Annotated in this window: 163 protein-coding genes, 1 tRNA gene and 2 riboswitches; of the genes, 96 read left to right on the plus strand and 68 right to left on the minus strand. The window is 62.2% G+C overall.

The features are described 5' to 3' along the window. From M2368_RS16020 to M2368_RS16030, 3 genes are all read left to right on the plus strand, one after another. Positions 1–277 (plus strand): LAVTG motif-containing sortase-dependent surface protein (locus M2368_RS16020; RefSeq protein WP_402695755.1); only part of this gene is annotated, 277 nt, incomplete at its 5' end. Between the two features lie 273 nt (positions 278–550). Next, complete coding sequence (locus tag M2368_RS16025; RefSeq protein WP_208294297.1) at positions 551–1,294, plus strand: DUF5819 family protein; 744 nt, start codon at positions 551–553, stop codon at positions 1,292–1,294. A 3-nt stretch (positions 1,295–1,297) separates the two neighbouring features. Next, the gene (locus M2368_RS16030) at positions 1,298–2,281 is read left to right on the plus strand and encodes an HTTM domain-containing protein (protein WP_133834863.1); all 984 of its coding nucleotides are present in this window, start codon (positions 1,298–1,300) and stop codon (positions 2,279–2,281) included. A gap of 62 nt (positions 2,282–2,343) precedes the next feature. On the opposite strand, the gene M2368_RS16035 is transcribed toward M2368_RS16030, so the two are convergent. The 3 genes from M2368_RS16035 to M2368_RS16045 all read right to left on the minus strand — a co-directional run bounded on the left by M2368_RS16035 (position 2,344) and on the right by M2368_RS16045 (position 5,518). Further along, a complete protein-coding gene (locus tag M2368_RS16035) occupies positions 2,344–3,726 on the minus strand; it encodes an NAD-dependent succinate-semialdehyde dehydrogenase (protein WP_105659101.1) in 1,383 nt (460 codons plus the stop codon). A gap of 272 nt (positions 3,727–3,998) precedes the next feature. After that, positions 3,999–5,060 (minus strand): L-glyceraldehyde 3-phosphate reductase, encoded by a 1,062-nt coding sequence (gene mgrA / locus M2368_RS16040; protein ID WP_402695756.1) that lies wholly within the window; start codon positions 5,058–5,060, stop codon positions 3,999–4,001. A gap of 296 nt (positions 5,061–5,356) precedes the next feature. Further along, positions 5,357–5,518 (minus strand): hypothetical protein, encoded by a 162-nt coding sequence (locus M2368_RS16045; RefSeq protein WP_166650864.1) that lies wholly within the window; start codon positions 5,516–5,518, stop codon positions 5,357–5,359. A gap of 150 nt (positions 5,519–5,668) precedes the next feature. Between M2368_RS16045 and M2368_RS16050 the strand changes: the two genes are divergently transcribed. After that, positions 5,669–6,454 carry an alpha/beta fold hydrolase gene (locus M2368_RS16050; RefSeq protein ID WP_498724713.1) on the plus strand — a complete coding sequence of 262 codons (786 nt, stop codon included), beginning with the start codon at positions 5,669–5,671 and terminating at the stop codon, positions 6,452–6,454. Further along, a complete protein-coding gene (gene hrpB / locus M2368_RS16055) occupies positions 6,451–9,009 on the plus strand; it encodes an ATP-dependent helicase HrpB (RefSeq protein WP_498724714.1) in 2,559 nt (852 codons plus the stop codon). The genes M2368_RS16050 and hrpB overlap by 4 nt, the downstream gene beginning before the upstream one ends. Before the next feature lie 70 nt (positions 9,010–9,079). Here hrpB and M2368_RS16060 read toward each other — a convergent pair whose 3' ends face one another. Both M2368_RS16060 and M2368_RS16065 read right to left on the minus strand, forming a co-directional pair. Then, on the minus strand, positions 9,080–10,312 hold the full coding sequence (locus M2368_RS16060) for an acyl-CoA dehydrogenase family protein (RefSeq protein WP_498724715.1): 1,233 nt from the start codon (positions 10,310–10,312) through the stop codon (positions 9,080–9,082). A 102-nt stretch (positions 10,313–10,414) separates the two neighbouring features. Then, positions 10,415–11,104 carry a TetR/AcrR family transcriptional regulator gene (locus M2368_RS16065; RefSeq protein ID WP_332489113.1) on the minus strand — a complete coding sequence of 230 codons (690 nt, stop codon included), beginning with the start codon at positions 11,102–11,104 and terminating at the stop codon, positions 10,415–10,417. A gap of 161 nt (positions 11,105–11,265) precedes the next feature. Between M2368_RS16065 and M2368_RS16070 the strand changes: the two genes are divergently transcribed. Together M2368_RS16070 and M2368_RS16075 are read left to right on the plus strand one after the other, a co-directional pair. Then, positions 11,266–11,697 (plus strand): DoxX family membrane protein, encoded by a 432-nt coding sequence (locus M2368_RS16070; RefSeq protein WP_105659096.1) that lies wholly within the window; start codon positions 11,266–11,268, stop codon positions 11,695–11,697. A gap of 104 nt (positions 11,698–11,801) precedes the next feature. Beyond that, complete coding sequence (locus M2368_RS16075) at positions 11,802–11,984, plus strand: hypothetical protein (protein WP_105662724.1); 183 nt, start codon at positions 11,802–11,804, stop codon at positions 11,982–11,984. Between the two features lie 78 nt (positions 11,985–12,062). Here M2368_RS16075 and M2368_RS16080 read toward each other — a convergent pair whose 3' ends face one another. The 3 genes from M2368_RS16080 to M2368_RS16090 all read right to left on the minus strand — a co-directional run bounded on the left by M2368_RS16080 (position 12,063) and on the right by M2368_RS16090 (position 15,218). Then, positions 12,063–13,517 (minus strand): DHA2 family efflux MFS transporter permease subunit, encoded by a 1,455-nt coding sequence (locus M2368_RS16080; RefSeq protein ID WP_498724716.1) that lies wholly within the window; start codon positions 13,515–13,517, stop codon positions 12,063–12,065. 61 nt (positions 13,518–13,578) lie between these two features. Beyond that, positions 13,579–14,577: a PhzF family phenazine biosynthesis protein gene (locus tag M2368_RS16085; protein WP_286134418.1), complete on the minus strand. Its 999-nt coding sequence runs from the start codon at positions 14,575–14,577 to the stop codon at positions 13,579–13,581. Between the two features lie 95 nt (positions 14,578–14,672). Beyond that, the gene (locus tag M2368_RS16090; protein ID WP_286172315.1) at positions 14,673–15,218 is read right to left on the minus strand and encodes an AMIN-like domain-containing (lipo)protein; all 546 of its coding nucleotides are present in this window, start codon (positions 15,216–15,218) and stop codon (positions 14,673–14,675) included. A gap of 211 nt (positions 15,219–15,429) precedes the next feature. On the opposite strand from M2368_RS16090, the gene M2368_RS16095 reads away from it, so the two are divergent. Next, the gene (locus M2368_RS16095) at positions 15,430–16,524 is read left to right on the plus strand and encodes a mechanosensitive ion channel family protein (protein ID WP_133834859.1); all 1,095 of its coding nucleotides are present in this window, start codon (positions 15,430–15,432) and stop codon (positions 16,522–16,524) included. A 69-nt stretch (positions 16,525–16,593) separates the two neighbouring features. Here the strand turns inward: M2368_RS16095 and M2368_RS16100 are convergent, their stop codons facing one another. Together M2368_RS16100 and M2368_RS16105 are read right to left on the minus strand one after the other, a co-directional pair. Then, positions 16,594–17,238 carry a YqaJ viral recombinase family protein gene (locus M2368_RS16100; RefSeq protein WP_286134416.1) on the minus strand — a complete coding sequence of 215 codons (645 nt, stop codon included), beginning with the start codon at positions 17,236–17,238 and terminating at the stop codon, positions 16,594–16,596. A 64-nt stretch (positions 17,239–17,302) separates the two neighbouring features. Continuing rightward, positions 17,303–17,563, minus strand: a complete 261-nt coding sequence (locus M2368_RS16105; protein WP_133834858.1) for a glutaredoxin family protein — start codon at positions 17,561–17,563, stop codon at positions 17,303–17,305. Between the two features lie 132 nt (positions 17,564–17,695). On the opposite strand from M2368_RS16105, the gene M2368_RS16110 reads away from it, so the two are divergent. From M2368_RS16110 to M2368_RS16120, 3 genes are all read left to right on the plus strand, one after another. After that, positions 17,696–18,439 (plus strand): ABC transporter ATP-binding protein, encoded by a 744-nt coding sequence (locus M2368_RS16110; protein ID WP_388025231.1) that lies wholly within the window; start codon positions 17,696–17,698, stop codon positions 18,437–18,439. Next, positions 18,436–19,761: an FtsX-like permease family protein gene (locus M2368_RS16115; protein WP_388025229.1), complete on the plus strand. Its 1,326-nt coding sequence runs from the start codon at positions 18,436–18,438 to the stop codon at positions 19,759–19,761. The genes M2368_RS16110 and M2368_RS16115 overlap by 4 nt, the downstream gene beginning before the upstream one ends. Positions 19,762–19,951: 190 nt before the next feature. After that, positions 19,952–21,010: an ABC transporter substrate-binding protein gene (locus tag M2368_RS16120; RefSeq protein ID WP_498724717.1), complete on the plus strand. Its 1,059-nt coding sequence runs from the start codon at positions 19,952–19,954 to the stop codon at positions 21,008–21,010. 6 nt (positions 21,011–21,016) lie between these two features. Here the strand turns inward: M2368_RS16120 and M2368_RS16125 are convergent, their stop codons facing one another. Then, positions 21,017–21,817 (minus strand): MBL fold metallo-hydrolase, encoded by an 801-nt coding sequence (locus M2368_RS16125; protein ID WP_498724718.1) that lies wholly within the window; start codon positions 21,815–21,817, stop codon positions 21,017–21,019. Between the two features lie 20 nt (positions 21,818–21,837). On the opposite strand from M2368_RS16125, the gene M2368_RS16130 reads away from it, so the two are divergent. The 3 genes from M2368_RS16130 to M2368_RS16140 are packed head-to-tail and all read left to right on the plus strand — an operon-like array spanning position 21,838 to position 25,901. Next, positions 21,838–22,887 carry a FecCD family ABC transporter permease gene (locus M2368_RS16130; protein WP_498724719.1) on the plus strand — a complete coding sequence of 350 codons (1,050 nt, stop codon included), beginning with the start codon at positions 21,838–21,840 and terminating at the stop codon, positions 22,885–22,887. 26 nt (positions 22,888–22,913) lie between these two features. After that, complete coding sequence (locus M2368_RS16135; protein ID WP_332503828.1) at positions 22,914–23,990, plus strand: FecCD family ABC transporter permease; 1,077 nt, start codon at positions 22,914–22,916, stop codon at positions 23,988–23,990. Between the two features lie 3 nt (positions 23,991–23,993). Continuing rightward, complete coding sequence (locus M2368_RS16140; protein ID WP_402734671.1) at positions 23,994–25,901, plus strand: SIP domain-containing protein; 1,908 nt, start codon at positions 23,994–23,996, stop codon at positions 25,899–25,901. Positions 25,902–25,976: 75 nt separating this feature from the next. Here M2368_RS16140 and M2368_RS16145 read toward each other — a convergent pair whose 3' ends face one another. After that, entirely contained in the window at positions 25,977–26,369 is a 393-nt protein-coding gene (locus tag M2368_RS16145) for a MarR family winged helix-turn-helix transcriptional regulator (protein ID WP_332489108.1), read from the minus strand. A gap of 191 nt (positions 26,370–26,560) precedes the next feature. Between M2368_RS16145 and M2368_RS16150 the strand changes: the two genes are divergently transcribed. Next, complete coding sequence (locus M2368_RS16150; protein WP_498724720.1) at positions 26,561–28,405, plus strand: ABC transporter ATP-binding protein; 1,845 nt, start codon at positions 26,561–26,563, stop codon at positions 28,403–28,405. Here M2368_RS16150 and M2368_RS16155 read toward each other — a convergent pair. Further along, positions 28,402–28,887, minus strand: coding sequence for a MarR family winged helix-turn-helix transcriptional regulator (locus M2368_RS16155; protein WP_105659082.1), 486 nt, complete (start codon positions 28,885–28,887; stop codon positions 28,402–28,404). The genes M2368_RS16150 and M2368_RS16155 overlap by 4 nt on opposite strands. Positions 28,888–29,029: 142 nt before the next feature. On the opposite strand from M2368_RS16155, the gene M2368_RS16160 reads away from it, so the two are divergent. Then, positions 29,030–29,605 (plus strand): NADPH-dependent FMN reductase, encoded by a 576-nt coding sequence (locus M2368_RS16160; protein WP_400344180.1) that lies wholly within the window; start codon positions 29,030–29,032, stop codon positions 29,603–29,605. Between the two features lie 123 nt (positions 29,606–29,728). Then, positions 29,729–30,838 (plus strand): glutathione S-transferase family protein, encoded by a 1,110-nt coding sequence (locus M2368_RS16165; protein WP_133834850.1) that lies wholly within the window; start codon positions 29,729–29,731, stop codon positions 30,836–30,838. A 69-nt stretch (positions 30,839–30,907) separates the two neighbouring features. On the opposite strand, the gene M2368_RS16170 is transcribed toward M2368_RS16165, so the two are convergent. Then, positions 30,908–31,216 (minus strand): hypothetical protein, encoded by a 309-nt coding sequence (locus tag M2368_RS16170; RefSeq protein ID WP_400344183.1) that lies wholly within the window; start codon positions 31,214–31,216, stop codon positions 30,908–30,910. 117 nt (positions 31,217–31,333) lie between these two features. On the opposite strand from M2368_RS16170, the gene M2368_RS16175 reads away from it, so the two are divergent. After that, positions 31,334–32,263 carry an RNase H family protein gene (locus tag M2368_RS16175; protein WP_498724721.1) on the plus strand — a complete coding sequence of 310 codons (930 nt, stop codon included), beginning with the start codon at positions 31,334–31,336 and terminating at the stop codon, positions 32,261–32,263. 63 nt (positions 32,264–32,326) lie between these two features. Here the strand turns inward: M2368_RS16175 and M2368_RS16180 are convergent, their stop codons facing one another. Continuing rightward, the gene (locus M2368_RS16180) at positions 32,327–33,775 is read right to left on the minus strand and encodes an APC family permease (RefSeq protein WP_400344189.1); all 1,449 of its coding nucleotides are present in this window, start codon (positions 33,773–33,775) and stop codon (positions 32,327–32,329) included. A 265-nt stretch (positions 33,776–34,040) separates the two neighbouring features. On the opposite strand from M2368_RS16180, the gene M2368_RS16185 reads away from it, so the two are divergent. The 10 genes from M2368_RS16185 to M2368_RS16230 all read left to right on the plus strand — a co-directional run bounded on the left by M2368_RS16185 (position 34,041) and on the right by M2368_RS16230 (position 47,958). After that, entirely contained in the window at positions 34,041–35,213 is a 1,173-nt protein-coding gene (locus M2368_RS16185; protein WP_133834846.1) for a serine hydrolase domain-containing protein, read from the plus strand. Positions 35,214–35,260: 47 nt separating this feature from the next. Further along, positions 35,261–36,037, plus strand: a complete 777-nt coding sequence (locus tag M2368_RS16190; RefSeq protein WP_133834914.1) for an SGNH/GDSL hydrolase family protein — start codon at positions 35,261–35,263, stop codon at positions 36,035–36,037. A 102-nt stretch (positions 36,038–36,139) separates the two neighbouring features. After that, positions 36,140–36,237, plus strand: a riboswitch (glycine riboswitch). Positions 36,238–36,401: 164 nt separating this feature from the next. Further along, entirely contained in the window at positions 36,402–39,248 is a 2,847-nt protein-coding gene (gene gcvP / locus M2368_RS16195) for an aminomethyl-transferring glycine dehydrogenase (protein WP_105659075.1), read from the plus strand. Positions 39,249–39,261: 13 nt separating this feature from the next. Continuing rightward, on the plus strand, positions 39,262–40,389 hold the full coding sequence (gcvT, locus tag M2368_RS16200) for a glycine cleavage system aminomethyltransferase GcvT (RefSeq protein ID WP_332489354.1): 1,128 nt from the start codon (positions 39,262–39,264) through the stop codon (positions 40,387–40,389). Positions 40,390–40,449: 60 nt separating this feature from the next. Then, entirely contained in the window at positions 40,450–40,830 is a 381-nt protein-coding gene (gene gcvH, locus M2368_RS16205; protein ID WP_332489353.1) for a glycine cleavage system protein GcvH, read from the plus strand. Next, a complete protein-coding gene (glyA, locus tag M2368_RS16210; protein ID WP_498724722.1) occupies positions 40,830–42,152 on the plus strand; it encodes a serine hydroxymethyltransferase in 1,323 nt (440 codons plus the stop codon). The genes gcvH and glyA overlap by 1 nt, the downstream gene beginning before the upstream one ends. A gap of 185 nt (positions 42,153–42,337) precedes the next feature. Next, entirely contained in the window at positions 42,338–43,747 is a 1,410-nt protein-coding gene (locus M2368_RS16215; protein ID WP_105657073.1) for an L-serine ammonia-lyase, read from the plus strand. Between the two features lie 416 nt (positions 43,748–44,163). Next, positions 44,164–45,519, plus strand: coding sequence for a magnesium transporter (gene mgtE, locus M2368_RS16220; RefSeq protein WP_498724723.1), 1,356 nt, complete (start codon positions 44,164–44,166; stop codon positions 45,517–45,519). A gap of 58 nt (positions 45,520–45,577) precedes the next feature. Next, the gene (locus M2368_RS16225) at positions 45,578–46,687 is read left to right on the plus strand and encodes an oxidoreductase (protein WP_498724724.1); all 1,110 of its coding nucleotides are present in this window, start codon (positions 45,578–45,580) and stop codon (positions 46,685–46,687) included. A gap of 140 nt (positions 46,688–46,827) precedes the next feature. Continuing rightward, positions 46,828–47,958: a baeRF2 domain-containing protein gene (locus tag M2368_RS16230; protein WP_402695783.1), complete on the plus strand. Its 1,131-nt coding sequence runs from the start codon at positions 46,828–46,830 to the stop codon at positions 47,956–47,958. Between the two features lie 75 nt (positions 47,959–48,033). Here M2368_RS16230 and M2368_RS16235 read toward each other — a convergent pair whose 3' ends face one another. Then, positions 48,034–49,101, minus strand: a complete 1,068-nt coding sequence (locus M2368_RS16235) for a CPBP family intramembrane glutamic endopeptidase (RefSeq protein ID WP_402695785.1) — start codon at positions 49,099–49,101, stop codon at positions 48,034–48,036. Between the two features lie 259 nt (positions 49,102–49,360). On the opposite strand from M2368_RS16235, the gene M2368_RS16240 reads away from it, so the two are divergent. From M2368_RS16240 to M2368_RS16250, 3 genes are all read left to right on the plus strand, one after another. Beyond that, positions 49,361–50,614, plus strand: a complete 1,254-nt coding sequence (locus M2368_RS16240) for a YibE/F family protein (protein WP_332485868.1) — start codon at positions 49,361–49,363, stop codon at positions 50,612–50,614. Between the two features lie 68 nt (positions 50,615–50,682). Next, complete coding sequence (locus M2368_RS16245; RefSeq protein WP_498724725.1) at positions 50,683–51,789, plus strand: metal ABC transporter solute-binding protein, Zn/Mn family; 1,107 nt, start codon at positions 50,683–50,685, stop codon at positions 51,787–51,789. Between the two features lie 19 nt (positions 51,790–51,808). Beyond that, positions 51,809–52,927 carry a CDP-glycerol glycerophosphotransferase family protein gene (locus M2368_RS16250; protein WP_402695788.1) on the plus strand — a complete coding sequence of 373 codons (1,119 nt, stop codon included), beginning with the start codon at positions 51,809–51,811 and terminating at the stop codon, positions 52,925–52,927. 10 nt (positions 52,928–52,937) lie between these two features. Here M2368_RS16250 and M2368_RS16255 read toward each other — a convergent pair whose 3' ends face one another. The 5 genes from M2368_RS16255 to M2368_RS16275 all read right to left on the minus strand — a co-directional run bounded on the left by M2368_RS16255 (position 52,938) and on the right by M2368_RS16275 (position 58,885). Beyond that, positions 52,938–54,428 (minus strand): gamma-aminobutyraldehyde dehydrogenase, encoded by a 1,491-nt coding sequence (locus tag M2368_RS16255; RefSeq protein WP_105657065.1) that lies wholly within the window; start codon positions 54,426–54,428, stop codon positions 52,938–52,940. A 20-nt stretch (positions 54,429–54,448) separates the two neighbouring features. Beyond that, on the minus strand, positions 54,449–54,817 hold the full coding sequence (locus tag M2368_RS16260; RefSeq protein WP_388025201.1) for a cupin domain-containing protein: 369 nt from the start codon (positions 54,815–54,817) through the stop codon (positions 54,449–54,451). Beyond that, on the minus strand, positions 54,817–56,262 hold the full coding sequence (locus M2368_RS16265; protein ID WP_498724726.1) for an NAD(P)/FAD-dependent oxidoreductase: 1,446 nt from the start codon (positions 56,260–56,262) through the stop codon (positions 54,817–54,819). The genes M2368_RS16260 and M2368_RS16265 overlap by 1 nt, the downstream gene beginning before the upstream one ends. A gap of 276 nt (positions 56,263–56,538) precedes the next feature. Further along, complete coding sequence (locus M2368_RS16270; protein ID WP_402695791.1) at positions 56,539–56,979, minus strand: hypothetical protein; 441 nt, start codon at positions 56,977–56,979, stop codon at positions 56,539–56,541. After that, positions 56,963–58,885 carry a primary-amine oxidase gene (locus M2368_RS16275; RefSeq protein ID WP_105657061.1) on the minus strand — a complete coding sequence of 641 codons (1,923 nt, stop codon included), beginning with the start codon at positions 58,883–58,885 and terminating at the stop codon, positions 56,963–56,965. The genes M2368_RS16270 and M2368_RS16275 overlap by 17 nt, the downstream gene beginning before the upstream one ends. 130 nt (positions 58,886–59,015) lie before the next feature. On the opposite strand from M2368_RS16275, the gene M2368_RS16280 reads away from it, so the two are divergent. The 4 genes from M2368_RS16280 to M2368_RS16295 all read left to right on the plus strand — a co-directional run bounded on the left by M2368_RS16280 (position 59,016) and on the right by M2368_RS16295 (position 63,619). Continuing rightward, the gene (locus tag M2368_RS16280) at positions 59,016–59,609 is read left to right on the plus strand and encodes a TetR/AcrR family transcriptional regulator (RefSeq protein WP_498724727.1); all 594 of its coding nucleotides are present in this window, start codon (positions 59,016–59,018) and stop codon (positions 59,607–59,609) included. A gap of 104 nt (positions 59,610–59,713) precedes the next feature. Further along, positions 59,714–60,637 (plus strand): AraC-like ligand-binding domain-containing protein, encoded by a 924-nt coding sequence (locus tag M2368_RS16285; RefSeq protein WP_388025191.1) that lies wholly within the window; start codon positions 59,714–59,716, stop codon positions 60,635–60,637. Positions 60,638–60,750: 113 nt separating this feature from the next. Continuing rightward, positions 60,751–62,181 (plus strand): APC family permease, encoded by a 1,431-nt coding sequence (locus M2368_RS16290; RefSeq protein WP_365943153.1) that lies wholly within the window; start codon positions 60,751–60,753, stop codon positions 62,179–62,181. Between the two features lie 25 nt (positions 62,182–62,206). Beyond that, positions 62,207–63,619: an aldehyde dehydrogenase family protein gene (locus M2368_RS16295; RefSeq protein WP_388025189.1), complete on the plus strand. Its 1,413-nt coding sequence runs from the start codon at positions 62,207–62,209 to the stop codon at positions 63,617–63,619. An 81-nt stretch (positions 63,620–63,700) separates the two neighbouring features. On the opposite strand, the gene arr is transcribed toward M2368_RS16295, so the two are convergent. After that, a complete protein-coding gene (arr, locus tag M2368_RS16300; RefSeq protein ID WP_498724728.1) occupies positions 63,701–64,111 on the minus strand; it encodes an NAD(+)--rifampin ADP-ribosyltransferase in 411 nt (136 codons plus the stop codon). Positions 64,112–64,251: 140 nt separating this feature from the next. Between arr and M2368_RS16305 the strand changes: the two genes are divergently transcribed. Both M2368_RS16305 and M2368_RS16310 read left to right on the plus strand, forming a co-directional pair. After that, positions 64,252–65,064: a shikimate 5-dehydrogenase gene (locus tag M2368_RS16305; RefSeq protein WP_498724729.1), complete on the plus strand. Its 813-nt coding sequence runs from the start codon at positions 64,252–64,254 to the stop codon at positions 65,062–65,064. 159 nt (positions 65,065–65,223) lie between these two features. Beyond that, on the plus strand, positions 65,224–66,099 hold the full coding sequence (locus M2368_RS16310) for a hypothetical protein (RefSeq protein ID WP_498724730.1): 876 nt from the start codon (positions 65,224–65,226) through the stop codon (positions 66,097–66,099). A 60-nt stretch (positions 66,100–66,159) separates the two neighbouring features. On the opposite strand, the gene M2368_RS16315 is transcribed toward M2368_RS16310, so the two are convergent. The 5 genes from M2368_RS16315 to M2368_RS16335 form a co-directional block, all read right to left on the minus strand. Continuing rightward, positions 66,160–66,636, minus strand: coding sequence for an HtaA domain-containing protein (locus M2368_RS16315; protein ID WP_498724731.1), 477 nt, complete (start codon positions 66,634–66,636; stop codon positions 66,160–66,162). 91 nt (positions 66,637–66,727) lie between these two features. Next, positions 66,728–67,165, minus strand: coding sequence for a hypothetical protein (locus tag M2368_RS16320; RefSeq protein WP_431493218.1), 438 nt, complete (start codon positions 67,163–67,165; stop codon positions 66,728–66,730). A 38-nt stretch (positions 67,166–67,203) separates the two neighbouring features. Next, positions 67,204–68,562 carry an FAD-binding oxidoreductase gene (locus tag M2368_RS16325; protein WP_498724732.1) on the minus strand — a complete coding sequence of 453 codons (1,359 nt, stop codon included), beginning with the start codon at positions 68,560–68,562 and terminating at the stop codon, positions 67,204–67,206. A 59-nt stretch (positions 68,563–68,621) separates the two neighbouring features. Continuing rightward, positions 68,622–70,001, minus strand: coding sequence for an aspartate aminotransferase family protein (locus tag M2368_RS16330; protein WP_498724733.1), 1,380 nt, complete (start codon positions 69,999–70,001; stop codon positions 68,622–68,624). Positions 70,002–70,006: 5 nt separating this feature from the next. Beyond that, complete coding sequence (locus tag M2368_RS16335) at positions 70,007–71,509, minus strand: CoA-acylating methylmalonate-semialdehyde dehydrogenase (RefSeq protein WP_332485879.1); 1,503 nt, start codon at positions 71,507–71,509, stop codon at positions 70,007–70,009. A 110-nt stretch (positions 71,510–71,619) separates the two neighbouring features. On the opposite strand from M2368_RS16335, the gene M2368_RS16340 reads away from it, so the two are divergent. Together M2368_RS16340 and M2368_RS16345 are read left to right on the plus strand one after the other, a co-directional pair. Continuing rightward, positions 71,620–73,146, plus strand: a complete 1,527-nt coding sequence (locus M2368_RS16340; RefSeq protein WP_483561876.1) for a PucR family transcriptional regulator — start codon at positions 71,620–71,622, stop codon at positions 73,144–73,146. 61 nt (positions 73,147–73,207) lie between these two features. Continuing rightward, positions 73,208–74,932, plus strand: coding sequence for an HNH endonuclease signature motif containing protein (locus M2368_RS16345; protein WP_498724734.1), 1,725 nt, complete (start codon positions 73,208–73,210; stop codon positions 74,930–74,932). Here M2368_RS16345 and M2368_RS16350 read toward each other — a convergent pair. From M2368_RS16350 to M2368_RS16365, 4 genes are all read right to left on the minus strand, one after another. After that, positions 74,929–76,851 carry an acyl-CoA dehydrogenase family protein gene (locus M2368_RS16350; protein ID WP_498724735.1) on the minus strand — a complete coding sequence of 641 codons (1,923 nt, stop codon included), beginning with the start codon at positions 76,849–76,851 and terminating at the stop codon, positions 74,929–74,931. The two genes, M2368_RS16345 and M2368_RS16350, sit on opposite strands and share 4 nt — an antisense overlap. 79 nt (positions 76,852–76,930) lie before the next feature. After that, positions 76,931–77,989, minus strand: a complete 1,059-nt coding sequence (locus M2368_RS16355; RefSeq protein WP_332485883.1) for an ImmA/IrrE family metallo-endopeptidase — start codon at positions 77,987–77,989, stop codon at positions 76,931–76,933. A 156-nt stretch (positions 77,990–78,145) separates the two neighbouring features. Further along, positions 78,146–79,525, minus strand: a complete 1,380-nt coding sequence (locus tag M2368_RS16360) for an aspartate aminotransferase family protein (protein WP_105657045.1) — start codon at positions 79,523–79,525, stop codon at positions 78,146–78,148. Further along, positions 79,522–79,989: an Lrp/AsnC family transcriptional regulator gene (locus M2368_RS16365; RefSeq protein WP_105657044.1), complete on the minus strand. Its 468-nt coding sequence runs from the start codon at positions 79,987–79,989 to the stop codon at positions 79,522–79,524. The genes M2368_RS16360 and M2368_RS16365 overlap by 4 nt, the downstream gene beginning before the upstream one ends. Positions 79,990–80,200: 211 nt before the next feature. Here M2368_RS16365 and M2368_RS16370 point away from each other — a divergent pair, with 211 nt between their 5' ends. From M2368_RS16370 to rpsN, 9 genes are all read left to right on the plus strand, one after another. After that, positions 80,201–81,424, plus strand: coding sequence for an ABC transporter substrate-binding protein (locus M2368_RS16370; protein ID WP_332485884.1), 1,224 nt, complete (start codon positions 80,201–80,203; stop codon positions 81,422–81,424). A 15-nt stretch (positions 81,425–81,439) separates the two neighbouring features. Further along, positions 81,440–81,601 carry a hypothetical protein gene (locus M2368_RS16375; protein WP_498724736.1) on the plus strand — a complete coding sequence of 54 codons (162 nt, stop codon included), beginning with the start codon at positions 81,440–81,442 and terminating at the stop codon, positions 81,599–81,601. Then, positions 81,598–82,731, plus strand: a complete 1,134-nt coding sequence (locus tag M2368_RS16380; RefSeq protein WP_498724737.1) for an ABC transporter ATP-binding protein — start codon at positions 81,598–81,600, stop codon at positions 82,729–82,731. The genes M2368_RS16375 and M2368_RS16380 overlap by 4 nt, the downstream gene beginning before the upstream one ends. Then, positions 82,728–83,651, plus strand: a complete 924-nt coding sequence (locus tag M2368_RS16385) for an ABC transporter permease (RefSeq protein ID WP_498724738.1) — start codon at positions 82,728–82,730, stop codon at positions 83,649–83,651. The genes M2368_RS16380 and M2368_RS16385 overlap by 4 nt, the downstream gene beginning before the upstream one ends. Position 83,652: 1 nt before the next feature. After that, positions 83,653–84,450, plus strand: a complete 798-nt coding sequence (locus M2368_RS16390) for an ABC transporter permease (RefSeq protein WP_133833539.1) — start codon at positions 83,653–83,655, stop codon at positions 84,448–84,450. Positions 84,451–84,810: 360 nt separating this feature from the next. Further along, positions 84,811–85,311, plus strand: coding sequence for a MarR family winged helix-turn-helix transcriptional regulator (locus tag M2368_RS16395; protein WP_105657039.1), 501 nt, complete (start codon positions 84,811–84,813; stop codon positions 85,309–85,311). Positions 85,312–85,638: 327 nt separating this feature from the next. After that, positions 85,639–85,875, plus strand: a complete 237-nt coding sequence (gene rpmB / locus M2368_RS16400) for a 50S ribosomal protein L28 (RefSeq protein WP_013349911.1) — start codon at positions 85,639–85,641, stop codon at positions 85,873–85,875. Between the two features lie 2 nt (positions 85,876–85,877). Then, the gene (gene rpmG / locus M2368_RS16405; protein ID WP_013349910.1) at positions 85,878–86,048 is read left to right on the plus strand and encodes a 50S ribosomal protein L33; all 171 of its coding nucleotides are present in this window, start codon (positions 85,878–85,880) and stop codon (positions 86,046–86,048) included. 3 nt (positions 86,049–86,051) lie between these two features. After that, positions 86,052–86,357 (plus strand): 30S ribosomal protein S14, encoded by a 306-nt coding sequence (rpsN, locus tag M2368_RS16410; protein WP_013349909.1) that lies wholly within the window; start codon positions 86,052–86,054, stop codon positions 86,355–86,357. A gap of 60 nt (positions 86,358–86,417) precedes the next feature. Here the strand turns inward: rpsN and M2368_RS16415 are convergent, their stop codons facing one another. Further along, positions 86,418–86,999: a DnaJ family domain-containing protein gene (locus M2368_RS16415; protein ID WP_166650710.1), complete on the minus strand. Its 582-nt coding sequence runs from the start codon at positions 86,997–86,999 to the stop codon at positions 86,418–86,420. A gap of 219 nt (positions 87,000–87,218) precedes the next feature. On the opposite strand from M2368_RS16415, the gene M2368_RS16420 reads away from it, so the two are divergent. The 11 genes from M2368_RS16420 to M2368_RS16470 all read left to right on the plus strand — a co-directional run bounded on the left by M2368_RS16420 (position 87,219) and on the right by M2368_RS16470 (position 98,729). Further along, a complete protein-coding gene (locus tag M2368_RS16420; RefSeq protein ID WP_498724740.1) occupies positions 87,219–88,187 on the plus strand; it encodes an SDR family NAD(P)-dependent oxidoreductase in 969 nt (322 codons plus the stop codon). 174 nt (positions 88,188–88,361) lie between these two features. Beyond that, positions 88,362–88,646, plus strand: coding sequence for an HU family DNA-binding protein (locus M2368_RS16425; RefSeq protein ID WP_013349906.1), 285 nt, complete (start codon positions 88,362–88,364; stop codon positions 88,644–88,646). A gap of 275 nt (positions 88,647–88,921) precedes the next feature. Continuing rightward, positions 88,922–89,206, plus strand: a complete 285-nt coding sequence (locus M2368_RS16430; protein WP_013349906.1) for an HU family DNA-binding protein — start codon at positions 88,922–88,924, stop codon at positions 89,204–89,206. A 158-nt stretch (positions 89,207–89,364) separates the two neighbouring features. After that, entirely contained in the window at positions 89,365–89,973 is a 609-nt protein-coding gene (locus M2368_RS16435; RefSeq protein WP_498724742.1) for a hypothetical protein, read from the plus strand. Between the two features lie 43 nt (positions 89,974–90,016). Beyond that, positions 90,017–90,607 carry a copper resistance CopC family protein gene (locus tag M2368_RS16440; protein ID WP_105657035.1) on the plus strand — a complete coding sequence of 197 codons (591 nt, stop codon included), beginning with the start codon at positions 90,017–90,019 and terminating at the stop codon, positions 90,605–90,607. 76 nt (positions 90,608–90,683) lie between these two features. After that, the gene (locus M2368_RS16445; protein WP_133833542.1) at positions 90,684–91,217 is read left to right on the plus strand and encodes a copper chaperone PCu(A)C; all 534 of its coding nucleotides are present in this window, start codon (positions 90,684–90,686) and stop codon (positions 91,215–91,217) included. Continuing rightward, a complete protein-coding gene (locus M2368_RS16450; RefSeq protein WP_448937597.1) occupies positions 91,204–92,352 on the plus strand; it encodes a Dyp-type peroxidase in 1,149 nt (382 codons plus the stop codon). Before M2368_RS16445 ends, M2368_RS16450 begins: the two co-directional genes overlap by 14 nt. Positions 92,353–92,417: 65 nt before the next feature. Further along, complete coding sequence (locus tag M2368_RS16455) at positions 92,418–94,472, plus strand: bifunctional copper resistance protein CopD/cytochrome c oxidase assembly protein (RefSeq protein ID WP_105657032.1); 2,055 nt, start codon at positions 92,418–92,420, stop codon at positions 94,470–94,472. Further along, positions 94,465–95,229: a hypothetical protein gene (locus tag M2368_RS16460; protein WP_402695816.1), complete on the plus strand. Its 765-nt coding sequence runs from the start codon at positions 94,465–94,467 to the stop codon at positions 95,227–95,229. The genes M2368_RS16455 and M2368_RS16460 overlap by 8 nt, the downstream gene beginning before the upstream one ends. A gap of 172 nt (positions 95,230–95,401) precedes the next feature. Next, positions 95,402–97,309 carry an NHL domain-containing thioredoxin family protein gene (locus tag M2368_RS16465; protein ID WP_332727289.1) on the plus strand — a complete coding sequence of 636 codons (1,908 nt, stop codon included), beginning with the start codon at positions 95,402–95,404 and terminating at the stop codon, positions 97,307–97,309. A 181-nt stretch (positions 97,310–97,490) separates the two neighbouring features. Continuing rightward, positions 97,491–98,729, plus strand: coding sequence for an MFS transporter (locus M2368_RS16470; RefSeq protein ID WP_332594843.1), 1,239 nt, complete (start codon positions 97,491–97,493; stop codon positions 98,727–98,729). Here the strand turns inward: M2368_RS16470 and M2368_RS16475 are convergent. From M2368_RS16475 to M2368_RS16510, 8 genes are all read right to left on the minus strand, one after another. Next, positions 98,726–99,748 (minus strand): zinc ribbon domain-containing protein, encoded by a 1,023-nt coding sequence (locus M2368_RS16475; protein WP_133833547.1) that lies wholly within the window; start codon positions 99,746–99,748, stop codon positions 98,726–98,728. The two genes, M2368_RS16470 and M2368_RS16475, sit on opposite strands and share 4 nt — an antisense overlap. Before the next feature lie 66 nt (positions 99,749–99,814). Beyond that, positions 99,815–101,350, minus strand: coding sequence for a helicase HerA-like domain-containing protein (locus M2368_RS16480; RefSeq protein WP_402695821.1), 1,536 nt, complete (start codon positions 101,348–101,350; stop codon positions 99,815–99,817). An 18-nt stretch (positions 101,351–101,368) separates the two neighbouring features. Then, positions 101,369–102,136, minus strand: a complete 768-nt coding sequence (locus tag M2368_RS16485) for an amino acid ABC transporter ATP-binding protein (protein ID WP_332730603.1) — start codon at positions 102,134–102,136, stop codon at positions 101,369–101,371. Next, positions 102,123–102,788 carry an amino acid ABC transporter permease gene (locus M2368_RS16490; protein ID WP_105657025.1) on the minus strand — a complete coding sequence of 222 codons (666 nt, stop codon included), beginning with the start codon at positions 102,786–102,788 and terminating at the stop codon, positions 102,123–102,125. Before M2368_RS16490 ends, M2368_RS16485 begins: the two co-directional genes overlap by 14 nt. 73 nt (positions 102,789–102,861) lie before the next feature. Beyond that, positions 102,862–103,689 carry an amino acid ABC transporter substrate-binding protein gene (locus M2368_RS16495; protein ID WP_332594840.1) on the minus strand — a complete coding sequence of 276 codons (828 nt, stop codon included), beginning with the start codon at positions 103,687–103,689 and terminating at the stop codon, positions 102,862–102,864. Positions 103,690–103,776: 87 nt separating this feature from the next. Continuing rightward, on the minus strand, positions 103,777–104,706 hold the full coding sequence (locus M2368_RS16500; protein WP_133833550.1) for an AEC family transporter: 930 nt from the start codon (positions 104,704–104,706) through the stop codon (positions 103,777–103,779). 69 nt (positions 104,707–104,775) lie between these two features. After that, a tRNA-Gly gene (locus M2368_RS16505) sits at positions 104,776–104,846 on the minus strand. A gap of 105 nt (positions 104,847–104,951) precedes the next feature. Next, a complete protein-coding gene (locus M2368_RS16510; RefSeq protein ID WP_105662527.1) occupies positions 104,952–105,437 on the minus strand; it encodes an SseB family protein in 486 nt (161 codons plus the stop codon). A gap of 111 nt (positions 105,438–105,548) precedes the next feature. On the opposite strand from M2368_RS16510, the gene M2368_RS16515 reads away from it, so the two are divergent. Further along, on the plus strand, positions 105,549–107,255 hold the full coding sequence (locus M2368_RS16515) for a fumarate hydratase (protein ID WP_332485900.1): 1,707 nt from the start codon (positions 105,549–105,551) through the stop codon (positions 107,253–107,255). Between the two features lie 400 nt (positions 107,256–107,655). Here the strand turns inward: M2368_RS16515 and M2368_RS16520 are convergent, their stop codons facing one another. After that, the gene (locus tag M2368_RS16520) at positions 107,656–108,516 is read right to left on the minus strand and encodes a M15 family metallopeptidase (RefSeq protein WP_332503908.1); all 861 of its coding nucleotides are present in this window, start codon (positions 108,514–108,516) and stop codon (positions 107,656–107,658) included. A gap of 189 nt (positions 108,517–108,705) precedes the next feature. On the opposite strand from M2368_RS16520, the gene dcd reads away from it, so the two are divergent. Then, on the plus strand, positions 108,706–109,287 hold the full coding sequence (gene dcd / locus M2368_RS16525) for a dCTP deaminase (RefSeq protein ID WP_013349886.1): 582 nt from the start codon (positions 108,706–108,708) through the stop codon (positions 109,285–109,287). Between the two features lie 80 nt (positions 109,288–109,367). Here dcd and M2368_RS16530 read toward each other — a convergent pair whose 3' ends face one another. After that, the gene (locus M2368_RS16530; RefSeq protein ID WP_402695824.1) at positions 109,368–110,690 is read right to left on the minus strand and encodes an MFS transporter; all 1,323 of its coding nucleotides are present in this window, start codon (positions 110,688–110,690) and stop codon (positions 109,368–109,370) included. A gap of 226 nt (positions 110,691–110,916) precedes the next feature. Between M2368_RS16530 and M2368_RS16535 the strand changes: the two genes are divergently transcribed. Genes M2368_RS16535 through mnhG form a run of 6 tightly spaced genes read left to right on the plus strand, consistent with a single transcriptional unit; the run spans position 110,917 to position 117,240 of the window. Then, complete coding sequence (locus tag M2368_RS16535; RefSeq protein ID WP_498724744.1) at positions 110,917–113,886, plus strand: Na+/H+ antiporter subunit A; 2,970 nt, start codon at positions 110,917–110,919, stop codon at positions 113,884–113,886. Next, a complete protein-coding gene (locus tag M2368_RS16540; protein WP_105657017.1) occupies positions 113,883–114,332 on the plus strand; it encodes a Na(+)/H(+) antiporter subunit C in 450 nt (149 codons plus the stop codon). Before M2368_RS16535 ends, M2368_RS16540 begins: the two co-directional genes overlap by 4 nt. Next, positions 114,329–115,930 carry a Na+/H+ antiporter subunit D gene (locus tag M2368_RS16545; protein WP_133833554.1) on the plus strand — a complete coding sequence of 534 codons (1,602 nt, stop codon included), beginning with the start codon at positions 114,329–114,331 and terminating at the stop codon, positions 115,928–115,930. Before M2368_RS16540 ends, M2368_RS16545 begins: the two co-directional genes overlap by 4 nt. Positions 115,931–115,938: 8 nt before the next feature. Continuing rightward, entirely contained in the window at positions 115,939–116,568 is a 630-nt protein-coding gene (locus M2368_RS16550; RefSeq protein ID WP_105657015.1) for a Na+/H+ antiporter subunit E, read from the plus strand. 1 nt (position 116,569) lies between these two features. Further along, positions 116,570–116,836 (plus strand): MrpF/PhaF family protein, encoded by a 267-nt coding sequence (locus tag M2368_RS16555; protein ID WP_105657014.1) that lies wholly within the window; start codon positions 116,570–116,572, stop codon positions 116,834–116,836. Then, positions 116,836–117,240 (plus strand): monovalent cation/H(+) antiporter subunit G, encoded by a 405-nt coding sequence (gene mnhG / locus M2368_RS16560; protein WP_105657013.1) that lies wholly within the window; start codon positions 116,836–116,838, stop codon positions 117,238–117,240. The genes M2368_RS16555 and mnhG overlap by 1 nt, the downstream gene beginning before the upstream one ends. Before the next feature lie 56 nt (positions 117,241–117,296). Here mnhG and M2368_RS16565 read toward each other — a convergent pair whose 3' ends face one another. Beyond that, positions 117,297–117,539, minus strand: a complete 243-nt coding sequence (locus M2368_RS16565) for a DUF4235 domain-containing protein (protein ID WP_105657090.1) — start codon at positions 117,537–117,539, stop codon at positions 117,297–117,299. Between the two features lie 84 nt (positions 117,540–117,623). Then, positions 117,624–117,744: riboswitch (TPP riboswitch) on the plus strand. Positions 117,745–117,809: 65 nt separating this feature from the next. Here M2368_RS16565 and M2368_RS16570 point away from each other — a divergent pair. Together M2368_RS16570 and M2368_RS16575 are read left to right on the plus strand one after the other, a co-directional pair. Then, positions 117,810–118,418 (plus strand): ECF transporter S component, encoded by a 609-nt coding sequence (locus M2368_RS16570; RefSeq protein ID WP_105657012.1) that lies wholly within the window; start codon positions 117,810–117,812, stop codon positions 118,416–118,418. Continuing rightward, entirely contained in the window at positions 118,415–120,742 is a 2,328-nt protein-coding gene (locus M2368_RS16575) for an ATP-binding cassette domain-containing protein (RefSeq protein ID WP_448939435.1), read from the plus strand. The genes M2368_RS16570 and M2368_RS16575 overlap by 4 nt, the downstream gene beginning before the upstream one ends. On the opposite strand, the gene M2368_RS16580 is transcribed toward M2368_RS16575, so the two are convergent. Continuing rightward, positions 120,739–121,614 carry an aminodeoxychorismate lyase gene (locus M2368_RS16580; RefSeq protein WP_105657010.1) on the minus strand — a complete coding sequence of 292 codons (876 nt, stop codon included), beginning with the start codon at positions 121,612–121,614 and terminating at the stop codon, positions 120,739–120,741. The two genes, M2368_RS16575 and M2368_RS16580, sit on opposite strands and share 4 nt — an antisense overlap. Positions 121,615–121,780: 166 nt before the next feature. On the opposite strand from M2368_RS16580, the gene cls reads away from it, so the two are divergent. Continuing rightward, positions 121,781–123,277, plus strand: coding sequence for a cardiolipin synthase (gene cls / locus M2368_RS16585; protein ID WP_286134130.1), 1,497 nt, complete (start codon positions 121,781–121,783; stop codon positions 123,275–123,277). 10 nt (positions 123,278–123,287) lie between these two features. On the opposite strand, the gene M2368_RS16590 is transcribed toward cls, so the two are convergent. The 4 genes from M2368_RS16590 to M2368_RS16605 all read right to left on the minus strand — a co-directional run bounded on the left by M2368_RS16590 (position 123,288) and on the right by M2368_RS16605 (position 127,065). Then, positions 123,288–125,297, minus strand: a complete 2,010-nt coding sequence (locus tag M2368_RS16590) for a chorismate-binding protein (RefSeq protein WP_498724745.1) — start codon at positions 125,295–125,297, stop codon at positions 123,288–123,290. After that, positions 125,284–125,793: a low molecular weight protein-tyrosine-phosphatase gene (locus tag M2368_RS16595; RefSeq protein ID WP_105657007.1), complete on the minus strand. Its 510-nt coding sequence runs from the start codon at positions 125,791–125,793 to the stop codon at positions 125,284–125,286. The genes M2368_RS16590 and M2368_RS16595 overlap by 14 nt, the downstream gene beginning before the upstream one ends. Positions 125,794–125,932: 139 nt before the next feature. Next, the gene (locus M2368_RS16600) at positions 125,933–126,556 is read right to left on the minus strand and encodes a LysE family transporter (RefSeq protein ID WP_105657006.1); all 624 of its coding nucleotides are present in this window, start codon (positions 126,554–126,556) and stop codon (positions 125,933–125,935) included. After that, complete coding sequence (locus tag M2368_RS16605) at positions 126,553–127,065, minus strand: MarR family winged helix-turn-helix transcriptional regulator (protein ID WP_105657005.1); 513 nt, start codon at positions 127,063–127,065, stop codon at positions 126,553–126,555. Before M2368_RS16605 ends, M2368_RS16600 begins: the two co-directional genes overlap by 4 nt. 129 nt (positions 127,066–127,194) lie before the next feature. Between M2368_RS16605 and M2368_RS16610 the strand changes: the two genes are divergently transcribed. The 3 genes from M2368_RS16610 (at position 127,195) to M2368_RS16620 (ending at position 131,848) form a co-directional block, all read left to right on the plus strand. Continuing rightward, positions 127,195–129,336: an MMPL family transporter gene (locus tag M2368_RS16610; protein ID WP_133833559.1), complete on the plus strand. Its 2,142-nt coding sequence runs from the start codon at positions 127,195–127,197 to the stop codon at positions 129,334–129,336. A 305-nt stretch (positions 129,337–129,641) separates the two neighbouring features. Continuing rightward, the gene (locus M2368_RS16615) at positions 129,642–131,183 is read left to right on the plus strand and encodes a DEAD/DEAH box helicase (protein ID WP_402695834.1); all 1,542 of its coding nucleotides are present in this window, start codon (positions 129,642–129,644) and stop codon (positions 131,181–131,183) included. A 191-nt stretch (positions 131,184–131,374) separates the two neighbouring features. Continuing rightward, on the plus strand, positions 131,375–131,848 hold the full coding sequence (locus M2368_RS16620; protein WP_105657003.1) for a small multi-drug export protein: 474 nt from the start codon (positions 131,375–131,377) through the stop codon (positions 131,846–131,848). Positions 131,849–131,930: 82 nt separating this feature from the next. Here M2368_RS16620 and M2368_RS16625 read toward each other — a convergent pair whose 3' ends face one another. Next, the gene (locus tag M2368_RS16625) at positions 131,931–132,149 is read right to left on the minus strand and encodes a PLD nuclease N-terminal domain-containing protein (protein ID WP_402695836.1); all 219 of its coding nucleotides are present in this window, start codon (positions 132,147–132,149) and stop codon (positions 131,931–131,933) included. Between the two features lie 249 nt (positions 132,150–132,398). Between M2368_RS16625 and dnaK the strand changes: the two genes are divergently transcribed. The 4 genes from dnaK to M2368_RS16645 all read left to right on the plus strand — a co-directional run bounded on the left by dnaK (position 132,399) and on the right by M2368_RS16645 (position 136,449). After that, a complete protein-coding gene (gene dnaK / locus M2368_RS16630) occupies positions 132,399–134,252 on the plus strand; it encodes a molecular chaperone DnaK (RefSeq protein WP_105657001.1) in 1,854 nt (617 codons plus the stop codon). A gap of 13 nt (positions 134,253–134,265) precedes the next feature. Then, positions 134,266–134,847 (plus strand): nucleotide exchange factor GrpE, encoded by a 582-nt coding sequence (locus M2368_RS16635; protein ID WP_105657000.1) that lies wholly within the window; start codon positions 134,266–134,268, stop codon positions 134,845–134,847. An 85-nt stretch (positions 134,848–134,932) separates the two neighbouring features. Continuing rightward, positions 134,933–135,907, plus strand: a complete 975-nt coding sequence (locus M2368_RS16640) for a DnaJ C-terminal domain-containing protein (protein WP_498724747.1) — start codon at positions 134,933–134,935, stop codon at positions 135,905–135,907. Between the two features lie 113 nt (positions 135,908–136,020). Next, the gene (locus tag M2368_RS16645; RefSeq protein WP_105656998.1) at positions 136,021–136,449 is read left to right on the plus strand and encodes a heat shock protein transcriptional repressor HspR; all 429 of its coding nucleotides are present in this window, start codon (positions 136,021–136,023) and stop codon (positions 136,447–136,449) included. Here M2368_RS16645 and M2368_RS16650 read toward each other — a convergent pair. Further along, a complete protein-coding gene (locus M2368_RS16650) occupies positions 136,446–137,072 on the minus strand; it encodes a GNAT family N-acetyltransferase (RefSeq protein ID WP_105657088.1) in 627 nt (208 codons plus the stop codon). The two genes, M2368_RS16645 and M2368_RS16650, sit on opposite strands and share 4 nt — an antisense overlap. 50 nt (positions 137,073–137,122) lie before the next feature. Next, positions 137,123–137,980, minus strand: coding sequence for a tRNA (guanosine(46)-N7)-methyltransferase TrmB (trmB, locus tag M2368_RS16655; RefSeq protein ID WP_133833561.1), 858 nt, complete (start codon positions 137,978–137,980; stop codon positions 137,123–137,125). Between the two features lie 126 nt (positions 137,981–138,106). On the opposite strand from trmB, the gene M2368_RS16660 reads away from it, so the two are divergent. Then, entirely contained in the window at positions 138,107–138,517 is a 411-nt protein-coding gene (locus M2368_RS16660) for a YccF domain-containing protein (RefSeq protein ID WP_105656996.1), read from the plus strand. 73 nt (positions 138,518–138,590) lie between these two features. Here the strand turns inward: M2368_RS16660 and M2368_RS16665 are convergent, their stop codons facing one another. From M2368_RS16665 to M2368_RS16675, 3 genes are all read right to left on the minus strand, one after another. Beyond that, positions 138,591–139,775, minus strand: coding sequence for a TerC family protein (locus M2368_RS16665; RefSeq protein WP_498724748.1), 1,185 nt, complete (start codon positions 139,773–139,775; stop codon positions 138,591–138,593). Between the two features lie 308 nt (positions 139,776–140,083). Beyond that, on the minus strand, positions 140,084–140,551 hold the full coding sequence (locus tag M2368_RS16670; RefSeq protein ID WP_402695841.1) for a GNAT family N-acetyltransferase: 468 nt from the start codon (positions 140,549–140,551) through the stop codon (positions 140,084–140,086). A gap of 30 nt (positions 140,552–140,581) precedes the next feature. After that, positions 140,582–141,076 (minus strand): DinB family protein, encoded by a 495-nt coding sequence (locus M2368_RS16675; protein ID WP_133833563.1) that lies wholly within the window; start codon positions 141,074–141,076, stop codon positions 140,582–140,584. A 170-nt stretch (positions 141,077–141,246) separates the two neighbouring features. Here M2368_RS16675 and clpB point away from each other — a divergent pair, with 170 nt between their 5' ends. Continuing rightward, positions 141,247–143,835, plus strand: coding sequence for an ATP-dependent chaperone ClpB (gene clpB / locus M2368_RS16680; protein ID WP_498724749.1), 2,589 nt, complete (start codon positions 141,247–141,249; stop codon positions 143,833–143,835). A 73-nt stretch (positions 143,836–143,908) separates the two neighbouring features. On the opposite strand, the gene M2368_RS16685 is transcribed toward clpB, so the two are convergent. After that, a complete protein-coding gene (locus M2368_RS16685) occupies positions 143,909–144,550 on the minus strand; it encodes a septum formation family protein (RefSeq protein WP_133833565.1) in 642 nt (213 codons plus the stop codon). Positions 144,551–144,772: 222 nt separating this feature from the next. On the opposite strand from M2368_RS16685, the gene M2368_RS16690 reads away from it, so the two are divergent. Both M2368_RS16690 and M2368_RS16695 read left to right on the plus strand, forming a co-directional pair. Continuing rightward, entirely contained in the window at positions 144,773–144,991 is a 219-nt protein-coding gene (locus tag M2368_RS16690; RefSeq protein WP_105657086.1) for a DUF3073 domain-containing protein, read from the plus strand. 191 nt (positions 144,992–145,182) lie between these two features. Next, positions 145,183–146,073, plus strand: a complete 891-nt coding sequence (locus M2368_RS16695; protein ID WP_133833708.1) for a Sir2 family NAD-dependent protein deacetylase — start codon at positions 145,183–145,185, stop codon at positions 146,071–146,073. A 245-nt stretch (positions 146,074–146,318) separates the two neighbouring features. Here M2368_RS16695 and purM read toward each other — a convergent pair whose 3' ends face one another. From purM to M2368_RS16715, 4 genes are all read right to left on the minus strand, one after another. Next, a complete protein-coding gene (purM, locus tag M2368_RS16700) occupies positions 146,319–147,461 on the minus strand; it encodes a phosphoribosylformylglycinamidine cyclo-ligase (RefSeq protein ID WP_332485915.1) in 1,143 nt (380 codons plus the stop codon). 79 nt (positions 147,462–147,540) lie between these two features. After that, positions 147,541–149,064: an amidophosphoribosyltransferase gene (purF, locus tag M2368_RS16705; protein WP_105656990.1), complete on the minus strand. Its 1,524-nt coding sequence runs from the start codon at positions 149,062–149,064 to the stop codon at positions 147,541–147,543. A 105-nt stretch (positions 149,065–149,169) separates the two neighbouring features. Continuing rightward, on the minus strand, positions 149,170–149,496 hold the full coding sequence (locus M2368_RS16710; RefSeq protein ID WP_105656989.1) for a hypothetical protein: 327 nt from the start codon (positions 149,494–149,496) through the stop codon (positions 149,170–149,172). 4 nt (positions 149,497–149,500) lie between these two features. After that, on the minus strand, positions 149,501–149,881 hold the full coding sequence (locus tag M2368_RS16715; protein ID WP_105656988.1) for a sterol carrier family protein: 381 nt from the start codon (positions 149,879–149,881) through the stop codon (positions 149,501–149,503). Between the two features lie 302 nt (positions 149,882–150,183). On the opposite strand from M2368_RS16715, the gene purD reads away from it, so the two are divergent. Both purD and M2368_RS16725 read left to right on the plus strand, forming a co-directional pair. Further along, the gene (purD, locus tag M2368_RS16720; RefSeq protein ID WP_402695843.1) at positions 150,184–151,470 is read left to right on the plus strand and encodes a phosphoribosylamine--glycine ligase; all 1,287 of its coding nucleotides are present in this window, start codon (positions 150,184–150,186) and stop codon (positions 151,468–151,470) included. A 15-nt stretch (positions 151,471–151,485) separates the two neighbouring features. After that, on the plus strand, positions 151,486–152,391 hold the full coding sequence (locus M2368_RS16725; RefSeq protein ID WP_332498200.1) for a phosphoribosylaminoimidazolesuccinocarboxamide synthase: 906 nt from the start codon (positions 151,486–151,488) through the stop codon (positions 152,389–152,391). 85 nt (positions 152,392–152,476) lie between these two features. Here the strand turns inward: M2368_RS16725 and M2368_RS16730 are convergent, their stop codons facing one another. The 4 genes from M2368_RS16730 to M2368_RS16745 form a co-directional block, all read right to left on the minus strand. Next, a complete protein-coding gene (locus M2368_RS16730) occupies positions 152,477–154,285 on the minus strand; it encodes an ABC transporter ATP-binding protein (RefSeq protein WP_400341982.1) in 1,809 nt (602 codons plus the stop codon). Further along, on the minus strand, positions 154,282–156,105 hold the full coding sequence (locus tag M2368_RS16735; protein WP_133833570.1) for an ABC transporter ATP-binding protein: 1,824 nt from the start codon (positions 156,103–156,105) through the stop codon (positions 154,282–154,284). The genes M2368_RS16730 and M2368_RS16735 overlap by 4 nt, the downstream gene beginning before the upstream one ends. 174 nt (positions 156,106–156,279) lie before the next feature. Next, a complete protein-coding gene (locus M2368_RS16740; protein WP_105656984.1) occupies positions 156,280–157,233 on the minus strand; it encodes a metallophosphoesterase in 954 nt (317 codons plus the stop codon). Positions 157,234–157,352: 119 nt separating this feature from the next. Beyond that, positions 157,353–159,653, minus strand: a complete 2,301-nt coding sequence (locus tag M2368_RS16745; RefSeq protein ID WP_332730733.1) for a transglycosylase domain-containing protein — start codon at positions 159,651–159,653, stop codon at positions 157,353–157,355. A gap of 37 nt (positions 159,654–159,690) precedes the next feature. Here M2368_RS16745 and sp36 point away from each other — a divergent pair, with 37 nt between their 5' ends. The 3 genes from sp36 (at position 159,691) to M2368_RS16760 (ending at position 161,331) form a co-directional block, all read left to right on the plus strand. Then, positions 159,691–159,846, plus strand: a complete 156-nt coding sequence (sp36, locus tag M2368_RS16750) for a Sp36 family protein (RefSeq protein ID WP_013349841.1) — start codon at positions 159,691–159,693, stop codon at positions 159,844–159,846. Between the two features lie 32 nt (positions 159,847–159,878). Next, positions 159,879–160,355, plus strand: coding sequence for a RidA family protein (locus M2368_RS16755; protein ID WP_105656982.1), 477 nt, complete (start codon positions 159,879–159,881; stop codon positions 160,353–160,355). Positions 160,356–160,416: 61 nt separating this feature from the next. Further along, positions 160,417–161,331 (plus strand): NUDIX hydrolase, encoded by a 915-nt coding sequence (locus tag M2368_RS16760; protein ID WP_105656981.1) that lies wholly within the window; start codon positions 160,417–160,419, stop codon positions 161,329–161,331. 68 nt (positions 161,332–161,399) lie between these two features. Here the strand turns inward: M2368_RS16760 and M2368_RS16765 are convergent, their stop codons facing one another. Then, on the minus strand, positions 161,400–162,077 hold the full coding sequence (locus tag M2368_RS16765; protein WP_022874282.1) for a Crp/Fnr family transcriptional regulator: 678 nt from the start codon (positions 162,075–162,077) through the stop codon (positions 161,400–161,402). Positions 162,078–162,281: 204 nt separating this feature from the next. Here M2368_RS16765 and M2368_RS16770 point away from each other — a divergent pair, with 204 nt between their 5' ends. Continuing rightward, on the plus strand, positions 162,282–163,472 hold the full coding sequence (locus tag M2368_RS16770) for a MarP family serine protease (RefSeq protein WP_286134139.1): 1,191 nt from the start codon (positions 162,282–162,284) through the stop codon (positions 163,470–163,472). Between the two features lie 9 nt (positions 163,473–163,481). On the opposite strand, the gene aroQ is transcribed toward M2368_RS16770, so the two are convergent. Next, positions 163,482–163,934 carry a type II 3-dehydroquinate dehydratase gene (gene aroQ / locus M2368_RS16775; protein ID WP_105656979.1) on the minus strand — a complete coding sequence of 151 codons (453 nt, stop codon included), beginning with the start codon at positions 163,932–163,934 and terminating at the stop codon, positions 163,482–163,484. A 130-nt stretch (positions 163,935–164,064) separates the two neighbouring features. Further along, the gene (gene acs, locus M2368_RS16780; protein WP_105656978.1) at positions 164,065–166,041 is read right to left on the minus strand and encodes an acetate--CoA ligase; all 1,977 of its coding nucleotides are present in this window, start codon (positions 166,039–166,041) and stop codon (positions 164,065–164,067) included. Between the two features lie 203 nt (positions 166,042–166,244). On the opposite strand from acs, the gene nth reads away from it, so the two are divergent. Both nth and M2368_RS16790 read left to right on the plus strand, forming a co-directional pair. Then, on the plus strand, positions 166,245–167,039 hold the full coding sequence (gene nth / locus M2368_RS16785; RefSeq protein ID WP_105656977.1) for an endonuclease III: 795 nt from the start codon (positions 166,245–166,247) through the stop codon (positions 167,037–167,039). Further along, positions 167,036–167,713 carry an NUDIX hydrolase gene (locus M2368_RS16790; protein WP_105656976.1) on the plus strand — a complete coding sequence of 226 codons (678 nt, stop codon included), beginning with the start codon at positions 167,036–167,038 and terminating at the stop codon, positions 167,711–167,713. The genes nth and M2368_RS16790 overlap by 4 nt, the downstream gene beginning before the upstream one ends. Positions 167,714–167,719: 6 nt before the next feature. On the opposite strand, the gene M2368_RS16795 is transcribed toward M2368_RS16790, so the two are convergent. Continuing rightward, positions 167,720–169,369 (minus strand): bifunctional 3'-5' exonuclease/DNA polymerase, encoded by a 1,650-nt coding sequence (locus M2368_RS16795; RefSeq protein WP_133833573.1) that lies wholly within the window; start codon positions 169,367–169,369, stop codon positions 167,720–167,722. A gap of 87 nt (positions 169,370–169,456) precedes the next feature. Between M2368_RS16795 and M2368_RS16800 the strand changes: the two genes are divergently transcribed. The 7 genes from M2368_RS16800 to M2368_RS16830 all read left to right on the plus strand — a co-directional run bounded on the left by M2368_RS16800 (position 169,457) and on the right by M2368_RS16830 (position 174,076). Continuing rightward, entirely contained in the window at positions 169,457–170,581 is a 1,125-nt protein-coding gene (locus M2368_RS16800) for a CpaE-like family protein (RefSeq protein ID WP_498724750.1), read from the plus strand. Next, entirely contained in the window at positions 170,578–171,819 is a 1,242-nt protein-coding gene (locus M2368_RS16805; RefSeq protein ID WP_133833575.1) for a TadA family conjugal transfer-associated ATPase, read from the plus strand. The genes M2368_RS16800 and M2368_RS16805 overlap by 4 nt, the downstream gene beginning before the upstream one ends. Positions 171,820–171,822: 3 nt before the next feature. Beyond that, positions 171,823–172,503, plus strand: coding sequence for a type II secretion system F family protein (locus M2368_RS16810; protein ID WP_133833576.1), 681 nt, complete (start codon positions 171,823–171,825; stop codon positions 172,501–172,503). Next, positions 172,500–173,036 carry a type II secretion system F family protein gene (locus tag M2368_RS16815; protein WP_133833577.1) on the plus strand — a complete coding sequence of 179 codons (537 nt, stop codon included), beginning with the start codon at positions 172,500–172,502 and terminating at the stop codon, positions 173,034–173,036. Before M2368_RS16810 ends, M2368_RS16815 begins: the two co-directional genes overlap by 4 nt. Positions 173,037–173,162: 126 nt before the next feature. Next, entirely contained in the window at positions 173,163–173,345 is a 183-nt protein-coding gene (locus tag M2368_RS16820) for a DUF4244 domain-containing protein (RefSeq protein WP_105656970.1), read from the plus strand. Between the two features lie 3 nt (positions 173,346–173,348). Further along, complete coding sequence (locus tag M2368_RS16825) at positions 173,349–173,684, plus strand: TadE family type IV pilus minor pilin (protein WP_105656969.1); 336 nt, start codon at positions 173,349–173,351, stop codon at positions 173,682–173,684. Further along, positions 173,681–174,076 (plus strand): Rv3654c family TadE-like protein, encoded by a 396-nt coding sequence (locus M2368_RS16830; RefSeq protein WP_133833578.1) that lies wholly within the window; start codon positions 173,681–173,683, stop codon positions 174,074–174,076. The genes M2368_RS16825 and M2368_RS16830 overlap by 4 nt, the downstream gene beginning before the upstream one ends. Positions 174,077–174,091: 15 nt before the next feature. Here the strand turns inward: M2368_RS16830 and M2368_RS16835 are convergent, their stop codons facing one another. Continuing rightward, the gene (locus M2368_RS16835; protein ID WP_133833579.1) at positions 174,092–176,422 is read right to left on the minus strand and encodes a DEAD/DEAH box helicase; all 2,331 of its coding nucleotides are present in this window, start codon (positions 176,420–176,422) and stop codon (positions 174,092–174,094) included. Positions 176,423–176,580 lie beyond the last annotated feature (158 nt).

Here is a 176,580-nt window from a genome sequence, read left to right on the forward strand (position 1 = left end):
TGCTGACGCTACCGATGCTGACGCTACCGATGCTGACGCTACCGATGCTGACGCTACCGATGCTGACGCTACCGATGCTGACGCTACCGATGCTGACGCTACCGATGCTGGCGATAACGACAGCAACGATTCGGGCAAGAACGATTCTAAGAACGATTCCAAGAAGGACAAGTTGGCCGACACCGGCGCAAACGCTCCACTGGTAATCGGCGGAATCGCCTTGCTGCTGGTCCTCGCAGGTGGAGCCGTAACCGTGCTCCGTCGTAAGAAGGCCTAAGCTATCGTAAAGTAGCACCATAAATCTTGAGCTGGGCAGCTGATATTAGCTGCCCAGCTCAAGACTTTTTATTTGGCACATGACTTAGATGTGGCTGCGCATCTGAACCTTGTTCTGTTGGAATATAGTTCTCTTAAATAGGCGAGTAATCGATACAGAAGATTTCAGTAGCTGGCTGAATGCCCGGCAAAGTGTTCAGCAGAGACCGATGTCGATAGAAAATTTGGGCAATGACGGCAAGCGGAATGACGCCCTGACATTCGAGAGGTAAGGATGACCAAAAAAGGTCACACGCGAAGGCTGATAGCCGTAATTGTTGCGTTGGTAATGGTCCTTGGTTATAGCGCAGTAGCAGTATCCATGGCAGTGGAAGCATCTAATCCAGTGAAGCGCGAATTATCGCCGTTCTTCAGTCAGAAATGGAATGTTTTTGCTCCCAATATTCAGAAGCGCGACTCCTACTTGGAGGTTCGCTCCCGGGCATATGACGACGACGGGAAAATCACAGAATCGGAATGGATTCCCGTTACCGAAGTAGAGCGACTACTGAATAAAGGCAGCTTGGCCCCCTCCCGGATTCAAAAACTTTCTCAAAACACCACCAGTGTTTACCTCTCACGATTCAACAAGCTGAAGTCCGATCAGCGGGAAACTGCACGGAAGAACTTTGTCTCTGTTGACGGTAAGAAACGCGATGTCATGACCGACAGTGAAGTCGTCAAAGCCATCCAGGGTGAAGAAAAAAACTCATCACGTGTAGTGAGCTTTGTACGTATGGATTACATGCTTGTTCGCTACGCCACGGTTTACTCTGAAGCCTATACCGGGAAGAAAGCACGTGATGTGCAATGGCGCATCGTCGGAGATCGAAATAACGACTTCAACCACCGCTTCATGGACGACGCGCAATTCGAAACGAGCGTGCGAACCTTCGGATGGCGTGCGGCTGATGCCAGCCCGTACGAACATGCCGTGGAGCATTTGGAGAACATGATTGACCGCCAGGAAGGTCGATAGGAAATGACATCTCTTATTGATAAATTCGGTAACTGGCTTCTCGAATCTAAACACTCTCTGATCAGCTTCTCGTTGCTGCGTATTATTTACGGCATCGGTATGCTCACCGTCTTGCTGCCAAGCATGGAAGACCGTTCCATACTTTGGGGGCCAGCCTCCTGGTGGGTTGATCCGGAAGCCAAACGGCGCGGCTACTGGACCTTTGACACGATTCTTACCAAGAGCGACGAATTGCTCTTCAGCCTTGGGTACATGGCTTTCATAGCCATCGTGCTGATCTTCATCGCTGGCTGGAAGACTAAGTACATCACGCCGTTGTTCCTGCTGTTCCTCGTTGCGTTGCAGTCCAACAACCCATATCTCACCAACGGCGGGGATACGCTAACGCGAATTACCTTGCTCTTCCTTGTTTTCGCCAACCTCAACGAGCATTTCTCAGTGGATTCTTGGTTGCGGCGACGTAAGGGAAAGACCGTCAATCGCAAGAACAAGCCAGCATGGAACGCGGTCCACAATATCGTGCTTCTGCTGTGCATGGCGCAGATCGTCATTGTCTACGTTATCTCCAGCTATCTGAAAGTCATCGGGGATAACTGGCTTGATGGAACGGGCTTCTACTATGCCTTGAATTTGGAGTCTTATCAGATCTACCCAGGACTCAACGAGCTGATTTGGCAGTCCAGTTTGTTCATCAAAATATCATCGTGGATGACTCTGATTGCCCAGGGCGGTTTCATCATTTTCATTCTGTGGCGCAAGCTGCGTCCATGGGCTGTGGCGGTCCTATTCACTATGCACATGGGCATCGCGCTTCTACTGGCAGGTCTCTGGCAGTTCTCGTTGGTCATGATCGCTTTGGACTTGCTCTTCATTTCCAATAAGGAATGGGCGGCGATCGCTGGATTCGTGAACAGAAAGATTCTTCGAAGGCGCTCGATCGAAGACGAACTTTTCGAAGAAAAGGAACTGGTTGCAGCTGGACGATAGCTAAACACAAAAATATGGGGTAGCTGAACTTTTGGTTCAGCTACCCCATATCGTTTAAAGAATTATTCGCCTACGTAGAACAGGCGCTTGTTCACGAATTCGTCCATGCCCAGCGGGCCAAGCTCGCGGCCGAAGCCCGAACGCTTCACGCCGCCAAACGGCATTTCTGCACCCTCTGCGCTGGCTGCATTCACGTTGGTCATGCCGGACTGCAGCTTCTGAGCCACCCTGGAGGCACGCTCGACGTCGGTGGAGTGCACCGAACCGCCCAAGCCGTAAATGGTGTCGTTGGCCAGCTCAGTGGCTTCCTCGTCGCTGGATACCTTGTAGACCACTGCTACCGGGCCGAAGAGCTCCTCGTAGTAGGCACGCATCTCCTTGGTGATGCCGGTGAGCACCGCAGGGGAGTAGTAGGCCGAAGGGCCGTCGTGCAGCACGCCGCCGGCGTGCAGGGTAGCGCCCTTGGCCACGGCGTCCTGGACCTGCTCGTGCAGGGACTCTGCCGCCTTGCGGGAGGACAGCGGAGCGAAGGTGCCTTCGGCTTCCGCCATCGGGTCGCCAGGCTGCAGGCCTTCGGCACGCTTGGTCAGTTCGGAAACGAACTCGTCATAGATGTCTTCCATGACGATCATGCGCTTGTTCGAGTTGCAGGCCTGGCCGGTGTTGTCGATGCGGTAGCCCCAAGCGGTATCCACGATGCCCGGTACGTCATCGGAGTCCAGGACAACAAATGGATCCGAGCCGCCCAGCTCCAGTACGGCCTTCTTCAGGTTGCGGCCGGCCTGCTCGCCGATAATGGCGCCAGCGCGCTCCGAGCCGGTCAAGGAAACACCCTGGATCCTGGAATCGGCGATGATGGTGGAGATCTGGTCGTGGGTGGCGAAGAGGTTGTTGTAGACGCCGGCCGGTACTCCAGCCTCATCCATGATTTCCTGGATGGCCAGTGCTGAACGCGGGCAGGACTCGGCATGCTTCAAGATGATGGTGTTGCCCAGCATCAGGTTAGGTGCCGCGAAGCGCGCTACCTGGTACAGCGGGAAGTTCCACGGCATGATGCCCAGCAGCGGGCCAACCGGGCGCTTCTGAACGACGGCCTTGCCGCCGGAGAAGGACTTGATCTCCTGGTCCGCTGCCAAGGCTGGTCCCTCGGTGGCGAAGTACTCGAAGATCTCCTGGCAGAATTCAGCTTCGCCCACGGCCTCGGACAATGGCTTGCCCATTTCGGTGGTCATGATCCTGCCGAGTTCTGCTGCGCGCTCGGCGAAGAGCGTGCCTACCTTGGAAACAATCTTGGCGCGTTCGTTGATGTCAACGTCCTGCCATGATTCGTAGGCGCTCTGCGCGGCAGCCAGCGCCTGTTCGACTTGCTCATCGGTGGCCGCGGCGAATTCCTCGACGACTTCACCGGTTGCCGGGTTCAAGACCTTGTAGGTTGGGGCGCTCATCAATGCTCCTGTCGTATGCACAAAAGTGGTCAGCGTAAGCCGTGTGGATCTAACGCTAGCGGACTCCACGCAATAAATGAATGTAATTCACTTCATATTGCGTCTACTCCGAGCTTATCCGCAGAAACAACATTCAGCCACCAAGGAACAGCAGGTATTTGGCTTGAGTGGAAGTTGCAGACGGAAGCGAATGAAAAAGCCGCGGTTTCCAAGACTTGTCTCGGAAACCGCGGCTCAAGAACACAGGTATTACCTGTGTGATCAGTGGATTACTAGCCGATAGCGGAAGAACGCCACCAGTCGATTCCGGCATCGCCCTGGGCGATCTTGGCAATCTGGGCCAATTCCGCGTCGGAGAACTCAAGGTTGTCCAGCGCGCCCAAGTTCTCGTCGAGCTGCTTGGTGGACGAGGCGCCGATCAATACCGAGGTTGCCGCGCCATCGCGCAGCAACCAGGCCAGGGCCATCTGCGCCAGCGACTGCCCGCGCGTCTGCGCAACCTCGTTCAGGCTGCGGACCTTGGCCAGGTTCTGATCGGTCAGCTGGGCTTCGAGCGAACGGCGTCCGCCTTGGCGGACCACATCAGTGGTTTCCAGGTACTTATCGGTGAGCAGGCCCTGGGCCAGCGGGGTGAAAGCAATGGTGCCCATGCGTTCCTTTTCCAGGGTTTGCAGCAGGCCGTGCTCTACCCACGGGTTCAGGATGTTGTAGGAAGGCTGATGGATTACCAGCGGGGTTCCCAGGTCCTTGGCGATAGCGGCAGCCTCGGCGGTGCGTTCTGCCGAGTACGAGGAGATGCCCACGTAGGTGGCCTTGCCCTGGCGAACCAGGGTATCCAAAGCGCCGATGGTTTCTTCCAGAGGAGTCTTCGGATCGAAACGGTGCGAATAGAAGATGTCCACGTAGTCCAGATTCATCTTCTTCAGCGAGGCTTCGCAGGAGGCCAGCAGGTACTTGCGCGAGCCGAAGGTGCCGTGCGGGCCTGGCCACATGTCGTAGCCGGCCTTGGAGGAGATGACCAGCTCGTTGCGGTAGGGCTTGAAGTCCTTTTCCATCATGCGGCCGAAGTTCTCTTCGGCTGAACCTGCCGGAGGACCATAGTTGTTGGCCAGATCGAAGTGGTTGATGCCGTTATCGAAAGCGTGGCGCAGGATCTCGCGCTGGGAATCGAATGGACGGTTATCGCCGAAATTCCACCACAGTCCCAGGGACAGCGGGGGCAGGCGCAGGCCGGAGTCGCCAACGCGGCGGTAGCCGAAGTGCGCATAGCGGTCTGCGGCAGCAGTGTAGGGACGGTGCAGTTCCGGGATGGACGGGAGGCGTTCGTATTCCACGAGGCACCTTTCTGCCAGGTCAAGCGCTGGCGAGCGGAAATCGATTTGACGTCAGTTTCCACAATAGGCCAGAGCCTGAACTAAATAAATAGCGCAAAGGTGGATCCGCTGTGTGCGTAATGGTTTCGTGGATTGGGATTAAATGAAGAACCGACCCGCCAGGCCAAGGAGGTAACGCCTGTGCGGATCGGTTCATCTAGATCACTCGCACCTTGAGAAGGTAATAACCACACTAGGAGCTGAAACTTGAAAGTAGCTGAATGCGAGGTGTGCGGTCTCTTGGGAAAAGGCTTTTGCTAATAATTCGAAGGCGGATCCGAAGCCGGGAATGACTCGTCTTCCCACTCTTCGACGAGAGCTTCATCGTGCTCGTCATGGCGCTTCTTTTCTTCTGCGGCCAGCCGCAGCTTTTCCTCTTCAGCGCCACCGGGCTGCCCAGCAGCTGATTGTTCAGGCATGATCTTCCTCCCAACTTCCGTGGGCCACCCCCTGCGGATGGCTGGACCCTGTGTCTTCAGTGTTCACCTATTAGCCGCGGATGTCGAGGGCGGCGGCAAACACAGATTTCGCCTTCACCGTCAATACAGGATTTAATCGAAGGCATGCCGATGATCAATAATCCCGCAGATGGTTCCGAAATCTTCTTTGACGATGACGGGGCTGCCGGGGAGCCGATTCTCTTCCTCCATGGCTCCGCCCTGTCCCGGTCCATCTGGAGAGGACTCGGCTACACCAAGGCGTTGGGCCAGGGGCACCGCACCATCCGCATGGACCTGCGCGGGCATGGCAAGTCAGCCAAATCCCATGACGTAGCCGACTACACCATGGACAAGGTGGCCAGCGATATCCGCGCGGTGATGGATCACCTGGGCATCGGACGTATTCACATTGTCGGCTACTCTTTTGGCGCACGCACCGGGCTGCACATGGCCATGCACCACCCAGAGCAGGTGATCTCGCTGATCATGCTCGGCGGCACCTACGAAATTACCCCCGGCGAAATCGGGAAGCTCTTCTTCCCCGGCTACCTCGAGGTCCTGCGCAATGGCGACATCGAAGGATTCGTCACCGGGCAAGAAAAGAATGGACGCCTGGATCCAGCAACCCGCATGGCCTTCAAGTCCAACGACCCGCTGGCCCTGGCTGCCTACTACGAGGCCGCCGAGACCCTGCAGAACATCAACCTGTCCGAGCTGGGCAAGATCAGAATCCCGACCTTGCTGCTGATCGGCACCCGGGACCAGCCGCGCTTCGACCAGAACAAGATCATGGTCCGCACCTTGCCCAATGCGCGCATGGTGGCCTTGCCGGGGCGAACCCACGGCAGCACCCTGTTCCCGATTGAGCCTGTGGTCAAGGCCATCGAGTCCTTCTGGGCTGGACGCCAAGCATGAGTTCGGCCCGCTTCGACCTGAACAGGATTGCTTCAGGGCTGGCTTTCGGTCCCAGCAGGGAGGAACTCCAAGAATCCTTGGCGGCTGATCCTGCCCAGCCGTTGGTGATCCAAGCGCCACCGGGATCCGGCAAGACGACGATAGTTCCACCCACGGTAGCCAACGCCCTGGACCAGGCAGGACTGGCTGGCAAGATCATCGTGACCCAGCCACGCCGTGTCGCTGCCCGGGCTGCTGCCCGTCGCCTCGCCCAGCTTGATGGATCGGTTCTGGGCCAGCGTGTTGGCTTCGCCGTGCGCGGGGAACGGCAAGCTTCGGCGCAGACCCGCGTGGAATTCGTGACCGCAGGCCTGATGCTGCGCAGGTTGCTGGCCGATCCGGATCTTGCCGGTGTGAGCGCGGTGATCATTGATGAGGTCCACGAGCGGTCGATCGATACGGATTTGTTGCTGGCGATGGCCAACCAGGTCAGCGAATTGCGTGATGACCTGTCGCTGATCCTGATGAGTGCCACCTTGCACGCCGGGGAACTCTCGGCGCTGCTGGCCCGTGGCCAGGCCGCTCCAGTGCTCAGCGCCCACACCGCGCAGTTTGCCGTGCAAGAAGCTTTCGACAGCTTCGCCGGAATCCGGAACACCGAACGCGGGCTGAACGATGACTACCTGCGCCACGTTGCCGCCGTCGCGGTACGCCACAGCGCGGCAGCCAACGCAGCAAGCGCAACCCCGGTGGACACCTTGGTGTTCGTCCCCGGGGTACGGGAAGTCGACCGCGTCTGCTCGCAGATTTCTGCCTCCGGAGTGCAAGTCCTGGCCTTGCACTCGCAGATCTCTTCCAAGGAACAAGACCGGATCCTCAGTGAGCCGGAGGCTGGCAGCGCCCCGCGGATCATCGTCTCCACCTCCATTGCCGAATCGTCGGTGACCGTGCCGCGCGTTCATCTGGTGGTGGACGCCGGCTACGCCCGCGAGCCGCGCCGAGACAGCTCGCGTGGTTTCTCGGGGTTGATGACCGTGGTGGCCAGCCGTTCCGCGGCCACCCAGCGGGCGGGCCGGGCAGGACGACTCGGGCCGGGCAAGGTGGTGCGGACCTTGGACCCCAAGTCCTTTGCCGCCGCCCCGGCGCACTCCACACCGGAAATCCGCACCGGCGACCTGGTCGCCGCCGGCTTGTCGCTCGCGGCATGGGGGACCCCGCGTGGCGAGGGGCTGGCCATGTGGGAAGCGCCGCCGGCTAGCGCCATGGCCAGCGATGAGCAGATCCTGCGCAGCCTGGACGCGGTTGACGGCACCGGGCAGATCACCGCCCTGGGCGAGCAGATGATGAAGGTTCCAGCAGACCCGCGTGCCGCCCGCGCGTTGCTCGAAGGCAGCCGGATTTTCGGCACCCGGGCTGCCTCGGATGCTGTCGCATTGCTGGCCAGCTCGGAACGCATTGCCAGCGCGGACCTGAATGAATTGCTTGCCGCGGTGCGCCGGAGTTCGCATCCGGCGCACCGTGCCTGGAAGCATGAAGCGCAGCGCCTGGAAAAGCTCCTGGGCACTGCGGAAAACCGCACCGGGCGGCAGCCTGCACCGGCAGCTGCGGCCCTGGCAGGCGTGTGCGCTTTGGCGTACCCGCAATGGATTGCGCGCAAGGTCGGCCCGGAGGAATACCTGTTGGCTTCGGGGACCCGGGCAACCTTGCCACGCGGCAGCCAGCTGATGCATGAGGAATTTCTTGCGGTCGCCGAAGTTTCCCGTGCCGGATCCAAGGCGGTGATCCGACGGGCCGTTGGCATCGAACTTGGCACTGCCGTCGACCTGTTGCCGCAGATGCACCAGAAGCGCGAAGTGGCGGAGCTGGTTGACGGCAGGATCACCGCTCGCCAGATCGAGAGCTTTGGCGAGATCGAGCTGGCGGCCCATCCGGTCAAGGCCACCGCAGAGCTGGGCATGCAGGCTGTTGCCAGCGCCATAGCTACGCAGGGGATAGCCTTCTTCGGCACCCATGAAAAGTTTGATGCCTTGCGCCGGCGAATGGCCGTGGCCCATCGCCTGCTGGGCGAACCCTTTGCCGCGGTGGATGACCAGGCCCTGATTGCCTCGGCGGGCAACTGGCTGCAGCCGGTCTTGCGGCAGGTAGCCGCCGGCAAGAACGCGGCCAAGGTTGACCTGTATTCGGCATTGCGGACCTTGCTGCCGTGGGAGCATGCCCATGATTTTGATTCGCTGGTGCCCGAACGGCTCCAGGTGCCTTCGGGATCAAGGATTTCCGTGGCCTATCCCGAGGTCGGTGAAACCGGTCCAGCGGTCGTCGCCGTGAAATTGCAAGAATGCTTCGGGCTCGATGAGTCGCCGCGGCTGGTCAAGGGCAAGCTTGCCGTCCAGTTCCACTTGCTTTCACCCGGTGGCAGGCCGCTGGCGGTGACCGATGACCTGGTTAGCTTCTTCAATGGGCCCTACGCCCAGGTGCGTTCTGAAATGCGCGGGCGCTACCCGAAGCATCCTTGGCCGGAGAATCCATGGGACCACGTGGCAACGGCAAAGACCAAGAACCGATTGGGCCGGCAGTAGGCAAAAGCACGCCGGGGCCGAGGCCCGGAAGAACGAGCCAGGTCCCGGCGTGCTTTCCGGCGCCCAGGTTCTAGGCGAACGCTGAGAAGCCGGTGATGTCGCGGCCCATGATCAAGGCCTGCACGGTTTCGGTGCCTTCATAGGTGTGGATTGCTTCCACATCGGCGAAATGGCGGGCCACGCGGTTGCTGGTCAGGATGCCGTTGCCGCCGAGCAGGTCGCGGGCGTTCGCTGCGATGGCGCGTGCGGTGCGGGTAGCGGTGTACTTGGCCAGCGACGCCTGCGGGCCGGTCAGCTCACCGGAAGTTTCGCGCTTGGTCGCCTGCATGACCAGAACCTGGATAGTAGCCAGTTCGGACTGCATGCGGGCCAGGCGCTCCTGGACGATCTGGCTGGCGGCCAGCGGACGCCCGAACTGCACGCGCTGCTTGGCGTAGCTCACGGCCGACTCGTAGCAAGCGGTCGCGTGGCCCACGGCAGACCAGGCGACACCCAGCCGGGTGGCGAACAGGACGCGCGAGGTGTCCTTGAAGCTCTTGGCTTCGGGCATCACATCGTGGTCCGGAACGAAGACGTTCTCCATGCGGATATGCGCCTGCCAGATAGCGCGCAGGGAGAGCTTGTTTTCGATGGTGGTGGCCTTGTAGCCTTCGGCATCCTGGTGCACGATGAATCCGCGGACCTTGCCTTCGTCGTCGCGGGCCCAAACGATGCTCACGCCGCCGACCGAGCCGTTGCCGATCCATTTCTTTTCACCGCTCAGGCGGTATCCGCCCTCGACCTTGGCGGCACGGGTTTCCAGCGAAACCGAGTCGGAACCATGAGTTGGTTCAGTCAGCGCGAAGGCGCCTGGAAGTTCGCCGCGCAGCATGGGGATGGCGTACTTCTTGAGCTGCTGGGCATTGCCGCAGTACAGCACGGAGCGCAGAGCCAGACCGCCCTGGACGCCAACAATGGTGGAGACCGAACCGTCGCCACGGGCCATTTCCATGTTGACCAAGCCTGCAGCCAGCGGGCTCATTTCCTCGTAGCCTTCCAGGTTCAGGCCATCGCGCAGCAGATCCGCATCGCCAAGCTTCTTGAGCAGATGCAGCGGGTAGTCGGCCTTGTCCCAGTACTCGTGGATGTCGTCCTTGACCTCGTCGAGGATGAATGCGCGGGCCTTGGCTCGCCACGCGTTGTCCGCTTCGCCTACTTCGGCGAAGATTCCGGTCGGATCGATATTGACGTCTCCGGACCACAGGTCGTATTCGGGTTCGACAACGCCGGCGGGAAATTCAAAACCGGTCTCCAGCTGGGACATTTCAGATGCTCCTAATAGCTACGGTGAAAAAGCTTCACTCCTAGACTAGTGGAACGCAGTGCCATGTCAAGAAACTTGGTTTCAAGAGTTGGGTGGAATCGATTAGTTTCCGTGCTCTTTGAGCGCGCGGGAGACGGCCTGGAGAATCGCCTGCTCATCGGCGCCGGCATCCAGCACGGAAACCACCACGCTGGGGGCCGCAGGCTTGGGGGCGGCCGCTGCCTGTCCGGGGTCGAGCAGATCTGCGAAGCGGTTCAGGAACTGGCGCACATCGTTCGCCAGCTTGGTGCGGTCCGTGCTATGCGCGTCTTTCAGCCAGCTGCGCAAATGATCGTTGTGGATCGCAACCAGGCCAGCGCTAACGCCCAGGCACAGCGATTTCTCCGTGGCGCTCTTTGCCAAATCGCGACGGTTCAGGAACCCGTAAAACGCCCGTTCATAGCGGTGAGTGGAGACCAGCTCGCGCTCTCGCAGCGACGGCACCGAGGAGAGCAGCTTGTGGCGCAGCTGGGCGCCTTCTGGGTTGACCGTGTACTGGTCGAAAACCACATGCGCGGCATCGATGAGCGTAGTGATTGCATCAACCGACGAGGCGGCCAGCGTGGTCTCGACGTGTGTAATGATCATTTCCTGGTCGGCGAAGACCATATTCTCTTTCGACCCGAAACGGCGGAAGAAAGTGGAACGGGAAATGCCAGCGGCAGCTGCCAGCTCGTCGACGCTGGTGGCATCGAAGCCCTGGGTAATGAGTAGATCAAGGGCTGCTGGGGGTACTGCGGAAGAAGCGATCATGATTCACGAATTTAGCACGATTCAAGCTGGGAAATTCTTGGGTTCAGCTATGCGCGCCGCGCAAATGATTGTGAACTACTGCGCCCATGACTACGCTGAACATCAGGGCGTTCCATGCCGGAACGCCATTCTTGGACGAAATGAAAGAGAAGTGAGGGCCCATGGGAATCTCGATTGCAAACGCCGCGCTACGTTTGGTCAGTGGTGCGTTCATTCTCAACAGCGGCATCAACAAGTTGCGCATCGATGAAGCCAGCGCCGCAGGCCTGCAGCAGATGGCAGCCAACGGCGTGCCTCAGCTGGCCGAGCTGGAACCGGCAGTTTTCGGCAAGGCCGTATCCATCGGCGAGATCTCGCTGGGTAGCGCCTTGCTGCTGCCGCTGATCCCATCGCGGCTGGCCGGCTTGGGCCTGGGCGCATTCTCCGGTGTGCTGCTGGCTTCCTACCTGCGCACTCCGGGCATGACAGAATCCGACGGCATCCGCCCAACCGCGGATGGCACCGCCCTGGCCAAGGACGTATGGCTCGCAGGTATCGCTGTGGCATTGATTCTTGGTCGCAAGGGCGCCAAGAAGATCAAGAAAGCAAAATAAGCGGACGGAATCGCTTGAGCAAAACACTCGGCACGCCGTAAGTTGATCTTGGAGACTGCGGTTTTCAGCGGCCACATTTGAACTACAAGCTAAGAGGAGAACCAATGGGTTTCTTAGATGATGCAAAGAAGAAGCTGGGCGAGGCAGTCGAAAACGCGAAGGACTTCGCAGGCGACGCTACCGAGAACGTGAAGAACTTCGCAGCGGACGCCCAAGAAAAAATCGGCGAGAAGGTCGATGAATTCAAGAACGGCGATAGCAACGAAGAACCTGAAGACAAGGTCTAGCGACCACGAAGCCAGCGCCTGATCCAGCGACTTTCGAGTCCCGGACCAGGCGCTGGCTCCGTTAAGAGCTGCCTCTGGCTAGTGGCGCTGCGCCTTCTTGCCATCGCTGAGGAACGCTACAACGAGCACAGCAGCCACGCCGATGAAGCCCGGCAGCATCAGTGCCTGTCCCAGGCCAACAGACGTGGCTTCCATGATCACCGCAGGATCCTTGGAATCTGCCTGCGCGATCTGTGCCGAAATGCGGGCATCCATCATCACCGCGATCAGCGCAGAACCAAGCACTGAACCGATTTGCCGGGTGGTGTTGTAAATCCCTGAACCGGCACCCGCATCACGCGCGGTCAAGTCCTTGGTGGCTGCCAGCGACAGCGATGGCCAGATCATGGCTGAACCGATGCCTTGAACCGCTGAAGGAATCAGCAGCATCCACAGCGGGATATCGGCGTGCATCATGAAGGCGTAGACCACCGTGGCACCGCCAAACAGGAAGAACCCGGGCACGGCCAAGATCCGCGGGCTGAGCTGATTGACCTTCTTTCCCAGCTGCGGCGCGAGGAAGATCGCCACGAAAGCCATCGGAGAAATCATCAACGCGGATTCGGTGGGAGTCAGGCCTCGGACATTCTGCAAGAAGAACACCATCGGCAAGGCGATGGTCGCGATGGTCAGGCCCATGAAGGTGATCGCGACATTGGCCAAGGAGAAATTGCGGACCTTGAACAATCGCAGCGGAACCAGCGGTTCAGACGTGGTCTTGGACTGCCACCAGATGAAGGCTCCCATCAGCACCGCGCCGATGATAATCAGATGCCACGAATTCAGCGGGCCAATGAATGGTTCCCAATTGGTGGCATCGCCTTCCTGGATGCCGAAGACCAAGCAGAACATGGCCAACGCCGAAAGGATGACGCCGAACCAGTCGAAGGAATGCGCTTGGGATTCAAGGGCTGGCACGAATTTGAAGACCATGGTCAAGCTGACTACCGCGATGGGCAAGTTGATGAAGAAGATCCATTCCCAGCCGATGGAGTCCACCAGCAGACCGCCGGCAATCGGACCGATCAGCGAAGCGATGCCCGCCACTGCACCCCATAGGCCCATGGCTGCACCGCGGTGCTGATAAGGGAAGAGGCGGGTAATGAGCGTCATCGCCTGAGGGGAAATCATCGAAGCGCCAAGGCCCTGGACGGCGCGCGCCGCCACCAGCGAGCCGAGGGAATCGGACAAGCCGCACCACAGCGAGGCCAGCGAGAAGACCACCATGCCGATGAGGTAGATATTGCGCGGACCGAAGCGGTCACCGAGGCGCCCGGTGACCAGCAGCGGCACCGCGAAGGTGAGCAGGTACGCGCTGTTGACCCACAAGATGTTGGAGATATCGGCGTCCAGCGACGTCATGATGGAGGGCATTGCGGTGGACACGATCGTGGTGTCCAGCAGGATCATGAAGAAGCCGATGACCAGTGCCCAGAGGGCACGCCAGGCGGCTTTCTTGTCGAAGTGTGTTTCGGGATTCGCAGTTTCAGGCACTGGTCAAGGCTAGTCCCTATCAGCCCTGTGCGGAACGGATAGCGAAACTATGCATAGGAAATCAGTCGAAACTCACATCGCCCGAGATGCGGGTGGCGACATCGCCACTGACCCAGACGCCTTTTTCGGTAGCTTCAATATGCAAGATCGCTTCGCGGCCCAAACGCGTGCCCTGGCGCACGGTATAGCGCTGGGGTGCATAACCGGTCTGCGTCAGCCAGATGCCGAACGCAGCATTCAGCGAACCGGTGGCAGGGTCTTCCGGAACAGCCTCGCCGGGAATGAAGGCACGGACCTCATAGTCCGCCGGAGGCTGCAGCACCACATTGCGGAAGCGCTCTTCGGAACGCTCAAAATCAGAGAAGTCCAGCGGACGCAGCTCTTCGCGGGTACCGGAAACGCGCGGCATGACCGATCCGCGCGGTTGCCACACGCTCTGCGAAACGCTGGCTGCGGTGTAGGGGCCGATGACGCCTACTTCCAATCCCTGCAGCGCCTCATAGTCAGGTTCGATGCCCAGCACGATATCGGCGTCACGCAGCACCAGGCCCGCAGGATGCGGACCGTTGACCAGCCACTGGTGGTCCACCACGTCTTCTTCGCGAATGCCCAGCCCGGCAATCGCCCATTGCAGGACATCTGGTTCCAAAGGGCCCGACCTGGTCAGCGGGGGTGCGAGGAAGGCCAAGCGCCGCGAGTGGCGGTCGCTGCTTTCCCGTTCCACACGCACCGGAATCAGTCCGGCACCGCATTGCTGGATCAGATGGCCTGCGGGACCAGCCTCGCCACCGGACTCCAGCCAAGCATGAGCCGCGCCCAGCGTCGGATGGCCAGCAAAGGGCAGCTCGGTGCTCGGGGTGAAAATGCGAATGGCGTAGTCCGCTTCCTCATCAGTGGGCTCGACGAAGAATACAGTTTCCGCAAGATTCATCCACTGCGCAAAGTGCTGCATCTGGTCATCGCTCAGGCTGTCGGCATTGAACACGACTCCCAGGCCATTGCCGTTGAAAGCAGTGGGTGCAAAGACATCAACCTGCTGATAAGAGAATGTGCGCGACATACTTAGCATGGTGGCACATTAATCAGCAGGTTGACCCGGTGTTACGTGGTACGTCACGCAAAAAGTTGCGAACGCATCAAGGAAATGAACCTTCTTTACCAATGGTGCGCAACATCGATGACCAAGCGTGAACCGTCGCCAGGTCCAGGCAGTGCGAACACGCGCATGGGCAGCCGTGCCCTGGTCGAGAGCCCCACTTTGGTTTGGCCTTCAAAGCTGCCCAGCCACACCAATTGGCGGAACGTCGTGTAGCCCAGATTCTTCACTTCGGCGCCCGGGTTGAAATCCTCGGTTGCCGGGGCCTGCACCAGGATTTCCAGGTTGGCACCGCCAGTGGTGTCCACCTGCAGGCCGGAACCGATTCCGGTCAGTTCGCTGACATACCTGGCTGAATGGCTGGCAGCTGGTCCTGCGAGATCGATGACCAGCCGGTCAAAGCACAGGTGCCGTCCGGTCCGAAGATTTTCCACTGCGGAATGCGTGGACAAGGAGCTGGTTTTGGCCAAGGATCCCCAATAAACCGTTGGGCAGGAAGCAGACGCGAGGGCGGCCGGAGCGGGGGCCGCCGCGGAAGCGGGCGTCACCACGAGCAAGGCTGCCGCCACCGTGCCTAGAACGATTCCAATTTTTCCGTTGCGCATATGGATCACCGTCTCTCTTGGTTTGCGCCCGCAGGCAGAGCGGACTGCCAGTGAATCAACTAAAGGCCTGGAATGCGGCAAGCGCAAGGGCAGAAAAGAATTGGAACCACTCTGAGACGCTTCTGCAATGGAGCCGGAGAACTCCCGGGCCGTAGGGCGGAAGGCAGGTTCCACACAGCATTTATTTAGCGCCATATGACATGCTTTAAACATGTCACCTACCCCCGTTGAACCCATCGGCGAAACCGTCGAGGAAGTCATTACAGCCTCAAGCTTCCTCCCCGAATCGTTGCAATTTTGGGTTGTCCTGCTCATCGGTGCGCTCGTAGCCGCAATCCTGGCGTTTGTTTTCAGCGGCGTTGCCCGCCGCGTGCTGCGCCGGATCGGCGTGGACGAAGCCGACGTGAAAGCCACCAGATTCCCGTTCTTCGGCCTGGTTACCTCGATTATTGCCAAGTCGGCCTTCGCAGTCTTCTATCGAGAACGCACTTGGTACAACCCCTGGCAGTTCGCCATCCTGATCATTCTGGTCTTCTTCCTCACCTGGTTCATCATCAAGCTGGTGCGCGTGATTGAGACCGGCATGATGGCACGCTTCGAGGCGAGATTCGGTCCAGGGCGCAGGCTGGCCAAGGTCCAGACGCAGGTCGGCCTGATGCGACGGGTACTGGTTGCGGTGCTCTGCATCATTGCAATCGCCGCGGTGCTGCTGACGATCGAGCAAGTCAGGGCGCTGGGCGCCGGCCTGTTGGCCTCGGCTGGCCTGGCTTCGGTGGTCGTTGGCCTGGCCGTGCAGTCAACGTTGGCGAACGTATTTGCCGGTTTGCAAGTGGCCTTTACCGACTCGATTCGCGTGGACGACACAGTGGTAGTCGAGGGGGAACGCGGCACGGTAGAGGAGATCACCCTCTCCTACGTCGTGGTGCACCTGATCGACGGGCGCCGGATGATCCTGCCATCGACCTACTTCACCACGACGCCATTTGAGAACTGGTCGCGGCGCAGCACGGAGATCTCCGGAAACGTAGCACTGCAGCTGAAGCTCAATGCGCCGATTTCCTACCTGCGCCAGCGCAGCAGCGAACTGCTTGAAGCCTCCGACTGGTGGGATGGCCGGGACAATGAGCTGCTCGTGACCGACGCGCAAAACGGCTTGCAAACAGTGACCATTTATTTATCCGCGCGCAACGCCGGGGACCTGTGGAACCTGCGCAATATGCTTCGGGAGAAGCTGCTGGCCGAGCTGGTGGAAAACTACCCTGATTGCCTGCCGGATCCCCGGATGATTCCAAGCAACCCGGTCTAGCGGCATAACGGAAGCCGCTGATCCCAGTACTGTGAACTGGGATCAGCGGCCTTTGCCGTTTCCGGGGACCTAGAGCCGCAACGCAGCGGGTCCGTAGTCGTTGTAGCGCTCCTGGCGGGCCGTCGCTTCGCGCAATGCCGAGATGAGCGACTCGGCCTTGCCGATGAGATCCTGGATCAAGTCATCGTCACGTTCCACCCAAAGGTATTCGGGAACCGCGCGCACCGGCACGAAATTATCGTGCTCTTCCCAAACGAACAACGTGCGTTCGGCCCCGATCACATGCTGCTGCCAGAGCACCTGGCGCAGGTAGCTCTTGGGGATCTTCTTGAAGGGCTTGTTGGTGGTCTTGATTTCAGCCAAAACCGGAACTCCCGATGCATCGAAACCCAAGCCATCGGGAGTCGCCAGATGGAGCCTTGAATGCTGCGAGTGGAAGAGCTGGGAGGAGGGGAAAATATTGAAATTCTCTTGGACCCAGGCAGCGATGACCGGTTCGCGCTTGCGCCCGTGATCGGTGTAGGGATTGCCGGAGAAGCCATTGCCGTAGAGCTTGTCCCATGCGGCGTTCTTGATGGACTTCTCGGTGGACAACTTGGCCACGTCCGTTGCGGTGATGCCCTGGGCCCGTGCGCGGAGCCACTCAATGCGGTTGGAAGAGTCGGCTAGAACACGTTCGAAGCATTCATGTTGGACGCCGGGCACAGTAATCACTTGACCTATTCTTCCCCATGAATGGGCAAGAACCGTGCACCTTGGGCTTCGAGCTGGCGTGAGACTAGTCGCTGGCTTCAGCGATAGCGGTCAACAGCTGATTGATAGTCGGTGTCTGGCTGGCACGGAATTTCTCCGTGCCTTCCTGCAATAGCCGAATGACCGGGGTGCTGGTGATTCCCATTTCCTCGCCGCGCTCCACCTGCTCCACGACATTGATCTCTTCGACCTCCAACGCGGGCAGCAGTTCCTGCACGCGGGCGACAGCCAGCCGCGTGCGCACGCACGGTGCGCAGAATGGTTGCGTATACAGTTCCAGCTTCATCTGTTGCCTACTGCTCCTGCTGTCGTCGTGAACCAGCTGCCGGCTGCTCCTACCGGGGGATGAGCCTGGCCGGAGGCTACTTGGAACCCTGCGCTGATGTGCGCGGGTGGCATTTGTTGAAAACATTGGGTCATGCTTGAAAATTCCCTTGGCCATCCTCCCGTACTCGCCGCTCACGGACTCTACCGCAGCTTCGGTTCCACCACTGCACTGAACGGCGTCGATCTGCAGATTTCACTGGGCCAGTCCCTTGCCATCATGGGCCCCTCGGGTTCCGGAAAATCCACGCTGCTGCACGCACTGGCCGGTATTGAACTTCCCGACGCCGGCAGCATCATGCTGAACTTCCCGGGCCGTGCACCGGTGGATATCCAGGGGCTCAAGGACAAGGCGCGCACCAGGCTGCGCCGTGAATCCTTCGGCTTCGTCTTCCAATCCGGACTGCTGATTCCCGAGCTCACTGCCGAAGAGAATGTGGCCATGGCCTTGATGATCAACGGCGTGCCACGCAACGCCGCCATTTCCAGTGCCGGGGCGGCCCTGGCGGAACTGGGCCTGGCAGGAATGGAGCAACGCCGCATCGGCCAGCTCTCCGGCGGGCAGCAGCAACGAGTAGCCATTGCCCGCGCGCAGGTCACCGGGGCGATGGTGGTCTTTGCCGATGAACCTACCGGCGCGCTGGATTCAACCACGGGCTTCGAAGTGCTGGAGATCTTGCTGCAATGCACCGTCGGTGCCGGAAAATCCCTGGTGATGGTGACCCATGATCCCAATGTCGCCGCGCGCTGCGACCGTGTAGTGCAGCTGCAGGACGGCCAGCTGATCAGCGACAGCCTGCGCCCATCGGCCACCGTGGATGGCGGTGCCCAGAAGTGAATATCCTGCACCTGTCATGGATGCTTGGCCGGCCGGCGAAGTCCCGGCTGGCACCACTGATCCTGACCGCCAGCGCCTACGCCATGGTCAGCGCGATCCTGCTGATCGTGCTGGGAGGCGCCTACTCCTTTACCAGTTTCGAATCCGCGGCCCAGGGGATGTACCTGCCATTGGCAGCCTTCGCCGTGGTGCTTCTGGTAGTCCCATTGCTGGTGCTGGGATCGGCCGCTGCCCGGCTCTCCGCGCGGTCCAATGACCGCGCCCTGTCGTCCTTGCGCTTGCTCGGCGCAACCGGGGCGCAGATCGGCCTCGTGGCCGTGCTGCAAGCCGCCGGCACGGCGTTGGCCGGCGCACTCGCCGGAATCGTGCTCTACCTCCTGGCCGCACCAGTGGCCTCGCTGATTCCGTTCCAAGGTGCGCCGATCGGTTCGGCCATCTATTTGCCGCTGTGGGTGCTGGCGATAGCAGTAGTCGCTGTCGTGCTCCTCTCGGCAGGCAGTGCAGCTGCCGGCTTGCGCAAATTGGTGATCACCCCGTTGGCGGTGGCAACCCGCAGCACGGTGCCCACCCCCAGCTGGCTGCGCGCGGTGATCACCCTTGCCGGCATTCTGGTGCTGTACATGGTGTTCTCCAACATGGGCCAGTTCGTGCAGTCCATCGCCGCGATCATCGCAGTGGTGGTTGGCGGTTTCGGCTTCGGCTTGCTGGTGATGAACCTGGTCGGCCCGTATCTGGTGGCGAAGGTGGGCAAGGCCAAGCTGCGCAAGGCCAGAACTCCGCAAGAGCTGCTGGCAGCCCGCATGATCCTGGAAAGCCCTGCCGAATCCTGGCGCCAGGTATCCGGGGTTGCCATGGCTTCGTTCGTCGCGGTGGTGGGCGGCAGCGGGGCCGCCTTGATGGAGCTGACCGGAAGCGAACTCGATCAGGGCACCTGGCTGGAGCATGTGCCCGCCGATGTCACCACCGGCGTGCTGGTGACCTTGGCGATCAGCTTCATCTGCGTGGCCGCTTCGGCGGCGATCTCCCAAAGCGCCAGTACCCTGGATCGCGCTGAGCTGTATCGCGGGCTGAACCGGTTGGGCATGCCCTACGAAACGATGAACGCCGCGCGCACCAAGTCGATCATGATCCCGGCGCTGGCTGCCTCGATCGGTTTCGCCATCGCCTCCACGGTGCTCGTGCTGCCCCTGGCCGGGGCCGCCATCCTGCTCAAGCCGCTGACGGTCATCACGGTAATTGTCTCCGTGTTACTCGGCTTGCTGCTGGTGCGGGGAGCAATTTTGGTGGCTGATCCGCGGAAGCTGCTAGCAACTAGAGAATAAAGTCTCTGGTCAGCCCACCGAAAAAACCGCCCGATTTGGTTAGGGTCACTTCAGGGCCGGTGATTAGGGACGTTTCGTGTTGCGTAATGCGCAGAGAAACGCGTATCGTGGCATACGGCCCGGATAGGCATGCCTAACCTAGCTAAACAAAACGTTGACAGAACCTCGCATAGTCTGGAATCACCGACCCATGAAAAATTCACGTCGCGCCGGAATTTTCGCCGCTTCAACTGCCATCCTCGCCTTGGGCCTGACCGCCTGCGGCGCGTCGAGCAACTCAGCGGATCCGTCGGCTGCCACTTCAGCCAAGGCCGCAGAAGACTTCACTCCGGTCACCATCGAGAACATCTATGGTGAAACCACGATCGAAAAAGTCCCGGAACGCGTTGCGACCATCTCGTGGGTCAACGCAGATACCCTGCTGGCTCTGGATACCGTGCCGGTCGGCATGGACACCGACACCTACGGCATGAACGAGAACAACTCCACCGCATGGAAGGATGCCGCTCTGGAAGAGCAGGGCGCTTCCATCGGCTCCGAGAAGGCGCCCGTGCAGTACAAGGTGGGCGATGACATCGACTACACCGGCATCGCCGCCAGCAAGCCCCAGGTCATCTTCGCTCCATACTCGGGGTTGAAGAAGGAGCAGTACGAGAAGCTGCAGGAAATCGCTCCGGTCGTTGGCCCCATCGAGCCTAACTACCTGACCAGCTGGGAACAGGTCACCGAAGTTGCCGGCCAAATGCTGGGCAAGGAAGAAGAAGCCGACGCCCTGATCGAAGAGATCGAAGGCAAGCTGGCCAAGGTCGGCGAAGACAATCCAGCGCTGAAGGACACCACCTTCATCGCAGCTGACCTCTCGGCGCCGGATACCGCCTACATCTACTCCGAAGGCGACACCCGCCCGCGCTTCCTGAGCGCACTGGGCATGACCCAGGCCGAGTACGTGCAGAAGAACGCCGCCAAGGACACCTTCTTCTTCACTGTCTCCCCGGAAAAGGTCAACGAGTGGGATTCGGACATCGTCTTCGCTTCGGCTGTTGCGGGCAACACCATGGAAGATGTCGTCAAGGGCCAGCCGCTCTACGGCCAGATCCCTGCCGCGAAGAACGATGCCGTGGCGCTGCCAGGCACCGATGAAGCAACACTGGCGATCTCCGCGGCTTCGCCGCTGTCCATCGAATGGGCACTGGATAACGTAGTTCCAGGCATCGTCAAGGCTGCTGAAAACGCAGCTGCCGCGAAGTAGCTCCGGCTAGGGATTCACTGACAGATAGTGCAATTGGGCTTCCAGGGAATGGGTAGCTGCGCCCACCAAGCGCGCATCGAGGTCGGGGTAGACATGCTCCAGCAATTCAGCTGGCTGCGTGTGGACCCCGGCCTTGCCGAGTTTCTGCAAAGCCGCACGCACCTGGTCCAGCCGCGCATGCCGATGCTTGATGTACATCTGCAGCAGCGGATGCGAGGAATCATGCTGCTCGCCGTGCGCCGGATGCAAAGCCATATCGGGCAGCGCGAGCAGCCGCTGCAGGGAATCCAGGTAGTCGGCCAATGTGCCGTCCGGGTGTTCCAAGATGGTGGTGCCCCGGCCCAGCACCGTATCCCCGGTGAACAAGTGGGCAGCCCCGCCCTGGCGGATGAAGCACACCGAGTCCGAGGTGTGGCCAGGGGTGAAGACCACCTGGATGCTGGCACCGGCGGCGCTGATCGTTTCGCCATCGGTGAAGACCGGGGCATCCCGGCAGTACTGCTCCAGCATGGCACGCACCGGCGCACCGGTCATCCGGTAGAGCGCATCGATGCCTCCCGTGTGATCGGCATGCCGATGGGTAATGAGCACCAGCTGGATGTCGAAGGCCGCCAAGGCCTGCAGATGGTCCTCGAGCTCAGGGCCCGGATCAATCAGGACGACCGGAGTTCCAGGAACAAGTTCGTCCACAGCAGGGTCGAACAGCAGATAGGAATTAGTCCCGTCCAACGTCATTTCAGAAGGGTTCTGCGCGCGAAGCAGGCCGATGCCTGGAGCGATAATAGTGGGCAAGGGAAGAAGAGCCATAGCAATGAGTGTAGGAACCAATGACCGCGACTGAAAGTATTACGCGCCAAGCACCGGGGGCCAAGTCGCCAAAAGCCGGCCGGAAGCTCGGCGCCTTGCTGCTCCTTGCCCTGTTGCTCGGGCTGGCGCTGTTCGCTTCGCTGCTGCTGGGTGCGCGAAACGTCTCGATGGGCATCGTGATCGATGCCATCTGGAATTTCGACCCGTCCAATGGCGACCAGGGCGTGGTCGCGTCCCGCTTCGCCCGCACCATCGGAGCCATCGTGGTTGGCGCTGCCCTGGGTTTGGCAGGCGCCGGACTGCAGGGCCTGACCCGCAACCCGCTGGCCGATACCGGGATCCTGGGCTTGAACGCCGGATCCTCCATGGCCGTGGTGCTGGCGATCGCCTTCCTGGGCGTCAGCTCCCTGGCCGGAATCATGGTGGCCGCCTTCCTCGGCGCTGCTGGGGTGATGGCCCTGGTTTATCTCGTGGCCAACGTGGGCCGTGAAGGCGCCACGCCCATTAAGCTTGCGCTGGGCGGTGCCGCCATGGCTGTGGGCGTGGGCGCGATTACCAATGCGGTCCTGATGATTTCCGATGCCACCATGGACCGTTTCCGCATGTGGCAGATCGGCACGTTATCCAGCAGCGGCATCGACACCTTCCTCGGGGCCATTCCCGTGGTGGCCGCCGGCGCACTGATCGTGCTGTCCACCGCCAAGGTATCCAATGCCGTGTCCATGGGCGATGACACCGCGATCGCCTTGGGCTTCAACTTGAACCGCGCCCGGCTGATCGGCTCCATCGGGGTGGTCATTCTCGCTGGCACCGCCACCGCCGTGGCCGGGCCCATCGCCTTCGTCGGCCTGATGATCCCGCATGCCGTGCGCTTGCTGGTCGGTTCCGACTACCGCTGGCTGATGCCAGCGAGCCTGATTGCCGGGCCGATCCTGCTCTTGCTGGCTGATACGGTGGGACGAATCATCGCCCCGCCCAGCGAGATCCAGGTAGGCGTCATGTGCGCCATGCTGGGTGGACCGATCTTCATCATCATGATGCGCAGCGGCATGAAGTCGGTGAGCCTGTGAGCACGAGCGAAATGACAGCAGCGAACATGACCCAGCCCCGCAGCACCACGGAAACGGCCGGACCGGCGACGGCCCCGGCCTCGAAAGCCGCACCGGCGCTGGCAGCCCGCCGCAGATCCCGGGTGCGCCGCACCGCCTTGTGGATGGCCCTGGCCCTGGTGCTCGCCGTGGCGGCCTACCTGTTCTGGGGGCGGGACCGCCTTCCAGCTGCCGAAGTCTTCCAGGTTCTCAGCGGTGAAAAGGTGCCGGGCACCAGTTTCATCATCATGTCCGACCGCCTGCCGCGCATCGCGGTGGGTGCCCTGGCCGGTGCCGGCCTGGGCATTTCCGGTGCCTTGTTCCAGCGCTGGCTGGGCAACCCGCTGGCCAGTCCCGACGTGATCGGCGTGGGCTACGGCGCATCGGCGGCCGCGGTTTTCGCGATGATCACCCTTGGCTATGCCGACTGGAAGCTCAACGCCTTCGCACTGGCCGGCGGGCTGCTGGTCGCTGCATTGATCTACTGGCTCTCGGCCTCGGGCAAGCGGACCGGTCCCCGGCTGATCCTGGCGGGCCTGGCCATCGGCGCGATGCTCCAGGCGCTGATCCAGTACCTGCTGACCCAGGCGCAGGTGAATACGGCCAGTGATGTGATGCACTGGCTGACGGGTTCACTGGCCTCGAGCAACTGGGAAAATGCGCTGCTGCTTTTGGCGTCCCTTGGCGCCATCGGCATCCTGTTGCTGCCCCTGGTGCTTCGCCAACTGAAAATGCTGGAGCTGGGCGAGGACACCGCGGCGGCCCTGGGGCTGCACGTGGGCTGGGCCCGGGCGATCTTGGTCTTTGTTGCGGTGGCCATGGGCGCCTTGCCGATTGCGGTCACCGGGCCGATGGCGTTCGTTGCCTTCCTGGCCGGCCCGATTACTGCCGCGCTGACCCGCGGCCCGATCAACATCCTGCTTTCCGGCCTGACCGGGGCAACGCTGGTGACTGTTGCCAATTTCTTTGCCGCGAACCTGTTCGCGGATCTTTCGCTGCCGGTGGGCGTTATCACCGGCGCATTCGGTGCACCCTTCCTGATTTGGATTCTGGTGCGCGCAAACTCAACTGGAAGCGGGGCATAACCCATGGCCACTTTGCAGGCAAGCGATCTGACCCTGGCCTATGACAAGGTCACCATCGTCGACGAGCTGTCGCTGGATATCCCTGCCGGGCAGGTGAGCATCGTCGTCGGGGCCAACGGTTGCGGCAAGTCCACCCTGCTGCGCGCACTGTCGCGGTTGCTCAAGCCAGCCGGGGGCCAGGTGCTCCTGGACGGCGCGGACATCCACTCCAAGCCGGCCAAGGAAGTCGCCAAGACCCTGGGCTTGCTGCCGCAATCGCCCACCGCTCCGGACGGCATCACCGCCCGCGAGCTGATCAGCCGCGGCCGCTACCCGCACCAGGGCCTGTTCAAGCGCTTCTCTGCCGAGGACGAGGCAGCGGTTAATCGCGCCATGGAGCTGACCGGCACCACCGAGCTGGCCGACCGCTCGGTGGACGAGCTCTCCGGCGGTCAGCGCCAGCGCGTCTGGATCGCCATGGCCCTGGCGCAGGAGACCGACCTGCTGCTGCTCGACGAGCCGACCACCTTCCTGGACGTGGCGCACCAGCTCGAAGTCCTGGATGTGGTCAGCGAGCTGAACCGCAGCCGCGGGATCACCGTCGTGATCGTGCTGCACGATTTGAACCTGGCCGCCCGCTACGCCGACTACCTGGTGGCGCTGCGCCACGGCAAGATCTACGCTGCCGGCCATCCCAACGATGTGGTCACCGAAAAGACCGTCAAGGATGTTTTCGGCATGCCCAGCCGCGTGATCCCCGACCCGGTGGGCGGCACTCCGCTGGTGCTGCCCATTGGCCGCCACCGGGTGCTGCGCACCGAGCAGGTGCTGGCTTCCCAGGGCATTTTCCGTACCGAAGCTTCGGCGAAGAAAACTGCGGTGAAGCAGGCGGCAAATGTGAAGCAAGCTGCCCAAGCAGCCGCCGCGCTTGATCCGCAATCGGAACGCCCGGCCTATGAGCATGTGCCGACGTTGGCCTTTGACACCACTGTGGTCAATAGCCAGCAGCTCGCGCCATCCTTCCGCCGGGTGACCGTCAGCGGCGAGGACCTGGAGTACTTCGGCACCAACAGCCACCCGCTGGATATGCGCATCAAGCTCTTGCTGCCACCGGCTGGCGGTACTGCGCTGACCGACGAGATCGCCTCGATGCGCCCCGGGGCGATGACCAGTCCTGCCGAGCAGCAGGGCTGGTACAAGCGCTGGTTGTCGATTGATCCCGATACCCGCGGCCACATGCGCACCTATACCGTGCGGGCCTTCCGCGAAGCCGGGCACCGGGACAATATCGGGGCCACGGCCGAGCTGGATATCGACTTCGTGATGCACGGGCACATGGTTGACGGCCAGCTCCAGGGCGGGCCGGCTACGGAGTTCGGCGACCGGGCCAAGGTGGGCGACCAGCTGTTGCTGCTGGGCCCGAACAAGACGCTGAACGACTCCAGCTACGGCGGTATCGAGTTCCGCCGCGGCGAGGCAACCCGCGTGGTGCTGGCCGGTGACGAAACCGCCGCCCCGGCGATTTGCGCCATCCTCGAAGCCTTGCCCTCCAACGTCACCGGCCATGCGCTGATCGAGGTCCCGGAGACCACGGATATTCTCGGTGCCTCCACCCGCTCCGGTGTCTCGGTGCAGTGGCTGACCCGTGGCAGCCATGAGCATGGTGAATTGCTGCAGTCGGCCTTGCGCCAGGTAGTCGCGATTCCAGCAGCCGGCGTGGTCCATACCAACGCCGAGCCGGAAGATATCGATGTTGATGCGGACATCCTGTGGGAGACGGGCCAGGAAAATTCCGCACCGTTCTACGCCTGGATTGCCGGTGAAGCCGGCACGGTCAAGGAAATGCGCCGTTATCTGGTGCGCGATGCCGGCGTGGACCGCAAGCAGGTAGCCTTCATGGGCTACTGGCGCCGCGGGAAGACCGAGAACTAGCCAGCAGCGGCAACCAGCGCTCGAGGCCCCGGCACGCATATGCCGGGGCCTCGTGTTCTATCCGCTAGCTGGCAGCTAGTTCTCTTTCGCCGGGTTCTTGCAAGCGCCGCGCACCGGCCGCGGGTTCTCGCGGTCCAGGATTGCCAGCAGCCGTGTGAGTTCGGCGCGGTCCTCGTCGCCGAGCTTGTCGAAATAGCCGTCCATGCTCGAACGGCGCAGTTCGGCGAGCTCGCCGAGCTGGGCGCGGCCCGTGGCACTGAGCGCAATCAACGTGGCGCGGCGATCGGCCGGATCGGGGGTGCGCACGACAAGCTCCTTGGCTTCCAGCTGGTCGACTACCTCGGTGGTCGAGCGCGCGGCGATGTGCAGCTGTTCTGCGAGCTGCGAGTTGCGCAGCCCGATCTTATCGGCCCGGGACAGCAAGGTCAGCACCCTCGATTGGTGCGGAGTGATGCCCAGGGGAGTCAAGCTGTCCCTCCATCTGCCGCGAAGCATGCGTGAAGCGTGGAGGAAAAGATCTGCCAAGTCAGGCTTGGGCTCTTCGTTCTGCATATGTTCAAGGATAGTGTGTTTCTGGGAACAATTTCAAGATGCAACCACATAGTGAGGTTCCCTCTGTTATTCTGGACTTGAGAAATCCAGAGGTAGAGGGGGAGTCCATGAGTGCAATGGGAATGCCGGGGCCGCATCCGGGCGGTGGCGGGCAAGGACGGTCCGGCAACGCCGCCCGGGACAAGCAGCGGCTCACCGAGCACCCGGTGTCCCTGGCGCGCATCGCCGCGCTCTTCCGGCCCCATCTGGGATCGGTGATTGCGGTCATGGCGCTGATCGTGGCAGCGTCGGTCATCGGCCTGGCCCAGCCGTTCATCATCCGCGAACTCATTGATGACGCGATTCCCAACAGCAATATCCGATTGCTGCTCTTGGGTGCCGGGGGACTGGTGCTGATCTCCCTGGCTACCGCGATTCTGGAAGTCGTCCAGACCTGGCGGGCAACCCTGATGGGCCAACGCGTCATGCATGGCCTGCGGACCGGGCTGTTCACGCACCTGCAGAAGCAATCCCTGGGATTCTTCACCAACTCGCGCTCCGGGGACGTGCAGTCGCGCCTGGTCAACGACGTGGGGCAGATGCAATCGGTGATTACCAATTCGGCCACGAGCATTGCCTCGAACCTGACCACCGTTGTGGCCACCGCCTGCGCGATGGTGGCGATCTCGTGGAAACTGAGCTTGATCTCATTGGTCGTGCTGCCGCCAGCGGTGCTGCTTGCCAAGCAAACCGCGAAACTGCGCCGCGCCGTGACAGGAAAGCGCCAGCGCGAGATGTCGAACCTGGCTTCGCTGATCGACGAGCGCCTGAGCATCTCGGGGGTCCGCCTGGCCAAGATCATGGGCACCGGAGCCGCTGATGCGGCGGCCTTCGGAGAGTCCAGCCACAAGCTCATCGACCTGGAAATGAAAAGCGCTTTGGCCGGGCGTTGGCGCATGGCCACGATGAGCATCATTTTCGCGGCCATCCCCGCAGTGCTGTACATCGTGGCGGGGCTGCCCGCCACCGGGCAGGGAATGAGCATCGGCACCTTGGTGGCCTTTACCGGGCTGCAGGCCGGAATCTTCCGTCCGGTCATGGGCATGATGCAGATTTCGGTCCAGTGGGTCTCGGCCTTGGCCTTGTTCAGCCGCGTCTTCGAATACCTGGATACGGACCAGGCGCTGCCGGTACCCCAGCGGCCGCGAGCGGTCGAACCCGGGAAGCTGCGTGGCGAAGTGCAATTGCGCAATGTCAGCTTCCGCTACCCCGAGGCGGACCGCGCCACCCTGGAGCAGCTGAACCTGACCCTGGAGGCGGGAACCATGACCGCGGTCGTCGGTTCCACCGGTTCGGGAAAGTCCACCCTGGGATCCTTGCTGCCCCGGCTGCTTGACCCCACCGAGGGCCAGGTATTGCTCGACGGCATTGACCTGAAGGAATTCGACCCTGAAGGCATCGCCCAGGCGGTCTCCGTCGTTGCCCAGGAAAGCTACCTGCTGCATGCTTCGATTCGGGAGAACCTCCTGTGGGCAGCGCCCCAGGCCACCGAGGAAGAGCTCTGGCAGGCGCTGGAAGCCGCGCAGATTGCGCAGCTGGTCCGCAGCCTGCCGCAGGGCCTGGAAACCCAGGTGGGGCAGCGCGGCCACCGTTTCTCCGGAGGCGAGCAGCAGCGGCTGGCTATTGCCCGCACCATGCTGCGCAAACCCAAGGTCTTGGTGCTCGATGAGGCGACCAGTGCCCTGGATACGGTCACCGAAGCTTTGGTGCAGCGGGCGCTGGACGAGCTCGCACTGGGGCGAACCACCTTGCTGATCGCGCACCGGTTGAGCACCGTGATGCGAGCGGACCGCATCGTCGTGCTAGAAGCTGGCCGGATTGCCGAAGCGGGAACTTTTGACGAGCTGGTCCAGCTTGGCGGGCAATTCGCCCAGCTGGTAGCCAAGAGCGAACTGGCCGAACGAGCCAGCTAGCACTGGCCATCTTTCAGTCCCTGCTTTTCCAGCGAGGCCAGGATCTTCGGCAGTGCCGATTCCAATGCCGTGCGTTCAGAGGGGCTCAGCGAATCGAAAATGGTTTCACGCACGAAGCTCACGTGGGTTGGTGCGGCTTCCTCAATGGTCTTGCGCCCCTGGGCGGTGAGCGTAATCTGGTGCCCGCGGCGGTCGGTCTCATCTGAGCAGCGGCTGACCAGGCCCTTGGCTTCCATGCGGCGCAGCAGGTGGGAGAGGCGCGAGCGGTCCCAGCGCAATGCGGTCGCCACGTCGGCCGGGCGTAGACTTGGTTCGGTTGTTTCCGAAAGCACAGCCAGCACCGAGTATTCACCGGAGAGCATGTTCGAATCGCGCAGCAGCTGGCGATCCATGCCGCTGGGGAACTGCCAGAGGAACTCGCGTATGGTGCGCCAGAGGTCCTGCTCGCTGTCGGTGAGCCAGCGGGTCTCTTCGCTCTTCATTCTCTTTCCTAACCATGTTGTCCCCAGGGAGGGGCATTCAAAATATTGTTGACGTATCAATCATCTCCTGTATAGTGGGATTTAGCAAGAGAAGATGACGTGTCAACTACATTGTTGGCCGGAGAACTCCAAGGAGAGCAACTTGTCGAAGATCGCTATCGTTACCGGTTCCACCCGTCCAGGACGTGTCAACCAGGGCGTCGCTCAATGGGTGCTGGCCAGGGCCCAGGAATTCGGTGGTGCCGACTACGAGCTGGTGGACATCGTTGATTTCAACCTGCCGATGCTCGACGAGCCGTTCCCGGCCGCCTACCAGAACTACCAGAACGGGCACACCAAGGCCTTCGCCGCCAAGATGAGCGAATTCGATGGATACATTTTCATTGTTGGCGAGTACAATCACTCCGTCCAGCCTGCATTGGCCAACGCACTGAGCTACCTGAATGCAGAGCTGAATAACAAGGCCGCTGGCATGGTCGGATACGGCTCCGCCATGGGCTCGCGTGCCGTGGAGCACCTGCGCGGGATCCTCTCGGAACTGCAGATCGCCCACGTGCAGAAGACCGGCATGTTCTCGCTATTCTCCGACTTCGAGAACTTCTCGGCTTTTGCTCCGACCGAACGGTCGGCCAACAGCGTGCAGCCCATGCTTGAACAGGTGCTCGCCTGGAGCAAGGCGATGCGCACCGTGCGCGAAAACGCCTCGGTCAACGCCTAGACCGGGTCGAAATCGGCGGGGAGTGGAAAAGTGCATTGCGCCATTTCCATACCTGCCCAACTGCCATAGTCTCGAGGTGAATGGTTTATGCACGGGACTTCAAAATTCTTTGGAAGGAATGCGATGAGCGAGGAATATTCGACCAAGGGCGCCTACGTCACCGGCGGAGAATTCACCCGGGACACCAATTACATCCAGGACCGCATCGTCGCTGATGCCAGCGCCGAGCACTATGGCGAGGGAAACAGCCACAGCAAGATCGGGCATCCCAACGCGGGGCTTTCGGACGGGGCCCGGCTTTGGCCGGTGGAAGCTGGCCGCTACCATCTGGTCGCAGCCCGCGCGTGCCCCTGGGCCAACCGCACCCTGATCGTTCGCCGCCTGCTGGGCTTGGAAGACGCGCTGTCCGTCGGACTGCCCGGCCCAACCCACGACGCACGCAGCTGGACCTTTGACCTGGACCCCGGGGGCAAGGACCCTGTCCTGGGTACCGAGCGGGTCCAGGAGAACTACTTCAAGCGCTTTGCCGACTATCCACGCGGCATCACCGTGCCGGCAATCGTCGATATCCCCACCGGTGCGGTTGTCACCAATGACTACCCGCAGATCACCTGGGACATGTCCACGCAGTGGAAGGAGTTCCACCGGGAAGGCGCCCCGGACCTCATTGCGCAGGACCAGCTCGATGAGATGCTTCCGCTGATCAAGCGGATTTTCACCGAGGTCAACAACGGCGTCTACCGTGCCGGGTTCGCCGGGGACCAGCAGGCCTACAACGATGCCTACGACCGGTTATTCGCCACCTTGGACTACCTCGAAGACCGGCTGGGCACCCGCCGCTTCCTGATGGGTGATCACATCACCGAGGCCGATGTCCGGCTGTTCACCACGCTGGTGCGATTCGACCCGGTCTACCATGGCCACTTCAAGGCCAACCGCAACAAGCTCATCGACATGCCGAACCTCTGGGGCTATGCGCGGGACTTGTTCCAGACCCCGGGTTTCGGCGACACCATCGACTTCGAGCAGATCAAGGCGCACTACTACGTGGTTCATGAGGACATCAACCCGACCCGGATCATCCCGAAGGGGCCGGAGTTGGCGAACTGGCTCGAAGCGCCGGGCCGAGATGAGCTGGCCGAGAACGGTCCGTTCCTGAACGGTACGGCACCGGGCGAAGTCCGGGCTGACGAGCGAGTCCAAGCCGGGCACAACCCGTTGTACCCCGCCTAGGCGCGCTGGCGATCCACGGCGGATCGGCTCAGGAGCCCGCTATTTCGAGGGGTCCTGGGCCGATCTGTCCTATTCGAAATCGAAGCCTTGCCCCTCGCAAGCTTCCTGGAAAGTGGCCAAGTCAATAATCCGGGGATCCCCCGATTCATCGGCGGCCACCGCAGCGCTGATCTGTTCGGTGGAAGCCTTCGCCCCATGATCAGCGGCTTTCTGCATATTCGTTGCGCCGATGCCCTCGGGGTCAACCAGGCCCCCGCCAAAATGCACGCAGGCGGTATGGCCCTCGGGATCGAGCTGGCGCAGCTCGTCGACCGAGGGGCCAGCGCATGCGGACGGGACCAGAACCAGGGTAGCCAATACAGGCAGGATTTTCTTCACATCCCAATCCTAGGCCTGGACCTGGCTGGATGCTGTGATCCATTGTGCAAGTATTCGCTGGCGACATGGCCCAATGCATGGAACCGAGTGCGGGCGTCAACGTGGCAGGATTAAAGCATGACGATCATTGCAGCTGCGGATGGATCAGCCCTAGGAAACCCCGGACCGGCAGGTTGGGCCTGGTATGTGGACCAGGACAACTGGGCCGCTGGCGGTTGGGACCACGGAACCAACAACATGGGGGAGCTCCAAGCGGTGCTCGAACTCTTCCGGGCCACCGAGCACCTGCCAGAAGAAGAACTCAGAATCCTGTGCGATTCGCAGTATGCGATCAACTGCATCAGCAAGTGGATGCCGGGTTGGAAGAAGAAGGGCTGGAAAAAGGCCGACGGCAAACCGGTCTTGAACCAGGACATCCTCAAGGAACTTGACCGGGCCATTGCCGGGCGCAAGTTTACCTTCGAGTGGGTCAAGGGCCATGCCGGACATGAGCTGAATGAAGCTGCTGACGGCCATGCGCGTGCGGCTGCCACCGCGCATCAGCAAGGCTCTGCAGTAGAGGCCGGACCGGGCTACACTGCCGGCGGCGGCCCCGTGGCTTCCAATGCTCCAGCGGCTTCCCATGCTCCAGCGGCTGAAGATGCCGTGCTGGCACCCGGCGGGCAAACCGCCGCCGCACCGGAACCCGGCGTGGACATCGCGGCCACCGTCTTCGACCTGGAACAAGGTTTCCTCGACCCGCAGATCCGCACCAGTTTCGCGGAACTCAACGACTTCCTGCATCCGGGCTACCAGGAAGTGACTCGCCATGGCGGCCTGCTGGATGTGGCCACGGTCCGGACCATGCTGGAATCCGGGGCGAGCCTGCCCAGCACCGGTGCGGTGCAGGTCCTTGCGGCCCGGGAAGTGGATGCGCAAATGGTGCTGCTCGCTTACCGCATGAAGCCTGCAGAGGGTCCGGTGCTCGTCGTATCTTCCTGGTGGCAGAGCACCGAAGGCGGCCTGAAGCTTCGTTTCCGCCAGGAAACGGTCGAGCAGACCGCGTAGAAAACACGCTTAAAGCAGTGATGCCCGCCAAATGGCGGGCATCACTGCGTTAACGGGCTGGGATCAGTACTGTCCCGGGCGGGTTTCGATGACGCCCTTCTTGTAGTTGATCCGGTTGACCAACCAGGTCACGGCCCACAGCAGCACGCCGATGACCAGCAGCAGGCCGGCAATCTCGTACTGGACCCAGTCCTCACGCGAACGAGCCCACGGGCCGGCAAGGAACAAGCAGAAGAACACGCCGAGGATCGGGATGATCGTTGGAGCGCGGAACGAATCGGGTTCCGGCTTGTCGCGGCGCAGTACCAGCAGGGCTACGTTGACTACGGCGAACACGCACAACAGCAGCAGCGCGGTCGTGCCGCCCAGCGAGCCGACAATGCTGCTTCCGTTGCTCAGGTTCACGTAGACCACCAAGGCGATGGCCAGTCCGGTGCTGAACAGGATCGCAGCCCATGGCGAGCGTCGGGTCGAATGCACCTTGCCCAGGAACTGCGGCAGCACGCCTTGGCGGGCCATGCCGTAGAGCAGGCGGCTAGCCATCAGCATGTTCATCAGCGCGGTGTTAACCACCGCGAAGACGGTCAAGAACGGGAAGATCGCGTCAACCGGCAGGTTCGGCAGGCCGATGCGCACAACATCCAGCAGGATGCCGGCATCCGGGTTCTTAGGGTTCAGCAGATCGCCGGTCGGAATCACCATGATGACGGTGACGGCCACCAGCATGTAGATCAAGGCGCAGATGCCCAGGCCGATGAGCATGATCTTCGGGAAGGTCTTGTTGGGATTCTTGGTTTCCTCAACCAGGTTCACCGAATCCTCGAAGCCCACCATCGCGAAGAACGCAATGGCAGTACCCATGGTCACGGCGGCGAAGACGCTGCGGTCGGTCGGGGTCTCGAAGACCACCAGGCGGGAAATGTCACCCTGGCCCGAGGCGATCACCGCGAAGCCGATGCCGATGATCGCGGCCATGATGGCCAGCGAAACTATGGTCAGCACGAGGTTGAACTTCACGCTCTCGCCTACGCCGCGGAAGTTGATCACGGCGAGGATCACGATGATTGCAATAGCTGCCCACATGCCCGCTTCCGGGGTGTTGGGAACACCGTCGACAAACTGGCCAATGCCAATGAGCAGGTTGCGCCCCACCAAAGTGGCCGAGGTGGCGGCACTGGTGATGCCCGAGCAAGCCACGGTGAACGCCACCAGGAAGGTGACGAAGTGGATGCCGAATGCCTTGTGGATGTACAAGGCGGCACCGGCCGCGTGCGGGTATTTGGTCACCAGTTCGAGGTAGCTGAAGGCGGTGAGGGTCGCGATCGTGAAAGCGATCAGGAACGGCAGCCAGGCGGCTCCGCCCACCTGGCCGGCAACTTTGCCGGTGATGGCGAAAATTCCGGCGCCGATGATATCGCCCATGATGAGGAATAGCAGCAGCTTCGGGCCAATCACCCTGCGGAGTTCTGTTTCTTTGCCGTCGGTAACGGCCGTGTCACTGTTCACAGTCATGCGATCGAGATCATCTCCTTCAATTTTGTAGGCAAACATTACAACTTTAGGGTCAGCGCATGAAGTGGGCAAACCGATTTCAAGGCTGGCTCACAGAACTTGGGGTCCAGCGGTAGTGAAATGTCGATTAGTGGCTTAAACAAGCCAATGCTGTGAGCTGACGTACCTATATGCTAGGTGTCGGGTCAGCGTGTGGAACTACCGGGCCATGGGATCGAAGCGGTTAGGGTTAGTTGACGAGAGACAAGCACTTTGAAGGATTTAGATGCAATCGGTGATCACTGAAGAGTTCGCGCCCCTGGCGGAAGCACTAGAGGCGCGAGCCGCTGAGGAAGAAGGCTATTCGGCGCAGCTGGCCGTGTACCACCGCGGCGAATTGGTGCTCAGCCACAGCGTCGGCGAGCACCTCTCTGGTGACGCGCTGACCTGCGTCTTCTCCTGCACCAAGGGCCTAGGCGCGCTGGTCGTGGCACTGCTCGTGCAAGATGGGCTGATCGATCCGAACGCGCCAATGGCCACCTACTGGCCGGAATTCGGGGACAACGGGAAATCCCAGCTCACCGTCGGCGAGGTGCTCAGCCACCAAGCGGGAGTGCTCGGCGTGCCCGGGGGCGTGCCCAGCGAGATCCTCCTGAAATCCGCCGAATACGCCAAGGTGCTCGCTTCCATGCCAAGCGTCTGGCCGCTGGGCCAGCACATTGTCGGCTACCATGCGATCACCCTGGGCGTGCTCATGGAAGAACTGGTACGCCGGGTCACCGGCAAGGAACTGAAAGACGTCTTCGAGGAGCGCATCCGCAAGCCGCTGGGAGCCGAAGCCTACATCGGCCAGGACCCCGCGCTGGAATCGCGCTACCGCGATGTACTGCCGGGCGCTGACGCCGCACCGGAATTCTTCGATCCGTTCTCCCCGGCCGGGCTTTCGGTGAACTCGGCCTCCGGTTTCGCGCTGGAAAACGGCCCGGTCTACAACTGGCACGAACTGGCCAACGCGCCTCAGGTGCGCGAACTGGGCCCCGCATCCATGGGCGCGGTCGCCAATGCCCAAGGACTGGCCGCAATCTATGCCGCCTCATTCGGTGCCGTGCCGGCACTGGGCGCCACCCGCGGATTCCTCACCGCCGACACCTGGTCCCAGGTTTCCACCGAACTGGTCTACGGCCATGACCGGACCAATGGACTGCTGCAGGCCTTCGCCCTGGGGTTCATGAAGGCCACCGCGCGCAACAACTACGGATCGATTTTCGCCTACGGCCATGACGGTGCGAACTCCTCGCTGGCCTTTGCCGATCCAGCCCACCAGCTGGGCTTCGGATTCATCCCCTCGCGCAATGAAGGCGCCAAGGAGATCTCCACCGGAGTCAAGCTCAGCCAGCTGGCCCGCCAGCTGATCATGCAGAAGAACATGTCGGCCCAGGCTGCCGGCAGCAACGCGTAGTAAACCCATCGGGAATGGAACGAAGCAGGAGCGAAGTGAAGAAGTTTGTGGCACTAGGTGACTCGTTCACCGAAGGCGTTGGCGATGTGGATCCGACCCGGCCCAACCAGGTCCGCGGCTGGGCGGACCGGGTTTCGGAAGTGCTCTGCGCCGAAGGCGAATGGGAATACGCCAACCTGGCGGTGCGCGGCAAGAAGATCGGGCAGGTGATCAACCAGCAGCTGGACCAGGCGCTCGCACTGGCCCCGGACCTGGTCACCATCTATGCCGGCGGCAATGACATCCTGCGCCCGAAGGCGGACCTGGATGCGCTGATGCGCGGCTATGAAGGCATGGTGAGCCGCTTTGCCGAAGCCGGAAGCGCGGTCGTGCTGTTCACCGGTTTCGACACCGTGGAATCACCGTTGTTCTCCAAGACCCGTCCGCGCACGGCCATTTACAACGAGAAGGTTCGCGAAATCGCGGACGAGTACGGTGCGGTGATCGCCGATTACTGGCGGTGGCGAGAATTCTCCGATCTGCGCTACTGGGCGGTGGATCGGCTGCACATGAACGAGCTGGGCCACACGCTGATGGCTTCGAAGGTCCTTGACGTGCTCGGCACCCATCGGATCACCGAGGGAAACTGGTCCTCCAGGATCCAGCAGCCGTCCCTGCCGGAACTGGCCGTGAACTCGCGCGGCGAAAAGCTGAAGCAGGAATTGGGCTGGGCCAGAGAGCATTTGGCTCCGTGGGTCAAGCGCCGGATCACCGGCACCTCGTCGGGTGATTCCTTGTCAGCGAAATATCCTGATTACATCCGTTTAACTGCCGACGCCAACTGAACGCATTTATGACTTTTCCGGACCCCGCTCCTGTTTGACCTTGGGGGCGGGGCAGGTAACATGGTGGTGTGCTGCAGGTCTCCGGCCGGCAGCGCGCGCCATAGACGGATGGCGGGAGAGTCCCGTTCACACCATGGACGGGCGCCGTAGGAGCAATTCCTCCCCAGGAAACTCTCAGGCACCCGTACCGCCATCATGAGGCAACTCTGGAAAGAAACCGGCCCGTTCCGGTTCACCGAAGGTGCAAGTGCCCGGCTTGGTTTGCTGGATGCGTAAAACTCTCAGGTTATGCAACAGGGATGGGGAGGTAAAAAGACCTTCCTTTGGCATGCGCCAAGACAGATCCCATGGAGATACCAGCACCATGACCATCACGCAGACTTCGGCACGAGCGAATACTGAATTCGTTTCACGCCATATCGGCCCACGTCCTTCCGACGTCACCACCATGCTTCAGACCCTGGGCTACGACAGCCTGGAAGAACTGATCGACACCGCCGTTCCGGCAGACATCCGCCAGGACTCCGCACTGGATATCCCAGACGCACTGAGCGAAACCGAAGCCCTAGCCCACCTGCGTGCGCTTGCCTCGAAGAACGTCATGAAGACCCAGATGATCGGCCAGGGCTTCTACGACACCATCACCCCAGCCGTGATCCGCCGCAACATCGTGGAAAACCCAGCCTGGTACACCGCTTACACCCCGTACCAGCCGGAAATCTCCCAGGGCCGCCTCGAAGCCCTGCTGAACTTCCAGACCATGGTCATGGACCTGACCGGCCTGCCCATCGCCAACGCGTCGCTGCTGGATGAATCCTCCGCCGCCGCCGAAGCCGTGCTGATGATGCGCCGCGCCAACAAGAAGAAGTCCAAGGGCAAGACCGTGCTGGACTCCAACATCTTCCCGCAGACCCTCAAGGTCGTGCAGGGCCGCGCTGACGCGCTGGGCTTCGAAGTCGAGATTGCCGACCTTTCCGCAGGCTTGCCAGAGGGCGAGATCTCCGGCATTGTCCTGCAGCAGCCTGGCAACGACGGCTCGATCGCGGACCACGCTTCGATCATCGCAGCCGCCAAGGAAGCCGGCGCCATGGTTACCGTGATTGCCGACCTGCTGGCCCTGACCATGATCACCCCTCCGGGCGAGCAGGGTGCCGATATCGCCGTGGGCAACACCCAGCGATTCGGCGTGCCGCTGTTCTTCGGCGGACCGCACGCTGCCTACATGGCCGTGGCCGATGGCCTGACCCGTTCCATGCCAGGACGCCTGGTGGGCGTTTCGGCCGATGACGCCGGAGTCCCTGCCTACCGCTTGGCCCTGCAGACCCGCGAGCAGCACATCCGCCGCGAAAAGGCCACCTCCAACATCTGCACCGCACAGGCCCTGCTGGCCATCTGCGCTTCGATGTACGCGGTCTACCACGGCCCAGCCGGCCTGAAGCAGATCGCCTCGCGCGCCAACAACCACGCCCGGGTGATCGCCAGCTCGCTGGTTTCCGGCGGCTACACCCTGGCATCGGATTCCTTCTTCGACACCGTTGTGGTGAACGTCGAGAACGCCGATGCCATCATTGCCAAGGCCATCGAAGCAGGCATCAACCTGCGCAAGGTGGGCGAGACCCAGGTGGGCATCTCCACCGACGAGGCCACCACCTCGGGCGTAGTCAAGACCCTGCTTGAGGTCTTCGGCGCAGAGCTCTCGGCTCCGGAAGGCTTCGAGATCCCGGCAGGGCAGGTGCGCACCAGCGACTTCATGACCCACCCGATCTTCAACACCATCTCCTCCGAAACCCAGATGATGCGCTACCTGCGCCGGCTCTCGGACCGCGACCTGGCCCTGGACCGCACCATGATCCCGCTGGGTTCGTGCACCATGAAGCTGAACTCGGCCGCCGAAATGGAATCCATCACCTGGCCGGAATTCGCCTCGATCCACCCCTACGCGCCTGCAGCGCAGACCGAGGGCTGGCGCGAGCTGATCACCGACCTGGAAGGGCGCCTGACCGCAATCACCGGCTACGCTGGCGTTTCGATCCAGCCCAACGCCGGCTCGCAGGGCGAATACGCGGGCCTGCTGGCCATCTCGGACTACCACCGTTCGCGCGGCGAAGGCCAGCGCGATCTGTGCCTGATTCCGGCCTCGGCCCACGGCACCAACGCCGCGTCGGCAGTGCTGGCCGGGATGCGCGTGGTGGTCGTGAAGACCGCAGCCGATGGCACCATCGACGCGAATGACCTGGATGCCAAGATCGAGGCCAACAAGGACGTCCTTGCAGCCATCATGATCACCTACCCATCCACCCACGGCGTCTACGACGCGGACGTGCGCGAGGTCTGCGACAAGGTCCACGCCGCCGGCGGCCAGGTGTACATCGATGGCGCGAACATGAACGCCATGGTTGGCTTGGCCCAGCCAGGCAAGTTCGGCGGCGACGTGTCGCACCTGAACCTGCACAAGACCTTCTGCATCCCGCACGGCGGTGGCGGCCCAGGCGTAGGCCCAATCGGCGTTGGCGAGCACCTGCTGCCATTCCTGCCAGGCGATGCTTCGGGCACCTACTCCGAGCGTGACGGCGTGCCGGTGGTGGCGACCGCTTTCGGCTCGGCCGGCGTCCTGCCGATCTCCTGGGCCTACATCGCGATGATGGGCGGGGACGGCTTGACCGAAGCCACCAAGCACGCGATCCTGAACGCGAACTACATTGCCAAGCGCCTGAACGAGCACTTCCCGGTACTGTTCACCGGCAACAAGGACCTGGTTGCCCACGAGTGCATTCTGGACCTGCGTGAACTGACCGCCAAGACCGGGGTCACCGCCGAGGACGTGGCCAAGCGCCTGATCGACTTCGGTTTCCACGCGCCGACCCTGTCCTTCCCTGTGGCAGGCACCCTGATGGTGGAGCCCACCGAATCCGAGGACCTGGCCGAGATCGAGCGCTTCATTGAAGCGATGATCACCATCCGCCAGGAAATGGACGAGGTCCTCTCCGGTGCCTACAGCATCGAGGAGTCCCCATTGCGCAACGCTCCGCACACGGTCTCCGCTGTGGTCAACAGCAAGTGGGACCGCAAGTACTCGGTCGAGCAGGCGGCCTTCCCGGTCCCGGCGCTGAAGTTCGACAAGTACTTCCCAACCGTGGGCCGCATCGACGGCGCCGGTGGCGACCGCAACCTGATCTGCTCCTGCCCGGCTCCCGAAGCCTTCGAAGACTAAGGAAGAGTTAGAGATGACTGAGACTACCCAAGCACTCAAGCACACCGCGCTGCACGCGCAGCACGAAGCTCTCGGCGCCAACTTCACCGACTTCGGCGGCTGGGACATGCCGTTGAAGTACGGATCGGAACTGGCAGAGCACAAGGCCGTGCGCTCCACCGCTGGCCTGTTCGACCTGTCCCACATGGGCGAGGTCTACCTCTCCGGCCCGGAAGCCGGCAAGGCGCTGAACACCGCCCTGGCAGGGAACCTGGGCATCATGAAGGTCGGCAAGGCGAAGTACTCGCTGATCCTTGACGCCGAGGGCAAGATCATCGATGACCTGATCGTCTACCGCCTGGAAGAGGAGAAGTTCCTCGTCGTGCCCAACGCCGGCAACGCCCCGGTGGTTGCCGCCGAGCTGGCTGCCCGCGCCGCCGGCTTCGACGTCGTCGTGGACGACGCTTCGGACCGCCAGTCGCTGATCGCCGTCCAGGGACCGAACGCCGAGGCGATTGTGCGCAAGCTGGCCGCCGACGAGGCAACCGCCCAGGCGGTCACCGAACTGAAGTACTACGCTGCGGTGAAGGTGGTGCTCGGTGGCATCGACGTGCTGCTGGCCCGCACCGGCTACACCGGCGAAGACGGCTTCGAGCTGATCATCGAAAACGAGGATGCGGCAGCCCTCTGGGAAAAGAGCGTTGAAGCCGGCAAGGACCACGAGCTGGTTCCTTGCGGCCTGGCCGCCCGCGACTCGCTGCGCCTTGAAGCCGGCATGCCGCTGTACGGCAACGAGCTGTCCCTGGAACGCACCCCGTTCGATGCCGGATTCGGCCCGGTGGTCTCCTTCAAGAAGGAAGAGGACTTCGTGGGCCGCGAAGCCCTGGAAGCGTTGCGCGGTGCGACCCCGCCACGCAAGCTCGTCGGCCTCAAGGGCCTGGGCAAGCGCGCCGGCCGCGGCGGCTACGCCATCGTCAAGGACGGCGCAACCATCGGTGAAATCACCTCCGGCCAGCCTTCGCCAACCCTGGGCTACCCGGTTGCACTGGGTTATGTCGACGCCGAATTCGGTGCAGTGGGAACCGAGCTGGAGGTAGACCTGCGTGGTAAGACTTTGCCTTTTGTCGTAGTCGAACTGCCGTTCTACACCCGAGCCAAGTAACGTTAAACATCAGTAGGGCTAAGCAAATCGCCCGCTAATTCCCTTGGGAGAGGAAATACCGTGAGTAAAGTTCTTTCGTCATTGCGCTACTCGGCCGAACACGAGTGGATCGATGCATCGTCCCCAGCAAAGATCGGCATCACCCAGGTTGCCGCCGACGCCCTGGGCGACGTGGTCTACGTCGACCTGCCAGAGGTCGGCGACTCCGTTACCGCAGGCGAGACCTGTGGCGAAGTCGAGTCCACCAAGTCGGTTTCCGACCTGTACTCGCCAGTGACCGGCACCATCGTTGCCATCAACGACGAGGCAGTGGACAACCCAAGCATCCTGAACGAAGACCCATACGGTGCCGGCTGGCTGTTCACCGTTGAGGTCGCCGAAGAGGGTCCGCTGCTTTCGGCAGCTGACTACGCAAGCGCGAACGGTGGAAACGTCGAGTAATGAGCAACCAGACTTTTGAATCCGTTGCCGCTGCAACGTTGACCCAGTCGCTGGCTTCGCTGGACCCGGAGATCGCGCAGCGTATTGACGCTGAGCTGGCTCGCCAGCAGCGCGGCCTGGAAATGATCGCTTCGGAGAACCACACTGCGCAGGCAATCATGCAGGCGCAGGGTTCGGTACTGACCAACAAGTATGCCGAGGGGTATCCGGGCCGCCGCTACTACGGCGGTTGCGAGGAAGTTGATGTCATTGAGACGTTGGCTATCGAGCGCCTCAAGGAGCTGTTCGGGGCGAAGTTCGCCAACGTTCAGCCGCATTCCGGTGCGCAGGCTAACGCGTCGGTGTACCACGCGCTGGTGCGTCCAGGCGATACCGTGCTCGGCCTGAATCTGAACCACGGTGGCCACCTGACCCACGGCATGAAGCTGAACTTCTCGGGTCGCTTGTTCGACATCGTTCCTTACGGTGTGGACGAGCAGACCTACGAAGTGGACATGGACGAGGTGGAGCGCCTTGCTGTGGAGCACCAGCCGAAGATGATCGTTGCAGGCTGGTCGGCGTACCCTCGCCAGCTGGACTTCAAGCGCTTCCGCGAAATCGCTGACAAGGTCGGCGCGTACCTGTTCGTGGACATGGCGCACTTCGCTGGCCTGGTGGCAACCGGGTTGCATCCTTCGCCGGTTCCGCATGCTCACGTAGTGACCTCCACGACCCATAAGACCCTGGCGGGTCCACGTGGCGGCATTATTCTCTCGAATGATGCGGAGATCGCGAAGAAGCTGAACTCGGCGGTGTTCCCTGGCCAGCAGGGTGGTCCGTTGGAGCACGTGATTGCTGGCAAGGCGGTGGCTTTCAAGATTGCCGCTTCGCCGGAGTTCAAGGAGCGCCAGGAGCGGACGTTGGCTGGTGCGCGTATTTTGGCTGAGCGCTTGACCCAGGAAGATGTTGTGGCCAAGGGCATCAGCGTTTTGACTGGTGGCACGGATGTTCACATGGTGCTCGTTGACTTGCGTAATAGCGAGTTGGATGGGCAGCAGGGTGAGGATCTTTTGGCTCAGGTGGAGATCACGGTGAACCGCAATTCGGTGCCGTTTGATCCTCGTCCGCCGATGGTGACTTCGGGGTTGCGTATTGGTACTCCGGCGTTGGCTACCCGTGGTTTCTCGGAGGCTGCGTTCGCTGAGGTTGCGGAGATCATTGCACAGACGTTGATTGCTGGTGCTGAGGGTAATACGGCGGTGTTGCCGGAGCTGAAGGATCGTGTTCTGAAGCTTGCCGCGGCCCACCCGCTGTACCCGGAACTGGCTAAGGTTTCCGAGTAGCATCATCTGATTAGGATGTGGGCCCGGAAGGTGGAAATACTCGCTTTTCGGGCCCGCGGTCTTTCAACATCCAGAGGTCCAGGCGCTGCACGGTACGTGCGGTGGCCGCAAGCCTCTGGAACCACACTCCACAGATCCGGGGCAGAAGCTCTCGGATTACCCAAGTTCTAAGGATGTGACCCGCTATGGCGGTTAGCGTATTCGATCTTTTCTCGGTTGGCATCGGACCGTCTTCCAGCCATACCGTGGGACCAATGCGTGCAGCACACGCATTCATTGCCCAAGTAATCCGAGAAGGCCAACTGGACGCACTGGAAAATATCCGTGTTGATGTCTACGGATCCCTGGCCGCTACCGGACGCGGCCACGGCACCTTCACTGCCATCATGCTGGGGCTTGAAGGCTTCGAACCTGAAACCGTGCTGCCATCACAGGTCGATGACCGTCTGGCGGACATGGAAGCCACTGGAATCCTCCACCTGGCCGAACAGCTTGATCAGCGCAAGGACCTGAACTACAAGGTCGAAGACATGATCCAGCATCCGCTCACCGTACTGCCACGCCACACCAACGGCGTGAAGTTCATTGCCCTCGACGCTGACGGCAACGAAATCGCCAACGAGACCTTCTTCTCCGTAGGCGGCGGCTTCATCGTGCGCGAAGGCGCCGAAGACCGCATCGAGAAGAACCTCGAAGAGAAGCTGAACAAGCAGCCCTATCCCTTCACCACGGCAGCCAAGCTGCTGGAACATGTGAAGGAAACCGGCCTGTCCATTGCCGACATCATGATGGCCAACGAAATGGCTTACCGGTCCCGCGACGAGATCCGCAACGGCCTGGTCCACATCTACGAAGTGATGGAAGACTGCAAGGATTCCGCGCTGGAACGCACCGGCGTGCTGCCCGGCGGCTTGAAAGTTCGCCGCCGTGCGCCGGAATGGCATGAACGCCTGCGCAAGGAAGACAAGGACCGGGATCCGGTCTACTGGCAGGAATGGATCAACCTCGTTGCGCTGGCCGTCAATGAGGAGAACGCCTCCGGCGGACGCGTGGTCACCGCTCCGACCAACGGCGCAGCGGGCATCATCCCAGCCGTGCTGTTCTACGCCACCCACTACGCACCGGGCGCAAAGTACTGGAATGAGGAGGAAAAGCACGACGCTGTCGTACGCTTCCTGCTCACCGCTGGTGCCGTCGGCGTGCTGTACAAGGAGCAGGCATCGATCTCCGGCGCCGAAGTCGGCTGCCAGGGCGAAGTCGGTTCGGCATCATCGATGGCTGCTGGCGGCCTGGCCGAAATTCTTGGCGGCACCCCAGCGCAGGTAGAGAACGCAGCGGAAATCGCCATGGAACACAACCTTGGCCTGACCTGCGACCCGATCGGCGGACTGGTCCAGATCCCTTGCATCGAACGCAACGCCATCGCTGCTTCCAAGGCAGTGAACGCGGCGAAGATGGCGCTGATGGGCGACGGCGAACACCACGTCACCTTGGATGAAGTCATTATCACCATGCGCGAAACCGGCAAGGACATGAGCGACAAGTACAAGGAAACTGCGATGGGCGGCCTGGCCGTCAACGTGGTGGAATGCTGATTTCCCAGTAACGCATGACCCAGTTCGGGAGGCCTGCACTGCAGACCTCCCGAACTGTTTAAATGTGATCTTGGCCCCCAAGTCCGGCAATTCCCAGCCATAGCTGATAGAACTGGGACTAGGCCTGATGCGCGCTAGCGCAAACCAGTTTCGAGGAGGTGAGTGTCGTGGAAGACAGTTCTAGTCGATCTATGCACACGAACTCACCCGGACGCTCGTAGCCGAATCAGCCGAATCTGGCAGCATCCCGCCATGGGATCCCAACGAGTTCGTGACTCTTGTACATGTCACCGGCGCCTGGTCCTGCACGCAAATACTGACTGATTTATCTCCCTGTATTCATGGGGTGGTCAAGCGGTGAGAAGTTGCTGGCAGGCTTGTATTCACGCGCCAAATGAACCATTTGGACCAAAATCATGTTTTCTCCAGAAAAGGTAGACTTCTCTACTATTTCGCGAGCCTTGCGCTCCCATCTCAATCACGCAGAATTCCAGCTCGCGGCAGGGCTGCTGGGCGGTCTGCACATCGCCCAGACCATTGAGCACCTCGAAGCACTGGATGCCACGGAGGCTGCCCTGGCCTACCGGCTGCTGGACAAGCAGACCGCGGTACTGGTCTTCCAGGAACTCGACGCCCCGGTGCAAGCCGACCTGGTGCGGGCGCTGCAGTCGCAGACCGTCATCGATGCCTTCGCCCAACTCCCCGCCGCGGGACGGGTAGCGCTGCTCGATGAACTGCCAGCGATCGTGGCCACGAAACTGCTGGCAGGGCTGTCGAAGGCCAAGCGCCAGGAAACCGGAATCCTGCTGGGCTATCCGGAATCAAGCGCCGGCAGGGCGATGTCCCCGGATTTCATCGCCACCCACCCGCAGCTGTCTGTGGCCGAAACCCTGGAACGCATCAGCGCACGCCTCGGGAACTGCGAGAACGCGCAGCACATCCTGGTGATCGATGATGAACGCCGGCTACTTGGCACCATCAAGCTCAGCGAGCTGCTCACCGAGCCGGCCGGGACAACGATCGGAGAACTGTGCACCCAGAGCCCGGTCATCCAGGCCTGCGAGCCGGAGACGAGCGCGGCACGGGCGGTGGTGGATCGGAAGGCAGGGATGCTCCCGGTGCTTGATCGGGAAGATCGCCTGCTGGGAGTGCTGACCTTGCCCATAGCGATCGGGATCCTGGAGGATGCCGAAGAGCGCCGCTCCGCGTACGGCTCCGGAACGGATCCGCTCTTCCGCCCTTACCTGGGGACGCCATTGCGCCACCTGGTGAAAGCGCGCGTCATCTGGCTGCTGGTCCTGGCTATCGGCGCCACCTTGACGGTCAAGGTGCTGTCCAGTTTCGAGCAGACACTGGAGTCGATGGTGGTGCTCAGCTTGTTCATCCCCTTGATCGTGGGCATTGGCGGGAACACCGGCAACCAGGCGGCGACCACTGTCACCCGTGCGCTGGCTATGGGGGATGTGCGGGGAAGCGACTTCTGGCGGGTGCTGATGCGCGAGGTGCGAATCGGAGCGGTCCTGGGACTGTGCCTGGGCGCCATAGCGCTGGTGGTGGCCGGGAGCATTTTCGAACTGCGTATCGGATTGGTGATAGGCATCAGCCTGGTGGCGCTGTGCAGCATTGCTGCCGCTGTCGGCGGGGTGATGCCGATCATCGGTAAATTCTTCAAGGTTGATCCTGCGGTATTTTCCAACCCCTTCATTTCAACCTTCGTGGATGCCGCCGGGCTGATCGTCTACCTGTCGGTGGCCGTGCTGATTCTTGGATAGCCTGCAGTTGCACTGGGGTGCGCGGAATAAATTCGCGCACCCCAGTGTCGTAACAGGTATGCCTCATAGCAAGCTCTTTACTGAATTTACCGTCCCTGCCAGAAGCGGAGAAGGCCTGAAGCTTCGCAACCGCGTCGTGCTTCCGCCGATGTGCCAGTATTCCGTGGAAAAACGCGACGGCGTTCCAACGACCTGGCACTTGGCTCACCTGGGTTCCATGGCCCATGGCGGATACTCCTTGGTGATCGCCGAAGCAACTGCGGTGGCAGCTGAAGGCAGGATCTCGGATCGCGATACCGGCCTGTGGAATGACGAGCAGGCCGAAGCCTGGAAACCGATTGCCCAATACATCCGCTCCCATGGGGCAGCCGCCGGCGTGCAGCTGGCGCACGCCGGAGCCAAGGCATCGACCTATGGCTGGCTCAAGGATCTTGAAGAAGCTGGAAAATCCGGCAGCATCAGCGCGGAAGATGGCGGCTGGGAAACCTTCACTTCCTCGCCCAGCGAGCTCTACGGGCTGAAGCCAGCTACCGCGATGAGCGTGGAACAGATCCAGGCATCGGTGCAGGACTGGGCTGATGCGGCCAAGCGTGCCGACGCGGCCGGATTCGACCTGATCCAGATCCATGCGGCGCACGGCTACCTGGTGCACCAATTCCTGTCGCCGCTGACCAATAAGCGCACCGATGAATACGGCGGCAGTTTCGAGAACCGCACTCGATACCTGCGTGAAGTCATCGAGGCAGTGGCTGCCGTGTGGCCGGAAAACAAGGCCCAGGGCATTCGCTTCTCCGGAGAAGACTGGGTGGACGATGGATGGAGCATTGCTGACACCGTTCGAATCGCCAAGGAACTCTACGGCTACGGTGTGCGCCACTTCGACCTCTCCAGTGCAGGAATTGGCAAGTTCAACGGACCGTCTGGTCCCGGCTACCAAGTGCCGTTGGCTCAGGCAGTGAAGGAAGCGCTGCCCCAGGATGCCTTCGTTACCGCGGTCGGCGTCATCACCGAGCCGATGCAGGCAGAACAGATCGTCGTGACCGGGCAAGCCGACGGCGTCTGCGTTGGGCGCGCTGCACTGGGCGATCCGCAGTGGGCTAACCGTTCGGCGCAGGAATTGGGTGCACCGATGGCATTCCCCGCCCAATACTGGCGCGGCCGCTGGTAAACGCAAGTTGCCATGCTGATTTCATCCAAACAACGACATAGTTTCTGGTTACCTCTTCCAGCCACTGAATAGTGATGTTAGGTTAGTGCCACGGATCTAGTCGCACCGCGGCCAAGGGTCGCGTGCGGAAGGGAGTCAGCATGGCACTACGCGCGGATTCTAATGGAATCGACGCTTCGCTCTATCGGAGAAACGGCTCGTGGAGCACAGCTCTCGTGGATGCATCGTTGGGAACCACTGCCGCCCAGGAAGCGGCAGACCGGCTTCCGGACGAGGTAGCCAAGCTGCTCAAGAGCCAGCAGGCGCAGCCCAGCGATGTCCAAGCACTGATCGGCGCACTGGAGCCAGCCCAGGGACTGCGAGCACCAGTAGCACGGTTCGTCGCTGTTCATGACGGCGAAATCGTCCTGAACGAACTCATCCCAGGCCTCAAGGTCCAAACTTCATCGGTTGATGTGGGTCCGTTCCCGAATTTCACGGCGCTGGCCCGCGCCCGTGGCGGATCGTTCTCCTACCTCGTAGCTGAAGTCAGCAAGGACGGCGGCGAGGTGCACCTCTACAATACGGCGTCACCTGAACGCCTGGGCAGCCGCGGCATCGTCGGGTTGCCCGAGGAAATCCACCATGCACGCAAGGTGCCCGGGGAATACGACCAGCCCAAGGCCCAGGCCGCCGCCGATGAGATGGCTCGTCGAAACGCTGACGAGGTTGCCGAGCTGATCAGCGAAATGTCCAACGAGAACTACGTCCGCCTGATCATTCTTTCGGGCGACATCAAGGCTCGTGAACTGGTGCTCGGGGCAGTACCCGTGGCGCTCAAGGACTATGTAGAAGTCATCGACTCGCATACGCGCACCGGGGGTGCGGACAGCAAGCAAGTCGATGCCCAAATCACCAAGCTTGTAGAGGAAGTGAAAGCCAAGTCCCTGGCTGAATTGGAATCGAAGATCGCTGCGCAGTCCGGCAACGGCAAGGCGCAGCTTGCTGTCGGACTCGATGAAGTTGTCACTGCGCTCCAATCGGCGCAAGCCGAAATGGTGCTGGTTGGACAGTACCAAAGCGAGCATACCCTTCGCGCCTTGAGCGCCGAACCATGGATTGCCCATCAGGACGGAGATGACCATGCAGAGTTGGTCGTCGGGGAATGGCCGGCGCCAGAAGTGCTCCTGCGCGCCACCGCGCTAACCGATGCCAGCATTCGCTATGTACCGGATTCGGTGATTCCTGACGGTGCGGGAATCGCAGCCTTGCTGCGCTGGGCCAAATCCTGAACAGTTCACTAAATGAAACGATCCGCACGGGAAATCCTGCGCGGATCGTTTTTTTGCGTTCCAGCTATCTGGTGCCTAGCGATCTGACGGGCCGGCTGCCGGGGGAGCCGGTAGGGAAACATCTGAACCGTGATCGGAGTTCTGCTGCTGCCCAGGCTGATAGGCCGGAGGAGCCCAGTAGGCCTGGCTAGGGTGAACCGGTGGCTGGCTCATCTGCCAAGGCTGCAGCATCGGACGGCGCTCTGCTGCTGGAATCGGGCCTGCCGTACGCGCAATGCCTTGCCTGTCTGCCAGCTTCACCAGCACGAAGGTCAATAGGGCCATGAAGCACACCGAGAAGACCAGCGAAACCGGGTTGGATTCCGTGGCGTTCAGATCAACTGCGCCCATTGCACCGAGCAGGAACAAGAAGGTGTTGTTGATGATGTGCATCGCCATCGCTGCTTCAAGGCCACCGGTGCGCCAGGTCAGGAAGCCTGCCGCGATAGCGAACGCCGCCACATCGAGAAGCCCCCAGACATCGTAGAGATGGCCGATGGTGAAGAAGGGAACTGGAAGCAGGATGGCGAACAATGGATGCTTCAGCCAGCTGCCGATGACCTGCATGAACGCGCCACGGAAAACAAGCTCTTCAGCTGCGCACTGGAAGGGCGTCAAGAGGATCACCAGCAGGGCATAGAACAGCGGATCCGCCGGCAGGCTGCTCGCCGGCACGGGTTCGGACTCGCCAATGCCCAAGGCGCCCAACCCGAAACTCAGCCCGAAATACACTGCGAACAAGATGGCGCTGGCACCCAACGTCAGGCCGAACCAGCGCCAGCGCAATTTGCCGGCGACCGATATCAGCAAGCCGACAGGCTTGGGCCCGATGAGCAAGTAGGCGAGGTAGACCGCCGGGATCATGATGATCAGGGAGACCATGGTCATCGAGAAGTCCGTCGCCGTGGCCATGTTCAGGGTTGGATCCATGAGGAACTGATCGGGAGCGTCATCTGGATTCTCCGCAGCCCACGTCAGCGGGTTCATGATCAATGCGATGAACATCGCCAGTATGGCGATGAGCAATGCCGCGCCGTAGAAGCCAATGCCGATGCCGGTGAACGCCAGCGGCCTCCACCAGCGGTAGTTCTCACTGCGTCTCATTAGGCGATGGAACGAATAGTTCATCTCACCCTCGGCGCCTTGCGGCAAGGGTGGCTGGTTCATTGGCAAGCTCATGGCTCAATTCTCCCGTTCCGCAGTGTTTGAAGGTATGAACCTTACGGAGGATTTATCGGGTCATCCTTTTGAATATCCAGGACCAGCTCTTCGCAACGCGGTCGGCGGCCAAGGCAAACTCCAAGGGGCTAGCTCTTACACTTGGAAAGAACGATTCGCCTTCTTTGATTTGGAGCAGCACCACGTGGGCCATCATCACCATGACGAACCGATTTTGCAGGATCCCCGGCGCCGGCGGCGTGCCTCGATCATCTTATGGGCGCTGCTTGCGCCTATCGGCGCCCTGGCCCTGGTCATGGTCATCTTGTTGTGGCCGCAAGGCAACTACGACAAGTTTGCCCTGAACGGAGCCATGGACACTACCGGTGGCGCAACGATGGAAGTGGGCACTGTCACGCGCAGCACAGTCCAGGACTGCCCGTCTTCCCAAGGGTTGGAAGAAGTTGGTGGCAAGGTTCTCGAATGCCAAGTAACCTACGTGATGCCCGAATCCGGTGGCGCGGAAATCCAATTGGAAATCCCACCGGAAATGCTGCAATCACGTGATGCGCGCGCGGGCGACAGCATTCGATACCTTGATCTCTCCGCGGTGGACACCACCAGCGGCAGCCCGTACGTATTCGTTGACTTCGTGCGCACTTTGCCCATGGCACTGCTGGCCATCGCCTATGGCGTGGTCGTGGTGCTGGTCGCCGGATGGCGCGGCACGCGGGCGATGATCGGCCTGGTCGGTGGCATCGCCTTCATGATCATCTTCATGGTTCCGGCCTTGCTTGAAGGCGGCAATCCGGTCCTGGTGGGACTCACCGGTTCTACCGCCATCATGTTTGTCGCGTTGTATTTCGCCCATGGGCTGAACGCGAAAACATCCACAGCGCTGCTGGGAACGCTCTTTGGCCTAGCGGTGACCGCGGCGATGGTGCTTTGGTTGACCGATGCGGCCGCTTTGACTGGAGCCAACGATGAATCGGCTATCACCCTATCGACGGTGGCCCCGCAAATTTCCCTGCCCGGCTTGCTGATCTGCGGCGTGCTGGTTGGCGGCATGGGTGTGCTCAATGACGTGACAATTACGCAGTCGGCCACCGTCTGGGAACTGGCAGAGAGCACGCCCAAGGCTTCGGCCAGGGAACTGTTCTTCCGCGGCATGCGCATCGGCCGGGACCATATCGCTTCGACCGTATACACCATCGCCTTCGCCTACGCCGGTGCGGCCCTGCCGGTGCTGGCCATTGCGGCGCTGAGCAACCAGAGCTTCGGGGTCACCCTCGGCTCCGGCGCCATGGCTGAAGAGGTCATCCGAATCCTGATTGGTTCCATCGGATTGGTATTGGCGATCCCGGTAACCACCGCCATTGCAGTGATGGTCGTGAAAGCTACCGGCACCGGCGGTGCCCACGGCAAGCGGGCTTTGCAGAGTGTAAGCTCCGACTCCTAGGTGCGAACCATTCTCATATGTAATGTAGAATAGTTCTCAATAGCGATCCGATTTAGATGGAGACCACCATGAAGAACTACCGCTCGCTGCTCGCAGCTGCCGTCGCCCTGCCCGCTGCCGGACTGATCCTTGCCGGATGCGGTAGCGCCACAGGAAGCGAATCGAAGGACGCGGAATCTGCAGAGATCAGCGTAGTGGCCACGACGAACGTCTACGGACAGATCGCCCGTGCCATTGGTGGAGATAGCGTGGAGGTCAGCGAGATCATCACTTCGGCCGCGCAGGATCCGCACTCCTACGAACCAACCGCACGCGACAAGCTTGCGATCTCCAGCGCGGACCTGGTCCTTGCCAATGGCGGCGGATATGACCAATTCATGGACTCTCTCGTTTCTTCGCTACCGGAAGGCAAGTCTGGCGAGATCACGCTCATGCACGCTGTGGATTCCTCGCCGGTAGCTGCGGAATCCGAAGAGGCCGGGCATGAAGACGAAAGCGCCGAAGAGCATGCGCAGCATGCTGATGAATCCGGGCACGAAGGCGAAAGTGCCGAGGAGCATGCGCAGCACTCTGATGAGGGCGGCCATGAGGGCGAAAGCGCTGAGGAGCATGCGCAGCACGCTGAAGAGGGCGGCCATGAGGGCCACGACCACGCGGGCTACAACGAGCACATCTGGTACGACCTGGATTCCATGGGTGAACTCGCTGATGCGCTGGCCGAGTCCTTCGCCAAGGTCGATACTGCCAACGCGGATCGGTACAAGCAGAACGCAGCAGCCTTCAACGAAGGGATCGGGAAACTCGAAGCCCAGCTCCAAACTGCCAAGCTGGATGGCAAGAGCTTCATGATGACCGAGCCGGTTCCATTCCACTTGCTGGAAGCTGCCGGCATGGAGAACACCACCCCTGAAGGGCTGAGCGAAGCCATCGAAGAGGGCGAGGGCATTGCGCCGATGACCATGAAGAAGGCTGAAGACAAGCTCGTTGCTGGCGACGCTGACATGCTTGCCTACAACGTGCAGACCGAAGGCAGCGAAACCAAGGCGCTGAAGAAGAACGCTGAGCGGGGACAGGTACCTGTAGTCGACTTCGCAGAAACCATTCAGGATGATTCCAGCTACCTCGAATGGATGGAATCCAACATTTCCGACTTGGCTTCCGCAATCAACGGCTAAACCTACGTAAACTAAATGCATGGCATTGTTCTCTTCCCAGATAACGCAAGCGACAGGTAAAGCACGCTCCCTCATTGCGGAGCGGTCTGTTCGAGCGGAGATCGCTCACTCGGACCGGGGAATCGAGCAAGCCGACCATGTGCTTTTCTTCGCCGAGGGGCCCGGGCAGTTCTACCAGCTCGGAGTCTGGCTGGGTACCTTCGAGCGCCTGGCTGCCCAGGGGCTCAACGTCGGCGTGGTGCTCATGGACGCACTAAGCGCGCGACACGCGCTGGCAGAGTCGAACCTGCCGATATTGTTCTCGCGTTCCATGGAGCAGATCGAGAATAAGCTGCGCGAGTGGAATACCAAATCGATCAACTACGTGAACAACGCCCAGCGGAACTTCACGATGCTGCGCTTCAACGGACCGGCGCATATTCACTTGAACCACGGTGAGAGCGAAAAGGCCTCCATGGTCTCCAACCAGCTCAAAGCCTACGATTTCGCCTGCGTGGCTGGTGCTGCCGCGGTAGAGCGCATCACCGAGAACATCTCCCGTTTCGACCCATCGCATCTGGTGCAGATCGGACGCCCGCAGCTCGATGAACTGGAACTGCCCGGCCCTTCGGAGAAGATCCGGGTTCTCTACGCACCGACTTGGGAGGGCGACTCGCAAGCCATGGCGTACTCCTCGGTGGCTACTTTGGGCGAGAGAATTCTGGCCCAGCTGAGCAACGATGAGCGTTTCGAAGTACGTTTCCGTCCTCATCCGAAGACCGGTGATGTGTCCGCAGAGGCAAAGAAAGCCGTGGTAAGCCTGAAAAGCAACTACGCTGCCACCGTGGATGCGCTCAGCGACGCGGCGCAGTCCTTGGTCTGGGCGGATGTGGCCATCTGCGACACCTCGGCGATGGCCTATGACGCGGTAGCGCTCAACATCCCGCTGCTGCTGGCCGGAGACCCCCAAAGCAAGCTCCATTCAGGGTTGCCATTGGACCAGCGGCTGGGCAACGCCAACGGGCTGGCGCAGCGGGTTGCGGATCTTGCCGCGTCCTCGGTTGCCGGGGCGCAAAAACAGCTGGCCCAGTACTTCTTTGCCACCACAGAACCCGGGGTGGCTACGAAGAAACTGAGCCAGCTGCTTTCGAGCCTCTAGCCTTCTGGGCCTAGCGCTGCTTGAAGACCGTATCCTGCCATTCGCGATGGGCCGCGGGATCATGGGAGATCATCACATGCTTGACATTGGTGTACTCATCGAAGGAATACTGGCTCATGTCCTTGCCCATCCCCGAAGCCTTGTAGCCTCCATGCGGCATATCGGAAACGATCAGGATATGCTCGTTGATCCACACGCAACCGGCCTGGATTTCGGCGCTGGCACGCATCGCGCGGTCAACGTTCTTGGTCCATGCGCTCGCCGCCAGGCCATACGGGGTGTCATTGGCCAATTCGATGGCCTCGTCATCGGTATCGAACGCCAACGCCACCAGGACCGGGCCGAAGACTTCCTGCTGCACGATCTCTGAATCCTGGGCAGCTCCCACCACCAGGGTAGGGCGGTAGAACCAGCCATCGCCCGGAAGCTGCTTGCCTCCGGCCAGCACCGTTGCTCCGGCATCCTTGGCACGCTCAACCATCGAGGAAACCTTCTGCAGGTGGGCTTCGCTGATCATTGAACCCATGTCGGTATCGGGATCGGTCGGATCTCCCACCACCATGGCCTCCATCAGTTCGGCCACCTTGCTGGTGAACTTCTCGAAGACCGAGGAATGCACGTACGCGCGGGTGGCGGCGGTGCAATCCTGTCCGGAATTGATCGTCGAGCCGGCCACCGCACCATGTGCGGCAGCTTCGATATCGGCATCATCGAAGACCACCATCGGTGCCTTGCCGCCGAGTTCAAGATGAACCCGGGTACCGGTCTCGGCCGCCATGGACATGATCTTCAGGCCCACGGCGGTAGAGCCGGTGAACGAAGTCATCTTCACCAGCTTGTGGCGCACCAGGGGCGAGCCAACGCTGGGCCCGTCGCCAACGACAATATTGATCACGCCGTCCGGCAACCCGGCATCCTTGGCGGCCCGGGCAAAGAGCACCGAGGTGCCCGGGGTCAGCTCGCTGGGTTTGAGCACAATCGTATTGCCGGCGGCAATCGCTGGCAGGACCTTCCACGCAGCCATCTGCAGCGGGTAGTTCCACGGGCTGATCGAACCAATCACGCCGATAGCTTCACGGCGAACCATCGAGGTGGTGTTGCCCGCGTAGTCCCCGGCGGCCAATCCCTGCAAATTGCGTGCAGCGCCAGCAAAGAAATTCACGTTGTCGATGGAACCGGGCACATCGAACTGGGTCGACATGCGGATGCTCTTGCCGGTCTGCGCGGTTTCCAAAGCGGCGATTTCATCGGCATGCTTTTCCAGTTCGCGAGCGAATGCCAGCAGGTGGTCGGCCCGTTCGCCCGGGGTCAGCCGGGACCAGGTCTTGAAGGCGCCGGCGGCCGCCTGCACCGCCTGGTCAACCTGCTCGCCGGTCGCGGTATCCACGTCCAGCAACTTCTTTCCGGTGGCTGGATTCGCGCGTTCCAGCACCGGGCCGTGCCCGCGGACCTGCTGGCCATTGATGAACTGGTGTCCGAGGGAACTATCGTAGTAGGCCATGTGAATTCTCCTAGGGGGATTCAGAGGGTGAAATAGATCTTGCGCAGGGTTTCGGTGACGATCCAACGGGTTCTCATGCCCGCATGGAGCCGGACAACGCTGCCTGGAACTAGCACCAGTTCTTGGGCGCCGAAACCATCGGCTTCCAGAATCTGCACCGTAGCGCACCCGGCAAGCACCACGAAGTACTCGTCCGCTTCAATATCCTGCATGGCACCGCGGGACATCTCCCAGATGCCAATTCCTGCATCCCCGAGGGTGCCCAGTTCGCGGCAGCCTGCGGTTGCGGATGCCTGGCCGGCGACCACCTGCTCGTCGCCGATGGCAACATGCTTGACCTCAAGGGCATCGGCCTGGACGATGCTGGCTTGAAGTATTCTTCCAGGCATCAGGAATCGAACCCCATTCCAATCTTATCCATCAGCTTCAAGAAGGCCGAGCGCTCGCCTCGATTGCGATCTGCCTTGACCAGCTGGCTTGTCATCAGGTTCACGCCCACCCATGCGGCAGGTTCCGGCGGGAATGGGATCGGCTTGGTACGCACCAGTTCCAATTCGGTCAGCTCGGTCTTCTGGCCCGAGAGCAGATCCAGCATGACCCTTGCACCGAAACGGGTAGCGCCGACACCGAGGCCGGTGAAGCCTGCACAGTAGGCGACCTTGCCGCCGTAGGCCAGATCGAAGAAGGAGAAGAAGCGGGAGCAGGTATCAATGGCGCCACCCCACGCATGGGAGAACTTCACCTGTGAGAGGTCCGGGAAGCTGCCTAAGAAATGCGCGGCGAGCTTCTCGAAGGTCTGCTGGTTGGTGTCGTAGCTGGAGCGGACCTTGCCCCCGAAGTGGTAGACCGCGTCGTAGCCGCCGTAGAGAATGCGGAAGTTCCCTTCGGCGTCGATGGTTGGGCGGGCATAGTGGAACCGGTTGTTCAGGTCGGCCAAGCCCACCATGTTCTCCCAGCCGATGGCCGCGCGCTGCTGCGCAGTGAGCGGCTCAGTCATCAGCGCGTAGTCGTATACCGGCACAATTCGGGAGCGGTGGCGCTTGAGCAGAGACGGGAAAACATTGGTTGCCAGGGCCACATGCTTGGCGGTGATCTGCCCGTCGGCGGTCAGTACCTGGACCTGCGTGCCGGCATTGTTCATCTCCACGGCGTGGGTATGCTCGTAGAACTCGACGCCTAATTCGCTGCAGACGCGGGAAAGCTCCCAGACCAGCTTGGCGGGGTGGACCAGCGCGGTTGAATCATGGTCACGGGCGCCGGCCAGGAAGTCTGGCGAATTGACCAGTTGCCTTACCGCGCCGGCATTGAGGTAGTCGACACCCGGTGCCTCAGCTTCCTCGGCCACCCACGCAATCTGATGCTGTTCGGTGGCCACGCTGAGCGCGCCCTCGCGGACGAAGTCCACGTCCATCGCATAGCGGCGCACCGTCGCTTCGAACTCGTCGAGGTTCTTCCTGCCGAGCTCCGCAAGCAGCGCATTTTCCTTGGGCAGATGGTTTTCGCCGTTGGCCTCGCCGTGGACCAGGGAGGCTTCGCAGAAGCCGCCATTGCGCCCGGAAGCGGCCCAGCCCAAGCGCTGGCCCTCGATCAGTACGACCCTTCGGCCCGGGTTCTGTTCCTTGGCTTGGAGCGCGGTCCACAATCCGGTGTAGCCGCCGCCGATAATCAGCAAGTCGGTGGTGAGTGAGCCATGCAGCGCCGGGTGGGGTGCGGGGCGGTGCTCATGATCCAGCCAGTAGCTGGTGCGCTTGGCGCCGGCCAATGCTCGGGAGATCAGGGTGGGGGAGACTTCGGCTTCATGCCTGTCGAAAGTCAGGTCATTGGTGCTGTTCATTGGTTCTTTCCTCGAAGGTAGCGGGTTCGGCAGGCGCTATCGAGGCAGGGGAACAACCAGTGGTCCGTGCGGCTTTGCCGTCTGCTGGGCACCGGGGATGCCAGTTGAGTGCCAATCGGCGGCCAAGGCTATCCCTCTTCTCGGAAAGATGAATACAAATTGAATGTGATTCATTACTCATCTAAGCCTGCGCCGCTCGGGGTTGTCAAGGTCCCGAAGCCAAGCCGAAACCCGGCCTTCGAAACAGCAGAGAACTGCTTCGAAGACCGGGCCTGGTCATGCGGGAACCGCGACCGGTTTGCCGCTAGTGAATTGATGCGCCCGTCCCGGGAAATGGCGGCTGAGCCAAGCCGCGCCGAACATCAGGAGGAATTCGGCGGCCGCAACTGCCAGCATCACCGGTGCATGCTGGGAGCCGTGCGCAGCGTGGGACGCGTGATGGCCGCCAAACCACGGCATGCCGATCACCATCGCCACATGGGCGGTGCCCATGAGCGCGCTCATCACCAGCAGGCGCAGGGGAGAACCGCCGCGCAGCACGCACCAGGAGCATTCGATGCACCACAAGGTCATGGCAAGCAATGCCAGGTTCCACCACAGGGAGTGCGGCATCAGTGCCAGAACCAGCAGGTGGGTTGCGGCCAGGCCCAGCGAAGCGGCTCCCAGGGCAATGTGTCCGGCCGGCACCCTGCCCGCGTGGCTAGTCGCCGCTGCCACAGCAACCGTCTGACTCCTTGGTGGCGCAGCAGCCGTGCTGGACCGGGGCTGGAACATCAAGGACAGGGGAGCGGTCGAAGAAGCCCTCGGGGCGGATGGTGAATCCTACGGTGTCCACAGGCATCATCGGCCAGTCCTCGGTCCGCGGGAAGTGGGTCAACGCGAAGGTGTGCCACAGGCTGATCTGCTCGCCGTCGATGTTCTTGTCGTCCTCGATCCACGAGCCAATGCCGTCAACGCCCGGGTTCTGGTTCACGAAGTCACCGGTTGGATAGCGGTGGCCGTCCTCCCGCTTGGTCACCCACAGGGCCTTGGAGGCGAATTCTGCGCGACGATGGATGGAGGATCCTTCGGCGGCCAGCAGGGTCGGCAGTCCCTGGGACATCAGCTTGTAGCCCACCGGCTTGCCGAGGTAGTTCTTCGAATCCGGGTTGGTCACCACCCAAGTGCGGCCGGCGGTCGGATTGCTATCGCGTACCGCCTGCTTCTCGGTAGCCAGCACCGTGTGGCTGCGGGTGAAGGCGTTGCCCCGGGGGTTTTCCTTGCTGATGGGCAGGCGCACGGCTTCTTCTTCGATGACGCGGCTGGGTCCGCCGTCCAGGGCGAAGTCCAGCCGGGCGCCGAAGATGTGCTGGTGGAAGGGCGCGCCCAGGCCAGGCGCCATTTCCGAGGAGTAGCGCTCGTCGAGCATAGCCGAGGTGAACACGATGCCGGTGGCCTTGGCCTCGAATTCGATGGTGCCATCGAGGTACAGGTACCAGTAGAAGCCGTAGTCGTAGTTGCCCACGGTAGTGAAGAAGCTGATCACCAGGCGGCGGTTGCGGCGCGTGTACTTCACGCCTGACCAGTCATCGGCGTGCTTGGAGAGGATCGAGGCGTCTTCCTCGTGCATGCAGATGCCGTTGGTGATCTTCTGCGCATTGCCATCGGCGTCGGTGACCACAGGGGAGATGTAGTGGATTTCGCCCAGGCAGTCGCAGCCCAGCTCCAGCGAGTTGGCCAGGCGCCCGATCAGGTACTCGCCGGTGTCGAAGTAGTTCTGCCAGCTGCGCACCGGGGAAGGGTCCCCGTAGGGGACTACCATTTCCGCAATGGACGCACGATCCAGGATGCGGCGTTCGGTGCCCCGATCGTTGAAGGCGATGTTGTAGAGCACCAGCCCTTCGCGCATGTCGAAACCGATATCCAGCGACCATTTCTCCCACTCGACGTGGTTGCCTGCGCTGACCGTGAAGCTGGCGCCCTCAGGCTGGGTGATCTCGATGGGCTTCTGGGTGGTGCGCACCGGGCCAGTGAGTTCCGGATCCGTGTAGTTGCCGTGGGTTTCGGGTACCGGGATGACTTCCAGGTCCAGCAGCTGGTCGATCTTTCCGGCGATGGTGTCGATGTAAACCACCAGTCCATCAACGGGATGGGCCCAGGCGGAGTCTTCGGCGAAATCCTGGCGGAAGGCCAGGCCGCGCAGGATGCGGCGCCCGGCTTCTTGCGGGTACTCGTCCTCGTAGACTCCTGCGGAGAGCGGGGCAACGCGCACCTGTTCTGGCGTCAGGTTGCGCTTGGCCAGAGCGGCCGCCCACTGCGGATCGGCAACCAGGATGGCCTCCACCATTTCGAATTCCTCCAGCAGCACGGGCATCTGCCCCACCTTGGCCGGATCCAGGTCGATGCGGGAGTGCACAGCCTGCGCGCCCAAGTCCAGGACGACGTCCTTGGGTGAGTTGGCCAGCTTGTCCATGAGCATGACACGGACAAAACGTCCGGGGCGGTCAGCGCGTGGATCCTCCAGGCCCATGTAGGCGATGCGGGTGTTCTCGGTGAAAAGCTGGTGGCTGACCAGCAATTCCTTGGCGGTGGCAATCTCTGCTTCGCTGAGCAGGGTGAAATCCGTGGTGGTGGTGATTGGCATGGGATTGGCTCCTTCGGCACTGAAGTGTGATCTGCAGCATTTATTATTCTCTAGTTGTAGAGAATACGGACGGGGCCAATGTGACGCAAGCCCTTGCCTGAAATAAATTGTTTTTCGCTAATCTTGAACCATGCCGAAAATCGTGGACCATGATCAGCGTCGCCGGGAGATTGTCGAAGTCACTTGGCGATTCATTGCCCGCGAAGGCATCGAGAAGCTGAATCTGCGTGATTTGGCGGCCGCGGCCGGCTATTCAAATGGCGCCTTCAAGCCCTACTTCCCGACGCGCGATTCGCTGCTGGTTGCCACGTTCCGCTACGTGGCCGAGGCTACCGACCGGCGCATCGCCCGCATGTGCCAGGGGCAATCCGGGCTGGGTGCGCTGGAGGCATTCTCGCGCGAAGTGCTCCCGCTTGATGAGCTGCGGCGCAATGAAGCCCGCATTGCTGTGCACTTCTGGCATCTGGCCCTCGGGGACCGTGCGCTGGCTGCGGTCAATGCGCAAACCATGGACCGGTGGCGCGAGCTCATCGACCAATGGCTTGGACAGCTGCTGGGTCCGGAGCATCCCGCGGCGCGTGTTGCCCGCGACTCGATGATCAATTTCCTGATGGGCGCTCAGGCCAGCAGCGTGCTTGATGAAGCTGTCAACACCGCCGAGTCGCTCGAAGCGCAGCTGCAATACCGCCTGGATGCGTTGCGCCGCCTGCACCCCCAGAGCTAGGCGGATATTCTCCGCGCGAAGAAAATAGTGACTTTTCGCCTCGCTCGGCGTACTCTCATTCGTGATGCCCGACACAGTTGATGGGCTTCAATGGGGAGGCAAGCATGTACCAACTTCAGCACGTCGATTCGTTCACCGCGTGGTCGCGGCTCATTTCCGACGCCTTCGTCAGGCTGCAAAGCGAGCAGATTTCCAGCGGCCATTTCACCGCCACGCTGGGTGCCAATATGCTCGGCGATATCGGTTTGATGCGCATACATGCCAAACCCCACGCAGTGCAACGAACCGAGAACCTGACTTCCAGCGGCGACGGGGATTTCTACAAGGTCTCCTACCAGCTCGATGGCTACGGGCTGCTGATCCAAGACGGTCGCGAGACCCTGCTGGCGCCAGGGGACCTGGCGATCTATGACACGCAGCGCCCCTACACCCTGGCCTTTGAAAAGCCGGCGTCGGTGCTCGTCGCATTGGTTCCCCATGGTCTGTTCCGCCTGTCCCAGCAACAGGTCGGCCAGCTCACCGCCGTCGCCCTGAGGCAAACCCACCCGCTATCGGGAACCGTCGCCCCGCTGCTGCGCCATCTTGGCGCCAATCTGTCCCAATGGGATGAATTCGGCGGCTACCAGCTGGCGCGCAATACCGTGGACCTGCTGGCAACTGCCCTGGGCGGGGCGCTTGGCGCCGAGTGCCATGGCGATGCCAAGGAGCGGCAGCGCGAATTGGCCACCAGCTACATCGCCGCGCACCTGGATGATCCCGACCTGGGACCTGCACGCATCGCTGCCGCCCACTTCATGTCCGTGCGCAGCCTGCACGCGCTTTTCGAGAACCAGCCGCTCAGTGTGGCCGCACTGATCCGCCATCTGCGGATGCGCGAGGCCGCGCGCCTGCTGCGCGACCCGCTGCTGGCCGAACTGCCCGTCCAAGCTATCGGGTCCCGGGTCGGGATTGCCGATGCAGCCGGATTCAGCCGCATGTTCTCCAAGGAATTCGGTTCCACACCGGGCAAATACCGCTGCGCCGGCTGAGGCGCAGGACACTCTTGTGCACGCGGAGCCAATGGTCCTGCACTCAATGCCAAGGACAAGCCCGAGCACTTGGGCGATGCTGATATCCAAGCACTCGGCAAATGGGGGATTGAATGGGACTCGAACAACGCACACTCACGGTGCCGGCTCTGGTCGTGATGATCATTGCCGCCAGCGCACCGCTAACCGCCGTGGCTGGCGGTGTGACTACCAACTACGCGGTGACCGGCATGGAATCCGTGCCGCTGTCCTTCCTCATGGTCGGTGCCATCCTGCTGGTTTTCAGCATCGGCTACACCGCGATGAGCCGCTACATCCCGAATGCCGGCGCCTTCTACGCCTACATTGCCCAGGGGCTGGGACGGGCATTGGGCGTGGGAGCGGCAATGGTCGCCCTGGTCAGCTACAACCTCATGCAGATCGGCATCTACGGCATGTTCGGGTTCGCCGCGGCATCCTTTGCCAATGCGTCCTTCGGCACCGCCATCCCATGGTGGGCCATGGCCCTGGCCGCGTGGGCAGTTGTCGGCTTCCTGGGCATGAACCGGGTCGACTTCTCCGTCAAGATCCTGGGCATCGTCGTGGCCGCAGAATTCCTCGTGGTCATCATCTACAACATCATGGCCTTCGTGCTGGCTCCCGAAGCGCCGCAGCCGGCCGCATCCTTCAACATGGCTGACGCCATCGCACCGGGCATGGGCGCCGTCATGGCCTTCACCATTGCCGCTTTCATGGGCTTCGAATCCGGAACCATCTACAACGAAGAGGTCAAGGATCCAGCACGCACCGCCCGGCGTGCCACGATGATCGCGGTCGTCATCATCGCCTGCTTCTACGCGTTTTCGGCCTTCGCCGTAGCTGTCGGCGAAGGCGCCTCGAACGTCATCGGCGCTTCGGCAGAATTCGGCCCCGACCTGATTTTCGCGTTCTTCGGCGCCAACGCGCCAGCCTGGTTCGTCGATCTGGCCAACATCCTGTTCATCACCAGCCTCTTCGCCGCGCTGCTGGCCTTCCACAACGTCATTGCCCGCTACTTCTACTCCATGGGCCGCGGCGGGGCGCTGCCGAAGTTCCTTGCCGCGACTTCGCGCACCACACACGCCCCCGTTGCAGGCTCGCTGGCGCAGTCCACCCTCGGACTGGCGGTTATCGCCGTCTTCGCGGTGATCTCGCATGGCAAGGATCCGATGTATGTCGTGTTCACGATGTTCACCTGGATGACCAACTCGGCGGCCTACGGGCTGGTGCTGCTCATGGCACTGACCTCCTTTGCCGTCATCGGATACTTCAAGGCGAACCGCAGCGGAGAATCCCTGATAACCCGGGTGATCGCTCCGCTGGTCTCGGGCATCGCCCTGGTCTACGTCTTCGCCCAAATCGTCATCAACTTCGAAATCTTGCTTGGCATGGCAGAACCGGGAATGCTCGGTTATGTGCTGCAAGGCATCGTGATCCTGCCTGGCCTCATCGCATGGGTGCTGGCACTGGTCATCCGCTCGTCCAAACGGCGTGCACCGATGGCCGAAAAACTTCCCGTCACCTAACAACTCAGTACCAAGGAGCTCAAAGATGGCTTACGCAAACGCCCAAGAACTGCTGGATGCGATCCAGCCCGCAACCGGAGGCACCGAAATCCTGGACCCGGCAACCGGTGAACTGGTTGGCCGTGTTGCCGAGCAGACTGCCGCCGATCTCGACGCGGCCGTTGCCGCCGCAAAGTCCGCCCAGCCGGCCTGGGATGCCTTGGGCCACGAAGAGCGCAACCGCGTGCTCAATGCGGCCGCGGACAATATCGAAGCCAACGCGGAAGCGCTCGCCGAGCTGCTCTCCCGTGAGCAGGGCAAGCCGCTGAACGGGCCGAATGCGCGCTTCGAGGTCGGGGGAGCAGCCGCCTGGCTGCGCGCCGCCACCGCTTATGAAATCGAGCCGGAAGTGGTCGTGGACGACGGCGAAACCTATGCCGCCAAGCACTTCCGCGCACTGGGCGTAGTGGGCGCCATCGGCCCGTGGAACTGGCCAATGATGATCTCCATCTGGCAGCTGGCCCCGAGCTTGCGCATGGGCAACACCGTGGTGATGAAGCCCAGCGAATACACCCCGCTCTCGGTCCTGGCCCTGGTCCACGTGCTCAACGAAGTGCTGCCAGCAGACGTGCTGAAGATCGTGGCTGGCGGACGCGAGGTCGGCGAGAGGCTCTCGGGCCATCCGGATATCGCCAAGATCATGTTCACCGGCTCCACCCGCACCGGCAAGGCCATCATCCGCTCCTCGGCCGATACCGTGAAGCGCCTGACCATGGAACTGGGCGGCAACGACGCCGGCATCGTGCTCGAAGACGCCGATCCGCAGGCCATCGCCGAAGACCTGTTCTGGGGTGCCTTCATCAACACCGGCCAGACCTGTGCCGCGCTCAAGCGCCTGTACGTGCCCGAATCGATCTACGACGCGGTGTGCGATGCACTGGCCGGCGTCGCCGCGCAGATGCCCATGGGTGTCGGCCTCGACGAGAACAACGTGCTCGGCCCGCTGCAGAACAAGGCCCAGTACGACATCGTCGCATCCCTGGTCAAGGATGCCGTGGATTCCGGCGCCAAGGTGCTGCTCGGTGCCAACCCCGATGAAAACGCGGCCGGCTACTTCTACCCGACCACGCTCATTGCCGACATCGACCCGGGCAACCCGCTGGTGGTCGAGGAGCAGTTCGGCCCCGCCCTGCCGATCATCAAGGTCAAGGACACGGCCGAAGCGATCAAGCACGCCAATGCCCTGGAAGTCGGGCTCGGAGCTTCGGTATGGAGCAGCAACCGCGAGAAGGCGCTGGAAGTCGCAGCGCAGATCCAGGCGGGCACCGTGTGGATCAACTCGCACGGCACCATCGACCCGCGCATTCCATTTGGCGGCGCCAAGCAGTCCGGCTACGGCCTGGAATTCGGTATTGACGGCTTGAAGTCCCTGGCCCAGCCGCAGATCATCAAGGGCTAACGGAGACTCGCTTCTCCAACGTTCACGGGCGGTGCCCGATGCCTCTGCAGGCATCGGGCACCGTCCATTTTCGCGTGAAGGCTAGTTGATGATCCCGGCTGTTGGATCATCGGCGATCTTCGCGATGCGTTCACGCCAGCTTTGCAGGGCTTCGGGCGACAGGCGGGTCCAATCATGGACTTCACGGATAACCCGTACGGGGTGCGCACTGCGGTAGGAGCGCGTGGGATTGCCCGGGAATTTCTTGTCGGTGACATTCGGGTCATTTTCAAACGCCCCGGTCGGTTCCACTTCATACACATGTGCGGTCCCGTCCAAGGCCGCAATTTCGGCAGCCAATCCGGCTCCATCGGCAAATGCGGTGAAGTAGATGTGGTTCATGATGACTTCGGGCCGATAGTTCGAGGGAAAACCGGGGGACAGCAGATCCCCGGGGCGCAGTGCGGCTTTGGTGCCGTGGAAAAATGGTCCCTGGTCAAGATCCTGGCTCATGCGCAATGAGCTTAGCTCATGGTCCGGCACAGCGAAAGAGCAGCCCAAGTTCCGGCCCGATGCCCACTGGGCCTGGCGGGATCCACGAGCCGGTGCACGTATATTGGAGGTGAACCGGCCAACACCACTGGAGATCCCGCGTGCCCATTTTGAACAAAGACATGTCCCTTTGCATTTCGCTCTCCGGGCGACCATCGAACATCGGGACGCGTTTCCACAATTACCTGTATGAAGAACTCGGCCTGAACTTCATCTACAAGGCCTTCTCCACCCAAGACCTCCCAGGAGCTATTGCCGGGGTACGCGCCTTGGGCATTCGCGGCTGCTCGGTCTCCATGCCGTTCAAGAAAGAAGTCATGGAACTGGTGGACGAGATTGAGCCTTCGGCCACCGCCATCGATTCGGTCAACACGATTGTGAATAACGAGGGTCGGCTCGTTGCATCGAATACCGACTTCGAAGCCATCGCCGCCCTCATTGCACGCCATGGATTGGATGCGCGCAGCAGCGTTCTAGTGCGCGGTTCCGGCGGCATGGCCAAGGCCGTGGTCGCCGCCTTCCGCGAGGCCGGTTTCAGCGACGTGACGGTGCTGGCGCGCAATACCGGTGCAGGCAAAGCCCTGGCCGACAAGTATGGCTACCTATTCGCTTCGGCGGATCCAGTTCCAGGCCACCAGATCCTCGTCAACGTCACTCCCTTGGGCATGGACGGGGACCAAGCCGAAACGCTGTCATTTACAGCGGAGCATATTGCCTCGGCGCAGAGCATCTTCGACGTTGTCGCTTTCCCGAGCGAGACACCACTGATCCGCGCCGCTCGTGACGCTGGCAAACAGGTCATCACCGGCGCCGAGGTCATCGCGCTGCAGGCCGCGGCGCAATTCGAGAAGTACACCGGCCAGGCGCTCACCGAGGAGCAGGTCCGCCGCGCATCCGAATTCTCGCGGCAATAGGCGCAACCAGGCGGCTATGCGCCCTTTCGAGCAACGGTACGCGCAATATCAAGAAAAATTCGATGCAATCCGAATAAACTTATTCAAACCAGCTGAGCAGAATGACAAATAACAGAGGGGTTGGCCAGTTTGCGCGGCAAGTTATCGACGCTTAGGGAAATGGAATACGACAACTATTCGACATGGAAGCGCCATGCACCATGGACTATCCGGGTAGCCGTTGCCGTAATTCTCTTCTTCGCCAGCGGGATTCTTTTGCTCAATGCCTTTTCGCTAACCAACAAGATTGAGGACACGGCACTAGCTGGGATGGCTTTCGGATCGCTCTTCATTTTTAGTGTCGGGCTCTTCTTCCTGCTGACATCGTTCGGAAAGATGCGTCTTGCTTGGCGGGCATTCTGCCGTTCCAAAGGACGCTACACCAAGGCGGAAAAGGCCATCGTCAACGAAAGGGCGGAACTCGCCCGTGCACAGGTCGCTGCTGCTCAGCTGGCGGGTGACCTTTTCGACGGAACTTGGCGACCGCAAAACCCGCCATGGGACGTTGTCTTGGGCCAGAACGAGCAGGCAATCTGTGCCGCCAATGCCAACTATGCCCGTTTCTATGGTTCTGATGTCACCTTCACGCAGAGTTCGGGCTTCCTGATGGGAAATCCAACGCTGGTTGCTGTTGGCGTTCTGGCCATGGCGTTGGGAAACAAAGCCCGCCGTACTCAAGCTGAAGCATTGGCGAAAGAACAGTGGCGTGAGCAACAGGAAGTGCTTGCGGTGGTAACGAACCACCGAGTGATCTGCCGACGCCAAGACGGAACTTGGTTGAGCTTCTACTTCAGCGGAGCCACCAGCATGGATATTGACAGCACAACCGGCACGATGATCGTGCAATTCCCGGACACTCAACCGCTGATGCTTGGTGGTACCGGAGGCTTGTTTGCTGCCGTAGCCGGGGTCTGGGCCGTCCGTGGGCAACAAGGATTGGAAAGGCACCCCGGACTTGCCTACCTGCGTTCTCTGGAACAGAACCAGAGCGCCTAAGCAGTCCACAAGCACTGAGGGCCCGGCACTTTCGTGCCGGGCCCTCTTGCTGGTGAGCTGCTAGCCGCGCAGCACGACCTCGACTTCTTCCATCTGCTGGCCTGCAGGATACTGGCCGTTGAACAGCTTCGAACCTGCCTCGGTGAGCACCGCCGAGAAGCGGGTCTTGACCAAGCCGAAAGCGTTCGAAACGCTGGTTTCGGTGAGCTCGGCAATGGCAACGCGCTCGCCGGCCTCGTCGATCGTGAGGCTGATGCTCTCATCATGGTTCACGATGCGTGGCTCAAAGAGATCCAGCTTCATCATGCCGCCGTGCCCGGAGAAGGAAACACGCCCGTTGAACCAGATTTCGTTTTCCGGGACCTCGGCAGCGGGGGAGACAGGGAACGCCAACGCGTTGCCTACCTGCCATACCCCGTTGGCAGCTTCAATGCGTCCATCGGCGAGAGAAGAAATATAGCCCACGAACGAGGTTTTCAGACCCCACTCAAGATGCGGCTGGAACGGATCGCCTGCTGGCGCACCACTTCCGGTCATTGTCTTTTCCCTCCACAGGATATCGGCGTGAAAATATTCTGTGGTCAGTATTTCATACTGAAGTTAGTTAATGGCGACAGTTCTCTGCAAGCTAATCCATCGTCATCTTCGGTTCAACTAATGGACGGTAGGCAGACTGCATCGAGATCTGGGCATCCTCGTAGCTGGTGCCATCGGCAAAGGCGATATCTGCTGTTGCCCACGACCCGTTCCAGTACTTGATGTCCAACTTGGTCGGCGAATATTCCTTCTGGACGTTCGCCTCGAGGTTGCTCATCGCGGTGTTGTAGCCGGTGATGCCCATGACCAGGAAGATGGCCGTCACCACCACGGCAATTCCGGCAGAAATGAACTCGGTGCGAATAGATGCGCGGCGCGCATAAGTCTGCTCCCCGTCACGCAGGCGAGTGAAGCCCTTGCGGCGGACCAGGGCGTGGATGAACAAGGGCAACCCGATCAGCAAAAAGACCACAGAAGCCGCTAGGGACATCAGGGGAAGGCCGAAGACCACCGGTAGATACTCATCCATGTATTTACCCTACCCATGTCAGTGGAGAACTTCTAGGGTTAAATCGCCTTGCCCGGGTTCAAGATGCCCTGTGGATCGAACACAGCGCGCACCCGTCGCTGCAGTGCAAGCGAGGTCTCGCCCAGCTCCTCGGCCAACCAATCCTGCTTGAGCAATCCGATGCCGTGCTCGCCGGTGAGCGTGCCGCCCAGGGCCTTGGCGAGGTGGAACATGTCTCCCAGCGCGGCCTTCGGCGCGCCACTGGTGATGGATTGGCCTTCGGGCACCACGATGATCGGATGCAGGTTGCCATCGGCGGCATGGGCAATGGTGAAGATCGATACCCCGCGTTCCTCCTCGATGCGCTGCAGGCCGGCGAAGGCTTCGGCCAAGCGATTGCGCGGCACGCCGATATCGCAGATCGAGGCGGTGCCCAGCAGCTCCATGCTCGGGATGGCTTGGCGCCGGGCTTCGATAAGCGCCTCGGCTTGTTCCTGGTCCCTGGCGATCTCGATGTGCCCGGCCAGCGGGGCGATCGCATCCTGCAGTGCCTGCATTTCCAGCTGCGCGCCATAGCCGTCGGTCTGTGCGAGCAGCAAGGCGCCGCCGCGTGATCCATGGTCGGTTCCCAGCGCCGCATCGATTGCCTTCAAGGTCTTGCCGCACATCAGCTCCAGCACCGATGGGGTCAGCCGTTCGGCGATCACCGCCGAGGCGGCCTTCGCGGCGGTATCTTCATCGGGGAAGTAGGCGACCAAGGTGGAGGTGTGCTTGGGCTTCGGGCGCAGGCGCAGCAACGCTTCAACCACGATGCCCAGGGTGCCTTCCGAGCCGATCATCAGCGCATTCATGTCATAGCCGGCCACGCCCTTGATGGTCCGCCGCCCGGTACGCAGCAGCTGCCCGTCGGGCAGCACCACCAGCAAGCTGAGCACCGACTCGCGGGTCACCCCGTACTTGGCGCACCACATGCCACCGGCGTTGGTGGCAATATTGCCGCCGATCGAGCAGATCGCGGTACTGGCAGGATCCGGGGCGTAGAACAGCCCGTGCTCGCCGGCGGCCTGGTTGACCGCCGCGTTGATCACTCCGGGCTGCACCACCGCGGTGGCTTCCACCGGATCAATTTCCAGGATCTTGTCCATCCGGGACAAATCGAGCACGATCTGCCCGGCCTGCGCACTAGAACCTGCCGCCAGCCCGGTCCCCGCTCCGCGCGGGACGATCGTGGCCCCATGCTGGTGGGCCAGCTTCATCGCCAGCACCACATCATCGATGTCCTGCGCGAAGATCACCCCGTCGGCAAAGGTTTCGGGCGCATAGCCGGAGCGGTCCACGCTGGCCTGCTTGCGGTCCTGCTCATCGAGCGAGGCACGGGGATGGGCGTAAAGCACTGGGCTGGTCGCCACGGTGTTCATCTCGATCTCCTTGGAATGCAGAACTGGCAGGACAGCGGGGCTGTCCTGCCAGTGGGGTGCTATTGAACGAACGTGTCGGCGACGATCAGGGCCTGCTCGAGGCGATCCAGCGCCTCGATGAGCACCTCATCCTCGATGTTCATGGCAGGTACCACATGCAGCCGGTTGAAGTTGGCGAAGGGCAGGAGCCCTGCGGCCTTCGCGGCGGCAACCACCTGGTTCATCTCCGGGCTGCTGCCTCCATAGGCGGCCAGCGGCTCGCGGGATTCCCGGTTCTTCACCAGTTCGATCGCCCAGAACACGCCGGTTCCGCGCACCTCGCCCACGCTCGGGTGCTCGGCGGCGAACTGCGCCAGGCGCGGCCCGATGATTTCCTCGCCCAGGCGCTTTGCGTTCTCGACCATGCCCTCATCCTCCATCGCCGTGATGGTGGCCACCGCCGCCGCGCAGGCCAGCGGGTGGCCCGAGTAGGTCAACCCGCCCGGGTAGACCCGCTCGCGGAAGGTCTCGAAGATCTCCGGGCTGATCGCCACCCCGCCCAGCGGCACGTAGCCGGAGTTCACGCCCTTGGCGAAGGTCAGCAGGTCCGGAACCACGCCGGCATGGTCCACCGCGAACCATTGCCCGCTGCGCCCGAACCCGGCCATCACCTCATCGGCGATGTACACGATGCCGTGCTTCTCGGTCAGCTCGCGCACGCCTTGCAGATAGCCCGGGGGCGGCAGGTAGATGCCCGCGGTGCCCGGAATGCTCTCCAAGATGATCGCGGCAATGGTGCTGGGGCCTTCCAGCAGGATGGTGTCCTCCAGGTGCTTCAGCGCCCGGGCCGTCTCCTCCTCGGGGGTGCTCGAATTGAAGTAGGAGCGGTACGGGTAGGCCGGGAAGAAGTGCACCACCCCATCGGTGGCATGATCCGAGGCGAAGCGCCGCGGATCCCCGGTGAGGTTCACCGCCAGGTGGGTGCCGCCGTGGTAGGAACGGTACGCGGAGAGCACCTTGTGCTTGCCGGTATGCAGCCGCGCCATGCGCACCGCATGCTCCACCGCATCGGCACCGCCATTGGTGAAGAAGATCTTGTCCAGCTGCCCGGGGGTATGCTTGGCAACCAGCCGGGCCGCTTCCGAGCGCGCGTCATTCACATGCTGCGGGGCGATGGTGGCCAGCTTGCCGGCCTGCTCCTGGATCGCGGCGATCACCTTCGGGTGCTGGTGCCCGATGTTCGTGTTCACCAGCTGGCTGGAGAGGTCGATCAGCGCGTTGCCCTCGCCGTCCCATACCCAGGAGCCTTCGGCCTTCAGGATGGCCATCGGGGCGAACGGCCCCTGGGCCTGCCAGGAGTGGAAGACGTGCTTGCGGTCCAGCTCGTAGGCGTGCTGGCCAGCGGCGATATCCGCTGCGGAAACGCCCTGCGTCAGTGGCTGTGCCAGTGGTTCAGTCATGGGTATCAGTCATTCTGCGGGAAGCCGAGGTTGATGCCGCCGTGGCTGGGATCCAGCCAGCGCTTGGTGATCACCTTGTTGCGGGTGAAGAACTTGAAGCCCTCCGGGCCGTAGGCGTGCTGGTCGCCGAACAGCGAGGCCTTCCAGCCGCCGAAGGAGTGGTAGCCCACCGGTACCGGGATCGGCACGTTGACCCCGACCATGCCCACCTGGATCTCGTCCTCGAAGCGGCGGGCCGCGCCGCCGTCGTTGGTGAAGATCGCGGTGCCATTGCCGTACGGCGAAGAGTTGATCAGCTCGATGCCCTCGTTGAAGCTCTCCACGCGCACCACCGAGAGCACCGGACCGAAGATTTCCTCGGTGTAGATGGACATGTCCGTGCCGACATGGTCGAACATCGTCGGATGCAGGAAGAAGCCCTCGCCATCAGCATCCACGGTGCCGGTGCGGCCATCGAGCACCAGGTCCGCGCCGGCGGAGATGCCGGCCTCGATGTACCCGGCCACCTTCGCCTTGTGCTCGCCGGTGATCAGCGGGCCCATGTCGCAGCCGCGGGTGCCATCGCCCACGCGCAGCGTCTTGGCGCGTTCGGCGATCTTGGCCACCAGCTCATCGGCGATGGTGTCGATCGCGACGACTACGGAGATCGCCATGCAGCGCTCGCCGGCCGCGCCGAAGCCTGCGTTGACCGCCATGTCGGCGGCCAGGTCCAGGTCGGCATCCGGAAGCACCAGCATGTGGTTCTTCGCGCCGCCAAAGGCCTGCACCCGCTTGTTGTGCGCGGTGCCGGTGGAGTAGACGTACTGCGCGATCGGGGTGGAACCCACGAAGGACACGGAGTTCACGCGCGGATCGGTCAGCAGGGTGTCCACCGCCTCCTTGTCGCCGTGCACCACGTTCAGCACGCCCTCGGGCAGGCCGGCCTCGGTGAACAGCTCGGCCAGCCAGTTGGCGGCCGACGGGTCCTTCTCCGATGGCTTGAGCACCACCGCGTTGCCGGCGGCGATCGCTACCGGGAAGAACCACAGCGGCACCATGGCCGGGAAGTTGAAGGGGGAGATGATGGCCGAGATGCCGACCGGCTGGCGCATGGACTGCACGTCGATGCCGGTGGAGGCGTTCTGCGAGAACTCGCCCTTGAGCAGGTAGGGCGCGTTGCAGCACAGCTCGACGACTTCCAGGCCGCGGGCCACTTCGCCCAGCGCGTCGTCCAGCACCTTGCCGTGCTCGGCGGTGATGATCGCGGCCAGCTCGCCCTTGCGCTCGGCCAGCAGCTGGCGGAAGTTGAACATGATCGCGGTGCGGCGGGCCAGCGAGGTGTCGCGCCACTTCGGGAAGGCCTCGGCGGCTGCGGCGATCGCATGCTCGGTGGTGGCCTTGGAGGCCAGCGCAACCTGGCGGGTGACCTCGCCGGTGGCGGGGTTGTAGATCTTGCCGGTGCGGTCATCGGCGGAGTAATTGGCGTTGTTGATCCAGTGCTGCAGTGTGCCGGTCAGCGTTGCGGTCATCGTATCGGCCTTTCGAAGTTGGGTGCCTGCCTTCATCATGGGTCATGGATGTGAGGGACAACACCATCACTGTGTCATGATTTAAGCACTAGTGCTGACGGAGTGTAAAAATGCTGACGGTAGACGAGGTACTGCACCTGCCGGTGGTCCAGGCCGCCGACCCCCAGGTGCTCTGCGGAACAGGGATGGACGCGCCGCTTCGCTGGGTGCACGTGACCGAATCCACCGAGAACATCGACCTGCTGCTGGGCCGCGAGCTGATCCTCACGACCCTGCGCAACGTGAGCGACGTGCGCGCCTTCATCACCGCGCTGCGCGAGGCCGGGGCCGTCGGGGTCATCATCGAGGACCTTTCCGGCGCACCGCTGGACGTCGCCGACCTGGGCCTGCCGGTCATCGCCCTGCGCACCACCACCCGCTTCGTGTCCATCACCGAGGTCATCCACCAGAAACTCGTCGCCGAGCAGCTCGAGGCCGTCCAGTTCTCCCGCACGGTGCACGAAATCTACACCGGGCTCTCGCTGACCGAGGCCGACGAAGCGCAGATCGTGGACCGCACCGCGCAGCTGCTCTCGGCCCCCGTGGTCCTGGAAGATGTCCGCCACCACGTGCTCGCCCAGTCCGGCGCGCAACTGGAACACTGGATCACCCGTTCGCGCTTCGTCGGGTTCCTGGAGCACACTGGACGCGCCACCGGCACCGAGAACTGGCTGCAGACCCCGGTCGGCGCGGTCCGCAGCCGCTGGGGGCGGCTGATCGTCCCGGCCATCCTGGAGGACGACGACCGCGCGGCCCTGGTGCTGGAACGGGCCGGCCAGGCGCTGACCATCGCCCGCCTGTCCGGGCGCGACCAGCGCGAGCTGCTCTACCAGGCGCGCACCTCCACGCTGCACGAACTGCAGGCCGGGCACAGCTACAGCGACAAGGACATCGCCATCCGCACCCAGGCCCTGGGCCTGGCCGCCGCCCCCTACTATGTCCCGGTGGTCATCTCCCTGGCCGGTTCCGGAACGCCGACCGAAACCCAGCTGGCCGACCGCGCCCTGCTCGAAGTGCTCGACCAGCTGGCCGACACCCTGCACCTGGGCATCCTGGCCGGCTCGCTCAAGCCCGGGTACCTGGGGCTGATCCTGCCGCTGCGCGCCCGCGAACTGCTGGACTCCACCCTGCAGGGCTTCACCCGCCGGCTGGCCGAGCAGCTCACCGCGCCGGTGGCCATCGGCGTGGGGCCCGAAGGCACCCTGGCCACCAGCATCGCCGGGCTGGAGGAAGCCGCGCAGGTCGCGCAGATCGTCCCGCACCTGCCCACCCGCGCCCAGCCCTACTACCGCTTCGCCGACCTGCGCCTGCGCGGGGTGCTCTCGGCCATGGGCAGCGACCCGAAGCTGCGCACCTTCGCGCTGGCCGAGCTCTCCGGCCTGCTCAACCCGCTCGACCTGGCCGCCCTTGACCTGCTCGATCTCTACCTGGCCCACGGCGGGAACAAAACCGCGCTGGCCAAGGCCGGCTACCTCTCGCGGCCCACCCTCTACTCCCGGCTGGCCAAGCTCGAAGCCAAGCTCGGGGTGCAGCTGGACTCCGCCGAGTCCCGCGCCTCGCTGCAGGTGGCGCTGCTCTGGTACCGCATGCACGGCTGAGCTATCCACACTTGGCTCCCGGTGAGAAAACCCCGCAGGACGCCGCAGACATCATGGGGGCATGAGCACAGAACAGGCACAGGCGCTGAAGGACCTGGCCGACGCGGAAGAACTCATCGCATCGGCCACCGCGGTCCTTGCCGGCGGGCCATTGAGCCCCGGCCACGCGGCCTGCTTTGCGCAGCTTGCTGACAAGCTCGCCCGCCGCCAGAGCCGCACCCAGCTGCACGCCGCCCATGCGCTGCGCCGCACCGGTGCCCACAAGCTCGACCAGGAATCCTTCCAGGCCGTCACCGAGGCAGGCGAGCACCCGAGCCTCGCCGCATTCCAGGTGGCCGCCGGGCGCACCACCACTGCCCGCACGCATTTCAAGAACACGGCCGGGCTGCTGCACGGCTGGCTGGACATCCCGCGCAGCACGGTCCGCGACCGGCTGGCCCTGGTGGATTGCTTGCTGGGCGGTGTCGACGAGGCAGGGCAACCGCTGCCCGCCTGGTTGCCGGAACTGGCCGGGCAATTCGCCGACCCCGACGTGGATCCCCGGCTGGTGTCCTCGGCCGCGCTGAAACTGCATTCGGCCCGCAAGGACTTCGGCGAAGGCCAGGCCGGGCAGGCCAAGAAGGACCAGCTGCAAGCCGAATCGGCCGCCTTCATCCGCAGCGAACCCAAGGCCGCCCGCAGGCACATCAACGCACTGGTGGCGCAGGTGAAGTCCGGCCAGCGCCCGTTGCAGGCCCTGCTGGATGGGATCGGGATCTTCAAGAAGGGCATGCGCCAGGGCCTGGTCGAATACGTCCTGCGCGTCCTGCCCGCCCATGCGGCGATGATCGAAGCGTATTTCAACGCGCTGGACAACCCGGCCACCGTGGCCGGGAACCGCGAAGCCCTGGCGCACGCCGAGGCGCAGTTCACCGGTGCCCAGGGCAGCGGCTGGGATGACGAGGAATCGATGCCCGACTGGGCCAAAGACGGGGAACCTGCCGGATCGGCACCCGAGGGATCCGCCGAACCTGAAGAACCCGAAGAACCTGACAAACCTGACGAACCTGGAGAACCCGAGGAACCCGAAGAACCTGAAGAGCCCGAGGAACCTGCCGGCCCGGCCGCCACCCAGTTCGAGGAGCTCAGGCCAGAACGACGCCGGCTCGTAGGATTCCTGGCCTTGCTGATGACCGACCGCAACCAGAGCGGTTCGCCAGGGAGGCAACCCGGGTTGGCGGTACCGCAGGTGAGCATCATCCTGGATTACGAGAAGATGAGACGCGACGGCAAGGAATTCGCGGTCACTTCCACCGGGATCCAGCTATCCCCGGGCGAAACCAGAGCGGCATTGTGCACGGCCGGAATCTATCCGCTGGTGCTGAACGGCCAGAGCCTTCCCCTGGATCTGGGCCGCACCCAGCGGCTGTATAGCAAGGCGCAGGGCCGCGCCATCCGGGCGGCCTATCGAGGGTGCCTGTATCCGGGATGCAGCATGCCCGCCGAACGATGCGAACTGGATCATCTCGACGCGTGGGAAAAGGGCGGCAACACGGATATCGAGTCCGCGGCCTTGGGATGCATGATCCACCATATCGGCAGGCATTGCGGGTTGTTCCACGCGGTGAAGATCCCTGGATGCCGGCCGATGGCCCTGCTGTCCAAGGAACTCGACCCGCAGCAGAAACTCCGGGTGAACACCTACTGGATGACCCCGCAGGAAGCCCTGGCGGCCGATGCCCTCGCCGAGCGCATGACCGCGAAGTGGCGTGCCGGGGAACTGGACATCGAGATCGTGGAGCCCTAGTCATCCTCCGGGTAGGGCCACCGCACGTCTTTGCGAACTCCATCGGACCACTGGGCGATCCACTCTCCGGTGCCTTCGGAGACATCGCGGACCCCTGCCTCCAGCCACTGGAACTTCCCGTCCAGCAGGTCCGCGGCGATCCGTCCATCGGTACGGGTGGTGTTTTTCCAGAGCCTGTCGAAATGCTCCTCGCAGCGTTGCGCGGCCTGTTCGCAGAAGGCCAGGGCAAGATCCTGCGCAGAGTCGCGCTGGCCGGCCGGGGACTGCGGCAGCGCAGTGGTCTTGGCGATCACCGCGGACATGGCGAACAGCTCCGCGCCGATATCCACGATATGGCCCAGGAAGACCTGCTGCTTTTCCAGGCCGGCCTGCCAGCGCGCCATCCCGGCGAACGTCTGGCGTGCCAGCCGCCGCGAGGTCCGCTCCACGTAGCGCAGGTGCTTGGCCAATGGGCCGTGCTCGGCATAGGAGTTCGGAAGCGAGCCTGCGCCCATCGCAAGTTTGGGCAGCCACCGGGCATAGAACCCCGAGGCATCCACCGCCGCTCGGGCCTTGTCCTGGATGCTCGACCCGGCGCGCGCCAGGTCCCCGGCCGCCTGCAGGTGCGCATCCACGGCCTCGCGGGCAATCAGCAGGTGCATGATTTCGGTGGAGCCTTCGAAGATGCGGTTGATCCGCAGGTCGCGCAGCATCTGTTCGACCGGCACCGCCCGCTCGCCGCGCGCTGCCTGCGACTGCGCGGTCTCGAATCCGCGCCCGCCGCGGATCTGCAGCAGCTCATCGGCGATCGTGCAGGCGGTCTCCGAAGCCCAGAGCTTGGCCAGTGCCGCCTCGATGCGAATATCCTTCATGCCGGCATCGGCCAGCCGGGCGGACACCTCGAACACCGCTTCCAGCGCATAGCTGCTGGCCGCGATGCAGGCGAGCTTGCCGGCGACGGCTTGGTGCTTGCCGACCGGGTGGCCCCACTGCACGCGGGCCGCGGACCATTCACGGGCGATCTTCGTGGACCATTTGCCGGCCCCGGCGCACATGGCCGGGATGGACAAGCGCCCGGTGTTCAGGGTGCTCAGCGCGATCTTCAGCCCCGAGCCTTCCTTGCCCAGGCGGTTGGCCGCCGGCACGCGCACCGAGCGGAACCGGGTCACCCCGTTCTCGATTCCGCGCAGGCCCATGAACTGGTTGCGGTTCTCGACGGTGATGCCCGCGGTATCGGCCTCGACGATGAAGGCGGTGATTCCGCCGCGACCTGCAGGCTCTTGGCCGAGGGCCTCATGCGGCTGCACCGCGGCCATCACCACGAGCAGCTCGGCGACCACCCCGTTGGTGGTCCACAGCTTCGCGCCATCCAGCATGTAGTGGCTGCCGTCGTGACTGAGCCGGGCTTCGGTGCCCAACCGTGCAGGGTCGGAACCGACATCGTTCTCGGTGAGCAGGAAGGCGCTGATGGCTCCTGCCGCGCAGCGCGGCAGGTACTCGCGTTTTTGCTCCTCGGTGCCGAAGGACTTCACCGGTTCGGGGACGCCGATGGACTGGTGGGCCGAGAGCAGCGCGCCGATGGCCGGGGAAACCACGCCGACGCGCATCAGCGCCCGGCCGTAGTCCAGCAGGCTCAGCCCCAGTCCGCCGTATTCGACCGGGATCTTCATGCCGAAGGCGCCGATGCGGCGAAGCTGGGCAATATATTCGCCGGGGATGCGCGCCTGGGCTTCGATGCGCTCCGGGTCGATGCCATCGAGGACCGCTTCGAGCTGCGGCAGGAATTCCTGTCCGCGTTCTGGATGCAGGGCGCTGGGCAATGGTTCGATCAGGGAGAAGTCCACGGCCCCCATGTACAGGCCCTTGGCGAAGCTGGGCCGGTCGAACTGCTCGCGGGACTCCTCGGCGACTTGCCTGGATTTGTCGGCGTTGATTTGCATGGCGATCCCCTTTGGCTCGGCGATCGGCCGCGGCGCCATCGCCTGGTGGCACCAGCGTAGCTGCCAAACCCCGGGGTTGCTAGAGCGCGTGCAAGTGGCCGCGGATCGCCTGGCCGGCGTCGTGCAGGTTCTCTCCTTCGAGCAGCACGAACGCCTGCCCGAAGGTCAGCTCATGGATCTGCGATGCGGTTTGCCCTAATTCGCGGGCGATCCGTGCGGTGCTGGCCCGATGGTCGCGCTGCAGGGAGGGGAAGACCAGGGAGAAGACCCGGGAGACCAGCTGCTGGTGCTCCTGGGCCGGTTCCAGCGCCAGCTCCTGGGACAACCACTGGTAGGCGCCCTCGCCCAGCAAGCCGCGGGCACGCGAATGCGCGAGGATCACCTGGGCCGGTGCACCGAACTGCTCTTCGAGTGCCAGCAGCTGCGGGATCTGCAGGGAATCGGAGACCCGCACCTGCAGGGACAGGGAGGGCAGGAGCAAGCGTGCCGCGAATTCGTCGGCCTCGCGTTCCGCGGCGGCCACCTGCTCGCGGTTCTCGCCCAGCGAGGAGTGCATCAGCAGATGCCCCAGCTCGTGGGCCATCGCCAGGCGCTGTGCATTGCGGCTGCCGGCGGCCAGGAAGATGAAGGCCTGCTCGTCTTCCCAGAAGCTGAAGGTCTTGACCGCTTCGAGCGAGGCCGGCAGGCTCAGCACCCGCACCCCGCGGGCTTCGAGCAGATGCAGCAGATCGGGCAGCGCGCCGCATCCCAGATCCCATTCGGTGCGCAGATGCGCGGCGGCATCTTCCGGGGTGAAGCCGCACAGCTCGGGGATCCCGGTGTGCGGGAGCCGGAAGTTCCGCGTGATCAGGTTGTAGAGTTCTACGCCGTTGCGGCCCAGCGCGGCTGCGGCGACTTTTTGCGCGGTGCTGGTGCGGCGCGGGGAGCGGAAGAAGATCCGTTCGGTGTCGATGCCCTGGGCCGCGGGAAGCCGGAAGAACTGCGGCGCGCAGCCCAGCGCATCGGCCAGCGCAAGGGAAAGATCCTCGGGAGCATGGGCGAGTTCGCGCTCGCAAATACCCAGCGAGGCGGCCAAGGCGGACCGGCTCAGCGCTGCACGTTCGCGTGCCAACCTGATTCTGGTCGGTTCCAAAGTCATGAGGTTCCTGCAATCTTCCAAAAGGCGATCTTGATCGTCTAATGACCTCAGACTAGTGGCCTATGCCACAAAGCACCAATTGCGTGCAGCTTCGTGAAGTAACACGCTCTGACTTGCAAAAAGGCTCGCAGGCGATGCCTGCGAGCCTTCGTGGCGCTAGATCTTGCTGGCCGCTTCCTTCAGCACGGTGCGCAGGATGGATTCGATCTGGTCGAACTCCGGCTGCCCGATCGTGATGGGCGGAGCCAGCTGGATGACCGGGTCGCCGCGATCGTCGGCGCGGCAATACAGTCCCGCCTCCCACAGGGCCGGGGAGAGGTACCCGCGCAGCAGGCGTTCGGACTCCGCGTCGCTGAAGGTCTCCTTGGTCGCCTTGTCCTTGACCAGCTCGATCCCGTAGAAGTAGCCGGCGCCGCGCACGTCGCCAACGATGTCCAGATCGGTGAGCTTGGACAGCGTGGATTTGAACGCGTCGGCGTTGTTCTTGACGTTCTCGTTCAATCCTTCCCGCTCGAAGATGTCCAGGTTCGCCATCGCCACCGCGGCTGCCACCGGATGCCCGCCAAAGGTATAGCCGTGGTAGAAGGTGGTATCGCCCTTGGTGAAAGGCTCGAACAGCTTGTCGGAAACGACCATCACGCCCAGCGGGACATAGCCACTGGTCAGCGCCTTTGCCGAGGTGATGATGTCCGGAACGTAGCCGAAGTCGTTGCAGGCGAACATCGAGCCGATGCGGCCGAACGCGCAGATGGTTTCGTCGGAAACCAGCAGCACATCGTATTCGTCACAGATCTCGCGGACCCGGTCGAAGTACCCCGGTGGTGGCGGGAAGCAGCCGCCGGAGTTCTGCACCGGTTCCAGGAAGACCGCCGCCACGGTGTCGGCGCCTTCGAATTCGATGGCTTCGCGGATGCGCTCCGCGGCCCACAGCCCGAAGTCCTTCTCGTTGTCCGCGAACATCTGCGGTGCGCGGTAGAAGTTGGTGTTCGGCACGCGGAAGGTGCCGGGGACCAAGGGCTCGAACGGGGTCTTCATATCCGGCAGCGAGGTGATGGCCAAGGCTCCCTGAGGGGTGCCGTGGTAGGCCAGGGCGCGCGAAATGACCTTGGTTTTGCCCGGCTTGCCCTTCATCTTGAAATGCTGCTTGGCCAGCTTGAAGGCGGATTCGACCGCCTCGCCGCCGCCGGTGGTGAAGAAGACGCGGTTCAAGTCGCCCGGTGCATAGCTGGCCAGGCGCTCAGCCAGGTCGATCGCCGGTTCGTGGGCGTAGGACCACAGCGGCATGAAGGCCAGCTTCTCGGCCTGCTTGGCCATGGCTTCGGCCAATTCGGCGCGCCCGTGCCCCGCGTTGACCACGAACAGCCCGGCCAAGCCGTCGATGTATTCGCGCCCGGCATCGTCGTAGATCTTGTGCCCCTCGCCGCGCGAGATGATCGGAACATGCGCGCCGTTGGAAATTCCGGAGTGCCGGGCCATGTGCATCCAAAGGTGATCGCGAGCGGCTTGCTGGCGATCGGTACCACGTGGTGTGTTCATCGTGTTCCCCAGTTGTATTCCTGTTTTTTGAGTGAAAGGTAGGTGTACGTATTGGTGCTGACCACGCCTTCGAGCCCGCGGATCGTTCCGATCACGCGCAGCAGGTCCTCATCGTTCGAGCAGATGACCTCCGCGAGGATGTCCGAGCTGCCGGCGGTGACCACGCAGTAGTCGACTTCCGGAAGTTCGGCGATCCGGTCGGCGGTGCCGCTGATGTCGCTGGCGGCGACGACGCCGATCATGGCCTGGCGGGTGAATCCCAATTCCAGCGGGTTGGTGACTGCGACGATTTGCACGACGCGGCTCTCGACCAGCTTCTGCACGCGCTGGCGCACAGCCGCTTCGCTCAGGCCCACTGCCTTGCCGATGGCGGCATAGGAGCGCCGGCCATCTTCCTGCAGCTGCTCGATGATCTCCTTGGAAATTTCATCAATGGCCTGTGCCGTATGCGAGGGCAGCGTCATATCGACCTCCTAGGTCTAAAGGGACTTTCCACAGACCCTACCGTCACTGATTCAGTTGCGAAAGGGGTATTTTTGAAAGTTTTCAGTTTTCGTAACGTAATTTTTACAAGGAAACTTGCGTTCGGGTCTTGTTGGACTTGTGCATTGCTGGCAGGATGAACGACAACACTTTCATGTGTGGCCGATCACATTCGTCGTTAGGATTCCAGCCATGTCGCACTCGCAACGCCGACTTCCGCAAGACCCCCAAGTCCGCGCACTGGTCCAGGCCATGAGCCAGCGCAGCTACTCCCGCCGCGGCGTGCTTTCCACGGCCGGCGCATTGGGCCTGACCGGGCTGCTCGCAGCCTGCGGCACCGGAGGAAGCAGCACCAAAGCCGCACCGTCGATCGAGGACATTTCCGCAAACGACCCCACCGTGAACTGGGCCAACTGGACCCTGTACCTGGATTACGACGACGAGAAGAAGACCTACCCGACACTGGATGCGTTCACCAAGCAGACCGGCATCAAGGTGAACTACCGCGAGGATATCGACGGCAACGACACCTACTACGGCAAGGTGCAGGGCCAGCTCAAGGCAGGCCAGGACATCGGCCAGGACGTCATCACGATGACCGACTGGATGGCCGGCCGCATGATCCGCCAGGGCTACGCCCAGGAGCTGGACCTGGCGAACATCCCCAACTCGGCCAACCTGCTGCCCAACCTGAAGGACGTGGACTTCGACCCGGGACGCAAGCACTCGCTGACCTGGCAGTCCGGCTACGCCGGCATCGCCTGGAATAAGAAGGCATTCCCCAAGGGCCTGAAATCCGTCGAGGACCTCTGGGATCCAAAGCTCAAGGGCCGTATCACCGTGCTCGATGAAATGCGCGACACCATCGGCCTGCTGATGCTGCACAACGGCGTGGACATCGCCGGCCAATGGGGCGAAAGCGAATTCGGCGCCGCTGCCGACGTGCTGCGCGAGAACATCGGCAATGGCCAGATCCGCCAGGTCAAGGGCAACTCCTACAAGGAGGACTTCGTCTCGGGCGATGCGATCGCCGGCATCGTCTGGTCCGGCGATATCGTGCAGATGAACTTCGAGAACGATGACCAGTGGGAGTTCGTGATCCCCGAGGCCGGCGGCACCCTGTGGAGCGACAACCTGATGGTCCCGGTGGCCTCGCCACGCAAGGCCAACTCCGAGAAGCTCATGGACTTCTACTACGACCCGGCCGTGGCCGCGCAGGTCGCAGCCTACGTGAACTTCATCTGCCCGGTGGTCGGCGCCCAGGAAGAGATGGAAAAGATCGACCCGGACCTGGTCGGCAACCCGCTGATCTTCCCGACCGATGAGGATCTGGCAAAGGCACATGTCTTCCGCTCGCTGGAAGCGGATGAAGAGACCGCGTTGAACTCTGAATTCCAGAGTGCAATCGGCGCCTAGAAAGCGGGGAACACCATGACTCGCCAACGAGCCATCAACTGCCGGCGCCTGCCCAAGGGCCGCGGTTCGGGCCCGGCCCGCGCCAGGGACGTCGTCAACCGGGCAACCTCCGCACGTGCTGTACCGGCAGCAGAAACCGATTTCCACAACCAGTTCCAGGAAGTGATAGGGGCATGACAACCTTGGCAACGCGTACCGAAACCACTGCCACCGGCGCGGATCTGCACCTCTCGGGCATCACCAAGCGCTTTTCCAGCTTCGTGGCGGTCAAGGACCTGGATTTGGTGGTCCCTTCGGGCACCTTCTTCGCCCTGCTCGGACCCTCCGGTTGCGGCAAGTCGACCACCCTGCGCATGATCGCGGGCCTTGAGGCCCCCAGCGAGGGCAGCATCTCGATCGGCGGCCAGGACGTCACCGCGCTGGCCAGCCACCAGCGTCCGGTGAACACCGTGTTCCAGTCCTATGCGCTGTTCCCGCACATGAGCGTGCTGGAAAACGTGGCCTTCGGGCTCAAGCGCAAGAAGGACAAGCAGGCGATGGAGAAAGCCAGGGCCGGGCTGGACCTGGTGGAGCTCGGGCACCTTGCCAATCGCAAGCCGATCCAGCTCTCCGGCGGGCAGCAGCAGCGCGTGGCCCTGGCCCGGGCGCTGGTCAATCGCCCGCAGGTGCTGCTGCTCGATGAGCCCCTCGGGGCACTTGACATGAAGCTGCGCCGCCAAATGCAGCTGGAGCTGAAGAACATCCAGACCGAAGTCGGCCTGACCTTCATCCACGTCACCCACGATCAGGAAGAGGCCATGACCATGGCCGACGTGGTTGCGGTGATGAACGGCGGACGGATCGAGCAGATGGGCCCGCCGCGCGAACTCTACGAATTGCCCAAGACCGCGTTCGTCGCGAACTTCCTGGGCAAGTCGAACCTGATGCGCGGCACGGTCACCGGCAATGACGCCGGCATGCTCAGCGTCATGGTCAACGGCCAAGCCATCTTGCTGCCGGCCGACCGCGCCGTGCAGGCATCAGGGGAGGTGGTCGTCGGGGTGCGCCCGGAGAAGATCACGATCTCGCGCGATGGCTATGCGGGAGAGAACCGCTTGTCCGGCACCGTGGTCGACGTGTCCTTCACCGGCACCACCACCGAGTACCTGGTCGAGGTGGACGGGATCGGCACGCTCGGGACCTTCACGCAGAATCGCGGCCAGCAGCCGGCTGCCGAAGGCGACACCGTGTACCTGTCCTGGGAGGCGCAGCATTCCTTCGGCCTGGCCGGTGCCGAGCACGAGGATGCCGGAGTTGACCAGCCATGACGGTCATGACCAAGAAGGGCATCGTCGACCTGCGCAGCCGCGAGGAGATCCGGGCGGAGCGGCGCAAGGGCCGCACCGGCGTCTACCTGATCGCCCCGGGCATGCTGGTGCTCGCCCTGTTCTTCGCGCTTCCGGTGGTAGTCCTGCTGGCAATGAGCCTGTACGTGAAACCCGAGGGCGGGGAAATCGGCGAATTCGTGCCGGGTTTCGAAATCGGCAACTACGCCACGGTGCTCGCCGCCTACTGGCCCGAGCTGCTGCGCTCCTTCGGGTTCGCGCTGATCGCCACCGTCCTGGCCTTGCTCATCGGCTTCCCGATGGCCTACCTGGTGGCAGTCCGCTTGCGCGAGAAGACGCTGCTGCAGGGCATCTTGCTGGTGCTGCTGATCGCCCCGTTCTTCTCCAGCTTCATTCTGCGCACCCAGGCCTGGAAGCAGATACTGGCCGATGAGGGGTTCATCGCCCAAACGCTGAAATTCCTGGCGATCCTGCCAGCCGACGGGCACCTGACTGCCACGCCGTTCGCGGTCGTCGCGGGCCTGACCTATAACTTCCTGCCGTTCATGGTGCTGCCGATCTACGCTAACCTGGGCCGGCTGGACACCCGCCTGCTCGAGGCCTCGGGGGATCTGTATGCCAGCCCGGTGACCTCCTTCTTCAAGGTGACGCTGCCGATGAGCGCCCCGGGCGTCTTCGCCGGCACCCTGCTGACGTTCATCCCGGCCGCCGGCGACTACGTGAACGCGGCCCTGCTGGGCAATAACCGCAATACTACGATGATCGGCCAGATCATCGATTCCAGATTCTTCAAGGTCATCGATTACCCGGGCGCCTCAGCGTTGAGCTTCGTGCTGATGGTCTCGATCCTGGTCCTGGTCACGATCTATATCCGCCGCTTCGGGACCAAGGAGCTGATGTAGCATGAAGCAGAAAATCGGACGCTGGTTCATCCCTGCTGTCGGCGGGCTGGCTTTCATCTACCTCCTGGTACCGATCGCTTACATCTTCGTGTTCTCCTTCAACGATGCCGGCCGCACCAACCTGGACTGGCGCGGCTTCACCCTGGAGAACTGGCAGAACCCCTGCGGCGCTCCGGCGGTCTGCGAATCGCTGGTGCACTCGCTGCAGGTCGGCACGGTGGCCACGATTGCCGCTACCGCCTTGGGCACGCTGATCGCCATCGGCCTGGTCCGCTACAAGTTCCGGTTCCGCAAGCTCACCGATGTGCTGATCATTTTGCCGTTGGCTACGCCGGAGGTCGTGCTCGGTGCTTCGCTGCTGGCACAGTTCCTGAACCTCGGTTGGGAACTGGGCTACGCCACCATCGTGATCGCCCACATCGTGTTCTGCATGTCCTTCGTGATCGTCACCGTCAGGGCTCGTGTCTCCTCGCTGGATCCGCGATTGGAAGAAGCGGCCGCCGATCTCTACGCCTCGCCGCGTGCGGCCTTCTGGAAGGTGACGTTCCCGCTGCTGCTGCCAGGCATTGTGGCCGCCGCGCTGTTGTCCTTCGCGATGAGTTTTGATGATTTCATCATCACGAATTTCAACTCCGGCACCTTCCAGACCTTCCCGAAGTTCATCTATGTGGCAGCTACCCGCGGCATCCCGGCCCAGGCGAATGTCATTGGTTCGGCGATGTTCATCCTTGCCCTGCTCGTGGTGGTCATCGGACAGGTGATCAGCTACCGGAAGAAGAAACAGCTGGAGAATTCCTAGGTTCCAAAGGCCCGCGCTCTTCAGCGCGGGCCTTTGGCTTGCCAGCTGGTCAAAAAGCAGGGATCGTCACTAGCGTGAGCGGTACCCAGCTGGCTCCTTGCACCCTCTGGGACCTGCACGTTGTTGGACTGGCGCTAGGCCTCCGGCCGCTTGCTGCTCTTGCGGTGATTTGCAGGACCATTGCCTGCAGGATGCAGCCGAGTCCAAAGGCCATTAGGGTGGCTGGCGGAACGAAATATTGGCAGAGAGCCGAAATGCGGGCATCTGACATATAGTAAATACTTAGCTTTACAATATATGGTCTACAGGTTGATACCTTGCTGGCCTGTAGGTGCAGGTCTATGAACGATTGGAAACTTCATGAGCGATAAGCCAGTTTGGCTCTCCGGGCCTGAACGCGACGCCTGGCTTGGACTGCATGCTGTCATGACTTTGCTTCCGGCGGCCTTGGATTCCGATCTGCAGGGCCTGGAAGGCATCACGCTTTTCGACTACCACATGCTCGCCATGCTCTCCGAGGCCAAGGACCATCAGCTGACCATGACGACGCTGGCTTCGCACACCAGTGCTTCGCTTTCGCGACTGTCGCATGTGGTCAAGAAGCTGGAGAAGCGCGGCTGGGTCACCCGCGAGCAGTCCGCAGAAGATGCCCGTGTGAAAATCGCCTCATTAACGCAGGCCGGATGGGAAGCCGTGCAGCAGATGGCGCCTCACCACGTTGCCTCGGTGCGTGGTCTTCTCTTCGATACCCTTGATGACAAGGACGTTAACGATCTCACGCGGATCGCACGCAAAATTACAACTTCGCTTGATGCGGATCATTGGATCCTGAATTCGGAAAACCTCGATTTGGAACACTGAGGAATTCTCGATAAGCTAATCAGGCGTTAATCGCGTGTGTTGTTATGCCGTCTAACAGCAGAACAACTGCGCGTTGCCCGTAATACCGAATATCGTGGCCGACTGAGTACGGGGAAATTGCTCGACCGGTTGCGAAGTTCACCGACTTACATACTTTAAGGCTCTTCGGTTGGTTCTCACCCAGCCTGGTTACCTTCCTAGTGTGCAGTATTAACGGTGTTTCACTGGTTGGCGGGACTCATAACGCAGAAGCGGTGTCGATATTTTGGTATGGGCACTGTGCGCGAGTACCGCCGAATTTTACTACTAACTAACTGAGGAGTGATCATGGCAGCTGTTTGCCAGGTAACCGGTACTACTCCGGCCTTCGGACATAGCATCTCCCACTCGCACCGTCGCAACAAGCGTCGTTTCGATCCGAACATCCAGAAGAAGACCTACTACGTGCCTTCCCTGCGCCGTAAGGTGACCCTGACCCTGTCGGTCAAGGGCATCAAGGTCATCGATGCTCGCGGTATCGACGCTGTAATTGCTGACCTGATTGCGAAGGGTGTGAAGCTCTAAAAATGGCAAAGAAGGATAAGGACGTACGTCCGATCATCAAGCTGAAGTCCACCGCTGGAACCGGTTTCACTTACGTAACCCGTAAGAACCGTCGTAACAACCCTGACCGCATGGTCATGAAGAAGTACGACCCAGTCGTCCGTAAGCACGTTGAATTCCGAGAGGAGCGCTAAGACATGGCCAAGAAGTCCAAGATCGCAAAGAACGAACAGCGCAAGGTCATTGTCGAGCGTTACGCTGCAAAGCGTCTCGAATTGAAGAAGACCCTGGTTGATCCAAACGCAACCGACGAAGCTCGCGAAGCTGCACGCGTAGGCCTGCAGAAGCTTCCACGCGATGCTTCCCCGATTCGCGTTCGCAACCGCGACGCAATCGACGGTCGCCCACGCGGCACCTTCCAGAAGTTCGGTATCTCCCGTGTTCGCTTCCGCGACATGGCGCACCGTGGTGAGCTTCCGGGCATCACCAAGTCTTCCTGGTAAGACCTGCAAGTCTTTTGACTTAGCAAGCCGCCTTCCCTTTCGGGAAGGCGGCTTCGCCTTTTAACGCCGCCACCACCGGCGTTTCACCGGTGCTTTCTCTGCCACCGGTGCAGGTTCTGCCGCCCGGCGTTCCTGCCAACCAAGCACCTCTGCGGTGGAATCGCGCAAAGCGGTGATCACCGGCGGGCCGCCAAGCAGCTGCCGCCGCGCCTCGATAATGCGGGCATTGAAATCCTCGATATGCTCACGCACGGCCCGCTCGGAGGGCAAGCGGTCCAAGGTCTGCTCCATCTGCTCATCTTCCACCCGCAAGGTCAGCGCTGGTGGGCCCAGCCCGGTAAGCTGCTCGCGGCGCATCATGGACTTCAGCCACCAGTCGGGATCGTCATTGCTGGTGATATGGTCGATCTTCTGGCCCGAGAGGGCAAGATTGTCGAAGTCCCCGCGGGCGAAAGCCTCATCGAGCACGGAGTTGGCCACTTCCCATGCCTCGTCCTCGGCATGCAGCTGCAGCGGCGTCTTCTGCTTCTCGACGGGAGCCATCCCGGTGGCCTGCGCATACTCGTCCACCGGCAACGGCTCGCTGTCCTGCTTCATCTTGTACCGGGCCGCATTCAGTGCGGCATCCTCGCTGTGCTCCATCTTCCAATGATCCCACCGTGCGCCTGAGCCCGGCAACGGCACTGGGACTTTCCGAAGCAATTGATGGGGGAGCTGGGAAGATAAAATCATTCCCTTCGGGTTCGGGCGCCTCGCCAAGGATTCAGTGCCCAGCAAGCGGCTGCGAGGTGGCTGGAGATCGCTATAAGCGGCCATGTCCCACCCGCAATCGAGCATTATCCCTGTAGTAGCGTGTATTCCATGAAGCCAGCGACGCGCTATCCGAGACCCGCAACTGACATCTACGCGAACCGGCAGCGGTGGGCGCCGCTGGGCCAAGGCAAGACCGTTGTGGTGACCGGCGCGAATAGCGGCCTTGGCTTCTTCGCGAGCCTCGGCTTGGCGCGAGCCGGTGCGCAAGTCATCCTGGCCTGCCGCAACCAGAGCCGTGCGGAGCATGCCATGGAGCAGATCCGGCTGCGCGTACCGGCGGCTAGCGTGGAATTCATGCAGTTCGACTCCTCGCGCATGGAATCCGCAATGGGACTGGCAGCTGAACTGCGCAATCGGCCATTGGATGCGCTGATCGCCAATGCCGGGGTCATCCGGGCGCCGCAGAGCCGCGTCGAGGGCCTGCTGGGCCATGAGCTGACCATGAGCACGAATTTCATCGGGCATGCGCGGCTAGTCGGCGAGCTGGGCGAACGCTTCGCCCAGCCGCTGCGGTTCATCGGGCTGGGATCGATGTCCACCCGGATGCTGGCTACCGATCCGCAAAACCTGGCCTTGACCCGCGACTACCATCCATACCGTGCCTATGCGCAGTCCAAGGCGGCAGTGCAAGCCTTCACCTTGGCCCTGGACCACCGGCTGCGCCAGCTGGAACTGCCGGCTCGCGCGCTGGCCATCCACCCGGGGTATTCGCTTTCCGGGCTGACCCCGCAGGTGCCCAACATCAACGAACCGGACTTTGCCAAGCGGCTGATTGGCCAATTGCAGTCCAGTTTCGCGCAGGGCAAACATGAAGGTGCGGTGGCATTGGTCGAAGCGGCATTGGCGCCGGAACTCGAAGACGCGCCCCGAGGCAGCTATTTGGGGCCGAAATACCTCACGAAGGGTCCAACGGCACTGGCCAGCCCGGCGAAAGCGACCCGCGGCAAGGAGCTGCAAAGCAAAGCCTGGGAACTTTTCGTGGAGGCAAACGAAGGCCTCGATCCGTTCGCGCTGTAGGTCCCGGGTGAACTTTCACACCCTTGATTTGGCGAAAATTCAGCAGAATCCGCAAGATGATGCACTTTTTGTCGCTTTCAGCTGGTAAGTTCAACTCTTGATAAGTCCGTGCGACCGTGCGGCGTTCGGGGCCCGGAAGAGGGCTTTGGATCACTAGTCCAGGAGGACCATACATTGGCTATGAACCGTAGCGAACTTGTTGCTGCTGTTGCAGCGAAGACCGAAAACTCCCAGGTTGCCGTTAATGGTGTTCTGGATGCAGTCTTCGAGGTTTTCGTCGACCAGATTTCCAAGGGTGAGAAGGTGTCGATCCCAGGTTGGTTGGCTGTAGAGCGCACCGATCGTGCAGCTCGCACCGGCCGCAACCCACAGACCGGTGAAGCAATCCAGATTCCTGCTGGCCACTCGGTCAAGCTGACCGCTGGGTCGAAGCTGAAGGCTGCTGTAGCCAAGAAGTAAGCTTCCGCTAGAGCTTTGCGCAAGGCCCGCTGTCCGTTCCCGGATTGGCGGGCCTTGCGGCGTTAAGGAACGTTGCAAAAGCCTTCATTGAACCCAAAAATGCTGCCGTTGAGCCAAGAAATCTGCAATTAGTTGAAAAAATCCCGGTTTTCCGCCTGTTTTCCGCAGTTCTGGGGCGAAACGTTTGATATGTTCTCACTGGTAAGACCGTGCGACCGTGCGGCGTTCGGGGCCCGGAAGAGGGCTTTGGATCACTAGTCCAGGAGGACCATACATTGGCTATGAACCGTAGCGAACTTGTTGCTGCTGTTGCAGCGAAGACCGAAAACTCCCAGGTTGCCGTTAATGGTGTTCTGGATGCAGTCTTCGAGGTTTTCGTCGACCAGATTTCCAAGGGTGAGAAGGTGTCGATCCCAGGTTGGTTGGCTGTAGAGCGCACCGATCGTGCAGCTCGCACCGGCCGCAACCCACAGACCGGTGAAGCAATCCAGATTCCTGCTGGCCACTCGGTCAAGCTGACCGCTGGGTCGAAGCTGAAGGCTGCTGTAGCCAAGAAGTAAGCTTCCGCTAGAGCTTTGCGCAAGGCCCGACCCGCTCCGGAGAAATCCAGGAGGCAGGGTCGGGCCTTCTGCTTTATCGGAGCACCGTTTGAGGCGCTCTTCTACTTCGCGTAGAATCAGCTTCGATCGTAGAACTCCGCGAAGAATGGCTGCCCATCGTGTCACAGAAACCCGCAACCCGCGTTATCCGCGGCTGGTTGGCGGCAAGCGTGTGCACCTGGACAGCCTTTGCCGCGCACGCCCACAGTGCGCCTACAGCGCTATCGGTGGTGGCAATGGTGCTCATTACCTGCGCCTCTGCGGCTATCGGCGTCGTGCTGGTGGGCCGGAAGTTCTCCCTGTGGGCGACCAGCCTGGTCGTGCTGCTCAGCCAGGGACTCTACCACCTGAGCTTGTCGGTGATGAGCCACCAGGGCGGCGATCTTTCCGGACTGGAACACGCGCACCATGCGGGGCGCAATCCAGCGCTGGCGCAGGACATCACCGCGCAGTACGCCAACGTGCATACCGAATCGATGCTCTACGCCCACGTGCTGGCCGCGATCGCCAGCGTACTGGTGCTCTACGGCGGTGAACGCCTGCTCAAGGCCATGGCCGGCTGGCTCACCCTTTCAACGGCCCGGCGGATCCTCTCGCGCATTCGCGTGCAGGTACCTGCTGCCCGGCCGCTTCGTGCCTACTTCCCCTTGCGTTTCCAACTCAAGCTGGCGCAATTGGGAAGACTGCCGGAGCGCCGCGGTCCGCCCTGCTTCATTCTTGCTGCCTGAGTAAAGAATCGAAGCGCCCCGCAAGGGGCTTGGAAGGAACATCATGAGCGTAGTAACCAAGAACATCACCCGACTAGTCGCAGTACTGGCATTCTCCTTGCTGGCTTTCGCCGGCTCGATCGGTGCCGCCAACGCGCACGACCAGTTGATCGGCTCCACCCCGGAGGCCGGGGCCACCATCCAGGAAGTGCCCGAGGACATCACCCTCGAATTCTCCGGCGTGCTCCAGAGCCTATCCGGCGTGGACTCCACGGTGGTCTCGCTGACCCTCGATGGGGAAAAGATCGACACCGAGGCCAAGACCAAGGGCACCAAGGTCACCGTCACCCCGGCCAAGGAGCTGGGCAACGGCGAGTACCAGCTGGCCTACCGCGTGGTCTCGTCTGACGGCCACCCGATCGAGAACAAGATCGGCTTCAGCGTCGACGCGCCACAGGCCGCCCCCACCCTGGTCAGCTCGAGCGCGCCAGCGGCGCCTAGCGACTCCGCAGGGTCCGCCGACCTGGATCCAGGCGCTAACCCGGTCCAGGACCTGGGCAGCTCGATGAGCCCGGTGGTCTGGGTCATCATCGGCGTAGTCATCCTTGGCGGCGCGCTGGGCGTGCTGGCCAAGTTCATGCGCCAGTCCAAGTAGCCCCCACCCTTCCGGTGCGCCCGAGGCCACCGCTGCCTTTGGCGCGCCTGCACACCGAACCCGAAAGCTTGAGAACATGAATTTCCGCAAAACCACTGCACTGGCCCTGGGCCTTGGACTGCTGCTCACCGGCTGCGCGCAGAGCGCCGACGGGCAGCAGCCCGCACCGGCCGAACAGAAAACCGCCGGGCAAGCCGAAGCGCTGGCCACCAGCGAAACCTGGGCCAAGGCCGCCGAGTCGGGCATGAGCGCGGCCTTCGGCATCCTGCACAATAATTCTGGCACCCCGATTGCGCTGCGCAAGATCAGCAATGCCCAGGGCGATCAGATCCAGATCCACGAAATGCGCGGCACCGGCGACGGGATGACGATGGCGCAGCTCGAAGGGGATCTGGTGATCGAACCCGGCAAGGACGCGGTGCTGGCACCGGGCGGCCACCACCTGATGTTCATGGACCTGCAGGAACCGCTGGTGGCGGCCCAGACGGCGAGGCTGAAGCTGGAATTCGCCGACGGGTCGAGCACCGAGGTGGACTTCCCGATCCGCAACTTCGACGGGGCCAACGAAAGCTACGACGAGCATGCCGGGGATGCGCATGCCGGGCACTAGCGTCGACCGCCGGCTGCTGCTGGGCACCACCGCGGCCGCCGCGCTGGGCGGAATGCTCACCGGGTTCGGCACCGGAAAGCTGAGCGCTCCAGCCCCAGCGGCCACCGCCAACCCGCAGGGGTACCGCCCGTTCTACGGGAAGTACCAGTCGGGGATCCTCGACGGCCAGCAGGCCCACGCGGTCTTCGCCGGGTGGGATCTGCACTGGCGCGAGGGCTCCAAGAAGGAGCAGCTGCGCGCGGTGCTGCAGATGATCACCGATGATGCGGCCCGGCTGGCCAGTGGCCGCGGGGTGCTGGCCGACACCGAACCGGAAATGGCGCAGCCCGGATGCGAGCTGACGCTGACCGTGGGGCTGGGCCAGAGCCTGCTGGATGTGGCCGGGCGCGGGCAGATCGGCACGCTGCCGCGCTTCGCCGGGGACCAGCTCGATGAGCAGTACGGGCAGTGCGATCTGCTGATCCAGTTCTGCGCGCAGGAGCAGACCGTGCTGCACCATGCGGTGCGGGCGGTGTCCAAGAACCTGCGCGGGCTGGGCGCCAGGCGCTTCGCCCAGACCGGGTTCATCAACCCCGGCGGGCGCGGGTTCCGCAACCTGTTCGGCCAGCTCGACGGGATCAACAACCCCGGCGGAGAACTGCGCGAGAGCGCGGTGTTCGGCCAGCCGGGCTGGATCGAGAACGGGACCACCCTGGCGCTGCGCAGGTTCGAGATGGACCTGGACGGCTGGGACGAGGTGGACGGCGCCGGACGGGACCATGCCCTGGGCCGCCGGCAGTCCGACGGCGCGCCGCTGTCGGGCGCCAGCGTGGATGATCCGGTGGACCTGGCCGCGGCCAATGAGCTGGGGTTGCCGGCGATCGCGGCCAACGCCCACGTGGCGCTGGCCAAGCCGGCCAGCGCGGACGAAACCATGCACCGGCGGGGCTACAACTTCGACGGGGCGGCTTCCGGGTTGCTGTTCGCCAGCTACCAGCGCGACCCGGCCACCAGCTTCATCCCGGTGCAGCACCGGCTGGCGGCCGCAGATGCGCTGAACACCTGGCTGAAGCCGGTGGGATCGGGCCTGTACGCGATCCTTCCCGGGGTGCGCGAAGGCGGCTACCTGGGGGAGGCGTTGCTGGGCCAGGTGTGAGACGCGCCCAAAGCGGGCTGCCGCGCGGTGACCGGCCGGGCGAAAAATGAGATGATGAGAAGGTTATGGATACAGCACAGCGCACGGTTTCAGTCACCCGCTTCATCCTGCCCGGAATCCTCGCTGCGGCGGTGGCCTTCCTGGCGGCGGTGTTGTTCACCGGGATCGCCCGGCCGGCGGATTTGGCCGATCCCGGGGCTTTCGTGCGCTGGTCGCTGCCCATCTCCCGGGCCATCCACCATGCCTCGATGTCGCTGAGCATCGCCGCGCTGGTTTTCGGTGCGGCGATCATCCCGCGGGCCGCCAAGGTGACCGGCGATGCCGAAGGCCAGGCCCATCCGGCGTTCGCCCGCACGATGAATATCGCCGCCGGGGCCGCGGTGGTGTGGACCCTGTCCGCGGCCACCGTCATGCTGCTGACCTTCTGGGATTTGGCCGGCATCCCGATGAGCCTGGATCCGCAGTATTCGGCCGCGATCCTGGACTACATCCTGTCGATCACCAGCGGGCGGGCCTGGGCCTGGATGGTGGTGATCGCAGCGATCACCAGTTCGCTGGCCCTGGCCGCGCGCTCCAGGACCACGGTGGGGCTCAGCGCATTCTTCTCGCTGTTCGGCATCCTGCCGCTGGCCTTCATCGGCCACGCGGCCGGGGGAGACGACCACTTCGCCGCGGTGAACTCCATCGGCCTGCACCTGCTGGCCGTGGTGCTCTGGTTTGGCGGCATCATGGTGCTGGCCCTGCTCGCTCCGACGCTGGCCGGCGAAGCGCCGGGACGCAAACGCGGGCAGGTGCTGGCCGGGGTGGTGCTCAAGCGCTATTCCGCGCTGGCCACCTTCGCGGTGTTCCTGATGATCGGCTCGGGCCTGGCTTCGGCGGTGATCCGCATCACCGGCTGGGACCAGTGGCTGACCCCGTACGGCATCCTGGTGATCGTGAAGATCCTGATCACCCTGGGGCTGGGCGCACTGGGCCTGTGGCACCGGCGCATGGTGATCCCGCGGCTGCTGGAGGGCAAGTTCACGGCGCTGCGCGCGGCCTGGCAGGTCGTGGCCGGCGAGGTCATCCTGATGGCTGCGGTGATGTCGGTGGCCACCGTGCTGGCGCGCACCGCTCCGCCGACTTCCGATGAGCCTCCGGTGCAAGCGACCCCGGCCCGCCTGCTCACCGGCTACGATCTGCCGCCGGCCCCGGATACCGCCGCGTGGTTCACCACCTGGCGCATGGACTGGATCTGGGTGGCCGTGTGCCTCTTCGGCCTGGCCGTGTACCTGTGGGCCTTCATCAAGCTGGCCCGCCGCGGCGACAAGCCCAGCGTGCTGCGCCTGGCCAGCTGGATCGTGGGCCTTTTCGCGCTGTTCTACGTGACCAGCGGCGCGGTGGCCGTGTACGGCAAGATCCAGTTCTCCACCCACATGGTCGACCACATGTCGCTGACCATGATCGTGCCGATCTTCCTGGTCCTGGGCACCCCGGTCACGCTGCTGCTCAAGGTGCTGGGATCGCGCGTCGACGGCACCCGCGGCCCGCGCGAATGGATCCTCTACCTGGTGCACTCGCGCTACTCGAAGGTCATCACCCACCCGATTTTCGCTGCGGTGAACTTCGCCGGCTCGATCGTCGTCTTCTACTTCACCCCGTTGCTGGAACCGGCCATGCGCTACCACGCGGGCCACGAGCTGATGAACCTGCACTTCCTGCTCACCGGATACCTGTTCGCGCTGTCGCTGGTGGACGCCGACCCGGTCCCCAAGCGCTACCCGTACCCGATGCGCCTGGTGGTGCTGCTGGCCACCGTCGCCTTCCACGCCTTCTTCGGGGTGGCGCTGATGAGCACCGAAACCCTGCTGGCCCCGGATTACTTCGGGAACATGGGCCGCACGTGGGGCGGCACCGCACTGGAGGACCAGGTGGTGGGTGCCGGGGCGATGTGGGCGATCGGCGAAGTGCCGACCCTGGTCCTGGCCATTTTCGTGGTCATCTCGTGGCTGCGCCAGGACAAGAAGGACACCAAGCGCTACGACCGCCAGGCCGAGCGTGACAACGACGCCGAGCTGGCTGCCTACAACGAAATGTTCGCCCGCTTCAAGCAAGCCGACCGAAGGGACCCACGTGCCTAGCACCAAGAAAATCCTCGCCGCCTCCCTGGCGGTGTGCGCGCTGCTGGCCGCAAGCGCCTGCTCCGCGCAATCCGAAATGCCGCAGGACGAAACGCACAAGATCGCCGTGCAGGGCACCGCGACGCCCAGCGCATCGCAAGAGCCGCAAGAGCCTGCCCAGCCGGAAGAATTGACCACCGCGCAGGTGGCCACCACGGCCGGCGCAGTGATGGCCGCCGAGCTCGGCTTCCCCTCCAGCGCCAAGATCCAGGGCGAGGACCTCGAATCCCTGGCCACGCCGCCCACCGATACGCTCAAGGACCTGGTGGTCCTGCCGTCCCAATGCTCGGCTCCGATCGAGGACTTGAACTGGTCGCCGGTGCAGCTGGGCACCGAGGCGGCGCGCACCGACTTCACCAACGAGAACCAGTCGATCACCGGGTCGGTGGAGGTGGCCAAGCTCGGCGACGGGGCGGCGAAGGTGGCGGCGCACAATGCGAACGTGGCCACCATCCTGGAGGAATGCAAGAGCGTGAAGCTCAACGGGCTGGACTACCGCGAGACCCTGGCATTCTCCGATCCGGGCGTGCAGGATGCCGATTCGGCCCTGTACTACAGCCGTGATGGGCAGTATGCGCAGGATTCGCTGGTGCTGATCAAGAGCACCGGGGAGTATGCGGTGATGGTCTCCTTCCTCTCGGCGACCTCGCTGCAGGATGCCGCCTTCAACCAGGTGGCCACTGGCATCATGGACACCGTGCTCGCGCAGCTGCCCTAGCTCGCCGCCCCGGCAGGGAATAGAAGGCGTGGGCCTGCGGTTACACCAGCAGACCATGAGCGAGTTTCACACTTTTCTCAATGTTGCTTAACACCGTTAGCCCCAGCGGGCCGCGGTGGCAGATAATTGAGGTTCGAATTGCCGCAGCCGCGGCGACAGCGAAAGGATCACCATGAGCACTTCCGAATCCGTCCGCGCCAATTACAAGGTGCGCGCCAGCGAACTGCTGGGCCGCAACTGGCTGAATACCGGCGGCAAGCAACTGGATCTGGACGCATTGCGCGGCAAGATCGTGCTCCTGGACTTCTGGACCTTCTGCTGCATCAACTGCCTGCACGTGCTCGACGAGCTGCGCCCGCTGGAGGAGCAGTACAAGGACGTGCTGGTCACCGTCGGCGTGCACTCCCCGAAGTTCGAGCACGAAGCGGATCCGGATGCGCTGGCCGCCGCCGTGGAGCGCTACGAAATCCACCACCCGGTGCTCGACGACCCGGAATTGGTCACCTGGCAGGCCTACGGTGCCCGCGCCTGGCCTACCCTGGTGGTATTGGATCCCGAAGGCTACATCGTCGCGCATCTGTCCGGCGAGGGCCACGCCCAGGGCCTGGGCTCGCTGGTCGAGGAACTGGTAGCCGAGCACGAAGCCAAGGGCACGCTGCACCGCGGCAACGGTCCGTACGTGGCACCGGCAGCCCGCGAGGGCGACCTGCGCTTCCCGGGCAAGGCGATCGCCCTAGCCAACGGCAACTTCCTGGTGGGCGATTCGGGCCACCACCGCCTGGTCGAACTGGCCGGCGACCTGTCCACCGTGGTGCGCACCATCGGCGCCGGGGTCAAGGGCTATGCCGACGGGGACGCTGCCACCGCGCAGTTCAACGAACTGCAGGGGCTGGCCGCCTTGCCGGCGGAACTGGCCGCCGAAGTCGGCTACGACGTGATCGTCGCCGACACCGTCAACCACCGCCTGCGCTCGGTGAACCTGGCCACCGGCGCCGTGGGCACCCTGGCCGGCAACGGCGTGCAGCGCCTGCTGGATTCGGAGAACGCCCGCCAAGAAGTCCAGCCCACCGAGCTGGGCACCGATGCGCTGAATATTTCGCTCTCGTCCCCATGGGATGTGCTCTACCACCCATCGGGGCAGGTCATCGTCGCGATGGCCGGAACCCACCAGATCTTCGCCTTCGATCCGCGCACCGGCGCCGTGTCGGTCTTCGCCGGCACCGGGCTGGAAGGCCTAACCGATGGCGCGCCGGATGAGGCCTGGTTCGCCCAGTCCTCGGGCCTGGCACTGGATGGCGAAAACGTGTGGATCGCCGACTCGGAAACCAGCGCCCTGCGCTGGATCGAGGTTGAAGAAGGCAAGGCCAAGAGCGTGAACACCGCGGTGGGCACCGGCCTGTTCGACTTCGGCTTCCGCGATGGCGATGCGCAGCAGGCGCGCCTGCAGCACCCGCTGGGCGTGGCCGTGCTGCCGGACCACTCGATTGCCATCGCCGACTCCTACAATGGCGCGGTGCGCCGCTTCGATCCGGCCACCAAGACTGTCTCCACCCTGGCCAAGGGCCTGAAGGAACCGGCCGACGTGCTGGTGGACACCACCGTGGACGGCGATCCGGTGCTGCTGGTCGTGGAGACCAACTCCCACCAGCTGGTGCGCATCCCGATCCCTGCCGAAGCACTGGTGGTCGACCAGGGCGCCAGCCAGACCCAGCGCCCCAAGACCCGGGTGCAGGCCGGCAAGCACGGGATCCTGGTCCGCTTCGCCGCACCCAAGGGGCAGAAGCTCGATGACCGCTGGGGCGATCCGACCCAGCTGAAGATCTCGGCCAGCCCTGAGGAACTGATCCTCGACGGCGCCGGCACCTCGGTGGGCCTGTCCCGCACCCTGGAACTGAACCCGGAGGTGGCCGAGGGCGTGCTGCACATTACCGCCCGCGCGGCGGCCTGCGATGGCGAACCGGGCGGCGAGATTCCCGATCACGCGGCCTGCCACCTGTACCAGCAGGACTGGGGCATCCCGGTGGTGCTGGACGCAGAGGGCGAGGATGAACTGCTCCTTGACCTGCGTGGCGTGAACTAGCCCCGGCCCGAAGCATGCATCAGGCGCACCAGCGATGGTGCGCCTTTTGCGCGCCCGGCGCCGAACGCCCGGGCAGCGCCGCAGCAAGAATCTGAGGAAACCTCAGCATTTTCCTGCCCGGGTGGCTAGACTGGAGGACGGGAGGAGCCGGAGGGATCTGGCGGTAGCTATGGCGTCGAAAATGTTCCGTGCACTGGAAGTACCAAATTACCGGTTGTGGGTGATCGGTGCGCTGGTCTCCAATATCGGAACCTGGATGCAGCGTGTGGCCCAGGACTGGCTGGTGCTCACCGAGCTCACCGACCACGATGCAGTGGCCACCGGCATCACCACCGGCCTGCAGTTCCTGCCCGTGCTGCTGCTGGGCCCCTATGCCGGACTGATCGCCGACCGCTTCGACAAGCGCCGGCTGCTGATCCTCACGCAGAGCTTCATGGGAGTCTGCGCCCTGGTCCTGGGCCTGCTGGTGGTTACCGGCACGGCGCAGCTGTGGCATGTCTACGTGCTGGCCACGATGCTGGGCATCGGCGCCTCCTTCGACGCCCCGGCACGCCAGGCGTTCGTCTCCGAGGTGGTTCCCGGCACCCACCTGGCCAACGCGGTGGCGTTGAACAGCGCCAACTTCAACCTGGCCCGGCTGGCCGGGCCCGGCGTGGCCGGTGCGGTCATCGCGCTGGTGGGCACCGGACCGGCGTTCCTGCTCAACGGCGCCTCATTCCTCGCGGTGATTTTCTCACTGGTGTTCATGCGCAAGGACGCGCTGAACCCCTCTAAGCCGGTCGCGCGCGCCAAGGGGCAGGTGCGGGAGGGCTTGGCCTACGTGAAGAACCGCAAGGACCTGGTGCTGATCTTCTTCCTGGCCGGCGTGATCGGCACCTTCGGGCTGAACTTCCAGATGACCAACGCGCTGATGGCCACCGAGGTCTACGGGGTAGGAGCAGGGGAGTACGGGATCCTGGGCTCGATCATGGCCGTGGGCACCTTTGGCGGGGCGCTGTTCGCCGCCCGGCGTTCGGCTCCGCGCTGGCGCTTCCTGATCGGCGGCGGCGTGTTCTTCGGCATCGCCGGGATTGCCAGTGCGTGGATGCCCAACTACATCGCATTCGCGCTGGTGCTGATCCCGGTGGGACTGGGGTCGCTGACCTTCTTGAACAGCTGCAACACCATGGTGCAGACCTCGGTGCCCCCGGAGTACCGGGCGCGCGTGCTGGCGCTGTACCTGATGGTGGTGATGGGCGGTACGCCCATCGGCTCGCCGCTGATCGGCTGGTTCGCTGAACTGTTCGGGATCCAGATCGCCGTGACCATTGGCGCCGGGTTGTCGCTGGCCGCCAGCTTGGCAGCGCTGGTGGTCTGGCAGAAGTTCAAGACCAACGCGGTGCCGCTGCGCAGCCAGTTCCGCGAACTGCTCGGACGCTAGCCGGCCACCTGTTCGCCGCCGGCCACCGGAACCACGGAAACTTCGGTGGTGCTGGTGGTCAGCTGCGCGGTGAAGGAGTAGTCATCCTTGACGGTCTTCTTGGCCTTGGCGCCGGTGCGCAGATCCTGCTCGGTCAGGGTCAAGGTAGCGGTGGCCTTCAGCGGGGACAGCACCCAGGCGCCGTTGTAGTAGTTCACTTCAATGGTGGGGTACTTCGCGATGGACCAGTCGATGGTTGCCGGGTCCACGCGCGCCGAGGTGCTGTAGGCGAACGGGCATCCGGCAGGCATCAGCACCTGCTCGCTGGCGCACTCGTTGAGGTAGTTCTTCACCTTGGCATTGATGGCAGCGATGAATTCCTTGGTCGGCTCGGTCTTCAGCGCGATCTCCACCGGCTCCTTGGCAGGCTTGGTGACCACCATCCCGCGGGTGTCGGCCGCAAAGTTCTTGGTGCTGAAGCTCGCGTCGAGGATCGAGGGGTAGAACACCGGAAGGGTGCTCACGCCAGCCGATAACGGGATCTTCTGCTCGTTGACCGTGACCTCGTTGACGGTGTTGGCCTTGATCTTCACGCTGGGCAGCGTGCTTGGCTCGAAGGCCCACTTGTCGAACAGCAGCCAGGATTTGCCGGCATGGCGCAGCGTGTAGGTCGATTCCTTGTCCACGCCGTGGGCCTTGTAATGCGCGGTGACGGTGCGCAACTGCTCATCGCCCTCTACCGCCTGGGCCTTGTCGGTGGAGAAATCCGTAATTCCGGCCTGGGTGCGCTTGAGCACGTCCCCATCCAGGGCAACAGCATCGCCCTGCGGGACCTGGGCCTGCATCAGGCCCAGGGCTTCGGCGCCTTCGCCCCTGGCCAGATGCTGCTGCAGTGCCTGCACCTGGTGCTGGGGGGAGAAGAGCGTACGGTTGGCGGCGATCGTTCCGGCAATGACCAGAACGACGACAGCCGCTGCAGCCAATGCCCAGCGAAGAGCCAGGCGGGCAGCGGAGATCGGCGTGGAATTACGAGTGTTCATCAGTAGCTAGGCTATCTGGTTTCCGGGCCCAGACCGAAAACGGCGTGCTGGAAGAGCCAGGTATTACTAACGGCGGCGCTTGCGGTTGCCGAAGAAGCCGCGGATCAGCTCGCGGCCAAGCACCTTGGCGGCGCCCATGGCCATGTCCATCATCGGGTTCTCTTCTTGGCGCGGTTGGCTCTGGCGTGGGGCGCTTTCCCGTCGTGGCTCCTTCGCCGGCTCGGGAGCAGTCGCTGGCGCCGGCGCCGCGGCCCGGGTTTTGGCCTCGAGCATTTCGCGGGCAGAATCACGATCCACTGCGGCGCTGTACTGCGCAGCCAGCGTCGAAGTGCCACGGACCTGGGCCATCACCTCAGGTGAGGCCGGGCCGATGTTGGACCCCGGCGAGGACATCTTGGTCCACGCTACCGGGGTCGGTGCACCTTTCTCGCCCAGCACGGTGACCACAGCCTCGCCGACACCAGCCTGGGTCAGTGCTTCCTGCAGGTCCAGCTCACCGGTTGGGAAGGTCTTGATGATCTGCTTGAGCGCGCTCTGGTCCTTGGCGGTGAACACGCGCACCGCATGCTGGATGCGGTTACCCAGCTGGCCGAGCACCTCATCGGGCAGGTCGGTCGGGGACTGGGTGATGAAGAACAGGCCCACGCCCTTGGAGCGGATCAGGCGCACGGTGTTGATGATCGCATCGGTGAACGCCTTGGTCGCATCCTTGAAGAGCAGGTGGGCCTCGTCGAGGAAGAACACCAGCTTGGGCTTCTCCAGGTCCCCGGCTTCTGGCAGGTCCTCGAACATGTCGGCCAGGAGCCACATGAGGAACGTGGAGAAAAGCATTGGCTGGGAGCTGACCGAGGGCAGTTCCAGGATGTTGATGACGCCCGCGCCGTCGCGCACCTGCAAGAAGTCCGCGGTATCGAACTCCGGCTGCCCGAAGAACTGGTCCAGTCCCTGGGTCTGCATGATCGTGATGCCGCGCAGGATCACCGATGCGGTGGATGAGGAGACGCCGCCCAGGGCGGCCAGCGCCGGGGCTCCGTCGTCGCTGAGCAGGAAGCTGATCACAGCTTTCAGGTCGCTGAGGTCATCCAGCGGCAGCTTATTGGAATCGGCGTAATGGAAGATCAGCTGCAGGCATTCTTCCTGGGTTTCGTTCAGTTCCAGGACACGGGCCAGCAAAATCGGGCCGAAGGCGTCCACGCTGGCGCGTACCGGGACGCCCTGCCCATTGCCACCCAGGCTGAGGAACTCGACCGGGTTGGTGCGCGCAACGAATTCGTGGCCGAGCTCGGCCAGTCGGGCACTGAGCTTCTCCGACGGTTCGGCAGGCTGCGCCAGGCCGCTCAGATCGCCTTTGACATCGGCGAGGAAAACCGGAACCCCGGCCACAGAGAGCTGTTCTGCCATGGTCTGCAAGGTGACGGTCTTGCCGGTGCCGGTGGCACCAGCGATCAGGCCGTGGCGGTTGAGCATTTTCAACGGCAGGCGGACCTGCGCGGTTGGCTCGGCCTTGCCGCTGATCAGTGCAGCCCCGAGCTCCAAGCAATCGGATTCGAAGTTGTAGCCTTCAACGAGGCTGGTCAGCAAAGTATTCGTTTCCTGGGTCATGGCTTCACTCTATTGCTTTTAGAACGGGTGCAACAGACGCTGGACGAAAGTTTGGGTGCGGGGGTTGGCAGGCGTGCCGAGCACCTGGGCCGCCGGACCGGTCTCCACGACCACCCCGCCATCCATGAACACCACGGTGTCGGCCACATTCCGGGCGAAGGCCAGCTCGTGGGTCACCAGCACCATGGACCAGCCCTCCTGGGCCAATTCCTTGATGACCGTGAGCACCTCGCCGACCAGCTCCGGATCCAGTGCGCTGGTGGGTTCGTCGAAGAGCAGCAGATCCGGCTGCTGCATCAGCGCGCGGACAATGCCCACGCGCTGCTGCTGGCCGCCGGACAGGGAGTTCGGGTAGGCGTCGGCCTTGGCTTCAAGGCCCACGCGGGCCAGCAGCTTCTTCGCCTGCGCCAGGACCTGGTCCTTGGGACGCTTTTGCACCTCGATCGGCCCGATGCTCACGTTCTGCAGCACCGTCAGATGGGGGAACAGGTGATGTCCCTGGAACACCATCGCCGAACGCTTGCGCAGGATCTGTGCGGCCTTGGGTTTCATCCCGGCGCTGAAGGAAACTTCCGGCCCGCCGGCGAATCCGACGGTGCCGGCATCGGCGATTTCCAGGCCGTTCAGGCAACGCAGGGCAGTGGTCTTGCCAGAGCCCGACGGGCCAATCAGTGCCAGCACTTCACCGGAATGCACGGTGAAGTCGATGCCCTGGAGCACCTGGTTCTCGCCGAAGGCCTTATGCAGGGCGGTGACGGAGAGCAGGGCGGAATTACTTGGCGACATACTTTTCAAGCCTTCCTTCAACAGAGTTTTGCAGAGCCGAGAGCACCAGGCAGATGACCCAGTAGATGGCTGCGGCCTCGCAATAGAGCAGCAGGAACTCGTAGGTGGAGGCCGTGATTTCCTGGGCCTTGCGGAACATTTCGGTGACCAGGATGGTGGAGGCCAGCGAGGTGTCCTTGACCAGGGAAATGAAGGAGTTCGACAGCGGCGGCACAGCCACCCGGGTGGCCTGCGGCAAGATCAGCCGGTACAGGGTGCGCGTGCGCGACATGCCCAGGGTGTAGCCGGCTTCCCATTGGCCCTGGGGGACCGAGAGGATCGCGGCACGAATGATTTCAGCGGCGTAACCGCCGATGTTCAGGCTGAAGGCGATGATGGCACTAGGCCACGGGTCGATGGTCAGGCCCACCGAAGGCATGCCGTAGAAGATGACGAACAGCTGCACCAGCAGCGGCGTGCCGCGAATGATGGAGATGTAGATCCGGGCAATCGAGGAGATGACCCGGTTCTTGCTGATCCGCATCAGCGCCATCAGCAAGGCGATGACCAGGCCCAAGGCCATGCTGATCAGGGCCAGCGGAATGGTTGCCGTGATCGCCCCGAGGGCTAACGGCCCGAGCGAGTCGAGGAATAACTGCCATTTCGAATCCATGGGCTACCTTTTGCGCAAATGAGACTGGCTCCACGCGTTCTTACGTGTGGAGCCAGTCTACTTATAGTGTTTGCTACTTGCTGACGTCTTCGCCGAAGTACTTCTCGGAGATCTTTGCCAGTTCCCCCTCGGCGCGCAGCTCCTCGAGCGCGGTGTCAATGGCCTGGGCCAGTTCAGTGGAATCCTTGCGCAGGGCTACAGCGGATTCGCTCTTCTCCTCGGATTCGGCAGCGATCTTGATGCTGTCATCCGGGTTGGTCTTCTGCGCATCCAGGAACGTCAGCTTGTCGTTCACGGTGGCATCGACACGGCCCTGCTTGAGCAGGGTGATCGACTGGGCCCAGCCTTCCACCGGCTCGACGTTCGCGCCGGCGGCCTTGGCGGTCTCGTAGAAGTTGCTGGTCAGCGACTGCGCGGTGGTCTTGCCTTCCAACGTCTCGAAAGAGGTGATCTCGCTGTTATCGCTCTTGGTCACCACCACGCCGGTGGAGACGGTGTAAGGCTCGGTGAACAGGTACTTCTCTTCGCGTTCCGGGTTGATCGAGACCTGGTTGGCGATGGCATCAAAACGCCCGGCATCCAGTCCGGCGAAGATCGCGTCCCACTGGGTTTCCTGGAACTTGACCTCGACGCCCATCTTCTCGCCGACGGCTTCGATGACCTCGACGTCGTAGCCGGTCAGCTCGTTGCCCTCGTGGTAGGAGAACGGGCGGTAGGTGCCTTCGGTGCCCACGGTCAGCACGCCCGAATCCTGGACCTTCTTCAAGGTTGCTCCGGTGTCCGGCGAGGGCTTGGCGCCACCGGATTCGCTTGCGGAGGTCGATGGGCCTGCCGAGCCGCAGGCGCTCAGTGACAGGGCGATAATTGCGGCAGTAGCCAGCAGTGGTGCAGTGCGCTTCATGGTGACCTCGCTAGGGGAGTGGATAAAAGCTGTTGTCCTACTGAACACTCTAGTGATGATCGCTTATTCCTGCAGGTGGAAGTTACGCTAAATTCCGAGGACGATCGCCAGCAGCATCATCAGCGGGATCGCGCAGATGGTGGTGACCAGGACCGTGTCCTTCGCGATTACCACCCCGTGGTCATAGCGCATGGCCGTCACGAAAATGTTCTGCGCAGTTGGCAGGCCGGCCATGATGACCGACGCCACCAGCAGCTCGCCACGCAGATTGAATACCCAGTAGGCCAGTGCCCAGGCCAGGAACGGGTGGAGCAGCAGCTTGGCCCCGGCGGCGATCAGCACATCGGCGCGGCGGCCCGACTTCTTTTCCAGCGGCTTGGAACCCACCAGGGAGATGCCGAAAGCCATGAGCATGGCGGGGATCGAGGCGCCGGCGATCAGGTCGATCGGTTCGAGCACGATGGAGGGCAATTCGATGCCGGTCAGCGCGACGGCCAAGCCGAGCAGCGACCCGATGATCATCGGGTTCTTCGCGGTGGCCAGCAGCAAAGCGATCGGGGTGGTGCGGTGCCGCGAGGTGGTGGCATCCAGCATCGCCAGATTGATCGGCTGGTAGAGGGCCAACTGGAAGAGGATGATCGGTGCCGCGTAGGACATGTCGCCGAGCACGTACAACGCGATGGGCAGGCCCAAGTTGGCGGAGTTCACCGTGGAGGCGGACATTGCCGCGATGATGCTTTCCGAGGCCGGGCGCTTGAGCATCCGGGCCGTCGCCAGGTAGTAGAGCACCGCGGTCAGCGCCGCGGACAGGGCGGCAACCCAGAGCAGCGGCCCGAGCACGGAAACCGGATCGGACTCGGCCAAGGTGGTGAACAGCAGGGCGGGGCTGGCCACGAAGAAGGTGACCCGGCTGAGCACATGGCGGCCTTGCTCGCCCAGCACCCCGGTGCGGCCCACCAAGTAGCCGACGAGAATGACAACCCAAATGATGGAGAAGCCTTCGAGGACTCCGGTCATCGTGCTCCTTCGCTGGCTATCAGAAGACCAACAACGCCGGAGCACCATTGGTGCCCCGGCGTTCGCTTGAGCGGGCGACGGGAATCGAACCCGCGTATCGAGCTTGGGAAGCTAGCGCTCTACCATTGAGCTACGCCCGCAGTGCACCGAGCGGCCTATTGACGGCCCGGGCATCAAAAGCATATCCCACGAATCCCGCGCACCGGAAAACGGCACGGAAAATCGTGGCCAAAGTTACGCAATGCCTATTCGGAGGGCTTCTCGTTGAGCAGCTGCTCGCGCAGGATCGCCACCCCATCGGCCGGGACCTCGAAGCTGAGCTCGTCGCCGGGGTTCACTACGAAGCCGGTGTTCTCCAAGGCGCGCACCACGGTGGCGCCCTGGACCTTCACGCCGTAGGGCGCCATGTCGATGTACGAGGAAGGGATGCGCTCCAAGGTGGTGAAGACCGCTACCACGGCCTCGCCGGAAGGGTTGGTCAGCATCATCGGCTGGGCATTCTTGTTCTCGCCGGTGACCTCTTCACGGGAGAGGAAATACACCTCGGCGCTCATGAAAGCGCCGATGACCGAGCCGGACAGCTCAGGTTTGTTGAGCCCGGCCTGCAGCATCATTTCGAAATGCGTCTTGGGCTGTGCCCGCTGCTTGTCCATTGGCGTTTCGATGATCGCATCCGGGACCTGGTCTGGTTCTTGGCCTTCAGCGGCGGCGGAGGTGTTCTCGTTGCTCATGTACTACAGCATGTCGCGATAAACCCCCAGGTGCAAACGCCGAATGCGGTTAATTCGGGGTAAAGGCCTAAAATGGCAGATGAGCACACACGATTGAATCAAGGACTGAGCATGCCTGAATTCCGTTACGAGGATCTTCTGCCAATTGGCGAAGATACCACCCCGTACCGCAAGATTTCCTCCGAAGGTGTCGAAGTTGTCGCCGGCCCGGATGGAAAGAACTTCCTGAAGGTCGCGCCGCAGGCACTGGAGCAGCTGGCCGAGACCGCGCTGCACGACATCTCGCACTACCTTCGCCCGGCCCACCTGCAGCAGCTGCGCAATATCCTCGACGACGAGGATGCCAGCCCGAACGACAAGTTCGTCGCCCTGGACCTGCTGAAGAACGCCAACATCGCCGCCGGCGGCATCCTGCCGATGTGCCAGGACACCGGTACCGCGATCGTCATGGGCAAGCGCGGCCAGCGCGTGCTGACCGAAGAGCAGGACGAGATCTCGCTCTCGCGCGGCATCTACAACGCCTACACCCGCCTGAACCTGCGCTACTCGCAGCTGGCTCCGATCACCACCTGGGAAGAGAAGGCCACCGGCAACAACCTCCCGGCGCAGATCGACCTCTACGCGAACACCAAGGACGGCGCTGACACCAGCTACAAGTTCCTGTTCATGGCCAAGGGCGGCGGATCGGCCAACAAGTCCTTCCTGTACCAGGAGACCAAGGCGATCCTCAACGAGAACTCGATGCTGAAGTTCCTCGATGAGAAGCTGCGTTCGCTGGGCACCGCCGCGTGCCCTCCGTACCACCTGTCCATCGTCATCGGCGGCACCTCGGCCGAGATGGCGTTGAAGACCGCGAAGTACGGTTCGGCCAAGTACCTGGATTCGCTGCCGACCGAAGGCGCGATGACCGGCCGCGGCTTCCGCGACACCGAGCTGGAAGACAAGGTCCTTGAGCTGACCCGCCACTTCGGCATTGGCGCGCAGTTCGGCGGCAAGTACTTCTGCCACGATGTGCGCGTGGTGCGCCTGCCTCGCCACGGCGCCTCGCTGCCGGTGGCCATCGCAGTATCCTGCTCGGCTGACCGCCAGATGCTGGCCAAGGTCACCGAAGAGGGACTGTTCGTCGAGCAGCTGGAAACCGATCCAGCCCGCTTCATGCCGGCGGAGGACCACCCGGCCCTGGCCGCGCACGACGACGAGACCGATGGCGTCACCGGCACCGGTGGCTCTTCGGTGGTCAAGATCGACCTGAACAAGCCGATGAGCGAAATCCTGGCCGAGCTGACCAAGTTCCCGGTCAAGACGCGCTTGTCGCTGTCCGGTCCATTGGTTGTGGCCCGCGATATCGCACACGCCAAGGTCAAGGAACGCCTGGATGCTGGCGAGGAAATGCCGCAGTACCTCAAGGACCACCCGGTCTACTACGCAGGTCCTGCCAAGACCCCAGAAGGCATGCCTTCGGGTTCCTTCGGCCCAACCACCGCAGGCCGCATGGACTCCTACGTGGACCAGTTCCAGGCTGCCGGCGGCTCGATGGTCATGCTGGCCAAGGGCAACCGCTCCAAGCAGGTCACCGACGCATGCAACACCCACGGCGGCTTCTACCTGGGCTCCATCGGCGGCCCGGCGGCACGTCTGGCCCAGGATTGCATCAAGAAGGTCGAGGTGCTCGAATACGAGGAACTGGGCATGGAAGCGATCTGGAAGATCGAGGTCGAGGACTTCCCGGCCTTCATCGTTGTCGATGACAAGGGCGAGGACTTCTTCGCCGAGACCTTGAAGCCGACCTTCACCGGCATTCCGGTGCGCGCGAAGTAATTCTCCAGCGCTCTGGGCAGGAACCACCTGCCATGAACTGCTCCCCAAAAGTTGGACTGTAGAAGCCAGCAACTTTTGGGGAGCATTTTCATGCCGTCCGGCGGCACGCAACCTGGAAAACCGTTCCCGGGATTGCATGCCGGTGCGGAGGGCAGATTCCAGGATGCTCCCGCAGAGGGGCAGGGTGCTGACGAGGCTACTTCGTGTGAACTTGCTGCTTCGCGTCCCGGGCACTAGATAATATTGGACGCTAGTACTGGATGCTCCACTGCACCATGATTCGGGCACTGCCCAACGCCCAGCGGATTGCGGGCAGAGCCGCGAAATGGCGACTCGCAGCGGCAATTTTCGTGGTTCCGGCGGTTCTGGTGGACCTGGCAGCGGCCTGTTCCAGACCGGGCTACTGGGTGAAGCCGAAGCCCCAGTCGCGGTACGGCGGAAGGAAACGCAGGACCATCAAGTCCTCGTCCACGACAACATCTTCGCCGGCCTTCTTGGATTTTTCGTGCGGCTCTTCGTCTTTGGCTTTCGCGGGTTCTTTCTCGATAGCTGCCTTTGCTTCGCTTTGCTCGGCATCCGCTATCGAGGCGGCCAGCATCTGGTGGTACTCTTCGAACGTTTCCGCTCCGGAAGCAAGCATCGCTTCGGCATGCTCGACGCCGACATAGCGCACATGCCACGGCTCGTACTTGTAGCCGGTGATCTCTTCCTTGCCCTGGGGGTAGCGGATGATCAGGCCGTATTCTGCCGCGTGCTCGGCAATCCACAGGCCAGCCGGGGTCTGGCCGAATTCTGCTTTCAATTCGGCGCGGCTATCGGTGTAGCCCAGGTCTGCCGCCAAACCGAGCTGGTGCTCGCTGGTTCCGGGGCGCGCAGAAATCCGTTCGGCATAAGCGGTGCCGTACTTGGCTTGGTACTGGTTGAACAAGACCGCCTGGCGCTGGTATGAACGGTATGCGCTCAGCAGCTTGATCGAATGGCCGGCAGCGCGCGCATCAGCAATGAACGCTTCAATGGCCTCTGCCGCCTCGGGACGCAGGGTCATCGAGCTGCCGGCAACACCAACTAGCTTGCCGGGAACGTAGTCCTCCGGCGAAAGCTTCGTGGTGGGGTTGATCAAGGCCAAGGGGCTCGATGCCTTCGACAGCTGCGAGCTCTCGACGGCAGGCAGATCCTCGGCCGGCGCAGCGAGTGCGGCGGTGCCGGAGAGCAGCAATGCCGATGCGAGTACGGTGCCAGTCAGCGCGGAGGCTAGGCGCATGTTGAATAAACCCTTGCGTTGCGGAGCGATGATGGGAAATCCCAGCTTAACGATAGCTGGAAACGCTGGGTAATTGGTGGGAAATCTGCGACCAGCTGGTGAACAGGATGCGGCCAGTGATCTCGACTCACTGTACATAATTGGCCTAATAGTTCGGCTGCCGGGGAAAGTCAGGATAAATTTATACGCGTGTTGTATTCAGATGGTGACATTCGTCGAGAAATAGCGTCCGGTGAGATTGGGCTAGAGCCCTTTGACCCGCAGATGGTCCAGCCCGCATCCGTGGATGTTCGACTTGACCGGTTCTTCCGGCTTTTCGATAACCACAAGTATGCGCACATCGATCCTTCGGTGGAGCAAGATGAACTGACGCGCCTGGTCGAGGTCGACCCCGATGAGCCATTCATCCTGCACCCGGGCGAATTCGTGCTCGGCTCGACCTACGAAGTGGTGACCTTGGGCCACGGCGTGGCCGCGCGGCTGGAAGGCAAGAGCTCCTTGGGCCGCCTTGGCCTGCTGACCCACTCCACCGCAGGGTTCATTGATCCAGGGTTCTCCGGCCACGTGACCTTGGAACTGTCCAACATGGCTACTTTGCCCATTAAGCTGTGGCCGGGATCGAAGATCGGCCAGCTGTGCTTCTTCAAGCTGACGTCGGACACCGAGCATCCATACGGTTCGGGACCCTACGGCAACCGCTACCAGGGCCAGCGTGGCCCCACGGCTTCGCGCAGCCACCTGAACTTCCACCGGACCATCATCGAGAACTAAGCGGCAGTACCGCTCAGGATCCCGCAAACGGCGCTGGCCCCCAACATTTGTTGGGGGCCAGCGCCGTTTGCGGCTGGAAGCTACGCGGTGACCTTCTTGGGCGACCGGATTGGCAGGAGCAGGAGCAGGCCGAGCGCCAAGACCACCAGGATGCCCAGGATGCCGTAACGCTGGGCTTGGCCGGATGCCACCAGCGGGGTAGCGATGGCGATGGCTCCGGCAAACAACGCCGGTGCCAGGAAGGACACGGCGCGACCGGTGGTCGCGTACAACCCGAAGAGCTCTCCTTCGCGTCCTTCGGGAATCAAGCGCGAGAGGTAGGAGCGGGAAGCTGCCTGTGCCGGTCCGACGAACAAGCACAGCAGCAGGCCGAAGATCCAGAAGCCCGCGGCTTCGGGGGAGAAGAAGACTCCGGCGCCGGCAACCAGCAGGCCGATCAGCGAACCGACAATGACCGCCTTCGGGCCTGCCAAGTCATCGATGCGGCCGCCAAGCACCGCGCCAAGGGCCGCAACGACGTTGCCGACGATCGCGAAGATGATCACTTCGGTCAATTCGAAACCGAAGGTGCCCGCGGCAATGACGCCGCCGAAGGTGAAGATGGCGGCTAGCCCGTCGCGGAAGACGGCGGAGGAGCAGAGGAAGAAGAGCAGGTTGCGGTCGCTGCGCCACAGTTCCCTGATGTTGTTGAACAGCACCTTGTAGGTAAGCATCAGCGGGATTTTCTTCGAGGTGCTCGGTGGCGCTTCGGGGATCACGAAGAACAGCGGCAGCGCGAAGAGCAAGCACCAAACGGCAGAGAACACTGCCACCCAGCGCAAGTTCAACGATTCTTCGGTGCTGGCACCTGGCCAGTCCACGATTGGCTGCACGAACAGGAAGAGCACCAGGGCGAGGGCGAGGATTCCGCCGACGTAGCCCATGCCCCAGCCGAAACCGGAGACCTTGCCGACCGTTGCCTTGGTGGAAATCTGGTTCAGCACCGCGTTGTAGTTCACGCCGGCGAATTCGCCGAAGACCGACATGGCCGCGACGAGGATCGCGCCGAACCAGAGGTAGGAAGGGTCGGGGTAGACGAAGAAGCAGGCCGCGCAGATGGCGACGAGAACCAGGGTGTTGACCACGATCCACAGCTTGCGCCGCCCGGCAACATCGGCGCGAAGCCCGGTGACGGGCACCAGCAGGGCGATGGCCAGTCCGCCGATGGCCAGTGCCTGCGAGAGGACCAGCGACGCATGGTCGGTGTCGCCGAATAGCTCGCTGGTGAGATAGACGGTGAACACGAAAGTGATCATGACAGCGTTGATCGCGGCTTGTCCCCAATCCCAGCTGGCCCACGCCCAGGTGTACTTATTAAGCCACTTTTCACGAATCGCCGACGGTTCGACCTGATTGATTCCCATGCTGGCATCGTACCTGCAACAGGTAATCAGGCGATGAATAGGAACGACCTTTTGGAGAATAGCGGCTAGCTTGGAAAATCAGCTGGTCGCGGAAAACGCAGGGAATATTCCTTAAAGCGCACATTCGTGCGATTGCAGGCAGGCCACGGCTGATAAAATTACAGATGCAGGCGCTTTTCGAAGTGCTCTGGATACTCTGCCCACCACCAGCCGACAGAGGAAAAGCGTGCTAATAATTCTCACTGCGCTGTTTGCCACCGCTGTTTTATGCCCATTAATATTCCGGGCCTTGAAACGAAACGGTTTTTACGTTGTGGCGGCCGTGCCCGCAGTGGGATTCATCTGGTTGCTGACCCGCATGCCGGCGGTGCTTTCTGCCGATAATTCCCTGGCCAATGGTGCGCCAAATGCGCCGCCATCGGTTCAAATGGAATGGATTCCCGGGCTGAATATCGCCCTGAATTTCCGCATGGATTCTTTGGCCGCGACAATCTTGCTGCTGATCCTCGGCGTGGGCGCGCTGGTGCTGTTCTATTGCGCCCGCTATTTCAAGAATGATGATCCGCAGATCGGCAGCTTCGCGGCGAAGATGGTCGCTTTCGCCGGAGCCATGACCGGCTTGGTCACGGCCGATGACATCATCATCATGTTCATCTTCTGGGAAATCACCAGCGTGCTTTCCTACCTGCTCATCGGTTTCAGCCAGGCCCTGATCACCGCGCGCCGTTCAGCCATGAACGCCCTGATCATCACGACCCTTGGCGGACTGGTGATGCTCGCCGGCATCTTGATGCTCGGCGCGGCGGCCGGCAGCTACCAGCTCTCGGAGATCATGGCATCGGCCGATGAACTGGTGGCCTTTGGGGCCTTCACCGATGTTGCGGTGGCGCTGATTATTGTCGGGGCGATCTCCAAATCGGCCCTGGTGCCTTTCCACTTCTGGCTGCCCGGTGCGATGGCCGCTCCGACTCCGGTGTCCGCGTACCTGCACGCGGCAGCCATGGTCAAGGCCGGCGTCTACCTGATCGCCCGCCTGGCCCCGGGCTTCGCCGAGACCACCCTGTGGGTCCCCATGACCGTAGGCATCGGTATTCTCACCATGCTCATCGGCGGCTACCGGGCGCTCAAGCAATACGACCTGAAGCTGATCCTGGCCTTCGGCACGGTCTCGCAGCTGGGCTTCATCATCGCGGTCTTCGGCTTCGGCACCCCCGAAGCGGCTTTTGCCGCACTGGCCATGACGCTGGCCCACGGCCTGTTCAAGGCGACGCTGTTCCTGAGCGTGGGCATCATCGACCACAACACCGGTACCCGCGATATCCGCAAGCTCAGCGGCTTGCGCCGTGCCATGCCGATACTGGCCACGACCACCGGCATCGCCGCGGCGTCCATGGCCGGCGTGCCGCTGCTGTTCGGCTTCGTTGCCAAGGAAGCGGTCTACGAATCGGCCCTGCACCTGGAAACCGGGTGGGGAATGGCCGCGCTCATCGGCATCCTGATGGGTGCGGCGCTGACCATGGCCTACTCGCTGCGCTTCTTCTTCGGGGCTTTCGGCGTGAAGAAAAAGAAGTTGCCTGCATTGCAGTGCAAGGCCCCGACACTGATCTTCCTGGCGCCCTTGCTGGTTCTTTCGGCGGCGACGCTGTTCCTGGGCCTGTACCCGCAGCTGGTGGAGCCGCTGGCCATCCACTGGTCGGCCGCGCAGGGCGGACCGGGCAAAATGCACCTGCTGCCATTTGCCGGCTTCAACGCGGCACTGGGGCTGAGCGCCATATCGGTGGGCCTGGGCCTGTGCTTCTTCTGGCTGCGTCACCGCACCGACACCGGGGCACCGCTGCGCCGCATGGTCACCTCGGCCGAGGAAATCTACCGCATGTCGGTGAACGTGCTGGACAAGGTGGCCATCTGGATCACCGGTCGCACCCAGCGTGGTTCGCTCTCCTTCTACCTGGGCGTCATCCTGGTCGTGGTGCTGGTGATTCCGCTGGCCATCGCGCTGACCGTCTACACCCCGTGGCCAACGAACTGGATCATCGCCGACCACCCGGCCCAGCTGCTGATCGGTGCGGTGATCATCGCCGGTGCGGTGGTCTCCATTACCGCGCCGAAGCGTTTCATGGCGGTGCTGATGGTTTCGGTGACCGGCTACGGCATGGTCGCGATCTTCGCCCTGCAAGGCGCCCCGGACCTGGCGCTGACCCAGCTGCTGGTGGAAACCATCGTGCTGGTTTCCTTCGTGCTCGCCTTGCGCGCCCTGCCCAAGCGACTGTGGGTGGGCCTGACCCGGATCAAGTGGGGCCGGGCCATCCTGTCGATCGCCTTGGCCGTGATGGTCGTCTACATTGCCATCGCGATGATGGCCGCCCGCAACGAGGCCCGCATTTCCCTGGCTTGGCCGGATCTGGCCTACTACGAGGGCTACGGCAAGAACATCGTCAACGTGGCCCTGGTGGACCTGCGCGTGTGGGATACCTTCGGCGAGATCACCGTGCTGGCAGCGGCTGCCACCGGTGTGGCTTCGCTGATCTTCGCCGGGCGCAGCTTCGGCAACCGGGTGCGGGCCCACCAGGTGGCACCGGGCAGCATCGACGCGGGTTCCGAAGCCATGGGCAGCAAGGACTCCAAGGAAACCGAGCTGCGCATTGCCCGCCGCTTTGCCTCCAGCTCCAACCAGGACTGGTTGATGGCTGGCAGCACCCTGGTCGCCGAGCGCCGCTCGATCATCTTTGAAGTGGTCACCCGGCTGATTTTCCACACGGTGCTGATCATGTCGGTGTACACGCTGCTGACCGGGCACAATACCCCGGGCGGCGGCTTCGCTGGCGGGCTGATCGCCGGCTTGGCGCTGACCATCCGCTACCTGGCCGGCGGCCGCGTGGAACTTTCCGAGTCGATGCGCATTGCTCCGGGCATGCTGATCGGCGGCGGCATAGCGCTAGCCGGATTGGCGGGCATCGTGCCGCTGCTGCTGGGTGATGGCATCTTCACCACCTACGCCCTGGAATTCTGGTTCTTCGGCGAGCACAAGTTCGTTTCCTCAACGATTTTCGACATTGGAGTGTATCTGGTGGTCCTTGGCCTCGTGCAGGACGTGCTGCGTTCTTTGGGCAGTGAGATTGATTCGCTCTCTGAGGGCCGCAGCCCGGTGGAGCGCCACGACGAGATCCAGGCCTCCCGGACTGGAGTTGGCCGATGAGCGTGAACATCACTTTCCTCGTAGTCACCGGCGTGCTGCTGGCGGCCGGCTTCTACCTGGTGCTCGAACGCACCCTGACCCGGGTGCTGCTGGGCATCATGCTGCTGGGCAACGGCATCAACCTGCTGATCCTCACCAGCGGCGGGCGCAAGGGCGCGGCGCCGTTGTTCAAGCCGGATGCGGCGGCCGACTCGTACTCGGACCCGCTGCCGCAGGCGCTGATCCTCACCGCCATTGTGATCACCTTCGCGGTGACCGCCTTCCTGCTGGCGATGATCTACCGGTCCTGGACCTTGACCAGCGCTGATGAGCTCACCGATGACACCGAAGATATCAAGGTGTCCCAGAAGACCGCCTACGACGAGGAAGAAGACTCGCCAGTGGCTGAGGATACGACCGAATTCGTTGATGAAGAAGGACGCCCAGTGCGCGAGGGGGAAGAGTGAATTTCCTGGATCTAGCCCCTTTGGCCGTGGTGCTGCCGATCTTCGGCGCCGGGGCAGCCTTCCTGGTCCGCCGCCAGGTCCGCCTGCAGCGCCTGATCACCATCGGCATCCTGTGCCTGACCCTGGTGCTCGAAGCGGGAATGCTCGCCGCCGTATGGGGCGGGGAAAGCTATGCCATCCATATTGGCGGCTGGGAGTCGCCCTTCGGCATCGCCCTGATGGTCGACGGGTTCAGCGCCTTCATGCTGCTGGTCTCCACCGTCGTCTCGCTGGCTGTGCTGCTCTTCGCCACCAGCCAGGGCCTGGCCGACGGGGACGAGCCCGGACCGGTGTCGATATTCCACCCGGCGTACCTGATCCTGCTGGCCGGAGTGTCCAACGCCTTCCTGGCCGCTGACCTTTTCAACTTGTACGTCGGATTCGAAATCCTGCTCACCGCCAGCTACGTGCTGCTGACCTTGGGCGGTACCGCCGAGCGCATCCGCGCCGGTACCACCTATGTGGTGGTTTCCGTGGTTTCCTCGGTGATCTTCCTGATGGCCATCGCGATGACCTATGCGGCCACCGGCACGGTGAACATGGCTGACCTTGCGGTGAAGCTGCCCGAGCTGGGCCAGGGCCCGCAGCTGATCTTGCATGTGCTGCTGCTGATCGCTTTCGGCATCAAGGCCGCGGTCTTCCCGCTGTCCCTGTGGCTGCCGGACTCCTACCCGACCGCACCGGCCCCGGTGACCGCCGTGTTCGCCGGGTTGCTGACCAAGGTGGGCGTCTACGCGATCGTCCGCACCGAAACCCTGCTCTTCCCGGGCGGCTCGGTCAACGCCGGACTGCTGGTGGTGGCCGCGCTGACCATGGTCATCGGTATCCTCGGTGCGCTGGCGCAGACGGACTTCAAGCGCATGCTTTCCTTCACGCTCACCAGCCACATCGGCTACCTGATCTTCGGCGTGGCCGTGGGCGGGCCGCTGGCCATCGCCGCGACCATCTACTACGTGGGCCACCACATCATCGTGCAGACTTCGCTGTTCATGGTGGCGGGACTGATCGAACGCCGTGCCGGTAGCTCGAATGTCACCCGGCTCGGCTCGCTGGCCAAGCTCTCCCCGGCATTGGCCCTGCTCTTCTTCATCCCGGCCATCAATCTGGGCGGCATCCCGCCGTTCTCCGGATTCCTGGGCAAATTCGGGCTATTGCATGCGGCCGCGCAGGATGCCGATCCGCTGACCTGGGTCGTGATCGGCGCCGGATTGCTGACCAGCCTGCTGACCTTGATGGCGATCATCCGCGTGTGGGCCCGTGTGTTCTGGCGCCGTGCCGCTGATGCCGAGGTGCCCAACCAGGACCTGGTGGCCGAAGCGACGCAGGTCGCCGACGAGACGTTGGCCGGCGGCGCGCAGAACCCCCGCTTGGGGTTGAAACTGGCCAAGCAGCTGGAAGCCGACTCCTTGCCGTGGGGCATGCGCTACGCCACCGGTTCGCTGGTGCTTGCGGGCATCGCCCTGACCGTCTTTGCCGGGCCGATCTTCGAATTCTGCCAGCGGGTGGCTGCGGAACTGATCGCCCGCGAACCGTATATCAGCTCGATCTTGCCATTCTGATTGGAGGGATGATGCCGAACAAGAACTTTGAACCGCGTGACCAGCGCATTGACGATGCGCTGGATACCTCCGGTGTGCGCCACCGCGCGACACTCAAGCAGGAATGGCCGCTGCTTCTGCTGCTGCTCTTTGTCTGGGGTGCTCTCTGGCAGGACTTCTCCCTGGGGAACATGGTCTTCGGCGTGATCATCGCGCTGCTGATCGTGAACCTGTTCCCGCTGCCGCCGGTGGTCCTTTCGGGCCGGATCAATGCCTGGTACTGCCTGAAGCTGTTCATCTGGTTCCTCGGACAGGTCTTCGCCGCCAGCGTCCATGTGGCCTGGCTGGCGCTGGTCCGCGGGAAGCGCACCCGCAGCGCGGTCATTGCGGTCCCGCTGCGCACCGACTCGGACCTGATCGTGATGACCGTGGGACACGTGCTCACGCTGATCCCGGGCTCCTTCGTGATCGACGTGGACCGCAGCTCGTCGACGCTGTACCTGCACTACATCGACATCGAGTCGCCTGCGGACGTGGAGAAGGCGCGTGCCGGCATCCGGGACATCGAACGCCGGCTGATCATGGCTATTGGCAGCCGAGACGAGTACGAAGCGATCAAGAGCGAATGCGGACCGAACTTTGATGCGAGGAAGGGGTAACATGCTGGATATCGTCATTTGGATCTGCGGCATCATGCTCGGGCTCGGTGCTGTCGCCTGCCTGGTCCGTGTTGCCAAGGGGCCGTCAATCCTTGACCGGGTGCTGGCCCTGGACGTGATGCTGCTGATCATCTCCGCCGCGCTGTGCCTGGAAATGGTGCTGCACAAGCACACCGACTACTTGCTGTTCGTCGTGGCCGCCTGCATGCTCGGGTTCATCGGTTCGGTGACCGTCTCGCGCTTCGTTTCGGATCAGAGGAACGCCTAATGGAAATCTTCCTCGATGTCCTCGTTGCCGTCCTGCTGATCCTTGGCTGCCTGATGTCATTGATCGCAGGTATCGGCTTGCTGACCTTCCCGGACATGCTCACCCGCATGCATGCAGCGACCAAACCGCAGGTACTCGGCTTCCTGCTGATTTTCGCTGGACTGGCCATTTACCTGCGCAGCTGGGCTGTGGTCCCGGTACTCGTGCTGGCCTGGGGAATGCAGCTATTGACCGCACCGGTTTCGGCCCACATGATTGGCCGTTCCGGCTACCGGACCAAGCACGCTGCCAAGGAAACCCTGTTCTCCGATGAGCTGAGCCACGTGGTCAACAAGGTCAACGGAACACCGCCGACCGGAACCACCCCGGTTTCCAAGACCGGATCGCCAGACGAACAAGATTGAGAAAAAGCGGGAGCCGCCCCTCTGGGCGGCTCCCGCTTTTGGCTCAACGCCGAAGCTTACTTGGTGAACTTGGCAACAACCTTGTTGGCGCTGCGGTCAGCCACCGTCTGCAGGATTGCTGCGACCAGGGCCGAAACGACTGCGAAGCCTAAGGCACGGCGGAAAGAAGCTTCCGCTGCTTCCTCAGTGCCCTTGCGTGGTGCTTTGCTGCCGGTTGCCTTCAACCAAAGGAAATCAACCAGCTTGCCGCCGAGCATGCCAGCGCCAACGGTGATACCGGTAGTGGCAAGTTTCTGCACTTTATCCATTTTTTCCTCGCGATCAAGCTCTTGACATATCGTTCCTCTGCCCAGCATACCTGCGGTATGGTGGGGGAGCAGTAATTATTCCGACAGGGGAGCGTCAGACTTTTAAAAAGTCGCAAGACGCTGAGAGTGCGATAGATCGCAGACCCTCGAACCTGCCCCGGCTAGTACCGGCGAAGGAAGTCGAGCATCTCGGATGCGGATAGGCGCGGCAGTATGCCCTCATTCCGTCCATCTCCCCTCCTTTCCACAGGAGGACCAGCAATGAACGAAACAGTTTCGAAGCAGCGGACCGGCTGGCGTGTAGTTGATATCGTCGTCGCCTCGGTGATCGCCGTCGCTTCAGGGGTCATTTTCTGGGCGTGGAGTGCCGGCTATGGCCTGTTCTCGCTCGCCTTTGCAGCTTTCCCGCCAGCCACCGCGTTGCTCACCGGCATGTGGCTCTTCCCGGCGGTGCTCGGCGCACTGATCATCCGCAAGCCAGGCGCCGCAATCTACTGCGAGCTGCTGGCCGCTGTGGTTGAAGCGCTGCTCGGCTCGCACTACGGCTTGACCGTACTGATCTCCGGCCTGGTCCAGGGCCTGGGTGCAGAGCTGGTCTTCGCAGCATTCCGCTACCGCAAGTGGAACCTGGGCGTGGCGCTGCTGGCAGGCTTGTTCGCCGGCTTGTTCGCCGGCATTTCCGAGGCCTACATCCTGGCCTACTATGTTGAGTACACCGCCGGAATGAAGATCTTCCACGTGATCGCCACCGGCATTTCCGGCGTAGTCGTCGCAGGGCTTCTGTCCTGGTTGGCCACGCGCGGACTGGCGAAGACCGGTGCATTGAGCGCCCTGCCGAGCCGGCGTGCGCACCTGGAAAGCGCAAAATGAGTTCCTTTGCCAATTCCGGCGCAGCCTCGCTGACCCAGCGCGGTGCCGCCATCACCGCAACGGGGTTCGGCTGGCAGCACTCCGAGAGGCAGAATCCTGCCATCTCGGGACTGGACCTTGTGATCCACGCCGGTGAGAAGGTGCTGCTGGTCGGTCCATCGGGCGCCGGCAAGTCAACCTTGCTGCACGCGATGGCCGGGTTGCTGGAAGCGGATGAGGACGATCAGGTCGCTGGCCGGCTGCTCATAGATGGCAGCGATGCCTTCATCCGGAGCCACCCGGTGGGCTTGATGCAGCAAGACCCGGAAACCCAGGTAGTGCAAAGCAGGGTCGCCGATGATGTGGCCTTTGGCGCCGAGAATCTCGGAATGGATCCCGAACTGATCCGCCAGCGGATCCCCGAAGTGCTGGACGCTGTGGGTCTGGGTGCGCTGTCCTTCGAGCACCGCACCCAGCAACTTTCCGGCGGACAGAAACAGCGGTTGGCCTTGGCCGGCATTCTGGCCATGGAACCCAGCGTCATGCTGCTCGATGAACCGACTGCCAATGTGGACCCGCAGAGCATTGAGCTCTTGCGCGATGCGGTGCTGAACGCCGCCCGGCTTTCCGGTGCCACGCTGGTCGTCGTGGAACACCGGATTGAAGCCTGGGCGCAGCATGTGGACCGGGTTATCGTGCTGCAGCCCGGTGGGGGAGTCGCGCACGATCTGGACCCGCAGCAGCTGTACACCGATGAAACGGTGCGCGAGGAGCTGGCTGCTGCCGGGCTGTGGATTCCAGGCTACTTCCCGCAGGTGGCTCGGGCAACGAACGGTGCCGGTGCCATGCTGCTGGAAGCGCAGCAGCTGGTATCCGCCCGCACCGCCACGGCACCGCGCACCCAAGCGGTGGACGTGAATGTGCAAGCGGGCACCGCGACGGTGATTCGCGGTGAGAATGGCGCTGGAAAGTCGACGCTGGCCTTGACCTTGGGCGGATTGCTCGTCCCGGCCGACGGCGGGTTGGCGGCCACCGCGCAACTGGCCGACGGTCTGGGCAACTCCCCGTTTGCCTGGAAGGCCGGTGCATTGATTGGGCGGATCGGTTCGGTGTTCCAGGAACCCGAACACCAATTCGTGACCCAGAGCGTTCGGGAAGAGCTGGCTTTCGCTCCCAGCCGCGCGCAGGCCAGCAGCGCCGATGCGCCGAAATACGAGCCGGCCCAGGTCCAAGCGCGCGTGGACGCGTTGCTGGAACGCTTGGGCCTGGCGCATTTGGCAGACGCGAACCCGTTCACTCTCTCCGGGGGCGAGAAGCGGCGCTTGTCCGTGGCCACTGTTCTGGCCGCATCCCCCCAGGTGCTGATCCTCGACGAACCGACCTTCGGGCAGGATGCGAATACGTGGAGGGAACTGGCCGGGCTGCTGGTTGAGGAATTGCAGCAGGGCACCGCGATCATTGCTGTGACCCACGACGATCACTTTGCCTCGGTGCTCAAAGCAAGGGACCTGGTGCTCACTGCCGGCACCCCGGAAGCTGGTACCCCGCGACAGGGGCCGGTGCTTGATGCGCCGGTAGGGCATAGCTGGTTGGCGAAGATCAATCCGCTGGCCAAGCTCGGTGCGGTGGCTGCGGCAACACTGCCGTTGATCACCACCTTGGATTGGGTTTCGGCGCTGGTGGTGATCGTGGCGACCGTGGTGTTCTTCCCCCTGGCAGGGCTGAGTCCGCTGAAATTCCTCAAGCGCGCGTGGCCACTGCTGATTGCCGGAATCCTTGCGGCGTGGGGCATCGCCTTGGTGGGCCAGGATAGCGGCATGGTCTACGCCCAATTCGGCGCCTTCAGCATCACCGAGGGATCGGTGGCCGGGGGCATTGCCACCGGACTGCGCGCTTTCGCGCTGGCCATCCCGTGCATCTTGCTGCTGGCCACCACGAATCCAAGCGATTTGGGCGGGGCGCTGTCTCAGCAGCTGAAGGTACCCCACCGGTTTGTGCTCGGGGCCTTGGCCGGCATGCGATTGCTCGGGTTGATGGTGGAAGAATTCACCACGCTCACGCTGGCCCGGCGCGCTCGCGGTGTCGGGAACTTCGGCACCGTGGGCCAACGCATCAAGGCAACCCTCGGCCAGGTGCTGGCCTTGCTGGTGCAAGCGATTCGCCGCGCCGGACGGTTGGCCACCACGATGGAGGCCAAGGGGTTTGGCACGGCCAAGCGTACATGGATTCGCACGGCCACCTTCACCTGGCGTGATGGCATGGTGCTGGCCACGGGGATCCTGTTTGGCACGGCCGCAATGGCTGCGGCCGTGCTGGCAGGGACCTACAACTTGGTGTGGTCCTAGCGGATTGCTTCGCTCAGGGCGCTGAGCTCTTCATGGAGCTCAGCGTCCAGGCGCAACGGCTTGGCATCGATGGTGCGCACCGGGGTCAGCAGGCGGATGGAGGAAACCAGCCACACGCCATCGGCCTGGTACAGGTCTTCCGGGCGCAACGGGCCGTAGCCCAGCTCCCAGCCATCCTGGGCCGCGGCGTCGAAAATGGCGCTTTGCGTGGTGCCTGGCAGGATGCCGGTTTCAAGCATCGGGGTCAGCAGCCGCTTGGTCTCGCCATCGCGCTGGGCTACCAGCACGGTCGAGGTCGGAGCTTCCAGGATGATCCCGTCGGCGGAGGTGAAAATGACATCATGGGCGCCGTGCTTGTGCGCGTAGCGCAGGGCGGCCATGTTGATCGAATAGGAAAGGGTCTTGGCGCCCATCATGAGCCATGGCGCACGTTCGGCCAGCTTCGAGTCGTAGCCGCGATCCAGCATCAGGACATCCACACCGGTTTCACGCTGTTCCCTGCCCAAGGCCGGGGCAGGGGTCACGGTGACCCAGCAAATGGCAGGATCATTGTCGTGCTCGCCGCGCGCGGCGACCAGCTTGACCACCGCTTCTTCAGCGCCGCCGGTGGCATCGAAATCGGCCACAGCGGTATCTACCGCGGCAAACCAGCTGCGCGCATCGGGAATGGCCAAGTCGGCAACTTCAGCCGAGGTCGCCAAGCGTGCCAGGTGCGCTTCGAATTTGCGTACGGCCTGGTTGGTGTAGAGCATCGATTCAAAGATGCCATCACCTCGCGTCACTCCCTGTGCTGTGACCAGAAGTTGCGGTGCAGTGATGTCTGCAAGACGACCAGCCGGATAGGCCGGATCCAAGAATACAAGTGAGCTCATAAAGACAGATTATCGAACCCCAGCGTCTTCTGCGCGATTTCTGCAGGCGGAGATTCAGACAAGTCCGGCAATGTTCGATAAGCTAAGCGAAGGATTTTGGCCTGTACATCGCAGATCAGAGGCCGATAATGCCGAATTCGCGGGGTGTAGCCAAGGGGGTGCCCGAGTGTGGCCAAGTAATGAAGTCTTCTTGCAGATTGGCGGCGTTCTCTGGAGCGTGCTGGTCGCAATAGAGCTAGCGGTTCGCTACTTCATGATCGGCATCGTTCCGGGCAACCGGCGCCCCACCACCGCCATGGCATGGCTATTGGCTATCTTCTTCCTGCCCGTTGTGGGACTTGTCGCATACTGGCTTTTCGCCAATCCGCACCTGTCGCGCCGCCGCTTGGAAAAGCAGCGGCGTGCGCACGATGAAATCATGAAGGCCACGAGCCACATGCAGCTGCCCGAAGAATTCCATTCCCAGGAGGAATGGGTCGAATCGGCAGTCATGCTCAACCGCAATCTTGGTGCCATGCCGCTGGAAGGCGGCAACCAGGTAGAGGTCATTTCCGATTACCGGGCTTCGCTCGATGCCATGCGCAAGGAAATCGATAACGCCACCCGCTATGTGCACATCCAGTTCTACATCATGGGCGATGACCCGGATTATGTTGGACCGGTACTCGATGCGCTGGAAGCGGCCGCGGAGCGCGGCGTGCACGTCCGGTTGCTCTTCGACCACCTGGGAACCTTGCGCGTCAAGGGCTACAAGGATTTCAAGAAGCGGCTGAAGAAATCCGGTATCAACTGGCGCCCGATGCTGCCCATCGACCTGATCGGCCGTCGTTGGCGCCGCCCGGATCTGCGCAACCACCGCAAGATCCTCGTTGTTGATGGCGAGGTGGCCTTCACCGGAAGCCAGAACCTGATTGAACCCGGCTACAAGCGCGAGTCCTCGCATAAGGTGGGCCGCGAATGGGTTGAAATGATGCTCCGGGTCGAAGGTCCGCTGGTGCGCAGCCTCGACGTCACTTTCGCTACCGACTGGTGGCAGGAGGACGACGACCAGGAAGTGCTGATGGACATGGCCGAGGCCCGCCACCCGCTGGCCTATGAGGAACGTCCCGGTTCCACCCTGGCGCAGCTGCTGCCCAGCGGCCCCGGATACGGTACCGAGAACAACCTCAGGCTGTTCAATACGCTGATCTATTCTGCCTCCGAACGCCTGGAAATCACCAGCCCCTACTTCGTTCCAGACGATTCGCTGCTCTATGCCATCACCACTGCCGCCCAGCGCGGAGTAGAAGTGGAATTGTATGTTTGCGAAGAGGGCGACCAGTTCCTGGTGCACCACGCGCAGCAGTCCTACTACCAGCAGCTGCTGGAAGCCGGCGTGCGCATTCACCGCTACCCGGCACCGATGGTGCTGCATACCAAGTGCTTCACCGTGGATAACGACGTGGCCGTGGTGGGATCCTCGAATATGGACATGCGCTCATTCAGCCTGAACATGGAAATTTCCGTGATGCTGCTGGGCAAGGAAATGGTCGATGCGGTTAACCAGGTGCAGAACCACTACCGCGGGATTTCCTCGGAAATCACCCTCTCGCAGTGGCGCCGCCGTCCTCGCATGCAACGCTGGATCGACAATGTGGCTCGCTTGACGGCCACCTTGCAATAATTCAGTTGGCTTAAGTGTCTTGCGGGAAACTGGCGCCCAGTGCTTGAAGCACGCCGCGGGATTTGGTGATGACCTCGTCCCACTCTTCAGCGGGCACCGAATCAGCGGTGATTGCCCCGCCAAGGCCCAGGCTCAACCGCCATGACTGGTCAGCTAGCCGGTCGCACACCAGGGTTCGGATCACCACGGAGAAATCGGCGGCACCATCAGCACCCAGATACCCCACGGCCCCGGAGTACAGGCCGCGGGCACGGTGCTCTTCGAGCTCATCCAAGATGCTCATCGTGGACAGCTTCGGTGCACCGGTCATGGAGCCCGGCGGGAAAGCTTCGCGCAGGGCTTCGGCGGCCAGCTGCGGGGCGGATAGCGTGGCGTCGATGGTGGAGACCATCTGGTGCACTGTCGCGTAGGTTTCCACCGCGCACAGCCGGGCAACCTTCACCGACCCGGGAACCGCATGGTGCGACAGGTCGTTGCGCAACAGGTCAACGATCATGATGTTCTCGGCCCGGTCCTTGGGATGGGTGGCCAGATCATGCTTCAACGCGAGATCTGATTCTTCATTTTCGCCACGCGGCCGGGTGCCCTTGATCGGCTCGGCCCGCAACTGCCCGTCCTTGGACAGCGCGAGGAACCGTTCCGGTGAAATGCTGGCGATTTGCAGATCAGTGAAACGCAGGTAGTGGGCAAACGGTGCAGGGCTGGAGCGGCGCATCCGGCAGTAGGCCTCGAACGGATCGAACAGTTCGGCATGGGCCGTCAGTTCGGTAGTCAGGCAAACTTCGTAGGTGTTGCCTTCATAGATCTCGCGTTGGGCCTGGCGTATCTTCTGCTTGTAGCCGGCTTCGGTATCCGCGCAGCTGAACTGCGGGATAGGCAACGGGTGGTGGGCGCGCAGTTCTGGAGGATTGCCCAACCGGATGCTCAGCGCTGCTGCCGGTTCGCTAATGCTGTGCAGATGCATCTGGCCTTCTTGATGGTCAATGACCACCACGGTATCCGGCGCAAAGAACTGGGCATCGGGGCGCACCCGCCCGGGTTCAACCACTGCCTGCAGATCCGCGGCGCCGAGCTCGCGCTTGAGCTCATAACCGAGGTACCCCACCCATGCCGGCAGCGGGTAGCCGACTTTAGCGGTGGTTCCGGCAGGCCAGAGGCCTGCCAGCGCGCGGAAGAAATCCTCGCCCAGCCGTACTTGCGCTCCGGGCAAGCTGACGGTGGTGCCGTGGCTGGTGGCGCTCAGTACCGGGGGCTGTTCTGCCGCCGAAAGCGCGATCAACGAATAGCGGTTGCGTCCCAACGGCTCGCTGAGCTTATGGCTTGTTGATTCCAGTAGTGCGGCATGCGGAAGGGACCGGGCCAGTTCCTCGAAGAGTGACGCCGTATCGGCTGGCGCCTCGTAGCTCTGGCGGAAGGTTGGGGCAGTGGGGGACTGGTTGGAGCGGAGGCAAAGCTGGCGCATCATGGCCGGCAGGTAGCGGCAGGAACGCGCCCAGATCTCGATGGGGTCGTGGTCGCCAGCGGCATCAATGATCAGGGTTGCTGCGGCGTGCGGCTGATGGGCCAGCAGGTACCGTTCCTCTTGTTCGGCCCACATCTGCCAGTACGGACGGTAGGCCTGTCCATCGCGTGCCAGCGCCCGATCGCGGCGGAAGCTTTCGGGTGCTTCCAGCCAGATCCCGATATCGAGGAATTCTCGGGCGTCGGAATGGATCGCTCCTACGCCTTCGATGATCACTACCTCGGCCGGAGTGAAGTTCTTGGATGCGCCAAGGGCACCCGCGGCCCAGTCCCAGGTGGGGTAGGTGATCGTGTTGCCTGCTGCGAGCTGAGGCAGGATCCGGTGGTAGAGATCGAAGGACCGGTGCAGCCCGTCCCAACCGTGGTAGAGCTCTTCGAGGCGCAAAATAGCTATGGAGGCGGTGGCTTCCAGGTATTTCGCTAGGTCTGTTGCAAAGGTGCTTTTGCCGGATCCGGAACGCCCGTCAATGGCAATCAGCGTTGGTCTAGCGGTTTCCACGAGAGGCGATGTTACTCCGCACGTAATCTACAAGGGCAGGCAGGGAAGCAGAAATGAGTTTCCAGGTCTCGCGGAAGTCTCCGGCATCACCGTACCAGGGGTCATAGATGCCCTGCTGGTCGTGCGGGGAGCTCGCGGTTCCCGGATCAAAGGAACGGAACATCCGCAGTTGCGGACGTTCGCTCGGATCGATTTCGGCCAATTCGGGAACGAGTTCCTCGAAGTGGTCGGTGTCCATCGCCAGTACGAGATCCATCTTGGCGATTTCGTCCGAGTCGATCTGGGCGGCAATGTGCTCGGATGCATCAAGTCCATGGCTGCGCAGAGTACTGGCAGCACGCTCATCGATGCGCTTGCCGACTTCACCATCGGTGATGGCTCGCGATATGACCTCGACCTGCGAGACCTCGGCATCCTTGAGCGCATTCTTGAGCATGTACTCGGCCATAGGCGAACGGCAAATATTTCCCGTGCACACGATCATTATCCGGAACATGGCATCAGTCTATGGGCACAAGGCGATTCGATCGATAGCTACGCGCCCGTTTCCCGGCAACAAATCGGCAACGATTCGGAAATTGGCCCGGGAATCGGTTCACGGCTAGGAGTTCTGCGGCAAGAGCGGGGCGAAAATGCTAGTGCATGAGCAGCAGGAGCGCGGCGACCAGGATGAACAGTACGCCGAAGAGGACGTTCAGCAACTTGGCGCCGCGGTAAGTAGCGGTGAAGCGCTGGAAGGTGCGGGCCGTGCCGGCAAAGAAGAAGAACATCACCGCGATGTCCACCACGATGACCGTGCCGATGAAGATGGCGTATTGGGCCAGGAGCGGCTGATCGGTGCGGATGAACTGCGGGGTGAAAGCCAAGAAGAAGACGATGGCCTTCGGATTGAGCAGGTTGACCAGGATGCCCCGGTTGAGCATGGACCAGCGGGTCAGGCGGTGCCCGGTGCTGGTTCCATCGGAGGCGACCTCCGGCTTGGAGAGCAGCATGCGGATACCGAGATACACCAGATAGGCAGCGCCTGCGTAGCGGATGATGGCGAACAGCAACGGCGAGCTGGCCACGAGCAAACCGACTCCGGCGGCAACGATCACCACATGGATCAGCAAGGCGATCTGCTGCCCGAGCACGCCCCAAATGGAAGCACGCCAGCCTTGGCGCATCGAATTGCTCATCGTGTTGATGGCTCCGGCGCCGGGGGTGAAGCTGATGACGATGCAGGCGCTGAGAAGGGATATCCAGAGTGAAAGGGTCACTGCTTAAGGCTAGTGTCCGTCGCGCTCTTGGCTGGTTTCGTTGCCCGCTGTGTTACGACTTCTTCGCGCGCGCTGTCCACGCCGGCGACGGCTTCTGCCATGAAGCGGGCTATGACCTGCAGCTGCTGTTCGTCGTAGTGGCTGATCACTTCCCGCATTTTGGCACCTAGCGGCATGAACATTTCCATGCCCTTGCCGCGGGCTTTGGGTGTCATGGCGATGCGGATGACACGGCGATCCCGGTCCGAGCGCTGGCGCTCGATCATTCCCAGTTTTTCCAGGCGGTCGAGCATGGCGGTGGTAGCCGGAGAACTCAGTTGCAGGTCGCGGCTCAGGTCGCGCGGGGAAGGCAGAAGGCTGCGCTGCTCGTATTTCATGATGATCGACAGCGCATTCATATCCGTGCGGTGCGTTGCGTAAAGTGCTCCGGTGGACTCAACGTAGCGGTCCGAGGCTTGGCCGAATTCCTGCAGGAGCATGACCAAATTGTGCTGTTCTCTTGCGCTCATAGGCGCAATCCTAGTCGGAAAAGCATTTAATAGCCTGGGAAGTATTTCTACGATGGAAGTAAGTCTTGTAGTATGGCATTCGGATCGCCCTTTGATCCACCGCCAGCAATCACGAGTGAGGACGGATCAGTGGCGCATGTAGCGAAAACCGACCAGCCATCGGGCAAGAAGCGATTGGACAAGAAGGGTATCGGCATCAGGGCAGGAATCTACGCCCTGCTGATCATCCTCTGGCTGGGTGTAGCCGGAATCGGCGGCCCGACCTTCGGCAAGCTTTCCGAGGTCCAGACCAACGACCAGACCTCCTTCCTCCCGGCCACCGCCGAAGCAACCGAAGCCCTGGAATGGCAGAACAAATTCCGCTCCACCGAAGCAATCCCAGCGGTGGTCCTGCTCACCAGCGATGGCGAGGTCAGCAAGGAAACTGCTGGAGGGATCGGCGAGGCGCTGAAGGACTTCACGCATCTGGACGGGCAGATCACCGGGCCCTTCCTCTCCGAAGACGGCAAGGCCGCTGAATTCATCGTTCCGGTCTCCGGCGAGGTGGAGGCCGATACCGGAGTCGAAGAGCTGCGGGCGCTCCTGGCTGCCGAGAAGCCCGAGGGCACCACCGCCTATGTCACCGGGCCGGCAGGCTTCAGCGCCGACCTGGTCGAGGCCTTCGGCGGCATCGACGGCGTGCTGCTGGGCGTGGCCCTGGTAGCTGTGCTGGTGATCCTGCTGCTGGTCTACCGTTCGATCCTGCTTCCCTTCACGGTGCTGCTCACCTCGGTCGTCGCGCTGTGCGCGGCAATTGTCGCGGTGTACTTCATGGCATCCGAAGGCTGGATCCGGCTCGACGGCCAGGCCCAGGGCATCTTGTCCATCCTGGTCATCGGTGCGGCTACCGACTACTCGCTGCTGTTCGTGGCCAGGCACAAGGAAGCGCTCATGGCCGGCCAGGACAAGTGGCAGGCCGTGGCTTCCGCATGGAAAGGCTCGCTGGAACCGATTGTCGCTTCGGGCGGCACCGTGACGGTGGGCCTGCTGTGCCTGCTGTTCTCCGATCTGAACTCCAATAAGGCACTGGGACCCATTGGCGCCTCGGGCATCATCTTCTCGATCGTTGCCGCGTTGACGTTCCTGCCGGCGGTGCTCGGCTTGCTGGGACGGGCCGCTTACTGGCCCTTCCCGCCCAAGCCGGTGGCCGTGGACGCCCAAGGCCAGGAGAAGGAAGGCCTGTGGGGCCGCATTGCGCGGTTCGTTGCCAGCCATCCGCGCCCGATCTGGATCATCACCGCTCTGGTGCTCGCCGTGGGAGCGCTGGGCATGACCCAGCTCAAGGCCCATGGCGTGCCGCAGAGCGAGCTGGTGGTAGGCGGTTCGGAGTCGCGTGACGGGCAGATCGCCCTGGGCGAGCACTTCCCTGGCGGCTCGGGATCCCCGGCCACGGTGATTGTCGATGAAGCCGAAGCGCAGACGGCCCTGGAAAAGGCCCTTGATGTCACCGGCGTGGATTCGGCCTACTTGCAGGCTGAAGACGGCGGACCGGCCATGGCCGCCCGCGGGGCCGAGCCAATGAGCGTCGAAGGCCGCAACCTGATGTCGGTGACGCTGGCCGATGCGGCCGACTCGGATGCCGCCAAGCAGACCGTGGTCGAGCTGCGCGAGCAGCTGCATGCGGTCGACGCCGACGCGCTGGTCGGCGGCACCACTGCGACCCAGCTCGATACCAATGAGACGGCCATCGCGGATCTGTTCAAGATCATTCCGATTACCCTCCTGGCCATCTTGCTGATCTTGATGTTGCTGCTGCGTTCCATTCTGGCTCCGGTGCTGCTGATCCTGACCACCGTACTGTCCTACGGCACGGCGATGGGTGTCAGTGCGCTGGTCTTCAACAATGTCTTCGGCTACGTGGGTGCCGATCCATCCGTACCGCTGTTCGGCTTTGTCTTCCTGGTGGCGCTGGGCGTTGACTACAACATCTTCTTGATGACCCGTGTGCGCGAGGAATCCTTGAAGCGCGGAACCCGTGAGGGCATGCGGGTGGGCTTGAAGGTCACCGGCGGCGTGATTACCTCCGCCGGCGTGGTGCTTGCCGCTACCTTCGCCGCACTGGGTGTGGTGCCAATCATGTTCCTGGGCCAGTTGGGCTTCATCGTGGCCTTCGGGGTGCTCTTGGATACCTTCGTCGTGCGAAGCCTGCTGGTGCCGGCGCTGGTCGAAGAAATCGGACCAAAGGTCTGGTGGCCCTCGAAATTGGCGAAGAAGGAATTCGAGCTGAATTAGGCAGCGCGGCGGCCTGTCCCGGGAGCCCTAGTGGTGAACGTCTCCCGGGGCAGCAGTGCAAAGCGGGGCCGCTCACAGACGGGCCCCGCTTTCGCACTGTAGTATGGATACTTGTGCGTCACCGGAAAATTCTGTGGCGCATGCGTCGACAGTTTAGATTTCCCTCCTGTGAATCGCCCGGAAAACCTCCGCCGGTCCACTTTTGGCAGCAGGCCTTCCTTGGCCTTGCATGTTGCGGACTTCCTCCTGGCTCGGCGAAACCCAACGCCTGAAGCAGGCGTGCGAATCAGAGAGAAAGTTTGAATATGTCCGTAACTTTTAGCGCCCTCGGCGTGCCCGAATACCTGTCGAAGGTCCTTGCTGCCAGCGGAATCGAAGCCGCTTTCCCGATCCAGGAAGCCACCTTGCCTTCGACCTTGGCCGGCGGCGACGTCCTGGGCCGCGGCCAGACCGGCTCCGGCAAGACTTTGGCCTTCTCGCTGCCCCTGGTAGCCCGGCTGGCAGATCGCCCACAGCGCCGCAAGGCCCGTTTCCCACGCGCGCTGATCATGGCTCCAACCCGTGAACTGGCGACCCAGATTGCCAAGACCGTTGACCCCCTGGCAAAGGCCGCAGGCCTGCGTACCACCGTGATCTACGGTGGCGTGGCCCAGAGCCGCCAGGAAAAGGCCATGAGCGAGGGCGTGGACATTGTCATCGCCTGCCCGGGCCGCCTGGATGACCTGATCAAGCAGAAGGTCGTGGACCTGTCCCAGCTGGAAATCTCCGTGCTGGATGAAGCCGACCACATGGCCGACATGGGCTTCCTGCCTGTAGTTCGCCGCATCATGGACCGCATGCCAACCGGCATCCAGCACATGCTGTTCTCCGCTACCTTGGACAACGGTGTGGACAAGGTGGTCAAGCGCTACCTGAGCAACCCGACCATTCACTCGGTGGATGCACCCAAGGCCGCTGTGAACACCATGGAGCACCACGTCTTCGTCATCGGCAACGATGATAAGAAGGACCTGATCCGCGTTCTGGCCCAGGGCACTGCCCGTCGCATCATGTTCATGCGCACCAAGCACCACGCCAAGAAGATGGCGCTCACCCTGTCCAAGGCTGGCGTTCCGGCGGTAGACCTGCACGGTAACCTCTCGCAGAATGCCCGTGACCGCAACCTTGCTGCTTTTGCTTCAGGCGAGGCGAAGGTTCTTGTCGCCACCGACGTTGCCGCTCGTGGCGTGCACGTTGATGGTGTGGAGCTGGTTGTCCACGTTGATCCACCAGCAGAGCACAAGGCCTACACCCACCGCTCCGGCCGTACCGCACGTGCGGGTTCGGATGGAACTGTAGTGACCATCTGCACCCCTGATCAGCAGGGCGACGTTTCGACTTTGCTGAAGCAGGCCGGACTGAAGGTGCCTTTCGAAAAGGTCAACCTGAATTCTCCGGTTGTGGCCAAGGTCGTCGGCGAAGTTGCCGAGCCGGTTGCCTACGTTGCTCCGGTTCAGCAGAAGCGCAATCCTGCCAAGAGCAAGCCTGCCGGTGAAGGTGCCGGCCGCGGTGGCCGCGGCCAGCGCCCGGCGCGTGGCGCCAAGCCAGCTGCCGAAGCCCAGGGCCGTGGCGGCGAACGCCGCCGTACGGAACGTGACGGCGCTAGCCAGGGCGAGCGTCCAGCGCGCAGCGCTCGCGGTGCGAACACCGACCGTCCAGCCCGCGGCGCACGAGGTGCCAACGCTGAACGCCCGTCGAGCCCTTCGCGCTCACCGCGAACCGGCGGCCGCAATGCCGCTGGCGGTGCAACCGGTGGCCGTTCGCGTGGCCCGCGTCGCGCATCGAGCCCGGCTGGTCGCGGCAACTAGGCGCTGGCACTAATCCTTGCGGAGTACTCCCTCGCATCCATCCCAATGGATGCGGGGGAGTTTTGCGTTAAACCCGGGAATTTGCGCGTCAAAAGTTTAGATCTGCTGGCTGATCCCGTTTCGACTAGGCGATACATAGGATTGAAGCAACGAGCCGCCGATTAACCTTCACCGCTTCAGGAGCACCAGCCATGATTGAATCCCTGCAGAATTTCGCCGCGTCCTTCCCGGAGCCACTGCAATTCTTGGCGGTTGCCTTGCTAGCTGCCATTCCGCTGATCGAGTCCTACTTTGGTTCGGCCATTGGCGTGGTCATCGGTGTTCCGGTGGTTGCTGCCATCGCCACCGCCGTGATCGGCAACGTGATTTCCATGCTGTTGTTCGTCAACAGCGCCCACGCCGTGCGCAACAAGGTTCGCAAGGGCAAGGACTCGGAGAAGAAGGAACGAAAGTTCGAGAAGCTGCGCCGAGCTTTCGATAAATACGGCATTGCCGGGGTGAGCCTTCTGGGGCAGACCATCCTGCCTTCGCAGGTGACCTCGGCTGCCTTGGTCTCCTTCGGCGCCAATAAGCAGAAGGTGATCATCTGGCAGATCATCTCGATTATCTTGTGGGGCACCGCGTTTGGCGTTCTGGCTGCCCGGGGAATTAGCCTGATGGGCTAACCGGAACTCGCTGAAAGCGAACAAGCCGTCCTCGAATGACCGAGGACGGCTTGTTTTCCAGTGGCTATGGAATGCCAAGGGATTACTTGCGGCGTCCAAAAGCAAAATAGGCGATGGGGCCAAGGAAATTGATCATGCTGGCCGCTGCCCATGCCGACTTTGGACCCTTGACCTGTTCGGCGGGGCGCTTGTGCAAATCCCGCAGTGCCGCAACCATCAAGGTCAGCTCGGCAATTGCCGCAGAGGCGACCGCGATCTTTCCGCCCGGTGGCAGATCCTGAAACTTGCGCTTTGTTTCCATGAGGTGGCTCCTAGCTGCCGCTTTTCCCGCCCGCTGGAAGCGTTGAAAGCGGATGAATGAAAAATTTTTTCAGGACGGGAATTATTCTCTCACCACCGCAGTTGAAATGAGCAGAACGCAAAGTTGAGTCACCTTCGCTCAAGTTGATTTGACAGCCGAAAGCGGCTGAGTAAACTTGAGTGCAGAACGCTCAATGAGGATAAATGTCCTCAGCGTTAGTACTTTCAACCAAGGCAAAGGAGAGCCATTATGTCGCGTGCCGTAGGTATCGACCTAGGAACCACCAACTCCGTCGTTTCCGTGCTCGAAGGTGGTGAGCCAACCGTTATCGCAAACGCGGAAGGCAACCGCACTACCCCGTCGATCGTTGCTTTCTCGAAGAGCGGCGAAGTCCTGGTTGGCGATATCGCCAAGCGCCAGGCCGTCAACAACATCGACCGCACCATCGCATCGGTCAAGCGTCACATGGGTACCGATTGGACCATTGACGTTGACGAGAAGAAGTACACCGCTCAGGAAATCTCGGCTCGTACCCTGATGAAGCTGAAGAACGACGCTGAGTCGTACCTGGGCGAGAAGGTCACCGACGCGGTGATCACCGTTCCTGCATACTTCAACGACGCAGAGCGCCAGGCCACCAAGGAAGCTGGCGAGATCGCCGGCCTGAACGTCCTGCGCATCGTCAACGAGCCAACCGCAGCTGCGCTGGCTTACGGCCTGGAAAAGGGCCAGGAAGACGAGCTCATCCTGGTCTTCGACCTCGGTGGCGGCACCTTCGACGTTTCCCTGCTGGAAGTCGGCAAGGACGACGACGGCTTCTCGACCATCCAGGTCCGCTCCACCGCAGGCGATAACCGCCTGGGTGGCGACGACTGGGATCAGCGCATCGTGGATTGGCTGCTGGCCCAGGCCAAGGCCAAGGGCGCGGACCTGTCCAAGGACAAGATCGCGCTGCAGCGCCTGAAGGAATCTGCTGAGCAGGCCAAGAAGGAACTGTCCTCGGCTACCAGCACCAACATCTCGCTGCAGTACCTCTCGGTGACCCCGGAAGGCCCAGTGCACCTGGACGAGCACCTCTCGCGTGCCAAGTTCCAGGACCTGACCAAGGACCTGCTGGAGCGCACCCGCAAGCCATTCAACGACGTCATCGCCGAGGCAGGCGTCAAGGTTTCGGACATCGCCCACGTGATCCTGGTTGGCGGTTCCACCCGCATGCCAGCCGTTGCCGAACTGGTCAAGGACCTGGCCGGCAAGGAAGCGAACAAGGGCGTGAACCCAGATGAGGTTGTCGCCGTGGGCGCAGCGCTGCAGGCAGGCGTGCTGAAGGGCGAGCGCAAGGACGTTCTGCTCATCGACGTCACCCCACTGTCCTTGGGTATCGAGACCAAGGGCGGCGTGATGACCAAGCTGATCGAGCGCAACACCGCGATCCCGACCAAGCGTTCGGAGACCTTCACCACCGCCGAGGACAACCAGCCTTCGGTATCCATCCAGGTCTTCCAGGGCGAGCGCGAGTTCACCCGCGACAACAAGGCGCTGGGCACCTTCGAGCTGACCGGTATCGCACCGGCTCCTCGCGGCATCCCGCAGGTTGAGGTCACCTTCGACATCGACGCCAACGGCATCGTGCACGTATCCGCCAAGGACAAGGGCACCGGCACCGAGCAGTCGATGACCATCACCGGTGGTTCCTCGCTGTCCAAGGAAGACATCGAGCGCATGGTCCAGGAAGCTGAAGCACACGCCGAAGAGGACAAGGCACGCCGCGAGGCCGCTGAGACCCGTAACGCCGCTGAGCAGGCTGCCTACTCCGTAGACAAGCTGATCAAGGACAACGAAGACAAGCTGCCTGAAGAGGTCAAGACCGAGGTCCAGGCTGACGTCGACGCCCTGAAGGCTGCCCTGGAGAAGCAGGACAACGACGACGAGGTCAAGGCCGCGTTCGAGAAGCTGCAGGCATCGCAGACCAAGCTGGGCGAGGCAATCTACGCCAACGCGCAGGCCGAGGGCGCCCAGGCTCCTGAGGGCGAGCAGGCACCGAACGCTGATGAAGACATCGTCGACGCCGAGGTCATCGACGAAGACGAAGCCGACAAGAAGTAAGGAGTTTAGGAATATGTCCGAGGCAAAGGACCAGAACGAGAACTCCGGCCAGGAGCCGGAGAACCAGCCAGAGGCCGCCAACGAGCAGCCAACCGCTGACGCCCTGGGTCAGGCCGAGGCGATCCTGAACGAAGCTGCTGCTGGCGCTGAAGCCGATTCGGCGCAGCCGGAAGAGGCCGGTGCGGTGGAAACCGAACTGCGCAACGACCTGCTGCGCCTGCAGGCCGAATACGTCAACTACCGCAAGCGCGTGGAACGCGACCGGGCCGTAGCGCGTGAAAACGCCGTGCAGTCCGTGCTCAACACCCTGCTTCCGGTGCTTGACGACATCGATGCGGCACGAGCCCACGGCGACCTCGCCGACGGCCCGTTCGCATCGATCGCCAACAAGCTGGATGGAATTCTGGCTCAGCATGGCCTGGAGCGCATCAACGAGGCCGGCGTGGAATTCGACCCGAACATCCACGAAGCCCTGCTTCGCCAGGCTGTTGACGAGATTCCAGCCGACCACGTGGGACAGGTGCTGCGCACCGGTTACCGCAAGGGAACCATCATCCTGCGTGCAGCTCAGGTGCTGGTAGCAACCGGCGAATAGCCACGAATAGCACAATCGATACTGCCCACTGCCGAGTCTTCGACAGTGGGCAGTGTCGAATTGGCACTGAAAGGATGGGGCCCTGATGGCAAGTCAGGACTGGATCGAAAAAGACTTTTACGCCATTCTGGGCGTCTCCAAGGACGCCAGCGAGGCGGACATCAAGAAGGCGTACCGCAAGCTTGCGCGCAAGTACCACCCGGATACCAACCAGGGTGATGCGGCCGCTGAAAAGAAATTCAAGGACATCTCCGAAGCCAACTCGGTGCTTTCGGACAAGGAAGAGCGCGAGCAGTACGACGCGATCCGCGCCATGGGCGGCGGAGCGCGATTCTCTGCTGGTGGCGGACCGGGCGGCCCCGGCGGGCAAGCCGGCTTCGAGGACATCTTCTCCAACCTCTTCGGAGGCGGCGGAGCGGGCGCACGTGGCCGCGGCGGGCAGCCGGACTTCTCCGACCTCTTCGGTGGTGGCGGCGGTTTCGGTGGCGGCGGCTTCGGCCAGAGCGCACCACCGCGCAAGGGTGCTGACCGCACGGCGAGCACCACGATTTCCTTCTCCGGATCAATTAAGGGCACCACCATTGGCCTGCGCGAGCAGAATGGCGCGGTCATTGACGTGCGCATACCGGCGGGCATCAAGGATGGCCAGTCGGTGCGCGTGCGCGGCAAGGGCCAGCCTGGTGCTGCCGGCAACGGCGACCTGCTGGTCAAGGTCAAGGTCAGCGAGCACCCGTTCTTCAAGCGCGAAGAGAACAACATCCGCATCCACGTGCCGGTGACCTTCGCTGAAGCGGTGCTTGGAGCAAAGATCCACGTACCGACCCTGGACGGGGATTCCGTTGCGGTGAAGGTTCCCGCTGGATCCAACTCCGGGCGCACCTTGCGTCTGAAGGGCCGCGGCGTGAAGACCTCCAAGGCCACCGGCGATCTGCTGATCGTCCTGGATGTCGCGATTCCGCAGAACCTCTCGGATGCTGCAAAGAAGGCCGTGGAGGACTTCGCATCAGCCACCGAGGGCGAGGATCCACGAGTGGATTTGGCTGCCAAAGCCAAGCTCTGAACCCAATAGGCTGTCTTCCCTGCCCCGTCATCGAATTGGCTGGGCAGGGAAGATAGACTCGAAGGCAATAGGGACCGAATCCAAGGTCCTTGCAGAAAGGTGGTAGAAGCAACGTGAACGGGGAGTACCTGCGACCTGTCTTCGTCATTTCCGTCGCCGCGCAACTTGCAGACATGCATCCGCAGACGCTGCGCCAGTATGACCGCATTGGTTTGGTTTCGCCCAGCCGCCAGAGCGGAAAGCAACGCCGCTACTCGCAGCGCGACGTATCACTGTTGCGCCAGGTGCAGGCCCTGAGCAAGGAAGGCGTCTCGCTCGAGGGCATCAAGCGCATCCTGGACCTGCAAGATCAAGTCGCCTATCTGCAAACCGAAGTCAATGGGCTTCGCCAAGAACTTTCCGCCGTACGCCAGGGCCAATCTCGCATCTTCGCTGCGGGCACCGCTGGAGGCGACATCGTTTCGTTGGCTAGGGGCATGCGCCCTGAACGCCGTGAACCGACCGTGACGCTGTTTACCGCGCGCCGCGCTATCGGACGCTAGATCCGTCCGTGCCGGGCCAAGCGCGCTTCCAATTGGGTGCGCACGGCAGGCCATTCGTGCGGGAGTATTGAGAACATCACCGTATCGCGCAGGGTGCCGCTCTTTGGATCATATTTGTGATTGCGCAGCACGCCATCCTGCTTGGCGCCGAGCCGTGCAATCGCGGCGCGTGAAGCGGCATTGTGCCAGTGCGTGCAGAAAGCCACTGAATAGCAATCCAGTTCCTCGAAAGCCCGGCGCAGCAGCATGAACTTGGCAGCTGGATTGATCCCGGTGCCTTGGGCTGGCATGGCCAGGAACGTTGAGCCGATTTCCACGCGGTGATTTGCCGCGTCGATATTCAAGTAAGTCGTGGCCCCCACCGCTTTGCCGGTGGACAGGTCGATGATCGCAAAGGGAGCCATCTCGCCAGTTTCCTGCAATGCCAAGCGGCGCTGGATATCCAAGCGCATGGATTCGGCCGATGGAGTGGTGGCAAACCACGCTTCATCCAACTGGCCGTTGGCTGCGAGCTGGATCAGATCCGGGGCGTGGTCCATTGACAATTGTTCTAGCCGCACCCCGGCATAGTCCATTCTCGGAGCTTGGGCGTAGTGCAGACTTTGCGCAGAAGAAGAGGCCATGGAATCCATCCTATGGATTCCATGGCCTCTTCAATGCTTTATTTCGGCGACTAGCCGATGCGGGTGTACGCCAGATCGAAGACCAGACGACCAGCCTTGAGCGCCTTGCCTTCGAAGCTGGTCAGGATCCGGCGCTCGAAACGCGGGGCCCAGCCACCCTGGGCATCGGTGAATTCTGGCTCGGGGTCGAAGCCTTCCATGCCCTCGCGGCGCACCTTGGTCAGGTTGCTCTCAGTGCCGGACAGATTGCCATGATGCTGGTTCTCGAAGTCCGGATGGGCTTCGAGGACTTCGCGCATTTGCTCGGCGTAGTTGGACCAGTCGGTGGCCAAGCGCAGGGTGCCTCCCGGCTTGAGCACGCGGGAGACCTTGTCCAGGAACGAGGCCTTGATCAGGCGACGCTTATGGTGGCGCGGCTTGTGCCATGGATCTGAGAAGAAGATCCAGATCTCATCGGCGCTGTTCTCGTCCAGCATGACATCCAGAACCTCTGGGGCATTGGCCTGCACTGCGCGGACGTTGGTGATGCCGAAAGACTCGACCTTCAGCATCAGCTGGGCCAGGCCCGGACGGTAGACCTCAACGGCGAGGTAGTTGCGCTCGGGATCATCCTTGGCGGCGTTGGCGATGCATTCGCCCAGGCCGGTGCCGATCTCCACGATCAGCGGTGCGGTGCGTCCGAAAGCCTCGGCAGGATCGAGCTGGAAGTCATCGGCAACCGAAGTGTCGGCGATCTTGCGGGGCGGCTCAATGACGTACTGATCGGCATTGCGCTCCCAGGCGCTGGCACGGCGGCCCTGCAGGCGGTTGCCGCGGCGCACGAAGGATACCGGCTCGGCACGGAAAAGGTCTGGGTTCCTAGGGGCAGTGCCGTGGGCTGGGCGCTGCTGCTCGCTCGATTCGCTCATGATGATTAATCCTATCCGAGCAAGCTGCTTCGATGCTTGCCGAACGGTAGGGGATTGGACACCCCTAGAAGAAAATCGGGGGGATCCCCGATGGAGTAAAACAGGCAAAAGACAGAGAATATAACCATGACTGATTTAGTGCGCGGTATTCTCAACATTATTTGGCTGCTTTTCGGCGGCCTGTGGCTGGCCTTGGGCTACGTGTTGGCAGGCATCATCTGCTGCGTGCTGATCGTGACCATTCCATTCGGCATCGCCTCGTTCCGCATTGCCGGCTATGCGCTGTGGCCGTTTGGCCGCACCGTGGTCGACAACGGCCCGGTAGGCGCGTTCTCCACCCTGGGCAACATCATCTGGATCATTTTTGCTGGTATCTGGATTGCCGTTGGGCACGTGGTAACCGCGATCCCGATGTTCATTTCGATTATCGGCATCCCGCTGGGGATCGCAAACTTGAAGATGATCCCGGTTTCCCTGATGCCTCTGGGCAAGGTCATTGTGCCTTCGGACTATTTCATCGGCGGTGTTCGCCGCTAGGCTGCGCCAAGACAGCGAATGGCTGCCAACCCTTGATGGGGTTGGCAGCCATTCGCTTTATGTACGAACCTGATCAGCTCTTGAGGTACTCATCGTGCTGGCGGTGCGCTTCGGCGACCTCGACACGGATCTTGTCCACGTCCTTGGCCTTGTCGCGGTACTTCTTTTCCATGGTTTTCACATACGCTTCTTCCTCCACCAAGGCGCGGTAGATGCGTTCGCGTTCGACCGCGTCCGAGGTGTAGCTCAGGTCGTTGTAGCTGTTGGCATGGCGGCGCAGGTTGCCGATGGCAGTCTGGGCCTTGCCTGCCTTGCTGAACAGCGAAGCGAGAATTGTCAGCACCAGGACGCCGATAATGACGCTCAGCGACAGGCCGGTGCTGATTTCAATGACCATCACGTGCTCACCATCATTGATGAATGGCAAGTTGTTCTCGTGCAGTGCATGCAGGATCAGCTTCACGCCGATGAATGCCAGGATTGCTGCCAACCCGTAGGACAGGTAGATCAAGCGGTCCAGCAATCCGTCGAGCAGGAAGTAGAGCTGGCGCAGTCCCATGAGCGAGAAGGCGGTAGCCGTGAACACGATGTAGACGTTCTGGGTGAGTCCGAAGATCGCAGGGATGGAATCCAGAGCGAAGAGAATATCGGTACCGCCGATGGCCACCATGACCAGCAGCATCGGAGTCAGGACCTTCTTGCCATCGATCTTGGTGAACAGCTTGTCGCCGTCATAGTTGTCGGTAGTGTGGAATAGCTTCTTGGCGATCCGGATGATGAAGTTGTTGGCCTCTTCGGATTCGTCATCCTTCTTCAGCAGGTTGCCTGCGGTCAACAGCAGGATCAGGCCGAACAGGTAGAAGACCCAAGCGAACTGGTTGATCAGCGCCGCGCCGACAAAGATGAAGGCGGTACGTGCGATCAGCGAGAAGACGATGCCGAAGAGCAGGACTTTCTGCTGGTCTTCGCGGGGTACGCGGAAGCTGGCGATGATAATCAGGAAGACGAACAGGTTGTCGACCGACAGGGCCTTCTCGGTAATGTAGCCGGCAAAGTACTCGGCACCCATGTCGATTCCGCCGAAGACCAGCACCAGCACACCGAAAACGAGGGCCAAGCCAACATAGATGCTGGACCAGATCGCTGCTTCACGCAGCGATGGAACGTGGGCCTTGCGGATGTGGAAGAAATAGTCGAAGGCCAGAAGGGCGAGAATCACGACAATCGTGATGCCCCAAATCATAGGGGAAACTCCCATAGGGATTCCTGCTTTCGTAAGTAGCGCGCGAACGCATCTGAGTAAGTCTCTTCACCGACCCCGGGGCTGGCCGCAAAACCCGGCAGGACCATGAAGTCCTGCGTATTGACGGATTCAACGATTATGAATACTCCCTTACGTTCTACCAGCTTATCCCGATGCGGTGCTTCTGGAAAAATCTTGGTCCGTGGATGTCATGATGATCTGTAATGTACTTTGTCTTTGTGCAGTTGGGTAGGCGTCAATAGCAATTCGAAGAATGCACTTCGCTTGGAGCAACGTGGGCTAGGGGCAGGAACTAGGCGCTGCTAGAGCGACTTGTGCATCTTGATGCTGGTGGTTTCATATCCAAGCGATTCATAGAGGCCGCGAGCGCTCTGGTTGAATCCGAACACATTCAGCCCCAGGGTACGTGCGCCGTGGGCACGGGCGTATTCTTCGGCCAAATTCATGGCCTGGCGTCCGAACCCCTTGCCGCGGTGCCCGGGGTCGACAACTATGTACCAAACCCACCATGAAGCCGGATCGCCTGAGGTGTCGTGGCCGATCCAGACATAGCCCACATCGCCGAAAATGCCATGCTCCAGGGTGAATACCGCATTGGTGCAACTTGGCAATCCGGTGGGAAAGGCCCGGGTCATGGCCCGGTCTGCATCTTCCTGCGCCTTGTGCTGGGAACTGCCAGCGGCAACAAGGTCCGATACGTACTCGGCGGTACTTCGTGCCATCCACGAATGGAATTCTTCAGCGGGAAGCGGGTGGAGTTCTAATGGCATGCCCGGAGTCTACCGGTTGAGGGCGGCACGCTATTTCCGCGCGGCCAGGATTTGTTCACGCAGGATATCTGCGTGTCCGCAATGCTGTGCCAGTTCACGCAGCATATGCAGCTGGATCCAGCGCAGCGGCAGCGGTCCACGCCGGTTGCCTGAGAAGACGTCATCTCCTGTTTTGCCTTCGACTGCTTGATGCGACAGTTCGATGGCTTGGGCATATTCGTGCCGAATCGAATCGATGGTGTCGGAAGCCTCCAAGTCGAATGATTTGCTGGGCGAAGAGGCAATGCCCAGCTCTGCACGGCTGCGGCCGGTGGCTGCTTCACCGAACCAGACCCGTTCCACGAAGATCGCATGTTTCACCAGCCCGAGCAGCGTGGTCTTGGATTCAACCAACTTCAATCTGGCTTCGGCTTCACTCAGTCCGCCGGTGCAGGAAAGCAGCATCTGCCGGTGCTGATCGATGAAAACTTGGACCATATCATCGTGGGTCAGTGAAAAAATGTCTTTGGAATCCGGGTTGGCCATGCTTTATCTTAAGTCGGCAAATCGTTAGTGACAAGGGATTTTGCCTCTGGGGCAAGTGAAATAGAAAATCTTTCGAAAATCTTGCTCTAGCTGGAATACGAAGAGTGCGAGTAGAGTTGAGTTAAGTACACTCAAGTTTATGGGTTCACCCAATTAGAGAAAGGATGCGCGTGGACACCAAACTCACCACTAAGAGCCAAGAAGCTCTCTCGGCTTCCGGGATGAACGCTTCAACCGCAGGCAATCCGCAGATTGAACCTGCGCACCTGCTGAAGGCCTTGCTGGACCAGCGCGACTCCGTCGCAGTCGCCCTCCTGAAGACCGCCGGATTGGATGTCGACGCGCTTTCGATCAAGGCAAGCGCTGTCATCAACGCATTGCCTTCCAGCTCCGGCAGTTCAGTGGCCCAGGCCCAGTACTCCCGACAGCTGCTGCAGGTTGTGAGCAACGCCCAAGCGGCTGCCGCAGAAATGGGGGACACCTACGTCTCCACGGAGCACCTGCTTATCGCCTTGGCGTCAGACCAGACCAAGGCCGGCGACGCGCTGCGCGAATTCGGGGCCACCCGCGAACTGCTGGTGGGCACCTTGCCCACCATCCGCGGCGACCGCAAGGTCGATAATCCGGATCCGGAGGCCACCTTCCAGTCCCTGGAGAAGTTCGGTACCGACATGACCGCCCTGGCTCGCTCGGGCAAGCTGGATCCAGTCATCGGCCGCGACCGCGAGATCCGCCGCGTGGTCCAGGTGCTCTCCCGCCGAACCAAGAACAACCCGGTGCTGATCGGCGAGCCAGGCGTTGGCAAAACCGCTGTCGTTGAGGGGCTTGCCCAGCGCATGATCGCGGGCGACGTGCCGGAATCCCTGCGTGGCAAGACCCTGATCTCGCTGGATTTGGGCGCCATGGTCGCCGGCGCCAAGTACCGTGGCGAATTCGAGGAGCGGCTGAAGTCGGTATTGGAAGAGATCAAGGCTTCGGACGGCCAGATTGTCACCTTCATTGACGAGATCCACACCGTGGTCGGCGCCGGAGCCTCCGAAGGCGCCATGGACGCGGGGAACATGCTCAAGCCAATGCTCGCCCGCGGCGAGTTGCGCTTGATTGGTGCTACTACCTTGGACGAGTACCGCGAGAACATCGAGAAGGATCCCGCCCTGGAACGCCGCTTCGCACAGGTGTATGTCGGTGAGCCCAGCGTGGATGATACCATTGCCATCCTGCGTGGGTTGAAGGAGCGCTACGAGGCGCACCACAAGGTTTCCATTGCGGACTCCGCCTTGGTGGCAGCATCCACGCTGTCCAACAGGTACATCTCCGGCCGCCAGCTGCCAGACAAGGCCATCGACCTGGTTGATGAGGCCGCTAGCCGCCTGCGCATGGAGATCGACTCGGCTCCGGAGGAAATCGATGAGCTGCGCCGCGAGGTGGACCGGCTGACCATGGAGGAGCTGGCGCTGTCCGATGAAACGGATCCAGCTTCGGTGGAACGCCTGGATGCGCTGCGCAAGGACATGGCCGACAAGAAGGAACAGCTGGACGCGCTGAACTCCCAGTGGGAAGCCGAGAAGGCTGGCTTGAACCGCGTCGGTGACCTGAAGGTCAGGCTCGACGAATTACGCAGCCAGGCCGACAAGGCCCAGCGCGAGGGCGACCTGGAGCAGGCCTCTCGCCTGCTCTACGGGGAGATCCCAACGCTGCAGCAGGAACTGGATGCGGCGGCAGCTGCCGAAGCCGATAAGGCCGATACGCACACCATGGTTGCCGAGGAAGTCACCGCGGATGACATTGCAGAAGTCATCTCGGCGTGGACCGGTATTCCGGCCGGGCGCATGCTGCAGGGTGAAAGCCAGAAGTTGCTGGATATGGAAGAAATCATCGGGCAGCGCCTGATGGGGCAGAAGCAGGCTATTGCCGCTGTCTCTGATGCCGTTCGCCGTACCCGCGCCGGCATTGCCGACCCGAACCGCCCTACCGGATCCTTCCTGTTCCTGGGTCCTACCGGTGTCGGCAAGACGGAGCTGGCCAAGTCCCTGGCTGACTTCCTCTTCGATGATCCACGGGCGATGGTGCGGATCGACATGTCCGAATACTCGGAGAAGCATGCGGTTTCGCGCCTGGTCGGTGCCCCTCCGGGCTACGTAGGGTATGAAGAGGGCGGGCAGCTGACCGAAGCTGTGCGCCGCCGCCCGTACTCGGTGATTCTGCTGGACGAGGTGGAAAAGGCGCATCCGGAAGTATTCGATATCCTGCTGCAGGTGCTCGAAGACGGGCGGCTGACCGATGGCCAAGGCCGCACCGTGGACTTCAGGAATACCATTCTGATCCTCACCTCGAATCTGGGTTCCCAGTTCCTGGTGGACCAGAGCATGGAAGACGAGGCCAAGAAGTCAGCGGTGATGAGCGTGGTCAATGCATCGTTCAAGCCGGAGTTCTTGAACCGTCTCGATGAGGTCATCCTCTTCGACCCATTGAGCATCGAAGAGCTGGGCAGCATCGTCAAGCTGCAGATCGACCTGCTCGCACAGCGCTTGGCCGACCGCCGCTTGAACCTGGAGGTGGATCAGGCCGCCAGCGATTGGCTGGCCCTGACCGGTTACGATCCTGCCTACGGCGCTCGTCCGCTGCGCCGCCTGGTGCAGCGCGAGATCGGAGACCGGCTGGCCAAGGAGATCCTGGCTGGAACGGTGCAGGACGGGGATACTGTAGGGGTCACCCTGGACGAAGTTGGCGACAAGCTCAAAGTTGCCAAGAAGGCCTAGGAGCCTGGCAATGGCGAGGGCGTGAACGGATGGAATCCCGTTCATGCCCTCGCCATTTTTCCTGAACGCAGACTTAGCTGTCGGTGGTCTCCTGTGCCTTGGACGGCTCCTCTTCGGAGTTCTCCGATTCTCCATCCGTAGAGCCCTCTGGCAGCAATGAGTTGCGGACGTCGCCCTCGGACAGGCTCAGGAAGCACGAAACGGTGCGGTCGCCCTGGCCCCAGGTGCTCTCCGAGGGACGCGAGAAGTGATAGGTCCAGGTGGAGTCCAGCCCTGCACGAGGATCCAGTGACACCGATTTGCACAGGTCTTCGGATTGGGTGAGCAGCACGTTGGCTCCCGGGTACTCCTCGCCAGTGACCTGGAAGATGCCGATCAGTTGGGCATTGTGGGAGGAATCACAGGTTACGACCGTCTGCGGATCCAGTGGTGAATTGAATCCGCGCAGGCAGTCGCCTTGCTCCAACTGGGTTGGAGGCATCTCGGTGGCAACAATGCCGTCGAGGCCTGGATTCTCGTTGCGCTCCACGTTGTTCGCAGTTGGCGAAGCAGGGGGATCCACTAGTCTCAACACCACGAAAACCACTGCCGCGGCCAGTGCGAGAACGGCGACAATCATCAAGGCCCATTGGGCACTTTGACGCTTGGGCTTCTCCGGTTCTGGCTGCAATGGCGGCAAAGCCGCCTGCGGCTCGGGCAGATTGTTTTCCACCACCTGTTGAGCTCCTTCGTGGTTGGGTCGGGCGATCGCTCGCCGGCTCAATACATAGTCGTTGGACTAATCGACAGTCTAGCGGTTTCGGAGGGTGTTGCATTCAGCGCTCGCCGGTGAATCGTGTTAACCTTTAATTACGAAAGAACTGATCACATATTCGGGGGCCTTCATCTTTTCAAGGTGGACCACCTCCCGACTCTACTGAAAAGAGGGGGTCACGCCATGGGGCGCGGCCGTCAAAAGGCTAAAGCACAGCGTCAGGCGCGAGATATCAAGTACTACTCGCCGTCCACTGACCTTTCGGCACTTGAACGCGAGTTGGGCGTTCAGTCCGATCATCATGCTCAGAACACTGAGCGTAATGATTCATCGTATGACGAAGAATATTCGGAATACGACGAGCTGACTAAGAAGTACTCGGGAGATGACGAAGACGAGTAGCCTCGTCTTCTGATGCCGGGAGTCCTTGGCTCAGAGTGCCACACCTTAAGCATTGAGTGGTACAGCTCTTCAGTACATTTTGCGACAAGCCGCAGCGACTAAGCTAAATTAGCTTTTAGTCGTTGCGGCCTTTGTCGTGCCCAGTAATTGTTAGGTGGAACGTGAGCACTCCAGAAGAGCTATCCATCCAGATGGCGCATCATTCGGCCATCCGGTCGATGCAGCGCATTGTCGAGCAGCAGGCACCTGAATCCCCGGAAGCTGAAGCGCGTGCCGGGGTGCGCCAAATGCTTTCCGCTGGCGGGGTCCTGGTGGTCACCGGAGCCGGTGTTTCTACCGATTCCGGAATCCCCGACTACCGGGGACCCAACGGTTCATTGCAGCGCCACCGGCCGATGACCTATCAAGAATTCCGATTCCGTCCTGAAGCCCGGCAGCGCTATTGGGCCCGTGGCTACGTCGGCTGGCGCCATATGGACAAAGCCGAGCCTAACCACATTCACCAGCGCTTGGTGCAGTGGGAAGAGCACGGGAAACTCAGTGGAATCATTACGCAGAACGTTGACGGGCTGCACCAGCAGGCCGGATCCAAACGGGTCATTCCGGTCCATGGCGACTTGTCGATCGTCCGCTGCCTGGACTGCGGGTACAGCGAGAACCGCAATGACTTTGATCTGCGCCTGCAGGCGGCCAACGAAGGCTATTTGGAAGCCGTGGAAATCGACCCCAGCGCGGTGAACCCCGATGGGGATGTGGAGCTGCCCCAGTATCTGGTTGACCGGTTCAACATGGTGGCCTGCTTGAGCTGCGGCTCGCTGGCCCTGAAGCCTGATGTGGTGTATTTCGGCGAGAACGTTCCGGTTGAACGCAAGGAACGCATTGCGGCACTGGAAGCGGAATCCACATCGCTCTTGGTGCTGGGCTCCTCCCTTGCAGTGATGAGCGGGTACAAGATCCTGTTGAACTTCGTCAAGCGGGATTTGCCGGTGGCGCTGATTACCAACGGCCACGTCCGCGGTGAACAAAAAGCAACCTGGCGCTGGCGTGTGCCTTTGGAGCACGCCCTGAAGCAACTGGACTAGCAGGCCGGTATTTCGTCCCGCAAGGGACACCAATGAAGCGTGCCAAATGCTGCTCTGGGCACTCAGCCCGGCAGGAAGCTCGCACTGGTGCAGCACCACCGGCAGCATTGCCTGGCGCCTGGAAGCCGGGCAAGAGGGCTCCGGTCAACCCTGCATCCCCATTCGCATGGCGATGGCGTTAAAGAACCGATGCGCCGCACTGGGATCAGTGCGGCGCATCGGCAAGGAAGCGGATCCTGCGAGTACTACTTGGCGTAGTTGCCGGTCAGCAGCACTGCGCCGCCGTCAACGCCCTTGGCTCCCTGGACGTAGTCCAGTCCGGCATCGGCTGCCGCTGGATCGATATTCTCGACGCCGCCCATGACCCAAGCTCCCATGCCAGCCTTGTTCAGCAGCTCTACGGCACGATCAGCTACAGCTGGATCAACAACAGCAACCATGCCCACACCCAGGTTCAGGGTGCGCTCAAGGTCAGGCTGTGGCACGTTGCCCAGCTGGGCGATGGTGGAGAAGACTGCTGGCAGGGACCAGGTCGAGCGGTCCACACGGGCCATCAGGCCCTGGGGCAGCACGCGAGCCAGGTTGGCAGCCAGGCCCCCACCGGTGACGTGGCTGAAGCCGTGCACGCCGAAGTTCTCGCCGTCGTTCAGCTCGCCCACCAGATCCAGGCAAGCGGTGGTGTAGATGCGGGTCGGAACCAGCAGTTCCTCGCCCAAGGTCTTGCCGAACTCTGCAACTTCGCGTTCCAGCTCCCACTTGGCGTGGGCGATGACGCGGCGCACCAGCGAGTAGCCGTTGGAGTGGATGCCCGAGGACGCCATGCCGATGACGACGTCGCCGGCCCGCACGCGCTCCGGGCCCAGCAGCTGGTCAGCTTCGATGACACCGGTAGCAGCACCGGCAACATCGTATTCGTCCTCGGCTAGCAGGCCCGGGTGCTCCGCGGTTTCGCCGCCAACCAGCGCGGTGCCGGCCAGCTTGCAGCCTTCCGCGATGCCGCGCACGATATCCGCGATGCGCTCCGGGACGACCTTGCCGGTGGCGATGTAGTCGGTCATGAACAGAGGCTTGGCGCCCACCACGACAATATCGTCGACCACCATGCCGACCAGGTCCTGGCCGATGGTGTCGTGGATGTCCAGCTTCTGGGCGATGGCAACCTTGGTGCCTACCCCGTCGGTGGAGGTAGCCAAGTACGGCTTCTTGTAACCGGTCAGGAACGATACATCGAAGAGCCCGGCGAAGCCGCCGACCCCTCCGACAACGCCCGCGGTGTGGGTTGCCTTGATCGCGCCCTTCATCAACTCAACGGCACGGTCACCGGCCTCAACGTCAACGCCGGCACCGGCATAGGTGATGGAAGTTGGCTGCTGATCATTGCCGCTCATGGCAGTCGGTTCCTTTTCTGTTCTGGGCGCCGCATTTCCGGCGCCCTTTGCAACGAGATGGTTGGGATCGTGGAGGGGATTAGCTGTTGGTTTCGAACTCGGCATCAGGACCTGGCTCGCAGCCGCCCTGGTTGCTGCGCTCCAGCAGGTTCTTGCCGCGGCGCTCCTCGTTCGGCAAGGCGATCGGGTACTCGCCGGTGAAGCACGCGGTGCACAGGCGCTCGCGCGGCTGGCGGGTCGCTTCGATCATGCCGTCTTCGGAAATGTAGGCCAAGGAGTCCGCGCCGATGGAGGTCGCGATCTCAGCCACGGCAGCGCCGTTGGCGATCAGCTCGGCACGCGAGGCGAAGTCGATGCCGTAGAAGCAAGGCCACTTGACCGGAGGCGAGGAGATCTTCACATGCACCTCGGCGGCACCGGCCTCGCGCAGCATGCGCACCACCGCGCGCTGGGTGTTGCCGCGGACGATCGAATCATCCACCACCACGACGCGCTTGCCGCGCAGCACGGTTTCCAGCGCATTGAGCTTGAGCTTGATGCCCAGCTGGCGCAGGGTCTGCGATGGCTGGATGAAGGTACGGCCCACGTAGGCGTTCTTCACGAAGCCGTGGGTGAATGGAATGCCCGATTCCTCGGCGTAGCCGATGGCGGCCGGGGTGCCGGACTCCGGAACCGGGATCACGATGTCCGCGTCCGCGCTGTTCTCGCGGGCCAGCTGGCGGCCCATTTCCACGCGGGATTCGTAGACCGAGCGGCCGGCAATGGCAGCATCGGGACGAGCCAGGTAGACGTACTCGAAGACGCAGCCCTTGGGAGTGGCTTCGGCGAAGCGGGTGGAACGCACGCCGTTCTCGTCGATGGCGATCATTTCGCCGGGTTCGATTTCGCGGATGAACGAGGCGCCAACGGTAGCCAGTGCAGGCTGCTCCGAAGCAACAACCCAGCCTCGGTCCAGCCGGCCCAGGACCAGGGGGCGAACACCATGCGGGTCGCGGGCTGCGTAGAGGGTGTCCTCGTTCATGAAGACGAAGCAGAAGGCGCCTTCGATCTTCGGCAGCAGCTCCAGCGCGGTTTCTTCCAGCGACTGGCCTTCGGAACCGGCCAGCAAGGCGGTGACCAAGGCGGTGTCGGTGGTGTTGCCCTGGGCGAGTTCGCCGCGGACCTTGCCGCCTTCGGCCTGCTGCTTGGCGGAGACCATATCGGCCAGATCAGCGGAGTTGGTCAGATTGCCGTTGTGGGCCAGGGCGACGGTACCGGCCTGGGTCGGGCCCAAGGTCGGCTGCGCATTGGCCCAGTGGCTGGCACCGGTGGTCGAGTAGCGGCAGTGGCCGATAGCCAGCTGGCCGGCCATGGAGTTCAGCGTATTCTCGTCGAACACCTGGGAGACCAGGCCCATGTCCTTGTAGACGTTGATACGCGCACCGTCGCTCGTGGCAATACCAGCGGATTCCTGTCCGCGGTGCTGCAGGGCATACAGGCCGTAATAGGTGAGTTTTGCGACCTCTTCGCCAGGAGCCCAAACGCCAAAAACGCCGCATTCATCCTGCGGCCCCTTTTCGTTTGGAAGCAGGTCGTGATTTAAGAATCCATCGCCACGCGCCATGTTGGTTATTCTCTCATGTTCCAGTTGGTCGACACCGACCAAAAATGTGGTGGGTGGCGGCCAGGTGCGCGGCCGCCTGCTCTTCTAATTCAGGAGAAAAGCTGCCTAGCCTTGTAGTCCGCTGGAGTCAGTGTCCTCGGCCAGAGGAACTGCCAGATGCTTGGTGGTTTTGCGTGAGGTCACGCGATCAACAATCACATACGCCAATGCGCCGATGCCTACGCCCAGGCCTGCACCGAATATGGCGAAGAATCCGGACGCCGAGGTGCGGGTGTAATCCTGCGATGGTTCGCCAAGCAGGCCAATGATGAGACCGGCTAGCGCGCCAAGGACCGCGAAAGTCAAAATGAACGGCCAGAACTTGGGCGACGAGTGAATATGCACTTCAACACTCTGATCGGCAGAAGACGGGGTAGCGGGGTGTTGCTCCATACCCTTAAGGGTACTCAATAAGTGGTAGGTGCGCTGACAAGTCTGCCCTAAGTCCCGAAGCATGCAATTGCCCAGTCTGCAAGGCCTCGGCCCAGCCGATACGCCCAGTAGCAAGGGAAAGCCAGAGCTCAGCAGGCATTTCGACTACATTCGGAGGTGTTCCGCGGGTGTGCCGGGGACCCGCTATGCACTGAGTCACACCGAAGGGCGGAACGCGTACCTCGACCGAGTTGCCCTCGGCGCGGGAGGCCAGCTCCTCCAGCGAAAAGCGCACCGCGGTGGCGAGCACCGGGCGGGCTATTTTTCCTTGTCCCTGCGTGGTTCCGGACCATTCGCGCAGGGCCGCTCGGCCAGCGGTTTCATCAACGCGCCGTTTGATTGCCATGGGTCGATTCCACTTTCTCTCAATGACGGAGAAACGTCATATTTGCGTGCGCTGGGCATCTACTGTGGATCTGGAAAACCGAGAAATCCAGCCATGCCAACTCTAGTTCAGCCAACGCAGCGCCGGTTGGATGCCGGCATGATGCTGTGCCGAAGACTTCCAGGGGGCGCTTTGGGCTTGCTGGCGCCGAATTCGCCCCTCGGCCCGGTGCCAGGCGGGCGGCCAGATGGACGGGGCCTGCGGCTAATGCCTGCGCGTCATAGACGCGGTTGACCCGCTGGATCTCCGGTAAACTCGACCGGGTGAAGGTACTGGTTATTGGCCCAGGCGGCCGTGAGCATGCAATTGTCCGTGCACTGAGTGCAGACCCCTACGTCAACGAAGTTCATTGCGCCCCCGGCAACGCCGGTATCGCACAGGACGTCACTACCCACGCGATCGATGCGCAGGATCCTGCCGCAGTCGTCGCGCTCGCCCGGGAACTGGGCAGCGATCTGGTGGTCGTCGGCCCCGAAGCGCCGCTGGCTTCCGGTGTTTCCGATGCGCTGATCGCAGCGCAGATCCCGGTCTTCGGCCCGACCCAGGCTGCCGCGCAGCTCGAAGCGTCCAAGGCTTTTGCCAAGAACGTCATGGCTGCCGCTGAGGTTCCCACCGCCATGGCCCATGTGGCCACCAACCGCGAGGAAGCCGCCAGTGCGCTGGATGACTTCGGTGCGCCGTACGTGGTCAAGGACGATGGCCTGGCCGCCGGCAAGGGCGTCGTGGTCACCGGCGATCGCGACGAAGCGCTGGAGCACGCAGAAGCCTGTTTTGCCGCCGGCGGAACCGTAGTGATCGAAGAATTCCTCGATGGCCCAGAAGTTTCCCTGTTTGTCATCTGCGATGGCAAGCATGCTGTTCCGCTGGCCCCGGCACAGGACTTCAAGCGCATCTTCGATAACGACGAAGGCCCGAACACCGGTGGCATGGGTGCCTACTCGCCGCTGGAATGGCTGCCGGAGAGCTTCGTCGACGAGGTCATGGACCGCGTCGCCTACCCGACCCTGCGCGAAATGGAAAAGCGCGGCACCCCGTTCACCGGCGTGCTGTACTGCGGCTTGGCGATCACCAAGCGCGGCATCCGCGTCATCGAGTTCAATGCCCGCTTCGGCGACCCGGAAACCCAGGCTGTCCTTGCCCGGCTGAAGACTCCGCTGGGCGGTGTGCTGATGGCTGCCGCCAAGGGCCGGCTCGATGATGCCGAGCAGCTGACCTGGTCCGCGCAGACCGCAGTTGATGTGGTCATCGCCGCCGAGAACTACCCGGACACCCCGGTCAAGGGAGCGGTGATCTCCGGGCTGGAGGCAGCCAACGGAATTGACGGCGTGCACGTGATGCATGCCGGAACTTCCGCGGATGCTGAAGGGAACATCATTGTTTCCGGTGGCCGCGTACTGGCCGTGGTGGGCCTGGGCGATGACCTCGCCGCGGCCCGCGCCGCAGCGTACGCCGGGGTTGCCGAGATCAGCTGGGACGGTGCCCAGTCGCGCACCGACATTGCGTTGAAGGCCGAACGCGGCGAAATCGCCATCGCCAACGAAAGCAAGTAGAGGACTACAGAACTCATGGCAGGATTCCAGACCGAAGTGCTCGACCTAGAAGGTTGGGACCATTACTACTCGGGCAAGGTACGCGACCTGTACGTGCCTGCGGGCGCCAGCTTCGAAGGCACCGACCGTGTCCTCGTGGTGGCCTCCGACCGCATCAGCGCCTACGACTTCGTGCTGGCCAGCGAAATCCCGGACAAGGGCAAGGTGCTGACCCAGCTCAGCCTCTGGTGGTTCGAGCAGCTGGGCGACTTCGCCAACCATGTCATCTCCACCGATGTTCCAGCCGAGGTGGCCGGACGCGCGATGGTGTGCAAGAAGCTGGAGATGTACCCGATCGAGTGCATCGCCCGCGGATACCTGACCGGATCGGGCCTGGCCGAGTACAAGGCCTCGCAGACCGTGTGCGAGCTGCCACTGCCGGCAGGACTGGTGGATGGCTCGCGCCTGGAACCGGCGCTGTTCACCCCATCGGCCAAGGCCGAGGTGGGGGAGCACGACGAGAACATCTCCTTCGAGCAGACCGTGGAACGCGTTGGCGCCGAAGTTTCCGAGGCGCTGCGGGAGAAGACCGTGGCCCTGTACGAGCAGGCCGAGCAGATCGCCCGCGCGCGCGGCATCATCCTGGCCGATACCAAGGTGGAGTTCGGAGCTGATCCGGCCACCGGCGAGATCACCCTGGGCGATGAGGTGCTGACCCCGGATTCCTCGCGTTTCTGGGATGCCGAATCCTACAAGCCGGGCCAGGCGCAGGCCAGCTTCGACAAGCAGTTCGTCCGCGACTGGCTGACCTCCGCCGAATCGGGTTGGGACAAGAACTCGGGCGAAGAACCGCCTCAGCTGCCAGCCGGAATCATCGAGAAGACCCGTGCCCGCTACATCGAGGCCTACGAACGGCTCACCGGCCAGGTCTTCAGCGCCTAGGCGCAGGCGAAGAACAACCACGCACGGCAAAGCCCTCCGCTGATCGAAGTGATCTGCGGAGGGCTTTGCGCTGTCCTGGACGGGATCAGACCAGCGAGTCCTTCCACGCCTTGTGCAGGGCCGCGAAGCGCCCCTCATCGGCAATCAGCTGCGCTGGGGTGCCGTCCTCGGTGATCTTGCCATCGTGGACCACCAGCACGCGGTCCGCGATCTGCACGGTGGACAGGCGGTGCGCGATGATCAGCGCGGTGCGGTTGCCCAGCAGGGTTTGCAGTCCGCGCTGCACTGCCCGTTCCGAAGGGATATCCAGGGAGCTGGTGGCCTCATCAAGGATCAGCACCGCAGGATCGGCAAGGAAGGCGCGGGCAAAGGAAATCAGCTGGCGCTGGCCGGCCGAGACCCGTCCGCCTCGCTTGTTCACGTCGGTGCCGTAGCCCTCAGGCAGATCCAAGATGAACTCGTGGGCGCCGACCGCACGGGCGGCGTACTCGATATCCTCCGGCGAGGCGCCCGGCCGGCCCAGCGCGATGTTCTCGGCCACCGATCCGGAGAAGAGGAACGCCTCCTGGGTGACCATCACCACGTGCTGGCGCAGTTCCTTGTTCGACAGCTCGTTGATCGGCACCGAATCCAGTTCCAAGGTGCCCGAACGCAGGTCGTAGAAGCGGGCAATGAGCTTGGCCAGCGTGGACTTGCCGGCACCGGTCTGGCCTACCACGGCCACCGTTTGGCCCGCCGGGATCCGCAGGTCGAATTCCTCCATGATCACCGGGCCCTCGCCGTAGCCGAAGACCGCATCCTTGAAGACCAGCTCGCCGGCCACCTTGCGGATGGTGCGAGGGGCCGCAGGCTCGCGCACCGTCGGTTCTTCCTCCAGCAGCCCCGAAACCTTCTCCAGGGCGGCGGTGGCCGACTGCAGCGAGGAATAGAACATGGCGATCTGCTCGACTGGCTGGAACAGGCGCTTGGAGGCCAGCAGGATGGCCACCATCGCACCGACCTGCATGGTGCCGTCGATGATGCGGAATCCGCCGTAGGCGAGCAATGCCGCCACCGTCAGGTTGCCGATCAGGACCAGTCCCGGCTGCAGGACGCCGAAGAGGTTGAAGGAACGCACCGAGTTCACCCGGTACTGCTCCGCGAGATCCGAGTAGTTCGCGTCGTTGGCTTCCTCGCGGCGGAAGGCCTTGACCGCGCGGATGCCGGTCATGGTTTCCACGAAGGTGGAGATGACCTTGGCCGAGACCACGCGGGATTCGCGGTAGAGCAGCTCGGAGCGGCGCTGGTACCAGAAGAAGAGGATCGCTACCGGAAGGACGGCCACGCAGACCACCAGGCCGCTGCGCCAGTCGAGGAAGAAAATCGAGACCAGGGTGAAGACCACGAACACGCAGGAGGAGGCCAGTTCCGAGACGCCTTGATCGAGCAGCTCGCGCAGCGTTTCCAGATCGGAGGTCTGCCGGGAAATGATCCGCCCGGAGGTGTAGTTCTCGTGGAATTCGAGGCTCAGCCGCTGGGTATGGCGGAAGACCTGCTGGCGCAGATCCAGGAGCATCGCCTGGGAGATCTTCGCCGCACTGGTGATGTACCAGGAGAGCAGCACGCCGCTGAGCACGGCGCACACGATGTATCCGGCCCCGGTCATCCCCAGGGCGCCCCAGTTGCCTTCGCGCACCTGCGGCAGGGTCCAGTCGATCGAGAAGGCGATCAGCACCGGAAGCAGCACGCGTGCCGCGTTGGAGAACAGCACCAGCACCACGGTGAGGACGAACAGCTTCTTCTGCGGCACGGCCAGCGAGGCCAGCAACCGGAAGGAACGTTGCCGCACGACCTTGCGCTCGGCGGCAGAGAGCTTGATGGCGTCTTCATTGGCGACGCCCAGTGGCTTGCTCATCGGGAGACCTCCACGGTGGCTGGCTGGTCTTCGTCATCCAGGCTGGCGATGACGAATCGGTAATGCTCATTGGTGCTCAACAGGTGGGCATGGCTTCCCACCGCGTCGATGCGGCCATCGCGCAGCAGCGCCACGCGGTCGGCGAGCATCACGGTCGAGGGCCGGTGGGCCACGATCAGCGTGGTGGTTCCGGCCAGGACTTCGCGCAGCCTCTCGGTGACCAGTTCCTCGGTGCGCACATCCAGGGCGGACAGCGGATCGTCGAGGACCAGCACGCTCGGGCGCGCTGCGATGGCGCGGGCCAAGGCGATGCGCTGGCGCTGCCCGCCCGATAGCGACAGGCCTTCCTCGCCGATCAAGGTGTCTACCCCTTCGGGCAACGCGTAGGCAAACTGCGCCTGGGCGACGTCCAGGGCTTCGGCGAGCAGGGCTTCGCGCTGCTGCTCATCCAGGTTTTCCGGGGCGCCGAGCAGCACGTTGCCGCGGATGGAGGTGGAGAACAAGGTGGTGTCCTCGAAAGCCACGGCGATCTCGGTTCGCAGTTCCTGGAGGTCCCAGTCCTTGACGTCCTGTCCGTGGATGAGCACCTCGCCGGAGGTCGCTTCATGCAGGCGCGGAACCAGGTTCAGCAAGGTGGACTTGCCCGAACCGGTGATGCCGACAAGGGCCATGGTTTCCCCGGGACGGATCTCCAGATTGATGTCGGCCAGGATCGGCCGGTGGGTACCGGCGGTATCCGGGTAGGCGAAGCGCACATGCTCCAGCTTCACGCTGCCATCGCGTTCTGCAGGGACCCGGGGCTGCGCGGGGGAATCGATGTCATTGATTGAATCCATGACCTCGAAGTGGCGGTCCAGCGCAGTTTTGGTGCTCAGCGTCATGCCCAGCAGCATTCCCATGCCCTCGACGGGGCCGGCGATGACCGCGGCGATGGCGAAGTAGGCCACCAGCGAGCCGACGCTCAGCGTGCCGTTGGCGACCTGGGCAATGCCGATGAGCAAGCCGATGCCCAGAATGGTTTCGGGCACCGCAACCACGGTGAGCAGGAAGCTGGCCAGCGTCTTGGCCTTGGTTATTTCGGTTTCCTGCAGGGACTTTGCCTGGGCGCTGAAGCCCGCGTAGACATGCGGCCCGCGGCCGAAGGCCTTGATGACGCGGATACCGTGCACTGATTCTTCCACCGCGGTGGCCAGGTCCCCAGCCTGGTCCTGGCTGCGGCGGCTGGCGGCCCGGTAGTCGTTGCGGAAACGGTAGGCCTTGATGGCAATCGGGATAGATCCCAGCAGGTAGAGCAGTCCCAGGATCCATGAATGGGTGAACATCAGCACCAGCCCGGTGATGACGGTGACGGTTTCAACAACCAGCATCATCGCGCCGAACGCGAGCCAACGGCGCAACAAGGAGAGATCCGACATGGAGCGGGAGAGAAGCTGCCCCGAGCCCCAGCGTTCGTGGAACGCCACGGGCAGGCGCTGCAGGTGCTTGTAGAAGCGGATGCGCATCTGCGCTTCAAGGCCTGCTGCGGGATTCAGCACGAATTGGCGGCGCAGGAAGATCAGCAGGGCTTCGACAAGGCCCAATGCGGCAACGATGCCAACAGAGAGCCACACCTCCGAGGCTGCCCCATCACGATGCAGGACGACATTGACCAGCCAGGCGAGCACCTGGGGGATGGCCAGCGCGACAATTCCGGCGCCGAGCGCGCAGAGGAAACCGCAAAAGAGCCGGGGGAAGATCGGCTTGACGAAAGGAGCAAGCCGTTTCAGTGTTGCGGAGAGCGGGACCGGATCTTTCGAACCGGCCTGTTGAGCTTGAGCCACGGTACCCCGCATTCATCCAGAAGTTTGACAGAGTTACAGACTACCGGCAGTAGTTGGGATAATTCAATCAATAGGCAACTATTGGAAAGAAGTGCTTCACATTGGAGGCAAATAATCCCCGGTCGAGCACCAAGAAGGTGCTTGACCGGGGATTACCCGAAGAAATTTCGTGGCTTAGTCGCGGGCAGCCAGGGTAACCATGATGGCTTCCGGCGGGCAGGCGAAGCGAATCGGAGCGAAGCGCGAGGTGCCCACGCCAGCGGAAACATTCAACGGAACGGTGTTGCCGTTGTATTCCCAATCGCTCAGGCCGCGGGCGCGCCACGTAGGCAGATCGCAGTTGGAGACCAATGCGCCATAGCCCGGGATGCACACCTGGCCGCCGTGGGTGTGGCCAGCGAAAATGACATCAGCCTTCGCCTCGGTGAATTGGTCAAGAACCCGCTGGTAGGGCGCGTGGGTGAGCGCAATGCGCACGTGGGGCGCCTGGCTGCTTGAGGAGGAACCACGCGGCCAGCCAGCGAAGAGGTCCCGGTCGATGTGCGGATCATCCACGCCGGTAAGATCCAGGCGCAGGCCATTGAGCACCGTGGAATGCGCACGGTTGGACATGTTGATCCAGCCGGCTCCGCCGAAGGCCCGGTGCATTTCTTCGAACGGCAACTGGTCGCGCGGGGCAGGGTTGGGAGTTCCGGTGGAAGGAGCCAAATACCTGAACGGGTTCTTCAGCTTCGGAGCGTAGTAGCAATTGGACCCGGGAACGAAGGCGCCAGGGAAAGCCATCAGCGGTTCCAGCGCCTTGATCAAAGCCGGCACGGCCTTGCGGTGGCTGAGGTTATCCCCGGTGTTGATGACAAAGTCGGGCTTCAGATCAGCCAGACCGCGCAGCCACTGGGTTTTGGCTTCCTGCCCTGGAACCATGTGGATGTCCGAAAGGTGCAGGACCTTGATGTCGCCGTATCCGCGGGGCAGAACCTTAAGCGATTCGTGGCGCAGCCCGAACTTCTGGGCCTCCAGCATGCCATAGCCCACCAGAGCTCCGCCGATGGCCAGAGCGCCGGTGGCGGCAAGGGCCGCAGTACCGCTGGCATGACGTAATGCCGAAGCGAAATTATTCTGTTCAACCATGACTTCTGTGCCATCGTCCTTTCAAGCCCGGAGGCAACTTCTGGTGGAGTTCTCCTATGCCAATCTAAACCGAAAGGCCGCGTCCAACCAAAGTTGAACGCGGCCTTTCGAATATTCAGCTAGTCATCGGACTTCTTGCCGTTGCCGTTTCCATTGCCGTTTCCGTTGCCCTTGTTATTGGAGTCGGGCTTCGGCGAGGATTCTTCCTTAGGCTTGGAATCTTCCTTCGACTCTTCCTTGTCATTGTCCTTCTCATCCGAGTCGGACTTGGAATCGTCTTCTTCCTTCGGCTTTGGCGGAGGCGGCTGGCGACGGGCCGAACCGAAGTTGTTCCGCTCGTATTCGTGCACGGCCTCCTCCATGAAGTCCACCCACAGCGGGGCGGCGAAGGTCGAGGAATCGACCATCCAAGGGGCCTTCTTGTCGTTGACCATCGCGCCGTGCATCTGGTTCTTCTCTTCGCCGGCCTTGCCCTTGAGTCGGCCGACCCAGGTGGCGGTGGAAATTCCGGTGGTGTAGCCGACGAACCAGGTCGAGGACGCGTAGTTGTTGGTACCGGTCTTGCCAGCGATTGGGCCGTCGACGCGGCCCTTGGAGACGCGGTTGGTGGCGATCTTCTTCAGGGTGCCGTTCAGATCGGCAACGTAGGTCGGGTCGATTTCCTGGGAGCAGGATTCCTTCTTGACCTTGTACTCGTTGCCGTCCTTGTCGGTCACGCTGTTGATGGCGCGTGGTTCGCAGTACTCGCCCTTGTTGGCGAATGCAGCGAATGCGGCGGCCTGGGACAGCGGGGTGATTTCTGCCGAGCCGATGATGAACGAAGGGTTCGAAGGCGAGATCGGGGCAGGGCCGCCCTTGGCGCCCTGATCCAGTACGCCAAGCTTCTTGGTGTAATCGGCGATGGTGCACAGGTCGGTCTTGTAGGCCTCCTGCACGGTCGCGGTATTGATCGACCAGTACAGGCCGGTATCCACGGTCATCGAGCGGTAGAAGCCAGGCGATGCATTCTTCGGTTCCCAATTAGAACCAACAGTTGTCGTTCCTCCGGGAAGGCAAGATGCCCGCCACTTGGAGCCGGGTACGAAAACCTGCTTCTTGGCATTGATCTTGTCGTACATGCGGTTGCCTTCGGACAGCCAGCCCAAGGTGGTGTACGGCTTCATGGTAGAACCACCCTGGAACCCGCCAGCGCCACCCAGGGAACGCTCGACAGCGAAGTTGTAATAGGTGTTCTCGCCCGAGTTCTTGACTTCCGGACCGTAGGTGGTGTTCTGCGCCATGGTCAGGATCTTGCCGGTGCCCGGCTCGACCGAAACGATCGAGGAGTAAATGTCGGTGTTGGACTTGGCCTTTGGATCGATAGCCTTCGCTGCGTCCTTGGCGGCCTTCTTGTTCAGCTTGCTGTTCAGGGTGGTCTTGACGGTCAAGCCGCCACGGTACAGCAGGCCTTCGCGATCTTCCTTGGTCTTGCCATAGGTGTCATCGGAAAGGATCAGATTGGTGACGTAGTCGCAGAAGTAGGCATTTTCCTTGGCCGCGGTGCAACCGGAAGGGGACGTGCGCGGATCCAGTTCCAGGTCCGACTTCACCGCCTTGTCGTATTCCTTCTTGGTGATTGCGCCGGTGCGGTACATGTTGCCCAGCACCTTGTTGCGGCGGTCGATGGATCGCTCAGGGTTGTTGATCGGGTTGTAGACGTTTGGCAGCTGGACCATGCCGGCAAGCATGGCCGACTGCTGCACGTTCAAGTCCTTGGCATCGGTTGAGTAGAAGTGCTGAGCGGCAGCCTGCACGCCGTACTCGCGACCCGAGAAGAGCACCAGGTTCAGGTAGCCCTCCAGGATCTGGTCCTTGGACATTTCCTTCTCGATGGCCACCGCGTACTTCAGCTCGCGGATCTTATCCGAGTAGCCCTTCTGGCCGGAAACAGTGGATTCGTCCGAACCGGTGAGCACCTGGTTATTCACTAGCAGGTTGTTCACGTACTGCTGGGTCAGGGTGGAAGCACCAGAGCGGCTCGAAGAGGTGAGGTTGCCAACTACTGCACGGGCGATGCCCTTGGGGTCGATGCCCTTGTGCTCGTAGAAACGCTCATCTTCCACCGAGATGATCGCCTTGCGCATGTTTGGCGAGATGTCATCTAGCTTCACAGGCTGGCGATTTTGCTGGTAGAAGTTCGCAATGGCCTTGCCATCAGCGTCAAGGATCGTGGAAGGCTCCGGGATGGGGAGCTTTTCAAACGAGCTCGGGAGCGCGCTGACGATGTTGTTACCGGTGGTCAAACCGGTTTTTGCGATAGCTGCAATGGGCACGAGCATGCCTGCTGCGAGCACACCACACAGGGCGCTGATTCCGAAGAATGCAACGACTTTTCCCAGGGTGGTAGCGGTATCAAAAAAAGGGGACTTCTTGGCTGCCATACCCACTAGTTTACAAGGACGCGCTAACGTATCGAGTATGACTAAATGGGAATACGCCACTTTGCCGCTTTTGATTCACGCTACGAAGCAGATTTTGGACCAGTGGGGTGACGATGGCTGGGAGCTGGTAACCGTGGTTCCAGGCCCCAACGGCTCATCTCCAGTGGCCTACATGAAGCGTCCGAAAGCGTAACTAGCAACAACATTTACTGAAGGAGAAATCCCATGCAAGAAGCTACTTCCTCGCGTGTCGAGGCTCGTCTGGCCGAGCTCGGTCATGCCTTGCCAGCTGTGGCAAAGCCGGTAGCCGCCTACCTGCCAGCCGTTACCACCGGCAACTATGTCTACACCTCTGGCCAGCTTCCGCTGATTAAGGGTGAACTCACAGCCGTTGGAAAGGTTGGTGCCGAGGTTTCGGCCGAGGAGGCGAAGGCCCAGGCGCAGACCGCTGCGCTTAACGCGCTAGCCGCCATCAAGGCCGAAATTGGTGATCTAGATCGCATTAAGCGCATCGTGAAGGTTGTCGGTTTCGTGTCGTCGGCACCGGACTTCACCGGACAGCCAGGCGTCATCAACGGGGCATCGGAGTTCTTCGGCGAGGTACTCGGCGATGCAGGCTTGCACGCACGCTCGGCCGTCGGCGTTGCCGTTCTGCCGCTGGATGCACCTGTCGAGGTCGAGGTCATCGCCGAATTTGAGTAATTCAAGCCAGATTCCTGCTGCGCGGTCCCGACGGGCATTCCCGGCGGGGCCGCGCAGCGGTATGGTGCGCCGGCTCTTTGATTTGCCACCGCATCAAATTGCCACCGCCGAAAACTGGTTCTCTTTCGGTTCGCGCACGCCGCGCACCCCGCGGCGCGCGTCCTCCATCTGCCTTGTGAGGGATTCTTCCCACGGCGTGGAGACCTATCTGACTTATCGCCCCGGGGGCTCCCCACTGGGCAACGTGGCCTTTCCAGGCGGCAGCCACGAGGCGAGCGACCGTGCCACCTACCAATGGTTCGGTCCGAGCCTGTCCCAATGGTCCAAGCGCATGGACATGCTGGACCAGCAGTTGGCGCAGGCATACATCGTTTGCGCCATCCGCGAGCTTTTCGAAGAGACCGGAATCCTGCTGGCCGGCACCGATGAGCAATCCGTGGTCGAAATGACCGATGCAGAAGACTGGATGACCGCCCGCGAAGCAATCGCCGGACAGGACCTGGCCTTCGACGAATTCCTGCGCCGCCGCGGACTGGGCTTGCGCACAGACCTTTTGCGTCCGGTATCCCACTGGCTCAACCCGAACTTTGCCCTGCGCCGCTTCGACACCTGGTACTTCACTGCCACCGTGCCCAACCGCCAGGAGGCTGCCTTGCTGCGCGGCAAAGGCAAATGGGGGCGCTGGTGTGCCGCCGGGGAAATATTGGCCAAACGCAGCACCAGCGAGCTGGGGGACAGCGTTGGCCAACCCAACACAGTGAACCTCGCGCTCTCGGAGATTAGCTACCCGGCGGTGGAAATGATCCTGGAAGCCATGGCGGAGGCCAATGGAGTGGTCGCCTACCTTTCGCGGGCCCGTTCGTTGAATCTCAAGCATCCGGACCTGCTGGTGCGCGATGGCATTTACTATCTGGAAGTCCTTGGCTCCATGAGCGCTGAATCCTCCCGCCCATGGCAGACTACTGCCGGGCACTGAGAGCAGAACTTAAACAAAGCAGGCCGGGAATCCTTGAAGGATTCCCGGCCTGTTTGCATCACTGCGGTTTAGCGCGAGCGCTGGCGCAGACGCTGGATATCCAGGATCACGACGGCGCGTGCTTCCAGGCGCAGCCAGCCGCGCTGCACGAACTCGGCCAGAGCCTTGTTCACGGTTTCGCGGGAAGCACCAACGAGCTGAGCCAGCTCTTCCTGAGTCAGTTCGTGGGCAACCAGGATGCCGTCGGTAGCTGGGCGACCGAAGCGGTCAGCCAGATCCAACAGAGCTTTGGCAACACGGCCAGGAACGTCAGAGAAGACCAGATCGGCCAGGGACTCATTGGTACGACGCAGACGTGCAGCCAGAGCCTGCAGCAGCTGGATCGAGACCTCAGGGGAGTTCAAGATAGCCTTGCGCATGTTCTCGTGGCTCAGGCCCGCCAAGCGGGTCTCGGACACGGCGGTTGCAGTTGCGTTGCGTGGGTGTGGATCGAACAATGCCATCTCGCCAAACAGTTCGCCTGGGCCAAGAACAGCAATCAGGTTCTCGCGACCATCCGAAGAGGTGCGACCCAGCTTGATCTTGCCCGAAACGATGAAGTACAGACGGTCACCCTGATCGCCTTCACGGAACACCGATGCGCCGCGGGAGAGATCAACCTCGGTCAATTCTTCGGTTAGCGCGGCGAATACTTCATCACCAAGCGACGCAAACAGTGGCGCGCGACGCAGTACCTCGATATCCATTAAATCTCCTGTCAACAGTAGTAGGCGCTTACTTCATTGTGCCGTATTCGGTAACAATGTGACAGTTTCCACACGTGGTTTAACCAAGAAAATGTTGAAAATCACGCACATTCGACTAAAACTCGCGAATCTGCTCGCAGAAATCCATCAGCTTCTAAGGGTACCTTGGGTCTATACGAACTTTATGAATGAACTGGGGTCTTGGTGCTCGGAATTTTCAGCTGGCTCGACGTAGTCATCTGCGCTGTTTTGCTGACGTTTTTCGTTGTTGGAGTTCGTCGAGGTTTTCTGCTGACCATTGGCGACATGCTCGGCCTGATTGTCGGCGGCGTCGCCGCATTCTTCGCCATCCCGCTGGTTTCCACCTTCGCCACGAACCCCTGGTGGCGGGTCGGCCTGATGATAGCTACCGCAGCCGTGCTGATCATTCTCGGGCAAGCTCTGGGACGGGTGATTGCAACTCGCATCCGCCACTGGATGAATGTCGATTTCCTGCGTGCCGCGGACCGCATTGCCGGTGGCGTGCTGTCGGTGTTCATTACCGCCACAATCATCGGTGGCTTGGCCTTTTCCACTTCAAGCATGGGTATTCCAAGGCTTTCGCTGGAGATCAGCAAGTCCAAGATGATCGACTCGATTCGTGGCCTGACACCCGAGTTTGTCGATGCCGCGATTTCCACCGCACGCTCCAAGGTGATCGCCGAAACCCTCCCCGCATTCCTGGAGCCTTTCGCGCCCCCGGTCCAGGCGCCGGCCAACACCGAATGGGCAGCTAACGACCTGCAGCTGGCCGCTGCCCAATCGGCCGCCAAGATCTCCGGTACCGCGGTGCAATGCGGTGTGAACCTGACCGGCTCAGGCTTCGTTGTCGACCACGAACTGGTCATGACCAACGCGCACGTGGTCGCCGGATTGAGCGCGGCAACCGTGGAGGTCGGCGGTGACGAAGTTCACCGCGGAAAGGTTGTTTATTTCGATCCCAAGGCCGACATCGCGCTGCTTTACGTCGAAGGGCTGGAGGCAGAGCCTATCGACCTCGCCGCTGATGACCTGATGCGCGGCGACTCGGCAACCTTTGTCGGGCACCCAGCGGGCGGCCCGCAGCAGATCCGCGGAGCCTTGATCGCTTCCCGTGCCTTCGTCTCCATTGCCAATATCTATGGCGCGGACCCATCTCGAATCTCTGTCTACCAGCTCACCGCGGAAGTAGCCCAGGGCAATTCCGGCGGACCGCTGCTGGATGAATCCGGCGACGCGGTGGGCTTGATCTTCGCCAAGTCGCGCAGCGATGACGAGGTCGGCTTCGCCCTGAGCCTCGAAGAGATCGAGAACGCCATGGAGCTGGGCGGCGATCGGCGCACCAGCATCAAAACAGGCGACTGCGTCACCGGCTAGGGCTTGCGGCTATTTGCCCAGCAAATGCGCGAGCTGCTGAACCGCCAGCTTGTAGCCGTGCACGCCCGCACCGATGATGATCGAGCTGGCTACCGGCGAGATGAAGGAATGGTGGCGGAACGCTTCACGCTTGTGCACGTTCGAGATGTGCACCTCGATGGCTGGCAACTGCACGCCGCTGATGGCATCGGCAATAGCCACAGAGGTATGGGTGAATGCGCCGGGGTTCATGATGATGCCGGCTGCGGTAGTGCGGGCCTCGTGAATCGCGTCGATGAGCACACCCTCATGGTTGGACTGCAAGGCGCGCAATTCGAAGCCGAGGGCCGCAGCGGTTTCCCGGGCCAGCTGCTCAACATCGGCCAGGGTGTCGTGGCCATAGATTTCCGGCTCCCGGGTGCCCAGCAGATTCAGGTTGGGGCCGTTGAGCAGCAAGATGGTGTTCGATGCGTTCTCAGTCATGAACTCAAATCTATTACACAACCGGGAAATTCCCGCCCGAATTCTTTGGCCCCGTAATACAAGAAGCCGCCGTGCGTCCACACCAGCGGTGTGGACGAACGGCGGCTTGCTGCACTGGGGCGTGCTGAGGCTATTTGCCCATGGACTGCGCGATCTGGCTCATCACCGTTGAATCGGACAGCGTGGTGGCATCGCCGACCTCGCGGCCCTCGGCCACGTCCTTGAGCAGGCGGCGCATGATCTTGCCCGAGCGGGTCTTAGGCAGTTCCGGAACCACCAGCACATGCTTCGGCTTGGCGATCGGGCCGATGTCCTTGCCCACGTGGTTGCGCAGGGTCGCCACCACATCCTCGCCTTCCGCCGGCTCGGTCTGCAGGATCACGAAGGCCACCACGGCCTCGCCGGTGGTCTCGTCCTTCGCTCCCACCACGGCGGCCTCTGCCACGTATGGGTGGGCGACCAGCGAGGACTCGATCTCGGTGGTGGACAGGCGGTGCCCGGAGACGTTCATCACGTCATCCACGCGGCCCAGCAGCCAGATATCGCCATCGGCGTCCTTCTTCGCACCGTCGCCAGCGAAGTACATGTTCTCGAACCGCGACCAGTAGGTGTCCTTGTAGCGTTCCATGTCGCCCCAGATGCCGCGCAGCATCGCTGGCCACGGCTCGCGGATGACGAGGAAGCCGCCCTCGCCGTCGGCCACGGATTCGCCAGCTTCATCCACCACGTCAATGGCGATGCCCGGCACGGCCACCTGGGCCGAACCCGGCTTGGTTGCGGTGACGCCCGGCAGCGGAGCGATCATGTGCGCGCCGGTTTCGGTCTGCCACCAGGTGTCCACGATCGGGGCCGGGTGTTCCTTGCGTTCGCCGTTCTTGCCGTTGTTGGTGCCGATGGCATCGCGGTACCACATCCATGCTTCCGGGTTGATCGGTTCGCCCACCGAACCCAGCACGCGCAGCGAGGACAGGTCGTAGCCATCGGGGATCTCGCGGCCCCACTTCATGAAGGTGCGGATTGCGGTGGGCGCGGTGTACAGGATGGTGACGCCGTACTTTTCCACCAGTTCCCACCAGCGGCCCTGGTGCGGGGTATCCGGGGTGCCCTCGTAGATCACCTGGGTGGCGCCGTTGACCAGCGGCGCGTAGGTGACGTAGGAATGGCCGGTCACCCAGCCGATGTCCGCGGTGCACCAGTACACGTCGGTTTCCGGGTGCAAATCGAAGGTGTCGCGGTGGGTCACGGCGCCCTGGGCCAAGAAGCCGCCGGTGGTGTGCACAATGCCCTTGGGCTTGCCAGTGGTGCCCGAGGTATACAGCACGAACAACGGGTGCTCGGAGTCGTGGGCTACCGCAGTGTGCTCGGTGGCGGCGGTGCCGACGACGTCATCCCACCACTTGTCCAGTGCGCCGAATTCGGTGGGCTCGCCGTTGCGCTTGACCACCAGAACGTTTTCCACGGTGTGGCCCGGTGCTTCCAGCGCCGCATCGACTGCCGGCTTCAGCGAGGACGGCTTGCCGCGGCGCCAGGTGCCATCGGCGGTGACCACGAGCTTGGCGTCCGCATCATCGATGCGGCTGCGCAGCGCGTCGGCGGAGAAGCCGCCGAAGACCACCGAGTGGATGGCGCCGATGCGGGCGCAGGCCAGCATGGTGATGACGGCTTCCGGGATCATTGGCAGGTAGACGGCCACGCGGTCGCCCTTGGCCACGCCCAGGGATTCGAAAGCGTTGGCGGCCTTCTTGACCTCTTCGGTCAGCTGCGCGTAAGTGTAGGTGCGGGTATCGCCCGGCTCGCCTTCGAAGTAGATGGCGACGCGGTCGCCCAGGCCGTTTTCCACATGGCGGTCCAGCGCGTTGTAGGCCGCGTTGAGCTTGCCGCCGACGAACCACTTGGCCACCGGTGCCTGCGACCAGTCCAAGGTTTCAGTGAAATCGGTGTCCCAGGTCAGTACCTGGCGTGCCTGGTCCGCCCAATAGCCCAAGCGGTCTGCCTTGGCTGCGTCGTAGCGGGCCTGCGTTGCGATGGCCTGATCGCTGAAGTCCTTGCTCGGGGCAAAGGAACGGGTTTCGGTCGACAGGTTATCCAAGGTTTTCGAATCACTCACTGGGTTCGCGTCCTTCCGCGTAGTCACAAATATTTCCCTGTGATCAAAGTTACATCCTCCAGCAGGGCCGGTGTGCTTTGTGTCACCGGGAAAGGGGAAATGGGGTATTTTGTGCGCCGAGCGGTTAGCTGCACGCGATGAACAGCACGCCAAGGTGGTGTCCAAGGGTGAAAACTTCACGCCCTCATGACACGATCTAAAGCGTGGCGAAGAAATTGGACAACGAAACCGAGCTGGGGCTGAAGCGCCGGGCACGCAAGATCAACCGGGAACTGGCGAAGGCCTACCCCTACGCGGTGCCCGAACTGGACTTCGAGAACCCCTTCGAACTGCTGGTAGCCACCGTGCTCTCCGCGCAGACCACCGACGTGCGGGTCAATGCCATCACTCCAGCGCTCTTCGCCCGTTTCCCGGACGCCCACGCAATGAGCCAAGCCGAACGGGGCGAGCTTGAGCAGCTGATCCGCCCCACCGGTTTCTTCCGCGCCAAGACGGACTCCCTGCTCGGGCTATCCGCCGCCTTGGTTGAACGCTTTGACGGAGAAGTGCCAGCCAAGCTCGAAGAGCTGGTGAAGCTTCCCGGGGTGGGACGCAAAACCGCCAACGTCGTGCTGGGAAATGCCTTCGGTGTTCCCGGAATCACCGTGGACACCCACTTCGGGCGCCTGGCCAACCGCTTTGGGTGGACCGATGAAACCGATCCGGTCAAGGTCGAGCACGCGGTGGGGGAACTGTTCGAAAAACGCGACTGGACGATGCTCAGCCACCGCGTGGTCTTCCATGGCCGCCGCGTCTGCCACTCGCGCAAACCTGCCTGCGGGGCCTGCGCCATCGCCAAGCTTTGCCCCTCGTTCGGCATCGGCGAGGAAATACCTGCCAAGGCCACAGCGTTGCTCAAGTATGAGCTCGCACCAGGACGGGAAGAATTGCTGGCGAAAATGATCGCCGGCGCAACCCGCCGCGAGCTGAGGGCTGAAGGATACGGATTGGACGCATGAGCGCGCGCTTGGAACTGGAAAAAGTAATTGCCCGCCACACGGCACAGGTCGGGGCAACGCAGAAACTGCCCAGCGAATGGGTGATGAGCGATATCGAGCTCGGTGCTGCGCGCCGTGCCGCGGTACTGATCCTGTTCGGTGCTGCCGGCGAAGCGGCCCTGGAGCCGCACTCCCGGGCCGGCGATCTGGACGTGCTGTTCGTGGAGCGCGCCGCGACCCTGCGCAAGCACGCGGGCCAGATCGCTTTCCCCGGAGGCGGGATCGACCAGGAGGATTCGAGCGTTGCCGACGCCGCCTTGCGCGAGGCGTGGGAGGAAACTGGCGTGGACACCTCCGGGATCGAGGTCCTGGGCACCTTGGGGGAAACCGAATTGCCGGTTTCGAACTTCCTGGTCACCCCGGTGATTGGCTGGTGGCATACCGAATCCAGGGTTTATCCGGCTGACCCGGCCGAAAGCGCCGGCGTATTCCGCGCCCCGGTGGCGCACCTGCTGGAGCCGAGGAATCGCCTGACCGGCGTGGTGCAGCGCGGCAATCAGAAGTTCAAGTCCCCGGCCTTCGATTTTGAAGACCGGATCATCTGGGGCTTCACCGCGATCGTGCTGGACAGGCTGTTCAACGAGCTGGGTTGGACCCAGCCGTGGAACAACCGCCGTGAACTGCGCATGGCCTGAAGCCGGCTACTTCGCATCCGCGTAGTTCCCGGAGATCGCAACACTGACCGGGAAGCGCGGCGAGGCCTGGCCGAACAGGGAACGCCCGGCGAGCATGGCCGCATGCCGGATGAGCTCCTGCAGTTGCCCAGCCAATTCGGTGGGGCATTCAAAGACGATTTCGTCATGGACAAAGAACACCTGGCGGCAGGTCTGGCTCCACCCGGCCTGATGGATCAGGTGCCGTGCGTGGCCCATCCACACCAAAGCCCACTCCGCGGCGGTCGCCTGTACGACAAAGTTCCTGGTGAACCGGCCGCGGGCTCTCGCCGCGCCGTCAGCAGCCCGCTGCGATGCTTCATCGTTGGTAGCTTTCTGCGCCTGCAGCCACTGCTCATCGGCTGGCGGGCAGCCGCGGCCGAGGAAACTGCGCACGCCTTCACCTTGCTCGCCGGCAAGAGCTGCCTGTTCGACAAAACGCATGGCGGTGGGAAAACTGCGGGTCAGGGCCGCACCCACTGCACCTGAAGCACCGCCGCCACCGCCGTAGATGACCGAGAGCATGCCCAGCTTGGCCTCATCTCGGGAAGCCACGAGCTGGGCATCGAGCAGCCACTGGTACAGGTCATCTTGCTGGCCTGCTTTTTGCAATTGCTGGTCATTGGAAATAGCTGCCAGGATTCGAGGTTCCAGTTGCCTCCCGTCGGCCACCACAAACGTCGAGCCGGGACGGGTGCGCACGACCTGCCGGATGGAATGCGGCAATTGGAGCGCCCCGCCACCAGAAGCGGCCCAGCGTCCTGAAGTCACCGTTCCCAGCACATAATGCGGATGGAAACGGCCGCCTTTCACCCATTGATCCAACCACGCATCACCATGGGTGCTGGCAAGACGCGAGAGTTTCTTGTATTCAAGAACCTCAGAAATCAATGGATGCTTGATCTGCTCCAGTTCCCAGGCCCGCACCGAGCTCACCGCGAAACCGGCCTTATGCAGGGCGCGCAACAGCTCCTGCGGCGAATCCGGGTTGAGCCCGGGACTGCCTAATGCCTTGGCCAATTGCTGGGCCTTGGCCGCGAGTTTCGGCGGCCGTCCATAGTCGGATACGCGTTCGCCCAATTGCTCGCGCAGCAGGGCGCGGTGTCCGGCTTCATCCCACGACAAACCGGCCGCTTCCATCTCGCAGGCAATCAACGCACCTACCGATTCGGCGTGGATCAATAATTCCAGACGCTGACGGGTGCTGGGATCCTGCGGCAACGCCTTGCGCTGGGCAACGTACATGGCTACGAGCTCGGAAAGGGATTCGCCGGAGGTCGGGGCGGCAAAGAGCGCATCCTGGTTGGCCCTTTCGTGAGCCTGAACTGGTCGTTCAAGATCGAAGTCTTCGAGCTTTTCCTCACTCAGCGGCGAGCGGTGCAAGATGCGTTGGGCCAAGGAGAGAATGCAGGCCTTGGCCAGATGAACACCCGCAGAAACAAGTGGCTGCATCCACGGGGTGGTGCGGAGCATGGCCCATCGGGGCGAATGCCGTGCTTCGATTTCGGCAACAAATCCGGCAAAATCATCCCGGGATACCGAGACGACCGGCTGCAGCGAGTTGCCAGAATACTGGTCGCGAAGATCGATCAGGGCATAGCCATCAGGATCGGCAGCAAGGAAAGCGATGGCACTCATGGATCTATTGTGCCGTGCCAGCGGCCGATATCCCCAGTTGGTTGGCGAGCGGCACGCAAATGATTAGGCAGATGCCACGCTCGATGCATGAAATGGCTATCAGAGTCCTCATCGGCTAAACCGCTGAAGGACACCCAACGATTCGTGATGACTGAACTGGATTTCGCGCAGGCGCCTCCGAACAGCACCAGGAGGCCGGCAGCGGCTGACCACACGGCGGAAGATGAACCGATCTGCACCATCGTGAGCAACGATGCACGGATTATTGAGCGATGCGCAGTGATCGCGGTCGGCGCGGCGGTGAGAATCAACAAATGCACCGACCCGCAGCTGCTGCCCGCCGATGGTTCTGGGCCGGTGCTGTGGGGCAGCGACATGGCAGCACTAGCCGAAAATACGAGCCGGCCGGTGGATGTCCTGGTCGGTCTGGAAGATGGCGAGGCCATCGTGTGGAGCTTGGCCAGCAGAATTCCCAAGGCAAGGGTGGCAGTTTTGCCCTCGGCCAGCCAATGGCTCGGCGAGTACCTGGGTCTATGGGCCATGAGGGCAGGGCATGGACACACACTGGCACTGCATTCCACAGCAGGCGGGCTGGGAACAACGACCCTGGCCCTGTTGCTGGCGCATGCCGGGACATTAAGTGGTCTTCGCAGCGCCATGATTGATCTGGATCCGCATTCCCAGGGCGCTTGGCCGCTGGTTTGCACCCAACCGCCAACGGGAATTGGATGGGAAGAATTGCGGCAATCCGGTGGCGCGCTTGCTGCTCATCAACTGGCTGAAACGCTGCCGAAGCTTCGCGATACCGCGATCTTGACCTGGTCCCAGGCAAGCAGAACGCATGAGCTGGAGGGCCAGCTGGTGATCCGCCTGCTGGCCGCCGCCCGGCAAGGATTCGATCTGGTCGTAGTGGATGCCGGGCGCGCACCGCATCCGCAACGGCTGGCACTGAACCAATTCATAGACCGGAATATCGCCACTGTCAGTTCGCTGACCGTGCCAGCCTCTGGGGAAGTGGTGCTGTGCGGGGAACAGAAACTACGCAGCACCCCTGCGGGTTTTCCTCAGATTCTTGGTGCCTTCCCCGATTTTCCCCGGATCAGCAAAGCGATCGAGCGCGGCCAATTATACGACAGTTTCAAATCCCGGGCATTGCGCCAGCACCTGTCCAACCTCTGCCTGATACCGCAAATGAAGGAGCAGCACCCATGAGCCCGGGCCGGCATAGCCACAACGCCAACCCATCAACGGGCGGGCCTGTGCTGGATGCCAAAATCCTTGAATCCGTGCGTGAACGCGCATTGCTCACCGGCGGGCAGCTTGATGCGATTGCCTTGGCAGGAGCCGTTCACGACTCCGGCGCGGCTCTGGGTTCCCAAGGTGCCGCACAATCGCTGGAATCGCTGCAGAACGAAGTGGCAGGATTATCAATCCTCGAGCCTTTCGCACAGCGGCCCGAGGTGACCGATGTCCTGGTCGACGGGCAAGGGATGGTCTGGACGGATTCTCCGGCCGGCCTGCAGCCCACCGAATTCCGGTTTTCTTCCCCAGAGCAGGTTCGGACCCTGGCCGTCCATCTTGCAACCCTTGCGGGCCGACGGCTCGATTCAGCTAGCCCGTTCATGGACATGAGCTTGAAGAATTACCGCGTCCACGCTGTACTGCCTCCAATTGCCACAGCCGGACCGCTGATCTCGATTCGCGTCAAGCGCAGTGCCCAGCTCGAACTGGGCACCGTCCTGGAAGGATCGAACGGGTTCTGGCTACCGCTGCTTCAAGCCATCGTGGAACGCCAGATGAACTTCCTGATTACCGGAGGAACAGGCAGCGGCAAAACTACCCTCCTGCAAGCCATGCTTGCCGAAGCCAATCCGCGGCACCGTCTGGTCATCGTGGAAGACTCGCAAGAACTGCATGTACCGCACCCGCATGTTGTGTCCTTGCAAACCCGGTCGGCCAACGTCGAATCTGCCGGCCAGGTGCAGCTGAAGGATTTGGTTGTCCAAGCCCTGCGCATGCGCCCTGACCGTCTGGTCGTTGGCGAATGCCGTGGGGAGGAAATACGCGATTTTCTGGCAGCCATGAACACGGGGCATCAGGGAGCCGCAGGCACCATGCACGCCAACAACCCGCAGTCAGTTCCGGCCCGCTTGGCGGCGCTGGGTGCGCTCGCCGGATGGAGCGTGCAGGCGACTTCGTTGCAGGCCTCCAGCGCCTTGGATCTTGTCATTCACATGAACAGGGGGAGCCAAGGGCAGCGCGGACCGGTGGCCCTTGGATGCCTGGACACCGGTAGCGATGGCCAGATGCACATGCGGCGCCTGATAGACCTGGACGCCGCCGAACCGCTGGCCGACTACGGGCACAACTTCCTGGCGAACAGATTTGGCCCATCGCTCACGTGCACCATTGCCAAGGCGCTAGGCGATGAGCACGCCAAGGAGCGTTGACCAATGCTGATCCTCATCTTTGGCGCACTGGCCTTGTGGCTGTGGATCCCCGCGCACCCGGCAAGCAAAATCAAAGCGGGTTCCCTGCGCAGGCTCCGGGATCGCGGGGCGGAACGCCACACGGACGATGACCAGGTACTGAGCACCGATGCCCGCATCATTCGTGAACTCTCGGCGCTGCTCCGAAGCGGATTGGATTTCCATCCCGCAGTTGATGCGTTGCTGGAGGCCGAGGACGACAGCGGGAACATCATCCGAGCGCTCAAAGACCTCCAAGCAACGCATCGGCTAAGCAACAGCGCTCCCGGACCCGGTCTTCCGGCGGAGCAGGGACAAGGTCCAGCGGTGCGACGACTGCACTGGTGCCTGGAACTCTCCGAACGCAGCGGCGCAAGCCTTGCCGATGTGCTGGAACGGCTAGCCGAAGACCTCGAATGCGCCCTAGTAGCCCAGCAAGCATTCGAGGCGGCTATGGCTGGCCCGAAAGCAACGACTAAGTTGCTGACATGGCTTCCACTAGTCGGGTTTGGATTCGGTCTGCTTGTGGGCATTGATGTTCTGGGCACAATAGGCCGATCATGGGCGGCGCAACTCAGCGTGCTCATTGGAGCATTGCTGTGGATCGCCAACCGGATCTGGTGCCGGCGGCTCATGCAGGCAACCACTAGCCAGGCACTGTCATGATCGTTCTGATTCTGCTTCTAGGGGCGCTTTCCATCGCTTTGGCATTAGGACGGCCCAACTCGAAAAGTCGAGAAGGCAAGGCGCCGCAGTGCCTTGGGAAAAGACGGCAGGAAGATGAAAAACCTGTCGAGCTGATCCTGGATCTGAGCGCCAGCCTGTTGGACTCGGGGATGCCCATCACCGAGATCCTCGATCTGCTCGGTCACAGCATTGAACAGTGCGCGGTGCTGCGCAGCGTAGCGCGCTGCTTGGAAATGAACATGGCGTGGGACAAAGCCTGGGAAGCCGTTCCGCCCTGGCTCGACCCGCTGCGGAAAGCACTGCACTTTGCCCACATGACCGGAGCGCCGGCAGCCAATCTGCTACGAAATACCGCGATTCTGCAACGCCGTGAACATGCACAGAAAGTCGCGCGCCTCGGAGCACAATTCGGTACCAGGCTCGTACTGCCTCTAGGGGCCTGCGCACTGCCGGCTTTCATCGCCCTGGGCGTGGTTCCACTGATCATCGCGCTATTCCCCAGCTACCAGTAATCCCCGGCCGAAGGTTATGCCCAGCTCGTAGGAAACCCATGTTGCTGCCCGCGGCGCTCGCCGATGGTAGAAGCACAACATCCACGGTATCGACGCCGGGGATGACAGTCTAGAAAGGACAACACAATGAACCGACGGTTCCGGGAAATCAGGGATCTGCTGCGAGAAGAGCAGGGATCCACCACCGCCGAATTTGCTATGGTCACGCTGGCTGCCGTGGCTTTTGCCGGCTTGCTGATCAGCATCCTGTCCAGCGGCGACGTACGTGGCATGCTGATGGGCCTGATTACTAAAGCGCTGTCGCTGTAGGCCATGAGCTTCAGCGACGAATCGGGTAGCAGTACCGCCGAATTTGCGGTGCTGCTACCCGCGGTTGCCATGATGCTGTCCTTGGGTTTGTGCTTGGGTGTCGTCGGGATCCAGCAGATCCAAGTTCAGCAGGCAGCCGGTGCCATGGCCAGGGAATTGGCCCGCGGCGAGGACGATGCAACCGCTCGCGCCAGCGGCGTGAGGCTGGCAGGAAGCCAAGCCCGTTTCTCGCTCTCAACAGCCAACGGCTACTGGCAGGTTCACGTCAGCAAATCGGTGAGCCTTCCAATCGTTGGCAGCCTTCAAATCCATGGACAAGCCAGTGTGGCCGTCGAATGAAAAAGCGGCGGAGCCTTCGAAGCGAACAGGGTAGCGGAACGGTCATGGCAACAGCGCTCGTGGTTGTTGCACTGCTAATTGCCGGTGCCGTTTTAGCATGGGTTGCAGCAACCCGAGCCGCGATGCAGGCTGCCAGCGCCGCCGATCTGTCGGCGCTGGCTGCTGCGGATACGGCCCGCGGGTTGCGCCCCGGGGACCCCTGCACAGTTGCGGCGTTGTTGGCCGAATCCAACGGTGCACTGCTGGCAGCATGCACGGTGGAACCCGACGGCCAGTCGGTGCGCGTTACGACTAACGTTCCTGTCGGATTCCGTGCCCTGGGCATAGAACTGTATCTGGCCGAAGCCCAGGCACGGGCGGGAGCACCGCCACTGGATGCACCGGGGCGGTGAGCATGGCGGAAGCGGTTAGCGGTGGTGCGCTGGCTCCACGTCGTCAAGCACGGCCGTCAACAGCAAGATCGCTCCAGCCTTGTCCAATGGATTATTGCGGTTACCGCACTTGGGGGACTGCACGCAGCTTGGGCAGCCGTGCTGGCATTCGCAGGCCTCGATGGCATCCCGGGTGGCCCGGATCCAATCGGTGAAGCGCTCGAAACCACGCTCGGCGAATCCAGCACCGCCAGGCTGCGCGTCATAGACGAAAATTGTCGGATGGCCGGTATCCATGTGTAGCGCAGTGGATACTCCGCCGATATCCCAACGGTCGCTGGTAGCAACCAGCGGCAGCAACCCGATCATGGCATGCTCGGCAGCATGCAAGGCTCCGGGGAACTGATCTACCTCCAAACCAGCTCGAAGCAATCGCTGCTCGGTCAGGGTGAACCAAATGGACTTGGTATTCAGATCCCGGGCTTCAAGCTCCAACGGTTCTTCGGACAGCACTTCATTAGAAGCCACCGACTTCCGCTGGAAAGACACGACCTGGGTGGTCACAGTGACTTCACCGAAATGAATCGTCAGTTCTCGGTGGTTACGGCTGCGTTCCTCGGAATCAATGGCAACCGTGGTGAGATCACGCGCCGTGGTGTAGTAATCAGGATTCACCCGAGTCACGATCACCACGTGGTTCTGCTCATCAAGTTCTTCCACATGGTAGCTGGCACCCTGATGGACGTAGATGGCCCCGGGATGCGCCTGATAATGCGTTTGCGGGGAATCCATCGTGCCTAGCAGAGCGCCGGTTTCCGCATCGATGATGTCCACTGGTCCACCGCCATCGGCCCGAATGGAGAACATCCCTGCCGCATGTTGCGGATGCGTCCAGAACCATCCAGCCGGGCGCCGGCGCAAGTAGCCGCGTTGCACCAGCGAATCCAGAAGCTGTTCGGTCTGCGGACCGAAAATTTCCAACTCCTCCGGGCGCAGGGGAGATTCTTGCGCGGCGGCGCAGAGGTGGCCGCTAAGCACATACTTATTCTGCGGATCAAAGACTGTCGCTTCGACACCCAAATCGAAGATGGCTTCGGGATGATGTGCCAGGTAGGTGTCCAACGGATCTTCAGCTGCGACAAAGATCGCCAGCGCATCCTGGCCCGAACGTCCGGCACGGCCGATTTGCTGGAAGAACGATGCGCGGGTGCCTGGCCACCCAGCCACCACTACCGCGTCCAGCCCCGCAATATCGATACCCAGTTCCAGCGCCGAAGTTGAGGTGACACCCAGCAGCTCGCCACTGCGCAATTGCTTTTCCACCTCACGGCGTTCATTAGGCAAGTAGCCCGAGCGGTACGCTGCAAGCCGGACGGATAGATCCGGTGCAAATTTTTCCAGATGCTTGCGGGTGAGCGTTGCGATTGTTTCAGCACCGCGGCGGGACTTGATGAAGACAATGGTTCGAATATGATCAGCCATCAGATCGGTGAGGATCGAAGCGCTCTCGGCGATGGCGGTACGCCGTACCGGCGCACCGTTTTCACCGCGGTGATCACTCATCGGAGGTTCCCACAAGGCCATCACCAGTTCACCGCTGGCGGAGAAATCGTTGGTCACCGCTTGAGCTGGCGCCCCAATGAGACGCCCGAAGGATGCTTCGGGGTCTGAGCTCGTCGCGGACGCACCGATGAAGACCGGGCAGCTGCCGTAATAGGCGCAAATGCGACGCAACCGGCGCATCAGGTTGGCTACGTGTGCGCCAAAGACCCCACGGTAGGAATGGGCCTCGTCGATAATGATGTAGCGAAGGCGCTTGAAGAATCTGGACCAGGCCGGATGGTTGGGCAGGATGCCGCGGTGCAGCATATCTGGGTTGGTGAAGACGAAGTTGGCGTGCTGGCGTACCCAAGCACGGGTGGCCTGGTCGGTATCGCCATCGTAGGGAGCGGCTCGGACCCCGGGAACGCCTAGGGACTCCACAGCGGAAAGCTGGTCGGCTGCCAGTGCTTTGGTTGGGCAGATATAAAGCACCGATGCACCGGCATCAGCATCGTTGAATCCGCTGTCCTTCGCCTGGTACAACTGTTCCAGACTTGGCATCAGGTAGGCCATGGACTTGCCTGAGGCGGTACCGGTGGAAACTATGGTGTGGTGGCCCTCGTGGATGAGGTTGGCTGCTTGGGCCTGGTGTAGCCAAGGCTGTTGGATGCCCAGTCCCTGGAATATCCCAACTAGTTCAGCGCTGAGCCACGCTGGCCATTGGCTGGTGATCTCGTCTTTGGCAGTCCTGGTGCGGCGGTGCACCACAGCATCGGGATCATTGGTCCGGTCATAGGGATCTAAGAGAGAACGCACTGACTTCACGAGGACGCCTTCCGGACCGAGAACTGCTGGAGTTAAAGACTATCGCCGTGGGGGGGGGGGGGGGGGGGGGGGCGGGGGGGGCGGGGGGGGGGGGGGGGGGGGGGGCGGGGTATTTAAAACAAAACCCCACCACAACACAACCCACCCACCCCAAACAC

The sequence above is a fragment of the Arthrobacter sp. JUb119 genome (assembly GCF_024807995.1).
In the GTDB taxonomy this organism is placed as follows: Bacteria; Actinomycetota; Actinomycetes; order Actinomycetales; family Micrococcaceae; genus Glutamicibacter.

Bases quoted from the DNA above. Each gene is read 5' to 3' on its own strand.
- M2368_RS16025 (WP_208294297.1), top strand. From the start codon at position 551: ATGACCAAAAAAGGTCACACGCGAAGGCTGATAGCCGTAATTGTTGCG.
- M2368_RS16030 (WP_133834863.1), top strand. From the start codon at position 1,298: ATGACATCTCTTATTGATAAATTCGGTAACTGGCTTCTCGAATCTAAA.
- M2368_RS16035 (WP_105659101.1), bottom strand. From the start codon at position 3,726: ATGAGCGCCCCAACCTACAAGGTCTTGAACCCGGCAACCGGTGAAGTC.
- M2368_RS16045 (WP_166650864.1), bottom strand. From the start codon at position 5,518: ATGCCTGAACAATCAGCTGCTGGGCAGCCCGGTGGCGCTGAAGAGGAA.
- M2368_RS16050 (WP_498724713.1), top strand. From the start codon at position 5,669: ATGATCAATAATCCCGCAGATGGTTCCGAAATCTTCTTTGACGATGAC.
- hrpB (WP_498724714.1), top strand. From the start codon at position 6,451: ATGAGTTCGGCCCGCTTCGACCTGAACAGGATTGCTTCAGGGCTGGCT.
- M2368_RS16060 (WP_498724715.1), bottom strand. From the start codon at position 10,312: ATGTCCCAGCTGGAGACCGGTTTTGAATTTCCCGCCGGCGTTGTCGAA.
- M2368_RS16065 (WP_332489113.1), bottom strand. From the start codon at position 11,104: ATGATCGCTTCTTCCGCAGTACCCCCAGCAGCCCTTGATCTACTCATT.
- M2368_RS16070 (WP_105659096.1), top strand. From the start codon at position 11,266: ATGGGAATCTCGATTGCAAACGCCGCGCTACGTTTGGTCAGTGGTGCG.
- M2368_RS16075 (WP_105662724.1), top strand. From the start codon at position 11,802: ATGGGTTTCTTAGATGATGCAAAGAAGAAGCTGGGCGAGGCAGTCGAA.
- M2368_RS16085 (WP_286134418.1), bottom strand. From the start codon at position 14,577: ATGTCGCGCACATTCTCTTATCAGCAGGTTGATGTCTTTGCACCCACT.
- M2368_RS16090 (WP_286172315.1), bottom strand. From the start codon at position 15,218: ATGCGCAACGGAAAAATTGGAATCGTTCTAGGCACGGTGGCGGCAGCC.
- M2368_RS16095 (WP_133834859.1), top strand. From the start codon at position 15,430: ATGTCACCTACCCCCGTTGAACCCATCGGCGAAACCGTCGAGGAAGTC.
- M2368_RS16105 (WP_133834858.1), bottom strand. From the start codon at position 17,563: ATGAAGCTGGAACTGTATACGCAACCATTCTGCGCACCGTGCGTGCGC.
- M2368_RS16110 (WP_388025231.1), top strand. From the start codon at position 17,696: ATGCTTGAAAATTCCCTTGGCCATCCTCCCGTACTCGCCGCTCACGGA.
- M2368_RS16120 (WP_498724717.1), top strand. From the start codon at position 19,952: ATGAAAAATTCACGTCGCGCCGGAATTTTCGCCGCTTCAACTGCCATC.
- M2368_RS16125 (WP_498724718.1), bottom strand. From the start codon at position 21,817: ATGGCTCTTCTTCCCTTGCCCACTATTATCGCTCCAGGCATCGGCCTG.
- M2368_RS16130 (WP_498724719.1), top strand. From the start codon at position 21,838: ATGACCGCGACTGAAAGTATTACGCGCCAAGCACCGGGGGCCAAGTCG.
- M2368_RS16135 (WP_332503828.1), top strand. From the start codon at position 22,914: ATGACCCAGCCCCGCAGCACCACGGAAACGGCCGGACCGGCGACGGCC.
- M2368_RS16140 (WP_402734671.1), top strand. From the start codon at position 23,994: ATGGCCACTTTGCAGGCAAGCGATCTGACCCTGGCCTATGACAAGGTC.
- M2368_RS16150 (WP_498724720.1), top strand. From the start codon at position 26,561: ATGAGTGCAATGGGAATGCCGGGGCCGCATCCGGGCGGTGGCGGGCAA.
- M2368_RS16155 (WP_105659082.1), bottom strand. From the start codon at position 28,887: ATGAAGAGCGAAGAGACCCGCTGGCTCACCGACAGCGAGCAGGACCTC.
- M2368_RS16165 (WP_133834850.1), top strand. From the start codon at position 29,729: ATGAGCGAGGAATATTCGACCAAGGGCGCCTACGTCACCGGCGGAGAA.
- M2368_RS16175 (WP_498724721.1), top strand. From the start codon at position 31,334: ATGACGATCATTGCAGCTGCGGATGGATCAGCCCTAGGAAACCCCGGA.
- M2368_RS16180 (WP_400344189.1), bottom strand. From the start codon at position 33,775: ATGACTGTGAACAGTGACACGGCCGTTACCGACGGCAAAGAAACAGAA.
- M2368_RS16185 (WP_133834846.1), top strand. From the start codon at position 34,041: ATGCAATCGGTGATCACTGAAGAGTTCGCGCCCCTGGCGGAAGCACTA.
- gcvP (WP_105659075.1), top strand. From the start codon at position 36,402: ATGACCATCACGCAGACTTCGGCACGAGCGAATACTGAATTCGTTTCA.
- gcvT (WP_332489354.1), top strand. From the start codon at position 39,262: ATGACTGAGACTACCCAAGCACTCAAGCACACCGCGCTGCACGCGCAG.
- glyA (WP_498724722.1), top strand. From the start codon at position 40,830: ATGAGCAACCAGACTTTTGAATCCGTTGCCGCTGCAACGTTGACCCAG.
- M2368_RS16215 (WP_105657073.1), top strand. From the start codon at position 42,338: ATGGCGGTTAGCGTATTCGATCTTTTCTCGGTTGGCATCGGACCGTCT.
- mgtE (WP_498724723.1), top strand. From the start codon at position 44,164: ATGTTTTCTCCAGAAAAGGTAGACTTCTCTACTATTTCGCGAGCCTTG.
- M2368_RS16225 (WP_498724724.1), top strand. From the start codon at position 45,578: ATGCCTCATAGCAAGCTCTTTACTGAATTTACCGTCCCTGCCAGAAGC.
- M2368_RS16230 (WP_402695783.1), top strand. From the start codon at position 46,828: ATGGCACTACGCGCGGATTCTAATGGAATCGACGCTTCGCTCTATCGG.
- M2368_RS16235 (WP_402695785.1), bottom strand. From the start codon at position 49,101: ATGAGACGCAGTGAGAACTACCGCTGGTGGAGGCCGCTGGCGTTCACC.
- M2368_RS16245 (WP_498724725.1), top strand. From the start codon at position 50,683: ATGAAGAACTACCGCTCGCTGCTCGCAGCTGCCGTCGCCCTGCCCGCT.
- M2368_RS16250 (WP_402695788.1), top strand. From the start codon at position 51,809: ATGGCATTGTTCTCTTCCCAGATAACGCAAGCGACAGGTAAAGCACGC.
- M2368_RS16255 (WP_105657065.1), bottom strand. From the start codon at position 54,428: ATGGCCTACTACGATAGTTCCCTCGGACACCAGTTCATCAATGGCCAG.
- M2368_RS16260 (WP_388025201.1), bottom strand. From the start codon at position 54,817: ATGCCTGGAAGAATACTTCAAGCCAGCATCGTCCAGGCCGATGCCCTT.
- M2368_RS16265 (WP_498724726.1), bottom strand. From the start codon at position 56,262: ATGAACAGCACCAATGACCTGACTTTCGACAGGCATGAAGCCGAAGTC.
- M2368_RS16275 (WP_105657061.1), bottom strand. From the start codon at position 58,885: ATGCCAATCACCACCACCACGGATTTCACCCTGCTCAGCGAAGCAGAG.
- M2368_RS16280 (WP_498724727.1), top strand. From the start codon at position 59,016: ATGCCGAAAATCGTGGACCATGATCAGCGTCGCCGGGAGATTGTCGAA.
- M2368_RS16285 (WP_388025191.1), top strand. From the start codon at position 59,714: ATGTACCAACTTCAGCACGTCGATTCGTTCACCGCGTGGTCGCGGCTC.
- M2368_RS16290 (WP_365943153.1), top strand. From the start codon at position 60,751: ATGGGACTCGAACAACGCACACTCACGGTGCCGGCTCTGGTCGTGATG.
- M2368_RS16295 (WP_388025189.1), top strand. From the start codon at position 62,207: ATGGCTTACGCAAACGCCCAAGAACTGCTGGATGCGATCCAGCCCGCA.
- arr (WP_498724728.1), bottom strand. From the start codon at position 64,111: ATGAGCCAGGATCTTGACCAGGGACCATTTTTCCACGGCACCAAAGCC.
- M2368_RS16310 (WP_498724730.1), top strand. From the start codon at position 65,224: ATGGAATACGACAACTATTCGACATGGAAGCGCCATGCACCATGGACT.
- M2368_RS16315 (WP_498724731.1), bottom strand. From the start codon at position 66,636: ATGACCGGAAGTGGTGCGCCAGCAGGCGATCCGTTCCAGCCGCATCTT.
- M2368_RS16320 (WP_431493218.1), bottom strand. From the start codon at position 67,165: ATGGATGAGTATCTACCGGTGGTCTTCGGCCTTCCCCTGATGTCCCTA.
- M2368_RS16325 (WP_498724732.1), bottom strand. From the start codon at position 68,562: ATGAACACCGTGGCGACCAGCCCAGTGCTTTACGCCCATCCCCGTGCC.
- M2368_RS16330 (WP_498724733.1), bottom strand. From the start codon at position 70,001: ATGACTGAACCACTGGCACAGCCACTGACGCAGGGCGTTTCCGCAGCG.
- M2368_RS16335 (WP_332485879.1), bottom strand. From the start codon at position 71,509: ATGACCGCAACGCTGACCGGCACACTGCAGCACTGGATCAACAACGCC.
- M2368_RS16340 (WP_483561876.1), top strand. From the start codon at position 71,620: ATGCTGACGGTAGACGAGGTACTGCACCTGCCGGTGGTCCAGGCCGCC.
- M2368_RS16345 (WP_498724734.1), top strand. From the start codon at position 73,208: ATGAGCACAGAACAGGCACAGGCGCTGAAGGACCTGGCCGACGCGGAA.
- M2368_RS16350 (WP_498724735.1), bottom strand. From the start codon at position 76,851: ATGCAAATCAACGCCGACAAATCCAGGCAAGTCGCCGAGGAGTCCCGC.
- M2368_RS16355 (WP_332485883.1), bottom strand. From the start codon at position 77,989: ATGACTTTGGAACCGACCAGAATCAGGTTGGCACGCGAACGTGCAGCG.
- M2368_RS16360 (WP_105657045.1), bottom strand. From the start codon at position 79,525: ATGAACACACCACGTGGTACCGATCGCCAGCAAGCCGCTCGCGATCAC.
- M2368_RS16365 (WP_105657044.1), bottom strand. From the start codon at position 79,989: ATGACGCTGCCCTCGCATACGGCACAGGCCATTGATGAAATTTCCAAG.
- M2368_RS16370 (WP_332485884.1), top strand. From the start codon at position 80,201: ATGTCGCACTCGCAACGCCGACTTCCGCAAGACCCCCAAGTCCGCGCA.
- M2368_RS16375 (WP_498724736.1), top strand. From the start codon at position 81,440: ATGACTCGCCAACGAGCCATCAACTGCCGGCGCCTGCCCAAGGGCCGC.
- M2368_RS16380 (WP_498724737.1), top strand. From the start codon at position 81,598: ATGACAACCTTGGCAACGCGTACCGAAACCACTGCCACCGGCGCGGAT.
- M2368_RS16385 (WP_498724738.1), top strand. From the start codon at position 82,728: ATGACGGTCATGACCAAGAAGGGCATCGTCGACCTGCGCAGCCGCGAG.
- M2368_RS16390 (WP_133833539.1), top strand. From the start codon at position 83,653: ATGAAGCAGAAAATCGGACGCTGGTTCATCCCTGCTGTCGGCGGGCTG.
- M2368_RS16395 (WP_105657039.1), top strand. From the start codon at position 84,811: ATGAGCGATAAGCCAGTTTGGCTCTCCGGGCCTGAACGCGACGCCTGG.
- rpmB (WP_013349911.1), top strand. From the start codon at position 85,639: ATGGCAGCTGTTTGCCAGGTAACCGGTACTACTCCGGCCTTCGGACAT.
- rpmG (WP_013349910.1), top strand. From the start codon at position 85,878: ATGGCAAAGAAGGATAAGGACGTACGTCCGATCATCAAGCTGAAGTCC.
- rpsN (WP_013349909.1), top strand. From the start codon at position 86,052: ATGGCCAAGAAGTCCAAGATCGCAAAGAACGAACAGCGCAAGGTCATT.
- M2368_RS16415 (WP_166650710.1), bottom strand. From the start codon at position 86,999: ATGGAGCACAGCGAGGATGCCGCACTGAATGCGGCCCGGTACAAGATG.
- M2368_RS16420 (WP_498724740.1), top strand. From the start codon at position 87,219: ATGAAGCCAGCGACGCGCTATCCGAGACCCGCAACTGACATCTACGCG.
- M2368_RS16440 (WP_105657035.1), top strand. From the start codon at position 90,017: ATGAGCGTAGTAACCAAGAACATCACCCGACTAGTCGCAGTACTGGCA.
- M2368_RS16445 (WP_133833542.1), top strand. From the start codon at position 90,684: ATGAATTTCCGCAAAACCACTGCACTGGCCCTGGGCCTTGGACTGCTG.
- M2368_RS16450 (WP_448937597.1), top strand. From the start codon at position 91,204: ATGCCGGGCACTAGCGTCGACCGCCGGCTGCTGCTGGGCACCACCGCG.
- M2368_RS16455 (WP_105657032.1), top strand. From the start codon at position 92,418: ATGGATACAGCACAGCGCACGGTTTCAGTCACCCGCTTCATCCTGCCC.
- M2368_RS16465 (WP_332727289.1), top strand. From the start codon at position 95,402: ATGAGCACTTCCGAATCCGTCCGCGCCAATTACAAGGTGCGCGCCAGC.
- M2368_RS16470 (WP_332594843.1), top strand. From the start codon at position 97,491: ATGTTCCGTGCACTGGAAGTACCAAATTACCGGTTGTGGGTGATCGGT.
- M2368_RS16475 (WP_133833547.1), bottom strand. From the start codon at position 99,748: ATGAACACTCGTAATTCCACGCCGATCTCCGCTGCCCGCCTGGCTCTT.
- M2368_RS16480 (WP_402695821.1), bottom strand. From the start codon at position 101,350: ATGACCCAGGAAACGAATACTTTGCTGACCAGCCTCGTTGAAGGCTAC.
- M2368_RS16485 (WP_332730603.1), bottom strand. From the start codon at position 102,136: ATGTCGCCAAGTAATTCCGCCCTGCTCTCCGTCACCGCCCTGCATAAG.
- M2368_RS16490 (WP_105657025.1), bottom strand. From the start codon at position 102,788: ATGGATTCGAAATGGCAGTTATTCCTCGACTCGCTCGGGCCGTTAGCC.
- M2368_RS16495 (WP_332594840.1), bottom strand. From the start codon at position 103,689: ATGAAGCGCACTGCACCACTGCTGGCTACTGCCGCAATTATCGCCCTG.
- M2368_RS16500 (WP_133833550.1), bottom strand. From the start codon at position 104,706: ATGACCGGAGTCCTCGAAGGCTTCTCCATCATTTGGGTTGTCATTCTC.
- M2368_RS16510 (WP_105662527.1), bottom strand. From the start codon at position 105,437: ATGAGCAACGAGAACACCTCCGCCGCCGCTGAAGGCCAAGAACCAGAC.
- M2368_RS16515 (WP_332485900.1), top strand. From the start codon at position 105,549: ATGCCTGAATTCCGTTACGAGGATCTTCTGCCAATTGGCGAAGATACC.
- M2368_RS16520 (WP_332503908.1), bottom strand. From the start codon at position 108,516: ATGCGCCTAGCCTCCGCGCTGACTGGCACCGTACTCGCATCGGCATTG.
- M2368_RS16530 (WP_402695824.1), bottom strand. From the start codon at position 110,690: ATGGGAATCAATCAGGTCGAACCGTCGGCGATTCGTGAAAAGTGGCTT.
- M2368_RS16540 (WP_105657017.1), top strand. From the start codon at position 113,883: ATGAGCGTGAACATCACTTTCCTCGTAGTCACCGGCGTGCTGCTGGCG.
- M2368_RS16550 (WP_105657015.1), top strand. From the start codon at position 115,939: ATGATGCCGAACAAGAACTTTGAACCGCGTGACCAGCGCATTGACGAT.
- M2368_RS16555 (WP_105657014.1), top strand. From the start codon at position 116,570: ATGCTGGATATCGTCATTTGGATCTGCGGCATCATGCTCGGGCTCGGT.
- mnhG (WP_105657013.1), top strand. From the start codon at position 116,836: ATGGAAATCTTCCTCGATGTCCTCGTTGCCGTCCTGCTGATCCTTGGC.
- M2368_RS16570 (WP_105657012.1), top strand. From the start codon at position 117,810: ATGAACGAAACAGTTTCGAAGCAGCGGACCGGCTGGCGTGTAGTTGAT.
- M2368_RS16575 (WP_448939435.1), top strand. From the start codon at position 118,415: ATGAGTTCCTTTGCCAATTCCGGCGCAGCCTCGCTGACCCAGCGCGGT.
- M2368_RS16580 (WP_105657010.1), bottom strand. From the start codon at position 121,614: ATGAGCTCACTTGTATTCTTGGATCCGGCCTATCCGGCTGGTCGTCTT.
- M2368_RS16595 (WP_105657007.1), bottom strand. From the start codon at position 125,793: ATGTTCCGGATAATGATCGTGTGCACGGGAAATATTTGCCGTTCGCCT.
- M2368_RS16605 (WP_105657005.1), bottom strand. From the start codon at position 127,065: ATGAGCGCAAGAGAACAGCACAATTTGGTCATGCTCCTGCAGGAATTC.
- M2368_RS16615 (WP_402695834.1), top strand. From the start codon at position 129,642: ATGTCCGTAACTTTTAGCGCCCTCGGCGTGCCCGAATACCTGTCGAAG.
- M2368_RS16620 (WP_105657003.1), top strand. From the start codon at position 131,375: ATGATTGAATCCCTGCAGAATTTCGCCGCGTCCTTCCCGGAGCCACTG.
- M2368_RS16625 (WP_402695836.1), bottom strand. From the start codon at position 132,149: ATGGAAACAAAGCGCAAGTTTCAGGATCTGCCACCGGGCGGAAAGATC.
- dnaK (WP_105657001.1), top strand. From the start codon at position 132,399: ATGTCGCGTGCCGTAGGTATCGACCTAGGAACCACCAACTCCGTCGTT.
- M2368_RS16635 (WP_105657000.1), top strand. From the start codon at position 134,266: ATGTCCGAGGCAAAGGACCAGAACGAGAACTCCGGCCAGGAGCCGGAG.
- M2368_RS16640 (WP_498724747.1), top strand. From the start codon at position 134,933: ATGGCAAGTCAGGACTGGATCGAAAAAGACTTTTACGCCATTCTGGGC.
- M2368_RS16650 (WP_105657088.1), bottom strand. From the start codon at position 137,072: ATGGCCTCTTCTTCTGCGCAAAGTCTGCACTACGCCCAAGCTCCGAGA.
- trmB (WP_133833561.1), bottom strand. From the start codon at position 137,980: ATGAGCGAATCGAGCGAGCAGCAGCGCCCAGCCCACGGCACTGCCCCT.
- M2368_RS16660 (WP_105656996.1), top strand. From the start codon at position 138,107: ATGACTGATTTAGTGCGCGGTATTCTCAACATTATTTGGCTGCTTTTC.
- M2368_RS16665 (WP_498724748.1), bottom strand. From the start codon at position 139,775: ATGGGAGTTTCCCCTATGATTTGGGGCATCACGATTGTCGTGATTCTC.
- M2368_RS16670 (WP_402695841.1), bottom strand. From the start codon at position 140,551: ATGCCATTAGAACTCCACCCGCTTCCCGCTGAAGAATTCCATTCGTGG.
- M2368_RS16675 (WP_133833563.1), bottom strand. From the start codon at position 141,076: ATGGCCAACCCGGATTCCAAAGACATTTTTTCACTGACCCACGATGAT.
- M2368_RS16690 (WP_105657086.1), top strand. From the start codon at position 144,773: ATGGGGCGCGGCCGTCAAAAGGCTAAAGCACAGCGTCAGGCGCGAGAT.
- M2368_RS16695 (WP_133833708.1), top strand. From the start codon at position 145,183: ATGGCGCATCATTCGGCCATCCGGTCGATGCAGCGCATTGTCGAGCAG.
- purM (WP_332485915.1), bottom strand. From the start codon at position 147,461: ATGAGCGGCAATGATCAGCAGCCAACTTCCATCACCTATGCCGGTGCC.
- purF (WP_105656990.1), bottom strand. From the start codon at position 149,064: ATGGCGCGTGGCGATGGATTCTTAAATCACGACCTGCTTCCAAACGAA.
- M2368_RS16710 (WP_105656989.1), bottom strand. From the start codon at position 149,496: ATGGAGCAACACCCCGCTACCCCGTCTTCTGCCGATCAGAGTGTTGAA.
- M2368_RS16715 (WP_105656988.1), bottom strand. From the start codon at position 149,881: ATGGCAATCAAACGGCGCGTTGATGAAACCGCTGGCCGAGCGGCCCTG.
- M2368_RS16725 (WP_332498200.1), top strand. From the start codon at position 151,486: ATGGCAGGATTCCAGACCGAAGTGCTCGACCTAGAAGGTTGGGACCAT.
- M2368_RS16730 (WP_400341982.1), bottom strand. From the start codon at position 154,285: ATGAGCAAGCCACTGGGCGTCGCCAATGAAGACGCCATCAAGCTCTCT.
- M2368_RS16740 (WP_105656984.1), bottom strand. From the start codon at position 157,233: ATGGTTGAACAGAATAATTTCGCTTCGGCATTACGTCATGCCAGCGGT.
- M2368_RS16745 (WP_332730733.1), bottom strand. From the start codon at position 159,653: ATGGCAGCCAAGAAGTCCCCTTTTTTTGATACCGCTACCACCCTGGGA.
- sp36 (WP_013349841.1), top strand. From the start codon at position 159,691: ATGACTAAATGGGAATACGCCACTTTGCCGCTTTTGATTCACGCTACG.
- M2368_RS16755 (WP_105656982.1), top strand. From the start codon at position 159,879: ATGCAAGAAGCTACTTCCTCGCGTGTCGAGGCTCGTCTGGCCGAGCTC.
- M2368_RS16760 (WP_105656981.1), top strand. From the start codon at position 160,417: ATGGTGCGCCGGCTCTTTGATTTGCCACCGCATCAAATTGCCACCGCC.
- M2368_RS16765 (WP_022874282.1), bottom strand. From the start codon at position 162,077: ATGGATATCGAGGTACTGCGTCGCGCGCCACTGTTTGCGTCGCTTGGT.
- aroQ (WP_105656979.1), bottom strand. From the start codon at position 163,934: ATGACTGAGAACGCATCGAACACCATCTTGCTGCTCAACGGCCCCAAC.
- M2368_RS16790 (WP_105656976.1), top strand. From the start codon at position 167,036: ATGAGCGCGCGCTTGGAACTGGAAAAAGTAATTGCCCGCCACACGGCA.
- M2368_RS16795 (WP_133833573.1), bottom strand. From the start codon at position 169,369: ATGAGTGCCATCGCTTTCCTTGCTGCCGATCCTGATGGCTATGCCCTG.
- M2368_RS16800 (WP_498724750.1), top strand. From the start codon at position 169,457: ATGAAATGGCTATCAGAGTCCTCATCGGCTAAACCGCTGAAGGACACC.
- M2368_RS16805 (WP_133833575.1), top strand. From the start codon at position 170,578: ATGAGCCCGGGCCGGCATAGCCACAACGCCAACCCATCAACGGGCGGG.
- M2368_RS16810 (WP_133833576.1), top strand. From the start codon at position 171,823: ATGCTGATCCTCATCTTTGGCGCACTGGCCTTGTGGCTGTGGATCCCC.
- M2368_RS16815 (WP_133833577.1), top strand. From the start codon at position 172,500: ATGATCGTTCTGATTCTGCTTCTAGGGGCGCTTTCCATCGCTTTGGCA.
- M2368_RS16820 (WP_105656970.1), top strand. From the start codon at position 173,163: ATGAACCGACGGTTCCGGGAAATCAGGGATCTGCTGCGAGAAGAGCAG.
- M2368_RS16825 (WP_105656969.1), top strand. From the start codon at position 173,349: ATGAGCTTCAGCGACGAATCGGGTAGCAGTACCGCCGAATTTGCGGTG.
- M2368_RS16830 (WP_133833578.1), top strand. From the start codon at position 173,681: ATGAAAAAGCGGCGGAGCCTTCGAAGCGAACAGGGTAGCGGAACGGTC.